The organism is Gilvibacter sediminis, assembly GCF_028561565.1.
Lineage (GTDB): Bacteria > Bacteroidota > Bacteroidia > Flavobacteriales > Flavobacteriaceae > Gilvibacter > Gilvibacter sediminis.
The window spans coordinates 254,148-484,833 of record NZ_JAQQTE010000004.1; the positions used below are offsets into that span (position 1 = coordinate 254,148).

The window sequence follows — 230,686 nt, forward strand, 5'->3', positions numbered from 1 at the left end:
AGGTAAGCCATTGTCTATCCAAGCTTACAAAATAGATTTAAAGCGTTTGTTTAAGAACTTGATCCATAACGGAATCAAATACACCTCGCCTGGCACCCAACCAAAGGTTACTATAGACGTCAGCGAGGACGAAGCACATTACACCTTTTCCATTCGTGATAATGGAATTGGTATCCCCGAGGCGCAATTTGAAAATATTTTTGAAGTATTTAAGCGTCTTCATAACCGCGACGATTACCCGGGAACGGGTATTGGCTTATCACATGCCAAAAAAGTAGTTGAATTGCATGGAGGTAAAATTTGGGTCACCTCAGAATTGGGCAAAGGATCCACATTTTATTTTACCATCTTAAAGTAAGGCTTATGAAACGATTAGGACGAATTATGTTAGTGGACGACGATAAAAACACCAATTTCTTTAACAAACTGATGTTAACCAGAAATGATGTCACCGATGAGATCGTCGTTTTTGACAGTCCCGTGGAAGGGCTGGACTATTTAAAAACAAAAACAGATGAAGTTGATCTGTTGTTTTTGGATATCAATATGCCAATAATGACGGGCTGGGAGTTTTTGGAGAGTTATGAACGAGTGACAGGAACCAAATCGTACAAACCCATTGTGGTTATTTTGAGTACTTCACTGAATCCAGATGATATTGATCGAGCACACCAGATGAGAAATGTGGTCAAATACATCAATAAACCACTAGATCACATGACCATTCAAGAGGTTATGCAGGTTTTTGCTTAAGGCAGTATTCAGCTTCCATGGATTAAAATTCCTAACTTCGGCCCATGGCCAAAGAAAAGTCCTTCTTAAAAACCTTGTTGGAGATCATCACTCAGATCTTTGAAGCGACACAAAAGAGTTCACGTCCGCGTACTTGGCATCAGCATGTGGTTCCTTATCAGGACGGTTGGGCGGTACGAAGAGAAGGCAACAAACGCATTACTTCCAAACACAGGAAGCAAAGTACAGCGATCAACCGTGCCAAAAGCATCGCACGTAAAAAGAAGGCAGATGTGATCATCCACCGAAAAGATGGTGGAATTCGAGATCGGATCAGTTTTGACGATTAGTCCGTCCAGCCGCGTTTGGCGTAGACCTTATCCATAATATTGCTAAAACTCTCCACGTGGATTTTGTAGTTCTCCGGACTCAAAAAGTCTTTCATATCAGCATTTAAACGCGCAGTTAACTCATCAAACTTTTGCTTTTGCTCGGCGTCGGTATAGCCGTATTTGGGCAAAGCGAGTTTAGTCATTTTATAGGTATAAAAGGTGAGCAGGGTGTAGTAATCATCCTGTTGATCTTCTTCCAAGTTCATTTTAAGTACCTGCTCGTAGTACCACAGTCTTAAAAAACTCTTGTCCTTGTCGGTAAATATCGGTTCATACTGTTGTGCCTCTGCAGATTCGTCCTGTGCAGCAAGGCTTGTAGGTAGCGCCAATAAGGCCAAAAAAAGACAAAGAAGTTTGATGATTTTCATAATGATCGGTTCAGTTATACCTGTTGAAGTTACAAAAATTTTGGTCTTCTTCTTTGTAAATCAGCAGGCGGGATAGTAATTTTCAAACACAATTTCAATCTTTTACAAACCTCCCAAAGCTGTTTTTTGGATAACAATTTATTCGTACCTTATTGTTGGCATATATTTTGTATTCAATAGAAGTGTAAATCCAGGTGTATGGGGCAAAAACTAGCCATCAAATTGCTGCTTTTCTCGGGAATTCTCTTAGGAGTCGTAGGCTGCCAGGTCTATACGGTGAGCCCCGAAAGTTTTAAAATTCAAATGCTGGAATACCCAGTTTTTACTCAGTTAGACTCTACAGATAGCCTTTACCTAGGTCCGGTCTATTTTTATGCCTATGATATGGAATATGTCTTTGTGAAAGATAAAAATGGCAAGTCTAAGTTTTTGCAAAACAACCCGACTATTGAGGCCCGAATATTTGAATATAACGGGCGTAAATCTGTCTTTTACTTTGATACCATGGAGCTCAAAAATGATAGCCTGAGCGGAATCAGAAGCTTTTTAAATCCAGAGCGTAACGATATCAAGATTCCCTTTGACTCCATTGCCCGTATAGAGATTCAGAACAACAAAAAGAAATTCTATTTTGTAGAGGAAGAATTCACTCCTTAAGCGTGTTTAGTGCTGCGGATTCCAATTAGAATCGGCCAATTTCTGCAAGACCTCAGGTTCTTTCAGCCACTTTTTCAAGGTGTTGTTTCCCCAAGAGTTATAGAACAAGTACAGCTTCCCATCGCGAATTTCAAAGGTTTCTGGGTTAACGTCTACTTTTTTTCCATTCTTAGCGATCGCGTAAGCGCAGTAACCTCCGTATTCGGGCAAAAAGGCTTCTGGCGCGTCTTTAAAACGCTTTGCATTTGTTGCGGAAGCAAAACGATAAGTCGTTCCTTCGTGTTCTACCTGATGCGCTTTGGAACCCTCTTGGGCGGCGCCATCAAAATAGGCCACAACGTCATAGCCGTGAACAGCCACACCTTTTTTAGCGTTAATGTCTTGAGCGATTATAGAGCTGCTACTCATCAACATTAGGAGTGCAAATACGATTTGTTTGTACATGATCTTATTTTTTTCTGTAGTCAAAAAGCAGCATCACTCCTTACAGAAAAACAGAATTCAGGCGTTGTTTTTTTGCCGATTGCGTCATAACTTTACTGAAAAACAAGGCTATGCAAACCCCATCTCGATTTGATCGCGCGCTGCAAGCGCTGTATGAAGGATTCTACAACGGACAATTACATCCTGAAGATTCCTGCCGCTGTGCAGTAGGTACTCTTTGCAATGGTTGGAGCGCGTGGAAGCATTTTTCCGATCAACACGGGAGTCTTGATCTCAACTATGTGGGTAAGGTGCACGAAGGTCTTGGTCGCCGATATCAAGGGTATTTGCCTAGCGAACTCCTGCGCATAGAAGCTGCATTTTTAAAGGGATGTGGCTACGATCTACCTCTTGATCACAGAAGCAAAAGACCTGCGTCTCCAGCAGACGTGGAGGTCATTTACAAAGGTTTAATGTGCGCTATCACTGAGCTCTGCCGCTTGGACCGAATCCCAGACCTTTTGCCGCACACATCAGCTTTGGAAGAAATCTATCAGCAACGACAATTACAAACAGCATAAAAAAAGCCCGGTCAACTGCCGGGCTATTTTTTTTCAATGATATTCGATTTAATAGAAGGTCACGCTTCCATCAGCAATGTCATACATACCGCCAACAATAGCAATGCTGCCGTCTTCTTCCATCTCTTTTAGAACCGCAGATCGGTTGCGAATGTTCTTCATGGTCATTTCCACATTTTTCTTTGCAACAGCGTTGACAAAGTCAATGTTCTTAGAAGTTCTGTTCTCTGGCTCTGTAGGTTCTGTCACCGCTTCTACTGCAGGTTCTAGCTTGTTGATCAATGTGGTTAGGTTTCCTAATCGCGCGTGATCGCAGGCGCCTTTTACGGCTCCACACGCGGTATGTCCCAATACTACGATCAATTTGGTACCAGCCAGTTTACAAGCAAATTCCATGCTGCCCAAAATGTCATCGTTTACGAAGTTTCCAGCAATTCGAATACTGAAAACATCACCGATACCTTGGTCAAAGAGTAATTCGGCAGATACGCGAGAATCGATACAGTGCAAAACAGTTGCAAAAGGGAACTGCCCGTTGGCCGTATCGGCAATTTGTTCGTTCAGGTTTCTAGCAACCATATCTCCTGCCATAAAACGCTTGTTTCCGTCAATAAGGGCTTGGAGGGCAGAGGCTGGCGTCATGGCCGCCTGTGTTTCTTTAGTATGTGCTTTCATCTGTTTATGAAGTTGGTTTTAGTTTGAAGAATTCAATATAGCTTTCAGGATTCTCTACAGTACCGCGAGTGGAGATCAAATTGATAGTGATGTTCCTATTCTTGGCTTTCTCCTGAAAATCCTCTAATATTTCAATGATATCGTTGTCCAGATAACGCGTGTTGCGCACGTCTAACTCTAAGTATGAGTTTTCCTCTAAGGCGTCTAATTCCTTGAGAATGGCTCCTTTGTTGAAAAAGGTAACCTCTTCTGCCAAGGTCATTTTGATCTTGCGCTTACCGTTACTCTTGTCTTCAATGTTCAAGAAGTGTGAGTTTTGGTAACTCTTGATCAAGATCACAACGATCCCTACCGCTAAACCAAGACCAATCCCTTTTAGAAGGTCAAAGAATACAATCCCCAAAACAGTAACAACAAAAGGTACAAACTGCTTCCAGCCTAATTTGTACATCTTTACAAACAAGGCAGGCTTGGCTAATTTATATCCTACTACAAGAAGAATCGCTGCCAAAACAGAAAGTGGAATTTTATTCATTAGGGTAGGAATAGCGATTACTGCCAGAATCAGGAAAAACCCGTGAATGATAGCAGAAAGCTTGGTCTTACCTCCAGATTGAATGTTTGTAGAACTGCGCACGATCACCTGAGTAATTGGCAATCCACCAATCAGTCCAGATACCATATTTCCTGCGCCCTGAGCTAAGAGCTCTCTGTTGGTTGGCGTTACACGTTTTTCTGGATCGAGTTTATCCGTTGCTTCTACACAAAGTAGCGTCTCCAAGGAAGCTACTAAGGCAATGGTAAATGCAGTCACCCAAATACCAGAGCTAGTTATGGCGCTCCAGTTCGGGAAGGTGAATTGTCCTAAAAAGGAGTCAATACTTTCCGGCACAGGAATCTGCACCAAATGTTCTTTGCTGATCTCCATATCCGTCCCTAGGGTAAAAGAGAAAAAGATAATTCCCAAGACTACCGCTACTAAGGGACCTTGGATAAGTTTAAAGATGTTGGATTTTTTAGTCAGGACACGATCCCACAGAATCAGAATAGCCAAGGCGATCACCGCAATAAGCGTAGCTCCTGGGCTGATGTAATCCATCATATTCCCCAATTCAGAGAAAGTGGTTTGTCCGTCCATTTGATTGTAGGCAAAGTCGCCAATGGCGTCCTTATCGTAACCAAAGAAGTGCGGAATTTCTTTTAAGATAATAATGATACCGATACCGGTTAACATCCCTTTGATCACTGAAGACGGGAAGTAATAGGCAATGATCCCAAAGCGCAGCAATCCAAAGCCAATCTGAATAGCACCCGCCAATACAACAGCGAGCAAGAAGGTCTCAAAACCTTCTAAGGAAATGATAGCGGCCGATACAATAGCGGCCAATCCAGCGGCTGGTCCGGAAACTCCGATACTCGAACCACTTAAAGATCCTACAATGATTCCTCCAATGATACCTGCAATCAATCCAGAGAAGAGAGGAGCTCCACTGGCCAGTGCAATTCCTAAACAGAGTGGAAGTGCAACGAAGAATACGACAATACTTGCAGGCAAGTCGTTTTTAATGTGTTTTAGCATGACTTGCAATTTTTGCCCTATGGGCGGTTGAAATAAAATGAAATAAGACCTAGAGGCGGGTCATGCCTTCTGGAGGTGGGGAACTCACTTCTTTAGCCGGTAAAGTGTAGCCCGAGATGTAGGTGCCAAAATTATTTTGGCTGAGCTGCGTAAAGCCGAGAAGTGCATTATTCTCACGAGGGGTGTCCCATTGTTTTTCCTCCAATTCCTTCTCTGTCTTCTCCTTTTTAGATTCGTCATCGGTTTCTTGAACCAAAGAGGTCTCTACGCTGATTTCCAGCAAGGTACAAACAGAGGGGGCGAGTATCGATAAACTCAATACCCCAGAGATCACAAACAAGAATAAGGACTTCCTCATAGAGGTAAATATAATGCCTTTTTATGAATATCATAAATGATTTTAATGTAGATGATGTTAAAAATTATTAAGCTTCCCAGGCGCAGGAGCTTAGATCGCTTTCTTTAATGCCTTATTTTTGTCAGCAATGGAATTCGATTGGAATCTTTTACTACTCGTGGGTGCCGGTTTTGTAGCGGGTGTGGTCAATACCTTTGCGGGAGGCGGCTCTTTGCTTACCCTTCCTGTTTTGATCTTTATGGGACTACCAGCTGCTGTGGCTAACGGGACCAATCGCATCAGTATCCTTTTACAGACCTTATCGAGTTCTGCAGGTTTCTATTCCAAGGGGGTCAATACCTTTCCGTTCAGCATTTATTTAGCCATTCCCGCAACGCTAGGAGCGATCATTGGAGCGCGAATTGCCATTGATCTGCCCGAGGCACTTTTCAACAAGATCTTGGCTTTTGTCATGATTGCGGTGGTGGTTTATTTGGTGAGTCAGCGCAAACGCGGGGTAAAGGAAGTCGTGGAACGCCTAAGCGGCAAACATTTGTGGGTCAGTATGCTGTTCTTCTTTGTCATAGGTATTTACGGCGGATTCATTCAGGCGGGAACCGGCTTTTTGATCCTTTTAGTTTTATCAATGGTGAACCGATTGAGTTTGGTCAAGTCCAATGCGGTCAAGGTCTTTGTAGTCTTCATTTTCAACATTGGTGCTCTTTTAACCTTTGCACTGGCTGGAGATATCAAATGGAGTTACGGCCTGGTCATGTCTATTGGAAGCGCAAGTGGCGCTTGGATCGCTAGTCGCTGGGCGGTTGACAAAGGCGATAAGTTGGTCAAGATCTTTTTAGTCATTATGGTCTTGGCAATGGCTACCAAGCTCTGGTTTTTTACTTCTTAGTCATTGACACGACTTTTTTGACTATTTGAGAATCTTATAGAAAGTCAGTTTCTGTGCAGCGGCAAGGGTCGTATCTTTGCATTATGAAATCAGCAGTTGTACAAAATCTCCATTGGCGTTATGCCACCAAAAAATTCGATCCGAATAAAAAACTCAACGCTCAGCAAATAGAGACCCTTTGTGAGTCCTTCAATCTCACAGCGACCTCTTACGGTTTGCAGGCCTTGAAAATGGTGGTGATCAGCAATGCCGATCTCAAAAAGCAATTGGTTGCCCACAGTTGGAACCAACAGCAAGTGAGTGATGCTTCTCATCTTTTGGTGATCTGTCGCGAACGCACATTAGATAGTGATTACATTAAGGATCACTTTAAGCGCGTGGAGGAAATCCGCAACACGCCTCGAGAGATCTTGGATCCTTTTGAGAAGTATTTGTTGGATAGTTTTGCTGACAAGACCGAGCAGGAGATCGCCCAATGGATGGACAAGCAAGCGTACATCGCTCTAGGAAACCTGCTTACAGTCTGCGCGGTTGAACAGATTGATTCTTGCCCAATGGAAGGCTTTGATCCTCAAGCCTATGATGAACTCTTGGAGCTGGAATCTAAGGGCTTGCATTCCGTTTTGGTTTTGCCTGTAGGTTACCGTGCTGAAGATGATTTTATGGCCGATCTTAAAAAGGTCAGACGTGGCAGCGATAGCGTGATTATCAACATTGAATAACTTTCTACAATTGCCCGTCTGAGGGCACCGTGCAAATACTATATTTGCTAAAAAGATATAGCTCATGCCCGGATTTGAACTTTTTGGCGCTGCAGAACGCCAACACGTACAAGACGTTTTAAACACTGGTATTTTGATGCGTTATGGCTTTGATGGCCTGCGCGATGGTATTTGGAAGGCCAAAGAATTTGAGACTGCCTTTGCAGATCGAATGGGTGTAGACCATTGCCAATTGGTCAGCAGTGGTACCGCGGCCTTGACAGTGGCCTTAGCGGCTGCTGGTATTGGTGCAGGGGATGAAGTGATCATGCCTACCTTTACTTTTGTAGCGAGTTTTGAGTCTATTATCGCTATAGGGGCAGTTCCTGTTTTGGTAGATATAGACGACACGCTTTGTTTAGATCCCAAGGCTGTAGAAGCTGCGATCACAGAAAAGACCAAATGCGTCATGCCCGTGCATATGTGTGGGGCCATGGCCGATCTGGCTCCACTTAAGGCCATTTGTGATAAACACGATCTCTTGTTATTGGAAGATGCTTGCCAGGCCATTGGAGGAACCTACCAAGGCACTGCTTTAGGGGCTTATGGAGACCTGGGATGTTTTTCTTTTGATTTTGTTAAGACCATTACCTGTGGAGAAGGTGGAGGAGTTATCACTAATAATGCGGACTTCGCCAAACGCGCAGATCACTACCAAGACCACGGCCACGACCATATTGGAAACGATCGTGGAGCAGAGGGGCATCCGTTTTTAGGGTATAACTACCGCATCAGTGAGTTACAAGCAGCGGTAGGCTTGGGGCAGCTCAGTCAGTTTGATGAAATTCTAGCTATTCAAAAGAGAAACTTTAGCATCATTGCTGAGGCCTTAAAAGATCTGCCAAATGTCACGCCACGCAGAATTCCGGAAGGTGCTGAGGGAAACCATTCTTTCATCAACTTCTTTATGGAAACCGAGCAACAAGCGGCAAAGGCGCAAAAGGCCTTGGGAGAAGCCGGTATTGATGCTTGTTTCTATTGGTACAACAACAATTGGCATTATATCCGCGGCTGGGCGCATCTCAAGAATGCGACGGGCGCAGGGCCATTATCCGAAGCCATTAAAAAAGAGCTGTTGTCCTTAGAACAAAGAGATTTCTCCAAGAGTGATCATTGGATGGGTAGAAACCTGTCCTGTTTGGTGAAATTGTCGTGGACAGAGGACCAGGTTCGCGAGCGTGCCGCGACCATGCGTGAAGTGCTATCTAACCTTTAGTAGTTGATATAATCTGTGATCTCCAGACCGTAACCGATCATTCCAACACGTTTGGTCTGTTGGTTGTTGGAAATCAAACGGATCTTAGCAATGCCAAGATCATGCAGAATCTGAGCGCCAATACCGAAATCTTTGTTATCCATAGCAATACGCGGCGCTTTAACTACTTCGTCACCCGCTTGTTGCTCTTTTAACGCACTTAGACGCTTGAGTAAATTCAAGGATTGCGATTGCTGATTGATAAACACCACAGCACCTTTACCTTCTTTCTCGACAGCTTTGAACATATCGTCCAGCTTCTTGTCTGCATTGTTGGTCAAGGTTCCTAGGATATCGTTATTGACCAAAGTAGAATTGATGCGCACGGCTACCGGCTCGTCTGCAGTCCAATCGCCTTTGGTTAGCGCAAGATGGACCTGATCATTGGTTGTTTGCTTGTAAGCGCGCAAACGGTAGCTTCCAAAATTCGTAGCGATCTGAAAATCTTCCATCTTATCGATCAAAGAGTCGTGCTGCATGCGGTAAGCAACCAAATCCTCAATAGAGATCAATTTTAGGTCGAATTTCTTGGCTACGTCTACCAACTGCGGTAAACGGGCCATGGTTCCGTCTTCATTGAGAATTTCTACCAAGATCCCAGCTGGCTCCATTCCGGCAAGACGCGCTAGGTCAATAGCGGCTTCTGTATGCCCTGTTCTGCGCAGTACGCCGCCTTCTTTTGCGCGCAATGGGAAAATGTGTCCTGGGCGGCCTAGATCGTGTGGCTTGGTAGTTTTATCTACCAAAGCTTTGATGGTTTTAGATCGATCGTGTACAGAAATACCTGTAGTACATCCGTGACCAATCAAATCCACAGAAACTGTAAACTGGGTATGGTGTAGAACCGTATTGTTCTCTACCATCATATTGAGTTCCAGTTCTTGACAACGCTCTTCTGTAAGCGGAGCGCAGATCAATCCGCGACCGTGAGTGGCCATAAAATTGATCATCTCTGGGGTTACAGATTCCGCAGCAGCGATAAAATCCCCTTCATTCTCTCTGTTCTCATCATCCACAACAATGACCACCTTGCCAGCGCGAATGTCTGCAATGGCTTCTTCTATAGTATTGAGTGTGATTTGCGATTGAGCCGTCTCCATGAATTCAAAATTTATGCAAAGATACGGTCTTTATAGTTGTTTTATGTCTGCTTCAATGCGTTTGTTGAAAGTGCGTCTAAAGAAGTAGAAAAACGGAATCCCGAAGAGAATGTACGCCACAAAAACTTCAATAGGAGTTTTCTTTTTCATGGCTTTGTATATCTTATTGTGCCATATCAAGGTTTGAATCAGTTTGATATAAATAAACCCAAAACTCACATAGGCAATAATGGGCAAGGCTTTTTCAACCAACCAAGAGGATTCTCCGGCTCTGTATACACTGCTGATCAGCCAAGCGAATACAATAGCCAGATTGATCAAGTAGAAATAAAGTGTTTGCTTGGAGTATTTTTTATACTCGCCATAGGCCAGCATGCTCTCATTGTAGATATGATCTTCAAAATTGCCTTGCATACGCAGTTCTAATTCAGAGATGCCTCGTTGTTCCAAGTAGAGTAGGGCCTGATTGCGATACGTACTGCTATAACCGAATTTTCGGTGATACTTGACCACTTGGATAAGCCCGTCGTTATCTAAGGCGTACAACTCATCTTTCTGCTCTTGGGACAAGGCAACCTGATTGGCCATTACCGGTGCCAATTGACGCTTGCGTCTAAATCTTCCAAAGAAACTGTCAAAATCAAAGACGTTTTGGTCTGTAGTGGCTCTATAAGTGATCCAGATACCTAAGGGAAGGAGGATCAAACTAGAAAGCCAAGTCGCAAGGACAGCGTTTAAAGAACCGTCTTCTGCGCTGTTCTTGGCAAAGATCCCAATAAAGTGATAGGTCAAAAAGAGTAGAATTGCAATTACCATGGGCAGACCGAATCCACCTTTTCTAATGATTGCGCCTAGGGGTGCACCAATAAAGAAGAGTATGATACAAGCAATAGCAAAGACGTATTTCTCATGCAGGGCAATCTCGTGTTTGATGATGTTCTTGCGCTTTAAAAAGAACTCATCCTTTTTAGCCTCTAAGGTCTGTAGGGTTCCGCTGATGCTGCTCTGCGCTATTTGTATGATTTTTTTCTGATCAGTTGGCTGAAAGGCATCCAAAGGATTGTAGACGGAATCTTTAGGTTCTTTAGGCGAATAATTCTCTCCAATACTCGCAACCCCAGAACGCAGATACATGGTATTGGCAAAGGTCTTGATGTCTGTCGAGAAATTGTCGGAGAGGGTATCGATGGCAGGGATCAGCTCAGAGATTGGATACATACCGTGATTGCTGAGTTCTCCTTCTGCTTCCAGATCGATGTTGTTGATCTCACTCAGATCGATGTTTATGGTATAGGTGTCCAGATAACTCTTGACAAAGGGTTTTCGCTTTTTCTTTTTCACATCCCGAACTTGGACCTCGTCATAGTAATAGACGTTGTCCAGCTTGAGTGAAAGCAGGTTGGAATCTTCCGAACCAATAAGTTCACCACGTTCTGCGACCATCACGGTGTAGTTCCCGGCAATTTTTGGTTTTTTCTTGTGTATGATCACCTGATCCAGATACTGGTCCCGATCTCCGGACTTTTCTTCAACCTTGATGTTGAGCTCGTCACCAATAGAACTGAATTGCCCTTCTGCAATGACCATGGCCGGCTTTTTCTGCGCGATATTGCGCCTAAGATTCAAGGATTTGTATTCCGCCCAAGGAATGACGCTGTTAGCGAACCAAAAAGCGGTCAAACTGATGGTGACAATAAACAAGGTCAAGCTGCGCATGGCGCGTTGCAAGGAGATCCCTGTAGACTTCATAGCCGCGAATTCATACTTCTCTGCAAAGTTTCCAAAGACCATGAGGGAGGAAACCAAGATCGTTAACGGCAATACCAGTGGTATCAACTTAGGGGAGAAGTACATCAAAAATTTCAGTACCACGACCATGTCCAGTCCCTTTCCAGCCAGTTCAGAGATATACAACCAGATGGTCTGGAGGATAAATATGAACATCAGGATAAAAAATACGCTTAAGAATGTGCGTATATAGGTGACCAGTATGTATCGATCGAGTATTTTCAAATGCCTCTAGTTCAGCCTGTTGATGTAATAGCCGTCTGCTTCGTACTTAGGCTGATCAAAACTAAACAAGGTTTTTGAAATGGGCTGATTGGTTTTAAAAGAATTAACAGTAATTGTAAACTCAGTCCCATTGGCATCGGTTTGAATCAGCTTGTAGATGTGCTTGGTCATGCTGTCAATGCCCAACAAAATATCTTTGATCTCTGCATTGCTATCAATAGGCATCAATTTCACGTATTGGATCTTGCGCCCTTTTACGTTTTGTACGATGTCCATTTTATAGGTGTAGCCCTCTTCATAGAAGGTGAGCATTTCACTAGGAGTAATTCCCGTTTTCTCATCACTGCCAATAGTTGAGATGGTCACTTCTTCATCTTCTGGAACTATGGAATAAATATTCACTCCATCACTGATGCGGGTGGTTCCCAGCATATTTAGATGGTATTTATCTCCCTCTAGGGTCACATTGCCACGGGTGTCTTGTTTCACCTTTTGCTTCTCATTGTTGAGGCTGTATTTAAAGTCGATGACAATGTTTTCATAGGACCGCACTTTGGCAGATACTTCATCCAGTAAGGTCTTGGCGTCCTGTGCGGCGGCAAATCCTCCGCTTAAAACTAATAAACAACCGAGTACTATCGCTCTCATGGTTTCTAAGTTTTTTGTTGCTCAGTGCAACTTCATTTTTGATTTATACTTCATTATCCAACAACTGATTCAAGGCTTCAATGGTTGGCACCAAAACCTGTCTGGCTTTACTGCCTTCAAAAGGGCCAACAATTCCGGCAGCCTCCAATTGGTCAATGATACGCCCAGCTCGGTTGTATCCCAGTTTGAGTTTGCGCTGCAGCAAAGAGGCAGAGCCTTGCTGGGCAATTACCAGCACTTCTGCTGCTTCACGGAACAGTGAATCGCGGTCGTCTTTAGATATATCAAGATTTGTACCACTTTCTTCTCCTACGTATTCTGGTAATAGATGTGCATCTGGATACGCCTTTTGTCCGCCGATATAATCCGTGATCTTAGATACTTCTGGAGTGTCCACAAAGGCACATTGCAGTCGGATCACCTCATTCCCTTGGGTGTAAAGCATGTCTCCACGCCCAATGAGCTGATCGGCTCCTGTTGCATCCAAAATGGTGCGCGAGTCGATCTTGGACGTTACTCTAAAGGCGATACGTGCCGGGAAGTTCGCTTTAATGATCCCCGTAATTACGTTTACAGAAGGTCTTTGTGTGGCAATGATCAAATGGATTCCAATAGCACGGGCTAACTGAGCCAAACGAGCGATAGGGGTTTCCACCTCTTTCCCTGCGGTCATGATCAGATCCGCAAATTCATCCACAACCAAAATGATATACGGCAAAAAGCGGTGTCCGTTGTTCGGATTGAGCTTACGCGCCTTGAACTTGGTGTTGTATTCTTTAATGTTACGAACCATAGCATCTTTAAGCAGGTCGTAACGCGCATCCATTTCAATACAGAGCGAGTTCAACGTATAGATCACTTTAGTGGTGTCTGTGATAATGGCTTCTTCTGTATCGGGCAGCTTAGCCAGATAATGGCGTTCAATTTTGTTGAATAAGGTCAATTCCACCTTTTTTGGATCTACCAATACAAATTTCACCTCTGCCGGATGCTTCTTGTAGAGTAGGGAGGTCAAAATGGCGTTCAATCCAACCGACTTACCTTGACCCGTAGCCCCCGCCATAAGCAAGTGCGGCATTTTTGCCAGATCCACCACAAAGGTCTCATTGGCAATAGTTTTTCCTAAGGCTAGCGGCAAAGCCATCTCTGCCTGTTGGAATTTATTGGCGGCGATCACCGAGCGCATGGATACAATGCGTGGATTTTTGTTCGGTACTTCAATACCGATGGTACCTTTCCCCGGGATAGGAGCAATAATACGAATACCGAGGGCAGCTAGGGACAGCGCAATATCATCTTCCAGATTCTTGATCTTGGAAATTCTGATCCCGGCTTCCGGAATGATCTCATAGAGGGTTACTGTAGGACCTACCGTCGCTTTGATCTGCGCAATGGCAATCTTGTAGTTGCGTAGGGTCTCTACAATACGGTTCTTATTCTCTTCAAGTTCCTCCTGATTGATGGTGATGCCTGCGCCACCGGTATAGTCTTTAAGCAGTTCAAGAGGAGGGAATTTATAATTGCCCAATTCTAGGGTCGGGTCAAATTCACCAAAATCTTCTACCAGTTTTTGAGCAGTCTTGTCTGCCGGGAGTTCTTCTTCCTCAACAGCTGCTTCTACTTCCATAGTGACCTCTTCTTCTTGCTTTTCTGTCTTTGGTGTTTTGAGTTGGATGTTTTCCAGTTCAGGGTCTGGAGTTAGCTCTAACGGCGTAGCTTGTGTTTCTTCTACCAGAGGCACAACTGTTGTTGGCTCTGGTGTAGGTGTTACCGTATCTACTGAATCAGCAACTGTTTGTGTTTCTATGGTATCTTCTGCGGAGGAGGTTTCGTCCTTAAAGTCTTCGGCTATGGATTCTTGGGTCTTTTTGAGTTTAGCGGCAACCTTATCCGGAGTAACTCGTAAGCGCAATACCAAATAGGCGATAAGCAAGAAGGCCATCAATATAGCAGTCCCGGTAAAACCGAGATAATCCTGCAAGAAATCGTTCATCTCATAACCCACGGTTCCTGCTAAGATTCCGCCTTGGCTACTAAAGAATCCGAAGAAAACAGCCAGCCACAACATGACTAATAAGCCCCAGAACCAAAAACGGCCAAGTGCAGTCCGCTTTAAATCAAAGAAGAAATAGACTCCACTTAGGGTGATGAGCGTAGAGAAAATAAAGGCGGCAATACCGACCCCTTTATAAATAAAAAAGTTGCCTAAACCAGCTCCGAATTTACTCAAAAGGTTCGCGGCTTCCTTGTCTCGGTTGCCTAATTCTCCTAAGATGGATTGGTCCTGTTGCCAGTTGAAAAAGAAGCTCGCAAAGGCCAAGGTCAACGCCAGACCAAAGAGCATTAAAAAACTCCCCAGAACCACCTGCTGTTGCCGGTTAAGGGTCAGTTTTGGTAATTGGAATCGTTTGGCTTTTTTAGCGCTGCGTTTAGTAGTTTTCTTTTTGGCCATAAAAGGTAAAACAAAGGTACAAATTGTTAACGTTTAAAAAACACCCAAATTATAAGGTAAAATGTCGTTATGAGCATTGCAAGCACAATAAAACAAAGGATTTTCTGAATTTCAGTATAGCAGCGCTATGGTTAAATTCAAAAATTCAGTGAAACAATTGGTTTTGAAGTGATTTCAATGCGGAATAGATTTTTTACCTGGCAATTTGGGTAACAATAGTACTTAGCCAAAGTAGGGAATATAGATGATACAACCAATGACAATTGCGATAACTGCAGCAAAAAATACAGCGCCTGCAGCTACGTCTTTGATATAGCCAATTTTAGGATGTCTCTCTGGGTGGATGAAGTTCGCGATTTCTTCAATCGCTGTGTTGGCACCTTCTGTGGCCATGACCAAACCAATGGCAAAAAATTGAAGGACCCATTCGGTAGCGGTGATCTCGAAATAGAAACCAGCCACTGTCACCACCAAGGCAATCACCGCTTGAACCTGGATGCTGGCCTCATTCTTGAGCAGCAGCCAGGCTCCGCGGCCGGCGTATTTGAACGCCATTAATCGTTTGCCGATGAAGGTGTTCTTCATGCTTTAAAGCGCAGCAAGTGCAGCAGCGTAGTCTGGTTCTTCGCCAACTTCTGCGACCTGCTGATTGTAGATCACGTTTCCATTGGCGTCTGCTACTACAACAGCTCTAGAGTGAAGCGCATCAAAGGCTCCGCCTTTAATAGTTACGCCATAGTCTTGTCCAAATGCTCCGGTTTTAAAATCAGAGAGCATTTCTACGTTCTCAATGCCTTCTGCAGCACAGAACTGTTGCTGCGCAAAAGGAAGATCTTTAGAAACACACAGTACAGTAGTGTTCTCCAATTTAGAAGCCTCCTCATTAAAGCGTCTTGCAGAAGCAGCGCATACTCCTGTGTTTACAGAAGGGAAGATGTTCAAGATCACATTCTTACCCTCGTAATCTGCGAGTGTTTTTGTTGACATATCGTTGGCTACCAAGCTAAAGTCAGGAGCTTGAGATCCAACAGCAGGAAGTGATCCTACAGTTTCGGCGGGGTTTCCGCCCAAGGTAATAGAAGCCATAGTTGTTGTTTTTTACAAAAATACGATGCCCTTAAAGAGTTATCATTAAGGAACTCTTAAAAAATGCGGATTATTTTGAAGCAGCCAACTGCCGGATCTTGATGCGGAAAGCAGCGAAGATCAAAGTCATAAATGGGCTCAGCCAGTTAAAGATCGCAAAGGCAAAATAGTCCACGACAGGAACGCCTAAAACGCCACTTTGATAGGCTCCACAAGTGTTCCAAGGAACCAATACAGAAGTTACCGTACCACTGTCTTCTAAGGTTCTGGATAAGTTCTCCGGAGCCAAGCCGCGGTCCTCATAGGCTTGTTTGAACATTTTCCCAGGGATAACCAAAGCCAAGTACTGATCTGAAGCGACCACGTTTAGTCCTAAACAGCTAATGACCGTAGAGGCGAACAAACCAAAAACAGAATCTGCGAGACTCAATAGGGCTTTGGTGATTCTGGCAAGGGCTCCAATGGCGTCCATAACGCCTCCAAAGACCATAGCGCAAAGGATTAGGGCAATGGTCCAATTCATGCCCCACATGCCGCCAGCAGCGAAAAGGTCGTTCAGGTCTGGGTTATCTGTTTCAACAGCAAAATCCACAAAAATTGCATTGAAGATGGCCTTGATATTAGAATCGGCAATACGCGCTAAAACATCAGGCTGAAAGATCAAAGCAAAAATAATAGCCGCGAAAATTCCGCCAGAAAGAGCAACCAATGGCTTGGCTTTCAACAAGATCATTCCAATAACCACAAGAGGCACTCCAAATAGCCAGGGGTTGATGTTGAAAGTAGCATCTATGGTCGCTAAGATAGAAGAGACATCCGCATCTCCGCTCACGTCAGCATTCAAACTTAAAATACTGAAAACGATAAGGGTGATCACTATAGAAGGCACCGTAGTGATCGCCATATATTTGATATGCGTAAAGAGGTCTGTCCCAGCCATTGCAGGGGCTAAGTTGGTAGTATCACTAAGCGGCGACATCTTATCGCCAAAATAAGCACCAGAAATAACCGCTCCGGCGATCATACCACCAGAAATACCCAAGGCAACACCGATACCCACAAGAGCAATACCTACGGTGGCAGAGGTGGTCCAACTGCTTCCCGTGGCAATAGAAATTATCGCTGATATAACAACAGAAGCTGGTAAAAAGATCTCTGGGCTCAGCACTTTTAAGCCGTAATAGACCATGGCTGGAATAACGCCACTGGCCAACCAGGTTCCCGCTAATGCCCCTACAAGCAGTAAGATCAAAACGGGCACGAACACACTTTTGAGATTCTCCCAAACTTCCTGACCCATTTGCGAGATGGTGACCTTGTTTAAAAGCCCTAGAATTAAGGCAACGCCACCGCCCATAAGCAGTATAAATTGATTGGAGAAATCACCGAGCCAGGCTCCGTCTTTGACAAAGATGTTATAGGCTAAAAGGCCCATAAGGATGACCACAGGAACTAGAGCTTCCAGAATGCTGAGCTCTTTGTTGTCTATGATTTTCTGATCCTCAATGGGGATCTTTTCAATATTGTCCGGATCGTTTTGCATGCTGTTAGTTTATGGAACTGTAATGTTACGATTTTAGCCCTCGAATTGCAAACGCCGGCTAAGGGCTGAAATAAAAAACGGGCGCGAGGCCCGTTTGTATTTTTAAGTGGTTGTACTTAAACCAGTTCTGCGGTTTTGAGCACTCCAACAGCTTCCATACAGGCTTTCATCTGTTTGAACGTACGCGCAATATCATTATCCAAGCCTACTGAAAAACGAATCAAACCATCACTCAGACCCATTTCTGCTTGTTCTTCTGCTGGAATCTCAGAGGAAGTGGAGCTACCCGGAGCACTGAAAAGGGTTTTGTAGAACCCAAGACTTACTGCCAAATAACCCAAATTGCGCTCTTGCATGAGCTCCATGAGTTCGTTTGCTTTTTCTAAGCTGCCTACATCTATGGTCAACATTCCACCATAGCCGTATTCTGCATTCATCATTTTTGAGAATACTTTATGACTTGGGTGAGAAGGTAAACCGGGGTACACTGTTTTCAATCCGAGGCTTTGAAAGGCTTGTGCCAAGTAAAACGCATTGTGACTGTGTTGTTTCATGCGGATGTGTAGCGTACGTAGGTTCTTCAAAATAGAGGCTGCGCGCATACTGTCCATAGTGCTACCCAATAGCATAGCCGCACCATCATTGACATTGCGCAACTGATCTATAAATTCTTGAGTTCCGCAGATAACGCCGCCAACAGTATCTGAAGACCCGTTGATGAATTTGGTTAAACTGTGGATGACCACATCGGCTCCTAAACGACCTGCAGGAATGGACAGGGGAGAAAAGGTATTGTCAACTACCAACTTTAGCCCATATCGCTTAGCCAATTCAGCTAAGGCAGCGATATCAGCCACCTCCAATAAAGGATTACTTACGGCCTCACAATAAAGCACTTTGGTGTTTTCGTTGATTGCGGCCTCAACTACGTCCAGTTTAGTGATGTCAACAAAACTGGTGCTGATGCCCAATCGCGGCGTGAAATTCTTTAAAAAGGCGTAGGTTCCGCCATAAATGGTTCTGCTAGAGACTATATGATCACCTTGGCCGCAAAGTTGTAACAAAACTGGGCAGATTGCCCCCATACCACTGGCAGTTACATTAGCGGTCTCTGTACCTTCCAAAGCCGCGAGAGCTTCTCCTAAATACAGATTGCTCGGTGAACTGTGACGCGAATAGAGGTAGCAACCGTCAGCATTACCTTCAAAAGTGTCAAACATGGTCTTTGCGGAAAGGAAAGTATAGGTAGATGAATCCGAGATAGAAGGGTTCACGCCACCAAATTCTCCAAAGTACTGAAGGTCTTGAATATTGTTTGCAGGTTTAAATGCCATTTTAAGTAGGGTTTTATTCATCAAATTTAATTGGGTTTTGTAGATTTAACCAAACAGTTACATTTGATTAGTAATTTATTTGGTTAAAAAGACATATCTTAGTTAAAAATTTATCCCCCATTCTAAAAAATGCTACGAACACCGAAAAATTTTCTATGCAACTTGACCAAACAGATAAGCAGATTCTGAATATTCTGCAAGAAGACGCAAAAATCACCAATAAAGAACTGTCGTCCCGTCTAAATTTATCGCCAACTGCAATTTATGAGCGCATCAAAAAATTGGAGCGCAATGAAATCATCAAGACTTATGTGGCGCTATTGGACGAGAGTAAAATTCAACGTGATTTTGTTGTTTTTTGCCAGATCAGGCTGCTGCAGCACACCAAAGATTATTTAACCACCTTTGAGCAAGACATCATTGACTTGCCAGAAGTGTTGGAATGTCATCACATCAGCGGAGATTACGATTACCTTTTAAAAGTAGCCGTTGAGGATATGGAGGCCTATCGCGCCTTTATGGTGACCAAACTGACCACATTACAGTATATTGGAAACACGCACAGTTCCTTTGTGATCAGCGCGGTGAAACACACTACCAAACACGTTATGGAAGATGCGTAACAAATACCTGCTGGCGGCAGAGTTTTTGATCTTCTTTGCAATTTTGCCGGTAAGCTTTGCTTGGGATTATTCCATTTGGATCAAAGCAGGACTGGCAGTGGTGGGATTGACCTACATCATTGTTCAGTTGGTCAAAGATCCTGACAAACCCTTGAAATGGTATAAGAATTACCCTTGGAAGGCCTTTTGGAAACGCATAGGATTGCAGTTTTTAATCATTGGGGCAGTTACAACCTTATTTGTGTTGTGGAAGGCGCCAAATAGTTTGTTCTGTGTGCCTAAAAGTGACCCCGAACTCTTTGTAAAGATCTTAGGAGTCTACACCTTTCTCTCGGTTTGGCCGCAGGAATTGATCTACCGGACGTATTTCTTCAGTAGGTTTGAATCGCTGTTTGCTTCCAAGAAGGTATTGATCTTTGTAAATGCCGTGGTCTTTTCCTTGGCGCACATCTTCTTTAGAAACACTTTGGTAACGGTACTGACTTTTATTGGAGGCTTGCTTTTTGCCTATACGTATTTTAAAACACGATCGACCTTACTGGTCAGTATTGAACACGCGGTTTACGGCAACTGGCTGTTTACCGTTGGGATGGGAGATATGCTTGCCTTTCCGGGGATGGATGCCTGTGCAGCTTAAGACTTAAGGAGCTGATCAATATTGCGACTAAGGACTTAGGTAGAACGCCAAAAGCTTTGTAAATTTGCAGTCGATTTAAAATCATTTTTTATGAGTTCATTTGATGTAGTAGTTATTGGATCTGGCCCTGGAGGCTATGTTGCAGCCATTCGTTGTGCACAATTGGGGATGAAAACTGCCCTGATCGAAAAGTACAATACCCTAGGAGGAACCTGCTTGAACGTAGGTTGTATTCCGAGTAAGGCCCTTTTAGATTCTTCTCACCACTACGAGGATGCCGTTAAGCATTTTGAGGAGCACGGAATTGAAGTTCCGGGTGAAGTGAAAGTGAACTTAGAGAAGATGATTGCGCGCAAGCAATCTGTAGTAGATCAAACCACTTCTGGTATTGACTACTTGATGAAAAAGAACGAGATCACCGTATTTCATGGGATGGGTTCTTTTGTAGATGCCAATCATGTAAAAGTTGACTTGACCGAAGGCGGAGAAGAAACGCTAGAAGCCAAGAACATCATTGTGGCAACGGGAAGTAAGCCATCGACCTTACCCTTCATCACTATAGATAAAGAACGCATCATCACTTCTACAGAAGCGCTCAAAATGCCAGAGATCCCTAAGCATTTAGTGATCATTGGTGGAGGAGTTATTGGATTAGAGCTCGGACAGGTTTACCGCCGTTTGGGTGCTGATGTGTCTGTGGTGGAGTATATGGATCGAATCATTCCGACCATGGACCGTGCGCAGAGTAAGGAGCTCACTAAAGTGATGAAAAAGCAAGGGGTGAAATTCCACGTTTCTCACCAAGTTACTTCTGTAGAACGCGATGGCGACGAAGTGACCATCAAAGCGAACAACAAAAAAGGAGAAGAAGTAAGCTTTACCGGAGACTATTGTTTGGTTTCTGTAGGGCGTCGTCCGTACACGGATGGATTGGCTGCCGATAAGGCGGGAATCCAAATGGACGAACGCGGCCGCATCGAGGTAAACGAGCACTTGCAAACCAATGTTTCAAACATCTACGCTATTGGTGATGTGGTAAAAGGAGCTATGTTGGCGCACAAGGCAGAAGAAGAAGGTGTCTTTGTTGCAGAGACCATTGCCGGTCAGCAACCGCACATCAATTACAATCTGATTCCAGGAGTAGTGTACACTTGGCCAGAAGTTGCCTCTGTAGGCAAAACAGAAGATCAACTCAAAGAAGCTGGAGTAGACTACAAGGTGGGACAGTTTGGAATGCGTGCCTTAGGTAGATCTCGTGCCAGTGGTGATATCGATGGATTTGTAAAGATCCTTGCCGATGCTGCTACGGATGAGGTGCTGGGTGTACACATGGTAGGAGCTCGTGTTGCTGATCTGATCAGCGAGGCCGTTACTGCTATGGAATTCCGCGCTAGTGCGGAAGATATTGCACGTATGAGTCACGCACACCCAACCTATGCAGAAGCTGTTAAGGAAGCTGCTCTGGATGCTACAGACAAACGTCCACTACACATTTAATTTTACTGCTCGCTCAATGAGCGTTTGTACTGACGAATCAAGGAGCGCGCCTGCAGTTTCCAAGCCGTTTTGACCTCGTCAAAATCGGTGTATGCCGCATTGGTGCTAAAATCTTTGAGATTAGGTGCTGAGATGACTCCCAATGCCATTATGGGTTCGCTATCGTCTGAGGTTGAAATAACCTTGTAGATTCCATAAAGGACGCCGTCGTCTTCAATCTCTCCGAGTTTTTTGACTTCGTTGTTGTATTCCGATACGTAATCGCCTACATAATTGTAAACACAAAGCTCTGTGAAGGTATTGGGTTCTAAATACTCCGCGGGAATTAGATCGCTCATCTCTGCATCAACCAAGGCTTCCATGATCTCGTAACGCGAGTAGAAAGGATCCATATACTGCTTGAGTATGTTAGGTTCCACAGTGAAGCCCATGGCCATGTATTTGAGCATGGATTCGGTCTTAGTCCAAGGTTCCTTAGCGTAAGGCGTAAAGATCTGTTTGAGAATTTCACCACTGTCTTCCGCGTTCACTGCGGGATCGGATTCAGCTATGCTCATATAATAATAGATCAAGTTCTCATTTAAGTGGTAGCTCTGCTTGCGAAGCACTGTGTCTTGATACTTGGCCATTTGATTTGGAATGTCCTCAATGATCCGCTGCTGCAACTCTGAGAACAATTCTGGCAATTCATCCATTCCCATCATTTGGTCCACATAAAGACCAATGAGTTGATCCTTGAAGTCGTCATTGTTGTAGAGCTGCGCCAACTCGCGGGGGTAGCGTTTTAAGATATCTAGGCTGTCCTCCAATTGATAAAAGGCCAAGAAGTATTCATCGGTTCTTTTAGGTGGATTTTTGACCAAAAGATCCATCAATACGCGATCGGCTTGTAGGTCTTTAAAGTTCAAGAATTCACTCACGATCTCCTCTTTGACGTTTTCTTCTGTGGAATCTAATCGGTAGTAATCCAACAGCTTTTCCATATGCTTTTTATTACCAAATTTGGTAATGGGAATGATCAGATCTGTTTTGTTTAGCTCATAGCCCTCAATTTCAATAGGCTTATAGGGTAGTGCGGTCAGCAGAAGATCCACATCCTCTGTGGTGAAATCGTGATAGAGTAGCGCCATTTGTCCACGCTTGACCTCAAGAGTATCTGAGCTCATCAAAGCCGCCACGATCTCCTTAGTTTTTGGAGCGCGCACGTCCATTTTTGGCCTTTTACGCGTGTATTTGAAGGATTCTAAAAATAGATCCTGCAGGCCTTTATCTACTTCATCTTGCCCTAAACAGGTGTAAAGTTGAACCAAATGGTCATCCACATACATGGTTTGAATGAATTGCTGCACATTGCTGTTTGGGTTCACAATTCGGGCTTTGATCCCCGGAACTCCCTTAATGTTGATCAATTCCTTTTCTGCAATAGAATCCTGGTATTCTAAGATGTCTACCAAAGCGGTGTCCAGATAGGCATCAATGTCTTTAGTGCGATACAGCGGATTCAGTTTGCTGGTTTCCATCATATAAAGCCCTCCAGTATTTGCTGAGGTGGCTGTATAGGATTTGGTGTATAAGAATTCATCAGCATCACTACCTTCTTCCTCAGAGAAGAGGGTTAATGGTGCTGGAGATGCCATGGTGAATAGATCCTCGTAGGTGAAATCGGTGATCTCGTCTTCTAAAAAGGGTTCGAGTTTAAAACTGGTAAAGAAGCGGGAGTTTGGATCTACCTCTGCGCCTTTTTCCTTAGCCTGCGCCATCAAGGCATAGCTGCGGTTTCCTCTAAAGTAAAACTTGAACACGCCGTTGTACATATTGAAGAAGTTCAAATACGCGATAAACCCGCGTACGCCTTGTTCTTCAAACTTATAAGGCTCGCCTACTAACTCAATGCCAGCGCGCAATTCGGCCCCTAGTGTCTCTAAGATCTCTTCCTGATTGACCAAATAATATCCTTCGGGTTGATCGTTGTATCGGATCAAATAGTTGTATTCCAACTGCGGATCGGAAATAAAGTCAATGTTCATATAATAAGGCTCGCCTTCTGGATCTAATGGATTCTCCACTTCACGATCCATATCTTGCATGCTTACATCAGGGACTTCCACGCTAAAAGCGCCTTCTTTATTGGTGTATCTGCGCCATTTGCCCTGGTATGAAGCATCTGGGTCGGGTTCGCTCAGACTGATGGACTCAAAAAAGGCATCTGCACTGCCGCTGTTTACGCCCATCTCTGTCGTTTCTATCAAGAAGGCCATAAATTGCTCCGACTCCACGTTTATGGCGAATCGCAGAAATTCGTCGTCTGAATTTTGAACCACACATTCGTAGAAATCCTGCCCATCAATTTTAAATTCACGCTCGCTAACAATTTTTAATTCTGTATTGTCATCGTCTGAAAAATAATCCGCCAAAAATCCCTTGATGTTCTTTTTGGAGATCACAGGCATGGGCAATTCTTCACTCAGCATATAGGCAAAGGTCAAACCAGAGAGTAGATCTGGCGTGTAATAGACCAGCAGCGGATCTCTTTGGTAGTATTCCGGTTGGACTGGCGTGCGAAGGGTCAATCCGTATTTGGGATGCTTGCTTTCAAACCAAGCCGTGGGATCGGGTTGATAGTCTTCATAATTGTTTGAATTATTAAAGGTTACCGCAACGGGTTCTACTTTAAAGCCCTCATTGCGCAGCAGATTGATCAAACCTTCATCTCCGGGTAAATGCGCAGCACCAACGGCAGCAAAGAGCGTCTGTTTATTCATGATCTCAAGCATGCTGCTCAGCATTACCTTGTTGCGACGCACCATGGTGTCGTCGTACTGATCGTTCTCCAAAATGAAATCGTGAATGGCGTTGATTTCCCCTGAGTTGTAGAGGGTGATCATTTTTTCCACCGTTTCCCGATATTGATCCGGACTCACCTCAATCATCTCCAAAATGCGCTCCTTTAGAACCTCGTCATCAATCTCTTCAGGCCGTTCCAACTGATCCTCTACTTGCTCCAATCCATTAATGATCTTTCCATTTTGAAAGGCGATGGAGTAGAGGTAGCCGTCTAAAAAATTCGGCATGTCCTTAGTGCCATACTCAATGTCATTCAGCGCAGCTTCAATTATATCAGGATTGAAGGTATAGTAATCATCGAGAGCCATCCCTTTGGTGGCCATGAATTTATCATCAAGGCGTTTGTAGTCCTCTTCAGATAGGATTCTCTTGTAAATATTCTCCTTGTAGGCCTCAGAGAGCTCGTCATCAATATAACTGGTCATGCTGTCCGGGTGAAGCTCCAAAGCAAACACTTCAGAACGCTTTATAGCCGGCAGCAGGGAGTCACTAATGTTGAAAACCCGCTTGTCTTGTAAGTGCATGGTTCCGTAGAGGTAAGAAACACGGGAGTTATCCGCGGCACTGATCTTCCACAACAGTTGATGTCCACTATCTTGACCAAAGGCCGTAAGCACCGTTAATAAACAAAGTAGTAGTGTCGGTAAAAGACCAGAAATTCTGGCCGAAGAGCGCAGGTTGTTCAATTGTTTATAAATAAAGGGATTTGTAACACTCAATAATAGTAATTTTAGGGCATAATATTTCTATTTCTTGAGGAAAACTTACCGATTTAAACTAGAATCAGCAGCACACTTCAAAGCGCAATTGTTTCAATGGAGCCGGCAATTTGATCAAGTGGTTTGCTTGGATTCTAACGCCCATGCCGCCACAGATTCTGCTTTTGATTGTGCCTTTGCACTGGGGTCATTGGCGCAGTTAGAAGTTCAGTCGGGATCGGCTTTTAAGGCTTTAAGGAATTTTCGCAAGGTACATCCCGATTGGATGTTTGGATACTTGGGTTATGACCTCAAGAATGAATTGGAAGCGCTAAACTCTGACAACACTGATGTTTTGGGTTTTGCCGATATGCACTTTGTGGTTCCGGAGCGTTTGATCATCTTAAAAGGAGAAATCTGTAGCTTTAGTTATCCAGAAAACCTTGTGGATTCTATCGTTACCGATCTAAAAGCCATACGCGCCACACCTGTTGAACAAGGCTCAGAAGAAGCCGTGGATTCAAAACCGATCCGTGTGCGCTTGCGCACTACCAAGGACACGTATTTTGAGCGCTTTGAGAACATCCAATACCATTTACATCGCGGTGATATTTATGAAACCAACTTCTGTCAAGAGTTTTATGCAGATGAAGCAGAAATAGACCCTTGGGGCATCTACAATCACCTCAATGCAATTGCAGAGGCGCCCTTTAGCACCTTTGTGCGCTTTGGAGAGCATTACATACTGTCTTCTTCACCAGAACGGTATTTGCAACGCAGAGGTAACCGAGTAATCTCTCAGCCTATCAAAGGAACTGCCAAACGCGGAGCCACTCCAGAGGAAGATCATCGGCTTAAAACAGCTTTACAGCAAAATCCTAAGGAGCGCAGCGAGAACATCATGATCACAGATCTGGTTCGCAATGACCTTTCTCAGCTAGCAGTCCCAGGAACTGTCGCGGTAGAAGCGCTATGTGAATTACACAGCTTTAAACAGGTACATCAACTCATAAGTACAGTAGCTGCAGAGGTTCCTGAAAACACGGACAGTGTGGCGCTCATTGAAGCGACCTTTCCCATGGGGAGCATGACTGGAGCGCCTAAAGTGGCAGCCATGCAGATCGCCGAAGCTCAAGAGGACTTTAAACGCGGGGTTTACAGTGGAGCAATTGGTTATTTTGATCCTAAAGGCGATTTTGATTTCAATGTGGTCATCAGAAGCATTTTGTACAATGCTCAAAAGGGGTATTTGAGCTTTCCAGTAGGTGGCGCAATTACTGCAGCTGCCAATGCCAAGGATGAATATGAAGAATGCCTTTTAAAGGCCAAGGCCATGCGACAGGTATTGGAGAACAATTCTTAGACAAGCCTTAACAAAACCATTCGCAGGCTTATCCTATCTTTGCGCATGCTCGATTCCTTTTCAGCACAATTTGGTACGGTATTACCCAATTTAAAGGGCAAGCGTCTCTTGCTTGCCGTTAGCGGGGGAATGGACAGTTGTGTGCTTTTGGACCTGATGCGCAGACAGCCGTGTGAAATTGCTGTGGCACATTGCAATTATCAGTTGCGGGGTGCAGATAGTGATGCCGATCATCAGCTGGTCAAGGAACTAGCGCTCCAATACGAGCTTGAATTTCACGAAGCTATTTTTGATACCCAAGCTGCATTGGCAGACAGTAAAGAATCTCTGCAGATGCTAGCCAGACGTTTGCGCTACGACTTTTTTGAGACTTTGATCACCGAGCATAACTATGATTATCTGCTGACTGCCCATCACGCGGACGATTCCTTAGAGACCTTCATCATCAATTGGAATAGAGGCAGTGGGGTTAAGGGTTTGCAAGGCATTCCAAGGATCAACGGTAATATTCTAAGACCCTTATTGGATTTTGATCGGAAGACTTTATTGGCTTATGCCAATGACCATAATTTACAGTGGCGGGAAGACCGCTCCAATGCCTCAGAAGCTTATTTACGCAATGAAGTGCGTTTAAAGGTCGTTCCCGTTTTAAAGGATGTATTTCCTCAGATCACACAGAAAACCAGGCAGGCGCAGCGGCATTTGAATCAAACGGACCGTTTGGCAATGGCTTATCTGCAGCAATTAGAAGGAAGTGTGTGGGCCGCCACGGCTAGTGGCATTGAGATTTATTTACTCGAATTGATGAAATTGGAGACTCAAGAGGCGGTCTTGTACCATCTGCTGAGTCCTTATGGCTTTACAGATTGGAATGCGGTCTATAGTTTGCCAAACGCGCAATCTGGAGCAATAGTCTACGCCGAAGAGCATCAGTTGCTCAAAGATCGAGATCTTTTAATTCTCGATTTCCGCAGCGAGCGCTCTTCACAGAGTTTTATCCTAGAGTCTGCTGAGCAAAACGATCATTTGCCCATCAAGCTAGAATTCAAAAAGATACATCGCTTGAGCAGTTGTGAGAAGGATACGATTGTTGTTGATGCAGACCTCTTGGAATGGCCACTTAGCTTGCGTAGATGGCAGGCTGCAGACCGATTTATTCCCTTTGGAATGCAAGGTTCTCAGAAACTGAGTGACTACTTCATCAACCAGAAAATATCACGACTGGAAAAAGAAAAAATATGGCTACTTTGCAGCGACTCAAAAATTGTTTGGGTCATTGGTCATCGGGCAGATGATCGCTTTAAAGTCAGCAACAACACCAAAAACCTGCTTCAGATTAAATGGCGCGATTAAAATATTTTTACAGTGTATTCTTAGTTTTTGTAGCCTTTGCTGCTCAAAGCCAAGTAATTGACCCAATTAAATGGACCGCAGCGGTTACTGAGCAAAATGGTGATACCCTTAAGGTGACCCTGGATGCCACGATCATCCCAGAATGGTATACCTATGCCTACTATATGGATGAGGGTGGACCTATACCTACGGAACTTTCTTATGAATTTGCTGAAGGTGATTATACCGTTGTGGACAACGTAGTAGAAAGCGATGTAAAACGCAAGTATGACGAGACCTTTGAGATGGAGATCGGGATTCATGAGCAAAGCGCACGTTTTACACAAAGCCTGGTACAGAACAAAAAAGGCGCGCCTTTGAGTATTGTGGTAGACTATCAATCCTGTAATGCAGAGCGCTGCATCTTTGAGAATGCCATTATCCCTTTGGAGGTTCCGGGAGGAGCTAAGATCGCAGATAATCCTGAGGCTACAGAAAAGGACAAAGCGCTTACCGATGCGCTGGTATTGGACATGAAAAATACCGAGTTTTTGGAGTCTAACGAGCAGCAGAACTCCGGTTGGAAGAACTTTCTACTGGGATTCCTCGGTGGTTTGATTGCCTTGTTAACGCCTTGTGTGTTTCCAATGATCCCTTTAACGGTTTCTTTTTTCACCAAAGGATCAGAAAATAAAAAGCGTGGAATTTTCAATGCCTTGCTTTACGGACTGTTTATTGCCTTGATCTACGTGCTTTTAAGCGTTCCTTTTCACGTCTTGGATTCCATCAATGAGGAAATTCTAAATACCATTTCAACCAATGTGACGCTCAATGTGGTGTTCTTTGTGATCTTCTTGGTCTTTGCTTTTTCCCTTTTTGGTTATTTCGAATTGACCCTTCCAAGTTCTTGGGGAACTAAAATGGATCAAAAAGCAACTTCCTTAGGAGGTGTGCTGGGAATCTTCTTTATGGCCATTACGCTGGCTATAGTATCATTTAGCTGTACAGGACCTATCCTAGGTACGCTTTTGGGTAATTCACTGTCTTCAGATGGAGGTGCTTGGCAGTTAACTTATGGAATTGCTGGTTTTGGTCTAGCCCTTGCGCTGCCTTTTGCCTTATTCGCCATGTTCCCGAATTGGTTGAACTCACTGCCCAAAAGCGGAGGTTGGATGACCACCGTCAAAGTAGTTTTAGGCTTTTTAGAACTCGGCTTTGCTTTTAAATTTTTGAGCAATGCCGATCTAGTTTCTCACTGGGGATTGCTCAAGCGTGAAGTATTCCTCGGAATTTGGATCTTGTTGAGCCTCGCCTTAGCGGCCTATCTGTTCGGATTTATAAAATTCCCGCATGACGGACCTAGAAAACGCAAAGCTGTTCCAGTGATCTTAGGAGTGCTGTTTGTGGCTTTTGCAGGATATATGAGTTTGGGTATACCCAATCCGCCTAAATCCAATTTACCGGTATTGAGCGGTTTTGCTCCGCCCATGTTTTACAGCGTTTATGACAAAGAGATCTCCGACATCCACGGAGAGCACACCTATACCACCTTTGACGACGGAATAGCCGCAGCTAAGCGCCTTAACAAGCCAATCATCATAGATTTTACGGGTTGGGCTTGTGTGAATTGCAGGAAAATGGAAGAGCAGGTGTGGGTAGAGCCGGAGGTGAAATCGCTACTGCATGATGAGTATGTGTTGATCTCCTTGTATGTGGATGACCGTGAAGCCTTGCCAGAAGGGGAGCAGTTTAATTTTGTGCGTCAAGACGGTTCGCTCAAATCCATTCGCAATATTGGAAACAAGTGGGCGACCTTTCAAACGGTCAATTTTAAGAACAATTCTCAGCCGTATTATGTGCTCATGGATGCAGATCTCAATTTGCTTAACACTCCGATCGGATACACTCCAGATGCAACTGAGTACGCAGCCTGGTTAAAGCAAGGCTTGGAAAAGTTCAAAGAAAAACCTTCCCTGAAGTTTAATTTCAATTAATAAAAAAAGCACTCTGAACGCAAGGTACGAGAGTGCTTAGACAAACCTAACTTAGCAAAGACTGAAGCTCAAAGCTTCAGGTACGTGCTTTGCCTATTAATAAAAATTCATCCCCACAAAAAATTATTAATTGTAACGACGAAAGCACGCTTTCTTAGTTGGTCTAAATTACTGTGGGTTAGACGTAAATCCTATACGTATTTCCACGTATTTTTCGAGGCCTGAAAAAGGTGAAAGTCCTCCATTTTTGGTAACTTCACAACTTATGAGATTGATAGGGTTTTGCGTATTATTTTTCTTACTGCTGATCGGGAAGAGCTCAGGTCAGGAGATTCCGCCGATCAAAGCCTTTACCTCGAAGAACTATCAGGCGGGAAATCAGAACTGGGGTATTACTCAGGATGCGCAGAACAATATGTTCTTTGCTAACAATGAAGGCCTGCTTCATTTCGACGGGAACAATTGGACCCTCTACAACTCTCCAAATAAAACCATAATGCGCTCGGTTCGGGCAATTGGTAATCGTATCTATACGGGCTGTTATATGGAGTTCGGTTATTGGGAGCAGGACAATGCCGGACGTTATAACTATACGTCCATAAGTAAGGACATTGCAGGTAGACTGGTAGAAGACGAACAGTTTTGGAGTATTCAAGAGGTTGATGATCTAGTATTATTTCAATCGCTGGACAGAATTTACATATACAACACACGCACAGCCACCATCGAGACTGTCCCAACTCCCGGGATCTTTAAAATGTATCGACAGGGCAATACTTTTTACTTCCAAGACAATGACTTGGATTTTTATCGAATCGATCAACAATTAGCGCAACCTACAGAAGATCTCTCAGACTTCAACAAGGACCGTGTAGTGGCGCTTTTCCCTACAAGCACGGGTACTTTAATGTTGAGTCAGACCTCTGGCTTTTATCGGTTGACGCCAGACGGCTACACGCCTTGGGCAACTGCATTAGACACTATGGCCAATGACTTGAGGGTTTATGATGCCATTCAATTGGCGAACGGTAATTTTGCTGTTGGGACTGTCGCTTACGGTCTTTTGATCCTTGACAGTGAAGGAAATTTACTCACCCAATTCACTCAAAGGAATGGCTTGTCAAACAATACCGTTCTTGCCCTTTATGAAGATGCAGACAACAACCTTTGGGCTGGTTTGGACAATGGTATTGATGTGCTAAATATCAATGCGCCGCTTAAAATATACACCGATATCAATGGAACCATAGGTAGCGTGTACAGTGCGTTAGAGCATGAGGGACGTTTGTATCTCGGCACCAATCAAGGCTTGTTTTACAGAGCCGCTAACAGTACCGAAGATTTCAAACGTATAGACGGAACCAATGGGCAGGTTTGGGAGCTTCGGCAAATAGATGGCGAACTATTTTGTGCTCATAATGATGGAACGCTGCTTGTCACGGAAACAACCGCTACTATGCTTTCCGATCATTCTGGGAGCTGGACCTTTTTAAAGGCCAAAGAGGATCCTAACAAGATATTGGTCGGGAATTATCAAGGCATCAGCGTGCTTTCTCGTGAAAACAACACTTGGCAGTTTGATGGGGTCTTGGACAATTTTGCCTATTCTGCACGCTTTCTTTTTTATGATGCTGATGGAGATCTGTGGGTGAATCACGAGTACAAAGGAGTGTACAAATTGAAGTTGGACCTCGACAAGCGTGAGATCACACAAATCACTAGAGATACGACCCTGCCTCTGGGAAAGAACTCTGGGATGGTACGTTATAAGGATCGTCTGGTATATGGAACGGAATCTGGTGTCTATGTCAAGGATTCTGGATCTGGTTTTGAACGAGACAGTTTGTTATCTGCAGCTTACTTAATGAACAATCAATACGTTACCGGACAATTAGATGTGGATCAACAGGACAACCTTTGGTTGTTCGGAGCCAACCAGATCAAGATCTATGGCCCGAGTTCTTTTGGACGTTCCATAGTGATGAAGAACATTGCCCTTTCTGAGGACATTCGCAATCAGGTCATCGGTTTTGAAGAAGTGGGCAACACCAATGACGGCAACCACATACTAGGAACTACCAGCGGATACCTCACTTTAGATATCTCTGGGTTTGTACCGAGGCTCAACACCGTTTATATTGGCAATGGCTATATGATGAGTGAAAAAGGGGAGCGGCGTGACCTCACTTTAACAGATGCTGAGTTTGAATCGAGTTTCAACAGTTTGCATATAGAACTCCATACGCCCAATTACGACACCTATCTCAGTAAAGAGTTTAGATACCGTTTAATGGATTTTAGAGAGCAATGGAGTTCTTGGAGTCCAGACAATACCGTAGTTTTTGAAAACTTACCTCCAGGAGACTACACCTTGGAGGCGCAATCACGAGTCGGTCTGAACCCGTCCTCAAATACAGCCACAATGAGTTTTACCATTGCTAAGCCTTGGTATGCATCTAATTGGGCAGTGGGCTGCTATGTGGTTTTAGGATTGATCAGTATGCTTGTGGTCAACGAGGTCTATCGCAGGCGTTATAAAAAGCAAAAACAGAAGATTGAGCACGAGAACAATCAGCAATTAGAACTGGAGCGCTTAAAAAATGAAAAGCAAAGCATTGCCTTGAAAAATGCTACGCTAGAACGCGATATGGCCAGCAAGAACCAGGAATTGGCCACAGCGACGATGGGAATGGCACGTAAGAACGAGGCCTTGCAAGGCATTAAGAAAGACTTGGATAAAATTGATGAACAGGATGCAAGAGCGCTTTTAAAACGTGTAAAATCTATAATTGAAGAGAATCTGAATGATTCCAGTGATTGGGAATTGTTTCAAAAGGCCTTTAACAACGTGGACAAGGATTTCATAAAGACCTTAAAGAATAAGTATCCCAAGTTGACTCCTAATGACCTAAAATTATGTACCTATTTGAGGCTGAATTTGAGTTCTAAGGAGATAGCGCCGCTACTGAACATCTCTGTTCGGTCTGTAGAGATCAGCCGATATAGACTTCGCAAAAAAATGGAACTCCCATCTGGCATTAATCTTGTAGATCACATACTTTCCATATGATGTTGAGGTACTTATTTGTTAAAATACCCTCAACATTACCTATACAATATTAACCAAAACCTGTGCTATCTTGATTTAATTGCCTCTACAGGTGGGTAATTAAAGTGCACTAAATCAGTGCTTTAAATTTTACAAATTACAGATTTGATAATTTAAATGTTAAAATTTTAGCATGTATATATTTTGTAGGGGTGCAAAATGAGAAATCGCTATTGTAGTGGTGTAATTTAGTAGATGTAATATTAAAGTACATTTATGAAACTGCTCTTTACCGCAATTTTCGGCTTTTTTATCCTGACCGCAGCCGGTCAGCAACTCAACATCAACGGAACAGTTAACGACAATCAGAACATCCCTCTTGGAGGTGTTAATGTTGTAGTTCAAAATACAAACCTCGGAGCCATTACGGATTTTGATGGTAATTATGAGATTCAAAATGTTCCAACGGGATCTATTGTAGAATTTACGTATTTAGGTTTTAAGACGGTAACACGTACTGTAAGTAGTGCTGGCACTTTGAATGTGACCATGGAAGAGGATGCGCAGGCACTAGATCAAGTGGTCGTAGTAGGTTATGGAACACAAAAACGAAAAGAGATCACGGGTGCAGTGGCAGTGCTGTCTTCAGAAACTATTGAGGAGTTGAAGCCACAACGTGTAGAGCAGGCCCTTCAAGGACAGGTAGCGGGAGTACAAGTTACTGCAGGTTCAGGTGCTCCGGGCAGTGCTCTAAATATTAGAATTCGTGGTATTGGTACTAACGGAGATTCCAGACCTTTGATCTTAGTAGACGGAAACGTGATTGAGGATCTGAGTGTGCTGAATCCAACAGATATTGAATCTATTAATGTATTGAAGGATGCTACTGCAGGTATTTATGGTGTACGTGCGGCAAACGGTGTAATCCTCATTACCACTAAATCTGGACGTAAGAACCAACCGCTCTCGTTAGCGTTAAATACGTATACAGGATTCCAAAATACTACGCGAAAGCTGCCCGTGCTCAATGCCACGGAATACGGACTATTGGTTAATGAGTCCTTTGCCAATGGTGGAAGTCAACCGCCTTTTACAAACGTTGGAGGCTTTGGACAAGGCACAGATTGGCAGGATGAAGTATTCAAAACTGCTGCTATCGGAAGTATTGAACTCTCTGGTGATGGAGGGGGAGAAAACTCGCGCTATTCTTTCAGTGTTTCTTATTTGACCCAAGACGGTATTGTCGGCGGTGGAGAAAAGTCAAACTTTGAACGTAAAACAGCGCGTTTGAATTACAACCTGGACTTCTTAGAAAATTTCAATGTATTTACCAGTGCCATCTATTCTGATGTAGAAGGACGAGGAATTCTAGAAAACACCATTGGATCTGTCCTTTATAACGCCATTAACAATGCACCGACCTTTGCGGTTCGTGATTCTAATGGAGAATTCACTAAAGCAGAAGGTTTAGGAAACGAGGTGATCAACCCTGTTGCGCAGATAGAAAATACATTCAACCGCGGTAGAACTCGGAAAATCGGAGGTAGCGTAGGTTTGCGTTACGATTTCTTAGACGCTTTCTCTGCAGAAGCGCGCTTCCAAGGGAACTACTCAGAAGTAGAAGGCTGGTTCTTCTCTCCAATTGTAGATTATGGAGCCGGTAAGGTTTTCAATATTGAAAGAAGTGCTGTGGGAGAATCTCTCAACACCTTTAAAGATTATACGTTTGATGCTTTTGTAAAGTATGAAAGAAGCTTCAACGATACGCATAACGTAAAAGTAACAGCCGGTACTTCTGTGTTCCAAACTGTTGGAGAATTCACAGGGCAGACCGGTTTTGATATTATTGACAACGATGTGGCTAACGCATCCATTGCTCAAGCCAGTGATGTAATTGACAACTTCCCTAATGGTGGTAATACCTTTGATGCGCGTTTGCTGTCTTATTTTGCACGTGCGCAATACGATTATAAAGGAAAGTATTTATTCTCTGCCGTGATCAGACGCGATGGTTCAACCAAGTTTGGTCCAAGAAACAAGTTTGGGTACTTCCCGTCTTTCTCTGCAGGATGGGTTCTCTCTGACGAGGCCTTTATGGAAAACACCGACTGGTTGGATTTCTTGAAACTACGTGCTTCTTACGGGATCATCGGTAATGATAGAATTGCAGACTTCGGATTCGTGTCCTTGTTGAACGGAGAAGGAGTATATGTATTTAATGAAGAGCTCACCTTTGGTAGAGCCCAAGGACGTTTGCCAAACCCACAAATCCAGTGGGAAGAGCAAGAGACCTATAATATTGGTATCGATTCGCGCTTCTTTAACAGCCGTATGAACTTCACTGTAGATTACTTTAACCGTCGCACCAACGACCTTTTGGTGGTAGCGCCAGTTTCCGGTGTACTTGGAGCGAGCGGTCCTGGTGGTCTTCCACCGGTGATCAATGCTGGTTCTGTAGAGAACAAAGGGGTAGAGTTTCAATTGGGTTGGAGAGACGAGATCAATGAAGATTTCAAATACAATGTGAGCGGAAACGTAACGTACATTAAAAATGAGGTGCTTTTTGTGCAGAGTGACAACGGATTCATTCCAGGGCCGATTGCCTTTGGAGTTGGTCAGGATCAGTTCATCTCTAGAATGGAAGCCGGACAACCTTTAGGATATTTCTTCGGATTACAGACCGATGGTATCTTTCAAAACCAAGGAGAGATTGATGCTCATGCTTTGCAAGAAGGGGCACAGCCTGGAGATATTCGCTTTGTAGATACCAACGGTGACGGAATCATCAACGATGAGGACCGCACCAATATTGGAGATCCATTCCCGGATCTTTCCTTCGGATTGAATTTGTCTTTTGAATACAAGAACTGGGATTTCAACGCCTACGCCTTTGGAACCTTAGGAAACGATATCGTTCGCAATTACGAGCGTAATCAGCAGTTGACCAACCGTCAAGTAACTTCGCTATCGCGTTGGACAGGACCAAACACCTCTAACAGTTTCCCACGAGTGACCAATGCGGCTACGCTAAACACGGTATTCTCAGACTTCTACGTGGAAGACGGATCCTTCTTGAGATTGCAAAACCTACAAGTAGGTTATTCCCTTAAGGATTCTTGGTTAGAGAAACTCAAGCTAAAACAACTGCGCATTTATGCGTCTGCGATAAACTTATTTACCCTTACCGAATATTCAGGTTTTGACCCAACAGCCTCTAACGGCAATGGATTGACTGCAGGGATAGATCAAGGTTTCTATCCGTCAGCACAACAGTTTTTGGTAGGTCTAAACATCAGATATTAAAATTATGAATACAGCTCAATTTTTAAGATCAGTTTTTGCGTTTTGCATTGTGGTATTCTGCTTTGCAGCGTGTAGTGATGATTTTGTGAATGTAGATTCAGAAGATCAGAACTCAGAGAATTTCTTCAATTCAGAAGAAGATTATCAAGCAGCCTTGATCGCTGCCTATGATTTACTTCAGAGCTCCTACATCAACGTGATGTTGGGGGAAATCGCGTCCAACAATACCTTGGCAGGTGGTGAGAGTGCTATTGATGTTCCAGGTATTCAGGAAATCGACGATATGCGTCATACGCCAATCAACAGACAGTTGCAAGACATCTGGGCTTGGATGTATGCCGGTGTCAATCGTGCGAACTTCATCATGGAGTTTAAAGACAACCTAGAATTCTCTGGGAAAGACAATGTGCTTGGACAAACCACATTCCTAAGAGCGTATTATTATTTTGAATTGGTAAAATTCTTTGGCGACGTGCCGTTTGCGGTAGATCAGCGTATCCTCTTCGGAGATGAGGCTACCATTGAGCGCACTCCAGTTGCAACCATCTACGCACAGATGGAAGACGATCTTGAATTTTCAATCGCCAATCTGCCTGTAGTGCAAGATGTACCGGGTCGTGTAACGCGTGGCGCAGCACAAGCCTTGCTTGGACGTGTATTGTTATATCAGAACAAATTTGACGAAGCCCGTCAAGTTTTGGATGAGCTGATTGCGTCTGGAACCTACTCTTTAGTTGATGACTTTGCAGAGATCTGGGAGAACGAAGGAGAGAACGGACCAGAGTCTGTTTTTGAGATCCAGTATACTGATGTGGAAGGTGCGAGCTTTGTTTGCTTGCAGTGTAGTGAAGGAAATGTAGCTGTAGGTTTTAACGGTATCAGAAGTTTTAGCGGACCGCTTTACGACTCTGGATTCAGTTTTAACGTACCGACTCAAGAAGTTTATGATGCCTACGAGGACGGTGATTTACGCCGTGATGTGGGGATCTTGAATATCGAATTGTTTGCAGAAGAGAATGCAGACTTTAACGGAGGTGCAGGAGTGTCTTGGGTAGAAGGATTTGAGCACACTGGTTTCTACAACAGAAAATATATAGCACGTCAAGGAGATTCAAACATTGGAGATCAAAACTTGACCAATCCAAACAATTATAGAGCCATTCGTTATGCCGATGTATTGCTGATGGCTGCTGAAGCGCACAACCGTGGAGGCGGTTCTGATGTGACTGCACAAATGTATTTGAATGAAGTACGCGATCGTGCAGGGCTAGGACCGGTAACGGCTACAGGAAGCGCCTTAACAGAGGCTATTTACTTGGAGCGTCGTTTAGAACTGGTTGGAGAAGGACACCACTTCTTTGATCTGGTAAGAACCGGGCGTGCTGCAACAGAAATTGACGGTTTCCAAACCGGTAAACACGAATTATTCCCGATTCCAGCCATTGAGATTCAATTGGCAGGTAACCGTTGGGAACAAAACCCTGGATACTAATATGAAGCATTTGATGAAAACCCTTAAGCCACTTGGAGCGCTGACTGTGCTCTTCCTACTGGTACTTAGTGCTTGTGATAAGGATCGTGATCTAGACTTTTTAGATCAAATCACTGAGCCACAAGATCTGCGTTTGTCCGTATCTCTTGCTCAAGACAATTCAGGTACTGTGACATTTACTCCAACAGCCATTGGAGCTTCTGTTTTCACTATTGAATATGGAGATGGCGGCGGTACTAGTGAGGAGCTTACACCGGGACAACAAGACACACACGTTTACGCTGAAGGAACCTATACGGCGACCTTAACAGCGTTTAATCTAGAGGGTGAAAGCACTACTTTAGATGTAGAGGTGGTCGTTTCTTTCCGCGCACCAGAAAACCTAACTGTAAGTGTTCTTAGAACTGGAGATGCCTTTACTATTGACGTAAGCGCGACTGCAGACTTTGCAGCTAGTTTTGAAGTGTTCTTTGGAGAAGTGGCTGATGAAGAGCCTACGCCATTTGGCATAGGTGAGTCAGCATCTTATACGTATGCTGACGTTGGATTCTACGATGTACGCGTTGTAGCCTTAAGTGGTGGTGCTGCTACTGCAGAAGAGACTGTGACCATTGAGATCAGCAATCCAATTGTATTGCCTATCGACTTTGAGTCAGAAACTATTGATTACAACTTTACAGATTTTGCAGGAGCGCAGAGTCAGGTAATTGACAATCCAGATCCTTCGGGAATCAACACCAGCGCTAAAGTTGCTGAATTCCTTAAAGAAGACGGAGCCGATATTTTTGCAGGAACCATCTTGCAATTAGGAGATCCTATCGATTTCAGCACCTTCCAAAGCTTTACCATAGATGTTTGGTCGCCTTTGGCTGGTTCCACAGTAAAACTAAAACTAGAGAACGCGGATGATCCAGCAATTGCTACAGAGATCGATGCCGTGACCACTACGACCAACGAGTGGGAGCAACTTGGTTTTGATTTCTCAGAAGCTGATCTTACTCAAGAATATTCTAAAGTGATCGTATTCTTTGACTTTGGAAACACTGGAGCTGGAGACATCTTTTACTACGATAATATTGAACAAGCCAACGTAACTACTGGAGCAGTAGTTACCCTTCCGGTTGATTTTGAAGACGATTCTTTAGATTACGGAATCGTTGGATTTGAAGGTGCGGAGTCTGCCCGAGAGGCCAACCCTGTACCGGGTGGAATCAATACCAGTGCCAATGTGGTTCGCACTACCAAAACCGTAGGAGCGCAGTTCTTTGCGGGTACCATTGTTCAACTGGGAGCCCCAATCGATTTTAGCGAGACTACTAGCATCCGCATGAAGAGTTATTCGCCTAAGGCGGGAATTCCAGTGCGTATGAAGCTGGAGAATTCCGCTGATACTAGTGAATTTGTTGAACTCGATGTAAACACTACAGTTATTGATACTTGGGAGACTTTGGTTTGGAACTTTACCGGAGCCACTGGAACCTATGATCGAGTGATCATCTTCTACGAATTCATCGTGGACCTACCAGGTGACGGTTCTACCTATTACTTTGACGATATTGAGTTGGATCTCGCCGGTGGCGATCCAGGCGTTGAATTGCCTGTGGATTTTGAAGATCCAGATCTAACGTATACCATAGTTGGTTTTGAAGGAGCTGATTCTGCCGTAGAGGCCAACGCAGTGCCAGGAGGTATCAATACTAGCGCTACTGTAGTGAGAACTATAAAAACAGTAGGGGCGCAATTCTTTGCAGGTACCATTGTAGAGCTTGATACGCCAGTAGATTTCTCAGCAACCCAAATGATCTCCATCAATACCTATTCGCCTAAAGCGGGTATTCCGGTTCGATTGAAACTGGAAAACTCTGCAGACCCGGGTGAATTCGTTGAGTTGGACGTAAATACCAATGTCATTGACACTTGGGAGACCTTAACTTGGGACTTCGCTCCATTGAGTCCAACAGGAACTTATGATCGTGTGATCATCTTCTTTGAGTTTGTCGTAGACCTACCTGGAGATGGATCCACTTATTATTTTGACGACATACAACTTGCTTTTTAAAAACTTACTATGAAACGTATTTATCAGTTTATTTTCATCATCACAGTGATTCTGGGTGTTCAAGGATGTCAAGAAGACGATGTTGCCTTCGGAGACGTCTCAGCACCTACTAATTTGCAAGTTGAACTATCGGTAGCCAGCGACCAATCAGGCATAGTTAGTGTTTTACCATCGGCAGATAATGCCATTAATTTTCATGTCTTTTTCGAGCCTGATGCTGACCCTGTAGTTGTTAGTAATGGACAGGAGGCCACTTTTCGCTATATCGAAGTGGGCCAGTACACACGAGAGATCGTTGTAGTGGCCTTCGGCAGAGGAGGGGCTTCCAGCTCATTGCAGCTTACTGCAGAACTGGATGTAATTCTAACTCTAGATCCTGAGGTGCAATTTGCCTTAGCGGGTGACGGTACTAAAACTTGGGTTTGGGATTCTGGGTCTGGCGGCCACTTTGGTGTAGGTGATCCTGCAGTGGATTTTCCAAACTTCTTTAGCGCAGCGCCAAATCAGTTGGATCCTTGTCTTTATGACGATACCTTGACCTTCAGCTTTGACGGTTCAGGAGGATTCTTTTACACTTTGAATCCAGGCGATGCAACCTTTATCAACTGGACAGAGATCAAGCGCTTCTTTCCAGAAGCGAGCCCAGGAGAATTCGTTGACGAATGTCGAGACATTTCTGATCAGATCGCTTTAAATACAAACTTTGCCTTAATTGAGGCAGATGGAACTACAACATTGACTGTTCCCGGAAGTACGCTGTCATACTTCGCAGGAATTACTGAATATGAGATCATTGAACTTACTGAGAATAAATTGGTAGTGCGTGGTCTTCAAGATCCGTTTGATCCACCAGGAAATCAATTGGCTTGGTACCACACCTTTGTGCCAGAAGGCGGCGGAGGAGCTCCGAGTTGTGCTGGTGGCGCCACTGGAGATGTTGGTAGCGGAAACAACGATGTCCTGGTTTGGGCTGAGGAGTTTGACGTACCTGGTGCTCCATGTGATGGTAACTGGACCTTTGAGATCGGAGATGGTTGTCCTGAGCTTTGTGGCTGGGGTAACGGTGAGGCGCAGTACTACACAGACAGACCAGAGAACGTAATTGTAGAAGACGGCATGCTTAAGATCACTGCCAGAGCGGAGACCTTTGAAGGTTCTGGTTTCACTTCTGCACGTATGATCACAAAAGATAAGTTTGAGTTCCAATACGGTCGTGTTGAAATGCGCGCCAAATTACCTACTGGCGGTGGAACCTGGCCTGCATTCTGGATGCTAGGAGCCGATATTGATACCAATCCTTGGCCTGGAGCGGGAGAGATGGACATTATGGAGCACGTTGGAAATAACCAAGACGTGATCTTTAACTCTTTGCACTTCCCAGGGAACTCAGGGGGTGATGCAATTACAGAGAGCACGCCTACAGCAGGGGTCTCTGATGACTTCAATATTTACGCCCTTGAATGGACAGAAGACGAGATTATTTTCTACGTGAATGATGTAGTAGGGCTAAGCTTTCCGAACTCGGATGCTGTACCATTCCGCAAAGATTTCTTCTTATTGGTGAATGTAGCCATGGGAGGAACCTTTGGAGGCGCTATTGATCCAGCCTTTGTGGAGTCCACTTTTGAAATCGATTACATCCGCGTTTATCAATAATATACCAAAATGAAAAAAGCAGCTTTATTAGGGATATTAGTTTTGGCCGTATGTTTTGCGGCCTGTAATTCGGAATCTGGATCCGCGACTGGAGCTTCCAATAGCGACAGTCCTTACGCGGCTCAAGTGGATTCTCTGTTGAGCATTATGACCTTGGAAGAAAAGATCGGTCAAATGAATCAATACAACGGTTTCTGGAACGTAACCGGACCTGTGCCCGCAGGTGACGAAGCCGCAAATAAAAAATACGAACACCTCAAAAAAGGTTGGGTAGGTTCTATGCTCAATGTGAGAGGAGTGGAAAATGTAAGAGCTGTTCAAAAGATAGCTGTTGAGGAGTCCCGTTTGGGGATTCCGCTCATCATAGGCTTTGATGTTATCCACGGATATAAAACTTTAAGCCCGATCCCGTTAGCGGAGTCCGCAAGTTGGGACCTTGAGGCGATAAGTAATTCCGCAAAGGTTGCAGCAGCAGAATCTGCTGCATCTGGAATTAACTGGACATTTGCTCCCATGGTAGATATCGGACGTGATCCTCGTTGGGGACGCGTTATGGAGGGAGCAGGAGAAGACCCTTACTTGGGCAGTTTGATAGCTGCTGCCCGCGTTAAGGGCTTCCAAGGAGATGACCTTTCAGATCCCTTTACCATAGCAGCGTGTACTAAGCACTTTGCCGGATATGGTTTTGCCGAAGGCGGAAAAGATTACAACACTGCCGATTTTGGCACCAGCACGCTGTACAATATGGTTCTACCCCCATTCAAGGCTACCGTAGATGCCGATGTAAAGACCTTTATGAACAGCTTTAATGTGCTTAACGGGATCCCAGCTACGGGGGATCAATTCTTGCAGCGCGAGGTCCTCAAAGGAAAATGGAACTTCCAAGGATTTGTGGTATCGGACTGGGGCTCTATTGGAGAGATGATCGCCCACGGCTATGCAGAAGATGGTAAACATGCCGCAGAACTTGCAGCGAACGCAGGTTCTGATATGGACATGGAATCTTACCTATACGTGGAGCATTTAGCTGAGCTGGTACGCAACGGACGCGTTGATGAAACCTATATCACAGATGCTGCTCGTAGAATTCTTACGGTAAAGTATGAGTTGGGACTTTTTGAAGACCCGTACCGTTATTGTGATGAAGCGCGTGAGCAAGAAACTATAGGTAAAGCAGAACACCAAGAGGCTGTATTGGATATGGCTAAAAAATCGATTGTCCTGCTAAAGAACGATAACAATTTACTCCCTTTGAAAAAGTCGGGGCAACGCATTGCCGTAATAGGTCAGTTTGCCAATGACAAAAACTCCCCACTGGGTAGTTGGAGAATTGCCGCTGATGACAACACTGCAGTAACACTGCTTGAAGGCTTAGCGGCCTACCCAGACAACTCCATCACTTATGCAGAAGGTGCTGCAGTCACTGTAGGAGAGAACTCTTTTGTTATGGAAGCTGCCATTAATGAAGATGACAAAAGCGGATTCGCTGAGGCGCGTCGTGTGGCTCGTGCTGCCGATGTAGTGATCATGAATCTAGGAGAAGTAGGATGGCAAAGTGGAGAGGGCAGAAGTCGAGTGAACATCGACCTGCCTGGAGTACAACAAGAACTATTAGAAGCCGTCTATGAAGTGAATCCAAACATTGTTTTGGTTTTGCAAAACGGACGTCCTTTGGCTTTGCCTTGGGCTGATGAGAATATTCCAGCTATTGTAGAGGCTTGGCAATTGGGAACTCAAAGCGGAAACGCTATTGCTCAAGTGCTTTATGGCGATTACAACCCGAGCGGTAAAATGCCAATGACCACGCCAAGAGATAAAGGTCAAATTCCTATCTATTACAACCACAAAAGTACTGGGCGTCCAGTAATTCCTGCACCGAACTTAGTGTTCTGGTCGCATTATATGGATGAGTCTAACGCTCCTTTATATCCTTTCGGTCACGGACTGAGTTATACCACCTTCCAATATGAGGGTCTTGCCGTTAATGCTAACGGAGATGGTACTTTTAAAGTCAGCTTCACTTTAACCAATACTGGAGCAATAAAAGGGAAAGAAGTAGCTCAGCTTTACATTCAAGACGTAGCGGCTTCAGTTACACGTCCCGTGCGTGAATTGAAAGGCTTCCAAATGGTTGAATTAGCACCTGGTGCTTCACAAGAGATTAGTTTTACACTTACCGATACCGAACTGGGCTTTTACGACAATGATGGTGAGTTTGTCGTAGAAGACGGTTTGTATCGCGTTTTCATTGGCGGGAGTTCCGCTACAGAATACAGTGCAGAATTCACCAGATAATATATGTTGAGAGTTAGTCTGATCATATCGTCATTATTGTTCCTAGCAGGCTGCGGACACACGTCCAATAAGCTTGTCTTTGAAGAGAACTTTGACGGCAACTCGCTCAACGAAGTCTATTGGAATTACGAGCTGGGTGACGGCTGTCCAAACCTTTGCGGCTGGGGTAATAATGAGCGTCAGATCTACAACAAGGCCAATGCGGTAGTAGACAATGGGCATTTGATCATCTCAGCTACCAAAAAAAATGGCGTCTACAATAGTGCGCGCATCACAACTAAAGGTAAAATGGAATTCCAATACGGGCGTATTGAAGTTCGAGCTAAACTACCGAAGGGTCAAGGTATTTGGCCAGCAATTTGGTTGTTGGGTAACGACATTGATACCAACACCTGGCCGGGATGTGGTGAGATCGACATTATGGAATACGTCGGGAAGCAACCCGGAGTAATCTATAACTCGCTACATACGCCAGACAGTTTTGGTGCAACCATTAATTCCAAACAGACCCATATTCCGGGAATCGAGAATGATTTCCATGTGTATCGCACGGACTGGACCGCAGAAAAGATTAGTTTTTATATAGACAACAAAGAAGTATACACTTTTAAGCCCAAGGAGAAAAACGCTAAGACCTGGCCGTTTGATAAGCCATTTTATTTGATCATGAATATGGCCATTGGAGGACACTTTGGCGGCCCTGAGGTAGATGATAACATCTTCCCTCAGGATTTTGTCGTGGACTATGTGAAGGTGTACAATTTTTAAACTTGAAACTTGATTATTAATTTAAATTTAAATGTGATGAGAAAAACTTACTTACTATTAGCAGCTATGTTTGCTATGTTCACAAGTAATGCACAAACAACGATTGAAGTTGATCCTTGTGCTGGAGCTGACGGAGACGCTTGGTTCGGATTCATGAATGTATTCGAATTGGACGAAACAACTTTTGTATTCAACTCTGGATGGGGAGTAGGAGACCTTAAGTCTACTGTAGATTGTGCTAATGGGCGTATTACCCTTCAACCAAACTTCAACACTTATGCAGACAACCCAGACGATCCGTTTTGGGTAGACCAAACTACAGGAGAAGGTGCTAAGTTCATGAGAGCGAACACTATTGTAGGAGACAACTCTGGACTAGGTGGAGAGCAAACTTTCACAGGTGGAGTTGAAAGCTATACTTTGAGTTCTGACTACAGCGTAGTAGCTTTTATCCGTGTATTCAACGCAGATTTCTCTGCTTTACTACGTGAGCAGACTTTGCCAATTACAGAGGCAGGAGTATTCTCAATGACGATGACTGAAACTGATGCAGCTGATGGGCAAGTACAGTTCGGATTTGAAGTATCTGGACCTAACGCTAACCCAGCAGACGAAGCAGCACTTGGAAGCGTAGTAGTAGGAGCTGTTGCTCTTAACGTAGACGAGTCTGAACTAGTAGGACTTTCTGTATATCCAAACCCTGCTAACGATGTGCTTAACGTACAAACCAAAACTCAGCAAAACGATATCGCTATCTTCAACGTACTTGGACAGCAAGTGTTGAGCCAGAAGCTAAGTGGTACAAACTCTGCTATCAACGTAGCTGGTCTTAAGACTGGTGTTTACTTTGCTACAGTGACTACTGACGCTGGACAGCAGCAGATCAAAATCGTTAAGCGATAGTCTTTAATAGAGGCAACAACTAAGAACAATACGTTCTTCATTTTTATTATTAACTTGCCCAGACCAGTCCGTTTGGGCAAGTTTTTATCAACCAACATTCAACAACTATGCTAGCAATTGTATCCTTTGTAGGCTTTACCCTAATGGTGGGTGTCATCTCCTATTTTGCAACCCGAAAAACCGATGAAAGTACCAGTGATGGTTATTTTCTTGGAGGACGAAGTCTTACCGCTGGAGTCATTGCGGGTTCGCTGTTGTTGACCAACCTTTCTACAGAGCAGATCGTAGGACTTAACGGTTCTGCTTATGACCAAGGAATCTTGGTAATGGCCTGGGAAACGCTCGCTGCGATCGCGATCGTAGTTACGGCCTTATTTTTATTACCCCGCTATTTAAAAGGCGGACTCACTACGGTACCGACCTTCTTGGCCAGTCGTTTTGATGTCACCACAAAGACCTTGACCTCTGGATTGTTTTTGACTGGTTACGTAGTGGTACTACTTCCAGTGATCCTTTACTCTGGATCACTTGCAATTTCCAATATGTTCGGAATTCCAGAATTACTTGGTGTTTCTGATACAGCAGCGCTTTGGATCTGTGTTTGGGGAATCGGAATCATCGGTTCCATTTACGCCGTATTTGGTGGTCTTAAAGCGGTAGCAGTTTCTGATACTATAAACGCAATTGGACTTCTAATTGGTGGTTTACTCATCCCGATCTTTGGTCTTATGGCCATCGGTGATGGAAGTGTTATGGACGGATGGGCAACCCTTACAGAAGCCAATCCGGAGAAATTTAACGCCATGGGAAGCAATACTAGTGCTATTCCATTCTCTACGATATTTACAGGAATGATGCTGGTTCAGCTTTTCTACTGGGGAACCAACCAACAGATCATTCAGCGTGCATTAGCCGCTAAAAACTTAAAAGAAGGGCAGAAGGGCTTGATCCTCGCTTCCTTCATAAAAATATTAGGTCCCGTGATCGTAGTATTGCCTGGGATCATTGCCTTCCACTATTTTCAAGGTGGTTTGGACCAAGCAGATGCAGCTTACCCACGATTGGTAAATGCAGTTTTGCCATCCGCTTGGCTTGGGTTCTTTGCTGCCGTTCTATTTGGAGCGATCTTGAGTTCGTTCAACTCGGTTTTGAATAGTTCGGTCACCCTATACGGAATCGACATCTACAAACAACACATCAACAAGGATGCTGATGAGAAGACTGTGGTAAAGAACGGTAAGACCTTCGGAGTCATTCTAGCACTAGCTTCTATGTTCATTGCGCCTCAGTTGGCCAATGCGGGATCTTTATTTGATTACTTACAAGAGGTAAATGGAATTTACTCTATTCCAATTCTAACCATTATTGTGGTTGGTTATTTGACCAAGCGAGTTCCGGCTATTGCGGCTAAGATCGGATTGCTGTCTGGTTCTTTACTCTATATCCTGAGTCAATTCATTATGCAACCCTATTTTGTTGAGAAGGCTATGGAGGATGCAGCAGCAAGAGGGATCACTGATGCAGCACAGCTTGCCGTGATAGAGGCGGGAGCCTATCCACACTTCTTGCACATTATGGCTATCTTGTTTGGTGCCAATATAATAATCATGTTGTTCATTGGGTCAATTAAACCAAGAGAGACACCTTATGTACAAGAATACACCGAGCAAGTAGAGATTGAGCCTTGGAAGCATGTAAAGCTTGCAGGAGCGATCGTTGTGATCATTGTGGTCAGTACTTACGTGTATTTCCAATAACAAAAAAGGCGCTCACCGAGCGCCTTCCTTTTAATATCAACTATAATAGCGACCCACTGAAGGGTTAAAATTCACTAATAGATGCTATTATTACTTCCTTGAAAGTAAAAGTAGCCTAAATATTGAGTCTGCAAAGTCCGCCATGAGGATAAAGACCTACGAAAACGTTTGCGTGTTGATAAGTTTACGTATTTTAACACTTTCGAAATATATCGCGGTAAACACTGCCATATTCAAGATATTTCGGCCTGTGATTATCAATTGTTTAGCGCATTTTAGAATCCAAGCGTATAGCCTATGCCAAAAATGACCCTTAAAAAGATAGCCTCAGAATTGGAGGTATCTATTTCTACTGTTTCCAAAGCTTTAAAAGACAGCCATGAAATTGGTGAAGAGACGCGTAAAAAGATCCAAGCATTTGCGGCCTTGTACAACTATAAGCCCAATAACATCGCTTTAAGTCTAAAGAATCAACGCGCCCATACTATAGGGATCATCATTCCAGAAATTGTACATCACTTTTTCACTACGGTCATTCAAGGCGTAGAGCAGGAGGCCAATGCTCGCGGTTACAACGTAGTAATTGGTCTTTCTGATGAATCCTTTGCCAAAGAGGTTCACAATATGGACACCCTGGCCAACGGCAGTATTGACGGTTTTATCATCTCTGTGGCTAAAGAAACCTTGCTCAAGAAAGATTACCACCACCTAAGAGAAACCATGAATCAAGGAATGCCCATTGTCATCTTTGATCGGGACCTTCCTGATATTGATACCGATAAAGTTGTCGTAGACGATGTGCGTGGTGCGCGAACAGCTGTGAGCTACTTGGTTGACCAAGGTTGTAAGCGTATCGGAATCATTACAACCAATGATCACGTGAACGTAGGCAAGCTGCGCTATATGGGATATCAAAAGGCCTTGAATGATGCTCAATTCACTGAGGATCCAAAGCTTATTCTCAAACTCGATGACGATATGGATTCCGTGTCCCGCAGTGAAGACTTGGGGGCCGCAATTAGTAACTATTTAGAGGACAATTCAGATCTGGACGCGATTTTCGCGGTCAATGAGATCTTTGCCATTGCGGCAATGAATGCAGTCAAGCAATCCGGCAAGCAGGTTCCAGAAGATGTGAAGGTCGTTGGTTTTACGGATGGACTTCTTTCTAAATATGCCCAACCGCCTTTAGCAACGGTAAGTCAGCACGGGCACGAGATGGGCAAACGCGCCGCTCAATTACTGATCAATAGAATTGAGAATGACGATCCTGATGATGCCTATCAGACCTTAGTGGTTCAGACGGAGTTAATTCCGAGAGCATCTGCAGCCAAATAGCCCATTCGATTAAAAATTCCGTATATTTATACCGCATTCTGTTGCTATTATTACTTCCCTTTTTTCAGCGCAGATGAGCAAGGTGCTTGTCGCTTAAATACATAAGCGATTTGCCGCTTTTTGTGGACTCCTCCCAAAAGGCCCAGGTCGCATTCTAATTAGGATGAAAATAGAAGGAATTATATTTGATCTGGACGGAGTTATAGTAGACACCGCCCATTTTCACTACCTGGCATGGAAAAAAACAGCTGCCGCCTTAGGCTTTGAGCTGACGCCAGAACTCAACGAACAACTCAAAGGCGTAAGCCGTATAGACTCATTACAAAAGATCCTTGATTGGGCCGGAGTGGAGATCACTCAGGAACGCTTTGATTTTTTGACCTCGGATAAGAATGTGGATTATCTGGCACATGTTGCAACCATGGGTGCAGATGACGTTCTTCCAGGCGTACGCGAGTTTATTACCGATCTTAAAAACAACGGCTACAAGATCGCCTTGGGTTCTGCCAGTAAGAACGCACGCCATATTTTAGAGCGTGTGGGGATGATCCAAGAATTTGAAGCTATAGTAGACGGCACCAATGTGACCGCTGCTAAACCCGATCCTGAAGTCTTTTTACAAGGAGCAGAACTCTTGGGCTTACAACCTGCCCAGTGTGTAGTATTTGAAGATTCTAAGGCAGGAGTAACGGCCGCCAATACCGGTGGAATGGTATCTGTGGGAATCGGAAAACAAGAGCATCTATCTCATGCCAAACACGTATTTGAAAACTTTACCCAGATACCAACCAATTTTATTGACCAATTAACCAGCGAAACAATCCAATGAACCAACAATATATTGTAACCCACCCGTGGTCCATAATCGAAGAAGGCTTCGATCCAGAACGCGTTAAATCTTCAGAAAGTCTTTTCAGTATTGGTAACGGAGCCATGGGGCAACGTGCCAATTTTGAGGAGCAATACTCCGGACCCACTTTTCAAGGAAGTTATATTGCAGGAGTTTATTATCCAGACAAGACCCGTGTAGGTTGGTGGAAGAACGGTTACCCGGAATACTTTGCCAAAGTACTCAATGCTCCAAACTGGATTGGAGTCAACGTGAGTGTTGATGGAGAGGCTTTAGACTTGCATACGTGTAAAAGCGTAGACAACTTCAAGAGAGAACTGGACATGAAAACCGGTTTGTATACTCGCAGCTTTGAGGCCACCTTGCAAAATGGCAAGACCGTAAAGGTAGAAGTGCTCAGATTCCTCTCTTTGGATATGGATGAACTGGGAGTGATCGATTACCGCGTGACTCCAGTTAACGGATCTGCTACCATAAGCTTTACTCCCTATATCGATGCTGGGATCACCAATGAGGATTCCAACTGGGACGATAAGTTTTGGGATATTAAAGGTATTAGCGCTTCAAAATCCGCAGCCTTTATACATTCAGCCACAGAAAAAACAGCTTTCCATGTGTGTACGTATATGGATTCACAGGTGTTTTTGAACGATCAACCCGTCTCAGAATCCGGCGTAGATCAAACCGATAAAACAGCTTCTGTGACCTATAGTGCGCAAGTCGCGCAAGGAGAAACGATTAATTTGGAGAAATATGCCGGTTATACGGTTTCTACCAATCACGATATTGACCAATTGATTCCAGCTGCCAAAGCTGTGCTCGCCAAAGGAATGGAAACTGGCGTAAAAGGCTTGGCCAATGCACAAGCAGCTGCCTGGGAACAAATTTGGGCCATGGCAGACATTCAAATTGAAGGTGATGACAAAGCTCAACAAGGGATCCGCTTTAATATCTTCCAACTCAATCAAACTTATTTAGGAAAAGATCCTAGACTCAATATTGGTCCTAAAGGCTTTACCGGGGAGAAATACGGAGGTAGTACCTATTGGGATACGGAGGCCTATTGCTTGCCGTTCTATATGGCTACGAAGAATCAAGAAGTTGCTCGCAACCTTTTGGTCTACCGATACAAGCACCTACAGAAGGCTATTGAAAATGCTGAGAAGCTCGGCTTTACCGATGGAGCTGCTTTGTATCCTATGGTAACCATGAACGGGGAGGAGTGTCACAACGAATGGGAGATCACCTTTGAGGAGATCCACAGAAATGGAGCCATTGCCTTTGCCATTTTCAATTATGCGCGTTACACGGGAGATACTTCATACATCAATGAAATGGGCGCAGAGGTTCTCATTGGGATTGCTCGTTTTTGGAAACAACGCGCTACTTTCTCCAAACAGAAGGACAAATATGTAATCCTTGGCGTTACGGGGCCGAATGAATACGAGAACAACGTCAACAACAACTGGTACACCAACTACAGCGCACAGTGGTGTTTGAACTATGCTGCTGCCCAAATGCAACGCATTCAATCAGAATCACCAGAGGACTACAGCCGTATTGCAGCCAAAACAAATCTTTCTGAGAGCGAGTTAAGCGATTGGACCACAGTTGCCGATGGCCTTTACTTCCCGTATTCAGAAGAGCACGGTGTTTTCTTGCAACAAGACGGATTCTTAGATAAAGAGCTCATTGAGGTAAGTGACTTAGATCCAAAACAACGCCCGATCAATCAGCATTGGTCTTGGGATCGCATACTGCGCTCGCCTTATATCAAGCAGGCAGATACTTTACAAGGGTTCTACTTCTTTGAGGATCAATTTACCGATGAAGCTCTGGAAAAACACTTTGATTTCTACGAGCCATTTACAGTACACGAATCTTCTTTGTCTCCTTGTGTGCATGCCATTCAAGCAGCCAAGCTAGGACGTATGGAGCAAGCCTATACGTTCTATTTAAGAACGTCCAGATTGGATCTGGATGATTACAACAAAGAAGTGGAAGAAGGCTGTCACATTACCTCTATGGCAGGAACATGGATGAGTATTGTAGAAGGATTCGCTGGTTTTAGAATCAAAGATGACAAACCGAGCTTGAATCCAAGGATCCCAGAACAATGGGGTGCCTATAGATTCAAGGTGAACTTTAGAGGACAGATTCTTACTGTAGCAATTGATGCTAAAACCTGCAGCTTGTCTGTAGCTGGCGATTCCGCAATGGACGTTACGGTTAACGGCACAGATTATTCCCTCTCTGCTGGGGAGACCACAACTATAAATTTATAATCAGATGCGCAAAATTAATCTACTGGCTTTATTGATGCTGGTTTGCTTTGCTGCCTGTAAGGAAGAAAAGCAAGAGACTCCGCAAGAGTCAGAATCAGAGGTGGCAATGGCCAAACCCTTTGATTGGAAAGCCGCCAATTTATATTTCTTATTGACGGATCGCTTCAATAACGGAGATCCTTCCAACGATGTGAACTTTGATAGAACCCAAGAAACTGCTGTATTACGCGGCTTTGAAGGAGGGGATCTCAAGGGAATCACTCAAAAGATCCAAGAGGGTTATTTCTCAGACTTGGGGATCAACGCCATTTGGATGACTCCAATCGTTGAGCAGGTACACGATGGAACCGATGAGGGCACCGGTTATACTTATGCCTACCACGGATATTGGACCAAAGACTGGACGCAGTTGGACCCGAACTTCGGGAACTTTGAGGATCTAGCCGCTTTGGTTGAAGCAGCCCATAGCAAGGGCATTCGCGTGCTTTTGGACGCTGTGACAAACCACACCGGGCCAGTCACCCCAAAGGATGCCGTTTGGCCAGAAGAATGGGTGCGCACGCAGCCCAAGTGCACCTATGAGTCTTTTGAGACCACTGTGGAGTGTACTTTGGTTGAAAACCTCCCAGACATTAAAACAGAGTCTAATGAGGATGTTGCATTACCACCAGCCTTGGTGGAAAAGTGGAAGCAAGAAGGCCGTTATGACACAGAAATGGCAGAACTCGATGCCTTCTTTGAGCGTACAGGCTATCCAAGAGCACCGCGCTTTTACATCATGAAGTGGTTGACCGATTACATTACCGATTTTGGAATTGACGGTTACCGTGTAGATACCGTTAGACATACCGAAGCTTTTGTATGGCAGGAATTCAAAAAGCAATGCGACTATGCCTTTGCCGCTTGGAAGCAGGCCAATCCTGATTCGGTTCTAGATGATACCCCTTTTTACACTGTGGGAGAGGTTTATGGTTACGGGATCAATGATGGGCTCATGACCAATTTTGGCGATGTAAAAAAGGACTATTACAAAGATGCTTTTACGGCGATGATCAATTTTGATCTGCGTTCTCAAGAGTCTGATGTAGATTATGAAGCGGTCTTTTCTCGCTACGATTCTATTTTAAATTCGACGCTATCGGATTACGGTACTTTAAGCTATTTGACCTCACATGATGATGGTTACCCTTATGACAAGGAGCGTCAAAACACCTATACCGCTGCCAATCTACTGCTGTTGACTCCTGGTGGATCGCAAATGTATTACGGGGATGAGGTAGGCCGTTCGTTACTTATTGATGGCACCAATGGCGATGCTACCCTGCGTTCATCTATGGATTGGGAGGCCTATGCCAACGATCCAGAAGCGCAAAAGCTATTGACGCATTATCAAAAGTTAGGACAGTTTAAGAACAATCACTTAGCTGTGGGAATAGGAAGACACCAACAATTGGCGGCAGCCCCTTATACCTTCCAACGTGAATATGCTGCAGGAAATGATACTGTAGTGGTTGCACTCAATGCGCCTAAAGGCGAGAAGATCATTGAGATCGGGATGGCCTTTGCAGAAGGAAGCACCGTGCGTGATGCCTATTCTGGGCAAACCGCTGTGGTGACAGGCGGTAAAGTCAGCCTGAATTCTGACGCCAATGTAGTTTTATTAGAAGCGATATATGAGTAAGAATCCTTTATATCGCGCAATTTTCTTACTGCTGATCTCTGCTTTGTGGATCAGCTGTAACGACAAAACCTCAAATGAAGAACCTATGAACGAGACTTTGACGACTTTACCTCCATTGACGGATGAATTTCTAGAGACTGCGATTCTCTATGAAGCGAATATTCGCCAATATTCACCAGAGGGTAGTTTTGACGCGTTTACTGCAGATATTCCCAAGTTAAAGGATCTTGGAGTAGATGTTATCTGGCTGATGCCGGTTTATCCAATATCTTCCACCAAACGCAAAGCCTATGGCAATGTAATGGCAGACGATATTGACGATCCGGAAGAGCGTAAAAAATACCTAGGCAGCTATTATGCGGTATCGGACTATACTAGGATCAATCCTGAGTTTGGAACCTTAGAAGATTTTAGACGATTGGTGCAGACCGCCCATGACAATGGGATTTATGTGATCTTAGACTGGGTGGCGAATCATACCGGCTGGGATCATCATTGGATTGAAGAACATCCTGAGTATTATACCAAGAATGAAGCCGGAGAAGTTTCTGAACCCCTCAAAGATGATGGCAGAACTCCAGAAGGCTGGACTGATGTGGCCGATCTCAACTTTGACAATCCAGATCTGACGCCAGCCATGATCGCAGAGATGCGCTACTGGATCGCAGAAGAGAATATTGATGGGTTTAGATGTGATGTGGCAGGCTTTGTACCTACAGATTTCTGGCGCAAGGCAATTCCTGAATTGCGCAAGGAGAAAGCCATCTTTATGCTCGCAGAGGCTGACAATCCAGAATTGTTAGAAGACGGTTTGTTCGATATGGCTTATGGCTGGGCCAACCATCACTTGATGAACGATATTGCCAAAGGAGAACAACCAGCAGCACAGTGGTGGGCGCACTACAACGGTCAAATGGAAAAATGGGCCGACGATGACTATCTAATGAACTTTGTGGAAAACCACGATGAGAACTCTTGGAACGGCACCTTCTTAGGGAGAACGGGAGCTCATTGGGAGTCTTGTTTGGTGTTGAGTTATGCACTTCCTGGAATGCCGCTCATCTACAGTGGCTTGGAATACGATCTCAATCACAGTTTAAAGTTTTTTGAGAAAGACAGTATCCCAAAAAATAAAGGAAAAATTTGGCCTGTACTGGAGCAATTGGCAAAGGTAAAGAAAGAAGTACCTGCCTTGAATGGAGGAGTAGCGGCAGGCGCATATGAATGGGTAGACACCTTTCACGATCCCGATCTTTTAGCCTTTAGACGCTTTAAAGATGATTCCGAGGTATTGTACTTGGCCAACTTCGGGTCTGAGACAAAAAATCTACCTGTAAAAGCTCTGGGAAGTTTCCGCGATTTCAAGTCCGGAGAAATAATCGAAATCCAAGGCGAAAAAAGCTTCGAAATACCACCTGCATCCTATCTGTTTTTGATCAAAAACTAGAGGAATATCAGGCAATTAGGAGTTTTTTAGAAAAATTTATCAAACGAAAACGTTTTAGTTTAATCGGGCAGTTGTGGAGTTGCTGCAAATGCCCTAGTTTAGCAATAAATGAGTACAAAAATCACTAAAGTTGGAGTGCTTACTTCTGGGGGAGATGCCCCTGGAATGAACGCTGCTATTCGTGCTGTTGTTAGAGCCTGCGCTTATAATGATCTTTCTTGTGTAGGGATCTTTAGAGGATATCAAGGTTTGATTGAAGGCGACTTTGAAGACCTTGACGCACGTTCAGTAAAGAACATCATCAATAGAGGCGGTACTTTCCTCAAATCTGCGAGATCTAAAGACTTTAGAACCGCAGAAGGACGTCAGAAAGCATACGAGAATCTCAAAAAGGCCGATATTGATGCCCTAGTGGTTATCGGTGGAGACGGTACCTTTACCGGAGCTTCTGTTTTTAAGGCAGAACACGACTTTCCTATTGTAGGTTTACCGGGAACCATTGATAATGATATTAACGGAACCGATTATACCATCGGTTACGATACCGCACTCAATACGGTAGTAGAAGCTATTGATAAGATCCGCGACACAGCCAACTCACACAACCGTTTATTCTTGGTTGAGGTGATGGGGCGCAACGCTGGTGATATTGCTTTGAACGCAGGTATTGGAGCAGGAGCGGAAGAGATCTTGATCCCAGAAGAAGATATGGGACGCACGCGATTGTTAGAATCTTTGCGTCGCAGTAAGAAATCAGGAAAGACCTCAAGCATCATTGTAGTTGCTGAGGGCGATCAGATCGGAAAGAACATTTTTGACCTCGCCAAATACATTGAAGACAATATGAGCGCTTATGAAGTGCGTGTGACTGTGCTCGGGCACATTCAGCGTGGAGGCGCACCGAGTTGTTACGACCGTGTTTTGGCCAGTAGGTTAGGAGTCGGTGCGATTGATGCATTGATGAGCGGTCAGCAAGACGTAATGGTCGGGATCGCAAACAGAAAGATTGTATATGTTCCGTTCGCCAGAGCGATCAGTGGACAAAATGAAATAGATGTTGAACTAATTCGAGTAGCAGACATCACGTCTGTCTAAATCATAATACTATGACTAAAATTGGAATTAACGGCTTTGGCCGCATTGGAAGATTGGCTTTTAGAATCGCTGCACAAAACCCTCAAGTAGAGGTGGTAGCAGTAAACGACCTTTTGGACGTTGATCACTTAGCCTATTTGTTGAAATACGATTCTGTACACGGTAAGTTCGCCGGTACTGTTGACGTGGACGGCGGACACTTAAAAGTAAATGGTAATACAGTACGAGTGACTGCAGAGCGCGATCCTTCTCAATTGAAGTGGGACGAAGCTGGAGTTGATATCGTAATTGATTGTACCGGAATCTTCACCACTATGGATACAGCCAAGGCACATTTGGATGCTGGAGCGAAAAAAGTTGTGATCTCTGCACCTTCTAAGGATGCACCGATGTTCGTAATGGGTGTGAACCACGATAAAGTGAAGCCAGAGGACAAGATCGTATCTAACGCTTCTTGTACTACTAACTGTTTGGCACCTATGGCCAAAGTGATCCACGATAATCTTGGTATTGTGGAAGGCCTTATGACTACTGTTCACGCTGCAACAGCGACTCAAATGACCGTAGACGGACCTTCTCGTAAGAATTATCGTTTAGGACGTTCTGCCTTGAATAACATTATTCCTACTTCTACTGGAGCTGCCGTGGCGGTAACCAAAGTAATTCCAGAGTTGAAAGGAAAACTAACCGGTATGGCTTTCCGTGTACCTACTGCGGATGTATCTGTAGTAGATCTAACCGTACGCACAGAGAAATCTGCAACTTATGAGGAGGTTAAAGCACTCTTTAAGGATGCAGCTGATGGAGCTTATGCCGGAGTGATCGACTTTGTAGACGAGCCTGTGGTTTCTCAGGACTTTGTATCTGATGCCAACACCTGTAACTTTGACGCAGATGCTGGAATTGCGCTGAATGACAATTTCTTCAAATTGGTGGCTTGGTACGATAACGAATATGGTTATTCGTCTAAATTGATTGATCTTGCTGCGCATATTGCCAGCCTATAAGACTGAATTATGATATTAATTGCTGATGGAGGATCCACCAAATGTGACTGGGTCCTCCTTGACGATTCCTGTGAAAAAGTACTCAAAACCCGCACCAGAGGTTTAAACCCGGCGGTAGTAGAGCCCGATGAACTTGAAGCCCGAATTCGGGAGAATACGGAATTGGTCGGATTGTTTGCTACCGTCACTAAGGTTGATTTCTACGGTGCAGGCTGCGGTACTCCATCTCCTAAGGCATCTTTGTATGCTGTGCTTCAAAACCTATTTATGGGGGCGAAGATCAGCGTGCAGGAAGATGTAGCAGCGGCAGTCTACGCAGCTACCGACAAACCTGGAATAGTCTGTATTCTCGGTACAGGTTCTAACAGTTGTTATTACGACGGGGAGAACATTCACATGGAAGTAGATTCCTTAGGTTATGCCTTGATGGATGAAGCTAGTGGGAACTACTTTGGGAAGCGTCTTATCCGCGATTATTTCTACAAAAAAATGCCAGAGAAGCTGGCCAAGGAGTTTGAGAAGCGTTTTGATCTCAATACCGATGTGATCAAGCTCAACGTTTACAAACGCCCAAATCCAAATACCTATTTGGCTTCTTTTGCCGAATTTATTTTTACCAGTGAAGAGGTCAACGGCTACTTTTACAAGCTGATCAGTGAGGGAATCTTCAAATTTATTGAGAATAAGATCCTTTGCTATAAAGAGGCCCAGCATGTGCCTATCCATTTTATAGGTTCTATTGCGCACTTCTCAGAAGATATCATTCGTGATTGTATGAAACCCTATCACTTGGAATTAGGAAACATCATACGCAGACCTATAGACGGTTTGATCGATTATTACAAGCGCAACGAGGGTTGTAAGTAGAATACGGCTTTACGTTAAACTAATTACGGCTTAACCGTAATTGTTAAAATAGGCGGTGCTTTTTAAGTATCTTCCACTTGTGATTTATTAACCAAACAACAATTCCTAATCATGAGTACTCCCAACGATACTATTAAGCTAAGTGATGCCATTAATTGGACTACCAACTGGCGCACTCAAAACCCTAATTCTGTAAGAGCCTTTTTGATCCCAAAAGACGATCTAACTGGTGTTTTAGCTGAAAATCCTGATGCTGTCAGAGCTTACTTGGCTATTGATGATAGCGGAGTAGAGAAACTCGTTATTGTGGGGTGCACCCATCAGATCGACGGAACCTATAAGGACAAATTGCCAGACCCAAGCGGACGAGATAACGGCAATTACATTTTTGACTTTACCATGCCTTGTCCGCCGGTATGTGATCCGACCAGCCAACTGAACAGCTAGAAAGCCATGACTCGGTTTTTTAAGAATCTATCGTACTTCGCTACGATTATTCTTATCATCAACGCTTTATTATTTCTTAAAAGCTTTGCTAAACAGAGCAAGGCTTTTAAGTTTTTCACCCTATACTTGATCGCCATGTCTTTGACGCAGTCAGGCATGATCCTTTTTGTGATCTTGGGGGAGCCTAATATTTTCGTATCAAGTATTTATACGGTTGTACAATTGTTATTGTTGAGCTTATTTTACGGCGAGCTGATAAAAAACCGTTTAATATACTTTTTAGCAGGAGGTCTTTTGTGCTTTATGCTGATTCAATACGCAATGGACCCGAGTTTGTTTTTTAGATACAATTCCATAGGTATTTCTCTGAGCCAGGCCTTATTGATAGGATATTCGCTTATCTATTTTTACCGATCCATCAGTGCTAAAACACCTTTTATCATAGTGAATGTCGGGGTGTTTATCTATTTGATATGCAGCACTTTGATATTTGCCAGTGGGAATCTTCAATACGAATTGTCCCGACAAGGCTATTTGCTGCTATTGAACTTGAATATTGTGTTTTATCTGCTTTTTCAGTGCTTAGTCACCTTTGAATGGTATACCAATTACCGAACGCGAAAAGCCACTAAAAAACTTGTTTGAGAATACAGAAATAATCTCTTTAATCCTCATTGCGCTCAGCTTTTTATTGCTGATGGCAATCGCTCTGGTGATCTTCTTTTTCTTATCCCGTAAAAAGATCATCAATGCCGAGTTGGAAAAAGCCAATATGGAGATCTCTTTTCAGAAGGAGATGTTACAGGCTACGATTCTTACTCAGGAAAAGGAACGCAAACGCATCGCGCAAGATCTACACGACGCTATTTCTTCCAAGCTTAATATTGTATCGCTCAACACCAATGTGCTCTTAGAAGGCGGGGTGGATGTACAACAAACCAATGAAATGCTTGGAACCATACTTCAGATCTCCAATTCCACCTTGGAAAGTTCACGCAGGATTGCGCATGATCTACTTCCTCCGGTATTACAAAAATTTGGTTTGAAGGCGGCTGTTGAAGAACTTACCAACGATTACAACAGAGCCCATGATGGACTCATCACTTTAAAAAACGACTATCAGCCAGATTCCTTAGAAGCTAAAGAGGAACTGCACCTCTTTAGGATCATTCAAGAGTTGGTCAATAATTCTTTAAAACACGGCGCGGCTACACAGATAAATATTGAACTCAAAAGCCAACCTCCGGGTTTAAACTATTCAGATAACGGAATAGGTTTTGAAAACACCGCCAGTGCCGGTAAACCGGGACTCGGCATGAAAAATATAGAAAGTCGTGTGGCGCTCTTAGGTGGGCAATCGCGCTTTGAAAGTGAAGCTGGGAACGGCATCAGATTTACCCTAAATAACCTCAGATATGGCAAATGACACAATTCGAATTGGACTCGCAGACGATGAAGAGCTCTTTAGAAAAGGCATCGCTTTCATTTTGGAAAGAGAAGAAGACTTTGAAGTGGTCTTTGAAGCGGAGAACGGACAAAAGCTGTTAGATACCCTAGCCACTATGGATGATCTGCCCGATGTGGTCCTAACCGATCTTAAAATGCCTATGGTCAATGGTATAGAAGCTACCAAGGCCGTACTCAAAAAATACCCAGCTATTAAAGTCATTGCCCTGACAAGCTACAACACGCGAGGTTTTATAGCCAATATGGTAGACATTGGGGCAGCGGCTTTCCTGGTTAAAAATTCAACTCCCAAGACCGTAAAACACACTGTTCGCGAAGTGGTCAAACGCGGCTTTTATTACAATTATCAAGTGATGCAAATTATTCAAGATGAATTACAGGGAGCCTCGAGCAGAAGCCTGAATGAGGCTGAGGAACTCACTACTCGGGAGAAGGAAATTTTACAACTGATCTGCGATCAACTCACCACCCATGAAATTGCGGAGAAGCTCTTTATTAGTCCAAGAACCGTAGAAGGACATAGAAATAACTTATTGCAAAAAACAGAGTCCAAGAACGTTGCCGGACTCGTTTTGTTTGCAATTCGTCATAATTTGGTGATTCTAGATAAGGGTCTCTACTAATTTGTCATTAAATTTGTCAGTGAAACCCAAACTGACAAAAAATGAGTTTTCCATCTGTCAATCCAACAGGCACTTCAGCCTGGAAACGTTTAAGTGAATTAAGAGCTAATGAGCAACCTCGCTTGCAAGATCTGTTTAAAGCAGATCCTGAGCGCGCAGCGCGCTACAGTATGCAATGGGAGGATTTTTATGTGGATTGTTCCAAGACCCATTTGACACAAGAAATTCACGAGGCGCTTTTGGCTTTGGCTGAGGAAGTTAAACTTGATGACGCCATTAAGGCGCAATTCTCTGGGGTTCATATCAATCAGACTGAAGATCGAGCGGTAATGCATATGGCGCTGCGCAATTTCTCTGATATGAAACCAGAAGTGGCAGAAGTACTTTCACAGATGAAGACTTTTAGCGAGGCGGTGATCTCAGGTAGCTGGAAAGGTCATACCGGTAAATCCATTACCGATGTTGTCAACATAGGAATAGGAGGGAGTGACCTCGGGCCAGATATGGTGGTAGAAGCCTTGCGCAATCAACGCAATCATTTAAACATTCATTTTGTTTCAAATGTAGAGGGCGACCACGTTGTGGAATCCTTAAAAGGCTTGGACCCAGAAACCACGCTCTTTATCATTGTATCTAAGAGTTTTACTACTCAGGAGACCTTGATGAATGCACAGACCATTCGCAAGTGGTTCTTACAACACGCAGCTGAAGATCAAATTGCCAAGCACTTTGTCGCGGTGAGCACCAATATTCCAGCCGTAAAAGACTTTGGGATTGATCCGAACAACATTTTTACCATGTGGGACTGGGTTGGCGGTCGCTTTTCTTTGTGGAGTGCCGTTGGACTCTCTATTGCTTGTGCTATTGGCTATGACCAATACGAAGAGCTTTTAAGAGGTGCTCACGCTATGGATCAGCACTTTACTCAAACGTCTTTTGAGCAGAACTTACCAGTGACCCTCGCGCTGATCTCCATTTGGTACAACAACTTCTTGGGAGCTGAGAGTGAAGCAGTGATCCCTTATACGCAGTATTTGACCAAGCTCGTTCCTTATTTACAACAGGCTATTATGGAGAGTAATGGTAAGGGAGTCGATAGAAACGGAGACGTGATCAACTATCAAACAGGAACCATTGTTTGGGGATCTACCGGAACCAATGCCCAGCATGCTTTTTTCCAATTGATTCACCAAGGAACTAAAGTGATTCCTGCAGACTTCATCGGCTTTAAGAAAGATCAACACAATCAGAAAGCGCATCAAGACGCACTTATGGCCAATTTCATTGCTCAAACTCAAGCCTTGATGACTGGAACCGATGGTCAAAGCTTAGATTCTCCATTCAAAGTATTTACTGGAGACCGTCCAACGAACACCATTCTTATAGATGAATTGAGTCCTAATTCACTGGGGAAACTCATTGCACTCTATGAGCATAAACTCTTTACACAAGGAGTGATCTGGAATATTTTCAGTTATGATCAATGGGGCGTACAGCTCGGTAAGGTGTTGGCTAAGAACACTTTGAGTGATATTGAGTCTGGCAGTGTTTCTGCTGGCCATGATGCATCTACGGCAGCCTTATTGAGAAAGTTGGGGGAGTAGTCTTTCACCTTACGCAACCTTTTTACTCTTGGTAGTCTATTAGGTATACCGGCATCTGCTGGTAGCTAATAAATGTGACTTGCCATGAAAAAAAATCTACTCCTTCTTTTTTTAGGATTGTTCTTTATTTTCCCTGCTTTAGGGCAAATAGTAGATATTCCGGATCCAATTTTTAAAAATGTTTTAGTTAATGAATTGTGTTGGGACACCGACGGCAATGGCCTTCCCGATTCTGTTGTTGACACCAGCGGTGACGGGGAAATTCAGCTTGCAGAGGCGCTTGCTGTAGACCGGCTTATCGTTAATAATCACGGAGTTGAATCTGCAGTTGGCATTAATGCCTTTGAGAATTTGGTCGAGTTGCAGTTTCCTTACAATTACTTGTCCTCCTTGGACATTTCAGCTTTAGTATTATTGGAAGAACTCGACATAACAGCGAATGAAATAACTGCAATCAATTATCCAAGTCCCAATGTGCTTAAGGATCTTGATTTTTTATGGAATGAACTGTCTAGCTTTGATTTTACGCTATTTCCTGAGCTTTTAGATGTTGATCTATCGGGCAATCCCATCTCCGATATTGATTTGAGTTCAGCGATCAATTTGACAAGAATCAGGCTTAGAGATACTTATATCACAGAAGTTGAGATTGCGGACCTCCCTAATTTGATTCGTGTGGAATTTAGCGGGAATGACAATTTAGAAAGTCTTTCTTTAACCAATCTGCCGGCCTTAACGTTTGCATCGGCAAGTTACAGTGTGCTTAGTACCTTGATCCTCGAGGAGCTTCCAATGCTCAATAATCTAAGTATTGCTGATACGCAACTGACCAGTATTGATCTCACCAACTTACCTGCGCTTTACTCGGTTTTTGCAATTGAGGGCGTTTTAGAAGAGATCAATGTTGCTGGACTCGAAAACCTCACATTTTTAAATCTGTTTACCAATAATATTTCCTCTTTGGATGTAACGGGCTTGGTATCTTTAGAAGTACTTTCCTTAGATCAAAACCCCATTGGCAGCCTAGATTTTGAAGCAATTCCAACCTTAAGGGTTCTACAAATTTCTGAAACTAATTTTACGGAGATAGACCTCAGTCTTTTTCCGGATTTATACAATTATCGGGGTGGTGGTAATGCTATAGAAGAGTTGGATTTTTCTTTAAATCCTTTGTTGAGTGATCTCGATTTAGGAAACACCTTGAGCTCGCGAGTGCTGCTTAAGAACGGCACAGCCATTACGAGCAATTTGAGCATCACTGGAGGTGCCAATTTAGCGTATATCTGTGTAGATGATTTTGAGGCTGATCAGCTTCTTGAAGCCCTAGCTGAGGGCGAAATAGTTGATGTAGTCGTCAACAGTTATTGCAGCTTTGATCCCGGCGGTGAGGTTTATGAAGTCAGCGGAGCCGCACGATTTGATCTTGAATCTGACGGGTGTACAGATTCTGATGTCTTGGTACCTTTTATGCGCTATGAGGTCAATGACGGCGCGACTGTAGGAACATTTTTTGCAGACGCCTCCGGAACTTACAGAATACCTTTAAATGAGGGAGACTATGTGGTGACCGCATCATCGGAATACCCAGATTACTTTAGTGTTGACCCATCAGGTTTGAGTTTTAGTTTTCCCGCCGCTTCAAGCCCTTTGATCCAAGATTATTGTGTGACTTCTGCTGGGGACTTCAATGATTTAGAGGTGGTGATCATTCCAATCACACAGGCGGTTCCAGGCTTTGAAAGTAGCTATACCTTACTCATAAATAACAACGGGTCCACAGCGCTGACGGGAGAAATTCAACTCAGTTTTGAAGATGATTTGATGGATTATTTCAATGCTGATGTAGCTCCATCGAGTATTGCAGATTCAAGTATTATTTGGTATTTTTCAGATATAACTCCCTTTAGTGCTACTAGTATAAACGTGACTTTCCTGCTCAATACGCCAACAGACAGTCCGCCATTAATTGGTGGAGAAATCTTGAATTTTGAAGCAGCCCTTGATTTCTCAGCAACTGATGAAACTCCAGCGGACAATACATTTGTACTTCATCAAGAAGTGGTGAATTCCTATGACCCTAACGACAAAACCGCTTTAGAAGGCGATAAGATCCTCGAGGAGCAAGTTGGGGAGTATATGCATTATTTGATTCGTTTTGAAAACTTGGGGACTGCAAATGCGACGAATGTTGTTATAACAGATACTATTGACACCTCTAAATTTCAATTGTCTACTTTGATTCCCCTACGAGGAAGTCATGAGTTTGAAACACGCGTCAATGACAATTTGGTGGAATTCATTTTTGAAGGGATTGATCTGCCCTTTGATGATGCCAATAATGACGGTTATGTTCTCTTTAAGATAAAGACACAAGAAAGTTTAGAATTGGGCGACAGCTTTAGTAATTCTGCGGCGATCTATTTTGACTTCAATCCGCCAATCATTACTAATGAAGCCATTACCACAGTGGTAAGCACTCTTGGAATTGATGAATTTGTTTTAGCTGATACGGTTCAACTCTATCCAAATCCAGTAGTCGACAGACTTGAGATTTCGGGGATTCCCTCAGCAGACATCCTAAAATTGAAGGTTTATAATTTACAAGGTATGCTGGTATTGGAATCCGAGGGTAAATCCCAAATTGAGGTCGCACCACTGCAACAAGGAGTATATTTTTTGCAGATTCAAACTGCTGATGGTCAGTTGTTTAAAAGGTTTATAAAGAAATAAAGGAAATTTTTTAAAATTCCACGCAACCTTTTAATGATTTGTGGACTATTTAATAACTCCACAGGTGCAGGCGCAAGCACCAAGAGTTAAGTTAGTCTGTTAAGATAAGAGCGACTGCCGCCCGGTAGTCGCTTTTACATTTCTTTATAGTACCTTCAGGGCAACTAACTAATTTTTTTTTGCTTTGCGCAGATTTTTACTTCTTTTTATCCTGATTGGGGTTACAGCTTCAGCTCAAGAAGCAACGGAGCAGCAAACCTCTGTTTTTGGTGATTATTACCCCATTAGCATTAAACCCACGGTGCGTTATTTGTCTAGTATGGTAGATCAAGAAGAGATTCTTTTTGATGCTAATCCGGTGGTTTATTACAGCTTTTACAACAATATGGTCAAGAACCTGCAGGATGAATCAGACAAGCGCTTTAGCAGTACATTCTATGCCAGTTTCCAGCCGCATATTCGTATGTATAATGAAAACTCAAGACCTGTCAAAACGCCTTCTTATCGCGTATTGCTTGGATTTCAGCTATTGCGCAAAACAGATGGAAACCATTTTTTAGCTGCTGCATTAGAGTCTGGGCATTATTCCAACGGCCAATCGGGTTGCGCTTTTGACATCAATTTAGACGATGAGACCTCACCCTGTGATGCTATCTACGCCATGATCACGGACCAGACCAATTTGTCCGATATTCTCAATCGGGTCAATGGAAATTTCTCCACTAATTTTACTCGGGTAAGTGGAAATTTCAGATATAACAACCTAAAAAAGAATACGCCGTATCAGGTTCACTCATTTACGGGCTGGTACGAACTTTGGCATAACAATATGTTCTTTTTGGCAGATTTAGGAGGGTATAATCCTTTGGATATTGACATCTACGGCCGTCACCGATTGGGTTTTGAATATGAATATTTACACACTTATAAAGAAACGCTTAAGTATTCGGTGGGACTCCGAATGGAAGGAATCTCCGGAGCTCACCCTAGTGTAGAACCTTTACGCGCAGAAGTATTTGGAACGTGGTATCCCTTTAAGAGCGACTTTGGTTTTTTTGTGAGTTATATCTACGGCCATGATAATTACAATTATCGCTTTGTGGATTCGGGTAATCAGATAAGCGTGGGAGTGAGTTGGGATTGGTTTACTCCGTTTCAGATCAAACGTGTAGAAAACCTGCGTTCAAAACAATAATTACACTGCTTTAAATTCATAAATCTAGAGCACATTTTACGCTAGAACTCACCGTCTTCAGGCAGAGCTTTTAGTACCTTGGCAGTGGTTATTCCTCCCAAAATCACCACTATGCTTACCAAAGTTTACGGGAGTGCCGTCTTCGGTATTGATGCAACAACCATCACCATTGAAGTTCATGTTGATAATGGAATTGGCTATCATCTTGTTGGCCTGCCTGACAACGCGATCAAGGAAAGTAATTACCGTATCGCAGCCGCCTTACTGACCAATGGTTACAAAATTCCTGGTAAAAAACTCACACTAAACATGGCTCCAGCAGACCTCCGAAAAGAAGGAGCTGCTTATGATCTTCCTTTGGCAATGGGTATCCTATTTGCTACCGAGCAGATCTCCGCGGGCGTTGACCCGGAGCAATATATAATGATGGGTGAGCTGTCACTTGATGGGGCTTTGCAGCCTATACGCGGCGCCTTGCCCATAGCACTTCAGGCTAAGGCAGAAGGGTTTGGCCATTTGATCCTGCCCACTCAAAATGCCGAAGAAGCTGCCATAGTTTCTGGAATTAAGGTCTACGGTGTGCAATCACTCCATGAAGTGATCACATTTTTCAATGAGGGAAGGCCACTGCAGGAAGTAGTCGTAGATACTAAAGCCATATTTGCACAGCAAACCCAAGACGCTCTTCTGGACTTTGCCGATATTAAAGGCCAGGAAAGTATTAAACGCTGTATGGAGATCGCGGCAGCTGGTGGGCATAATATTTTGCTGATCGGTCCTCCTGGTTCAGGGAAAACGATGATCGCCAAGCGTCTGCCATCCATATTGCCACCCATGACCTTGGATGAAGCTCTAGAAACCACTAAGATACATTCAGTGGCAGGTCGAACTAAGGAAACAAAAGGAATTTTGAGCAGCAGACCCTTTCGGAGTCCACATCACACCATTAGTGATGTTGCCTTGGTAGGAGGAGGAACTTATCCGCAACCCGGAGAGATCTCCTTGGCTCATAACGGTGTTTTGTTTTTGGATGAACTCCCTGAATTCAAACGAACGGTCCTGGAAGTGTTGCGCCAGCCCTTAGAAGATCGGGAGGTGGCTATTTCCAGAGCGCGATTCAATGTGACCTATCCTGCAAGTTTTATGATGGTTGCCAGTATGAATCCGAGTCCTGGAGGATATTTTAATGAACCCGATGCTCCTGTTGTCAATTCTCCAGCGGAGATACAACGGTATTTGGGACGCATTTCAGGGCCTCTGCTGGATCGCATGGACATGCACGTAGAAGTGAATCCAGTTGGTTTTGACAAGCTCAGTGAGACTCCACCAGGAACCTCTAGTAAGACTATTAGAACTCGAGTAGTAAAAGCCAGAGACCTGCAGCAAGAGCGGTTTAAGAATCAACCTCAGATCCACTATAATGCGCAGATGCAATCCAAGGAGATTCGCAAATATTGCCAATTGGATCAGGCTTCCAAAAAGCTGCTTAAAGACGCTATGGATCGCTTAGGGCTATCTGCTAGGGCCTATGATAGAATTCTAAAAGTATCCAGAACCATGGCAGATCTGGATGGGTCACCCAATATTCAGGAGGCTCATTTACTTGAAGCCATTCAGTACCGTAATTTGGACAGACCGGGTTGGATGGGAGGCGGCTAAAATTAGGATGCCACTAATTTTAACATCTCTAGCGCAATTGCTATTTTTGTGGCATCTTAAAAATCCATTGGGAACCCATGAAAATATTGAAGACTCCACCTCAGGGTATGCGTGAATTCACCGCCGATCAAAAGGCGATCCGAAATTATATTCAAAACCTAATTCTGGAGCACTATCAAACTTTTGGTTTTCAGCAAATTGAAACGCCCTGCGTAGAGAATATTGCATTACTTTCTAGTGGACAAGGTGGAGAGAACGAAAAGCTGATTTTCAAGATCCTTAAGCGTGGAGAAAAGTTAGCAAAGAGCACTATGGATGATCTGGCTGATCTTGGCCTGCGTTTTGACTTAACGGTTCCTTTGGCCCGTTTCTACGCCAACAATATGGGACAACTCCCCAAGGTGAATAAGTTTATTCAGATTGGAAATGTTTGGCGGGCAGAACGTCCTCAAAAAGGAAGGTACAGACAGTTCACGCAATGTGATATTGACGTAATTGGAGATTCCACCTATCTAGCAGAATTAGAGCTGATCTCAGCAACCACATCTACTTTGAAGCAGTTTGGTCTGGAAGAATTTGAAGTTAAGATCAACGACCGTCGTTTGCTTATGGCCATTGCCAATTACTGTGGATTTGACGAAGATGAAGCGGGAGAGGTATTTATCATTTTGGATAAGCTCGATAAGATCGGCTTGAAGGGAATCACGCAAGAATTTGCCGCCAGTGACCTTGATCAAGGCAAATTGGATACCTTTTTACAAGTGGTCACCTCCTTTTTAGAGCATTCTTTTGAAGATTTTATAGCGGCCAATGCGGAGCAAAATATAGTACCTCAGGAGATCATGAATGACTTGAAGTTCGTGATCGATACCGTTAACGAAGAGGCGGGTTCCGATCTTGACGTAGGTTTTGATCTTTCCTTAGTTCGTGGAATGGGCTACTATACTGGGATGATCTTTGAAGTCAAGGTCAAAGGTTACAGTTGGTCAATTGCCGGAGGAGGGCGTTATGATAAAATGATCGGTCGCTTTTTAGGCGGAAAGCAGCAGGTGCCAGCTTGTGGCTTCTCTATTGGATTTGAACGTCTCGCATTAATACTAGATGAGAGCGGGTTTGAAATCCCAGACGCCCGAAAACGCATTGCCCTACTCGGAGGAAAGGATATGGAATCCATAAAGGCGATGCGCGCCCATGCTGCCGAGTTGAGAGAAAAGGGCAACGCCGTCATCTTAGATTACAAGGCTAAAAATATGGGCAAGCAACTGGATGATTTTAAGGCAGCTGGCTACACAGCATTTGCTTTTGTAAATCCAGGGGAAGAATTGGAACTACGCGATTTAAGCTAATTTAATTCCCTCGGATTTATTAATTACGAATCTATTTTTTCTAGTTACGAGCTGATCAATTCGAACTTCTTACATGCTCTTTTGCACTTAGTATAGCATACTTTTATTTCATTAGATTCGTTTTATCTGACATAAAGCGCTTTAGACCCCGCTGTTTATGGGCTTTTTAACAGATATTTTAGAATTCTAAAAGTGCTCTGGCGAAGTGAATTACCTATCTTTAACCCACTTAAAAAAAATCAATCATGCGAAAATTAATCAAACGCAGTTTGTTGTTGATTCCTGCAGCATTGCTCGTCTTTGCAAGTTCTTGTAAAGAAGGAGGAAGTTCAGCAGATACAGCGAACAGCGATCTAACTCTTGAATTTGAGAAGTACGAATTGGAAAACGGTCTGGATGTGATCCTACATCAAGACACCAGTGATCCGATCGTTTCTATGGCCATTCAGTATGGTGTAGGATCGAATCGTGAGAAAACGGGACGTACTGGATTTGCTCACTTGTTTGAGCATATGTTATTCCAGGAGTCTGAAAACGTTGGACAAGATCAGTTCTTCAAAAAGATTCAAGACGTTGGAGGAACACTTAACGGTGGTACGTGGAAAGACGGAACCATCTACTATGAAGTTGTTCCAAAGAATGCTTTGGAAAAGATCATGTGGTTAGAAAGTGACCGTATGGGATTCTTCATCAACACGGTGACCGAATCTGCCTTTTACAATCAACAAGAAGTAGTACAGAACGAGAAGCGCCAACGCGTTGACAACAATCCTTACGGACATACCGGATGGGTTATTGACAAGAACATCTACCCAGAAGGCCACCCTTACAACTGGCAGGTGATCGGAGAGTTGGTAGACCTTCAGAACGCCACTGTGGATGACGTTCGTGAGTTCTACGACAAATACTACGGACCTAACAACGCGACTTTGGTAATTGCTGGAGACTTCGATATGGAGGCCATCAAGCCAATGATCGAGAAGTATTTTGGAGAGATCAAGAAGCGTCAGGAAGTAGCTCCTCTAGAGCCAATGCCTGTGACTTTGGCTGAGACTAAGCGTTTAATGCACGAAGATAACTTCGCTACAGCGCCTCAGTTGAACATGGTTTATCCAACACTACAACAATACACAGATGATGCTTATGCTTTGGATTTCTTAGGACAATTATTGTCTCAAGGAAAGAAAGCACCGCTTTATAAAGTATTGGTAGAAGAGAAGGAATTAACTTCTCGTACCACAGCTTTCAACAACTCTCAAGAGATCGCTGGAGCTTTCAGGATTATCATTACTGCTAATGAAGGCAAAACACTTCAAGAAGTGGAAGATGCAATCTTCGAGGCCTATGCATTGTTTGAAGAGCAAGGTGTTACCGACCGTGACATTGAGCGCATCAAGGCGAGCTTGGAGACTGACTTCTACAACCAGATCAGCAGTGTTCTTGGTAAGTCATTCAACCTAGCACAATACAACGTATTTGCTGGAGATCCTGGATTCTACAAAAAAGATCTAGAGAACATTCAGAGCGTTACCAAAGAAGACGTGATGCGTGTTTACAACAAATACATCAAAGACAAACCTTACGTATTGACCAGCTTTGTTCCTAAAGGAAAAGTTGATCTAGCAGCGAATAACTCAGAAGTTGCTCCTGTAGTAGAGGAGGAGATCAAAGAGAACGTAACTCAAGAGATCGTTGATACTGAAGAGGAGATCGCTAAGACGCCATCTGCTTTTGATCGCTCTGTTGAGCCAGCAGCTGGAGACGCTCCTGCTTTGAACATTCCAACAAGTTGGAAGACTGACTTAAGTAACGGAATGATGGTTTACGGTATTTCTCAGGATGAGATCCCGACAGTAAACTTCAGCTTGATCATTGAGGGTGGACACCTTCTAGACGATTTGAGCAAGAACGGTGTAGCCAACTTGATGAGTGACATCATGATGGAGGGTACAGCCAACAAAACACCACAAGAATTAGAAGAAGAGATCGAACTTCTTGGTGCGAGCTTGAATATGTATACAACTCGTGAGAGCATTGTGGTTCAAGGAAACACTTTGGTTAGAAACTTTGAGAAGTTGATGGCCTTGGTAGAAGAGATTCTTTTAGAGCCTCGTTGGGATGCGAACGAATTCGATCGTATCAAAACAGCGACTATCAACAGCATCAAGCGTTCTGACGCCAACCCGAATGCAGTAGCCGGACGTGTTTGGAACAAAATGCTTTACGGTGAAGGTCACCCATTTGCTTACCCAACTAGCGGTACTGAAGAGTCTGTAGAGGCTATCACTATGGATGATCTTAAGGCGTTCTATGAGAAGAACTTCTCACCATCGATCAGTCGATTCTTGATCGTTGGTAAAATTGATCAAGCCCAAACTGTAGCGGCATTGAACAGTTTAGAGTCTAACTGGGCGGCTAAGGATGTGACCATCCCAGAATTCCCAGTTGATACTTCTAGAGATAAGTCCACATTAGCTTTTGTTGATATTCCAAACGCTAAGCAGTCGGTGATCAATATTGGTTACTTGTCTATGGCACGTGACAATCCAGATTTCTATCCTGCGGAAGTAATGAACTACAAATTAGGTGGATCTTTCTCCGGAAACGTGAATTTGATTCTACGTGAAGAAAAAGGATATACTTATGGAGCGCGTTCTGGATTCAGTGGAACTAAGATCCCTGGAACCTTCAACGCGAGTTCTAGTGTAAGAACAAACACCACAGGAGAGTCTGTTCAGATCTTTAGAGATCAGATTAAGGACTACAAAAACGGTATTGCCGCTGAGGATCTAGAGTTCACTAAAAACGCTATGGTGAAGTCTAATGCGCGTCGTTTTGAAACGCAATTCTCTTTATTAGGTATGTTGTCTGAAATGAGTGCTTACGGCCTCGCTCCAGATTATATCATGCAAGAAGAGGAGATCGTTAAGAACATGACCTTAGAAGAGCACAAGGCGCTGGCCAACAAATTGTTGGACGAGGACCGTATGCTATATTTGGTTGTGGGTGATGCTGCTACACAGTTTGCTCAATTCAAAGACATGGGCTTTGATGAAGTGAAGTTGGTAGATAAAAATGCAGAAGAAGTAGAATTAGAAGACGTGAAAATGTAATTCCAATCCACATAAATAAAAAGAAGGGGTCCTTTAGAGGGCTCCTTTTTTATTTTTTACCTTTAGTGCGATGCGCACACCTTGGTATAAAAAAATTGGCCCAGCTACACTAATTGCTGCAGCTTTTATAGGCCCGGGAACTGTTACGGTTTGTACCCTTGCTGGGGTCAATTTTGGGATGAATCTATTGTGGGCGCTGCTGCTCTCCATGATCGCGACGATCATCTTGCAAGAGATGGCTGCTCGTTTGGGATTGATTACCGGTAATGGGTTAGCCGCTGCCCTGCGGGCGCAGATCGCGAACAAAACTCTGAGAAATACTGCACTGTTTTTGGTGTTTTCAGCTATTATAATAGGCAACAGCGCCTATGAAGCAGGAAACATAAGCGGTGGTGTTTTGGGCTTACGGGAATTGATACCCAATACTCAATTTTCATTGTTGGGTTATAAGTTGGAGAGTCTGGTACTGCTTATAGGGGTTGTCGCATTCTTCCTTTTGTATATTGGGCGTTACAAAATATTGGAACGCGTTTTAATGGGCTTGGTCTTGGTGATGAGCCTGTGTTTTTTGATCACTGCAGTATTGACTGCTCCGGACTTAATTCCACTGTTAAAAGGACTTTTTATTCCTTCTAGTCCTGGAGATAGTCTTTTTACCATAATCGCGCTTATAGGGACTACGGTGGTACCTTATAATTTATTTCTACATGCCGCTTTGGTCAGCGAGAAATGGTCTCAGTCAAATGACCTAAAGTGGGTCCGCCGTGATACGGTGATCGCGGTAGGTGTAGGCGGATTGGTCTCTATGGCTATTTTAGTCTGCGGAGCTGCGCTGCAAGGCATGGCGGTGAACTCTGCGGCAGATTTAGGCAAAGGCTTAGAACCCTTATTGGGTGGTTTTGCCAAATACTTCATTGCCATAGCGCTCTTTGCAGCGGGTATTACCTCTGCCATCACAGCTCCTTTAGCGGCCGCCTATGTGGCACGCGGTTGCTTTGGATGGAATGCATCCTTGAAAGACAAGCGTTTCCGTGCGGTTTGGATGGCTGTTTTGTTTATCGGGGTATTCTTTGCATTGACGGGCAGCAGCCCGATTGCCATCATTCAATTTGCTCAAGTGGCCAACGGAATTGTCTTGCCATTGATCGCGATCTTTTTACTGTGGGCAGTCAACCGCAGCGGACTCTTGGGCAAGTTCGTCAATTCAACACTACAAAACCTTTTAGGTATTGCCATAATTGGTGTCTGCCTGTTACTCAGCGGTCGTACGCTTTACAAACTTTTGTTGTCATGGATGGGCTAAAACGAACCATTGACCTCAATGCTGACGTAGGCGAAGGAGTCTCTACTGAACCACAGCTCATGCCTTTGATCAGCAGCTGTAATGTAGCTTGTGGTGGTCATTACGGGGATCGAGATACCATATTAACAACCCTTGAACGTGCCAAAAATCACAAAGTCAGGGTTGGGGCGCATCCGGGATATCCAGATAAAGCTAATTTCGGTCGTGTTGTTTTAGAGATTAGCCCAGAAGCGCTAACCGATTCGATTTGTGATCAACTCACACTTTTTATCGACTGTTGTAAGCAATTGGACATTCCAATGCATCATATCAAACCTCACGGCGCATTGTACAATCAAGCTGCCCGTGATATGAAGGTCGCGCAGGCATTTTTAAATGCATTGGAACGTTTGGCGTTAAAAGTTCCCATTTATACCCTTCCCAACGGAGTACTTCATAATATCGCAAAGGGCCAATTCAGTACTGTGTCTGAGGCTTTTGTAGATCGACGCTACCACAATGATGGCTCTTTGGTTTCTAGAAAACTCAAAGGAGCCGTAGTAGAAGACCCCGCACAAGCATGGCTACAACTTAGATCAATGATCTTTACTAGCTCATTGAATACTTGGGAAGACGAGACGCTATCAATACAAGCTGATACCTACTGCGTGCATGGTGATACTCCAGGAGCTCTTGATTTATTGCGCCATATTCACCGTCAATTTGATGCTCACAATCTAATATTGGCGTCATGAGTGATATCCGAATCCGCCCTTTCGGCAAACACACTTTATTGATCGAATGGCCGGCTGTCATCAGCCCGGATATTCATGCCGAACTTTTGGCGTATCGCAAATTGGTGAAACTTTTTTCCGATCAAATAGCAGAGACGGTAATCAGTTACAATGCCATTGCCCTTCACCTGAAACCTGCCCAATCGCCTTCAGCATTAAAAAAACAGTTAGAAGAAACCTTGAGCCTCAATGAGGTTATAGCGTTAAAACCGACTGTCTGCTGGGAATTACCGGTATGTTATAACTCAAAACTCGCATTAGATTTGGATTCTTTTTTGGAATCCAAGCAAATAAGCTTAGAAGCGCTGATAGATTTACACAGCGGTGTGGATTATCACATTTATTTCTGTGGATTCTTGCCGGGCTTTATCTATTTAGGTGGATTGAATTCGGCTTTACATCAAGCCCGTTTGGCGGTTCCAAGAACGCGCGTTCCTGCCGGTTCTGTTGGAATAGCGGGTTCTCAGACCGGGATTTATCCGCAGGAAAGCCCTGGAGGATGGAATTTAATTGGCCGATGCCCCGTGCCCATTTTCAACCCATTGAACAGTCAACGTCCAAGTCCTTTTAACGCAGGGCAACTGCTGCGCTTTGTGGCTGTTTCTTATAAGGAATACCTGGACATTGAAAAGCAGGTGGCTTCAGGGATCTATCAGCTAACCAAAAAAGAGATTCAATGATCGAGGTGCAACACGCTGGATTTCAATCAAGTCTACAGGACGCTGGACGCTTTGGATATAGAAGCTTTGGGGTTCCATGGAGTGGCCCCATGGACCATTACAATGCAGGTTTAGCTAGAGAATTGGTCAGAAACCCTCATGATGCAACTATTCTTGAATTTTACCAGAAAGGGCCAGAATTACTTTTTTCTAAAGAAGCGATCATCGCCGTGACGGGTTTACACTTTGAACTGCGCATCAATGGGGAATCTAAAGAGTTGTATCAAGCGCACTACATAAACCCAGGGGATCGTTTGCAAGTATCTACCGCCACTGCGAGCAATTTTGGCTATATCGCCATTATGGGAGGCTTTGACACTGAAACTGTTCTGGGTAGCACTTGCTATTATCCCGGGATAACCCAAAGATCACGTATCGAAAAAGGACAACAACTTTATTTTCACCAGCAAGATCTGCCGCAAGTTGCTTCGAGGTCGCGCTTGAGAAGCTTAGAGGAAATGTTTAAAGTAACTGAACTTCCAATCCTTTTGGGACCAGAATTTGAATTACTGTCCAAAGAACAACAAGAACTCCTTTGGAATTCATCGCATACATTGGGAAGAAATAATAGCAGAATGGGGTATCGCTTTGATCCGATTCAAGGGCTGCAATTGGCAGGAATTCTCACCGGGCCAGTACAAGCGGGCACCGTACAACTAACTCCAGGAGGAGAATTGATCGTCCTGATGCGTGATGCGCAGACCACAGGCGGTTACGCAAGGATCCTACAACTCTTACCGGAAACCATAAGTATCTTAGCGCAACAGTTGCCGGGAACTAAGCTCAAGTTCGTGAATCAAAGCCTTTAGAGCGTTTTATACTTTTGGTAAGCGGCTTCTAATTTAGTGTCGTATTTGTTTTCGGCAAAGCCCGGTCCGTTATAGGCACGCGCAAAGTCCGCCCAAGCACGACTTTTCAAATGACGAATCAAATTGTTCTTTTCACAGAAGATCCCAAAGGACTCTAAATGGGCTTTTTCATGAGTGTACATATGGGCTACGTAGGCATCAACACTGGGATACCCTAAAAGCTCATAATGAAACCCCATGATTTGGAACGCGCCATACGAAGCCGAACAGTAGGCAGCGTCGTGGACGGCATCAACATCACTCATTCCGGCTGCTTTCTCCAGTCTATCGTATTCCTGCTCCCCACCTTCGTAGAAGTTCTTTGTCCATGACTTATACAGGATGTTTGCTGTAAAGTCTGTCACAAAATCTTCTGGGTTAAGATCACGTTTAGCCAATTGTTTCCAGAAGATATGCCCCTCAAAAAGTATACGAGGCCTTCCGTCTATCAAAAACCCTTTTCCACTGCTCTCCACCTCATTAACCGCTTTCACTACAGGCAGTTCTAAATTGTATTTAGAGGCAAAATCAATAAGGTCCTGTTCTGATAAGAATTTGTCATTGAAGCGCGTAAAATGTTGTTGTGCGGCTATTAGTACGGACCAGGTCTTTGGACCGACGATCCCGTCAACAACAAGATTGTTATCCCGTTGAAAATCCATTACGGCCTTTTGCGTATCAAGACCAAAATATTCGGAGATCTTTACACGAAATCCTAGCGCTACCAAAATTTCTTCTAAAAAGTGTACGTCATCTCCCTGTGAGCGGTATCTGAGGGTTCTCATGGTAGATTTTTCTTTAAAAATAGGGGCAAAATCTTGAAGAGACAAGGGGATAAACCCTGTTCTTTTTGTAAGCCCTATAGGTCTGGTAGGATATTGTCTGAGGGGATTTTTCCTTTTTTTCGCCCTATTCTTTGATTTACGAGAGGGATTTTATGACCTTTAATGTGTTATAACAATTAAAAGAATGAACTATGGCCAAACCTGCCAAATGTATTTCAGTACAGCAAGCGAAACAACTTCAGAATAACTGGGTTAGCACCCGAGAACCTGCCATTACTCAGGCGAGAGGAGGGCAGCAAGACACCCGTGAAGTGGTTTTCAATATTGCTGAATTAGAAGAGTTTTTAGACTATGTTAAAGCTGAATCCACCAAACAAGGGGTAACAAACCCTGGAGTACGCCTTTATTTTGCGGCGTACAATAATATGAGTTCAGATTATGCAACGGTCTTTCTAAGTGCTACAATGTCAGATGATAAACATGCAGACAATAATTATGACATTGAGCCGTATAATACCATCACAGCAGGGTTCCCTCCAAAGAACTATTAATGAATTTTGTTGTAGTCTTAGTAATTTGTTTAGAGCTCATCGCAGCTTTTGCGGGCTTATACCATATTAAAAGACACCAGGTAGGAACGTACACCAAGTATGTGGTGTACGTTCTATTTTTTGTTGCCTTCACGGAGATCATCGCCTACACCATACCAATATTGGTTGACAGGGAAGTCGGTTTTTTTGCAGCATTAAAAGCCACTCCCTTTGCTGATAACCTTTGGATACACAATCCTCAATTGATTGTTACTTTTGGATTCTTTGCTGCCTTCTTTAGATCTCGACTAAAGCGAGGTTTTCTGGCAACACTTATCAAATGGGGTGTTGTTGCCTATGTGATTTCTGCCATTGCCAATTTGATCTTTACAGATATCATGTTTGTAGGGATTTCTAACTACACCTACATTGTAGGATCTATCTTTTTGTTGATCTGTATTTTGATCTATTATTTTGAACTGCTCAAGAGCGATAATATATTGAGATTCAGTACTTCCTTAACCTTTTACATTTCCGTAGGATTATTGATCTACTATTTGTGCATTACGCCTTTGTTTATTTATGGTCGCTATTATTATCAATTTGAAAGCGGAGATGCCTTCAATCAGTTTTACCTATATACACTTGCCGTAGCTAATGTGATCATGTACGGCACCTTTACCTTAGGATTTATCTTATGCAAACCCCAGACCAACAAATTTATTTGATTATTTACGTTGCCGCGGTTCTGCTTATAATCGTGGTGGTAGCTATACGGTTTTTCTCTGTGTTCATCCACAGAAAGAATAAGCTGGTACTCGAGAATCTAGAGGCTGAGCAAAAATTTGAACAAGAATTGGCGAATTCTAGATTGGAGATTCAAGAACAGACCTTTAAGAACATAGCTTGGGAATTACACGATAATGTTGGGCAATTGCTTTCTGTAGCTAACATTCAGCTCAATATGTTGGAATCTAAGTTAGACGAGGAAGATCGTCCACAATTGGAAGAGACCAAGGGCATCGTGGGCGAGAGTCTGCGCGAGATTCGCAATTTATCCCGTTCTTTGAATAAGGAAGTGATCTTAAATGACGGACTGGTCAATTCCATAAAGCGCGAAATGCAGCGATTTAACAGAATGAACTTCATCAACGCTACCCTTAATATTGACGGGGAGGAGTGTTGTATCAATGCTAAGGATGAGATCATCATTTACAGGATTCTACAGGAATTCTTCAGCAATGTGATCAAGCATGCCAAGGCAGATAACTTATTAGTACATTTAAATTTTGAATCAGCGCGTTTGCTGGTTAATGCCCAAGATGACGGAATCGGATTTGACGCATCCGATGTACGTGCGAGCAACGGCCTTTTGAATATGAAAAGTCGTGCCGCATTGATAAATGCCGAATTGACCCTGAACTCACAACAGGGCAAAGGCGTTAGTTTAACCCTCGAATACCCCTTTAAAGATTATGACCGCCAAGACTAAACACAATATCGTAATTGTAGATGACCACCTCTTGTTTGCCGGTTCTCTAGAAAAACTCTTGGAATCTTTCGGAGAGTTTAATGTGCTCTTCCACGCCAAGAATGGCGCTGATTTTCAACAAAAGTTAAAACTGGCCAAAACGCAACCGGACGTGGTCTTATTAGACATCAATATGCCTGTAATGGACGGTTTTGAAACGGCTAATTGGCTCAGTTCTTATCGCAAAGACATCAAGGTTCTGGCCTTATCTATGGATGACGATGAAGAGACCATTTTACGCATGCTTCGTTGCGGAGCAAACGGTTATTTGCTCAAAGATATCCATCCCGATAAACTCAGGGAAGCCCTCCTAGAGGTTATTAATAAAGGGTATTACCATTCAGAGAAAGTCGCAGCTACCTTGTTGCAGTCATTGAATCCCACACAAGAAAAACCAGAACACCGTTTAAAGGAAAACGAACGGATCTTCATCAGTTTAGCTTGCACGGAGATGACCTATAAGGAGATTGCAGAAAAAATGAACCTGAGTCCAAAAACTATTGATGGCTACCGCCACGAGCTCTTTTCGCGTTTGCAGATCAAAAATCGCGTAGGCTTAGTGATTTATGCCCTTAAGCACGATCTGTACCGGATCCAATAACTGCAGCCCAAACGGCATCTCGAGTATTGGGTACGGCCACAAAACTCATGGGTTCCTTTTTAACGGGATGTAATAGCTCCAATCGATGGGCGTGTAGGTGAATGCTTCCGTCTGTATTGGAACGCTTTGCGCCGTATTTGAGATCTCCTTTGATCACGCTGCCTATAGCGGCGAGTTGTGATCTTATCTGGTGATGTCTCCCAGTGTGCAATTCTACTTCTAAAGCAGTATAACGTTCCAGGCGTGCTAAGACCCTGTAAGTCAAAACAGCTTTTTTGCTTTGAGGAACTTCTTTGGTGTGTGCGTAGGACTTATTTTGCTTCGGATTGCGGACCATATGATGGGTTAGGGTTGCTTGCTCTCTTTCCGGAGCCTGCTCTACAACAGCCCAATAGGTCTTTTGGGGCTCCCTATTTTGAAACATGGCATTGAGTCTGCTGAGTGCTTTAGAGGTTCTCGCAAAAACTACAACACCGCTTGTTGGGCGGTCTAGGCGGTGCACAACACCTAAAAACACCTTTCCGGGTTTGTTGTATTTACGAGCGATATACTCTTTGGCAATTTCAACCAAGGGCAGGTCTCCAGTTTGATCTCCTTGTACAAGATCTCCTGCGCGTTTGTTGACAACCAATAGGTGATTGTCCTCGTAAATGATGTCAATGTTCTCCGGGGTGGATCGCATTATTGCCGCTTAGTATTGCTCGTCTTCATTTGGGAAATCACCAGACTTTACATCGGCTATATATTTCTCAAAGGCGCCTGTCATCTCAGAATAGAGATCCAAATAGCGACGTAAAAAACGCGGGTTGAATTCGTAGGTCATTCCCAACATATCATGGGTAACCAAAACCTGTCCATCACAACCAGGGCCAGCACCAATACCGATGATAGGTATTTGCACGCTTTTAGCCACTTCTGCAGCGAGAGAAGCCGGCACTTTTTCCAGAACAATGGCAAAGCAACCGATCCTTTCCAACATCAAGGCGTCTTCTTTAAGCTTTTCAGCTTCATCCTTATCCTTAGCACGTACCGTGTAAGTTCCAAATTTGTAAATGGATTGAGGGGTTAGCCCTAAATGGCCCATAACTGGGATTCCCGCATTGAGAATACGTTTTATAGAATCTTTGATCTCACGTCCGCCTTCAAGCTTCACAGCATGTCCGCCACTTTCTTTCATGATGCGGATCGCCGAGCGCAAGGCTTCCTTGGGATCACTTTGATAGGTTCCAAACGGAAGGTCAACAACCACTAAACTTCTATTGATACCACGAATCACTGAAGAAGCGTGATAGATCATTTGGTCTAGGGTAATGGGCAAGGTGGTTTCATGTCCGGCCATTACGTTGGATGCAGAATCACCCACAAGAATGACATCAATGCCTGCGCCATCAACTATGCGCGCCATGGTGTAATCATAAGCGGTAAGCATAGAAATCTTCTCCCCATTATGTTTCATATCCACCAGCGTTTTGGTGGTGATTCTTTTGTATTCTTTCTTGGCCGTTGACATTTAATAAGGTTTTAGGGGATAAAAGTACTAATTTTAACAGGAAACAGGACCAGCAGTATTTCTGGTCGGCTAACTGAATACACCATGACAAAGAAATTTCTTTTTATACTGGCTTGTTGCTTCTGCTTAAATGCAACGGCTCAAGAGTTTACTGAGGATGATGCACGGGCAATTATTGAAACCTTCTTTGAGGGATTCCACAAGGGAGATACTACGATGATGAAATCGGTCTTACTGAAAGACGTCGATCTCAATACAGCTTATACCACGCCCAATGGCGAGAAGCGATTGGCACGCGGGAGTGTAGATCGTTTACTGGAAGGCATTGCCAACAGGCCGCCTGAGCAAGTATGGAAAGAAGAAATACTTTCTTATGAGGTCCAAATTGATGGCGACCTCGCCAATGTCTGGACACCCTACCGTTTTTATGTCAATGGACAGTTCATGCATTGCGGTGCCAATTCCTTCACCTTGGTACAAACCCAAGACGGCTGGAAGATCCATCACTTAATCGATTCGCGCAGAAAAGGAGATTGTGATACAGATTAACAGTCAGACAGGGCCACGTTTATAGCCAATCCACCTTCACTGGTCTCTTTGTATTTATTGTTCATGTCATTGGCCGTTTGCCACATGGTATGGATACACTTATCCAGAGGAACTTTGGCGTTCTTCGGGTCACTGTCCAGAGCCAATTCAGAAGCATTAATGGCCTTAATGGCTCCCATGGCATTGCGCTCAATACAAGGAATTTGCACCAAACCAGCGATAGGATCGCAGGTTAAGCCTAAGTGGTGTTCCATGGCTATTTCACTAGCCATCAAGACTTGTTCCGGGGTTCCGCCCATGAGTTCGGTTAAGGCTCCAGCAGCCATAGCAGAAGACACGCCAATTTCAGCCTGACATCCACCCATAGCTGCAGAGATGGTAGCGCCCTTTTTAAACAGACTGCCAATTTCTCCAGCAACTAATAGGAACTGCTTCACATCGTCAAAATTGGCGTCGTGATTCTCAATGACCATATAATACATTAATACGGCTGGGATCACACCAGCACTTCCATTAGTTGGCGCAGTAACAACGCGTCCTAGTGAGGCATTCACCTCATTTACTGCTAAGGCGAAACAGCTTACCCATTTCAGGATCTCTCTAAACTTAACTTCTCCATCGCGAATACAAGAGATCCATTCCTGTGGATTGGTGTATTGGGTATTTCTGATGAGTTTTTTGTGGGTGTCAAAAGCACGACGGCGCACCTTGAGTCCGCCTGGCAAGATCCCTTCGGTATGGCAACCCGTGTACATGCTTTCCAGCATCACCTGCCATACAGCCTCAAAGTCGGCATTTATCTGCGCTTCCGAGCGCAAGGAAAGTTCGTTTTGGTAAACTACCTCAGAGACCTTCATGTTCAGATCGTTACAATACTGAAGCAATTCTGTGGCTTTTTGAATGGGATAGGGAAACTGGCTAAAGGCCTCTTTCTTAGCAGCAGCGCGTTTTCTGGACTCTTCCACCACAAATCCACCGCCAATACTGTAAAAGGTCTTCTTAAAAAACTTTCCGGTTTTGAGTAAACCGATAAACTCAATACCGTTGGGGTGGAAGGGTAAAAACTCCCTATTGAATACGATCTGTTTTTTCAGATCAAAATCAATGGGTCGCTCTCCATTGAGTGCTAGGGTTTTGTTCTCACGGATCAAAGCAATCTCAGTATCGATCTGATCGGTTGGGAATGTCACCGGATCAAATCCGCAGAGCCCTAAAAGCACCGCAATGTCCGTGGCATGACCTCTTCCGGTCAAAGACAAAGAGCCGTAAAGATTCACGGTAACCTGATCGATCTGTTTAAAATGACCGCGCTTCTTGGCGATCTTGATCCAACGGTTAGCGGCCCGCCAAGGGCCTAAGGTATGCGAGCTCGATGGGCCAACGCCTATCTTGAGCATATCGAAAACGGAGATGCTTTCCACGGTGGTATTTTAGGGACTAAATTTAGTGTTTTTGTCCAGAAGCCATTACTTTTAATGAGTGGAAACTTCTGGAATACTCGCAAATATTAATCGATACGTAAAACTCGATGATACACAGCAACAAGCCTTCAAGGCAATCCTCACAAGGAAGGCCTTGAATAAAAGGGAGTTTCTGCTGGAACCGGGTATGATCTGTAGGCATCAAAGCTATGTGGTCTCTGGCTGTTTGCGCTCCTTTTTTATTGCTGCAGACGGTAGCGAGCAAACCATTCAATTCGCCATAGAAGATTGGTTCATCTCTGATTTTAACAGTTATCTCAATCAAGCGCCGGGATCACTTTACGTGGAGGCCATTACGCCAACCACCGTTTTACGATTGGAATATGAAGCCACAGAAGCCCTGTGTTTAGAGCACCCGATCTTTGATAGGTATTTTAAAATGACAGCCCAGAAGGCCTTCGCCTTTGCTCAAAACAGAATGCTTTCAAACCTGCGAGATAGTGCTACAGAACGCTATTTGGTCTTTAAAGAGCGTTATCCAGAAATTGTGGAGCGAGTTCCCCAATACGCCTTGGCTTCCTATTTGGGCATGAGCGCTGAGTTTCTCAGTAAGATTCGCAAATCCGTTTAATTCTTGTTTTCTTGAACTGGTTCATTTTTTCTGCGGAGACGATCCTGGAAATTTGCCTTAATTAAATCCATTGAACATGAAAATTACATTTATAGGCCTGGGAATTATGGGCCAAGCTATGGCTACCAATTTGTTGAAAAACGGAACCGCCTTAACGGTATATAATCGTTCTCTAGAAAAGGCGGAGCCTTTAAAAGCCTTGGGGGCGACAGTAGCTCAAAGCGCAAAAGAAGCAGTGGCAGAGGCAGATCTGGTGATCAGTATGCTTGCAGATCCGTCTGCGGTTGAACAAACTTTTTTGAGCGAATCTGGAATTTTAAAGCATATGAAATCCGGTTCCACCTGGATAGACTGTTCTACCGTTGATCCTGAATTTAGTAGGTTATCTGCAGCGGCAGCGCAAAAAAGTGGAGTTGCTTTTATTGATGCCCCCGTGGCAGGGTCCAAACCGCAAGCAGAAGCTGCCGTATTGAGTTTTTTTGTGGGAACCACTGCTGAAGGAATAGCGCCTTTTGAGTCCTTACTTTTACAGATGGGACAAAAAGTGATTCCCTTTGATACTGTAGGGCATGGGTCCTCTTTTAAAATGGTGGTCAATATGCTTTTGGGACAGTCTATGGTCATCTTTAGTGAGGCCATCCAATTAGGAACGGCATTGAACATCGATCCAGAATTCTTATTAAAAACGCTTCCTAAGCTACCTGTGACCGCTCCATTTACAGCCTTAAAGACAGATAACATCAGCAATAATACCTATCCAACACATTTTCCTTTAGAGCATATGTTGAAGGATCTGCGCTTGGCTACTCAGGCTTATAGTTCCGCAGGGAAAAGATTGGCTGTGGCAGAAACGGTTAAGGCCCAATTTGAAGGGGCGGCAGAAGCCGGTAGAACGCGCCAGGACTTTAGTGCCATACATGCCTATTTAACATCCTAAGCAAGACAACAATGACAGGCTGTACAGTTAGACTGACAGCCTGTCATAATTATAGAGCTGGCATAATGATTGACTATAGGGGAGTGAGTTTAAATTTGAATCATTACACCTATAGCATATAATTATGAGTAAAATTATTGGAATCGACTTAGGAACCACCAACTCGTGTGTCGCCGTTATGGAAGGAAGCGAGCCTACGGTGATTCCGAATGCCGAAGGAAAAAGAACAACACCATCCGTAATTGCTTTTGTAGAAGGCGGTGAGATCAAGGTGGGTGACCCTGCAAAACGTCAGGCAGTAACCAACCCAACCAAGACCGTAGCTTCTATCAAGCGTTTTATGGGGAACAAATACAGCGAGTCTCAGCAAGAAGCTGATCGCGCTGCCTATACAGTAGTAAAAGGAGACAACGACACGCCACGTGTGGATATTGACGGTCGCCTTTACACGCCACAAGAGCTTTCTGCCATGGTACTTCAGAAAATGAAGAAAACTGCAGAAGACTACTTAGGTACTTCCGTTTCGGAAGCAGTTATTACCGTACCTGCCTACTTTAACGACTCTCAACGTCAAGCGACAAAAGAAGCTGGTGAGATCGCAGGATTGACCGTTCGCAGAATTATCAACGAACCAACCGCAGCTGCTTTGGCTTACGGTTTGGACAAAAAGACCTCAGACCAAAAGATCGTAGTCTTTGACTTTGGAGGTGGAACGCATGACGTTTCTATCTTGGAGCTTGGAGATGGCGTATTTGAAGTATTGGCTACTGATGGTGATACTCACCTTGGTGGTGACGATGTGGACACCAAGATCATCAATTGGTTGGCCGATGAGTTCAAAGCCGATGAGAACATGGATCTTAGACAAGACCCAATGGCTTTGCAACGTTTAAAAGAAGCTGCTGAGAAGGCGAAGATCGAATTGTCATCTTCTTCTCAGACAGAGATCAACTTGCCTTACATCACTGCAACTGCTAGCGGACCTAAGCACTTGGTACGCACTTTGAGCCGTGCAAAGTTTGAGCAATTGATCGACGATCTAGTAAAAAGAACTATTGAGCCTTGTCAGACTGCGCTTAAGAATGCAGGACTTTCAACTTCTGATATCGACGAGGTAATCCTAGTAGGAGGTTCTACACGTATTCCTGCAGTACAGGAAGCTGTAAAGAACTTCTTTGGAAAAGAACCAAGTAAAGGAGTAAACCCAGACGAGGTAGTAGCTGTAGGAGCTGCTATTCAAGGAGGAGTATTGACCGGAGACGTAAAAGACGTATTGCTTCTGGATGTGACACCACTTTCTCTTGGAATTGAGACCATGGGAGGCGTAATGACCAAACTGATCGAGGCGAATACTACTATTCCTACTAAGAAGTCACAGGTATTCTCTACGGCTGCAGACAACCAGCCAAGTGTGGAGATCCACGTACTTCAAGGAGAGCGTCCAATGGCTAAAGATAACAAGACCATCGGAAGATTTCACTTAGACGGAATTCCACCAGCACCGCGCGGGATGCCTCAAATTGAGGTGACCTTTGATATTGATGCCAACGGTATCATCAAAGTAACTGCGGCAGACAAGGCGACTGGAAAATCTCAGGACATCCGTATTGAAGCCTCTTCTGGACTTACAGAAGAAGAGATCGAAAAGATGAAAGCAGAGGCAGAAGCCAATGCAGAAGCCGATAAAGCTGCTAAAGAAAAAGCAGAAAAGATCAACGAAGCAGATGCGATGATCTTCCAAACTGAAAAGCAATTGGAAGAATTCGGAGATAAGATCAGCGAAGACAAGAAAGCGCCGATCCAAGCTGCTCTTGAAGATCTAAAGAAAGCTTTTGAAACTAAGGAGCTTGAGACCATCCAACCTGCACTAGACAAGCTTAATGAAGCTTGGAAAGTTGCCAGCGAGGAAATGTATAAAGCCCAAGCGGAAGCTCAGCAGCAAGGAGCACCGACAGGTGATGCCTCAGCCGCTGGAGACGACCAAGGATCTGACGTTGAAGACGTAGATTTCGAAGAAGTCAAGTAGCCTGTCACGTGCTTGACACGTGATAGATTTTGAAGAAGTGAAGTAATTCATTGATATACAGATAGAAACCCGGCCAATTGGCCGGGTTTTTTGTTTTCTAGCAAAAAAAGTTTTGATTCTTTTTCAGGATTTTTTCCAAACCGGTTGTTAATCCAATAAACGACCACTATGCGAAAGAATCAAATTATCAGTCTTGTTCTACTGTCCATTTCAGGACTCTTGCTGTTTACCGTTTTTCAAAAGAACAAAGCAATAAATCAATCTAAACCGAGCTTTGCAGCAGATCAAACCTATCGTGTTTCCTTCAACTATTATTTAGAAGATTTTGACTCGCAGGATCAAGTAAACTGGTATCTGCCTCAAAACAGTAGCAGACAGCAAATCGACAGTCTGAATTTCCCAACAGCACTTATTCCTAAAAAAGATGCTTACGGTACGCGTCTAAGATGGATCGCTCATGGAGAAACTCAATACAAACAACTACAAACCAGTTTTGTCTTTAAGGGAAAGGCTTATCAGCACCAAATCCCTGAAAACTTTAAAACAGATACTGAATCCGCGACCCAATACTTAGTATCAACTCCCTTGATTCAAACTGATGCGCCAGAGATCATTGCTCTGGCAGATCAGATCAGCGAAGCAAACAGCAGTGATCTTTTGAGAATTACTGCGGCTTTTGATCGGGTGGTGCAAATTCCATCGGCTCCAATTATTACCAAGACCGATGCACTTACAGCGCTTTCAAGAAATTATGCTTCTTGTAACGGTAAGAGCCGATTGTTTGTGGCTTTGGCTCGTGCCATGGGCTATCCGGCAAGACTGAGTGGTGGGCTCATCTTAGAAAATGCGCAGAAAAGAACCTCTCACGTTTGGACTGAACTAAAAATTGACGGACAGTGGATCCCTTTTGACACCCTCAATGGTCATTTTGGGTATTTGCCTGCCAATTATTTGGCCATTCATCATGGTGATCGAGCCATGTTGAGCCACAGTCCAGGAATGTCCTTTGATTACAATTACAGCATGAAGCAGGTGGAAGTTTTAAAATTCTTAGAGCATCCCACAGCTACCTTGAGCAGTTTTAGTCCTTTAGGCTTGTTTAGACTTTTAGAGTCTGGAGTCTTAAATACAACTGCCTTGTATCTGATCTTGATGCTGCCCCTAGGCGGATTATTAGTAGCCTTTTTACGCAATGTTGTGGGCTTAAAGACCTTTGGCGTGTTCTTGCCCGTATTGATAGCCTATGCCTTATTTGAAACAGGATTCGGTCTTGGAATTCTACTGTTCACGGGACTGATCTTGTTTGTAGGACTCGCTTCCAGACCGTTCCAGCGCTTGGGTTTATTACACACGCCTAAATTGGTGATCTCCCTAACCCTTATGGTTGTTTTTATGCTGGCCGGAACGGCAGCGGGTCTTTATTTTGATATTCCTTGGTTGCGCTCACTCACAGTTTTTCCAACGATTATCTTGACATTATCCGCAGAGAAATTCAGTAATCTCATTGTTGAAGATGGCTTGGCCGACGCTTCAAGAATGCTATTTCAAACCCTATTGGCAGTAAGTTGTTGTTATTTGCTGTTTCAACAACAGCTGATCTTTGAATGGTTGGTGGTCTTTCCAGAATTCCTAATGCTGATCATTGTTATCGCAATTCTTTTAGGCCGATATATTGGATTCCGATTGGTAGAAATCGTTCGCTTCAATCCACTTTTAAAATAGGCACTATGTTCAGATTTATTAAACCCAATGGTGTCATGGGGATCAACAAGCGCAACAGAACCTTGATCTATCCCAACAACCAGCGCAAGCATTACAAATTGGCCGATGATAAGGTAGAGTGCAAGCAAATCTTGCATAAGCACGGGATTGCCTGTGCAGAGACCTATGCCGTGATTCACAAGCACAGTGAGATCAAAAGATCCTGGCAACATTGCCAACAATACAATGCCTTGGCTATAAAACCTGCCAATGGCTGTGGGGGAGACGGCATCTTGATCCTACGCAAAAAGCAAGGACAGTGGGAAGGTTCTGGAAAAGTGTTTGCTGATGCTGATGTCAAACGCCATATCGCCAATATCATTACCGGTATGTACTCCATGCGTTCTGAGGACCGCTGCTTGATTGAAGCCTGTATTGTACCTCACGAATTTTTTGGTAGTATCTATAAAGAGGGTGTGCCTGATTTTAGGGTGATCACTTTAAAGGGTGTCCCCATAATGGCGATGCTCCGAATGCCAACCTCCAAAAGCAATGGGAAAGCCAATCTGCATCAAAAAGGCGTCGGTATAGGTGTAGATATGACCACCGGAAAACTCACTCAAGTCTATGATGGCTGTACGTATAGCGACAACCACCCAGACAACAGCCGCTGTGTCAAGGGTATGGATGTGCCTTATTGGGATGACCTTTATGCGCTCAGCATGGCGACGGCAAAGATCTTTCCCTTGGGCTATTTAGGGATTGATATTGTCATTGACCATCACCTCGGCCCACAAATAATGGAAGTCAATGTAAGACCAGGACTGGGAATTCAATTAGTCAATAAAATGGGGCTACAAGCGGCTATTAACGCACAACCAAAACTAAACACCTTATGAACAGATTTATCCTATTAGTTGTTCTGCTCTTTACCAGTCTAGGTCTAGCTCAGAAAACAGAAAATCATAAATTCAGAGTCCTTACCCTTAGCGGCTACGAATACAATTATTTGAAGAGTCCCGATGAAGTTCTTTTTGAGGGTACAGTTTTGGGTCGAGACAGCCTGATCAATAGCAGTGTCTATCAAGATATTGACCTGCGTTACAATTTTAAGACAGAAGGTCGATACAGCACCTTTAGTCTTGTAGCTGCTCCGGAAGCCCGATTCTTTTACGAACAACCTGAGGACTCTTATTGGCGATTTTCACTCAACCTGTCCTATGAATTGGAGCTCTCTAAAAGCTGGGACTATTTGGCTTTTGCGAGATTCAAGCGCAACGATAGAGAAGGACTTGATGGAGCGCAAGATATTTTAATCAATCCCTTAGGGTTTACCCAATACGAGGCACAAACAGGGGTTCAGTATCGTCCGTTTCGATACAATAAAATGATACTGTTAGCAGGATTCCGACACAAAAATTTTGATGCTTTTGGGGTTAGAGATCTGGAGTATAATCAATATGAGCTCAGCTTTACCAGCGAGCAGAGGTTTAAAGTAGGGCGGCGGTTTCAGAAGATCGGTATCGAGCTCGCCGCCCGAAAACGACTGTATCAGACTTTAAACACCACCAATGAGATTCCCGATGGAGAGCGCGATTGGGATTATTTGGATGCCACGGCCTTTTTAGAACTCCGTTTGAGCAAGGCTTTTAGAATCACTCCTGCCTTTAATTATTATCAGAGGATAGACCAATTGATTGACCGGTCTGGCTTTACACAATTTGGGCCTCGTTTGGGTTTGAGATACAGTGGAGATAAGCTTGTGTTGAACGCGAGCACTGCCTTTAATACCCGAAATTATAAAACTTTTGATGCTCGTGATTCATCTGGGCTCACAGGAGAGAAGATCAAATACGAGTATGTCAATCTCAGTTTCAACGCGACTTGGCAACTCAACGAAAGTCTCTATATAAGGGCAGAGGTCTATTCCAGAGTCCGTAGTACCAATTATACAGATATTACTGCCAGATCCTTTAGAAACTACCGCAATCAATACGCGGGCCTAGGATTACAATGGAGGCTTTAACCCTAAAGAGGCCGGGCTACAGTGTTAAAAATCAAGCAGGGAAGGGGATAATTTCTTAAATTAGGAAAACAATCCTTTTGAAAAATCTTTGCCCAATGCGAGCCCAACCACAAACTCCAAAGCGCAATTTCCGCGGACTGATGCTGCTGTTGCTAGCTACTCTTTTATTCTCAGCAACAACACTAAATGCTCAGGACGCTGCTGCGGAGTACACCGAATTTCGCGGAAAGATCTTAGACAGTGACGGTAAAGACCCCGTGGTCTTTGCAACCTTGTTAGTTACGGGAACTAACATCAGTACTGTGAGTAATACCGAAGGAGATTATTTACTTAAAGTTCCTAACGAATATCTCAATGCCTCCTTGGAGGTATCTCTTTTGGGGTTTGAGACTTACACAGCCTCCTTGAGTGAGGTCCCGAAAAGCAAACACAAGATCTATTTGACTGTTGAGATCTCTCAGCTCAGTGAGATCAGTGTAACGCGTTTTGCAGATGCCAATGCCTTGGTTCGCGCGGTTTTTAGGAAAAGAGGAGACAATACGCTTCCCCAGACTGCAAGAATGACTGCCTTTTACAGAGAGACCATAAAAAGACGCAACAGAAATGTTTCCCTCACTGAAGCCGTTGTAGACTTGTATAAACAGCCGAGCACCAATAACATTAAAGATGTGGTGGCGCTGGATAAGGCCCGTAAAAGCACAGACTATCGCCGTTTGGACACCGTAGCACTTAAGCTGCAAGGCGGTCCGTTCTCTACTTTGTATTTGGATATTATGAAGTATCCGGAATACATTTTCACAGAGGATACCTATGATCTTTATGAGTTTTCCTTGGAAAGCTCCACGGCGGTAAACGACCGGCCTGTCTATGTGGTGAGTTTCAAGCAAAAGGACTTTGTTTTGGACCCTTTGTATTACGGGGAGCTTTATATAGATACGGAGACTTTAGCTTTGACCAGTGCGGAGTACCAACTTTTACTTACCGATAAAAAAGCGGCAAGTGCATTGTTTGTAAAAAGAAAGCCAGACGATATTGTGGTTACACCAACTCGGGCGTCCTACAGAGTGGATTATCGAGAGAAAGACGGTCGCTGGTTTTACGGTTACGGTAGTGTAGATCTTAGCTTCAAGATCAACAAGAAAAGAAAACTCTTCAATTCGGTTTACACGCTAAACAGTGAAATGGCGGTTACCAATTGGGAACTGATCACTAACGATCAAATTGTGAGGCCTAAGGACCGACTGCGTCCATCGGTGGTGATCACCGATGAGATCTCTGGTTTTTCGGATCCTAATTTTTGGGGAGCCCGAAACGTGATAGAACCTGAAAAATCTATAGAAACAGCGATCAACAAGATCCAAAGGCAAATGAGACGCAATAATAAATAAGCATAAAAAACCCGATCAAGAACGATCGGGTTTTTTTGAACATGTAGCAGAATTTTTTCTTTCTCACCTCAACTGTTTTTAAGTCGATTGCAGTTTGGTGCAAAGACTGTAAATTTAATGCATAACCCCTTGAAGGTCAACAGGGTTTTTCCTCAAAAAGCAGTAGGGTAGTCGTTAAAATGTTGTTAGAAATTCCTCAGATATGGGAATCCCTCTTGCTAGTTACGCATTCCCATCCAGGTCTGGTTTGAACTTGCGCATCATTCTTGCGGTTTCTGCGGATTGCGTCCCGCGATCATCTTCTAGTTGATCGATGATATTTTCATAATCCTTTTCAGAACGATTCTGAGACATCTTATACTTGGCCTGGACGTCTGTGATCTCAATTTCAAACCCAACAATTCCATAGACCTGATTCAAGGTCTTTTTAGATAGTTTGGACATATCAATGGGGGCATCTACGTCGGCTTCATATTTAGCCATAAGCCCTTCTAACATAGGCATGAGCTCCTCTTGATCCATGGTGCGTAGCTTGCCGTAAATGTGCACGGCTACATAATTCCATGTAGAGACCTCTTCAATGCTGTACCAACTAGCGGAAACATAAGAGTGAGGCCCATTAAAAACTGCCAAAACCTCGTTCTGCTGATCAAAGGACTCCCATTGTACATTCCTTTTAGCCAAATGCCCTTGCAGATAGGCTTTACCGTCTTTTTCTAAGTATTCTAAAGGCAGGTGCGTAGCCAATGGTTTTCCGTCGTGCTGAGTGATCAAAAGTCCAAAGGCATTGCTTTTTAAAAACTCGGTGATCTTAGCGTGATCGGTCTCTTTGAAAAGGGCTGGAATATACATAAGGCCAAAGATATCAAATATCCTTGGCCTTTTTTAGTTCAATTTTAGGGTGATTATTCCCCGATCAAATGAAGCTCACTAAAGTCTTTAGTGATCTCTAAAGTGGCTTCTCCATTAAACTTAATACTTGTATCCAATTGGTTGTCCAATTCAATAGCAGTGACCTTGAATGGCAAGCCGTGGAACTTTAAAGTAATCGTGTCATATTCGGTGACGTATTTGCCTTCCTTGTGTTGTTGGATGATCAGTTCATTGGACTTTCCAGTCAACTTGAAAGAACGCATACTAAAGCGGCCTTTCTTGTAGTCGTAGCCATCCTGAGCATCTTCATAGACCTTGGCCTTTCCTTTTCCTTCTTTGAAGTAAACATCTAAGGTCAGCGTTTCGATCTTTTTCTCTCCAACGTATTGCTGTACAGGATATTTAGGAATCATGGCTCCACTTCTTACAAAGAGTGGAATCTTGTTGATGTCAGCGTCTACCCAAAGCTCCTTTCCGCCTTCAACAACCTCATCACTCCAGTAGTTGTACCAATGTCCGCGCGGGATGTACATACGGCGCCCTTGTGCGTTCGGCTCTAAGATAGGACACACCAAAATGTCGTTTCCAAAAATGAACTCATCCGTTCGGTAAAAGGTCTGGTGATCCTCTTGATCAAAATAAACCAAAGGCTTGATCATTGGGATACCATCCTGAGCGTATTCCCAGAACATGGTATACAGGTAGGGAAGTAGCTCGTAGCGCATTTCCACATAGTCACGCACTATGTTGGTCACTTCTTCATCAAAAGACCACGGCTCTTGATCTCCGTGATCTCCAGAAGAGTGAACGCGACAGAAGGGGTGGAATACACCCAACTGTACCCATCGGCTAAAGAGTTCTCCTGTAGGCTGCTCGGCAAATCCACCGATGTCAGTTCCAATAAAGGACATTCCAGACAGACACATGCGTTGGATCTGTTGGTTAGCTACCCAAAGGTGTTCCCAAGTCGCTACGTTATCTCCAGTCCAAGAAGAGCAGTATCGCTGCGCTCCAGAATATGCAGAGCGTGTAATGATGAACGGTCGCTTTGGATAGGTATACTTTTTAACGCCGTGATAGGTGGCACGCGCCATTTGCATCCCGTAAATATTATGTGCTTTGCGGTGACTACACGGATGCCCGTCATAATCGTGGCGAACATCTAGCGGGAAGGTTTTGGTAGGAACCTCCATAACGGCCGGTTCATTCATATCGTTCCAAACTCCGTGAACTCCAGTTTCTCCAATAAGCTCATGGTATAGATCTGCCCACCATTCGCGTACTTTTGGATTGGTGAAGTCTGGGAAATTACACTCTCCCGGCCATACCTTTCCTTTCATTAAAGGTCCGTCTGCGCGTTTGCAGAAATAATCCTTTTCTAGGGCTTCTTTATAGATGTCGTAATCTTTGTCAATCTTGATCCCTGGATCGATGATAGCTACGGTTTTAAAGCCATCTTCTTCCAGTTCGTCAATCATTTTCTTCGGATCTGGGAAATAGTCGTTATTCCACGTAAAACAACGGAATCCGTCCATATAGTCAATGTCCAGATAAATGGCATCACAAGGAATTCTCAGTTCTCTGAACTTGCTGGCTACCTCGCGAACATTGCTTTCTGGATAATAACTCCACTTACTCTGGTGGAAGCCAAGCGCCCATAGTGGCGGCATCTCTGGCTTTCCGGTAAGATCGGTATAGCTACTTACTACGCGATCAATTCCAGGTCCGTAAATAAAATAGTAGTTCATTTCACCTCCTTGTGCCCAAAAGCTGGTGGTGTCACGACGTTCTTGGCAGAAGTCAAAGAAGGTTCTAAAGGTATTGTCAAAAAAGATCCCGTAGGCCTTGTCGGAATGCAATCCGACGTAAAAAGGAATGGCCTTGTACAAAGGATCTTGATCTTTCCCAAAAGCATATTGATCAGTTACCCAATTCTCTACGCGCTTGCCTTTGAGGTTGAAGTGCATCGGTTTGTCACCCAAACCGTAATAACTCTCCATTTTTTGCGCCTGCTTGCTCATTTTGACAATGTCCGAGCCGTGTTCGTAACTAAACTCCCAGTGGAAGCCGGCTTCGTCTTCATTGATCAAAGTTCCGTCTATGTCGTAGATGCGCTTTTTAAGCGATACACGATCAATGTGCAAGACCAACTTGGCCGTCTTGATGATATAGGTGTCTGGAGTTTCCTTATACTCCAAATGATTGTATCCGTGGGTAGCATTCTTATCAAGGGCGTAGCTAAAATCAGGAGGAAAATTACCTTCTGTCGCATAACGGAATCTAAACATACTGTCGCGAATCACAGTGATTTGCAGCAGCACGCCGTTGTTAGAAGCTATATTGAATGTATCCGCCTTTTGACTAAAGGTGGTTATCGGTCCTGGGAATTGATTCCCTTTCCGTTCGAGTTCTGTATTTGTAATCATTTATTAATGAGGTCTTTGGTGGGGTTAAGATTTACTTTGTACGCGTTTAAGCACTTTAATGCCTAATGGAGGTAAGGTAAAGGTCATGGAGTAATCTCTATGATGCCATGGAATTTCCTCTGCTTTTGGGCGCTGTTTGCTAATCACGCCGCTACCGCCAAATTTAGGGTCATCTGAGTTAAAGATCTCCCGATAGGCGCCAGCTTCTGGCAGACCAATGCGATAATCCTCGCGCACCACAGGGGTCATATTGCAAATAATAATTAGGTCGTCCTTAGGGTCATTTCCTTTGCGAATGTAGGCCATAACCGAGTTTTCACTGTCGGTATAGTCAATCCACTCGTAGCCTTCGGCACTGAATTGCTTTTCGTGTAAAGCTTTTTCTTTTCTGTAGAGTCCGTTTAGGGCTGCTACGTAATTCTGCATGTTTTTATGATCGGCATGCTCAGTAAGATGCCAGTCCAAGCTGCTGCTAAAGTCCCATTCTGCCCATTGGCCAAATTCGCCACCCATAAAGAGTAGTTTTGAACCCGGGTGGGTAAACATACAACCGTAGAGCAAACGGAGGTTTGCAAAGCGTTGCCACGTATCTCCGGGCATACGATCCAAGATGGACTTCTTGCCGTAAACCACTTCATCGTGGCTTAAGGGCAGCATAAAGTTTTCTGTAAAGGCGTAGGTGAGACTAAAGGTGATGTCGTTTTGATGGTGTTGACGATAGATCGGCTCCTTTTTAAAATACTCCAAGGTATCGTGCATCCAACCCATCATCCACTTCATACCAAAACCAAGTCCGCCTAAAAAAGTAGGCTTAGAGACCATCGGGAAGCTAGTAGATTCTTCTGCTATGGTCTGCACTCCTGGAAATTCACCGTAAACGGCTTCATTGAGTTCTTTAAAGAATGAGATCGCGTCTAAATTCTCACGACCGCCAAATTGGTTGGGTTCCCATTCACCATCTTCACGAGAGTAGTCTAAATAAAGCATTGAAGCTACTGCGTCTACACGCAGGCCATCTGCGTGATAATGATCCAGCCAAAATAAAGCATTACTGATCAAAAAGGCGCGTACTTCATTGCGTCCATAGTTAAAGATCAAACTCTTCCAATCTGGGTGGTATCCCTTTTTACGATCCGGATGCTCATAAACATGAGTTCCGTCAAAGAGTCCTAAACCGTGCGCGTCTTCTGGAAAGTGAGAAGGTACCCAGTCCAAGATCACACCAATGCCTTCTGCATGCAGGGCGTCGATCAAATATTTTAAGTCTTCTGGTTTTCCAAAACGAGAAGTAGGTGAGAAGTAACCGGTTAGTTGGTATCCCCATGAAGGATCATAGGGGTACTCCATGATCGGCATGAATTCCACATGCGTGAACTGCATCTTTTTGACATAGGCAACCAGTTCCGTTGCCAATTCAATATAGGTCAGCGGTCGGTCCTCGGCAGTATTGCGCATCCAAGATCCTAGATGTACCTCGTAAACTGAAAAAGGTTTATCCAAGGCATTGTGCTTAGGTCTTTCTTTGATCCAAGAGCTGTCCTTCCATTTGTAGGGAGCATCCCAAACAATAGAAGCTGTTTTGGGTGGATGCTCTGTTCTGAAAGCAAAAGGATCTGCCTTTTCAGTCTTTATATCGTTGTGATTGCTGTGGATCTTATACTTGTATTTCGCTCCTTTTTGAACTCCGGGAATAAAGCCTTCCCAGATCCCAGAAGAATCCCAACGAATATTCAGCGGATGCTCGCCTTCCAACCAATAGTTAAAATCTCCGATCACAGAGACTGCCTTAGCGGCAGGCGCCCAAACGGCAAAGTATACCCCTTGAACCCCATCGACTTCTGTGATATGGGCACCAAACTTTTCATATAGCTTGAAGTGCTTTCCACCTTTGAAGAGGTCTATATCAAAATCACTAAAAAAACTGTGAGCAATTACCTTATTAGACATGGTTTGATTTAGTTTTCATTCATTATTGATGCGATTCCTTCTAGCGGGATCACAGCCCAACGCGGACGCGCGTTCATTTCATAGCCGAGCTCATAAACGGCTTTTTCTAACATGGCGTACTTGAGCATAAATACGCGCTCTTGGTTATAACCAATATTGATGTTTGCATTGCGGATCACATCCGTATAGGTATTTAAAAACACCCCGATCATGTAGCGATACAGCAATTCTCCAGCGGCAAAAAGCTCTTTTTGTTCATACGGAAAATGTTCTCCTTCATTGAAGATGGTCGCGTAGATCGCGTAATGAAAAGATCGGAACAGTCCTGCAACATCCTTAAGAGGTGGCTGCTTGACCTTTCTATCGCGAATGGTGCTTTCTGGTTCTCCTTCAAAATCTAAAATGAAGAAGTCTCCGTTTTGAACCAGAATCTGACCTAAATGATAATCGCCATGCACGCGCAGACGTTCTCCTTTGAGTTTGGTCCAATTAAAGGTTAAAAAACGTTTTCTGATCTCGTTCTTATTATCGAGAAAATTTTGTGCCAGCTCCAATGCCAAGCCGTCTAGCTTGTGCAAGTTGTTCTCTAAGGTGTTCAAGCGATTTTGAAACTGATACAGCAAACGGTTTTTAAGCCAAACCTCGTAATCACCATTAAAACGTTCAGGTGCAAAGGCGGTTTCTTCAAACTCAGAGCCTAAGGCAATGTGCATTTCCGCCGTTCTTCTGGCCAGTTGTTGCAATTCCAAGAAAATGCTCAAACCTGCCCAGTCAATGATCTGTGGTGGCACATCTGCTATGGTGAGGCGCTCAAACATCTCGGTATGCGGAAGCTCATTGATCTTAATGCTTTTGTGGGCCAAGTTTTCAAAAACTCCTTTGAGTTTGCCCAGCATATATTCCCAAGCGTCTCCCTCATTAGGCACCAAGCCTTGCATCAAAGCAATGGTGATGACCAATTTGTCTGAATCAATGATATTGATACTTCCTTGATAGCTCGGCGTATTTTTAAATCCTTTTTTGTCGGAGAGGAATCGGGACATCTCATAATCCGGATTCTTATTGGCGTAGATACGTCTAAAGAACTTGATCACTAAACGCTCGTTGATGATGATGGAGGTGTTGGATTGCTCCATCCCCATAAATCGAGAAGACTCATAGGCCGTTTCTACAAAAGATTCGCCGCGGTGGTATTTGACACGTTCTTCTTCGCCGGCTTGAGCATGTAAGATACGCTCAAAGACCAACTTTCTAAAGGCTTCCAAGTTTACAGCATCTATCAAGAACCCTTCGTTGCCCTGAATGCTCAAATTCATGATCCGATCTTCTTTAGCGAAGTTCTCATCGGTCACAAAAGCGATTGGCAAGAAGTAATGCTGATAAAAGGCTTCTTCAAAATTGATCTCCAGGATCAATCCGTAATAGACTTCACCGTGTTGTTCAATCCTAAAGTACTCTTGCAGGTCAATATATTTCAAACGGCTGGATTTACCGCCGTACCAGCGCTGCTGAACAATATAGCGTTCCAATACCTCAGAAAGGAACATTTTTACAAAGCCTGGGTCGTCCATGAGGGCTTCCCAAGCAACGTTAAAGTTGGTTGTGCTCTTCACAGTTGATTTGCCCTTAGCCATTACTTTTTAATTTTAAACAAGTGAAAGGGTAGTGCCGGGTGCAGCTCGACAAAATTCCAGCGTTTGTCCCAAATATAGCTGCTTTCCGTAATAAGATCGTGTACTGTAACGGCCTGTCCTTCTTGTATTCCCATAGCCTCTAAAGGCAATTCCACCCAACCGCTTTGCGGATAGTAAGGATCTAGATTAACCACCATTAAGGTTTGATTATCTCCGTCCACATCACTTTTAAAATAGGCCAAAAGCTGATCGTTCTCTACCCCCAAGAACTGAATGTTATTGGTTTGCTGTAGCGATGCGTTTTGATGTCTGATGTGATTGATCTTACTGATCAGGGTAGTGAGTTTGTTCTCAGCTTCCCAGTTCCAATGACGCAATTGGTACTTTTCTGAATCCCAATACTCTTCTTTGCCAGGAACGGCGTCGCTCACCATATACTCGTATACCGGGCCGTATAGTCCGGTATTGGAACTCAAAGTAGCAGCTAAGAAATAACGGCTCAAATGAATGGCCTCGTTTCCTCCTTGCAGTGCCCATGGGTTAATGTCTGGCGTGTTGGGCCAAAAGTTGGGTCTAAAGAAGTATTTCTGATCCGTTTTGGTGAGTTCCTCAACGTATTCGATCAGTTCTTGTTTGCTGTTTCTCCAAGTAAAATAGGTATAGGATTGACTAAAACCTTGTTTGGCCAATTGATGCATGACCGCCGGACGCGTAAAGGCCTCAGAGAGGAACAACACGTCTGGATATTTCTTTTTAACCTCTGCCATCAACCATCCCCAGAAATAAAAAGGCTTGGTGTGTGGGTTATCTACTCTAAAGATGCGAATGCCAAATTCCTCCACCCAATACAAGGCGCAGTTTAGCATTTCTTCCCAGAGGTTCTTCCAATCCGTACTCTCAAAATAGATCGGGAGGATGTCTTGATATTTTTTAGGCGGATTCTCTGCGTACTGCACCGTTCCGTCCGGACGCCATTTAAACCATTCTGGATTTGACTTTACCCAAGGATGATCTGGAGCTGCTTGAAGCGCAAAATCCATCGCTACTTCAATACCCAACTCTTTTGCTTTATCTACCAATGACTTAAAGTCTGCTTCATTACCCAAATCTGGGTGCAGGCTTTTGTGTCCGCCTTCTTCGGCTCCGATTCCCCAAGGAGAACCTACATCGCCGTCTAAAGCTTCTGTGCTGTTGTTCTTCCCCTTGCGATTTACGCGCCCAATAGGATGAACAGGAGGGAAGTATAAAACATCAAAGCCCATTTTTGCCACTCTTGGCAATAAGGCTTCACAATCTTTAAAGGTTCCGTGCTGGCCTTCCTCACGAGCTGCCGAACGCGGGAAGAATTCATACCATGTACTAAAACGCGCTTTCTCACGATCTGCATAAGCTTCCAAAGCCTCAGATTCATTGACAACGCTTTTGATCGGGTATTTTATAAAGATCTGATGCAATTCTTCAGATCTCGATGCTGCCTCTGCTTTTTCATACTGATTGGAATCTTTAAAGGCTTCTATGAGCTCTTTTAAATACTTTTTCTCAGTTGCATTCGCAGCTTTGTGGATTTCTTCTAAGTACTCTGCACCTTCTAACAGTTCTGAATTGACGTGTTGATTGTCATCAATTTTACGTTCAATCCCGTGCTGCCAGTTTAGGGCGTGATCTACCCAAGCTTGAATTTTATATTGATAGCCTCCTTGCTTTGCGGTATGGAAACCGGCTGCCCAACCATCATTTCCTGTGGGTTGCATACGGACTTCGATCCATTTAAGTTCCGATTGGTGTTTGTATAAAAGGGAACAGGCAATGACATCATGACCATCGCCAACTACCGTTGCTGTAACGGGGAGGTATTCGCCCACAATGCTTTTGATGGCGTAAGTTCCGCCTTCTAATTGTGGGTATATGTTTTCAATAATTACACGACTTTGGTTCATCAGAAGTGATTTACTGGTTTGGTTGGCTGTAAAGATAAACATTAGACCCCTCACTTGGTTCTCCTAAGGGCCTAATTACCAGTAAAAATTATCGAAAACGTTTGCGCGAAATCGCACAATTTTAAGCCTATTCTTTGATGCGCTCAAACACTTCTGTACGACCGAAGAGAGAGATGCCAATATAGCCGCGTGCTTTGAGGTCCCCATCGGGTTCTAACCACATTTTACAGGAGTAGATATTTCCGTTTTGTGGATCGTATATTTTCCCGTCGACATACTTTCCATCGTCGTATGAGAAATCCGTTAAGAAAACCAAACCTAAGAGCGATTGACTGCGTTTTTTGGGATCAGGATTTAAAGTATCTCGACCCGCTCTTTCGGTCCAAACAGTTTTGCCGTAGTATTGATTCCCTTCTTTGTAGATCTCAATTTTTGCATTCTTAGTAGGCGTCCAATAGCGCCCTAGAACAGCGTCGGGACCTTTGCCACTATTTTGCGCAAATGCAATTAGCGGTAACAAAAAAAGTGAAAAATTGAACAGATATTTTTTCATAGCGTTTTGAATCTCTGTGTATTGGGTCGTGAACTCCTTGTGAAAATTACTGTTGAAGATCCAGCTTTTCAAAGGTACGGGTCTCTATGGCCTTGACCACCCCGTCTGAGATCACTGCTCTGGAGGTCCATCGGCCTTGATCATCACGAGATCGAACTTCATAACTGCTGGGAAATCGATTACCATTAGCGTCTATATATACATAACCAGTCTCTTCACCTTGCTCGTCAAACTGATACTCATAGTTCCATTGCACAACGGCATTGGGCCCGGGAGCGGTGCCGTCAATACGCGTTTTTCCATCATTCTCATATTTTGAAAATCCGCGATACATCTCTACACCCGTTGCTGCATCATGCGCTCTAAAGCCTACACGCCGGCCTTGATCGTCCAGATCGTATTTGTAGGTGATCTTGAGTTCGCCCTTCTCAAAATAGCGAGAGCCAGATTTTTGCCCTTCCTCGTTGTAGGTGTATTGATCTTCCCAGGCAATACTGCCGTCTCTGTTGTAGAACAGATTGGCCAGTTCGTTTCCCTGATCCCCATAGATCACCGTTTGCAAGGCTTGTAATGCATCTTTCACCATTACTCCAGAAGAATCTTTAACACTAAAGCCTCTAATGATTGCGCGTTCCGTAGGTAACTCTTCAATTTTAGCCGTAGTAGTGGGTGTTTCTGTTTGCTCTTTACAGCTCGAAAAAACAATTAATAAAAGCGTTATTAAGGTCCAATAGCTCTTGTTCATAGTGCCAAATTTAAGGCTTCATATTTAAATGGTTCGGTAATTTCTGGAACATTTCCTGGATAGTTTTTTCCGCGGAGTTTTGCCACCGGATGGGCATCAAGTTTACTTTCTTGCCAAGGTCTTATCAATGCGTCTAGGGCTTCTTTTTGCTTCGGATTTCTCGGGTCTGCATGCAACCAAAGCTCAGCCTCTTGTTCGTTTAGTAGAACCGGCATCCGTGCTTCTTTGGCTTTAGGGTTGTTGTGGATTTTAGCCATCATAGCATTGGCCTTAGTAGTCACCAAACTAAAACTGGTCCAAACCTCTCCGCTTTGACGGTCAGTCCATTCGCTCCAAAGGCCAGCCATGCATATGGGAGATTGGTCTTGGTTGTAAATAAAGAAGGGGTAGGCATCTCCGTCTTGGTGGTGATGTTCAAAGAACCCATCCACATAAACCAAACATCTTTTGCTTTTAAAGGCATCTCTAAAGGAGGGTTTCTCTGCTATAGTTTCCCCACGCGCATTGATGGTGGAATTCCAAAGTTTATTTTTTAGATCACTGTCCTTAACCCAATGCGGGATCAAACCCCAATGGGCAATAATGGGTTTAAAGGGATCTTCTGCCGTATAGATGAGTAATTTAGGATGTGCAAAACCGCTTTTGTGATGTGCTGGCAGGTCTGTATAAGGCGCTAACTTTTGCTCAATTTCCAAGATCGCAGCCAGGTCGTTGTTGCGTTTGGCGCGTTGGAGTTGGGATTCAAGACTGGCTTTAATATCGTAACACATCAGAGGGTGAAATCTTTTGCTCTTAAGGCTTGTGCAGCCCGTTGATTGAGTTGAAAGTCTAGCGAATTTACAAAAGATTCTATTTTTTGATTTCTAAAGCAGCTGCGGATGCTATCGTTATAAGCTACAAGACTTTTGTAGTGATTGAGCAAATGGCTCGCACCTGTATTATAACCGTGCTCCCTGCACCATTGCAGATAATCTTCGCTTTCTTCTACTATTTCTAAATGATCCAAACAGCAGGCTATATGCAATAAGGGATTGTCTATTTGAAGATCCCCGTATTCATCGTCTAAATAAAGCGTAATCGGTTTATTTGCCATACTGAATGACACGCTACTGTGCTCTGGTATTATGGCTGCAGCGTCTGAAAGTAAGCTTACTTGAATATCATATTTTTCCACGAAAGACTTTAAAGCGATCAGTTCGGGATAGTTGGGATATTCAGCTTGAGCCATGCTAACTGAACTTTATAAAATCTACTTCAATACTGTAGATTCCAGCGCGCTTTTCATCAGAAATAAGTCCTAAACGAATGATCTTTTTTAAGACTTGGGGACTGATGGCATTGCCAGTGGCTTTACCCACGCGGTACTCTTTAAAATCATTTAAATCAAGACTGATGGTTTTCCATTGTCCATCAGTTTCTGGGAGTGACGCTTTGTAGTTGGGACGATACCACAAACGGCTGTTGTTTAAAGTCAGGGCAAAATCCATACCGGTGGAGCGGTATTTTATAATTACCGTGCTAAATCTGGAGAGGTCCATCGCTTCAAAAGGTCCGCGGGCAGAGGCAAATCCGCCGTTGTTCTCCAAAGACACTTGCCCTTCAAAGATAAAACTGGTTGGTGTGTAGTTCAGGTTACCGCTGGACATCCCACCCATAACGCCATCATTGAGCGCAAACCATTCTTGGTTGTTGCCCTGGGTTCCAAAATCGATCAGTAAGGGTTGAGTTGCCCACATAACGAAAACGCCTATTAGAAGTACGATCTTCATGGCTATTTTTACTCAAATTTACGGCTTTATTTGCCAAATTCCGAGTGGGTAAAAAAGAAATAACCTTTATCTAACTAAGGAGAAATACCCTCTAAAAACTTGATTGTCAAAAGTTTCAGCCCGATACCAATATCCTGAGGAAGGCAGCGGGTTTCCACGGTAGATTCCATCCCATCCACGGCCATTGGGATTGATTCGTGCCAAGAGCTTTCCGTAACGATCATAAATGTAAATGTCACGCAGGGGCAGTGGATCAATTCGCGGTGCGATATAGTTCCACAGATCATTTACCCCATCACCATTTGGGGAGAAGTATGGCGGAAATCCAGTAGGAGGGAACAACAATCTAAACGGGCGTTCAACAATTCCACAGCCGTTTTTATCGCGAATGTATAAGGTATAATTGCCTTCCGTGAGTCCGTTGAATTCTGGGGAATCCTGATAGGGTCCATCAATAGCTAGGGCAAACTCGTAATCACCGATACCAGAAACCACGGTCTCCACATTGAAGAAATCTCCAAACTGCCGAATAAAAAACTCGTCTATCTGTGCTTCTTGTGAGGCGACCACAGTGAACTCAGAGGAACTGGCACATTCCAAGAGCGATCCTTGTCCATCATCCGTAGTGATATAAGCCTCATAAATATAATTGCCGGTCTCTTCCAGTTCCACGGTGGCGGTTTCTGAGATCAAGAGCAGGTCGCCAGATTTGGTTACCCGATACCAGCGGTAACCATCCGCAGGATCTGGAGCGGTAACCACTCGAGGGATATCGCCCAAACAAATTCCAATGCTGTCCGGAAAGCTGATCTCTGGATTCAACACCACGAGTTCTCCAGTCTCCTCATCAAAGAAGGGCCCGCAGCCCAAGATGGTTGAGAAGGATTCCTGAGGACAATCTACTGCCTGGCCGGCATCGTTGAAAGGAATGATGCGGACAAAATAGGTGTTGTTGGGTTCAAAATTGAATACAAAGGTGGAGGTAGTGGTAAAGATGGCTCCATCCACCACATCATTTTCAAATGGAGAACGCCCGATAAATAACAAATAACCTGTGGCTCCGGGTACGGGTTCCCATTCCAATAAGGGGGAAAGCGCCACATTGAACTGGCCGTCCACTGGGTTGATGAGCATGGTACATCCTGGGGGTTCTCCCAAAGAACCCGTGATAAAGGATTCTTCAGTACAGCCCGTTGCAATGCCGTTTTCATTGTAGGGTACGATCTCCACAAAGATCTCCGTAGCTGCTGGAAAGTCTGCAGGAGGATTGTAACTCAAGGTGTTACCCACGTCTAAATTCAGTTCAATATCTCCAAGCCCTGGAGCTGTTCCAATGGTAAGGCGGTATCCCGTAGCTCGAGGAGCGTAGTTCCAACTCAGGTTGGTTCCGACATTAACTCCTGTATCACCGTCTAAGGGTGAATTCAAGTTGGTACAGGTCGGTGGATTGACCTCGTTACGCGTAGTAAATGGGATGGCATCACAAATAATGTCTGGCTGATCAAAGAAGAAAAGTGTAATGGTGACATAGATGGTTGTAGACTCTGGTAAGCCTAAAGGCGGATTGTAAGTAGTCACCGAGCCAACCGGTTGATTAGAGACGATCTCACCGCCTCCTGGAGTAGTTCCTAAGGAGACCACATAACCGGTTACTCCAACAACCTCTTCCCAAGAAATTGCAGTATCAACGGGCACATTGGTAGCTCCTGCTGTGGGTAAGGTCAAATTTGGACATTCTTGGGCAAAGCCTGATAGGCTCAACAGGAAAGCCACTAAGAATGACCTAAAAAGCATACTGAAATGCAAACGCGGTTAATACTTACATTGTTGTCCCAAAAAGGTGACAATCTCATCTGGCTTTTCCAAGGTTCCCCTGTAATTCACGCAGTTACCGTCTACGCTCAGAAATTCTATCAGAACTCCATTGTTGCGATTAATCATTTGCTGCACTTCATCCAAAGGACCTTTTGAATCGTCAAACCAAATCCGATAAGAACAGGAATTGATCCACTTAATAATGCCGTATTTTGGGTTTTCGGCATTCTCGGGAAGCAGCCCTTTAGGCGCGCTATCCACAGTTTCTACTAAGGATTCTCCTTGACGCGTGATCATATAGGAAACCGGTAATTCCTCGGTTGGGGGAATATAGAAACTTCCATCTTTAAAATCAGCACAAAAGCTATCCTGAGCCTGCACTGATCCGAAGAACAATAACAACAAACCCAAAACGATGCAGGAACGCATTCCTGTTTGACCCCAAACGCTGCTTTTAACGATCAATTGTAGTGTCGCAATTTTTGATAAAGATAGGTAAAAATGCTAAAGCCCGTCAGGCTTTAACGAACCGTTTTGATTCAAGAACTCTTGAATTTTGTCCACCAATTGGCCTACATGGAAACCGTCCATTAATCCGTGATGAACATGAATGGCGCAAGGAATTCGCAAGCGGTCTGATTCTGAGACCATTTTACCAAAACTGATCTTTGGACAACTGTCTGGAAAAGAAAAACTACGCGCATGGGACAGGCTGCTAAAGTCTAACCAAGGGAGCACCGAATAATGAATCGAATCCAGACGTTTGGTGTCTTCAGTAATGCCCAAGCCGGGTCTTAAAAGTGCAGCCTCACGCTCGGGAAGAGCCCCTTTTAGGAAATCCTCATAGTTATCGGCAAAAGGCATATAGGTAAAAACAAAGCTTTGATCCTCTTTGAGTTGAACGGCATTGAGGTGAATGGTGTCGAATACCACAGGCATATTATCAATGATCCTGTAGCTAAAGGATTCCACAGCATTACTGGCCCAAGCTGCGGCATAAAGGTAGTAAAGCGATAAGCTGTACCCTTTGGATTTACAATAAGCATATGCCTTGGTGAGGTCCAATTGCACGGTGACCCCAAAAAAGGGCTCCTCCATAGCAGAAAAGAATTCAAAATGCTCTTTGCGATTCCAGTTATCTAGATCTAACGGGCGGTATGTGGCCGAATCATTCATGGAGATAAAATTCGGCAATTTAGGTCATTGGCGCAAACCTATTCGAGCACCTTTTGAATTTCGTTGCGATACTGTGACGGGCTTTTACCGCTGAATTTTTTAAAGAGTTTATTAAAGTGACTGAAGTTGTTGAAACCGCTGTCGTAGCAAATATCCGTGATTCCCATAGGTTCTTCTGCTAAAAGGCGAGAGGCGTGAACCAAGCGATGCTCGTTGACAAACTGCGTAAAGGTCTTTCCAGTTTTCTTTTTAAAGAATCGGCTAAAGGCTTGTTCTGTCATGCTGACCATATTGGCGGCTTCTGCCAGCGGGATATGACGCGTGTACTCTTTATTGACAAAGTCATAGAGCAATTCTAAACGATTGTTGTCTTGCGGTTTGGCTTCAATAATTACGGAATCAATATTGAGGAGCTCATATTGATTGCTTAAAGAGAGTTGCTCTAAAATGTTGAGCAGTCCTGTGAGTTTGTTCAGAGGCGTCATTGTTGTTAAGGCAGAAATTTGCTTGCCGATCTCTTCTTTGGTCTCCCCGTAAAAGACGATTCCTTGTTTACCGCGCTTAAAGAGTTTTTTGATCTGACTCATTTCTGGCTTCTCAAAGAACTCAGGGCCTAAGAAGTCCTCATTGAATTGAATCACGACTTCTTCAGAGTTTCCGGTCAATCGATCGGTAAAGCCAAAATGGGGCACATTACTGCCAATTAGGACCAGATCTCCTTCACTGTAATAAGACAAGTGATTGCCAATATGCCGCTTTCCAGATCCTTTATCTACATATACCAGTTCAATTTCTGGGTGAAAATGCCAGGCCGCCCGGTCCTGTTTGCGCTGCTCAGCAAAGTTGTTCACGCTAAAGGAACTGCCTAAGGCGGGGGCTATGGCTTCCAATAAGGGTTGTTTGTTCATTTTCATGACGTTTGGGTTATATCACGTATTGAAGTTGGCATAAATCGTACCAAAGCAGCTATGCAAATTTAGCTAAAACATATGCTATTTTAACCCGATTATTAATTGAACTAGGCTATTGGGTTAAAAATACACAGATAATGAGCAATTCTGTGGTAGTACAAAAGCGGGAATCGTCGGACATTTGTAATGTTCAATTTTTAAAACTATTTAGTTATGAAATTCAAGAATGTAATCGCAGCAGTAGCATTGACAGTATCAATGGCTGCAACAGCAAACACTGGAAACCCTACAACAAACCCTGTTTCAATTCAGGAAGATGCAAACGTAGTGCGCGTTTCTGTACTCAACACGACCCTAGATACCTACAAGGTATATGTATATAATCAAAACGGAGAGCTTATTCACAAGTCTTATTTAGGTGATGCTGCCTCAATTGGTCAGCAGTTTGACTTCAACGATGCTCCAGAAGGAAGGTATACATTCAAGCTGGTTAACGCCAGTGGGAACACCTACAGTTATTCGGTTAACGCCGGAGCCTAGTTAGATTACCTGCACTTAGGTACTGTTTATTTGGTTGTAAAAAGGGTGGCGTTAGCCGCCCTTTTTTAATTTAGGGCTGATAGAAATCCGCCGAACTCGCTTTAAGGGTAGTTAACTCGACGGTATGTCCATCCGGATCTTTAGTGTAGACGGATAGAAAATGATGATGATCTTTTTCGGTAAAAGAGATTCCCAAACTGCTATAATGATCAACTGCGGCACTGTAGGCCTCATTGCTTAGGGTAAAGGCAAAGTGATCAATCTTCACATTATTGGAATCGATTGGGCATTCAGCATCCTGTAGATCCGCGGGAAAGATGGCAATGCCTGTTTCTCCTGCTAACATAAAAATAGGGTAGGCGCCCCATTCGGGCACATTAACGCGTTTCAAACCCAAGACCTTTTCATACCAAGCAATAGAAGCGTTCATGTCCTTTACATTGATAGCGACATGGTCCAATCTGCTTATTTCAAAAGGATGCGCCATTAGTTTTCAAAAGAAGTGCTCAGAATACTCAAGATCACTTTGATCCCATCACGAATGTTCCCAATACGAATGTTCTCATTAGGGTTGTGCTGATTGTTGTCCATATTGACCAATGGAACAATGATCGCTGGGATTTCCAGTTGGTTTACCGCGGGAATGATGGGCACTGTACCGCCCATTGTTCTTATCCGAACCGGAGGCTGACCAAAACTCGCAGTGATGGCATCAGAGAGTTGCAGGCCAAAAGGACTTGCCATATCAGTTCTAAACGCATTAACGCCTGCATTACCGTCAAAACTCACGATCTTAGAATAGGTAAGGCGTTCTTCCGCTGTTGGAGCGCGGTCAATTAAATAATAACCTTGTTTCTTTATGTGCGCTTTGATTTTCTCTAAGAGCGCTGCGCCGTCCGTTTCAGCAACTAAGCGCACGTCAAAGTGAGCCCGAGCCCATTCGGGTATGATGGTTTTGAGCCCTGGACCTTTCCAAGAGGTTTCAATATGTCTAATATTCAAGGAGGGATATTGCATGGCGAGTTGATAGGTAGCGGCAACTTGCTCCGCTTCACTCAAACCAAGTTTAGTTACAATTTCCTGCTGATCATCGGGAACCGCGTTGAGTATGGCTAGTTCAGCTTCTGTAAGTTCGATGCCCTCATAATAGCCGTCAATAAGTACACGCCCGTCTGGCCCTTTCATGCTAGCCAACAATTGACTCAAAGTAAAAACGGGATTGGGAGCCACATTGCCGTAATGCCCGCTGTGTTGGGGCAATTCTGCGCCATAGGTAGTTATGCTGAATCTAGCTATACCGCGGCATCCAAAGGTCAAGGTAGGTTGATTGCTGTTGTGCGCCGGCCCGTCTAAAATCAGCATATAATCGGCAGCGTAACGATCACTGTACTTTTCAAGGGTAGATAGAAAGGCCTCAGAACCTGCTTCTTCCTGAAGATCCAAAATGACCTTGAGGTTGTGCTTCGGTTGTTCCCCAGACTCTTTGAGGATATCCATGGCCGCGAGCAACATGCTTATGGGCGCCTTATCGTCTGCAGCGGCACGACCAAAGATGCGCCAGTCCATATCAATATCGCCATTAAGACGGTCCCAAGAGATGGTCTCCCAATTCCCCGATTGTCCTTCTTGTTTCAATACTGGTTTAAAAGGGTCCTCTTGATCCCAATTGTCTGGATTTACTGCCTGTCCGTCTAAATGCAAATAATAGAGCAGGGTAGTGGCTTTAGGATCTACGGTCAATTCTGCAAAGAAAACGGGTAGCCCGTCTGATTCTAAAAGAGAAACCTCAAAACCTCTGGCTTCAAAATAATCGGTGGCCACCTTTACGTTGACCATCATATCGTCTGTATTGGCAGCGATATTGGGGTAGCTCACAAAGTCCTTGTGCGTTAAAAGCGTTTGTTTGAGCTTGGCGTCAATGGCGGCATCCCAATTTTTTTGGCCGTGAGCTCCCAAGGGGAGCAAAAGCAATACAAGGAGAGCAAAAGTGTATAATTGACCGATTCTGTGCATGTTAGCGCTTATTGATATTGAGTTCTAAATTCTTTCCACGAGTGCTAAACGCTTCTATATCGCCTTCAGCTTCATTGGCAACGCCTTCATTGAAACTGTAAGTGAGTTCTTGAACCATAGGAAGCTCTAAGACAATCTCCCAATCGTCCGCGGTTTGATTTACACGGATCTGCTTTTGACCGTTCTCGGTTTCGTCAAAGTAAATGGAGATGATATTATCAGCAACCTTCACATTCTCCAAACTGGCAATGTTCCACTCGCTTGGCATTTGCGGGCGAATGTATACCGTCTTTTTATGCGCCATCGGCTGAATTCCAAAGAATTGCTGTACTAGAGGCACACCGTAGCCGTAAATGTTCCATGCTTGTACAATCATTCCGTAATCAGGCGAGACCTCATACATAGAGCCCGGCAAGGCATAACTAAAACTACGGGTCATCTTCTGCAAATAATTCAAGGCTTTATCCGGTCTACCATAATTATTTTCTCCAACAATTTGTACCGCTGTAGGCAAAGTCATTACTGCTCCCGTATAGGAAAAGATCTCTGGCCCTTTAAAGGATCCGTCATCACTTCCTGCGGATTCGTCTCGGTCAATTCCGGTGACGAACATCCCAAAAGGATTGGCATAATTAGCGCCCGTATCTAAGGCTTTCATGGCCTTTTCAGGATCTGCAATCTTCATTTCCATAGGTGTATTCACCACCCAGTTGTGATGCAATACAAAGGGTCTTGGTGTCGCAGAAGGATTCGCTTTGATCTGCGCTCGAGTCGCTTTAAGCTCTTCTACAGCCCAAGGTTTGTCTAAGGTGTCTGCGCGTACAATAGCATCTTCAATAAGGTGTAAGGCCTGCTGGTCTGTTCCTATGAAGTCCGCAAAGGAATTGAACTCCTCAGACCAAAACTCTTCATTGATCTTTACTGCCATTTGATCTGCTGTGGCTTGGTATTGCTGAGCCAATTCGGCCTTGCCGAGAACTTCAGCCATTGCAGCGGCATCTGCAAAGGCACGCTGGGTGTAAGCAGCGACGTCTATCATTTCACTGTCCATGCCGTGGATCTCCATCATCCCGAAGCCATCTGGGAATAAGTTGCCATCCACGTCTTGAGAATCCATCAGCCAAGCCAATCCTTTTTCTACAGTTGGGAAGTAGCGTTCTAAAAAGGCTTTATCTCCATTCCATTTAAAGACTTCCCAAATCAAGGAAGCGAACTGGGGCGTCTCGTTAATGTTCCCTGGGTTGAATACGGCACCATTTGTTGACATTTCGTGAATGATCCTTCCGTTGCCATTGACGGCCTCAGATACAGAATCCAACAAAGCGATCGTAGATTCCACAATCTCAGTTTGTCCAATGGTCATATAGCCTTTTAAGGCGTATTCACTGTCCACGCCAAACCACCACGGATAATCAGGGATACCAGCGGTGATCCCACGACCCACATGCGGCACATCACGGATCACCCAATCTGAATTGTATTTAAGCCACTCAAAGGCCTCTTCAATCTTTTTATCTGGAATGGTGAGTTTGCTTTGATTGGCTAAAGCTGCCATACGGGCTTTCTTTGCTTCAAGCAGGGCAGGCCAGTTGTCACGAATGTCTTTATTTTCTGAATAGCTAATCGCTCTAGATTCATAACTACCACTAATGACGAATTGAAAGTCCCTTGATTCTCCAGCAGGAATATTCATTCTAAAACTTTGCGTTGCTGCCAAGCCATTTCCGTTGTAGGGCGATTCCATGGTAGTGAAATTGTTATTGTTTTCTGCATCACGCATTTCGGCAGTTAAATTAGTGCTGACAATACAATGGTATTCCATTTCACTATCACTGAAATAAATATGTCCATCTTTATTCATGCTGGCTTGGTCTTGACCATCTTTCATATCGGTGCGTTCTCCTAACCAGGTAGGCATTAAGTCAGAATAGAGATGCAGATTCAATCCAAAGGATTTGTCTTCAGCACTTGTATTGGTAAAGGTGTACCAAACTACAATGCCTTGCTTACCGTCTGGAGCGAACTGTGTGCGATTAACTTGGAGGTCCGTATTAGCTATGGAACCATAGTCATGAGAATTCCCCCAAGGATAGTTGGTGAACTTATCAGCCTTTTGGAGCATAATTATATCTCGCCCAGTTTCAATGCTTAAACCAAACCCATCCAAGAGTTTGATGGGATGATTCCAAACTCCGCCCATCTCACCGGTAATGTGCCAGCCCAACTCTGGAAAGCTTCCGTCCTGATGGCCCACCATATAAACGCGGTCGCCGGCAGTGACAAAAGGAGAGTCGAGGTATTCCTCTTTTCCTTCGAGGAATACTTCCTTAGTTGCAGTATTGTCATTTTTGATGTCTTCTGAAGCGTCTTTACAGCTGTTAAGAGCAATTAGGCTCAGGCCACAAGCCATGAGCAGAACCGAGGATTTCTTCATAGAAAAGTGCGTGTGTATCCCGTAGGGATTGGTTTTAGAAACGAAACTCTAAGATAATTGGAAATGCGCTATTCACAAAATACCCACGGAGGCTTATTTGATCTGCCAATGGATGTGATCATCATGCCGTACCGCATGACAACCTTGAAAACGCACCTTGTTTGAACCAATTCCCAAGCGGTGTTTTAAATGCGGCTCAACAAATATTTTATGTGTAGCGCCATTAGCACTGAGGTTTTGCAATAAGCGCGTATTGAGTTTGGCGTCAAAGGCCAAATCCTTATTGGGAACGCCCAAAGTGAGCCAAGCTGTTTTGTCGTATTGTTTGTTACCAGAATTAAGACAGACTTCGGTTTGATTGAACTCTCCCAATTTAGGCGACTCAAAGACCCCATAACCGCTCCGAGAAGGTTTATCGTTGGTCAGTTTGCCAAATTCATCGCGATACACAAAGCTCAGATCGATCTTCTTGCCGTCATTATGACTCAGATGTGGAAACAGCGGAAACCCGTCAATAAACGGAAAGTTTGCGTCTAAATAGACCAGGACCAGATCGGGCTCTTGCTGTTGCATTTGCGCAGCGAGTTCTTCCAATTGCGCCCTGAGTTCTGGAGTGACATAATGCCGATTAAGCAGTCTGTAGCCATAATTGTGGGCTTGGATCTTCTCATTCTGAGGCAATTCTACCCGCCCAAAATAAGACGCTAATTGCGGAATGCCCCAAAGGTTTAGTACGAGGTAACCAATGATAAATACAGCTGCACGTTTGATGGTCTTGCGCTGTTGAGGTCGGTAAAACAGCAATACCAATCCATAAAGGAGTCCGCCCACTTGTGTGAGCGCGGTCAGTATTGCAATGATGGTTAGATGCGTAAGGAATTTTATCGCAGTCTTCATAGCGTTATTAAAACGCTAAATCACCGAACTAAATTATATATGTAAGCGAAGTCTTACTGCTTAATTGCAGTTGGTGTTGTAACTGTCATCAGTATCAATGACCCAATCTGCCGGAATATCTGCCTGTTGCGCGCTAGAAACCTGTACGCAGGTCAGTGGATTATTTACCACATCTAGAACCGTCAAAGAAGTATTCGCAGAAACATCTAAACTCTCCAACTGATTGCCCGGAACTACTAATTGCTGCAGGGCTGCATTGTTGCTGATGTTGATACTCTCTAAGGCATTGTCAATAAGACTGATCTTTTCCAGATCGGCCAAAGCAGAAACGTTAAGCGCGGTGACCTGATTAAAATCGGCAAAAATGAATTTGAGTTTGCCATTTGTAGAAATAGGTAAACTCTCCAGTTGATTGTCGTTGACCCAAAGGTTCTCCAAATTGACAAAATCTTGGATCCCGCTCAGATCGCTAATTCCTTGATCGTTAAGCACCAAACTGGTCACGTTCTCTATATTGGCTGTAAGAACAAATCCGTCTACTTCGTCGTCAAAATTCAGCAGAACTAGAGCTTGTTCAAAAGCAGAATCTGCAATAGCCGTCTTGGGAGGCTCCTGTTGTTGTCCTCCGGAATTATTGTTATTATCTGGCGTATCATCATTGTTGTCTGAAGAACAACCGATCAAAGTAAATACGGCAAAAAAGATGGCGAAGTAGTTGGCGCTGCGCATGTTGTCTGTTTAGCATAGAACAACTCGGCCTTAGAAATTCCTACTCGTTGAGGACAATTTCATAATAATCAAGCCAAGCTTCGTCATTGGGTAATTGAACCTTTTTGACAAAACTCAAGCCTAAACGCTGAATTAAATTCACGGAAGTCTTGTTGTCTGGCAAAACTATAGCAGACACCTTTTGCAGACGTAGGTCGTTTTTTGCATAATCCAAAAGCGCAAAGGCAGCTTCTGATCCATAACCGTTTCCTTCAAACTCGGGTAGGAGTGCAAAACCGATATCAACTACGTCCAAGCCTGGTCGGTTGAACAACCCACAGGTTCCTACCGGCTTTTTGGAGTGTTTTTCAAACACGGCGTAGTTTCCATAACCGTGCTCTTTAAAATGAACTTCCATTTTCTCTTGGATATAGTTGCGGGCTTTATCCACATTGTTGATGTTTCGGTCCCCGATGTATTTGAGCCATTTGGGACTGTTCTGTAGGGCATAGATGAATTCTGCATCACTGGGCTGCACTGGATTCAGTTCAAGTCTTTCCGTTTTAATTACAGCCATAGATCATTCTTTAGATTGCGCAAAGAGCCAAGAGAGTAGCTCAGGGTTAGCAAAGGTGGCCGTCCAACTGTCGTGCCCAACATCAGGATAAACAGTGAACTGCACATCAGCATCAATGCGTTTTAGAGCGTCTACCATCTGCTGCGAATATTTAATGGGTACCACTTGATCGGCATCTCCATGAAAGATCCACCAGGGTTGACGATCCAGCTTACCAGCAATAGCAGGATTGGCGCCACCACAGATAGCAAAAGCAGCGGCAAAGGTTCTTGGATTGCGTCTAACGAGTTCAAAGGTTCCCATAGCCCCCATGGATAGACCTCCAATATAGATTCTGTTTTTATCTACGGAATAGTTCTTTTGTAAATCTTTGAGCAGGCCTTCCAAGAGGTCTTGTTCCATTTTCTGAGTATTGCCTCTGGGGTAGGTAATGGTTACACCATCTGGAGTTTGTGAATATTCCATATTGGCCCAATAACCATCTAAGGGGCATTGCGGAAATACAACGATTGCTGGATAGTCTTCACGGATCGCATCCGAAGCAAATAATGCACCACCATGCTTTAGCTGCGCACTGTTGTCACTGCCGCGCTCTCCCGAACCGTGTAAAAACATGACTAAAGGATAAGCGATATCGGGATTGTAATGCTTGGGCAGTAAGATTCGATAGGGGAGTTCCCCATCACGTCCAACAAAGGTCTGTTTTTCAAAACGATCCAGATCTTGGGCCATCAAAGAGCCACTGAACAAGAGTAATAACAGCAGAAGGAATCGTTTCATTGCCTAAGCTATTTGAAGTTTATGTCTGAGATATAAAAGAAGTCCTGACTGTCAATCCACGATTGTAGGGTATAGGCATCTTCTTTCTTCTCGATCACTTGGTAGTAATAACGATCCCCTGGGTTGCTGAGCTGATCGCGGACTTCATTAGTGCTGGATTCAAAGATCAACACAAAGGTGTCTTTGGAGAGCCATTCCATTTTTAGCCGTGTAGCGGTCCCGTCTGGGAATTGATCGCTCCAATAACCATCCTTAACTATGACATTTACCGTATAGTCTTTTTCTGCGTAATAGAAGGATTCCTGTCCTTTAAAGTCTTTGAGGTCTCTACGGCTAGCTTTAGAAGGAATTTTCTCGTCTGAGGTAGCCCAATCATCATCGGGTTCTAATTTGATCAATAACTCGTTTATTTCTCCACATTGGGTTTGCATGCGATAGAACACTTTACTCACCGCTTCATCTCGTTCTTTAAACGGCAGTTTCATGATCTCCGGTCCGGCGACCTCTTCAAACATCACGTTAAACTCCGTGTAGTCTTCCGCTGTGCTTAGGTAATCCATCTTACTGCAGACAATGGCAACAATTTCATCAATACGCTCATCGGTAGATTCTTGAGCAAAACTCTGGGTGCTTATCAGCGTTAAACAGGCTAAAAGGAAATAGTACTTCATCGGTAAGTTTTTCTAATACGTAACAAGATAGTGAGAATTATAAGTGCAAATACATTAAGGCCGAATTGCTTGGGTGTGCGTTTGGGAATCAGCTCTAATTCAAATTCTGAGACTCCCGCAATGAGTTCTACGCTTTGAGTTTCTAAGCCATAAGTGAAGGCCAGTCCAATTCCACCGGCAAAATAGTAGCTCCAACCCCAGGCAGCGAATGTAACTAGCTGAAGCAATTGTATCACGATGCCCAGTTCTGATGCTCGTTGATTCTCCTTATTCAGAAATAAATAACCCACATAAAAGAAAAGACTGAACAATACCGTTTGTGTGATCAAGGTGAACCAGAACCAACTGTCATCTCCTGGATGTCTCAGCCTTAAAAAACTCACCAGTAAACCAATGAGCCCACCTACCATGAAATAGTAGGTCATAAAGCCAACACGTCTGTCTTTGTTCTTCATTGTTAGAGTGCGATTTTACACGAGCAATAGGCCTTCTTCTAATAAGGCTGCTCTTTTATGTTTGTTCTCACTGTCTAAGGCCACAGATTGCATTTTAAAATGCAAGAGCGCCTTGGCTGCTGGTTTAAAGTCTCGAGCTTCTTCTTGATAACCCGCCGCTACATATGCAGCGCCTTGTTTCATGCCCTTTGCCTTAAAGGCCTTACTTTTCATTAGGGCCAGGTGACCATTGCCTTTGCCTTCTTGATCCAAGAGCACCACAATGCCTTTTCCTGCCTCAGCGATCTGAGCCATAGCGCTATCCATCTGCTCTTGACAATCGCATTCTAGGGAGTTGAAATAGTGTCCGTAGATACAACTGGAATGCAAACGGCAGTAAACCTGCTCCGCATCATTAAGGTCTCCCATATGCAGGGTGATGACCTCCTTTTGCCCATCGTAAAAGAGCGTTTCTGTAAAGGTTCCGTATTTGGTCTTTAAGCTTGCGGTCGCTAAGAGTTGCATCATTACGCTAAAGTGCTTTTAAATTGGTCTAGGGTCTGTATTTGGGCAAATTCTCCATCTAAACTAGCAAGGGCAGTTTCATGCAACAGTTGTGCGTCATAGTGTTTGCCGTTGCGATCGGTCTTGTCAAAAGTCGCTGTGGCATCCTCAATAAGAGTAACCTCAAAGCCTAAATTTGCTGCCATGCGAACACTGGTTGAGACGCAGTGATCTGTGGTGAGCCCTGCCATAACTACTTGTTTTTGGGCATTGGCATTCAAGACTTCTTCTAAAGGCGTTCCTATAAAAGCACTGTTGACCGTTTTGGTGTATACCGGTTCTGATCCGATAGGTTTAACGACTTCTTGAATGGCGTTACCTTTAAAATCAGGGCGTAGGGGTGACTCCGAATTTGTGGAACAATGCTGAATATGATAGACAGGCCAATCTCTTTCGCGAAATAACGCTAGAAGTTCCCCAGCCTTAGTTTCTGCGTCTGGGTTGTTTCTGTTTCCGCCCCAATAGGCAATATCATCAAATCCTTGTTGTATGTCAATTAAGAGTAGTGTTCTCATAGTTTATTGAGTGCGTTTATTTGCGCGTTAGAGGTTTTTAGGCGGATGTTGATCCAGCTGCCAATAGTTGGTTGGTGAGATGCCTCCCAAGTCAAACGATAGGTTCGCCCTTGGTGCATTACGGTTATGGATTCTGTGTCGTGATCAATGATCTGCGCCATCACAGTGATCTCGTCAGATGCGCTTTCTAAACCGAAGACTTCAGCCGGAGTTCCAGATCGAAGCAACTTACCATCTTCAATAACAAAGGCATTTTGTGCCAATTGCATAACCTCTGCATGATCATGACTCACCAAGATCACCGTAAAGCCATAGTCTTGGTGCAAGCGACTTAGGTGTTGCTGTAATTTTATTTTAGCCGATTGATCTAAGGCAGAGAAGGGTTCGTCTAAGAGCAAAAGTTCTGGCTTTTGTGCTAAAGCGCGAGCCAGAGCTGCGCGTTTAGCCTGTCCTCCGGAGAGCATGTCTGGTTTGTGATTAACGAGTTTCTCCAACCCCATACTGGAGATGAGGTTTTCTAAATAAGCCTTATCTGGATCTGCTCCAGCTGCATACTTAATATTCTCAAGCACGCTCATATTGGGGAACAAGGCCGCGTCTTGAAAGACATAGGCTATTTTGCGCTTGCCAGGAGCGAGATTGATCTTTTTTTGTGAATCGAACCAAATGTCTCCGTGACTTTGGATACTTCCTGTATCAGGCTTTAGCAATCCACTGATCATCTTTAGGGTTGAGGTTTTCCCAGCACCCGAGGGACCAAATAGTGCATTAAAGCTACCCGCAGCTATTTGCAAGCTGAGGTCTAAGGTTATTTTACCTCCTTGAGAATTAAGGCTTTTTTGAAGTGTAATATCGATCATCTCAACACTCCTTTCCAATGTTTACTGCCGCGCGTATAAACCCAAAGCAAAATGATAAAGGCAACAGCGAAAAGGATTAACGATAACAAATGGGCTTGCCCAAAGTTTAAGCGTTCTACCTCGTCATAAATGGCAATTGACGCTACACGAGTCTCTCCTGGAATAGATCCACCGATCATTAAAACTACCCCAAACTCGCCTAAAGTATGCGCAAAACTCAACACAATACCACTGAGCAGTGCCGGTTTCATATTAGGTAAAAGCACACGGGTCAAAATGGAGAATCGGTTTCTGCCCATCAATTGAGCAGATTCTTTATAAGCAGAGGGCAGTCCGCGCAGGCCCGATTGTATAGGATGGACCATAAATGGAATTCCGTAGATCACAGAGGCAATCACTAAGCCTGTAAAGCTGAACACCAAACGAAGATTAAAAGTCTGCTCTAACCAGGCTCCTAAAGCATTGTTGGGACTAAAGGCTAATAGCAGATAAAACCCAATTACCGTTGGCGGAAGTACTAAAGGCATGCTTACCAAAACCGCCAAAAGGGGTTTTAGGCGTGATTTTGAATAGGCCAACCAATAGCCCAGCGGTATACCCACAAGCAGTAATACGAGGGTAGTGACCAAAGCCAATTTAAAGGTTAGAAAAAGTGGATCCCAATTCACGCTACTCAAAGATAGCATTAATTCAATTCTAGGGCAGATCGTAACCGTGTTGTTTAATACGCTTTTGGACGGCCTCACTGAGCAAGAAGTCTACAAATTCTTTCGTGTAGGGGTGCAACTTTCCCCGTTTAATGATCACAACTCCTTGAATTATGGGCTTGTAATGCACTTTGTTGATATCCAGCACAAAAACCTCTGCTTCCTGTTGGGCCTGCAAGGCGCTGGATTTTGCCGTAATTGCTGCTTCGGCCGCGCCAGAAACTACATAGGTAGCAGCTTGCACAGCGTTTTCAGCATAAACCAAATTGGGTTTTACGGTTTCCCAAAGCTCTTGATATTCCAAAAGCTCTTTCGCCGCACGGCCGTAAGGAGCGAGTTCTGGATTGGGAATAGCCAAGGATTTTAAACCATCCATGGTCATTCCTGACTTTAAAAAGTCGTCTTGAGATAGCACCACCAAAATACCTTTGGCGTAAGGGATAGGAGCCGCAGTGGTCCAATCGGTGTCGTATAAATGCCGTGGATAGGACATATCCGCCGCCATAAAGATATCTATAGGAGCACCATTACTGATCTGATTGGTGAGTTTGCCTGATGAACCCGTTATGATATCGATCTCCACATCACGCGATGCAGAAAACTCATCAGCTAAGCTCTGGGCTAAAGCTTCTGCATTGGCAGCAACAGCAATGCGCAACTTCTTTGTGGGCGATTGGTTGCAAGCAGTTAAAACCAGGCTAATCGTAATTATTACTATCCAGAATCTACTCTTCTGCAAAGATGGCTGTTTCAAATCCGTCTATACTTTTTTGGTTCTTCTTTTCCCAATAATCCCACAACTCCTCATCGGTTTTGGCTTGAGCCCACTCGGCCAAACGAGTTCTATGCGCTTTGAAGTCCATATAGGGAACTCCGTAACCGCAAGAAGTTTGAACGGTCTTTATATGAAGCTTGATGAGTTGTCTGGCTCCTTTAGTCTCAGGAAACAATTTAATATACTCTTGAAACTCATCATCTCTGGGATGGTAAATTTCACAACTACCATAAAGGCGCAGTATAAGCGGTGGATCTTCAAAGGCATTGAACATGATTGTCATCCGGTTGCTTTTGAGCAAATGAGCAGCTGTTTCATTGCCACTGCCTGTTAGATTCATCCACAACACGGATTTATCGTCCAAAACGCGCATGCTGTCCATACCTTTAGGCGATAGATTGATACGGCCTTCTGCAGCAGCTGTCGCTACAAAGAATATGGGTTGGGCTTCTATAAAATTCTTGTGAACCTCGCGGAGTTCTTCAAATTGTGCAGCCATAATGACTCTATTATAAGGAGAGACTAAAGATACCGCTTCTGCCTAGAGTAGCGCAAATGCATCGGCCTAAAAGTTTATTAATCCGCGCTAAAGAACCAAATCCTTAAGACAGTACAGGTTAGAGGGCTTTACCTCATGAAAATCAGGGTATTTTAAAATTGTTTAACAATTTGTAAAAAAATTTAAACAAAATATTAATACTTTTACATTGTGAAGGGAGTAATTTAGCAACAGTTAAATCAAACTAAGAAAACAGACTTGTTGAGAAAGAAGCTAAAAAACTGAGTCGACCTTGAGATCCGGACTGGTCAAAAATCAGATAAAGCGAATTCAAAAACCGTTAATTTTTATGTTGGTTTATAAACAAAAACTACAAAAATTAAGACTCATGAAAAAGATTGCCACGTTTGTACTTGCTGGAATGTTTGTTTCGGCTTGTGCGCAAAACACACAAAACAACACTGCTGAGGTTGCTTCTGCAGAAGTAGAAAATGTAACCGAAGCTAAAACTGTAGACACGCCTCCAACAATTGTAGGTGTAGCTGCAGGAAACGACGCATTTAGTACCCTAGTTGCGGCTGTAAAAGCAGCTGGATTGGTAGAGACCCTAAGCGGGAAAGGACCATTCACGGTATTCGCTCCAACCAATGACGCATTCGGAAAATTACCAGCGGGAACCGTTGAAGGATTATTGAAGCCAGAAGCTAAAGGAACACTAACAGCGGTATTGACCTATCACGTAGTAGCTGGAAAGTTTGAAGCAGCGGCAGTGGTAGACGCAATTAAGAAGAACAATGGAAAGTTCGAGGTTAAAACTGTACAAGGTGGAACCATTACTTTAACTCTGGAAGGAGGAAACGTAATGTTGACCGACGCTACAGGAGCTAAGTCTACGGTAATCATCCCAGACGTAGCGGCAAGCAATGGAGTGATCCACGCCATTGACTCTGTTGTGATGCCTCAATAGTTTTAGGTGGTCAAAAAATAAAATTGCTATGAATTAAGGCTGTTCGCATGAGCAGCCTTTTTTATTGTTTTGATTTTAATAGTTGCTGATGGATCTGTCTGCCTAAAGCCGCTAGAAAAGGAATGCCTGTTTCGTCGTATTGATAGTTATTGTCATTGTAAATGCCGTTCTCATTGACATGAACGGTCGCAGTCAAAATAAAGGCAACCTCATTGGTGTGGTCTAAAATGTAAGCGCAGTCGGTCAAATAGCCATAAGCGTAGCCTACCTTGTTCAAGATGCTGATGTCCTCAGGCATGTCTGCCTCACTGTCTCCAAACATAAAGAACTTCACATAACTGTCGTAATACTCAGGTTTTGCGTAACCCGCTTCATGCGGCAAAAGTTGCATGCTTTCCATCAAGAACTGATGCAACTCCGCAGAGAGATTAAATTGCTCATCGGTAGAAAAATACTCAGGAAAGATCACGCGTTTCATGGTTCCGTGCATACTGCTGATGGGGTAGTAGTTCTTTAAAGCGAAAGACATGGGGTCATTCACCAAAGTGTCGTTTTTATAATAACCCACTCCTTTGTTGATCTTTTGAAGATTCAAAGGCTGAAGAGGTTGCATTTGATAGCCTTCTCCCTCAAAAAGTTCGTCCTCGCCACTTCCTTGAAAGATAAGTCCTTTGGTGATTGAAGCTGCCGCATTGGGAGTGGATAAACGATGGGCTAGGCGGAAGTTGTTTAGCCCGACTTCATGCATACGATCGTTAACAAAATCATTACCCAGATATTCATAAAGTCGGTTGTAAGCTTCATTACTGCTGACTGCAAATATGTCTCTAATATCTTTGCGTGAACTAGACGAGATGCTATCGCCATTAACTGTTATGGTCGCGTCCAGATTTATAAATCCATTGTCATCCAATTGCTCCAGGGTAATCACTGCCATTGGGAACTTCACTGTACTGGCCGGATAGAAATAGACCGAATCATTCACTTGAAATTCGTATTCCTTAAAGGCAAGGCTAGGCGCAGAATAGTCAACTACACTAAGGGCTATTTGCACCTCATGTGCTTCTGGATTATTCATGACCTTTTTTATGGCAGGATCATCAGCAGATAGTGCTGCCTGTAAAGGATCAACAGCTTCTTTTTGACATGAAAATAAGGTGAATAGGCTGAAAGTAATGAGCGCTACACGCAGGAACATAGGCATTGAATTTGCCTAAAGATAATGATTTGGTGAATTACTCTCTGTTGAGGACTTTGTACTCCTCATAGCACTCAGAGATGGCATCGAGGATCTGCAGATCATTGGCAGTTCTAATGAACTGATCGGAGTAATTGCAGTTGTTTAGAATCATGTCTAGATCGTTGCGTTCTAACTGCAAAACGGCCATCAGGGTTTCTCTATCAAATTTACTCTGCAATAAGTTCCGAATATTATCGTCGGCCTTCATTTGACGCAGCTTACGCATTTGTTTGGGCCTTTTACCAAAGACGTTATAGAGGAAATCTGCAGGATTGAATATGGCACTGAGCACTTTTCCTACGGCTCCAGGTTGTTGTGAACCTCCTTCATAACCTCGGTCTAGACCAGCAATGGCATAACGATAATCGTCATATACAGGAATGATCTTAGCATCAATTTCTAAATAGCCCGTGAGTTCAACTGGCCTGATCACCACTTCTTCCAAAGCGATTCCAAGTTCTGTCATCTTTACTTTGATCTCCCCAAATTTCAAAAGGTCATTGGTCACACGGACGCGAATGGATTTGAATCCGAGGTAAGAAAAATAAAGGGTGTCGTTAACTTTTGCTGGAATTTCGAAGCTTCCGTCTCGTTCAGAAACTGTACCGATCACCTGATTGAGGTTCACGATATTCACGTTTTCCAAAACCTTATCATCGGCATCGTTTTGAACAATACCTTGCACCGTCTGTGTCTGCTCTTCTTGGGCCGTGGCCGAAAAGCAGAGAAGGGCAACAATAAGGAACCAGAAAGGCTTCATAGCAAGATTCTTAGTTTCAAAAATACATATTAAGTGCGCAATTTGCGTACCACTACTACATATTTACAAAAAATTTAAGACTCTTAACGGCGTCTGCGCTTGCCACCTGTGCCTTTCGGCTTGTTTCCAGATCTGTTTTTACGTCCGCGTTTATTGCTAAAGTCATCATTGAATTTACCGCCTCGGCGTTTATCAGACTTACGTGTTCTTGGCTGTTTTCCTTTGGAGCCTGAATCTTTGAAACGCTTGCCGCCACCTTTACGGCGTTTCTCTGTGGTGGCCTCAACTACGATTCGTCTGCCGTCTAAAGTAAAGTCTTCAAAAGTTTCCAAAACGCGCTTTACATGCGGTTCTTCAACATTGAAGAAGGAGAAACTTCCTTTCACATCCACTTTGAAAAGCCCATCGTCTTTGATCTGTAAAATGTCTTTTAAGAAGTCTTTGAGGGTCATCCAACTAAAGTCATCTTTCGCCCCAACATTAATGAAGAAACGCGTGCTGTTTCCACCTGCAGATACATTGCCTACTTCAGGCACATTGAGTTCCTTGGCGTTTTTATAGTAGTTGAAGAACCTGCTGAATTCCACGCTAAAGATCTTCTTGATCAAGGTTTCTTGATCAAAGGCACCCAAGGATTCCATAATGGCAGGAACGTAAGGTTCAATCTCCGCATTGACATCGGTTTGCTCGATCTTCTCTGCTAAATGCAAGAGTTGGATCTCACAGATCTCCATACCCGTTGGCAGTGATTTAGCCTTGAATTCCTTTTGGATGATCTTTTCAATGGCCTTGATCTTACGAATCTCACTTTTAGAAACTAAAACCATGGAGATCCCAGATTTTCCTGCACGCCCGGTACGACCGCTTCTGTGGGTGTAGGTTTCAATCTCATCCGGCAATTGGTAGTTGATCACGTGTGTAATATCGTCGACATCAATTCCACGCGCAGCAACATCAGTGGCCACAAGCATCTGAATTTGATTGGTACGGAACGATTTCATCACCAAGTCACGCTGATTCTGGCTCAGATCTCCGTGAAGTGCGGCAGCGTTGTATCCGTCCTCAATGAGCATTTCAGCAACCTTTTGGGTATCGCGTTTGGTACGGCAAAAGACCACCGAGAAGATGTTTGGATTGGCATCTGCCAAGCGCTTCAAGGCCAAATAGCGATCTCTGGCGCTGATCAAGTAGTATTCGTGGTCCACGCGTTGGGCGCCACTGTTTTTGTTTCCTACTGTGATCTCTTGAGGATCATGCATGAATTTTTTGGCAATAGCAGCCACTTCTTTAGGCATGGTCGCACTAAATAGCCAGGTGCTCTTGTCGTTTGGCGTGTGCGAAAGGATCTCTTTGATGTCCTCATAGAACCCCATGTTCAGCATTTCATCGGCCTCATCCAAAACGCAGTACTCTACGTTTTTAATGACAGCAACACCGCGACCGATAAGATCTTTCATACGACCGGGAGTCGCTACAATGATCTGGGCACCGTTCTTTAAGTCTTTAGCTTGTCCTTGTACACTCGCACCGCCGTATACGGCTACGATGTGTAAACCTTTTACGTGCTGTGAATAGGAGCGTAGTTCGTGAGTGATCTGCAAACAGAGCTCACGCGTAGGAGCAATAATAAGTCCTTGCGTATTTCTACTTTTTACGTTGATCTTCTGGATCAAAGGAAAACCAAAGGCAGCAGTTTTTCCCGTTCCGGTTTGCGCTAGGGCAACCAAGTCGGTCTCTGATTCTAATAATAAAGGGATGGCTTTGGCCTGAACTTCTGTAGGTTTTTCAAAACCCATGTCGGCCGTGGCCTGCAATAAAGGCGCAGACAGTCCTAATGCTTCAAATGCACTCATAGTTACTTGTATTTGCGTGTTGGTCGAAGCACGCGACAAGTAAACCCATTTAGCTTCGTGCAACACATTTCCTCAACCCGAGGACTTTTCTGGCGCGAAAGTACGCTAAGTTTTTTGTTTCCAAGCTTTTTTGAAGAAATAAAAAAGTTAGCGGACTAACGAAGTGGTTCTTGAAGCCCAACCAAATTTTATACTTTGAATTGTAAGTTTTAAAATTTGGTTGCCTTTGAAAAAAGTACGCTAAGTTTTTTGTTTCCAGCTTGTTTATTGGGAATTCTTTAAAAAAGCCACCAATTGGGCTACTGCTTTTCCTCTGTGGCTGATGGCACTTTTCTCTGCCATAGTCATTTGTGCAAAAGAGCGGTCAAAGCCGTTGGGCTTAAAGATGGGATCGTAGCCAAAACCGTCCGTGCCTTGGCGCTCTGAAAGGATCTCACCAGGGCAGAAGCCCTCAAAATAAACAGCTTCATTACCTTGCAATAGCGCAATTACACAAACAAAACGTGCGGAACGATCGCTCTGGTTTTCTAAGGCTGCTAAGAGTTTGTCCATATTATCATCAGACGTACAACCAACACCCGCATAGCGTGCCGTATAGACTCCAGGAGCCCCGTCTAAGGCCGTTACTTCCAAACCGCTGTCATCAGCAAAGCAAGGCAAACCGTAGTGTTTTTGAACGTGCTGTGCCTTGAGAAGTGCATTGCCTTTAAAGGTGGTTTCGGTTTCGGGAATCTCTTCATGACAGCCAATGTCATCCAAGCTCAAAAGCTTAATGCTGGGAGGTACCATGGCTTGCAGTTCCTTGAGTTTTCCTGCGTTGTGAGTAGCAAAAACAAATTCGGTCATTATTGATGGTGATAGGGTTCATTGTTTAAAATACTGAAGCCGCGGTAGAGCTGTTCGGCAAAAAATAGTCTAACCATTTGGTGGGAAAAGGTCATTTTGGAGAGCGACAACTTGCTGTTGGCTCTCGAGTAAAGTGCTTGGTCAAAACCATAAGGCCCACCAATAATAAAAACTAAATTCTTAATGCCAGAGTTCATGCGTTGTTGCAGAAACTGGGAAAAATCAACCGAGTTGTATTGTTTTCCATTCTCATCTAACAAGACCACAAAATCACTGGTATTGAGCTGCGCAAGGATCAGATCGGCTTCTAGTTTCTTTTGCTGATCAAAGGAGAGTTTTGCGCGTTTTTTTAGATCGGGGATGATCTTGAGCTCAAATCTCACATATCGAGACACCCGTTTGGTGTAAATTTCTGTGAGTTGCTCAATTTCTTTACTGTCGGTCTTGCCAACGGCTAAAAGTGTGATCTGCATCTCACAAAGGTAAGAATCCCTAAATGAATGATGGTTCAACCTCAAATCTTTACAACTATACAGATTTTCAAGTAGTTGAAGCTTGTATTTATAAATTTCACGCTTAACTTGAAAAGAAAAATTCGCCCATGAAAATCCTACAACTCCCATTTCTAATCATTTTTATTGTTAGCCACAGTTTTGCCCAATCTGTAAGTTCGTTTATACACGTAGATCAATTTGGTTATCCCACCAATGCCCAAAAGATCGCGGTGATCTCAGATCCTGTCAGCGGTTACAATGCAGGGGAGGCCTACACTCCTGGAACAACACTTCAAGTGCGTAAATCAGCAACGGACGCTGTGGTTTATGAAGCCAGTCCTGCAGTTTGGAATGGAGGAGCAGTCCACGATCAATCTGGAGATCGCGGGTGGTGGTTTGACTTTAGTTCTGTGACTGCACCAGGAACCTATTATCTCTATGACCCAACAACAGGAGCGCGCAGTGATGATTTCAAAATTGACGATGCCGTGTATAACGATTTGTTGAAAACCACAGGACGCATGTTCTTTTACAACCGTTGCAATTTTGAAAAGGAGGAGACCTATGCCGGAGATTGGGCAGATGGGATGAACTTTGAAAACCCACTTCAGGATTACAATGCACGTTATATCTATGATCAATCCAACGCCAGTTTAGAAAAAGACTTGAGCGGCGGATGGTTTGATGCAGGCGATTACAATAAATACACCACCTTTACTTTGACCACCTTACACAATATGTTGTGGGCTTATCGGGAGAATCCACAAGCTTTTTCTGATGATTGGAACATTCCAGAATCAGGAAATGGACTGCCTGACCTCTTGGACGAGATCAAATGGGAATTGGATTGGCTCTTGAAGATGAACAATCCTGATGGGACTACACATATTAAGATGGGCAGCCGTAATTATAGCGAGAATGTGAGTTCGCCACCCAGCGCGAACACAGATCCTCGTTTTTACGGTCCGATCTGTAGCTCGGCAAGCATAACGGTAGCTTCTGTTTTTGCGCATGCCAGTTCAGTCTATGCTGGAGAGCCGGGCTACGGATCTTATGCCGATCTGCTCTTAGAGCGCGCTGTTAGTGCTTTTGATTATGCTAAAGTTATGGTAGACGCCAATGCCTTGGAGACTGAATGTGATGATGGTAGCATCGTTGCTGGAGATGCGGATCGAGGAGTAGAGGAGCAATTGAGCGATTTTATGAGCGCAGCTATTTACCTCTTTGAAGCCACAGGGGACAGCAGTTATAACGATTATATCATTGCCAACATCAATACCGTAGAACCTGTGGCTACGACCTTTTGGGGGCCATATGCGATTCACCTTAACGATGCTTTATTGCGCTATACCCAGCTGCCTGGCAATGATGCGACTACCTCCGCAGCAATCACAGATGCCTTTACTTTAGACGTCACCAATAACTTCAACGGTTATTACGGTTTTTCTGATGCTGATCTTTATTTGGCCAACATTCCAAGCTGGAGCTATCACTGGGGTAGTAACAATCCCAAAGCCAATTATGGCAGCTTGAATCAATTAGTCATTAAGTACGACATTGATCCATCCAACAATGAAAATTTTAACGCATACATAGAATCCGCTATTAATTATTTCCACGGAGTGAATCCGCAGAATGTGGTCTACCTCTCTAATGTGGGGAGCCTGGGAGCAGCCAAATCAGTTAACGAGATCTACCACGCTTGGTTCGCTCCCGGTACTCCATATGACAATGCACAAACTTCAGAATTTGGCCCGGCACCTGGTTTTCTCACCGGAGGGCCCAATCAAAACTTTTCTGTGACTACACTTTCACCGCCCTTTGGACAGCCCGCCCAGAAGAGCTTTTTAGACTTTAATGAAGGCGCCAACAGAGCATGGGAGATCACAGAGCCGGCCATCTATTATCAAGCGGCTTATCTGCGTTTATTGGCAAATAGGGTGGATGCTGATCTGGTTTTAAGTGTTGAGGATCCCGTTCAAACCACTTTGACCTTAGAACTGGTCCCGAATCCGGCTCAGGACTGGCTGACCATTGCAGGGACCGATCAGCCATACAACTTAAAAGCCTATAATATGCTGGGACAAAAGGTTGATAACTTGATCTATGAGCAACAAGGTCGCTGGTTTGTCGGTAATTTGGCTCCAGGTATTTATCTGTTACAAATAAAGGACTCCAATTCTGGAACAACAGTGGTAAAGCGCTTGGTGAAGCAATAAAAGCAAGAGCGTCGCTTTAAGAATGCAGGTGTTTTAGTAATTTAGCCAAAACACTTCATTAGATGATCTCCAAAAAAGACTTTGACAAAGAAATTGATCTGATAATCGCCAATGCCATTCGTGAAGATGTAGGGGATGGCGATCACAGTTCCTTGGCTTGTATTCCTTATGATGCCACGGGAAAGGCGCGTTTATTGGTTAAAGACGAAGGGATCCTTGCCGGCGTTGAATTTGCCAAAAAGGTCTTTGAATTTGTAGACCCAGGTCTAGAGATCGACGTTCGTATCACGGACGGAACACCTGTAAAATACGGCGATGAGGCCTTTTATGTCATTGGGAACTCTCAGTCTATTTTAAAGGCAGAACGCTTGGTACTTAACGCCATGCAGCGCATGAGCGCTATTGCCACCAAGACCAATGAGTATGTAAAACTCTTAGAAGGTACAGGGACCAAGATCCTCGATACTCGGAAAACTACACCTGGAATCCGCGCTTTAGAAAAATGGGCGGTTAAGATAGGAGGCGGAGAGAACCACCGTTTTGCGCTTTACGATATGATCATGCTCAAGGACAATCACATCGACTTTTGTGGCGGAATCGCTAAAGCCATTGAAGTGACCAAGCAGTATTTGAAAGAAAATCGTTTGGATCTCAAGATCATTGTGGAAGCGCGTTCTTTGGATGAGATTGCGCAAATTCTAGAGCACGAGGGTGTTTATCGAATCTTAATCGATAACTTTAACTATGAAGATACCCGAAAGGCTGTAGCTGTAATTGGCGATAAGTGCCTCACGGAATCGTCGGGCGGAATCACACTAGAAACGGTTAGAGCCTATGCAGAATGTGGCGTTGATTATATCAGTAGTGGCGCTTTGACCCATTCGGTTCACAATTTAGACCTGAGTTTAAAAGCTATATGAACATAGAAGAGCGCTTGCAAAACACACCGGTAGTTAGCGGGGCTATACGCCTTTGTGATAAGATTTTACTGCCTGGTTTTGAAGGCTTGTCCTTGTATGATTTATTTAAGACCTACGCTATTGGTATTGTCAAAGGAACCTTTTCCAGCAGGGCCGGAGCCATTTCCTTTAGTTTTTTTATGGCGATCTTTCCCTTCCTACTTTTTGTACTGAATTTAATTCCTTACGTGCCTATTGAGAATTTCCAAGATCGTTTTCTGGATTTTATTGGCGATTTGATGCCGTCGCAGACCTTTGATTTCTTTTTTCCTGTTATTGAGGATATCGCTGCCAACCCCCGTGGGGGATTATTGTCCTTTGTTTTTATACTGACCTTACTGGTAATGGCCAACGGGGTAAACTCCATATTTAGCGGGTTTGAGTACTCCTTTCATGTGAATATTAACCGCAATTTTTTCAGGCAGTATTGGGTGGCCTTGCTCGTTTCTATCTTTTTGGCATTGTTGTTGCTTTTTACGGTAGTGGTAGCGGTGTACAGTGAATATTTGATCAGTATGCTTAAGCAAGAGGACTACATTAGCGATGAAGTAGTTTGGATAACCGCGGTGCGCTATTTTGTCTTTGTGCTCTTGGTCTATATGGTTGTCGCTGTGTTGTACTATTTTGGTGTAAAGGACGGACGTCAGTCCAGATTCTTTTCCATTGGAGCACTGGTAACGACGCTTTTATTCATGTTAACTACCTACCTCTTTGGAGTTTATATTGATAATTTCTCCAATTACAACGAGCTTTATGGTTCCATTGGAGCCCTTTTAATAATGATGCTGTATATTTGGTTAAATTCTAACTTACTATTACTGGGCTTTGAACTCAATGCGAGTTTGCGAGCTTTGAAAAACAAACACTAATAATTACTTAAATATTTTATTGACTTATGAAACGAGTTTTGGTATTAATGATCGCTGTACTCTCTATGAATTTTGGGTTCGCGCAGAACGGAGGAATGACAGAAGTAGGAGACGTGATGCTTCCAAACACTATGAAAGTGGGAGGTTCTGATTTGGTACTCAACGGAGGAGGAATCAGAAAGAAGGCTTTTGTACTCGAACTGTATTCTGGAGGATTGTATCTAGAATCAAAGTCGAAAGACGCTAAGAGCATTATCAATGCAGATCAAAATATGGCCATGAAATTGGTGATCACTTCAAGCTTTGTATCCAGTGATGCAATGAGTGAAGCAGTGAACGACGGTTTTGACGCTTCTATGCGAGGAGATACTTCTTCATTGGATAGTGAAATCAAAAAATTCATCGGTTTTTTCAGCGATGAGATCGTGGAGAAGGATGTTTTTGACATCACCTACCAAACCGGGCGTGGCGTAGTTTGCTACAAGAACGGAAACGAATTGGGAGTGATTCCTGGAATGGAATTCAAAAAGGCCCTTTTTGGAATTTGGTTGGGGAAAGCTCCAGCAGATAAAAAACTTAAAAAAGGAATGTTGGGCAACTAATTGTCCTCGCATTATTACGTACTTTTAGGCTGTCGTTAACGCGACAGCCTTTTTTGTTTTCATGTACTTTATTGACGTCATACTGCCCATTCCCATCAAGCAGGCATTTACCTATGCGGTAAATGTCCATGAGGCTCATTTTCTTAAGCCCGGGCACCGTGTGGCAGTTCCTTTCGGGAAGTCCAAGATCTATACTGGGATTGTATATCGGGTGCATCAAACGCCGCCGCAGATGTACGAGACCAAGGAGATCGATCAGATCCTAGACGAGCATCCTTTGGTAACCCAAACCCAGCTCAAACATTGGCAGTGGATCGCAGACTATTACCTCTGCAGCATGGGAGAGGTCATGCGGGCTGCTTTACCCGGAGCTTTTCTATTAGAAAGTGAGACTATTATTCGACTACAAACGGAGCGCCCTTACACAGAAGTTACACTCTCTGCTCAGGAAGAATTAATACTTGAAGCTTTAGAGAACAGACAACAACTACACCTCAATGATGTTCGGAATCTCTTGGAGAAAAAGCAGGTCCTTGGTGTTATTCAAGCTTTGATCGATAAGAACCGGGTGGCCTTAGTAGAGACGCTTTACGAGCAATATATCCCAAAGATGGTGTCTTATCTTCAGTTGGCGCCAGAGTTTCAAGAAGAAGCCGCTTTGACCGCCTTATTGGATGAAATGCAACGCGCTCCCAAACAAAAGGAGGTGCTCATGCAACTCTTTATGCTCAGTGCACGTCAGTCGGGAGCAGTGAAACGACAAGATCTATTGTCTGCAGTTTCTGGTGGGACAGCGCCTTTAAAAGCGTTGATAGATAAAGGCATTGTGCTTCAAGAAAAGAAACAAACCGACCGTAAGGCGCTGTGGGAACAAGAAACGGCAGCTTCAAAAGGGCTGTCAGAGGCGCAGCAAAAGGCTTTAGAGCAGATTCGAGCTGAGTTTGCTGAAAAGTCGGTCTGTCTTTTTCACGGCGTAACCTCTAGTGGAAAGACAGAAGTTTACGTCAAATTGATTGAGGAGATGCTCGACGCCGGCAAACAAGTGCTTTATATGTTGCCAGAGATTGCTTTGACCACGCAACTCATCAGTCGTTTACAATATTACTTTGGAGATCGTGTGGCGGTCTATCATTCCCGATACAGCGTGCATGAAAGGGTAGAGGTCTGGAATCAGGTTTTGCGTCAGGATGCTAAGGCGCAATTGGTCATTGGAGCGCGGTCAACGGTCTTTTTACCATTCCAAGACTTGGGTCTCATCATTGTAGATGAAGAACACGAACACTCTTTTAAGCAGTACAGCCCGGCGCCGCGTTACCACGGTAGAGACAGCGCTATAGTGCTCGGAGCGCTCACTCAGGCTAAAGTTCTTTTAGGATCTGCAACACCCGCTTTGGAATCATTTCACAACGCAAGTACAGGAAAATACGGCTTAGTAAGCCTTAAGGAGCGATTTGGGAAGGTTTTGCTGCCAGACACTCAATTGGTAGACCTCAGGGATAAAAACCGCAAGAAGCGCATGCGTGGGCATTTTTCAGACACTTTACTGGAAGCAATTAAAGAAACGCTATCAGAAGACAAGCAGGTGATTCTTTTTAAGAATCGCAGAGGCTTTGCACCCATTATGGAATGTATGACCTGCGGTAGTGCTCCACAGTGTCCAAATTGTGACGTGAGTCTAACCTTCCATAAGGCCAAAGGGCAATTGCGCTGCCATTACTGCGGATACGCCACTCCCATTACCAAACATTGTGGTGCTTGTGGCAGCATGTCATTAGATCCCAAAGGGTTTGGTACAGAACAGATTCAGAATGAATTGCAGGAATTGTTGCCAGAAGCGCGAATCTCTCGCATGGATCAAGATACTACCAAAGGAAAACACGCTCACGCCAAACTCATTCACGCCTTTGAGCAAGGGGAGATCGATGTGTTGGTGGGGACGCAGATGTTGGCCAAAGGACTTGATTTTAGAGCCGTGGGCTTAGTAGGGGTGATGCAGGCAGACACGCTTTTGAACTTTCCAGACTTTAGGGCTCATGAACGCAGTTTCCAATTGCTCAGTCAGGTTGCAGGTAGGGCAGGACGTACCAAAGATCGTGGCAAAGTATTGATTCAGGCCTACAATCCGGAGCATATGATCTTGCAGCAAGTGACCACTCATGATTTTGACGGCATGTTTAAGGACGAGATGGAACAACGCAGGCATTACGGCTATCCGCCATTCAACAGATTGATCCGCTTTACTTTCAAACACCGAAATTTTGAAACCATGCAAAACGGTTCGCGCTGGTTTGCCAAAGCCTTGGAGGCGCAATTTAATGACGGGGTATTAGGACCAGAGATCCCGCCTGTCGGTAGAATTCGGAATGAATACTTAAGCCATGTATTGCTGAAGGTGCCCATTCACGCTGGAATCAAAGCATACAAGGGAAAGGTCGGGCAGCTGGTGCGCAACTTTGAAGCGCAAAAACCCTTTGCGCGAATTAAACTTGTTGTGGATGTAGATCCGTATTAGGCCTTCATGGAAGCGGTAAGCGCCTCGACCAATTGGGTCTTTCTGTTACGACTCAGCGGTAATTGATCGTTATCGATCTCAATGACCTTGCTGTTGTAACGTTCTACCTTGTCCAGATTTACTATATAAGACTTATGAATTCTCAAGAAGCGATCTGCTGGTAAAAGCGACTCGAAGTTCTTCATGGTAGACAGTACTACCAATGAATCGTGCTCTGTAACCAACTTCACGTAATCACCTAGAGCCTCGATATAACGCAGCTCATTTAAGAATACTTTACGCTTTTTGAGGTTGCTTTTCACGAAGATGAAATCTTCATCATCAAAGCCGTCCTCATTGTGAAGTCTGTGATTGGTAATGGCCTTGTGTACCGCGTTTAGGAAGCGTTCCTTTGAGATCGGTTTGCGCAGATAATCTACCGCATCGTAGTCAAAGGCTTTAAAGGCGTATTTGGTTTTCCCAGTGACAAAAATGATCTGTGGTTTAACGCTCAGGTCATCTAGTAAGTCAAATCCCGACAAGATCGGCATCTCGATATCTAGGAATATCAGGTCGATTTGTGTATCCAAGAGCCCCATCTTTGCTTCAATAGCGTTGTTATACTCGGCTACTAAATTGAGCGAGGGGTGGTTTTGGATTAGCTTGACGATAGAAAGACGTTGTAGGCTGGAATCGTCAACTATAGCACAGTTAAGTACGGTTTTTTCCAAGGCAATAATAGATTTAGTAACGTACAATGATACATAAATTATCGATGAACGACAACATTTCTTAACGAAACTTAACGATTAATGGTGAAAAAATTACGTTTATCTGTCAAATATGTAAGGCTTAGATGTAGGAAATTAAAGGGTAGTGGGGCTTTGAATATTGTATAATAAGTGCTATTTTTGCCCCCTCTTTAACAAGAGACTTAAATTTAATTCAAACACAAAGTATGAATCATTACGAAACTGTTTTCATCTTGAATCCCGTTTTATCTGAAGAGCAGATAAAGGAAACAGTAAAGAAATTCGAAGATTTTTTGGTTTCTGGCGGAGCTAAGATGATTTCAAAAGAGGACTGGGGGCTTAAGAAGCTTGCTTATCCTATCCAACACAAGAAAAGTGGTTTTTACCACTTGTTCGAGTACACCGTTCCTGGTGAAGTGATCAACCCATTAGAAGTGGAGTTTAGACGTGACGAGCGCATTATGCGTTATTTGACAGTGCGTTTAGACAAACACGCTATTGCATGGGCAGAGAAGAGAAGAAAACGTAACGCTAAAACCGCTTAATCATGTCTAGCATTGAACAACAAGCAAAAGGCAAAAAAGACGGTGAAATCCGTTATTTGACGCCGCTTAACATCGAGACTACAAAGGCAAAGAAATACTGCCGTTTCAAAAAGTCTGGAATTAAGTACATCGATTATAAAGACCCAGACTTCTTGATGAAGTTTGTGAATGAACAAGGTAAATTACTTCCTCGTCGTTTGACAGGTACTTCTTTGAAGTATCAGCGTAAAGTGGCTGTTGCTGTGAAAAGAGCACGTCACCTTGCACTTATGCCATACGTAGGGGATCTATTAAAATAATACAGTACGGTCATGGAACTTATATTAAAGAAAGATGTAGAGAATCTTGGGTTTACAGACGATATCGTTACTGTAAAGAACGGATACGGTAGAAACTACCTGATCCCTCAAGGATATGCGATCCTAGCCACTTCATCTGCTAAGAAAGTATTGGCAGAGACTTTGAAGCAACGTGCTTACAAAGAGCAGAAGTTGGTTGATGAAGCAACTAAAGAGGCTGACAAATTAAACAGCCTTGAGTTAAAGATCACTGCTAAAGCTGGTGAAGGAGATAAACTTTTCGGTTCTGTAAACAACGCAGACGTTGCAGAAGCTTTGGAAAAAGCTGGAGTGAGCATCGAGAAGAAATTCATCTCTGTAGCTGGTGGAAACATCAAGCGTACTGGGCAATACGAAGCTAAAGTACGTTTCCATAGAGACGTGATTGCTAACTTGACTTTTGACGTAGTAGCAGAGGCTAAGAGCTAATTAGCCTTCAACAATAAGTAAGAGGCCTTTTGTGTACACAGAAGGCCTTTTTTTTTGACAAGATGAAATACACAAGACTTACCAAGGAACAGTTTGAGGAGCTTCAAGAAGAGTTCACCCGCTTTTTGGCTACACAAAGTATAACTGCGGATGAATGGCAGCAACTTAAAACACAGCAGCCTGAGGTTGCAGAAGCCGAGTTGGATGTTTTTAGCGATCTGGTTTGGGAAGGCGCACTCAATGCTGCTAAGTATTTAGAAAATGCCAGTGCAGATCAAGTGTTTTGTATTGCTATTGAGTCAGAGCAAATGCGCATGATCCATGCGCGAATTCCATCTGGAGTAGCAGACCTCACTCAGCTGGAAGGCCGTCAATGGTTGTTAGACCATATTCAAGACGATGGTGTTCAACTACAAACCGGAACAAAGACTCTTGGAGAAGAAAGAAATCAACAGATTTTCGGATTGATCCAGCAAGGGGCTGTTATTGCTAACAAAGACTTGTTTGAGGCATTAAATAGTCTTATTAAGTAATTGTTTTACAATAACTTAATTAAAATTACCTCATTGAATAGTTGAGATTGACTTTATTCGTAGCGCAGACTTTCTATAGGGTCTAAACGCGCAGCTTTCATCGCTGGATAGGAACCGGCAATAACCGCTACTAAAAACGTAATAATTGTAGCCGCGATCACTGCGCCCCAAGGGATACTGAAGTTAAAATCTGCAAGTTTGGCAAAGGCCAAACCAGTACCCAAGCCCAATAGAATACCCAAGATACTTCCCAACTGCCCAATCACAACGGTCTCCATTAAAAACTGAGTACCTATGGTGGATCGTTTTGCACCTAAGGCTTTACGAACACCGATCTCTCGTGTGCGTTCCGTAACCGATACAAGCATAATATTCATCAAGGCAATAAGAGAACCAAAGATGGTAATGGCGCTGATGAACCAAGCTGCAAACTCTAAAACACCAGTGATTTCAGAAATCCTGTTGATCAGATCCTCACTGCGTTCCAGTCCAAAATTGTTTTCTTCAACAGGGGACAGGCCTCTCACATTTCTAAAAGTGACAATAGCGTCGCTCTGAGCGCCTTCTAAATATTCTTTGTCGTCTACCATTACACTAATGGTATAAGTGATGTTAGGAGCCGTATAAATGCTTCGGGCTTGTTGAATCGGGATGAGCACCTTGAGATCCTGATTGTTCCCGAAAGTCGCTCCTTTAGATTCTAATAGACCGATCACTTTAAATTTCACCCCGCGAATACTCAGGGTTTTACCAATGGGATCAGTCCCTTCAAATAAAGTCTTTTTAAAATCTGACCCAAGCAGACAAACATTGACGTTATTCTGAATATCAAATACATTGAAGTCACGTCCTTTTTCTACTTCTGTACCGGTGTTGTTCAGATAGTTCTCATTCACTCCATACACCTGTACTTCTGGATCGGTCTTGTTGCCTTCATAGCGCACTTCCGCACGACTGGTTCCTCTAAAGGATACCGAGGTGCGTGTAAAAGGGTAGTTGTAGGCGTCCTGAAATTCTTTGATGTCCCGATAGCTGATGATCGGATTGATCTTTTGGCGTTCTCCTCCGCGTCTTCCTTGAGAAGTAAAGTCATAACGCTGAATGTTGAAGGAGTTTGCTCCCATGGAAGCAAAGTCGCTCGATATGGTGTTTTCTAGGGCCTTTACGGCGGCTAGAATACCTACGAGCGCCCAAATACCTATTCCAATGATCACTACCGTTAAAATGGTTCTAAGGAGTTGACTGCGGATGGAATCCATCGCAATTCGAACATTCTCACGGAATAATGAAAACATGGTTAAGGCTTTTAATTGCGTTATATGACGAATTAGAAAGGATAAAGTTACAAAATATCGAATCGGATTTGAGTGGCTTTAACAGGGTCGTAAGAAAATAAAAAGGCGGAAACCTCTCGATTCCCGCCTTTTGGATATGAATTAAAATTTAAACTACTTCTCTATCAATATTTTAACGGTATGTGTTCCCGTGTTAGTGGTGGTTCTTAGGATATACGTTCCAGTTGCCATATTAGCAGAGGAGAATGCCTCTTGCGGATTGGTTCCACTGTAGTTGTAGCGCCCGATGAACTGACCTAAAATAGAGTAGACTTCAACTGTCGAGATGGTTTCATCAGCCTCTTTGGCAATTACGCTTACCTGAGCTGCTTGCTTTTGGTGCATAGCGTACACTGCAGACTCCGCAACTTTCATGCTGGTGTCAGCATCTTGATTGCGAGGTGTTTTACGCAGGATGATCTCAAAGCGATCCGGATGCATACCGGCCTCTATAGTTCCAGTATAAACATCTTCCAATAGATTGGTGTAGATGTTGAACTCCTTATCACGCAAATAAGGGATGATCTTTTCACCCAAGTTTTGCGCTTGGTCAAGACCAATGGTGAATTCACCACTTTCAGCGATCTCAGCAATGAGTGGAAGTACAGTACTGCTGTTTCCATCTATCATCGGGATTCCTTGGATCACAAAACGCTCTCCTGCAATATCCCAGTTCAGATCTTCGATCAAATCGTCAAATAAACGTCCGTCGTAACCGCGATCAAAATCAAGAGTAGTGTTCGGATCTATGGTTAATAACAATTGTCTGTGTAACATCTTTGGCGAATCAAAACCGATACGCAACTTAGGGCGCATATCTGGCGCGTCTAGATCACTGTCGTCTGGTTCGCTATAAGTGGTCGTTGTTGTCGGGCTTGATGGAACGGCATAAGTATCATCAGTAAAGACAAATACAGAACTCGAACCGGAGCGTACAAAATTACGCTGGCTATTGTTGAATTCAATGGTACCGTTGGTGTCGGCAGCAACAAAGAAACCTTGACTCGGCGCTACATAACGCCCTGGAGTCTTAGTAGGAACACCTGCCGCACTTACGTCAGGGTGGCTGGTTGCCATTACACCTCCAGAAAGGTTATACATGGCGTAACCCCCTTGGTATTCTCCTAAGATGTGCGATCCGCCTCCCCAGTGTTCCCAGAAGTACAAGGTACCGTCTAGGTGTGGGTTATCGGCGATAAAATCATGAGAGTCCAAAGCCGAGGCAAACGGATTACCTACCAAGTAGTTGTTCCCTCCGTTAATAGCCAGTTGGATCTCGTATCCTGTTTGATCATTATTAGGTTTCCCGGTAAATGTGTAGTTCTGGATATCTGTAACGGATCCAGATCCTGGGCCTTTCATGGTGAATCCTTGTCCAGCTTCTAAAGAACCCCATTGCCCGAGATACTGCCATGAGCTGTAATCTCCGATAGGGTGGTTGTCATATTTGAACAACCAGAAGTCAGAAAGGGAGATTGGTGTGGTTGGCGCACCGTTATAACCACCCACCCAATTCACGTACACAGGATTGCTCACGTCCGTACCGTCACGCAGGACGCGATTAATGTTAAAAGTTACATTGATACTCGCTCCCGACAGGGTACTAGTAGGCGCACTCCAATAATTGTAGGTATAGGTGTCTGCCGTACCTCCTTGGTCGATCTCAATATATCCTGCACTGTTGGCCTCTAGGTCACTTCCTTGGGTTTGAATCAACTGTGATTCTCCCTGAAGGTCAATAAAACCAGCTAGATCTAGGTAATGTGAAACCTCAAACTTATTGTTGTTATCCACAAGGATCTCAGCACTAGCATCTACAAATACGCCCAATACGGTAGTGTTTGTACTAGCTGTAAGATCGTGATTTACTCTAGAGATCGTCCAATCGATCGGAGTAGTGTTATCTACAATAGATAATGAACCGGGTAGATACAATACGTTGTTGTTCATCCAAGTGCTTGCATCGTCCCAAGAGCCATCGGCATCTGTTTCATAGGGTAGTGGAGCCGTTTGGAAATCTACAGTATCCAAGTTTTTAATAGCAGCAGTGTTGCCGTTTCCAGATTCGTCCTTAATGTTGGTAAAAGTATAGGTTGTCATCGGGTAATAAGCCATAAGCTGACCCCATGGAATTGTAGAAACCTCATTCAAAGAAATGCTTTGAGGTAGGATACTACCGGTCACTGTGTTGTCTGAATGTTCAATGATCTCTTGATTCATGATGAATCGGATCTGATTTACGCTTAAAGTGGTGTCCCAAACGCGAACTTCATCAATACCTCCATCCCAGAAATTGGTCGGATTCTCGTAGTCTGCCGCTGCGATCAAAAAGTGCTGTGAGTTGCCTACCGGTGAATCCATAGGTCCTGTTACATCCAGAACTCCATCAATGTAGATACGCGCGTTGGTCCCGTCATAGCTCACGGCAATATGGTGCCACTCGTCTGTTGGTATCTCTACAGATGACGTCAAGCTCTGTACAGCTCCGCCACTGTTGGTCCACATGGCTTGGGCGTGTCCGCTTCCGTCAATCTTTACAGCATAGCCTTCTGTGTAAGGAGCAGAATTACGCTTAGAAATAATATCTCTGTCTGTGCCAGCGTCACGTTTAACCCAAGCAGATAGTGTGAAATCTGAGTCGAGGTCTAAATAATCGTCAGAATCCATATAATCAACGCTTCCGTCAAAATCAACAGAACGTACGTAGATATTCTCTGGAGCATATCCAAAGGTAATGTACTTAGTACCGTTGAAATCGTAAGTAGTTTCTAGGTTTCCTCCGTTTAAACGCATGATGCGATATTCTGAGTTCGGGTTAAAAGTCGGAGTGTCCGAGATGAACATCAAATACTCTCCGGGCGGGTCCAAAGTTGCAGCCAATTGTGCTTCTGGAACAGAAACTTCTACCTTCTGTACATCTCCACCGGTCTCAACCACCTTCCAGGTACGTTCTACAGAGGTAAATTCTACAATGGTGGTCAAGCCTGGAACACCATCACTCATATCAACGATGATAGGTGCTACGGCATTGAGACTTGTATTGTCATGACCCCAAACCAAATAAGATTCATCAACGGTCAGATCAACGCTGTTGGCGTTGTTTGTCGCTTCAATATTGGCCATACCCATGGTCACTAAGGTATTAGCGTTTACAGACTTGGATTGCTTTTGCATAAGACCAGCAGCGTCAGAGCGTCCAAGACCAGCGATGTCCCAGTTAAAGGCTCCGCCGTCTGAAGATTGATCCCAGATCACGTTTCCGTTTGAATCCACATAGTCTTGTGAAACACCATTAACACCAAGGGTAATCCCATATTTAATGGCAAGGTAAGACTGAATTCTGTTACGATTATCGGTCATGGAACCGTCTGTGTTTGTTGCAGAGTAGGTGATCACCTCAGTGATTCTACCACCAAAACTACCGTTCCAGTATTGACTGCGTCCTAACCAATATCTGGTATTAGACACTTCTGCAAAATCTCCGGCGTCTGATTCTGACTCAGCGATCTCAATATTGTTGAAATATACGTTTTGACCCGTTGGAGAACTGGTGCTGTTGTGGCGTGCATTAATGATAGCGACTTGATTTAAGTCGATAGTATTGTCGAGATCTCCTTTTCCATATCCGTCACCAGCTCCTGTGGTTGTTCCGATGCAGTAGGCAAAGTACTCTCCAGTAAAACGCTGGGTGTAGGCTCCATAACCGAATCCGGTTACGTCTTCTTGGTAAGTCTGACCTGTTGGATCCGTTGACGTGAAGGTGTCTAATGGAATCATACCATTGGTGACGGCTTGGTCCGGAGTGACAACCATATAAATATCATGGCTGTAAAAACCACCGGTACCGGCCATTTCGTCCTTGTCATCTAAGTAATCCATGTCGCTTCCAGACAAGTTGTTGTCATTGCTAAAGGAAAGCACTGGGTTGAAGTTGATATTGTTGGTGCTGTTGTCGTAATAGGTTGGCGCTTGATAAGATTCTAGAACGTTCGCATCGTTTCCTTTTCCGTAGTCTTCCCAGGTCGTTAAAGGCGTATTGTTGGCAATGGAGCCGCTTCCGTCTACTCGATCTGTGCGTAACCACAACTCCAGATTTGTGTTAATACCTCCAGGACCTTCTGTGATTGAAGTGTTGTAAGTAGTTCCTGTGATGGTTACATAATCAATATAAACACGATCGCCATTCCAAGTTGAATTACTTGAAAAACGGAATTGTCCCGTAGCCGAGCTCGGGAAGGTGAAATCTGTTTTGAAGATAGTAACTGTTTTGGCGTAGTCTATGTAGGGAACGCCATTACTGAAGTCTGCAGATTTATCTGCCACGTTTCCAGCGACAAAGCTGCCTATAATGCTCCAAGAGCTCGAACTGTCTGGTCGGTACTCTACATCAAAGGTCTCTCCCGTGTCATATCCGTTATTGGTGAATCTAAAAGCCAAGTCCACTTTGTCATATGCATTAAGTGCAAATTGAGGACTTCTTATCTCACCGTTACTGTTTTGGATCCTCAAGGAGTAGTTGCCTTGAGCTGCGAAAGTAATGTCGTTTTGACGACTCGCGTTTGAGGTAAGATTCCAGCCATCCAATCCTGACTCAAAAGTCGCTTGGTGGATGACCGTCTGCGCCATTAAAATTGGCGTAAAGATCAAACAAAAAGTAAGTATCGCGAATGCGACACCTCGGTTGGTCGAAGTAGTTTTTTCCATAAGCTAGTAGATTAAGCCACAGGTCGATTTGGGGTCTTCTGTAACAGATTCTTAAACAAACATATAAAAAAAAGCAGTCGATTTAACATTTTAATCGTTAAAAATGTGCATTTCGTCGAAAAAATGTGTTGATAAACGGTGTTTTTGCGTGTTTAAACCGTAATTATTACAGAGGTTTCCTACACGTGCTATTTGTTGATAAAAAAAGGGAGCCTCGTTACAGGGCTCCCTTCTCGTTAGGAAAAACTACTTGCTTTGTCTAAGCAATCTACTGTTTGTCAATTAAAATCTTAGTTGTTTGAACATCTTTGTCCGTTGTAATTTGTAAGATGTATGTCCCGGTACTCATCAGCGTGGAAGGGAAGCTCACTTGTGAAGCATTACCTGCAAATTGGTAAGTTCCAATTTGTTGTCCAAGAATAGAGTATACCGTTACTTGTTTTATAGTTAATTCTTGTTCTTTAGCGAATACCGTTACTTGCTGTGTGCTCTTAGCGTGCATTGCTGCTACCGTATTCACTTGCTTGCTGGCAACTTGATCCACTTGACGTTCCGTTTTACGGAATACCATTTGGAATCGGTTCTCATAGATTCCAGGCTCCATCAAAGTTGTGAAATAGTCAGAACGAAGATCTACAAAGGTGTCGGTCTCCTTATCGTGTAGGTAAGGAATGAGTTTCTCTCCAAGGAACTCAGCCCCGTCTAGACCTATAGTGATCTCACCGAATTCTTCGATCTTCACATATAAAGGTAGTCTTACACTTCCTTTTCCTTCTACCACTGGAATACCTTGAATGGCGTAACGCGTGTCGTCGATCAACCAATTCATATCTTCTGCTTGCTCGTCAAAGACCTTTCCGTCATAGCCTCTATCAAAACCAAGCGTGGTATTGTTATCAAAGGTCACCAACAGTTGTCTGTGCATTCCTATAGGAGAATCAAATCCAATACGCAACTTGGTTCGTGTGTCTGGTGCGTCAAACTGTGTATCGTCTGGCTCGCCAGTTGTTGTAGGATCATCTCCTGTAGTAGGAGTTCCTCCAGTGTACGTATCGTCAGTAAACATGAATACTGAAGATCCTCCAAGTTTCACGAAATTACGTTGACTGTTGTTGAAGTTGATGGTTCCGTCACTATCTGCAGCTACAAAGAAACCTTGAGCTACAGGAACATAACGACCAGGTGATTTTGTAGAAGCTCCTGCGTCACTTACCATTGGGTGACTCGTAGCCGCTACACTTCCAGATAGGTTGTACATACCATATCCACCTTGATATTCAGCCAAGAAGTGTGAACCACCTCCAAAGTGTTCCCAGAAATAGAGGGTACCATCCAAGTGGGGGTTATCTGCAATAAAGTCATTGGCATCTAGTGCAGAAGGGAATGGGTTACCTACTAAATAGTTGTTATTCGCTGAAATACTCAGTTGAATTTCGTGACTGGTCTGATCATTATTAGGCTTCCCGGTAAAGGTGTAGTTCTGTACGTCAGTAACACCACCGGTTCCCGGGCCTTTCATGGTAAATCCTTGACCTACACTAAAATATTGGTAAGGTCCTACAAACTCCCAAGAGTCGTAATCTCCAACAGGACCATCTTCAAAACGGAAGATCCAACGGGCTGATAGACTTACCGGCGAACCAGCCGCTCCATCATAACCCCATACCCAGTTGATGTTTGAAGATCCATCGCGTAGGCGGTTGTTAACCTTATAGTCCCAGTTTAGTGTAAATGCATTGTTTCTACCTACTGGTGAAGACCAGTAGTTGTAAGTATAAAGATCTGCTGTACCTCCTTGACCGCGTTCCATATAACCAGAACTGGTCACTTCCAAATCAGATCCGGCAGTTTGTACCAGTTGAGAATCTCCTTGAAGATCAAGGAATCCGTCCAATTCAAAATAGTGAGACACTTCTAATTTATTCTCGTTATCCATGATCAAAGAAGCGCTTGAATCTACCATGGCGGCGAGTACAGTCGTATTTGACGAGCTGGTAACCTCATGGTTGATGTCCACAACGTTCCATCCGATGATTGTGCCATCTACAATAGAGGCAGACTGTGGCAAATACTGAACACTGTTGTTGGTCCAAGTAGATGGGTCCGTCCAATCTCCATCGCTGGCGGTCTCATATGGAAGTGGAGCTGTTTGGAAATCTACTGTGTCCAAGTTTTTAATAGCGGCGACATTGTTGTTTCCTGAGCTGTCATTGATATTAGTAAAGGTGTATACGTTCATCGGATAGTATACGATCAGGTTCGGCCAATCAATCGATTCCACCTCATTTAAAGTGATACTCTGAGGTATAATGGTACCGTCTACAGAGTTATCTGTGTGCTCGTAAAGCTCTTGGTTCATGATGTAGCGCAGCTGCTGCACAGTCAACGCTTGTCTCCAGATACGCACTTCATCGATCGTTCCATCAAAGAAGTTTTGAGGAGATAGATAATCTGCTGCACCAACCATTAGGTGTTGTGAGTTTCCAACCGGAGCACCAAATGGCGTTAGGGAAGCACTGTCAAATACGCCGTCAATATACAGGGAAGCTGTTGATCCGTCAAAGATCACGGCTACATGGTGCCATTCATCCGGATGGTCTGTTAGGACGGTATTAGAGGACACCGATTGGACGAGTCCAAGATTGTTTGTCCAAGTTGCTTGTAATTGTCCAGAACCATCAATTCTTAGCGCGTAACCCTGTGTAAATGGGGCAGCGTCACGCTTAGAAATGATATCAGCGTCAGTGTTGCTGGCAGATGTTTTGATCCATGCCGACATACTGAAGGCCGAATTGATATCAGCAACATCGTCTGCATCCAAATAGTCTGCAGTTCCGTCAAAATCAACGGAGCGCTCATAAATGTACTGCGGTGCATACCCAAAGGTAATGTACTTGGTTCCGTTGAAATCATAACTTGTTTCTAAGTCAGAACCATTGAGGGTCATGATTCTGTACTCAGAAGTTGGACTGAAAGATGGTGTGTTTGAGATAAACATCAGGTAGCTACCCGGCGGGGTAAGGGTAGCAGATAATGAAATTTCAGGTACAGAAACAGTAACCTCTGGTACGTCTCCACCAGACTCTACTACTTTCCAAGTACGTGAAATAGAAGTAAACTCCACAGGCGTAGAAAGCCCAGGAATACTAGCACTTAGGTCAACATTAACCGCAGGTGCAGCTGTCAAACTTCCGCTGTTATTACCCCAAACTAAATAGGATTCATCAACAGGAATACTGTTGGTATTGCTGCTGTTAGTAGTAGCAATATCCGTGATTCCCATGGTGATCATTGTATTGTCGTTAATAGATTTGGACTGTTTTTGTTGCCATCCGGCAGCATCACTGCGTCCAATTCCTGCAATGTCATAATTAAATGCTGCGGAGGCTTCAGATTGATCCCAAATCAAGTTACCACTAGAGTCTACGTAGTCTTGAGAAACTCCGTTTACACCTAAGGTGATTCCGTATTTGATCGCTAAATAGGATTGAATTCTGTTTCTGGCATCTGATGCAGAACCGTCAGCATTTGTAGAGGAGTAGGTGATGATTTCCGCAATACGGCCACCAAAACTTCCATTCCAATACTGACTGCGTCCGATATAGTATTTTTGATTAGAGATCTCCGCAAAGTCGGCAGAATCAGACTCACTATCCCCAATGTCAATATTATTAAAGTATACCATTTGTCCGGTTGCACCGGATACTGCGTTGTGACGTGCATTGATAATTCCAACATTGTTCAAATCAACATTGAAAGTAAGGTCACCACGTCCGTAGCCATTGCCCGGACCAGAGGTGGTACCAATGCAGTATGCAAAGTACTCATTGGTAAAGCGGTTAGTATATGCCCCATAACCGAATCCAGTCACATCTTCCTGAGCTGTGGTACCGGTAGGATCCTTGCCAGTAAATGTATCAAGGGGGATCATGGTATTGGTAATAGGCTCATCTGGTGTTACCACCATAAAGATGTCATGACTGTAAAAACCACCTGTTCCGGTCAATTCGTCACGTGCTGTTAAATAACCCATGTCTGAGCTGGAGGTAGCAGAGGAGTTGCTAAACTCAATCACAGGATTGAAATTAATATTGTCTGTCGCGTTATTCTTGTATACTGGTGCTTGGGTGCTTACCATGGTATTGGCGTCGTTACCTTTACCGGTATCTTGCCAAGAATTTAAGTCTGTGTTGTTTGTCGCAACCCCAGAACCGTCAACCTTATCGGCTTGCAACCACAATTCTAAGCCGCTAGTAACTCCACCAGGTCCAGTTGAAATGACATTATAGGTCGTTCCAGTGATGGTGATTTCATCTATGTGGATGTAATCTGTAGTAGCATCGGCATTTGGACGCAGACGAAACTGGCCTGTCGCCAATATCGGAAAGGTATAATCTGTCGCAAAAATGCTGAAGATCTTCGTGTAGTCTACACTAGAAGGTGCATTGTACTGAAAATCTGAATCTTTACTAGATACATTTCCAGATCGATACGAATTTAATACTTGCCATGAACTTACCGCATCTGGACGGTACTCAAGGATCAAGGTCTCTCCAGTATCAATCCCACGATTCACAAAGTGGAAACGGATGTCTACCTTATCATAGGAGGCGAGTGCTAATCCAGGAGACACCATATTGGTGGTGTTTCCGAATAACTGAATACTCCAACTGCCTGCATAGGCATAAGAAGTACTCGCTGCTCGTGATCCTCCGGTTATTGTCCAACCATCGGTGCCAGATTCAAATCCGGTTTGGTGTAAAACGGTTTGCGCTTGAATTTGCGATTGAAATAGGAACATCGTTCCTACAAATAGGAATCCTAAGATTCGCTTTGAAGTAATTGTCTTCATTTTTGGGGGCATTTAAAATGAACATCATTTGTGTGAGGTTAAGTTGTTTATTGTTTGCGGTTCAAAATTATATAATTATTAGGGTTGCGGTAAAACCGTTAATCAATTATATCGTACCGTTCATCGAAAATATGGTGTATTTATCGGTTAAAATGTCTCTTAGGGGTCAAATACTGTAGGAAAAACATCACAAAAAAAAGCCTCCCTAATATGGGGAGGCTCTTTGAAGTTTAAATCAGTGATAATTAATTCTTGATCAATCTTTTAATAACATCTGTGTTGTCAGATTGCATTCTTACCATATACACTCCAGAAGGAAGTTGTCCTACAAAAATGTTCTGCTCAGACTGTCCATTCATATCGGTGTTGAATACTACGCGACCTTGAATGTCATAGATAGTAACCTCGTTGATCATTTGGTTGCTCGTATTCTGTATAGTAAAGCTGTCTGAGGCAGGGTTAGGATAAAGCAATACGGTATTTTCACTCAATCCTAGATCCTCAACATCTAGCACACGATCCTTAAAGAATACCACAAAACGTTCTGGATAGTGTCCTTGATCTGCAGTGAATACATAGTTACGTTCACTCAAGTTAGTTACCACACCTGTTTCTAGGTCCTTAATATAGATAGTAGCATTTTCTACATCTTCACCTTCTAATTGTGCAATGCTAATGGTGTAAGCGGTAGTTTCTTCCAAAAGGGTTCTAAAGCCCATTGGAATTACGGCATCATCAACAAACGGAGATCGTCCTTGGATACCCAATTCTAGATCTTCTACAGTTGAGAAAAGCGATACATAAGTACCAATTCGCTTAGAATCGAATCCAACATCAAGACCATCAGTAGCTTCATTTAAGAAAGCAACTAGGGTAGTAGAGGTAGACTCTGTATAAGTAGCATTGTCCATCTGCAGCCAAATTCTGTTTGGTCTTGAAGCAGTGGCCGGAGCACTCTTAAATCCTACGTTATTGCCTGTTACACGCATTCCATTGTTAAATACAGCATTTGCGTTGCTTGTTGGTTTTACTCCGAATCCTTGTCCAGAAGGAACAAACTGATCAGGAATGTTTCCTGGGTCAGAAGCTGCAGCAATACCTCCAGAAGAGTTATACTGAGAAATATCTTCCATACTGTAAGCCAAGTAACCTGGTCCAGTAGCTGGAGCGGTATTCTGGTTCCAGAAATACAATTCAGGAATATGTGCATTTGCAGCCAAGAAGGCATCAGCATCGATCGCAGAAGCATAAGGGTTACCAATAAGGTTAGCGCTTTCTTCTGGTGATCCGTTATAAATAATAGACTTAGTGATCTGCCCATTATTTAAAGTACCCTGTGTATAGTTTGCCGTATAAGTAGTTGGAGAACCTGGTCCAAAAGGAACAACTAAGTATCCACGGGCCACATCAAGTGATTCCGATCCGGTAAGTGGAATACGGTCATTACCTGTTTGGTCCACAAAGTTAATTGCATCTCCTACAATAGCAGTCACTGCATCATTGGTGTCAAAGTTTGCGGTGTTGTGTCCAAAAGCTCTAAAGGCTCCTGCGAACGCAACGTCTCTGGTAGAAGCAGACATTGGGCTTGACATTACACTGAATTCTCTAAATCCTAAAGAAGGAGTAGTTTTTGATACGGTGATGCTACCGTTGTTTGTAGCTACAGAGCTATCGTCAACTTGTACCACGCTACCTTCATGAGAAACTACTAGGTTACCTCCTGCGTCAACAGTGATATCACCTGTAGCGAGAGCATAAGTGCTAGCAGCTACAGTTAGCGTTGCACCGCTTTGTACTGTGATAGCACAAGCGTTAATACTCGGTTGATCGTTCATATCATAGTCTCCAGCAATAATTGCTTGAACGTTAGTGGTTGGAGTTCCATTGTCCCATGATGATCCATCCCAAGTAGTAGCTACAGAACAAACCTCGGTGGCGTTAAGCACAAAGTTGTCAATGGATATATCTGAACGGAATCCTGCACCTGTCGTAGCGTTGAATCGTACTCGAATTACTTCACCAGCATAGGTTGCATTAGGTAAATTAATGGTCTCTGTGGTCCACGCAGCTGTTTCAGAACCTTGTTGTTGTCCAGAAACAGTGAACAGTTGTGTCCAGTTAATTCCATTGTCTGTACTGATCTCAAAGGCTAGTGTTCCCATATTTGAGCCGTACATATGGTAGTCGAATTCAATAGAGGCATCGTACCAGTTAGTCAGGTCAAGACATGTAGACTCTAAAATTACATTGGCGCCAGATCCTAATCCGTCAGTAGAAGCTTCTGTGTAAAGGTACTGTCCACCTTCATAAGCCGCAGCTCCGTTACCTTCGTCAGGACCAGTAGTTCCACTTGGCGTTCCACCAGTGTTCAGCGTCCAGTTTCCATCGTCACCAAGACTCGGTCTGAATACACCACGACCACCGTCAAAATTCTCTACAAGCGGGAATGTATCTACTACGTCTAGAGCACACTCTTCAACGCTAGTGCTGGTTTGGATTACTTTAAAGTCATCAATGAAGAATCCATCAAAGTTATAATTGTAGTTTTCAGCTTCGTTCTCAGAGTCATTTGCAAATACAAAACGAATTCGCATGCTGTTGGCTCCATATAGGTAGCTGTTTTGGATCGGATCAATAACGATCTCCTCCATAACCCACTCGTCAAAAGTGTCACCGTCATAAACCATCCCGGCGCTTCCGCTTTGGAACGATTCATCAGCAGCCGATTTCGCGTTGTGGTCGTTGGTTGATGCGGTAGCTTCTGGCTTGTTGTAACGCCCTACCAAGGGGAAGTAATCCGTACCATTAGTAGATCCTAAAACCTCTACGTAGTCAAAATTACGCTCAATGTCATATTTGGTATAGAATTGTACAAGTACCTCTCCAGCTCCAGAAATATCAATAGGGTCAGAGGTTAAAGTACCTGAACTACTGTTTGAATAAGGAATCGTGTTTGAACTTCTCACAGAACGTGTTCCTGTAAAACCGTCTAAAGAAGAGTTGTTCCAAGATCCTGTTGCAGACCAGTTGCTCAAAGCATCTGAATCTGGGTTGTCCTCAAACAGTACTGATGGACTGTAAACCTTTTCGATCTCAGTCTCGTAAATCACAACCCCTTCATCGTTTTCTAAAGAGATGGTGTAGGTAAACTTATCGTTTACTTGAATGTTAGTGTCTAAGCTTACTGGTGTAGATACATTGGTACGAGCTGCTGCTCCAGAAATACCAAGTCCATTAGCTGCTAAAGTCACAGCAGAACCAGTCATATTGGTCCCTGGTGTAATTACCAAGTTAAAATCACTAGCTGTTTGTCCTACACGCTCAATACCAAAGGTAAGGGTAGGAGTCAAGCTGGTAATGTCTGATTGTGTCATATCGTGGAACTTCGCATACTTTCCTCCGTAGTAAATAGAAGAAAGATAGTGGCGCACCACATTTTGAGAGATCGGCAAAATATCAAAAGAGTCTGGCCAGAAACCAGTTCCTCCAATCTCTGGAGTTGTACCTAAGATGTTTTCTCCAGATCCTACAGATCCGTTAGAATCAACAGGTCCACCAAGCATCCAGTCATCAGCAATACCGTTCGCTGGAGTAAAAATGGTAGCTCCAGATACATATCTGTTATAACGAGTCATTTCAGCATGCCATGCGTGCATTTCATTCTCACGTCCTGTTACGTTTCCAGGGTTTCCTCCATATGGGTGGGGAATACTGTTGGCAAAAGTGTGGTTCATCAAAACGATCTTAAAGTCACGCAGTGGCGCTCCACTCCATGGGAAAGATACATCCGCAGTACCGTCCCAAAGCATAAAATCACGCAGGATACGAGATTCAGGCTCAGACCAAGGACTTGTACCTCTATAAGAGTCAGAACTTGGAGTCCCTGAAGATCCAGAACCCGCGGTTCCCCAGAAATAGTCAAAGTTTCTGTTCAAGTCCACACCACGAGAAGTGTTTGAAGAGCTTACTGTACTTGATCCAGAACTTGGATTCAAGTTTTTACGCTGCAAACCTCCTCCGCCAGGAGTAATGGTTTCATTCCAACGCAAACCATCAGGGTTTACCACAGGAATGAAATAAATTTCGTTGTTGTCTAATAAATGAGTAACGCGGTCATCAGAACCGTAATTCTCTAAGAGATACCACATAAAGTAGATGTTACTCATCATGGAGTTCACCTCACGAGAGTGGATCATAGAAGTAAAGAGCATTGCAGGCTTAGAACCTTCTGCAGAAGCTTGATCGCTGGTCATTCTTACGTAATATACGGTTTGACCATTCCAATCGTTAGCAGTTCCCGAAGAGTTGTTACCCCAAGTAACTTCTCCACTAGGTGATGCATCGGCCTTTGCAGATACCAATCCAGGATACAAAGATCTCATTTGGTCAAGCTCGGCTTCTACTTCAGAAATAGTCAAACATCCACCAAAGCTCGCTCCTAGATTAAAGTTAGCAGGAATGTTGAAGGTTTGGTCAAACATCCCGTAATCTTGCAAGAAACTGTCTTGTGTAGCGTTGTTGAAAGAAGTCTTAGGGGCTGCAGCTTGCATGGCTTTTAAACGGGCCAGCTCTGCTTTAGCAGCAGGAAGATTCTTAGAGGCTACTTCTTGATAGTGGGCATAAAGGTCATCAATGACTACTTCATAGGCCACATTTAATGATTGAAGTACGGCCAATTCAGTAGGCTGTAACTCCAGTTGAAGCTTTTCATGAGTGTGTTTTACTCCACATCTCAAATCGATTCCATTTTCTACCAGAGTCTTAGCAAGTGCTGGAGAAACCTGGTCAATACGAATTCGTTTTGCTGTTTCTTGGGCGAATAGACCAGTAGAAACGAGCAGTGCCATTACAAATGTAATAGCCTTTAGAGGTAGTTTCGGGTTCATAATGTTTGATTTATTGGGCCAATAGCATGGCGTGTTCATGTTGCGGATCGAACACAAAGAGGAAATCGAAGTAATTCTTTGTCCTTTAAAACAAGCGGTAAAGTAGGCTCGAATTCGGAATGAAGAATACGGGGGTTTCATATTCGATTCGTGGTTAAGGTTAAGTTTAAACGTTAAAGGCTGTAATTCAGCCGTGGACAAAAATGTGTATTAAAATCCATTTGACCAAGAAAAAACACGATTATTTTGCACTTCAACCGTAAAAAGTGCATTTCGTCGATGTTTTTGAGGTGTGAGAATTAACAAATGTTAGTTGATTCTTGTAGGAAATGATTGGTTTGGTGTTGTTTATACCTTAATTTTTGGGTTCACGTGTTTTGGGCGCCCGTTATTGGACTATTAAGTTGTCTCACGGATGGTATGCTTGAGGCAATATTAATTTGGGCGCCTCGTGAAGTACTGAATTGTTGTGTATTGCAGTAAGTCAATTTGAAGTAGTAGTGGTTTGGGCGCCTCGTGAAATAGAATAAATTCACTTCACGACCGCGCTCTTCGCTGTATCTTTCCGCTAGCGTGAAAAGGATGCCGCTGCGATCGCTGGCGCGGGGGTGGGTTACCATGATTGATTTTGATTAAACAAAAACTTAATTCCCGGCAACGCAAGAATTAGCCTAAGGATAATGATACCAGCCAGAAAGTAACTAATAACATAATAGGTGTCATGAATATTAAAAACAAAGGCTGTATCTGAGATATAACTCCATACAAGAAAAAGGATCGCTAAAAGGATTATTAGAAGTTTTATGCGTTTCATGTTGTCTAAGGTAATTCTTTTGAAGAGACTTAGCTTGCGATCACCTTTGCTAAAACTACGGTGATCAAAGACACTCGCTGAGTTCTATAGAATCCCATTTGGAACGACTGGACGTTAGTTTTTCCTAAACAAAATTTAGTTTCACTAAGGGGAAGTCCATGCCCCACCCAAATTTAAATTAGTTATTTAAATACAATGGATCAAGAGTAAATGCTTGGCATTTATAAATATATACAGTTAATTGGTATGTCCAGCTGATGAAATGTTCTCGGCATGTTTTTATGTGGTACCGGTGTAAGCGGAAAGCAGAATGTTTGTTTTTTGGGCGCCCCCTTCTTCGCTAAAGCTTCGAAGGACCGCGCTCTACGCTGTATCTTTCCGCTAGCGTGAAAAGGATGCCGCTGCGATCGCTGGCGCGGGGGAATTGTTGGAGACTTAGCTCCTTTCAGTCGCTGAGTCTTAGTAGGGAAGCAGGAACAAGCATAGGGCCGAGCGTTTAGAAAATGTCCTGTGGACATTTTTAGCGAAGGGGCCAGGCTGCCGCGTTGGCATGAATAAAGACTTACCTCGGCTTCGCCTCGGTGAGTCTTAAAGCTGCCAATTCTTCGAAATGTTGGAGACTTACCTCGGCTTCGCCTCGGTGAGTCTAAATAGGGAAGCAGGAACAAGCATAAGAACCCAAAGCCGCTCTGCGGCTTCATGGGTTTTGTTTTCATTCGCTTATGAAAGCGAGCTTTCAACGCTTTAAAAAACAAAACCCAACACTCTCGTGTTGGGTTCTTTTTTGTAGCGAGAGGGAGACTTGAACTCCCGACCTCCGGGTTATGAATCCGACGCTCTAACCAGCTGAGCTACCTCGCCGTTTTTAACAGCGAGCAAAGATAACAACAAATCTTCTCAAGCCAAATAAAGCAGTCAATTTTTGTTTTATTTTTTTAATTCAAGTTTTATTCTTTTCTACTTTCAAATTAATATATATATTGGAGCGTTCCAATCTTAAAAACGTAATGAGCGACAAAGTCAAATACGAAATGGAGTTTCCTATTCATGTGTCTCCATCCCTCTTGTTTCAATATATTTCCACACCTTCCGGACTCTCAGAGTGGTACGCAGATAATGTGAACTCCAGAGGAGAGCTTTTTACCTTTATTTGGGACGGTAGTGAAGAACAGGCTAAGCTCATCAGTAAGAAAAGTGGTGAACGTGTCAAGTTCCGTTGGATGGAAGATGAAGACACCGATTACTATTTTGAACTCCGCATTCAAGTAGACGAGATCACCAAAGATGTGTCCTTAATGGTCACCGATTATGCCGAGGATGACGAAATGGAAGAAGGAAAAATGCTTTGGGATAATATGATCTCAGAACTCAAACATATTTTAGGATCGGTTTAAATCCGGTTCTTATAAGTGGTATCTTTGCTCCCGTAAAAACGGGAGTTTTTTTATGCAGATCATTAACGGTACCCTCAGTTCAGAAACTAGCATTCACGCCAATGACAATCGCGGCCTAAACTACGGCGATGCGGTCTTTGAAACCCTTCGTGTTCAACAAGGAAAGATCCTTTTTTGGGAAGATCACTACTTTAGACTCATGTCCGCCATGCGAATCATGCGCATGGAAATTCCTATGGAATTCACTCCAGAAGCCTTGAGTGCTCAAATTCAAGAATTGGTTGAAGCGCATGAATTGTCTGCAAAAACTGCGGTGGTAAAATTATTGGTCTACCGCAAAACAGGAGGTTTATACCGTCCGGAGCAATTAGAAGTAGAATATACCATCAGTTTGCGCGCAATAGATTCGCCTTTCTACACTTTGGAGGAATCCGACTATGAGGTAGAGCTTTACAAGGATCACTATTTGAGCCCGTCTTTACTGTCTACCCTAAAGACCAACAATAAAGCCTTGCAAGTCCTGGGGAGTATTTATGCCGACGAGAACGATTACCAGAATTGTTTGGTGGTCAATACAGACAAACAGATCGTTGAAGCGCTCAACGGAAATTTGTTTTTGGTTAAAGGAGATCGTATCAAAACACCACCCATCAGTAGCGGTTGCTTGAACGGAATCATGCGCAAGCAGATTCTTAAGTTATTGCTGGAATTGCCTGACTATTTGATCGAGGAGGGGCCTGTCTCTCCCTTTGAGCTTCAAAAGGCTGATGAGATGTTCATTACCAACGTAGTACAGGGAATCCGTCCGGTGACCAAATACCGTAAAAAACAATACTCCAATACGGTGGCTAAAGACCTTATCGGTAAACTGAATGCCCGCGTGCGTTTGTCTTAATTATAGTGTGGGTTTTCAGGAGCGTTTGACCACAAGGCGTAGTCATCTCCAAATTCTATCATTTTTTCTTTCCAGAAATTTTGATAGCTCATTCCTATGACGCCGTTGTCATAAGGATTTTTCATCACGATCCAACTGTTGATCTGCAGTTCTTCATCCAGCTGTTCACTGGCCCATCCGGAGTAGCCTAAAAAGAAACGGATATCCTCGTGGGAGATCTTTCCGGCTTCAAGAAGTTTCATGACCGCATCAAAATCTCCTCCCCAATAGATGCCGCTGGCTATTTCAACGCTGTCTGGTATGAGTTCTGGGATCTTGTGAATAAAGTAAAGATTGTCTTGCTCTACAGGACCGCCCTTATATACGGTAATGTCTGAATCGATTTCAGGGATGAGATCATTCAATGTAAATTCTAAGGGTTTGTTTAAGATAAAACCAACAGCGCCTGCGTCATTCACTTCCGCGAGTAAAACCACCGATCGGTTGAAAGAAACATCGGTTAAAATAGAAGGCTCTGCAATAAGCAATACGCCTTTGGTTGGTTTTAGTGTTGGCATAAGTAAATCTAGAAATAAATCCCTAGAAAAGCAAAACCCCGCTAATTGCGGGGTTTTACCTTAATTTTATTGCGTTTGTGACTAGTTCACAGAGTTAGATAATTCTGAACCTGCTTTGAATTTTACCACGTTTTTAGCAGCAATTTTGATTGTTTTCCCAGTTTGTGGATTACGTCCTTCACGTGCAGAACGCTTAGAAACAGACCAAGATCCAAATCCAACTAGAGATACTCTGTTTCCTTTCTTAAGAGCTCCTTCTACATTTCCACAAAAAGACTCTAGTGCTTTTTTAGCTGCTGCTTTAGTGATTCCAGCATCGGCCGCCATTGCGTCGATTAAATCTGATTTATTCATAATTTGAACTTTAAATTAAATTAGTGGTTAAACGTTATTATTTTATTGCCTTACAAATTTAAACGGATTATCGGTCCACGCAAGGAATAGCGCGGGAAATGAGCGTTTTTGTTAATAACTCGGAGCCATTGTTAATAAAGGCAACACTTTATCGATAAAATTCATGCAGCCTAGACTCTGCGCGGGTTTATTGGACTTTAGAATCTAACGGGAAGCTAAATCCGTTCAAAAGGTCGGCGGCAGCCATTTTTCGCTTTCCAGACAATTTGATCTCCAGCAAGTTGATCCATCCATCTTCAATAGCAATACGGATCGATTTTTTATCGCAAACCACGCTACCGGTTGTATAATTATGTTCCGCTGGCTCATAAGCAACTTTGTATATCTTGGCCGAAATGACTTCGTCTTCCAAAACAAATTCCGTCCAGGCAGCTGGGAACGGATTGAGCCCTCTTACCTTATTATATATATACGCGCCAGGTAAACTCCAATCGATTCGCGTGTTCTCGGCATGTAACTTGGGAGCAGGTTTAAATGTTTTCTCTTTGGGTTGCGGTTTTGCTTGGACCGTACCGCTTTCAATAGCAGCCACAGTTTCTGCGACCAAAGAAGCTCCCAATTCCATCATTCTATCGTGAACTTCTCCGGTGGTCTCGTCGGGTGCAATTGGCATAGATTTATTAGCTATGATCGCTCCAGTGTCAATTTTCTCATCGATAAAAAAGGTAGTGACTCCGGTTTGAGTTTCTCCGTTGATCACTGCCCAGTGGATGGGTGCCGCGCCGCGATATTCAGGCAAGAGTGAACCGTGTAGGTTAAAAGTTCCAAATCTCGGCATGCTCCAAACTACCTCGGGTAACATTCTAAAGGCCACTACCACAAAAAGGTCTGCATTTAATGCTTCTAAGGCTTCTAAAAATTCCGGAGCTTTAAGTTTTTGCGGCTGTAAAACAGGTATGTTGTGTTTGAGTCCAGCATCTTTAACTGCTGAGGCTTTTAGCTTTCTCCCTCTCCCTGCAGGTCGGTCTGGAGCGGTGACCACTCCAACTACTTCTTGCCCTGCCGCGATCAAGGCTTCAAGAGAAGCTACGGCAAATTCGGGAGTACCCATAAATACTATTCTCATCGTTTAAATCTTGGTAAATCTTTGGTCCGTATTCAATTCAATTAGGCCATCGTCTAAAAGTGCTTGTAAAAGCGCTCCGATAAGCTGCGGAGCAAAATTAAGTCTTTCTGCAAGTTCGTCCCGGCTTAAGGCTTGATTTTCTATAAGGTCAAGAATTTGCTTATTCGCCGGGGGCTTTTGGGTAGCTTTTGAGCGGGAATCGCAGAGATCACAATTTAGGCAAGGTTTATCCAGGACTTGATCAAAATACGAAGCTATCAATTGCTGCCTGCACCCGGAATCCGCGGTGATATATTTTTTTAAAGCGCCAAACTGTTCCACTTTTTGGTTGTGGTATTGTTCAATTTCTTTGCCAAAAGGGTAGAGGGTGCGAGCGTCCTCTCTAGGGGTTAGAAAGGTGATATTCGCGTCAGAGGTGCGCAATTCTAAAGTAGCAACCCCTTGATTGGCCATAAACTCGAGTTGTTCGATCAAAAAGTTCTCCGAGCGATTGACCTGCCTAGCCAAGGGCTTAAGCGCAATTCGGGCCGGAGCTTCTGCGATACCAGGATAGCTGCGAAGCAGTAACTGCCCCAATACTCCCGACTGTGGGTTCTTGTCAAAGAAATCGAGCAGCGCGCTGTTAGGAGCTGTAAATTGAAACTGAGTTTGTTTGCTAAATACCGGACTCAATCGGAGTATACCCAATCGATCCATCATTTGAAAGCTCGCATAGGTCTTTCCAAAGGGCAGATTATAATCCGCACAAAAATTGGCAAAATCAAGCGGGAAGGCTTCAAAGGCGCCTTCTCCGTATGCAATTCTAAGGTGTTGTTGTAAACTGATGTAAACCTGAGTGGTGAATTTGAGATCAGGCAGTTGCTGAACATACATTTGATGCCCTTGTCGTAAATCGTCACTACCAACCAGTAGCACTGCTTGCGCCTCTTTCCGATCACGCCCGGCGCGCCCAGCTTCTTGATAATAACTCTCCAAACTGTCGGAGAGCTGATAGTGAATCACAGCACGTACATCGGCCTTATCGATCCCCATTCCAAAGGCGTTGGTAGCTACCATGACCAGTTGATCACTTTGCATCCATTCTTGGAGTCGTTGTTTACGCACCCCAGAATCTAAGCCACCGTGATAGGCCAAAGCTGGTATACCAGCTGCTTCCAAATTCTGTGCTAGATTTTCCACACCCTTTCTGCTGCGCAAATACACGATCCCAGAGCCGCTTTGCTTTTGCAAGAGTTTGATGAGTGTGTTTTGTTTGTCTGAGACCTGTTTTACATCATATCTCAGATTATCACGTGATAGACTGCTGAGATGAATGTAAGGATCCTTCAATTGAAGTAATTCATGAATATCTTCTACAACACGCTTATTGGCGGTAGCGGTTAGGGCCGTGATTGTCGCCTCTGGTAAAAGCGTTCGCAACACACTTAATTTGGCATAAGCGGGTCTAAAGTCATGCCCCCAATGAGAGATACAATGCGCTTCATCTATGGCGATGAGAGCAGGTTGCATTTGCTTTATTCTGCTTTGCACCAAATCCTGTTGTAGCCGCTCTGGGGATAGATAAAGGAATTTATAATCGCCGTAAATACAATTATCCAATATGCGATCTACAGCATCGAAAGACAAGCCTCCACTCAGTGAAACGGCCTTGATCCCACGTGCTTTGAGCTGTTCTACCTGATCCTGCATGAGCGCTACTAAAGGGCTAATGACCAAAGTAATGCCTTGGTGCATTAAGCCTGGGATCTGGTAACAAAGGCTTTTTCCACCTCCCGTTGGCAAAACGGCCATTACATCCCGACCAGAAATACTGGCTTCAATGATCTGTTTTTGTCCAGATCTGTAGCTGGTATAGCCCCAATATTGTTCTAGCAACTCTTGGGGGCTCATTAGAGTTTTAATTGATTGCGTATAAAATTGACCCGTTCTGCAATGGTCAAACGAGGAACTTCAACCAAGTCATAGCCAAAATAACGGTAGCGCAGATTCAAGCTTTCGTGCAGGTCTACAGCCTGCTCAAAGGTCTCGAATCGGCCTCCGTCGGCATGGAATATATCCTCCCAAGGCGGCATGATAAATACCTGGTCATAACGGTGATCTGTGCAGTAGGCTTCAAACTCAGCCCCGTACTCTTGATCAAAGTAGTCCATATAGGCCAGCACATCAGGCAAACCGCGATCATAAAAAACCGGGCGTGTATCGAGATGACCTCCTGCAAAGAACTGCTGCTGTCTCCCTAAGAGCAGGCGTCTGTTGAAACTATCGGAATCTTTGGCAAAAACAATGGGGTTGGTTGCCACTTGTGGGCTGTCTTGAGTGGCGGTCTCTTCTGCAGTGAACTCGCGTATCACCTCGGGGAATATGTGAAAGCCCTCATTTCTTAAGGCATTGATAACGGCGGTCTTGCCGGTGCCGGGAGCTCCAGTAATTACTACACGATGATCCTTGTGTTCCATTGCTGTAAAGATAAGCGGTTTTTAGCGCCTTAAACCGAAGGCAAAAAGCGGGCCGATTTTCAAGCAAAGTTGCAGATAATTTTTTCGTTGTGAAAGGCGTATCTTTGTAGCACTTGAAATAGTTCAATATATTCATGAATAATTCCCAAAAGACCGAAGAGTTTTACCAGCGATTGAAAGCACAATTGGAAGAGAATTTCAGTTGGCCTTCTACCTATTTGTACAAGTTTATTGTTCCTTCAGATCAAGAGAAGATCAACACCATTAAAGACATCTTTGCAGATAGTGGGGCCAATCTTCAAACCAAAGAATCTTCTAAGGGAACCTTTACCAGTGTGTCTGTTAAAGTACGGATGAAATCCCCAGACGCTGTGATTGAAAAATATTTAGAAGTTTCCAAGGTAGAAGGGGTGATTTCCCTATAATTTACTATTTTGCAAACTCTAGGACTTACCCTTTACTTACTAAGCATTTCATTTTGATAGATCAATTAGAATACAATACCGAGAGACCGCATTTGCTCATTCCGGAATACGGCCGTCATATACAAAAAATGGTGGACCACTGTTTGGCCATTGAAGACCGTGAGGCACGCAATAAATGTGCTAAAAGCATCATTGCAGTGATGGGGAATTTAAACCCGCACTTGCGCGATGTGCCAGATTTTCAGCATAAATTGTGGGATCAGCTCTTTATCATCTCAGATTTTAAGTTGGACGTGGACTCTCCATACCCAAAACCGTCTATAGAGGAATTGCGTGAAAGACCCCAACACTTGGGCTATCCGCAAAACCATCCGAAATATCGATTCTACGGGAACAACATCAAGCGTATGATTGATGTAGCTATTGGATGGGATGAAGGCGATATGAAAAACGCTTTAGTGATCAACATCGCCAATCACATGAAAAAGTCTTTTCTGAATTGGAACAAAGACACGGTAGAAGATGCTGTGATCTTTGAACATCTCTTTGAACTATCAGAAGGGAAACTCAATTTGAAAGACTCTTCAGAAGACTTAAGCGATTCTAGCGATCTGCTTAAGACCAAAAAACGATTCCAACAAAAGAAGTCCTCAGGCAAAAAAGGAGGCAGAAACAGAAAACGTCACTAACACCTACATTTTTTAATGGGTACATTTCAGATCGAGGGAGGCCATCGTCTCCAAGGTGAGATTCAACCACAAGGAGCTAAAAACGAAGCATTACAAATACTTTGCGCAGTCTTACTGACTCCAGATGAAGTTATCATTGAGAACATTCCCAACATTCGGGATGTCAACAAGCTCATTACCATTCTGGGTAATCTCGGTGTAAAAATTCAAAAGTTGGGAGAAGGTCGATACGCTTTCAAGGCAGACGACGTAAATCTCAAATACCTGGAATCTGAACTCTTTAAAGAGGAGGGAAGTTCCCTTAGAGGTTCTATTATGATCGTTGGGCCACTCTTGGCTCGATTTGGAAAAGGATACATCCCAAGACCTGGTGGAGATAAGATCGGTCGTCGTAGACTGGATACTCACTTTGAAGGCTTTATTCGATTAGGAGCGAACTTCCGCTACAACAAAGAAGAGCGCTTTTACGGTGTAGAAGCTCCGGACGGTTTAGAAGGAACTTATATGCTCTTAGATCAAGCCTCTGTAACCGGAACTGCCAATATTGTCATGGCTGCGGTTTTGGCCAAAGGCACCACAACGATCTACAATGCGGCTTGCGAACCCTATTTACAACAGCTCTGCAAGATGCTTAACGCCATGGGCGCTAAGATCAGCGGAGTAGGTTCAAACCTCTTGGTCATTGAAGGCGTGGAGTCCTTAGGTGGCTGTACGCATCGTATTTTGCCAGATATGATCGAGATTGGATCTTGGATCGGGTTGGCGGCAATGACGCGTTCAGAGATCACCATTAAAAATGTGAGTTGGGAAAATTTGGGATTGATCCCAGATACCTTCCGCAAATTGGGAATCAAACTAGAGAAGAAGGGAGATGATATTTATATTCCTTCTCAAGAATCTTATGAGATCCAAGGATATATTGACGGATCTATCTTAACAGTTGCTGATGCACCTTGGCCAGGATTCACTCCAGACCTTTTGAGTATTGTCTTGGTGGTTTGTACCCAGGCCAAAGGTTCCGTGCTCATTCATCAAAAGATGTTTGAATCGCGTTTGTTCTTTGTGGATAAACTTATTGATATGGGAGCCAAGATCATTCTTTGTGATCCGCATCGCGCCACGGTGATTGGACATGATTTTCAATCAAGCCTCAAGGCGACAACCATGGTATCTCCTGATATACGCGCGGGAATCTCCTTATTGATTGCAGCACTGTCTGCCAAAGGTACCAGTACCATCAATAATATTGAGCAGATCGACCGTGGTTATGAACGTATCGATGAGCGCTTAAGAGCAATTGGAGCAAAGATTACGCGCCTGAACTCTTAGCCTGTGAGCTAGACTGTTGCTTACGATTTTTATTGATCTCGTCTTGTAGTTTTCTACGGATCTGTTGTTCGCGTTCTAAGCTGCGCTGTCTGTGGCTTTCGTATTCGTCTTCTACTTCTTGAAGTTTTACACGAGAGGCCTTGGTCTCTGCATTACTGCTTTTAAAGCGGAAGATAAAGATCAACAACAAAAATAGCAGACCTCCAATGATACTCCACATTATGGTGTTGTAAGTACCTTTGCTTGTTTGACTGCCCAAAAAGCTCATATTATCTACGGCCTGTTGCGTATTACCAAGTTCGGCTTGCAGATTACTCAATTCTTGCTGCAATTGAGCAACCTGAGATTCAAGATCTCCGACTGTAGTTTTTAATGCAGTTACTTCTGCCTTATAAGAAGCAACCGTGTCGCTTACCGCTTTTTTAAGATTGTCAAGTTTATAACGCTTTACAACTTTGTAATCTTCATAACGATTGGACTTATCAATCACATCGACAAAATGTTCGTCGAGTGTTTTAACAGACTGCTGCGCAAAAGCGGGGGAGCTGGCCAGCAGAGCAATAAAAACGAAAAATTTCAATACAGGATTCATGTGTGCTAGTTTTCTAACGAGGTAAATGTACACCTTGAACGCATAAAAGAAGCCTCGAAGCGCTTAAAATTTGTATTAAATCGACGAATAGGCGGTTTTGCCTTATGCCGATTGAGGTTGAGTTTCCTTTATACTACAACTCAAGGCTCCAGACGGACAGCGTCTGACCTGTTTGACAATTTGCTGCAAGGGCGCGCCCTCAAGATCGATCCACGGAATTACTGAAGTTCTAAATACCGAGGAAAGCTCTCTAGCGCATCGCTCTGCGTTGATACATTTTTTGGGCTCAAAGGTGACGGTCAAGTCACTACTGGAGTACTGGTGCAATGGGGCATTCATAGGTTAAGATTTGCGGGGTTAGTAATTTATGGGGCGAATTACATCGTTAAATATACCAAAATAATCGATAAAATACCATGTGTATGGAAAATTCGCACAAATTTATGTTAAATGCAACCATATAGTACTGAGCTATTTAAGGAAATCTTAACTAACTAAGGTTGAAGATTGAATTAACTTCGCGATTACACTAAATTCATTAACATGAGAAACTATTTCTTTCTATTGGTACTTGCTCTTTCTGCTACAGCTTGGGGTCAAGTAAATACCCCTGCACCCAGTCCATTTCAAAAAGTGGAGCAGAAAGTCGGATTGACAGATATTACTTTGGAATACTCCCGTCCAAGCATGAAGGGACGTAAAGTCTTCGGTGACCTTGTGCCTTACGGTCCAGTATGGAGAACAGGTGCAAACGCCAACACCAAAATCACATTCAGTTCTGCCGTTACTATCGGCGGAAAAACTCTTGAGCCTGGAACTTATGCGCTTTACAGCAAGCCAGGGGAGAAGAGCTGGGAGATCATTTTCTATAGCGATGCTACCAATTGGGGAAACCCGCGTCAGTGGGACGAGTCTAAAGTTGCTGCATCCGTGAGTTCTCAGGTTTGGTCTATGGATATGCCTGTAGAAACTTTCACAATCACTTTTGATGATCTTTCTAACAATTCAGTTAATCTGGGAATCATTTGGGAGAACACTTATGTGCGTGCAACCATTGAAGTACCTACTGATGACGCTGTAATGGCAAGCATTGACCGTACTATGGCTGGTCCAAGTGGAAACGATTACTATGCTGCTGCTGTTTATTACCTGCAAGAAGGCAAGAACATGAAGCAGGCCCAAGAATGGATAGACAAAGCGATCTCAATGCGCAAAGATCCTGCGTTTTGGATGTACCGCCAAAAGTCTTTGATCCACGCTAAAATGGGAGACAAGCAAGGTGCAATCGCCGCCGCTAAAACTTCTTTGGAATTGGCAGAGAAGGCTGGTAATAAAGATTATATCGCTTTAAACCAAAAATCACTTAAAGAGTGGGGCGCTAAATAAGCACTGACTCTAACTTATTAAAAAGGCGTCTAAAACAGACGCCTTTTTTTATGCTTTCCGGTCAACGCTTTGAAACAGTATTGCGATGATCATGACTAGGGCACAACCTATTAAATTGAGCCAGAGGTAAGGAATTGCATCCCAGAACCACAAGGCAATGATAATGGCTTGGGTCAGTATTGCAGCAGCAAATACAGCCCGACTTTTCACGTGTTTGATAAAGAATGCCAGTAGAAAGATCCCCAAAACGTTCCCGTAGAAAATGGAACCAATAATATTCACCAACTGAATCAGATTCTCAAAGAGGTTCGCTACACAGGCAATTAAAATGGCCAGAACACCCCAAAGGGCTGTAAACCATTTTGATTTTTGGATATAGAACTTCTCGTCTCGTTCTACGGCTTGACTGCGTTTATAGATATCAATGGTGGTAGTCGTACCTAAGGCATTGAGTTCAGAGGCTGTGGAAGACATGGCTGCAGATAGAATCACCGCCAACAACAACCCGATCAACCCTTTGGGTAGATTATTCAAAATGTAGTGAATAAAGACATAGTCCTTATCATTCACTGTGGCGTTTGGATCGACCTTTAAAATAAGTTCTTTTGCCTGTTCCCGCAGCTGCTTGTCCTGACCCTGCAAACTTTTCATTTGATTGATCAGTTCTTGGTTCTCGCTACTGCTAGAATTAGCGGCCATAGCATTTTGTACGGAGAACAATTCGGCTTCTACTAAACTGCGCTGGTTTTCAAGGGACTTGTATTGATCTGCATATGGGCTCTCCATGACTTCAGCCACATTGCTTGGATTAAAGTGCAAGGGCGCGCTGTTGTATTGGTAAAAGACAAAGACCATCACTCCAACCAATAAAATAAAGAACTGCATGGGCACTTTTAGCAAGCCGTTGAACATAAGCCCAAGCTGACTCTGCTTTACAGATTGCCCGCTCAGATAGCGTTGTACTTGGCTTTGATCGGTACCAAAATAAGAGAGCATCAAAAAGGTTCCACCAATGATCCCGCTCCAAACGGTATAGTTGTTTTCAAAATCAAAAGAGAAATCAAGGATGTCCATTTTACCGCTAGCGCCGGCAATATCCAATGCTTTGGTAAAGGTTACCTCTTCTGGCAAGCCGTCTAAGATCAAATAGAATGCAATGAACATCCCAGCAAAGATCACGGCCATTTGTTGTTTTTGCGTTACGCTAACGGCTTTGGTGCCACCGGTTACGGTATAGATGATCACCAATACCCCAATAATGATATTGAGCATATAAAGATCCCATCCCAAAACGGCAGAGAGAATAATGGCAGGAGCAAAAATGGTGATCCCGGCAGAAAGTCCACGCTGAATTAAAAATAAAAAGGCGGTCAATACTCGGGTTTTTCCGTCAAACCGTTGTTCCAAGAACTCATAGGCTGTATATACCTTGAGCTTGTGGTATAAGGGAATAAAGACCATACAGATGATGATCATGGCAATGGGCAAACCAAAATAGAATTGCACAAAGCCCATTCCGTCATGAAAAGCCTGTCCAGGAGTGGACAGGAAGGTGATGGCACTGGCCTGAGTGGCCATGACAGATATACCCACGGTCCACCATTTAGCAGAATTTCCTCCGCGCAAATAGTCAGATACTTTGCTGTGCTTACGTGTTTTCCATGCGCCGTAGATCACAATAAAGAGTAAGGTCGTGGCTAGTACCAGCCAATCTTCTAGTTGTAAGCGATTCATTGGCTGAACTGATTCATGAGTAAATAGAACAAGATTCCATAGGCTAGATTAGCCACTAGGATCAAGGTATACCACTTATTCCAATGTTTGGGCGCTTTCATTATTTCCCTATGGATAACAGATTTGCAAACAAACGATAAGCACCGGGTACACCTGCGGGCAGTTCTCTAAAGAAACTCAACCCGGTGTAGATATAATGTCCTTTTCCGTGTTTGGCAACCAGTAAACTACCTTGTGACGGGCTGCTGGCTTGTTTGTCCTGCATTTGCAGTATGGCTTCATATTTGGAATCCCAGCTGCTCGGGAAGTACAGTCCGCGTTCTTGAACCCACCCTTCAAAATCTGCAGCGGTGATCTTGTTTGGACTGTTAAGCAAAGGATGCTCTGGTTTTAGTAGTGTAACCGGAGCGTATTCGTCAGTAACACGTTCTCTGGAAAGTTGCAAGGGGTAAGGAGCAAAATCGTCCGTAACCAAACCTCGGCTTGTATTGTATTGGACAATGACATTCCCACCATTGGCTACATATTGAGAAACGACGTCTTTCTTGAATTGCAATTCTTTTACGGTATTGTAAGCGCGAACACCAAAGACCAAGGCGTCAAAACCGGCCAATTTAGTTGCTGTGAGTTCTTCTGGTGCTAGGGTGGTCACTTGATATCCGATCTGCTCCAAACTCTCGGGAATGGCGTCTCCAGCTCCTTTTACATAAGCGATCAGTTCGCCGCGTTTGTCAATTGGAATACGAGCTACCTTAGCCTGAGAAGGCATCAGTACGTTTTGATACGGAATATGCGGATAATCGATCTGAATCAATTCTTGCGTAAAGGCTTGCCCATTCAGCATCACTACTGGTGCAATGTAGCCTTCACTTTGATTGTTAGGCGGTGTTACTTGAAAATTAAAGCGTTGTTTCTCACCTTGGTTCTTTAAGCTGAAGTCAATAGTGGCCGGACTTACTTTCCAACCTTCTGGAACATTGAGCTTGAGCGTGGCGGAGACTCCGTCTTTTCCAGCACGAACTACCACTGGAATTGTTCTGCTTTTGGTGTCTGCAAAGATGATCACCTTTTCTTCTATGGCAGTTGTCACTTCTGGCAGTACATCAAAAGGACGATAAACCTCACCATCTACAGGGTCATTGAACTTATACACAATATTGCGGTAGGCCGTCATGTTCACGCCATTAATGCTCAAATTGAACATTACGGGAAAGCGTTGTGGAGCTCTAGGCAGCCCTACATAGTCTTCATTGCTTACCTTGTACATTCCCAGCGTCCCCGGTTCTTTTAACCAGTAGGGCGCTGTATATTCTTGAAGTGGACTAAAGGTACCACTCACACTTTCTGCGGAGTATCCTTGGTTGGCACCGAGGGGCATAGCCGCAAACATATCCGGAAACTTCACCACTGATGAAGAAACACTGTTGAGTTTCACATTCAAGTTGGATCGGTTAATGGCCTCTATGCGCACCGTTGGATTGCTGTCAAAAGTGGCTTCTTGCTGATTGGAGACGGCTTCCAGAAAAATCCCACTGCAATCCAGAATGATCTGTTTTAGCGCATTGAGCTTAATGGTCTTCCAGTGGCTCTCAGGGAGTTTTTCCAAAAGCTTGTACGCCTCTAAAAGTTGGGGCACATTGGCCGAAGGGTCTTGAAAATTGAAGTTTTTCGTAACCTCAGAGATGATTGCGCCAACAGCGGCGCCACCTTCTAGTCGCGACCAGGAGGTATCTACACCTTCAAAGAGATTGTCTTTGTTTTCTGGAAAATCTCCTTTAATGAATTCTAGCCACTCGGTTTGTGCGCCACGGCTACCAGTACTTCCAAAACCTTGTGATTTGTGCATGCTACGGCTTAAGGCCGCGATCTCTCCGTTAGACAGACCAGTAGAAGGGAAGTAGTTTCCGGTTTCTACAGAAAGTAAATTCGTTTTGTCTGCTTGAGCAAACTTCTCTCGACTTCCATAAAACCACCAGCTGGTGTTAAAGAACAAGCGTTTTGGTTGCCACACGCCGTATTTTTGAGCAGACTCTGGGAACGCGTTTGGATCTCCGGCAAGATCAAAGGCTTCAACACTTAACATGGCAGAAGAAGTGTGGTGTCCGTGGGTGGTGCCTGGAGTACGGTGATTGAATCGGTTCACCATAATATCTGGTTTGAATCTTCTGATATTCATCACCACATCGCGGAGAACTTCTTCTTTATTCCAGATCGCTAGCGTTTCATCAGGGTGCTTGGAATATCCAAAATCATTAGCGCGCGTAAAGTATTGGCTACCGCCGTCTGTAGCGCGAGCAGCGAGCAATTCTTGCGTTCTAATCACTCCTAGAAGTTCACGGATCTCTGGCCCGATAAGATTTTGTCCACCATCGCCTCTTGTTAAGGAGAGGTAGGCAGTTCTGGCTTTGACATCATTGGCCAAATAGGAGATCAATCGGGTGTTCTCATCATCCGGATGGGCTGCAACATAAAGCGCAGTTCCAAAGAAGCTCAGCTTTCTGAGGTCTTCATAAATTTCTGAGGAGGTTGGTTTTTCTGGTTTTTGGCCCCAGCCGAGAAGGGGAAGCCCAAGGGCGAGCAGCAGTAAAAAGCCTTTTAAACGCATGGGTGGTAATTGGAATGGTTTGCTCAAATATAGCCAAATTCAATCCCCTGCTTCAGGCTGTTAGGGCTTCTTTAACATTTATTCCGACTGACTATTTACAATTTCACTCAGGCCTTGGTAAACCAAATGTGTGGGCAAACCCATCACCGTAAAGAAAGAACCTTCAATTCGCGGTACGGCTACATAGCCCAACCACTCCTGTATTCCGTAGCTTCCTGCCTTATCATAAGGTTTGTGCGTGTCTATATAGTAAGCGATCTGCTCTTGGCTCAGCTCATCAAACCATACCTTCACCTTGTCATGCATGATCAGTTGCTTAGAAGTAGTAGTGATGCAGATGGAGGTAATGACCTCGTGATAATTTCCAGACAGCGCTGTGAGCATGGCAATGGCTTCATCACGATTGGCAGCTTTTTCTAGAGGTTTTCCTTGAAGCCAAACGATGGTGTCACTGGTTACTAGTATATCTTTTTCCTTAAGATCATCAAATGGTGTTGCCTTCAATTTGGCCAAATAGTTGGTGATCTCTTCTTCTTTTAGGGAGTCTGAGTAGACTTCCTCCACCGGGCGAATATCCAAGACAAAGTCAAACCCCATCCCTTTGAAGAAATTCTGTCTGCGCGGTGAGGCAGAGGATAGGATCAGTCTAAAGTCTTTTAATTGGTCTTCTAGCAACATTATTTATAAGGATATATCAAAAGTGAAACGAGCCCAAGTACCATGGTGATCTTCAAAAGCAAAGAAAGAAAACGGTAATCCTCTCTAGAGTCGGCAGACCAGCTTTTAATGCAGAACAGCAATAGTGGTGCGCCCAGAGCTATGAAGAAGTAGGCCAACATCAACTCAGAATACAAAAAGTTGGAATAGCCATAGTACAATACAGCGGTTAGGGTAAAGACCCCTAAGGCAAACACAACCATAGTGCTGCGCTCGCGACCAATGGCAATAGGTAAGGAGTTCACGCCAAAGTTCTTATCGCCATTAATATCAATGATGTCTTTAACGATCTCTCGGATAAAATTCAGCACAAAAGCAAAAACGGCATAGTGCAAAAGCAATCCCATGACCTGTAATTGCAAGTCTTGATTCGCTGGATGTGCTACAGGTGCCAAATCAAAAACACCGACAATCAAAACCACAAAGGCAGTGAGTAGGGCTACTAAGAAGTTTCCGGCCAGCAGTACTTTTTTCAATGAAGTTGCGTAGAAGTAGAGCAGTACAGAAACCAAGACAAAAAGGGCAGCAAAGTTCGCCTTATCAATGGCATAGGCTACATAAAAGCCAATAGCCACGCCAAGAACGTTTAAGGCAATATAAAAATTAAAGGCCCATTTCTCGGAGATCTTTGAGCCAATTAGCGCTTTGTCGGGCCTGTTGATCTGATCAATGCCATGATCTTCAATATCATTGATGACATAGCCGCCTGCAGCAATTAAGGTGGTGGCGAGGATCAAAAGGATAAAGTTGATTGTACTTAGTGCTTCACTAACGCCAAAACTGGGAAAGAAAGCCCATTTGATCACTGCTTGGGTCGCAATGATGATCAACAGATTCTTCCAGCGGATTAATTGCAACAATGCGCCTACACCCATTTTGCGTGAACTTTTAAAACCTGTTCAATTAAATCTCTGGCACAACCTTCACCGCCGCGTTTGTGAGAGATATACGCAGAGCTTGCCTTAACCTCTGGGACTGCATCCTGCGGGCAAGTAGCTAAGCCTACGGCTCGCAGTACAGGAATATCTGGAATATCATCTCCCATATAAGCGATCTCATCTGGACTAACATCGTGCTCTTGGCAATAGGCTTCTAAGAACTGTGTTTTTTGGTGTGCTCCCAGATATACTTGTTTGATTCCCAAACCTTCTAAACGGGTGCGTACGCCTTCATTGGTGCCACCGGAGATGATGGCTACATTAAACCCCATGTCTACTGCGTATTTTAAAGCAAATCCATCTTTAATGTTCATGCTTCGAAGCAGTGCTCCGTCTGTCGTGACAAGGACTTTTCCATCAGTCAATACACCGTCCACATCAAAGATAAAGGTGGTGATCTGGGCTAATTTGGTTTTGTAACTCATGTATTTTGAGAGTTTTGTATGGCTTGGGTTAATAGGGTATAAAGCTCTTTATTGGCTTCTGATTGTATGCTCAGATGCGCATCAATAATGCCTTGATCTCCGCGTTTAGCAGGTCCTGTTTGCACCTCTGTTGGGCGATTGTCCATGACTTTTTTGGCGGTCTCTAAAATAAGCGGATGTAAAAGATCAAACGGCAGTTCGCGGTCTTCCAAGATTTCATGGGCAGTTTGATACAATTGATTCACAAAGTTATTGACGTAAACAGCCGCTAAATGCAGGTATTTTCTATCCTTGCTATTCATACGTACCACACGTGTGGTCAACAGTCCACAGAAACGCTCTAAAAGTTCATAATCTTCTTCACACTCAGCTTCCAAACAAAAAGGAATGCTTTCAAAGACAACTGTTCTGGTCTTGCTGAAAGTCTGAAGCGGATAACAAACAGCCTTTCTTTTACCTTTTATTGCGTTTAAGGTTTGTGCGCCAGAAGTATGGGCCAAAAGGCCGTGTTTTTCCTGTAGTTTTTTAGAAACTGCTTCTATGGCGTCATCACTAACAGCGATAATAGTAAGGTCTGCAGCGGGTAGCGTTTTTGGATCTGTAGTGGTCAAATCGGCGTCGAAACTCGCTAAGGTCTCTGGGTTTCTGCCCAGTACACCAACCAGCTGAATCTCTTCCAAATTCAGGATGGATTCATACAAATGATGGGCGAGGTTTCCGCTGCCTACAAGAGCCAGTTTTATCATAAAAACGAAGGTAAGGAAATTTTGCTGGTAGCGGAGCGATTAAACAAAATTGCTCTTCTGTTTTTCAATGCTAAAACTTCTTGTGAATTCCCCTGTTTTGAGCTCAATTTTTTGGTGCTTGTTTCGTAAATTTGCATCAAAATTGCGGAATGCAAAACAAGCTGCTCTCTATCCTCTTTTCAACGCGATTAACTGCGGTACTCTTTATCGTTTTTGCTGCAGCCATGGCAGTAGGTACGTTCTTAGATGCCTCTCAGACCACATCGCCCACACCTTTCACCAATCATTATATCTACAAAGCCTGGTGGTTTGAAGCCATAATGGCCTTGTTTATGATCAATTTCATTGGGAATATTAAGCGTTACAGACTGGACAAACGAGAGAACTGGGCAACGCTCTTGTTGCACCTTTCTTTTATTCTGATCTTGTTCGGAGCCTTCGTTACCCGATACATTGGTTATGAAGGTGTGATGCGTATTCGCGAGGGAGAGACAGAAAACACCATGCTTAGTGCAGAGGTGTATTTAAAGGTTTTTATTGATGGCGACTCTATTGTTGACGGCATGAAACAGCGTCGCAACCTGCAACCGCGTCAAGTGAATTTTTCAGAGCGACTTGTAGACAAATACAAAGGAGATGAGATCCTCAGCACAGATTATAACGGACAAGAGGTCAGTTTTAAGTTTTTAGACTATATCTCTGGAGCCAAGGAAGACCTGATCCCTGGAGACGAGGGAGCGCAGTATTTGAAGTTGGTGGAAGCCAATGACGGGAATCGGCACGAGCATTGGTTAGCCGATGGAACGGTTACTCAAGTACACTCGTTGGCCTTTGCTTTCAATAAGCCAACTACCGGAGCCATTAATATCTTTTATAGCGAGGACAAGGGATTTGAGATCTCAACCCCATTGGAAGGAACCTATCTCAGGATGGCAGATCAGCAGCAAGGTGCTGTAGTAGCCGATAGCGTGCAGCAGCTGCAACTCAGATCACTTTACCAAATTGCGGGGAATCAGTTTGTATTCCCAGAAGGTTTGACGCAAGGAAAATACGGAATAGTGAAAGCGCCTAAGGAAGAGCAAAGTCAAGTAGACGCTTTATTCTTAGAAGTAACTTCTGGAGGGGAGACCAAGCCTTTGACTTTGATTGGTGGAAAAGGGAACGTGCCGGACGTGGAATTAACCAACGTTGGCGGTTTGGAGATCTATTCCAGCTATGGTGCCAAAGAACTGGAGTTGCCCTTTAGTTTGACCCTAAACGACTTTATTGCGGATAAATATCCAGGAACCGAATCTGCGTATAGCGCCTTTAAAAGTAAACTCACGGTCAATCCAGAGTCTGGTGATTCTTTTGATTACGACATTTATATGAACCACGTTTTGGATCAAGGCGGTTACCGTTTCTTTCAAGCTTCTTTTGATGCCGATGAAAAGGGCACCATCTTGAGTGTCAATCACGATTTTTGGGGAACCTGGATCACCTATATCGGTTATTTCTTATTGTATTTAGGATTGATGTTGATCCTTTTTGATCGCAGAACCCGTTTCGGCAAACTCAAACAAATGTTAGAAAAGGTGAAAACCAAAAAGGCCGCTTTGATGATTGCTGCATTGATTGGTACCGCTGGATTTGCGCAAGATTCTCATAACTCCGGCTTGTCAACAGAGGACATAAATGCGCAGATCGTGGAAATGGCCGTAGATAAAGAACACGCAGGCAAGTTTGGCCGTTTGATCATTCAGGACAATGGCCGCATGAAGCCTATCAATACCTTCTCATCGGAATTACTGAGAAAGATCAGCCGCAGTGATAGCTACGCTGGGCTAACGGCAGATCAGGTGTTCTTGTCCATGAGCCAACATCCGCAATTGTGGATAGATGTGCCCATCATTTATTTGCCAAGAGGAAACGACAGTATTCGTAAGATCATTGGAGTACCCAAAGACGTCAAAGCAATTTCGCTTTTAGACATAGTAGATGAGCAGGGGAATAACAAATTGGATCCCTATTTGACAGAGGCTACCAGAAAGAACAATCCCAACAAGTTTGAAAAGGATTTCATCAAAGTATACGAACACGTTTATCTTCTCAACCAGGCCCTTACGGGAAGCATCCTAAAGATATTCCCAGTACCGGGTGATCTCAATAATACTTGGGAATCCACGTTGGCGATTCGCACACGCATGAAGACCAAAGACGATTCCATCAAAGGACAGCTCTTGCCCGTATATCTGCAAACCCTACGTGACGCCCGTTCTGACGGTAACTATGAAAATGCAGACAAGCTTTTGGAAGCCATCACGGTCTACCAAAAGAACAACGGGAGTGAGGTATATCCTTCAGATCAAAAGATCGACGCAGAGATCGCCTACAATCGAGCAGACATCTTCAACCGCTTGTACAAGTATTTTGCGATGATCGGTTTGATCATGTTTATCATGATCATCTGGCAGATCTTTAACGAAAAGAAATTCTTAAAAGGAGCCATAAACGTTTGTCGCGTCATTATTTGGGTCTTCTTTGCCCTAATGACCTTAGGACTGGCTGCTCGCTGGTATATCAGTGGTCACGCGCCTTGGAGTGATGCCTATGAGTCTGTCATATATGTAGCTTGGGCGACAGTCTTCTTTGGATTGGCCTTTGGTAGAAAGTCGGTGCTTACTGTGGCTTCTACAGCTTTTGTGGCATCCATCATTTTATGGGTGGCACATGAGAACTGGTTAGACCCTTCAATTGCCAACTTGCAACCGGTGTTGGATTCTTATTGGCTGATGATACACGTAGCGGTGATCGTAGCGAGTTATGGGCCGTTCACCCTTGGAATGATCCTAGGTATTGCTGCACTACTGCTTATGTTACTTACTACCAAAAAGAACAAAGAGCGCATGAAGCTCAATATAGAAGAGATCACCATCATTAATGAATTGGCCTTAACAGTCGGTTTAGTGATGTTGACCATTGGGAACTTCCTCGGTGGGCAATGGGCCAATGAGAGTTGGGGCCGTTATTGGGGTTGGGACCCTAAAGAGACTTGGGCCTTGATCAGTATTATGATCTACGCCTTTGTGATCCACATGCGATTGGTTCCTGGACTGCGCGGACGTTGGACCTTTAATTTCGCTGCTGTCATCGCATATGCATCCATTATGATGACCTATTTTGGGGTGAATTTTTACTTGACAGGATTACACTCGTACGCCAGTGGAGACAAACCGATCACTCCGGGCTTTGTTTATTACACCCTAGGTTTTGTTGCGATCTTGAGCACATTGGCTTGGATCCAATACAAGAAACACTATAAAAAAGCAAAGGCCTGACGCTTTAAAACGCACAGGCCTTATACTTCGCTAAGTTAGCCGTCTAGTTATAGATATAGTCTGGTTGCTGATCCAACATACGATAGTCGTCTTGGATTTGTTCAGCGATTTCAAGTTTGCGATACAAAGTAAGTGTCATGCGCTCGACCTCACGTTCGCTTAGGTTAAGTATTCTTGCGATCTTATGATTCTCCTTTCCTTCTGATACGTATTGTAACAAACGGGTTTCTGTGGCATCTAGATCGTAGTGATCAATAAGGTTCTCCATATAAGCTTCTTCTGAATCTACGTCGGCAAGTGCAATACCGCGTGAAAGCGATTCAATACGCTTCAAGTAAATACGCATCTCTGTACTCATGAGTTCTTTCTCCTCTTTAATAGAGCGCATTCTGTACATAATGGCGTAGCTCAAGACGAGCATTTCAAAAACGCTACCGATCTTAAGGTGTACTGCTTGAATGTTCAAGAAGTTCAACCCCAAGGATTTTAAGAGGTAGAAATCCGTCGCCATAACGAATAATAAACTGTAGGAAACCACAAAGATTCGGGCATATAATCCTGCGTTCCACAAGCGAACTCCGGTTACTAAATAGGTGAGGGCCACTGCAAAGAGCATGATCTGACCTACGGTGGCGTAACTGTATTCGCCGAATCCCCAATACAATCCAAAGGACAGTCCAGCAACGCCAAGTAAGGCTAATGTAAACCACTTGAGTCTTGGGAAGTGCTGAGAACTACGTAAAAACTGGCAAGAAAAAGCCGCTCCCATAAATCCAACACTCAGTTGAAGGATAGGCTCTAAATATAAATTGATAAAGCTTCCGGTGATTCCAAATAGGTTGAAGAGGCCATCCGTAAAGGCATAGGCCAAACCAACTGTGACCAAAAACCCGGCATACTTTAAAAATACCTTTTCATCAAAAAGGACAAAACACATCAAGTTGATCAATACCACCATGATCGCAAAACCGTAGTACAATCCTAATTGAAATAGGGTCTTTTGGGTTTCAGCGTCGTAGATAGCCTCAGAAGTAAGTTCCATAGGAACCTGTGCTTCCTGATTCAGTTTGACCTTTAAGAATAGGGGATAGTTGGTTGCTTCACTGAGCTTGTAAGTTGTAAAGCGAGTAAAACCTTCCTGACCAATGTTCAAACCGCGGCTGTTATAAAGCGTCGCATCATAAACGTGGGGACTAGGAAGTGTCAATACCTGATTGTGGGTGTTAGATCCGAAGATCTTAAACCAATACGTTCCATTGTTCAATCCGAAGTTCTCTAAGCCGTATGGGGAATAATCGGCAACGGAGGCAGACTTGAAGTCTAGCTTCTCTGGAGAATCCTGCATATAGCGCACCTGCTGTTGACCAAGGGCATTGAAGGTCAGGCAAAGCAGGAGGCCTAAAATAAAGCTCCTGTACATAAGTATATCAATCAATTTGGGACTCGAAAGATATAAAAAACCTTCATTGACCGATAAAATAATGCACTTTATCGATAAAAAATGTGAAAAAAAGTAAGATTAGGTGTAAATTCCTACAAATGGAATTAGCAATCCTACAAGTTAGTGCCCAACCATGTCTTCTGGGCGCACCCAAGCGTCAAATTCTTCTGCCGTGAGGTATCCTAAACGTACCGCTTCTTCTTTTAAAGTAGTTCCGTTGGCGTGAGCAGCTCCAGCAATCTCCGCAGCTTTATAATAACCGATCTTAGTATTAAGCGCGGTCACTAACATTAAAGAGTTGTTGAGCATCTTGTCAATTACTTGACGGTTGGGTTCAACACCACGCGCACAATTCAAGTCAAAGGAAACACAGGCATCTCCGATCAACTGTGCAGATTCCAAAATGTTTGCGGCCATAACCGGTTTAAAAACATTGAGCTCGTAATGTCCTTGCATTCCACCAACAGCAATCGCTACATCATTACCCATTACTTGTGCACAAACCATGGTCAAGGCTTCACATTGGGTTGGGTTCACTTTTCCGGGCATGATAGAAGACCCAGGCTCATTCGCTGGAATGGTGATCTCTCCAATACCCGAACGCGGTCCACTGGCCAACAAACGGATATCATTAGCGATCTTGTTCAAGGAAACGGCCAATTGCTTTAATGCACCGTGAGTTTCAATGATAGCATCATGAGCGGCCAATGCTTCAAACTTATTCTGAGCACTTACTAGCGGGAGCTGTGTGAATTCGGCAATGTACTCTGCTACGCGTTTTGCATAGCCTTTTGGGGTATTGATTCCTGTACCTACGGCAGTTCCTCCTAAGGCCAGTTCACTCAAGTGATCTAAGGTATTCTTCAAAGCAGCGATACCGTGGTCTAGTTGAGAGACATAACCGCTAAACTCTTGTCCAAGAGTAAGCGGAGTTGCATCCATCAAGTGGGTTCTACCAATTTTAACTACGTCTTTAAAGGCCTCTGATTTCTCACGCAAAGTGTCGCGCAACTGTTCTACCCCTGGAATTGTAGTTTCTACCACCTTTTTATAGGCGGCAATGTGCATACCAGTAGGGAAGGTATCGTTAGAGGACTGTGATTTATTCACATCGTCATTGGGTTGTAAGGTCTTTTCACCTTCACCAATGGTTTTTCCAGCCAACTGATGTGCGCGGTTCGCGATCACCTCGTTGACATTCATATTACTTTGAGTACCGCTACCCGTCTGCCAAATAACCAGCGGGAACTGATCGTCGTGCTTTCCTTCAAGGATCTCATCACAAACGGCTCCAATAAGGTCGCGTTTTTCAACAGCTAGGACTCCCAATTCACAGTTGGTGTAGGCCGCAGCTTTTTTCAAATAAGCAAAACCGTAAACGATCTCCAAAGGCATGGAGGCAGGTCTTCCTATTTTGAAGTTGTTTCTAGAGCGTTCGGTTTGTGCGCCCCAAAGCTTGTCTGCAGGTACTTTAACTTCTCCTAAAGTGTCTTTTTCTATGCGGTATTCCATGGTTGTAATTTTATCATTGCAAAGGTAAATATTGAGGTGCAAAAGTGCCCCTTAAGGAGGGGATAAATTTTTTTTACTGAGGAGAATAATTTTTTAGATTTTCATTTATCTTTGCAGCATACTAAAAATAGTTACCCATGTTCGAATTTGACCAATATCTAGGATTTTTAGCATTCTTAACCATCTTGACCATCGGTTTTTGGTTGATGATCTTTTTGATCAGCATCATTCCTTACTGGATTGGGGGAGCATTAATGGAGAAAATGAAAATGAAGCGCGACGCTAAAAAAGCGCAGCAATAAAGCATTCATTTAGAGATAAAAAAAAGAGCGGTCAACTGACCGCTCTTTTTTTATGTCTTATGGACGTCCTTGGAATTCAAAGTCGTCGTCTCCGCCGCCTTGTCTGCCGCGTTGTTGGCGTCTTTTCTGTTGATTGAATCTGTAAGTGAATGACATGGTGAATTGTCTTTCCCTCCACTGGAATTCACTTTCTTGGGTAAAGGTAGGGGTGTTGGTCTCACTGATTCGCTTACGGCTGTTGAACAGATCACGAACGTTGAAACCTAGTGTTGCATTGTCGTTAAACAGATCTTTAGCGAACGCTAAATCAATGGATAAAATCCCTTTATTTCTGGTCTGAGCATCCTCACGCGGTCCGCGATAAAACGCATTGGTCTGCCAATCGATCTTAGCTGGTAAAGTTACTTTAGAGGAGAAGCGTGCAAACCAGCTGGTGTTATCTGCACTAAAGTCAGTACCGTTGAATTCTCCCTCAGTGACAAATCGGAAGAAATTGAAACTACCGTTCAAGCGTAACCATTTGGTCGGATTGTAAAGCACACCAGCTTCTGCACCAAAGCGCTCGTTGGTTGCCAAGTTAATAGGAATGGTACGCACAACCGGTACGCCGTTTGGAGTAACGTCTCCCGTGTTTTCTCGAATAAACTGAAAGGCATCCGTCTCGTATTGGTAGTAGACAGAACTGGTCAGGGTCAGCTTTTCCCAACGCTTCAAATACCCAAGATCAAAAGCAGAGGCAAAGGCAGGGTTCAATCCTGGATTCCCTTGAAAGATGTTAGCTTCACTAGATCGAGAAGGGAAGGGATTCACAAAGAAACCACGCGGTCTGTTGATTCTTCGGTTATATCCAAAGGTGATGTTCTCACTTTCTCCCAATTCATAAATGAGGTTTACCGTAGGGAAGAGTCCGTCAAAGGTTTCGTCAAAATCCACATCAAAGTCATCTCCAACAGTGGGATCTATTTCTGTCACCGCTCCTTGTTGACGTGTAGATTCGTAACGCAATCCTAAAAGGAAGGAGAACTTTCCAAATTTATTCCCGTATTGGGAGTAGATGGCGTTCACATCTTGCTGAAAGGTAAATACGTTAGACAGATTTCCATTGCGCTCAAAGACGCCGCTAGTACCCACTTCTTCTAAAACTTGAAAGTCGGTCACGGTTTCTCTGAATTGTCCGCGATATCCTGCCTCAAATTGGGCATTTTCCCCAATAGGCAACACATAATCTGCTTGGATCAAGTAGTTGTCGCGAGATTCATCTGTGGTAATGTCTTCTGCGGGTAAGGTCTCTGGATCAGGGAAGGCCGCGCGCTCTTCAATAAAGTTAGAGGCTTCCTCAGTGCGCTTATCGTATTGCAGGTCCACAGCAAGGTTGTGACCATTGTCATCAAAGTTGTTGGTGTAGTTTAAAGCGACTTGGTAACTATCGCCAATCTCGTTTTCGTTCTCAATACGCTCGGTTTGCTCCGCCAAAGTGTTGGACGCGTCAAACTCATCTGTAAAGTTTCCGGTTCTGTCGTCATCATTACCGGTACGGTAAAAACCAGAGGCGGTAATGGTTGAACGATCCGTTAAATTATAAGTTATTCCCAGGTTAGTGGTAATTCCTCTGCGAATGCGGTCAATGTCGCGATCTTCAATTACCGTAGGGTTTTCAATACCGTCAATATCAAAGTCATTTCTAAAAAAACCATTTCCTGGAGATTCTTGATATCGAACCGAGGTCGTATTGAAAATGTTGAATTTCTTTTGGCGGTAGTTGATGTTTCCAGTAAGACTGGCACCCCAAGGGAAACCTACATTAGAAATGATAGATCCATTAAATCCTAAGTTCTTATCTTTTTTAAGTACGATATTGATGATCCCAGCAGATCCTTCTGCATCATAACGCGCCGAAGGGGAGGTGATCACCTCTACGCGCTCAATGGTCTCTGCAGGCAATTGACGCAAAGCATCCGTGTTTCCGAATCCTGCAAGCGCACTTGGGCGCCCGTTGATCAAGATCTGTACATTTCCATTACCACGCAGGTTGATGGCTCCATCCACATCTACGGTCACCGAAGGGACATTATTAAGGGCGTCACTTACAGTTGCTCCACTGGTGGTAAGGTCTTTACCGATATTATAGATCTTTTTATCTAAACGAACCACAACTTCCGTGGTCTCTGCAGTTACCACCACCTCATCTAAACTGGCGGCATCCAAGGCCATTCTTACTGGCGGCAGCTCTGTGGTCTTGTTCACCAGAACATTTTCTTTTCGAACCGTTTTGTAGGAGATATAATCATATTGAACGGTGTAGACGCCTTCAGGAACAGAAATAGAATATTTACCGTCAATCTCTGTAATTCCGCCAGCAACCAGGTCATTGGTGGCATTAAAAAAGGAAACTGTGGCAAATTCAAGCGGTTGCCCGGTTTGCTCATCTACAATAGAACCTTTTACGGTGTAATTTCTTGCATTGGCCTGCCCAAAAGTGAAGGGAATCACAAATAGAATAAGGGCAAGCGTGGTTAGTGCTTTTAGCTGCATTGGGTAATTTTTTGGCGAAGTTAGACCTATATATCCCGCAGCTTCCCTAAGGTTATGTTAATCTTGTTTAAGAATTTGCAAAAAAGCTTCGGCAGCTTCTAGAGGTCTTCCCACCACAGCAGCATCAGATGTACTTAAAATAGGACGTTCTATTAATTTTGGTTCTGTGATCATGGCCTTGATCAAATCAGCTTCAGACAATTCCTTGCCTTTGTAGTCTGCTTTCCAGACGGCTTCTCCCTTGCGGATCAATTCCACCGCAGTCATTCCCAATTTATCTATAAGCGCCTTTAGTTCCTGCTCAGAAAGCGGATCGGTCAAATACAATCTTATGTCATGAGAAATACCGCTAGACTCTAATAATTGCAAGGCTTCTCTAGATTTTCTACAACGCGGGTTATGATATATGGTGATCATGGACATAAGGTTTAATTAAAGCTTCAAGTTCTAAGGTGTAATCGTGCTGCAGGTCTTCATGCAGCTTTCCTATTTTTTGTTCGATCTGATTGATCTGTCTCCAAAAAATATTGGTCAAGACTTTGTTTTCAAAGATAGATGGTCTGATCTCGGTTAGACGATAACAAAAATGCATCAAGAGCTCAACAGCAGTTTCATTCTTATTTGAATAACGAATAAATCGACGAAGCTCGCGAAGAATCTTGCGAACACTCTTTTTAATATAATAATGCGATTGCGTATTGATGGATTCAAAACTGGTATCCATATCGGCTTGTAAGGCGGAAATATACTGTTCTTCGTCCTCAGCATCAAAGAGCAAATAACTGAGCATTTCCTTGTTGTCACGCTTAAAACGACCCAGTTCCAAACACAGTTGGATCAAGGCTTCTCGATCTTGGAGCTGCAACTCTTTTTTAATTTGCGATAAGGGCTGTGGTTTAAGACCCATAAAAGAAATCTTATTGCGCTTTACCTGAGATATGCCCGGCAACGATCATCGCGTCAGTCTCCGCCAAAGAACGAAACACTTCAAAAGTCTTTCCCTGAGTGCGCTGGGCGCCCATCGCATTGCCGTATTGGGCTGCTTTTACATAGGCTGTGTCTTCTTCTAAAAGACCAAAGGCTATTCCGCCGGCAAAAGAATCTCCACATCCTGTGGTATCTACCACGTGATCTACAATTACAGGTGATACATGTTGAGCATGCACCGCTCCGTCTTTAAGGGTGTAAACCATAACGCCGCGGCTGTCTAAGGTGACGTAAAGTGACTTTAATCCGTGACTCAGGCAGTGTGCAGCAAACTCAGGCAATTGCGATTCACTCATGGCGTCATGAGCAGCGAGTTCTCCTAGGTCATATTCGTTTTTAAACCAACTGCAGTTGGCCTCTTCTAAATTCATCTTCAATACATCGATATACGGCAACCAACGGTCCCGATCTACCCAGAACTTGGTCACACGGTCTCCGCGATGGGTTAGGGCAGTAGTAGGTCCGTGCGCATCAAAGACCACGGTGGCTTCGCTGTTGTTCTTTATGTACTGTAAGGTCTCCAAAGGAACTTCAAAATCGGTTACGGGAACACAAACAAATACGTCGCAATCCAGCAAAGGTTCAACGTCTTCAGGCGTAATTGGCGGCATGAAGGCTGTTTGTTTTTCCTTCCGATTATTCTGATCCAAAAATTGCAACTGGATCACATCTCCTTGATCTTGCGCATCGGATATATAATCTGTATTGATATTGGCATAAGGGGCTAACACATCCAAAACCCCTTGATAATCGGCCTTGCGAACATGAGTTACTGGATAGACCACCCCTTGATCACCTAACAGGCGAGAGAGTGCGATTGCCGTGTGGGTGGCCGCACCGTATTTCTGAATGACCTCACCGTGGTGAGTAACGATGTGATCCCTTGGGATGGGTCCTAAAACTGCAATTTTATACATAACTATAGTTCGTCTGCCGGTTTCTCCTGCCCGGTCATCATTAAATATTCTTTTAAAAACTCGTCCAAAGCGCCGTCCAATACTGCATCAGTGTTACCGGTCTCATAATTGGTGCGCACGTCTTTGATCAATTTATAAGGATGCAGCACATAATTTCTGATCTGCGATCCCCATTCAATAGCCTTCTTTTCTGATTCGATCTGATCTCTGGCCGCTTGTCTCTTTCTGAGTTCTATCTCGTACAACTGCGATTTAAGCATTTGCATGGCTTTCTCCCGATTCTCTAACTGTGAACGTGTTTCACTATTGTGGATCACAATTCCAGAAGGATGGTGCGTCAAGATGGCCTTGGTTTCAACCTTGTTCACATTTTGACCACCGGCACCGCTAGATCGGGCAAAATCCCAACTGATGTCCGCAGGATTGATGTCGATCTCTATGCTGTCGTCTGCCAAAGGATAAACATATACAGAAGCAAAACTGGTGTGGCGTTTAGCATTGCTATCAAAAGGGGAGATGCGCACCAAACGGTGTACACCGTTCTCACTTTTTAGCCAGCCAAAACCGTATTCTCCGTCAATTTCTAAAGTTACTGTTTTGATCCCAGCCACATCGCCCGGTTGAAAATTGAGCTCTTTGACCTTGAATCCTTTTTTCTCCGCCCACATCAAATACATGCGCATAAGCATCTGCGCCCAGTCGCAACTTTCCGTTCCACCAGCACCTGCGGTAATTTGCAAGACGGCGCTCATGTCGTCACCTTCATCGCTCATCATATTTCTGAACTCCAGGCTTTCCGTGGCTTCTTGGGCTTTTGTAAAGGCAGTGTCCACCTGCTCTTGGGTAGCTTCGTCCTCTTTGTAGAATTCCATGAGAACCTCGGCTTCATCAATTAGGGTGACGGCTTCTTCAAAGTCGCTGACCCATTTTTTTTGGCCCCGAAGTTTCTTCATAAAGACTTCTGCTTCCTTGGGATTGTTCCAGAAGTTAGGATCGAAGGTCTTTTCTTCGTCATTCGCTATAATGACACGCTTTCCGGCAATGTCAAAGATACCTCCTTAACGCATCCTGGCGCTCTCTAAGATCTTTGATCTGATCTGTTGTAGTCATACTTGCTTGTTAGTCATACAAAAATAGAACTTCAAGGTCTGCGATGAAACAATTTTGACGTATTTTTATGCCTCTAGCAAACCAAAATCTTATGAAGCGATTGATTTGCCTCTTGGCAATTGTATGTTGTATCTCCCCAGTAAATTCTCAATTCTTAGAAAAACAGGAAGACCTACAAGCCTTCAAAGGCTTCTTCGATTTTCATTACAGCTCCAAAGCGGGTGCCATTTACCTAGAAGTTGATAAACTCGATCAGGAGTTTTTATACGTGCATTCGTTGACTTCGGGTCTGGGTTCTAATGACATTGGACTAGACCGCGGGCAATTGGGTGATGGTGTTATTGTAAAGTTCATCAAATCGGGCAATAAACTGTTATTGCTGCAACCCAATCAAGATTACAGAGCCGTTACGGATAATGAAGCAGAGCGTAAATCCGTAGAGCAGGCCTTTGCTAAATCTGTTTTGTTTGGCTTTGATATTAAAGAAACCACTAAGAGCGGTAGTTATGTGATCGATCTAACTCCTTTCTTAATGCAAGATACTCATGGCGTAGCTCAACGCCTAGCACGCGCTAAGGAAGGAAAGTACAGCTTGGACAAAACTCGCAATGTACTTTGGATGGAACGCACCAAGGCTTTCCCTAAGAATGTGGAATTTGAAGCCATGTTGACTTTTAAAGGGCAACCCACAGGTAGAAATGTGAGCAGTGTAGCACCGGATGCCAGTGCATTGACCGTGATCCAGCACCACAGTTTTGTACAATTACCAGATGACGGCTATTCACCTAGATCTTTTGATCCGCGCAGTGGAGCTATTCACAGATCGTATTTAGATTATTCCACGCCTATTTGGGAACCGATCCGCAAACGAATGGTTGTTAGACACCGCTTAGAGAAGAAGAATCCTAACGCTGCGGTAAGTGAGGCTGTTGAACCTATAATATACTATTTAGATCCAGGGACTCCTGAGCCGGTACGGTCTGCGCTTTTAGAAGGCGGTCGTTGGTGGAATCAGGCCTTTGAGGCTATTGGTTATAAAGATGCATTCCAAGTGAAGATCCTCCCAGAGGATGCGGATCCTATGGACCTGCGCTACAATATGATCCAATGGGTCCACCGATCCACGCGTGGTTGGAGTTATGGAGCGAGCATAGTAGATCCACGTACTGGTGAGATTTTGAAAGGACACGTAAGTCTGGGTAGTTTGAGAATTCGACAGGACTTTATGATCGCGCAGGCTTTGATGAATCAGCCCTTTGCAAATAGTGATGACAATTACCAGCCCATGCTAGAAATGGCCTTGGCCAGAATCAGACAGCTTTCGGCTCATGAAATAGGGCATACCTTAGGTTTTGCCCACAATTTTGCAGCCAGCCCTACAGGACGCGCCAGTGTAATGGATTATCCGCATCCACTCTTAAGAATGAAGAACGGACAGTTAGACATCAGCAATGCTTATGATACAGGTATAGGCGTTTGGGATAAGGTCACTGTGGCTTATTCCTATGGAGATCCAGCGGCGGGTCAATCAGAGAAAGACTATTTAAATCAAGTTTTAGCGCAGGCGCAAAAAGACGGTTTACAATTCATATCAGACAGCGATGCCCGTGCTCAAGGAGGAGCTCACGCTTATGCGCACCTTTGGGATAACGGAGAAGACGCCGTTAAAGAATTAGAAGAGGTGTTGAAATTGCGTCAGACGGCTATGAATAATTTTTCTGCGGATAACATCCGCAGCGGAGAACCATTAACGGTACTTGAAGATGTTTTTGTACCGCTGTATTTCTTCCACCGCTACCAAACAGAGGCTGCAGTAAAGCTAATCGGTGGCTTAAATTACAACTACTCGGTTAAAGATGATGGCAATTTGATTCAGGAGGTAGTGAGTAAAAAGGAGCAATTGAAGGCACTACAGGCCATGATGGAGACCCTAAAGCCCGAAAACTTGGTGATTCCTGAGCATGTTTTAGAGCTTTTCCCGCCGCGTGCTTTTGGGTATTGGAGGGATCGTGAATCTTTTAAAGGAAAGACTGGAGTGGCTTTTGACCCTGTTGGCGCTGCTACAACTGCTGCAGACTTCACTTTGGGGCTTTTGTTGCACCCAGAGCGTGCAAATCGATTGAACCAGCAATGGGCTATGAATAGCAAAAATGCCAGCTTTTTGGATATTATGAATTATCTGAGTGCACAAATCATCTCAGTTTACCAATTCGACACTGAATACGAGGCGGAAATCTCTAAAGCCGTTAAGCACCGCGTTATTCAACATATGATGAACTTGGCCATGGACACAAGAACAACTCCAAGTGTCAAGGCACTTGTGCTGAGCTTCTTGACATCCAATCAAGAGGTTTTGACAGAAGAGGGCAGTTTGTTCTCTCAGTTCTTAGCACTTGAAATTAAAAACTTCATGGAAGACCCGGACGAATACAAGCCGCAATCGGCTCCGACAATTCCTGATGGAAGTCCGATTGGGAGCTTTCAGTGTTCGCACAATCAAGAATAGTAGATGAAAAGATTATTATTCATAGGCTTCTTTTTACTGAGTGTAACGTCATTTGCGCAAAACGATGCCCAATACGTGGAAGGCTTGCTGCGAGATTATGTAGAAGGACTTCAGGCGGATGGAGTGACAGAGATCTTTGTGCGCGCTCATAAATGTGAAGGTAATGTGCAACGCTTTATGCTACGCGATGGCAGCTGGTGTACTTCTAACGGAACTTATATAGATACAGCGGTTGTTTACGCTAAGGATGAACAACTCTATTTGACAAAAATTGACAACTGCGGATTGTTTAAAGCCGTTAGACTTGAGGACCCAAAGATATTTGCCTTTTACAAAGAACACGAGCAAACCCTCAAAACAGAACGACTTAAAGATTACGATACCGATGTCCCATATACAGATACCAAATCTAGGACAGCAGTGTACAATTGCCGTTGGGCTTATGTCTTTTTCACAGGAACGGAGACTTTCAACTCGCGTTATGACGAGATCCAGTTGACCAATGACATGGAGCATCCCAACAAGAATTACGACTACAACAACAATCATCCGCTGGTAGCTTTAGAGGCGATGGTGGATGCTACCTTAAAAGACCTTGAATCCAAAGGCAAACTCAATAGAAAATACTAAATGATAGACCTCAGAAGCGATACGGTTACTAAACCGACACCCGGCATGCTTCAGGCCATTATGGAGGCAGAAGTAGGAGATGATGTGTATAAAGAAGATCCCAGCGCCAATGCCTTGGAGCAGCGCATGGCAGAACTATTCGGTAAGCCCGCTGCTCTGTTCTTCCCAACAGGAAGTATGGCCAATCAAGCGGCAATCAAATTGCACACTCAACCCGGAGAGCAATTGATTTGCGATAAATACGCGCACGTCTATAATTATGAAGGCGGAGGTGTTTCCTTTAATAGTGGGGTTTCCTGCAAGCTTTTAGACGGAACACATGGAAAGATCACTGCAGCTCAAGTAGAGGCAGCGATCAATCCTCCTGATTTCTATCACAGCCCGCTCACCACGCTTGTCTGTTTGGAGAACACCACCAATAAAGGAGGAGGAGCTTGCTACGACTTTGATACCATTGACGAGATCCGAGCAGTTTGTGACAAACACGGTTTGGGCTTGCATTTAGACGGCGCACGATTGATGAACGCCATTGTTGCTAAAGACCAAGACCCTAAAGAATTCGGGAAGCGCTTTGACACTCTTACCGTCTGCTTTAGTAAAGGTTTAGGCACTCCTATTGGTACCGTTTTGATCGGCAATCAAGATCTAATGGACAATGCGATTCGCGTGCGTAAGGTATTAGGCGGAGGAATGCGCCAAATCGGTTATATGGCGGCAGCCTGTCTTTACGCCTTAGATCATCATGTGGAGCGTTTGGCAGAAGACCATCAAAAAGCAAAAGAAATAGGGGAGGTTTTACAGAGCTTACCTCAAGTAAAGAAGGTTGCACCCGTGGAGACTAATATTGTGATCTTTCATGTGGAAGATGAATCGGCCTTTTTAAAAGCTATGGATGACCACAATATAATAGTGAGTAATATGGGGCAAGGAGCATTACGTGTGGTGACGCATTTGGATTATTCCGACAGTATGCACCAAGAGTTCTTGAAAGTCCTCAGAAAAACATTAGCATAAAAAAAAGCCCTGCAATTGCGGGGCTTTGATCTTTTAAAGGACGTTTGGATTTATTCTACTTCCTTAACGTCTGCGTCTGGAGCGTTGTTCTTGATAGATTGAATTCCATTCTCCATACCAGCTTCTGCAGCATACATTTGGCTTGTACCAATGATTTGGCTGTTTGCAGCTTTTAGGTTGAAGTAGAATTTTCCATTTTTAGCCGTGTTACGCTCAAATTTAGCGTCATCGCTAGAATTCTTACGTACAGACTCAATACCATTCATCGCTCCGCTTTTGCTCGCGTATACTTGGCTAGAAAGGATAACTTGCCCGTTTTTGGCTTTCAGTACAAAGTGATACTGATCGGATCCTTCTTTTTGCTTCAATTCAAACATGTTTGTATTATTTGGTGTTAAACTTCGTATGTGTAAGTAAATATCCGAAAAAAAACCTGAAAATCATTTTCATCGAGGCTTTACCCTTCAAAATTTACGGTCTAGGTATTTCATCGACTATTTGTGTTGTTCAACGATTAACGCTTTCGATTTCTTGCAATCTAATGTTAAAGGAATTCTAAGAAAAGGACATTTGCCCTCGTTAAAACAAATCACTAATAAACATCACAATGAGAAAAATTGTACTACTAATCCTGGCCGTAGGTCTCGCGAATCTAACTCATGCCCAAGACCTTCCGTCCAATCCAGAACCTGGAAAGTGTTATGTACGTTGTACTACACCAGACGTTTATGTAAATGAAGATGTGCAAGTTATGGTTAAGCCTGCTTACAAGGTATTAAAAACCGTTCCTGCACAGTATGAAACCGTAACAGAGCGCGTAATGGTAAAAGCAGCCGGTAAAAAATTGGTTGTGGTTCCAGAAAAGTGGGGAACAGAGACCATCTCTTATGTAAAGAAACAAGGTGCATCTACACTACGTGTAATTCCTGCAAGCTTTTCTAGCGACTCAGAGACTTTAGAGATCAAACCAGCTTACGCTCAATGGGAGCTTGGTACCGCAGCACCTGACTGTGCTTCTGCCAATCCAGATGATTGCCGATACTGGTGTTATAAGGGATATCCTGCAGAATTTCAGACTGTAGCTGTTCAGCGATTAGCAAATGATGCGAGCACTACTTCTACGCCTGTATCTGAAGTACCTGCTTCTTACACCAAGCGTGTGGTTGTTGAGCCAGCTCGTGTAGAAGAGGTAGAGATTCCTGCAGAATACGCCACTATTACAAAGACTGTATTGGTTAAAGATGCGCAAGTTGTAGAAGAGACTATTCCAGCTGTATACAAAACGATCACTCGTGAAGTATTGCAAACAAAAGGTGGACTTACTACTTGGAAAGAAGTAGAATGTGAGCTTTTGGAATACAACGACTTGAACATCAACTGGAACTTGGGATCTGCTACTTTGACTGCAGAAGCTAAGCGCGAGATTGACACCAAATTACTTCCTGTATTGAAAGATGGAGTACGTGTAGAGATCGCTTCTCACACCGATTCAAGAGGTACTGCTGCAAGCAACAGAGATCTTTCTGAGCGTCGTGCACAAGCAGTGACTAACTACTTGATCTCCAAAGGAATCAACTCCAGCCGTATCGTATCGAACGGATATGGAGAATCTCAACTACTAAACCGTTGTGCTGATGGAGTTTCTTGTTCTGAGCGTGAGCACAGAGCAAACCGCAGAACGCAGTTTAGAATCATCCAGTAATCCACGTTCAATCCTGTGAACTACTTTTTGAGGAGTCCCATTAATTTGGGACTTCTCTTTTTTTTGCCCATTTTTGGCATGATATCTGTTCCCAATTCAACAACTATGAGAACCTTACTAATTGTTATTGCTATTGTGTTTGCGCAAAGCGGATGGTCCCAAACCGAAGAACAGACCCAATGGTTGACCAATCTAGAAGAGGCCCAAAAGATGGCCAAAAAGAATAAGATGCCCGTACTGCTTTATTTTACAGGCAGTGATTGGTGTGCACCTTGTATTCAATTAAAGGAGGATTTCTTTGAGACTGATGAGTTCCGTGCTAAGACCCAAGGCTATTTCTTGGTAAAGATTGATATTCCACGGAGAATGGATATCGTATCTGCAGAACAATTGGCCTACAATAAAGAGGTTCTTAAAAAGTATAACTCAGACCGTTCTTTTCCTTTGTTGATCGCGTACAATCACAAGGGTAAGAAAATAGGAGAGGTCTCAGGTTATAGCAGTCTTCGCGATACGACCTACCACTATGAACTGCTGGATAAAATAGCCAACAAATACTAACCGAACATATTGTCTAGCCCAGGAATATTGGGCATTCCTTCTTTGGCAACAGCAGCCAATTCTGCCTCATTCACAGAAGTTGCTTTCTCAATAGCTTTATTTAAGGTGATCACCAAATAATCTTCTAGTTGCTCTTTATCGCTCAAGAGTTCATCAGCAATAGTGATGTTCTTGATCTCGCGGTTGGCGGTTAAAGTGACTTTTATGGTTCCATCTGAATTTTGCTCGTCGATCAGAACCGTATTGAGTCGCTCCTTGGTTTCTGCAACCTTGGCTTGGGTCTCTTTGAGTTTACCCATCATTCCCATAATATCTCCAAACATAGCTTTAAAATTATATTCGCTGCAAATTTACTATTTTAGGGGGCCTATACCTAACATTTCGAAACACAAAATCATGTTCAAGAACATCTTCATCTTGGCAGTTTGCACTATTTTTGCAGCTTCCTGTAAACAAGATCAAAAACCTAAAGCGGCTATGGATATCACGCCACCGACGGCAGACAAGAAACCAAAAAATTTAGAGATCCACGGTGATGTGCGCGTGGACAATTACTACTGGCTCAACGATCGAGAAGATGAAGAGGTAATAGATTACTTGGAGCGCGAGAACGATTATTTTGAAAAAATGACCGCGCACACCAAGACCTTTCAGGAAGAGCTTTTCCAAGAAATGAAGGGCCGCATCAAAGAAGATGACGCTTCTGTACCGTATTTCTACAACGGCTATTATTATGTAACGCGTTACGAAACCGGAAAGGATTACCCGATTTATACGCGTAAGAAAGGATCCTTAGACGCTGAAGAAGAAGTGCTTTTTGACGTCAATGAGATGGCAGAGGGCTATCCGTACTACAATCTTCGTGGAATCAATGTCAGTCCTAATAATAAAATGGTTGCCTTTGGTGTAGATACGGTAAGTCGCAGGAACTATACCATTTATGTAAAGAATTTAGAGACCGGAGAGATCTTGGATGAAGCCATTCCTATGACCACAGCAGGTTCTGAATGGGCTAATGATAATGAGACCTTATTTTTCACAGGAAAGGATCCGGTTACCCTCCGCAGTGATAAGATTTACAGACATAAGCTGGGAGACGATCCTACAAACCCAACTTTGGTCTTTACCGAGGAGGATGACACCTTTTACACTTATGTGTATAAAACAAAGTCTGACGATTATATGATGATCGGTAGCACCAGTACGCTCACTTCTGAGTTTCAATACCTGGATGCTAATGACCCAACAGGCGATTTTCAACCGATTCAGCCTAGAGAACGCGGCTTAGAGTACTATGTGTCACACTTTGGAGATCACTTCTATATCCTCACCAATAAAGACGGTGCCAAGAATTACAAGCTTATGAAGACCCCAGTGTCCAAAACAAGCAAGGAGAATTGGGAAGAAGTGATTGCGCATAACGATGCTGTGCTGCTAGAAGATATTGACATTTTCAAAGACTATTTGGTCGTGAGTGAGCGCAGTGAAGGCTTGAACAAACTCAAGATCATTCCTTGGGCCAATCCAGATCAGGCGTATTACTTGCCTTTTGAAAGTGAGACCTATACCGCTTACACCACGCAAAATGTAGATTTCAATACCGAAGTTTTGCGTTACGGCTATAACTCCATGACCACGCCGGCCTCTGTAATCGATTTCAATATGACGACCAAAGAATCTACAGTCATGAAGGAGACCGAGGTTCTAGGTGGAAAATTCAATAAAGACAACTACGCTTCTGAGCGTGTTTGGGCTACTGCTGCAGATGGCACTAAGATTCCGATCTCTTTGGTGTACCGCAAGGGTATGGAAAAGAACGGCAAGAATCCGGTGCTTCAGTATGCTTACGGGTCTTACGGATCTACTACGGATCCGCGCTTCTCTACGACACGCTTAAGCCTTTTAGATCGAGGATTCATTTACGCCATTGCACACATTCGCGGTGGACAATATATGGGACGTCAGTGGTATGAAGACGGGAAGATGTTTGAAAAGAAGAACACCTTTACTGATTTTATTGATTGTTCTAAATTCCTTATTGAAGCTGGATATACCTCAAGTGATCATTTGTACGCTTATGGAGGATCCGCGGGAGGACTACTTATGGGTGCAATTGTGAATATGGCTCCAGAGCTTTACAACGGTGTAATTGCTGCAGTTCCTTTTGTCGACGTGGTAACGACCATGTTGGACGATTCGATTCCACTGACCACAGGAGAATATGACGAGTGGGGGAACCCGAACAACAAAGATTCTTACGACTATATGTTGAGTTATTCACCTTATGATCAGGTAAGTGCACAACAATATCCAAACATGTTGGTAACTACAGGATTACACGATTCTCAAGTACAGTATTGGGAACCTGCAAAATGGGTGGCTAAGTTGCGTGAAATGAAGACCGATGACAATGTTTTACTTTTAAATACCAATATGGACGCCGGTCACGGTGGTGCCTCCGGGCGTTTTGAAGCACTTAAAGAAGTGGCTAGAAACTGGGCCTTTCTTTTTGATTTGGAAGGTATATCTGAGTAGTTTGAAATTTTTGACTTAACTTTGCAGGGTTGAAACCGTAATTCATTCAAGAAGAGCGTGTTTCTTCTGACTAAGCAGAATTTATGAAGGACAAAATCCAAGCACATGATAACGTGCTTTCTCTCATTGGGAATACACCTCTTGTCAAATTGAGCAAAATTACTGCCGATATCCCCGGTAATTTCTACGGAAAGGTTGAAGCTTTCAACCCCGGCCACTCCTCCAAAGACCGCATTGCCTTACACATCATTGAAGAAGCAGAGCGTCAAGGAATTTTATCTCCTGGTGACACCATTATTGAAACGACTTCCGGCAACACCGGATTCAGTATCGCTATGGTGAGCATCATTAAAGGGTACGAATGTATTCTTGCGGTAAGTTCTAAATCGAGTGGTGATAAGATCGATATGCTTCGCGCCATGGGTGCGCAAGTATACGTTTGCCCAGCACATGTTGCGGCGGACGACCCAAGATCGTATTATGAAGTTGCTAAAAGACTTCACAACGAGATCAAGGGATCGGTTTACATCAATCAATATTTCAACAGCTTAAATACAGCTGCGCATTACCGCAGTACTGGGCCTGAGATCTGGGAGCAAACAGCCGGGCAGATCACGCACCTGGTGGCTTGTAGTGGTACTGGTGGTACTATTTCAGGGACCGCGCAATACTTAAAGGAACAAAATCCAGATATTCAGATCGTAGGAATCGATGCTTACGGATCTGTTTTGAAGAAATACCACGAAACCCGTGAGTTTGACAAGAACGAGATCTATCCATACCGCATTGAAGGTTTAGGAAAGAACCTGATTCCAACTGCTACGGATTTTGACAGTATTGATCAGTTTGTGAAAGTAACTGATGAAGAAAGTGCTCACAAGGCACGAGAGCTTGCAACAAAAGAAGGAATTTTTGCCGGATATACCTCTGGAGCAGCGCTTCAAGGTGTTCAACAATTGGGCGAAGAAGGATTCTTTAAAAAAGACGATGTAGTTGTGGTAATTCTGCCCGATCACGGTTCTCGATATATGAGCAAAGTCTACTCAGATAAGTGGATGAAGGACCAAGGCTTTTTTGATGCCGAGCACGAAGAGGTTGTTGGTAACATTCAATATGTCAAATAAGACCCTTAAACAAAATTGTTAAGCCCTGCATTTGCGGGGCTTTTTTATACACAGGAATTCCGGAAAAACCCTGATTATTAGGAATAAATTTATAATTTTGCCCGGAAACTTTAATAGCAAAGATTTGGCAAAGGATTTATTCGAAAAGATTTACAGAGATAAGGGGCCGTTAGGCAAGTGGGCAGAAGCAGCAGAAGGCTATTTCGTATTCCCTAAGCTAGAAGGACCTATCAGTAATCGAATGATGTTCAACGGGAAGGAAGTGATCACTTGGAGTGTGAACGACTACCTAGGGTTGGCAAACCACCCAGAAGTTCGCGAAGTAGATGCAGCTGCAGCCGCACAGTACGGCTCTGCATACCCAATGGGTGCTCGTATGATGAGTGGTCACACCAATTTGCACGAACAACTTCAGAACGAATTGGCTGCTTTTGTAAGCAAAGAGGCTGCTTATTTGTTGAACTTTGGCTACCAAGGAATGGTATCTACCATTGATGCTTTGGTTTCTAAAGACGATGTTATTGTTTACGATGTAGATGCTCACGCCTGTATCATTGACGGGGTGCGTTTGCACTTGGGTCAGCGCTTTACCTATAAGCACAACGATATGGAAAGTATCGAAAAGAACCTAAGACGTGCCGAGAAAGTAGCTGAGAAGACCGGAGGAGGGATCCTATTGATTTCTGAAGGTGTTTTTGGAATGCGCGGAGAGCAAGGTAAGCTTAAAGAGATCGTTGCCCTAAAAGAAAAATACAACTTCCGTTTGTTCGTAGATGATGCTCACGGATTCGGTACCCTTGGTAAAACAGGTGCAGGAGCAGGTGAGGAGCAAGGCGTTCAAGATGATATTGACGTATACTTCGCCACTTTTGCGAAATCTATGGCCTCTACAGGAGCCTTTATCGCGGGAGACGAAGAGATCATCAATTACTTAAAATACAATTTGCGTTCTCAAATGTTCGCCAAGTCCCTGCAAATGCAGTTGGTTGTTGGTGCGTTGAAGCGTTTGGATATGATGCGTTCAAGCACACAGTACAAAGACAAGCTGTGGGAGAACGTAAACGCACTTCAAGGTGGTTTACGCGAGCGTGGATTTGATCTTGGAACCACTCAGAGTTGTGTGACTCCAGTTTATCTTAAAGGAAGTATTCCAGAGGCCATGGCCTTAGTGAAAGACCTGAGAGAAAATCACGGAGTATTCTGTTCCATAGTGGTTTACCCGGTGATACCTAAAGGATTAATTCTACTTAGAATGATCCCTACGGCTTCACACACTATGCAAGATATTGAAGAAACATTAGAAGCGTTCTCAGCAATTCGCGAGCGCTTAGAGAATGGAACTTACAAAAGACTTTCAGCAGCGCTAGCCGCTTCAATGGGAGAATAATAGTTCTAATATATGAATTAAAAAAGCCACCAATTCGGTGGCTTTTTTTATAGGTCTTTTCTAAAGGTGCTGCGTTCCTTATGCTGCACCGGGCCGTAATCCTTCCAGAGTAATTGTACGGCGGTATTCTCGGCCAATTCTGGATTGGTTTCCACTTGGGTAATTCCTTTGGCATTAAAGAGCTTTTGCATTTCCGCAAAAATAATCGCGGTAACACCTTTACCTTGGTATTCCGGATCAATACCAATCAAATAGAAAGCGGCCGTATCGTTCTTTTTCTGTGCTTGCATCAAATGATACCATCCAAAGGGGAATAGCTTACCATTAGCCTTTTTAAGCGCCTTAGAGAAGCTCGGCATCACCACAGAGAAGGCTATGAGCTTGCCTGTATTGTCTTTGATACAGGTGATGTAATCGGGATGGATGAAGTTGAAGTACTTCTCCTTGTAATAATCGATCTGATATTGTTGAATAGGAACAAAGGTCTGCAGACTGTTATAGGTGTTGTTCAACAACTCAAACATTGCGTCTACATAGGGAATGATCTCTTTTTTAGAACCAAAACGAATGACCTCAAGATCATAGCGCTTTTTGATCAAGGCAGAGAACTTTTTCACCTTTTCCTTCATCTCTGGAGGAATAGTCAGGCGGTATTCCACCCAGGTTGCCTGTTTTTCAAACCCAAGCTTTTCAAAATGCTCTGCATAGTAAGGATAGTGGTACCAAGTAATCATGGTATTCAATTCCTCATATCCCATGGTTAAGATTCCAGCCTTTTCCATGTTGGAAAAGCCCACAGGTCCTTCTACATATTCAAGATTGTTTTGCTTCCCAATGGTCTTTACCGCTTCTAAAAGCGCTTTGGTGACTTCAATGTCATCAATCATATCCAACCAACCGAAACGCATCTTTTTCTTACCTTGCTCGTTGATCTCTAAATGATTGATAATAGCAGCAATGCGCCCAGCAATTTTACCATTCTTATACGCAAGGAAATATTGAGTTTCTGCATTCTTGAAAACAGGGTTTTTCTCGCCGCTCAAGGTTTCTAACTCATCATTGATAAGCGGTGGGACCCAATATTTGCAATCTTTGTATAAGCTGAAAGGAAAGCGTACAAAGGCCTTAAGGTCTTTTTTGCTGGTTATTTGTTTGACTTCAATCATGGACGGTCTTCAAAAGGATTTCCGCCATCGTCTTCAACGTCGACATCATCACGGCGGTTGCGCTTTTTCTTCTTTTTCTTTTTGTTGATGGGTTCTCCATCAGGCCCGGTTTCTTCTATATACTCATCTTCTCCGTGCATATCAAAACGATAGCTGGCACCAATTCTAAAGAAGGTGCGGGTAGGAGTGTCCTTCCAATTCAGCAGTACAGAGGCATCCAATTGGAAGTCTTTGTTAAACAGATAAGCCGCACCGCCTCTAAAGAGTTGGTCAGCATAAAAGTCACTTTTTATTCCTTCATTCTCTACAAATGCAGAGAATTTCTCGCTAAAGGCATGCGTCAAGGTCAAGATATAGCTGTATGACGGAAACTCAGTAGTAACACGATCTACAATGATGTTGGTGACAAAAACCCATCCGCCTAAAAAGTTATTCTGAGTAATAATAACCACACGTGGGCTAATGGTCAATTCATCTTCTGGTGTGAAAGGATTGTCCTCAAAATCAAAGTTAGCACCTGCATAAACAGAGATAGCCGGGATCAAGTCGCGCCACTGAAAAGAGTTATTAGCCTTCCAACTGTAGAGGTTTGGTCCTTCTAAGTCTCGTTTTCTATAGGGATCGTAGAGTAAATACTTGGCTCCAACACTGTTAAGCCTAAAATTTGCTTGAGTAAAATCACCGGTAACAAAACCGTCATCAAAACTCACCTCATTGCGCTGGTAGTTCCCAATAGCGTTGATCTCTAAACGTTCTTTTAGCAAGCCGTAGCGAACCGCATAGTCAATGCTAAAAGCACTAGCCTCTGTGTTGAGCAGATCGTGATTCTCTTGTCCTAAACCTAGACCTAGCTCCAATTGCAGTACGTTTTTACCAACTGCAAAAGCCCCTTGCGAATTACCGGGTCTGTTGGAATTAATGGTCTCTGTATATTGTCCTAGAGCAGTTGGAACACTGAGCAGCAGGATGCATAAACTAAGCCAAAGGCGGGTGATCATGGGGTGTTGGTTTGCAGTCAAAGATAGCAGAATTTATTAGTTTTTTAATAGTTCTTTAGCGGCTTCTTGCCCGCTGAATCCCTACCTTTACATCAAATATAAAGTGCATGGATGCATTGAGAACGTTTTTGATCGTTATTTTGGTATTTTTGATGCTGCGTTTTGCGTTAAAGCTCGCAGCACCTTACATTTTGCGCTATGCCAGTAAAAAGCTTCAAAAGCGCTTTGAACAGCAGTTCGGGGCCTTTGAGCAACAGCAGCCCCCTAAACCAGAGGGCAGTGTGCACGTCCACCGAAAGCCTCAAGGAAAAAAACAGGCCACTAAGGTGGTCGGGGACTATATCGATTATGAAGAAATTGATTAATTTGGAGGCTTAAATCCGCTTCTATGGCTGCCTTAAAAAAAGCGCTTCCTCATCTCATTGTTTTAATTCTATTTGTCTTAGCCTCGCTGATCTATTTCAGTCCGGTACTTCAAGGCGATACTATCTTCCAGAGTGATATTGCACAATTCAACGGAATTGCGAAGCAACAGCGGGACTTCAAAGCAGCAACAGGAGAGGAGACCTATTGGACCAACGGTGCCTTTGGCGGAATGCCAACTTATCAGATCGGTGCGCGCTATCCGAACCACCTGATTAAAAAACTAGACCTTACTTTACGCTTTCTGCCTAGACCCGCAGACTATTTGTTTCTATATTTCCTGAGCATGTATGTGCTGCTGTTGGTCATGAAAATAGATTATAAGCTCGCATTTCTAGGCGCTTTAGCCTTTGGCTTTTCCACCTATTTGATCATTATATTGGGCGTTGGTCACAACCTCAAGGCACACGCTATTGCTTATATGCCGCTCGTTTTAGCGGGGATAATTTTGACCTTCAGGCGGAAGTATCTCTGGGGATTTGCACTCACCGCGATTGCAATGGGCTTGGAATTGGTGGCCAATCACTTCCAAATGACCTATTACCTCTTGATCCTTGTTGTGGTATTGGGTATTGCGTATTTGATCGATGCGATCTTAAAAAAGCAACTACAACATTTTACAAAATCGGTATTAATACTCTTTGGAGCCGTATTGTTGGCCATAGGATTCAATAGTGCGAATATCTTAGCCACAGCGGAGTACGCGCCTTACTCCATGCGCGGCAAGAGCGAACTGACCATTAAGCCAGATGGTACTCCCAAAGAGATTACCAACGGTCTTTCCTACGAGTATATCACCGAGTACAGCTACGGTAAATTAGAGAGCTTCAACCTGATGGTGCCGCGTTTTATGGGCGGTGGTTCTGGAGAACCCTTACCCGAAGAAAGCGAACTTATTGAAACCCTACGAGGCTTACCGATCTCTCCAGAAGATGCGAATAATATCTTGAGACAGGTTCCGCTGCCCATGTATTGGGGACAGCAACCCATTATAGAAGCTCCTGCCTATGTTGGCGCCATTGTGGTCTTTTTAGCCCTCTTGGGCTTCTTATTGATCAAGGGCCGATTGCGTTGGTGGCTGCTGGGAGGAATTATTTTAAGTCTGTTGCTCTCTTGGGGTAAGAACTTTGCCTTCCTCACCGAGTTCTTTGTAGACTATGTACCGCTTTACAACAAATTTAGAGCCGTGAGCTCCATGCAGGTGATCATTGAACTGTTATTGCCCATTGCGGCTGTTATTGGCTTACATCAACTCTTTAATGACTTCAATTCCAAGGAGAGCCGCAAGAAGGCATTGATGCTTTCTGGTGGTATTGTCTCTAGTTTGTTGCTGATCTTTTATCTCTTCGGATCGAGTTTATTTGATTTTGAGGCGCCTTATGACGCTGACGTTGCTGCCGCTTTAGGAGAAATAGGTCCCTTACTTATCGAAGGGATTCAGGCCGATAGAATCTCTGTGTTTAAAGAGGATAGCTTGCGTTCCCTCGGATTGGTCGTGGCGAGTTTTGCGGTATTGTTCGCACTGATGCGCCAAATGATCAAAGAACCAGTAGCTATTGGAATTTTAGCAGTATTGATAGTGGTTGATTTGGTTGGCGTTGACAAGCGCTATGTTAACGAGGATGACTTTGTGGACTCTCGTGTGATGGAGCAACCGTATCAAGCCAATGGTGCCGATCTGCAAATTCAAAAGGACACGGACGGTTTCTTTAGGGTATACGATATGACCAGTGCTGCTTTTACCAGTGGGCGTGCGAGTTTCTTCCACAATGCCTTGGGAGGATATTCTGCAGTTAAAATGGGACGTATCAATGATATTAACGATTTCTACCTGATGCGGGAGCAGCCCAATATGAACATAATCAATATGTTCAATGTGCGGTATTTGATCCGTTTTGGAGATAATGGCGGGCCTTTTGCACAGCGCAATCCAGGAGCCAATGGCAATGCCTGGTTTGTCTCCGATTATGAAATGGTAGGTTCTGCAGACGAGGAAATCCAAGCCTTGGCAGATCTAGACACTAAAAATAAAGCCGTGGTTCACACGGATTTTGCCGAACAACTAAAAGGCAAGCGTTTTAGTGTTGATTCCACAGCAACCATCAGTCTTAAAGAATTCGCGCCAAATAAAATGGTCTATACAAGTTCTAGTAGCCAAGAGGGCTTGGTAGTCTTTTCTGAGATGTACTACAAACCAGGTTGGAAGCTCACTATTGATGGCGAGGAGGCTGAATATTTTAGAGCCAACTACACCCTAAGAGCTATGGTTGTACCTGCGGGCCAGCATGAAATTGTCTTCTCTTTTGAATCTGAGGTAGTACAACGAGGAAGCCTATTAAGTTTAGTCTCTGCTGCTGTCTTTGTCTTGATCTTGCTGGGATTCGGATATATGAACTACAGAAATTCAAAGCGAGAAGCTGCCTAGCATGGAGCCCTTAAAAGTTTTGGTAATTACCTATTATTGGCCGCCAGCCGGAGGACCAGGGGTTCAGCGTTGGTTGAAGTTTTGTACCTATTTGCCAGAAAATGGAGTGGAACCTACCGTTTACATTCCCGAGAATCCTACCTATCCCATAGTAGATGAAGCGCTTTCAAAAGAGGTGCCCAAAGATATTAGGGTCTTAAAGCATCCTATCTGGGAACCTTACGGCTTGGGAAAACGATTGGGCAAAAAGTCTACCAAGACTCTGAGCAAGGGTATTATTGATGAAAATCCCTCCTTGTTGAAGAAGTTGATGCTTTTCATTCGTGGGAACTTTTTTATACCTGATGCGAGAAAGGCGTGGGTGAAGCCCTCTGTGAACTATTTGAAGGATCATCTCACAGAGCAGCATTACGATGTTATCATCACAACAGGGCCTCCGCACAGTGTTCATCTCATAGGAAAACAACTCAAAGAGGATTTAGCCATTCCTTGGCTAGCAGATTTTAGGGACCCCTGGACCACCATTGGATATCACAAATCCCTGCGTTTGTTGCCTTGGAACGCCAAAAAGCACAAGAATTTAGAAGCTGCTGTTTTAAATACTGCAGATCAAATTTTGGTGACCAGCCCATCAACTAAAAAAGAGTTTGAAGGGATCACACAACAGCCTATTGCCGTGATCACCAATGGCTACGATACCTCAAACAAACCGCTGAAGCAGCCTGAATTGGACACTCAGTTCAGTATTTCTCATATAGGTTCGCTTTTAGCTAAGCGCAATCCGGAGCCGCTCTGGAAGCTACTTGGGGAATTTTGCAAAGCGCATGATACCTTTAAAAAAGACCTAAAGCTCGTTTTTGCGGGTGTGGTAGCCGAAGAAGTAAAGTCCTCCTTATCGCAATACGGCCTTTTGGAACAGGCAGAATTTAAAGGTTATGTTGACCACACCGAAGCTATTGCGCTTCAACACCAGAGTCAGTTGCTGTTGTTGTTGGAGATCAATGCTCCAGAGACGCGGGCCATTTTGCCTGGAAAGCTGTTTGAATACATGATGGCGCGTAGACCCATTCTAGCTATAGGTCCCAAAGGGAGTGATATCAAAGCTTTGGTGGAAGAGTCGGGTAGTGGTGCCTTTTTTAATTATGAACAGCTCCATGAAGACTATTTAGGCGCTTATGTGCTCAACGCATATCAGTCTTACAAAAACAAGGCGTTAACGCTTGAAAAGAACGCTATAGATCAATTCGACCGAAAAGTGCTTACCGAGCAATTGGCTACTGTTTTAAAAAGCGAAACCCTTGCAAGACATAGACCGTCATAACAAGGGTTCCTAACTAACCAACCAAAAAATGATCTTTAATTTCTTCTACCGCTACGCGAGCTGCGTGCGTTGGAGTTTCTGCTGTTACTGCCGCGTGAAACATTTGCTGAGCGAGAGCTTCTAGAACTGCTAGAACTCATGCGGGTGTTAGCCCGTGATCCTCCAGATCGATTTGCTCTTGAGCTTGATCCGCTAGAACGGTTCATGCTACTGCTGCGCGTAGATCTGCTTGAGGTAGCTCTCTGGTTGCTACGAGAAGACGAACTTCTCATATTCCCAGAAGACCTGCTAGTGCTACGCTGAGATCTCATGTTCCCAGAAGATCTGTTGGTACTGCGCTGTGAGCGCATATTACCAGAGGATCTGCTGTTGGAACTACCGCTGCGTGCTACGGTTTCACGGTTGTTTGTGGTGTTTCCGCGAGTGCTCATGCTGGATCTGTTTCCGCGTGTGTTTGTAGCACTGCCGTTTCGCGCGTTGCTGGATCTTGAGCTTCTCATATCTCGAGAGGTGCTTCCTCCACGAGTATTGGCATTCATGCTTCTGCGGTTGTTCGCTGTAGCCGCTCTAGAACTTCTACCGCGATTAGTAGCTACGGCATCTCTACCTGATCTGCGCGCCGGACGGTAATCCGGGTTAGCCGCTGTTCTTCCGTTTCTGTAGTGGATTCTACTTCCAGGGCGATAGAAATCACGTCTGCCGTTCACATAAGCTCTACGACCTCTATTGTTGTAAAAGCGCAAGTGATTTGCATAAGTGTAGCGCACTGGTGCATAGTATCTGCGGTACGGATAGTTGTACACAACACAGTTGTTAAAGAACGGTCTGGCGTAAAATACGTGCCATGGTCTGTAAACATAGGTTCTGTAAAAAGGGCTAATGAATCCAACCGTATAGTCAAAGTATCCAAAGTTGTTGTAGAAAACCTGTAAGCCACCGACACGTACAATGCGTCTGTTGTTGTATACGATATCTACAGTTCCTGCTCTAGAGATACGTCCGAAGTTATCATAGAAGATCGGTACGTTCTCAATCTGAATCACAGCTCCGTAATCGTCGTACTGAACAAATGCGTCGTAATCGTAACCAGAATTATAGTTGATACTCACTCCAGGAGTATTCACATTTACGTTGACAGTGTTTCCTCCCAAGAAGACAAAATCAAACTGTCCGTCTGGGAATACTGAGAACTCTACACCACCTTCTACGAAGATGTATGAAGATCCGTCAAAGTTGTATCGTCTGTCGTCTGCGCGGGCATCTGAAAAGAATCCAGAAACACTCAGTAAGAGTCCGCTAAGTAGTATGCCAAGTTTTTTCATCACTTTAAGTTTTAGTTTGTAATTGCATTCTGGTTAGCATTACGCTTACTTAAAAGCAAAGGGCGTGCCAAACTTTTAACCTCTTGATTATCAGCAATAAAAAAAACACTGCCCTCCAAAGAGAGCAGTGCTACATCAACTAAATCATGATACTAGTTGCGGCCTCGACGTCCGCGTCTGTTATCATCGTCATCATCGTCCCAGTCATCATCCCAATCGTCATCCCAGTCAAAATCCCAATCGGCATTATTGTTCTGAGTTCTAGAACGTCTACCTGTGCGATAGGTAGTATCGTAATGGCCATTGCCAAAATATCTGTTACCAAAGGTGTAGGTAGTGCTTCCTGCGACTCCACATACTCCATAGACTACATTGCGTCGGTTAATATCACCAAGCGTATGGGTTACGCGTCCGCGCCTGTTGTAAAAGATCTCCATTCCGCCTACACTTACCAAACGACCTCTGCGATATCTCAAAGAAACATCTCCAATGAATCGTACTTTACCATTAGGTTTATAAAAGATGTTGGTACGTCCAATGTTGTGCAGTACACCAAATCGATCTACGTTGAGTCTGTAGTGACCGCGTCCACGGTAACCTCTATTGTGAATCGGTAAGCTTCTGCTGGCGTTGCGTCTTCCGTTGACACGTGTACGTCTGTTGTAGTGTACGGCGTTTGGAAGGACGTAGCTAAAACTGCCATCCAAGAACACTTCAAACAAGATACCATCTTCATAAAAACTTACTGATTGTGTACTTAAATAGCGTTCGTAGTTACCCCAAGGATTGTAAACCTTAGATTCTGTATTCACATTTGCCTGTGTAGAAATTCCAAAAAGGAAAAGACCTACCGTAAGAATTGCTTTTTTCATAATTCTAAAATTTTGGGTTTTGCCTACTCTTTAAGCTTTTCGGCTTGCGCTATTGCCTTAAGTAAACCAAAGGTTGTGCCAAAATTTTAAAACATTGAATAACAGGTTTTTAGACGTGCTTAGTTTGAATCTCTACTTGCAAAATATCAATCAACAATACCAAAACCAGTAAAACGAATGTTGCGGTTTCTTGATCTAGCGTTCTGATCTAAAGGATTTAAAGTAGATCGAACTGCATCCGAATCACTAGCAGTCCCTAGCCAGGTAACACTGCCGCGGGTGTGACTGTATAATCCCTCTGCGTCATAGAAAATGGCTAAACCTCCTAAAGAGCTTAGTCTACCTTGATCATATTCCAGATTGATAGCTCCCAAATGGAGCAGTTGTCCTTCTTTGTTGTATTCCAACTTTAAATCTCCAATGGCATATATGATTCCGGAATGATCCAAAAGCAGGTGATCCCCAGAGTTGGCTCCCAGGTTGGAATGGTGAATACTCATCCGATCAGCTTGCGCGCCTTTGCCTGTTTTAGCACGTTGACCGCGATAATTGTATTGCATGTTTGACGGAAGAGTAAAGGAAAAACTTCCATCCAAATACACATCAAAATGAATTTGCTCATAGACAAATGAGACGTATTGACTCTTGAGTAGTTCTCGATTATCAGAGGCTCGTGTAGCCGTAATTATGCTTAAAAAAAGCAGTAGTGTAATTGTTCTTTTCATAGGTTGCATTTTAAGGTTTACTGCGGATTTTGCCGCGGTAAATGGTTCACCTTAAAAGCATCAAAATAAATGCCAACCTATTGATTTAAAGATATTTAATTCTAATGGGAATCATAAGAAAGGCTTATGTTAAAGCTTCTCTTTTAGATGTTGTGCAGTGAACGATTCGGCCACTTCAACAATCTGCTCTGGAGTTCCTGTGGCAACTACGGTTCCGCCCTTATCTCCGCCTTCTGGACCGAGGTCAACGATGTGGTCCGCACATTTGATCAAATCCAGATTGTGCTCCACCACAATGATGGAATGACCGTTGTCTAACAAGGCGTTGAAAGAATCCAACAACTTTTTAATGTCGTGGAAATGTAGGCCAGTAGTAGGCTCATCAAAGATGAACAAGGTCTTGTCTTTGCTCGCTCCCTTGATCAAGAAAGAAGCCAGCTTAATACGCTGCGCTTCTCCACCAGAAAGGGTAGAAGAGCTTTGCCCTAGCTGAACATAACCCAATCCAACAGCCTGTAGCGGTTTGAGCTTGTCGTGAATTTTGGTTTCACCGTGCTGATCAAAGAAAGCGGTGGCTTCATCCACAGTTAAATTCAAGATGTCGTCGATGCTCTTTCCGTGAAATTGTACTTCCAAGACCTCCTTCTTGAAACGCTTTCCTTTACAGGTGTCACATTCCAAATGAACATCTGCCATGAATTGCATCTCAATGGTTACTTCTCCTTCACCTTTACAAGTTTCACAGCGTCCGCCGTCTACATTAAAAGAGAAGTGCTTGGCTTTATAACCGCGGATATCAGAAAGTTTCTGCGAGGCAAATAAAGAGCGAATGTCATCATATGCTTTGATGTAAGTAACCGGGTTGGATCGACTGGAACGTCCAATAGGATTCTGATCTACAAACTCGATATTCTGCAAGGCATTCTCTGGCAGTTCCAAGCTAGAAAACTGACCCGGCTTATCTCCATAGCCGCCCAATTTACGCTGCAGGGCAGGGAAGAGGATCTTTTTCACTAGCGTACTCTTACCAGAACCAGAAACGCCAGTGACCACGCTAAAACTTCCCAAAGGAAAGCTTACGTCTATATTCTTAAGGTTATTGTGTCTAGCCCCTTTAAGCTCAATGGTTGCCGATGCTTCTCTGCGCTTTTCAGGAACGTTGATGGCCAAGCGACCGCTCAGATATCCCGCAGTAAGCGAATCAGACTTTAAGATCTCCTCATAGGTTCCGGTAGCGACTACCTCACCGCCAAAAGTACCTGCTTCAGGTCCAATATCAATGATGGTATCTGCCGCTTTCATCAAGTCTTCATCGTGCTCTACCACGATGACCGTATTCCCGAGGTCTCTAAGCGATTCTAGGACACCGATTAGTTTTTCAGTATCTCTTGGATGCAGTCCAATACTAGGCTCATCAAGGATGTACATAGATCCCACCAAACTAGATCCCAAAGAAGTTGCTAGATTGATTCGTTGCGATTCTCCACCTGAAAGTGTATTGGATTTACGATTCAGCGTCAAGTAATTCAAGCCAACGTTAGATAGAAATCTCAAGCGGTTATTGATTTCTACCAACAAACGTTTAGCCACTTGCGCATCGTGATCGTTGAGTTCCAGCTGTTGAAAGAAGTTGTGTACTTCTTCAATAGGCAATTCAACCAAATCTGAGATGGATTTACCTTGAATCTTTACATAGTTTGCCTCAGGTCTTAAACGAAGGCCATAGCAAGTACCGCAGCGTGTCTTACCGCGATAACGAGAGAGCATTACGCGGTTTTGAATCTTATAGCTTTTGGCCTCCAGTTCCTTAAAGAAGCTGTTCAGACCTTCAAAATAACTGTTTCCTTGCCAAACCAGGCGTTTATCAGCCTCTGAGAGCTCAAACCAAGGTTTGTGAATGGGGAAATCAAATTTATAAGCGTTGTTCACCAATTGGTCGCGGTACCAACTCATGGTCTCACCACGCCACGGGAAGATCGCGTTTTCATAAACCGATAAAGCAGAGTTAGGCACTACCAAATCCGGATCAATTCCAATGACATCTCCGTAACCCTCACAAGTAGGGCAAGCTCCATAAGGATTATTAAAGCTGAAAAGGTGAATGTTTGGCTCTAAGAAGGTCTGTCCGTCCAATTCAAAACGGTTGTTGAATTGCTTAGCTACAGACTCATCAACAGGATCAATGATCACATCGCCTTTGCCTTCGTAAAAAGCCATTTCAACAGCATCCGCTAAACGATGGTAAAAATCCTCATCATCTTTCTTGACAATACGATCTACAACCAAATAGAGCGTTTTAGGAAGCGATTTGTCCAAGCTGTCCTCAATACGCAAAACTTGATCGTTGGCTTTGATACGGGCGTATCCTTGCTGTAATAACGCTTTTAGTTTATTTTCCATGCTGCGGCCTTCTTCCAAAATAATTGGAGCCAACAGTAAAAGTCGTTTTCCGTCCTCAATGGTTTTGATATAATCCAAAACATCCGTGACGGTATCTTTTTTAACCAATTCTCCAGAGATAGGAGAGTAGGTCTTGCCAATTCGTGCGTAAAGTAATTTTAGATAATCATAGATCTCTGTAGAGGTCCCTACTGTAGAACGCGGGTTGGTCGCATTGACCTTTTGCTCAATGGCAATTGCTGGTGCAATACCTTTAATAGCGTCTACCTTGGGTTTACTCAAACGCCCTAAGAATTGGCGTGCGTAGGAAGAAAGGCTTTCTACATAACGTCTTTGTCCTTCTGCATAAAGCGTGTCAAAAGCCAAACTAGATTTACCACTTCCCGATAAACCGGTAACAACCACCAGCTTGTTTCGGGGTATGGTAACATCAATATTTTTAAGGTTGTGCAATTTTGCCCCTTGAATAAGGATGTTATTTTTAAAATCTGAGGTTGTTTTGGACACGAATTTGGCTTTAAAAAACCCTGCAAAGATACCACTTAAAAGCCGTTTTTAATAGGGGTGGATCGGGACAAGTTTTAAACAAAAACTAACTTTTTTTTTGCTTTTCTTAAAACTTTGTTGTTATATTTACGCACATTAACACCTCTTTTAAAGCACGCGCCTATAGTATAGTACTACTTTATAATTAGATAGAAACCAGAGCCCTAGCGGTTTTGACCCTAATAAAGTACTAATATGGAACGCAACTTAACCAGTGACGCACACCTTGTAAAAGCCTATATCGATGGGAATGAGTCGGCTTTATGTCAACTTATTACCCGACACAAGGAAAAGGTATTCAGTTTTATTTATTCAAAAGTTTACGACCGAGATGTCGCAGAAGACATTTTTCAGGATACGTTCATTAAAGTGATCCGTACCTTGAAACGTGGTGCGTACAATGAAGAAGGGAAATTCTTGCCTTGGGTGATGCGTATTTCTCACAATTTGGTGATCGATTATTTCAGAAAGAATAATCGCATGCCAAAATTCGAGAACAACGGAGACTTCAATATTTTTTCTGTTTTAAGCGATGAATCTTTAAATGCGGAGAAGCGCATCATTAAAGATCAAGTGGCTGATGACGTAAAAAGACTGATTGAAGAGTTGCCAGAAGATCAAAAAAATGTCTTGATCATGCGTATGTACAAGGACATGAGTTTCAAAGAGATCTCAGAGCAGACGGGCGTTTCCATCAATACAGCATTGGGTAGAATGCGTTATGCATTGATCAACCTCCGCAAGGTGATTGACAAGCACAATATAATTTTAACCAACTAGTACAATAAATTAATACTTGTTGCGTTTTTTAAGAACATTAACTCTTAAACAACGTTCTATGCAAGAAATGTACTCTAAGACCTCACGCAGGGATCCCGTGAATAAAATGGTCCCAAAAGAAGAGACAATTAAGTTCCTTCTGGATTATTCTAAGGCTTTAAGTGTTATAGATTATAATAAATTGAAGTTTGAAGCACTTCTAAACTAAACTTTGGAAAAACCCGCTTAACGGCGGGTTTTTTTATGGAAGTTATTTAGCTTTTCTTTTTCGCTTTTGTCTTGTAGTAATCATTTATGACCGTCTTTCTTCCAACAGTCTTGGTAATGATATCTTTCTCTAGATCCCAACCTCTTGCAGGTGAATATTGGCGGCCGTACCAAATGATCTGTAAATGCAATTTGTTCCATAAGTCTTTTGGAAACAGACGTTTAGCATCTTTCTCTGTTTGCACTACATTCTTGCCGTTGGTGAATCCCCAGCGATACATCAAACGATGAATATGTGTATCTACAGGGAATGCAGGAACGTTAAAGGCCTGTGCCATCACAACGCTTGCTGTTTTATGACCTACGGCTGGCAGTGCTTCTAAAGCTTCAAAACTCGCGGGAACCTGACCGTTGTGTTCATTTATTAAAATGTGGGAGAGTTCGTAGATTCCTTTAGATTTCATTGGAGAAAGCCCAACAGGCTTGATGATCTCGCGTATTTCTTCCTGAGTGAGCTTGATCATGTCATAAGGGTTGTCTGCCACCTCAAACAATTTAGGTGTAATTTGATTCACGCGTACATCCGTACTCTGTGCGGACATCAAAACAGCGATGAGTAGGGTGTAGGGATCCTTGTGATCCAAAGGGATTGGAATCTCCGGATATAGCTCCTGTAATGTATCGATGACAAATTTTACCTTTTCCTGCTTGGTCATTATTGCGTAAATTTGAACAAAAATAGCAAAATGAATACACTAAAAGCCGGAGATGCGGTGCCGCATTTCAAAGTCAACGATCAGGACGGAAATCCTGTAGATTCTAATGATTTTAAAGGGAAGAAATGGGTTGTTTTCTTTTACCCAGCAGCCAGCACGCCTGGTTGCACCGCAGAAGCCTGTGATCTACGCGATCATTACAGCGAATTGCAAGCCCAAGGATATCACCTAGTCGGAGTAAGTGCCGATACAGAGCGCAAGCAAAAGAATTTCAGCACCAAATACGATTTTCCATTCCCATTACTTGCCGATACAGAAAAGGAAGTGATCAATGCCTTTGGTGTTTGGGGTCCTAAAAAGTTTATGGGACGAGAATATGACGGAATCCACCGCATGACCTTTTTAATCAATGAAGAAGGCGTGGTAGATCACGTGATCTCTAAGGTAAAGACCAAAGCGCATGCAGCGCAGATCTTAGAACTTTAAGGATTTATTGAAATATTTAAGACTGAAGGGCCTTTTCATTACAATTGAAGAGGCCTTCTTTTTTGATCATTTCTGAAATTCCGTCAGGAAGCATTTGTTCCCAACCAGATTCACCAGCTTCAATCATGCGTAATACCTCACGAGAGAAGATATCCAGAACATCCTCATTATAATCTTCAATATCAACAAGTTTCCCGTTGTATTTGAAGAACTTATATAGTTCCTTCATACGCGGGTGTACTTTGAGATTCTCGCTAGTGATATAATCGTTTTCACTAGTTCGCATCGGGTAGAGGTAAACCTTGAGGTCTTTGTAGAAGAGCTTACCAAAGGCTTCCAGAATTCCTCCAGAAAGATGGCGATAATATTTCTCATCAAATACGTCAACCAAATTATTAACTCCCATAGCCAAACCAATACGGTTCTTGGTATAGTTGCTAAAGTACTCCACCAATTTGTAGTATTCTTGGAAATTGGAGATTAGTACCGTATGTCCCAAAGAGCAGAGTAATTCCGCACGGTCCATAAAATCGCGCTCGTCAATTTCACCTTCTGCCCGGAGGTTAGAAAGTGTGATCTCAAAAATGGAAATAGAACGTTCCGGATCTACTTTATTCTCTTGCATAAACAGACGATGCGCCGTTTCATACATATCAATGTTCACCTTGGTTACCGGTCTAAAACTACCGCGTAAGGCTAAAATGTTCTTCTTGTAAAGAATACGCGCAGGTAGGATGTTGTTTCCGTCAGGGCCAAAAATGATCGCTTCGGTCATGCCGTTCTTGATCAGTTGTAAACTCATCAATCGGTTGTCTACCGTGGCAAAACGAGGTCCTGAGAAATTGATCGTATCGATCTCAATTTGATCCTTGTGTAAGTGATCGTAGAGATAACGCAATAATTTTCTAGGCTGATCGTGTTTATAGAACGCCCCATAGATCAAGTTAACCCCAAGTGTTCCCAGCGTGATCTGCTGCAGGCGCGCATCGTTCTCTTTGAAACGCACATGTAGAATGATCTCGCTGTAATCTTCGTCTGGAGTAGTTTGAAAGCGGATTCCAACCCATCCGTGACCTTTATACTTCTTTGCGAAGTCAATGGTAGTCACTGTGTTGGCATAGGTAAAGAAGATCTTATCCGGATGTTTATCACGCAGAATTCGCTCTTCGATGAGCTTGGTCTCGTGCTCCAACATACGCTTTAAACGTGGCTCTGTCACATAACGACCATCGGCTTCTACACCGTAAATAGCATCACTGAAGTCCTTGTCATAAGCAGACATGGTCTTTGCAATGGTTCCGGATGCACCACCGGCCCTAAAGAAATTTCTAACGGTTTCTTGGCCCGCACCGATCTCAGCGAAGGTCCCGTAAATGTTTTCGTTTAGGTTTATTCTCAGACATTTGGCGTGAATGGAAGGAATATGTTCAAAATCCTTGTCGCCCTTAATCGTATCCGGCATAATTCATTGCAATTTCGATGTATTACAAAGGTACTAAAACCGATAGGGTTTAAAAAAATTTAGAATTATTTTTGCATCTATGAGATCAGCCCTTAAAATTACGTTTTTAGGCACGGGAACTTCCCAAGGAATTCCAATTATAGGCAGTACGCATCCCGTTTGTTTAAGCGAGGACCCCAAGGATAAGAGATTGCGTGTTTCTGTGCAGTTGCAGTGGGACGATCAATATTTTGTCATTGACTGCGGTCCTGATTTTAGACAGCAAATGCTGCGCGTAGGTCAAAGACGTCTCGACGGAATTCTACTCACTCATGAACACAGTGATCACACCGCAGGCTTGGATGACATTCGTCCGTTTTTCTTTAGACAGGGAGATGTTCCTTTTTATGCCGAACCTCGGGTCTTTGAGGCTCTTAAGGATCGATTTGGATACATTTTTGAAACCGAGAACAAATATCCTGGAGCGCCAACTATTGCAGAACATGTGATCCAGCCAGATGCAAGCTTTGATCTCAAAGGCAAGCAAGTCACGCCGATCCGTGTGTTTCATGGTGATTTACCCGTTCTGGGCTTTCGCATTGACGACTTTGCCTATATGACCGATGTAAAGACCATTCCAGACGCTGAGTTTGACAAATTGCAAGGATTGGAGGCGGTCGTGATCAGTGCTTTGCGTGTGGAGCCGCACAGAACGCATTTAAATCTGGAAGAAGCCTTAGCTATGGCAGCCCGCATAGGGGCTGAGAAAACCTATTTTACGCACATTAGTCATTTGCTCGGTTTTCACGAGGAGGTGTCCAAAAACCTGCCAGAGAATGTGTACCTTGCTTATGATAATTTAGAACTCAACTTCAACTAATCCTTTAGCCTTGTTATGAAGAAATCGATTTTTATGTACCTGTTCTTCTTCGCCATTTTGTTGGTGTTATTCATGTACGTCAATCAGAAACGCATTTATGAGGATCAGCAAGGCAAAATAGAGTCTTTAGAGACACAGCTGGCTCAGCTTACTGCAGATATCGATACCCTTCAAGAGCAGAATGCCACCTTGAATTACTTTACGCTTCAGGGCAATGACAATGCCATGACCTATTTTGAATCATTGGGTTTTGAAGCTGCGGACATAGAGAATTACGTGCGCGAATCCATTTACGCCTACAATGGGCAATCAGAAGGAAATCCGTTGATCCCGTATGAAGGTATGGACGGCACCATGCGCATCAATAAGTTGAAGTTTTTAAACCACCGCTGGTTGGTTGCAGATTTCACCGACGGACGCTACTGGGGAGAAATGGTCTTGGAATACTTTATTGAAGATGACAAACAGATCACCTTCAACACTTTGGGCTCGTTGATGTACCCGAATTAAAGGTTTTCTTCTAACCAGGCTTTAAACTCATAGAAGTTCTGCGGAGCCACTCCGTGTCCGACTGGAAATTCACTAAATACATTCGAAATTCCTAATTCATTTAAAAATCCTGGGGTTTTACGCGCCCAATCTACTGGGATAACGGCATCCACGCTTCCGTGGGAACTGTATACCTTGAGTCCGCTAAAATCATTCTCCCGATAATTCTCAGCATACATTTCTGGAACTATATAACCGCTTAAACCGACTACGCATTTGATTTGCTGCGGATGGGAGAGGGCATAAGCAAAACTCAAAATTGTACCTTGACTGAATCCTATTAACGCAACACGATCTGGATCTACGGGATATTCCTCTAAGGCCTCCCGGATAAATGTCCCTAACAGCTCTTGAGAAGCTACAGCCTGCTCAATATCGTTGAACTTTCCACCACCAACCTGATCCCAGTGAATGGCATACCAGGCATTGCCGTAGGGTTGCATAGCGTGTGGCGCTTGAACAGAAAGAACCGCGTAGTCCTCAGGCAATTCAGAAGCGAATGAAAAAAGATCATTCATATCACTTCCATAACCGTGAAGCATAATGATCAATGGGGCTTTTTTAGTGGTATCTGCCGCAGGGCGGTATAAATGTTCTAATGCAAATGTTGCCATAGTTGTGATGTCTTGAGCAAAATTAGCCATAAAAAGAGCCACCGTAAAACGATGGCTGCAATTTTGTACGTGGTTTATGTTTTAGGAAATACCTTTAAACCAATCTTGAAACATGGGGCCTAAGACGGGCGTTAACTGCTCTTTGCTCTGAACAGCCCCGATCAAGCTCAATATCCACAAAACGAATACCACAGGGACCAGAATTAGGTTTAGAAAAGGAATAAAGCTCGAAACGAACATCAACAGGAAGAGTCCGAGCACTTGACGAATGTAAAAAGCACCTAGAGTGGTCTTATCATTTTGATGCATTACCAAGGCAATAATCCATCCAATAAGGGTAATGTGGCTAATGATAGCAATAGTATTCGAGGAGGTTGAAGTAGTTTCTTCAGACATGGTAAATTGTTTTTAGTTAGTTATTTAGCTTTTTAAATATAGCTAATTACTTTAAAAACTGAAACCACTCTTGGAATTTTTGACTGAAGAAAGGTATAGCGGGCTCTTTACCTATAATTGCAGTGACCAAACTAAAAGCCCAGGCGCCGAAAGAACCAATCCAAAGTACATCGCCTAAAATCGGATTCATATAATTGTAGGCAACTTGCGCACAAAATAAAATGATCAATAAGCCAAACATATTTTGAATGTGTTTGGTTGCAAAGGGATGTTTGGGTTCTCTATTTAAAAAATAGGCGATGATGGTACCAATAAAGGTGATATAGGCAATTATCGCAATGCTTTTGTCAGATGGAGAATCACTCATCGTTCAGGTGTAATTTTTTGCCTAAGATCACGCCATAAGGTTTTCCTTTTAGGGTATGACCGTGATAAATGCAATTTTTTGAAAAGGAGGGAAGTACTTTAGCATCTACAGTCCAAGTCTGCTCCGGATTGAATAAACTCAAATCCGCAGTTTGTCCCTCTACTATGGAGGTTGTGTTTATGCCAAACTTTTCGCGTAATCCGGTTAGGGCTTCTACGGCAGCTTCAGTGCCCAGAGCTTTATTAGTAGCGCCAAAGAGGCATTCCAAGCCAATAGTACCGAAATCTGCGTGATCAAATTCTTTTTTCTTGGATTCAATGTCCAAAGGATTGTGATCTGAGGTCACTCCATCAATAGTACCGTCTTGCAGTCCTTTAATGAGTGCCTTGCGATCTTCTCCGGTGCGCAAAGGCGGCAAGACCTTATACTGGGTGTCAAAACCTTCCAAGACTTCATCTGTCAACAATAAATGATGCGCTGCTACGCTACAACTCACTTGAAGACCACTTTTCTTGGCGGCTTTGATCAACTTAACACTTCCAGCAGAAGAGATAGTAGGAATATGAAGCTTTCCGCCGGTGTATTCCAGTATTCCAAGATCACGTTGAATTCTCAAGGTCTCTGCAGTACTTGAGATTCCTTTTAAGCCGAGTTGCGTACTAGCGACACCTTCATGAACCACTCCTTTAGTGGCCAAGCCTCTTTCTAAAGGGAAACTCTGAACCAATCCACCAAAAGGCTGGGTGTATTGTAAGGAAAGTTTAAGCAAATTTACGTCATCTGTAGGGCGCTTGTAATCGTAGAAACTCGGGCAACCTACTGAACTCATATCAAACATTTCTGCCTGATCAATTCCTTTACTTCCTTGGGTTAAAGCACCAATGATCACTGCATTTGCAGCAGCATCTGCCGTGCGCTGAGCAATATAACTCACTGCGGACTTATTATCCGTAATTGGCGATGAGTTGGGGTTAATGGCAACGTGGCACAGCCCCGATTGCGCACTGACCTTCATTCCATTAGCCAAAGTCTCTCGATGTTCGTATCCCGGCTCTCCAAAACTCACACTGGAATCAAACCAACCCATTGAAACGTGAAGGTTTGGTCTATCAATGACCAAATCAGCTTCCTTTTGATCAATAGCGGAAGCGATCTTTTGTATGATACCGTTAAAAATAAGGATGTCGTGCTTTTTGTTGTGGTGATCACTAGCACGATCGAGAATGGTTGCGGATTTTATTAGCACCTGCATTGGTGCAAAGATAATACTATTGTTAAAAATTCCATCACTTTAAAAAGCGTAAAACAGCCATTTCTGCGATCAAAAAGAGAACCGCCAAGATCACAAACCATTGCCAAAGGGGGCGTTGCTCTCCTTGTTGCTTCATTTTCAGCAACATATCGTCAACGGAATTATAAAGGGTAATTCCGGTTAGATCAGAAGTGCTGTAGTGCTGCAGATCTGCTTCTTTTCTCGAATTATTGTAGGGAATAACAGCCAGAGTATCCGCATTGTTTAAAGCAAAATAGTGACCTTGAATGGCAGGGTCTGTTTCTGTGGTCAGCACCACCTTGTTGGCATAACGCTGCTGTAGCGGAATAAAATCTTGATCCACACCTTTTAAACTCACTATTTGATCCTCGTCTAAAGCAGTCGCTAAGCCGATCTGCTGATTCTTGCCAATTTCATAGTAAAGAATGGGTAAAGGCAATGCGCTGCGTCCCATATTGTAAAAAGTGGGAACAATGAGTGGTGATTCTTTAAAGTTGGAATGTGGACTGCTCAAAGGAGCCCCAAAAACGTAAACATTTTGAAACTGAACTAAAAATGGATTCCCGCCTTCAAGGGACAAGGGATCATTGCCTCCGCTGCTAAGATCAAAAAAGGTGTAGACCGTTGGGTATTGGAAATTACTAACCGTATTGCTAAAAACAGCGCTAAATAGCGGGTGATCAAAATTTATCGTGTTCAGTTTGCGCTCTTGGTTGATCGGTTCAGACAGTGTGCCAGCTTCAAGGCGTTGTAGCAGAGTAGTGTAATCTGACAGATCTGCTTTAGCAGAGGGAATGATAATAATCATGCCGCCTTCTTCTTTGAATCGAGCTAAGGCAGTTGCTAAACTTGCAGGCACGCGCTCCAATTCATTGAGCACCACAACGTTTTGTTGCAAGATGGCATTGTAATCTGCCGCGTTATAATTGAAATGAGTCAATTCAAAGTCTCCAGCAGAAAACAATTTGTCTAAGAAGGCCTCATCTGCCTGATTAATACTCATAACCTTGATGGCTGTATTTTTGCCAATGGCAAAATAGAGTTCGTTGTCAAACTCTAATTCCTGGTCATTAACGCTCAACCTGCCTAAAAAAGGGGTGTTAAGATCTATGGGGAATTCAACCTCTTGCTTGAGGTTTTGATCAAAGCTAACCGCTGATTTGGCCGCAAGTGTTTCACCTTGCCATAAGGATACTGGATAATTCGTACTATTTCTTACCGAGGCACTTAAGGAAACTTTTAAAACAGCACCACCACTGATATTGCTTTGCACATAGGCCGTATCAATGCTCACATTAGCTCGTGACGGAGTTTCCAATTTAACGGCTTGAATGTCAATTTCTGCCAACGAATCCAAAGCGCCAAAGCCATTGACTTGGAAATCTGATAATAGAATCAGTCTTTTACGGGTATCCGCCTTAGAGAATAAACCGCTGGCCTTAAGGAGTATTTCTTTGTAGGAGTATTGCTTATAAGAAGGACCAATTTCCAGTAAACTGTTTCTAAAATCAACTTCAGTTTCGGTGTTAAAATCGTTATCATTGGTAAACCATTTAAAGCTACCGGATAGCGGAGGATTGTCATAGAGATCTTGAACAGACTTTGATAATAAGGTTCCCTGTTGATCTCTAGCGGTCATGCTAAAACTGTTGTCCAAATAGAACACGTACTCATCCTCTTGTTGATCCTCGGTTTGTTCCGATAAAAAGGGCTGAGCAAATGCGGTCACTAGGGCGGCTAGGGCTAAACAACGCAAGCTCAGAACTAACCATTTTTTAAGTTTAGAACTCTTACGGGTTTTGAGTTGAATTTCTTTCAGAAAGGCCACATTGGTAAACGGCACCTTCACAAATCGGCGCAATTGAAACAGATGCACCAAGATGGGGATCAGCAGTAGGAGTAGGCCGTAAAAGATTTCCGGGTTTCTGAATTGCATTTAGCGCGTTAAAAAGCGTATTACGTTCAAAGATACACTTTTGAAATCGAGAAGAAACCCTTTTAACTTCCTTGCAACATTTTTAAAGAGTTGGTAGGATTGACTAGCCTCTTTTTGGGTTTAATTCTGGAGTTTGATCGGGCTGATCATCAAGAATTTGTCCTCCTCCAAAGAGTAGATCTGTACTGGAAAAGGTAGTGCCAAAGGTCAAGGCCGCGGAATACACTTGGGATAAGGCGCTTTTGAGTTGCGCCTCTGTTAAAGGACTCAGCGGATGGATATATACAGCCCACAACAGCTCATCAGAAAGGGCGTATTTTACATCTAAAGCAGTGTGAAAGTTTGCAGTTAAACAGGCTTGTAACATTTCTTTAGAAAGCGAGGTTCCTTTGGTTATGGGCATAATGATGCGCATTCTGTCGTTGGACTCATCCGTAAGTACAAGCATGGGTGCCTCTTTGTAGGTGATCTGCCAACGTCCGTTGGCTCCTACAACGCTATCGCTCTCTACTTTGAGAATTTCTTGGAGACTGGCGTTGTTCATGTTTTGACCTAAAAAGGTGAAGGGCAGTGCCAATAGGCTGATAAGAAGTAATGCTTTCATCTTTTTTAAGTCGACAAAAGCAGCATAAACTGTCAAATGGAGCTAGAATTTTTCATCCACACCCAGGCCAAAGAGTGCAAAATCGTATTTAACGGGGTCTAAAGGGTCTAATCGGCGTAAGGCCTTATCCAACTCAGCCACGGCCTTGGCATCATTTTGCTTCCGTTTTAAAAGCATTACAGCGCGTGCCACGCGGCCACTGTGTACATCCAATGGGCAAGAAAGGGCAGCAGCTGGAATTTGATCCCAGATCCCAAAGTCAACATTTCTATCTGCAGGGCGTACCATCCAACGTAAATACATATTGATCCGCTTGGCTGCAGAGCCTTTGATAGGATCAGGTAAGTGTTTTAAACTTCGAGCAGGTGGATCAAAACTAAAGAACTCTTTTTTGAAGTTGCTCAGTGCTAGTTGTAGTTCTCCCGATTCTTTATAGTGTTTGGCTAAAGTGGTCTCTAAGCCTCCTTGATGGCGATAGATCTGTTGCAAAGCTTTTAGGAAATACTGCAGATCAACAGCCTGAAAGGTTCTGTGGACAAAACCTTCCATGTTTTCTAGATCTTGTGGCTGGTGATTTACAACAAAATCATAGGGCGCATTGCCCATGAGCTGCATCATTTTGTCTGCGCTGCGGAGGATACTCAGCCGATTTCCCCAAGCGATCACCGCAGTCAAGAATCCGCTGATCTCAATGTCTTCCTTTTGGGTATATCTATGCGGGATTTGAATCGGGTCTTGTTCCAGAAAGGCTGGTTGCTCGTAGTAAGCCGCCTTTTCATCCAAGAACGCTTTGAGTTCGGTTCGATTCATTATACGATCTTGCCGTCTATCATGGTGAGCTTCCGATCTGCCATATCGGCCAGTTCATTGTTGTGGGTTACCAATATGAAGGTTTGCCCCAAGGTATCACGAAGTTCAAAAAACAATTTGTGCAACTTATCTGCGGCCTCAGAATCTAGATTACCAGAGGGTTCGTCGGCTAAAATGAGGTCGGGTTTGTTGATCAAAGCACGAGCCACAGCTGTTCGTTGTTGTTCTCCTCCAGAGAGTTCACTGGGTTTGTGGTCGTAACGGTCTTTCAGTCCAAGCAGATCTAAAAGTTCTTTGGCACGCTGTTGGACCTCTGCCTTTGGAGTTCCTGCGATATAACCAGGAATACACACATTTTCTAAAGCGGTGAATTCTGGAAGTAATTGGTGGAATTGAAAGATAAATCCTAAATGCTTATTGCGGAACTCTGCCAGCTCACGCTTACTCATGCCTTTGAGCTCTTGATCCTGAAACTTTAAGCTCGTGGTTTCTGAATCAGGCTGATCTAAAGTACCTAAAAGCTGCAATAGAGTGGTTTTTCCCGCTCCAGATGCGCCTACTACAGAGACGATCTCTCCTTTTTTAACCAGGAGGTCCACGCCTTTTAGCACGTGTAGGTCTGCGTAAGATTTATGAAGATTGACTGCTTGGATCATTTACCCAGTGATGAAGCGTAAAATTAGAACTTTAATTTGGCTGTTGCAATCCACAAGTCCATTTAGAACCAATTTCCAAAATTGTTCACGTCTACAAAATAGGTGATGCGTAGGGACAAAGTATGCTGAGCCGGCTGTTCAAAGAGCGATTCCAAACTTTCGGAATAATTCAAATTAGCCATATCGGTCACATTGAAGATCTGGTTGCGATAGAGTAGTGTAGCTTCACTTCCCGGTGCAAAACGCCAACGGAAGCTCAAATCCAAATTCCAAATATTGAAATTGGTATCTGGGTCACGGTTAGCTAGATCATATTCTGTGCGGGTTCTCGAGCCGTCTTCCTCCAGCATCCAATAGACATTGTCGCTGTGATTGGCGGTACTCCAAAAGTTTCTAAAACGCAAGTCCAGCGCCTTATAAGGATCAAAGTTATAGCTGGCAGTTAAGCTGTTCTCTAAATTGGTCAAATCGCGTTGACCAATGATAATACCGTTGTCGTCATTGAAGATCCACCCAAAATTGTTCTCGTTTTTAGATAAACCCGTAGACCACACCACCAAGAAGTTATCGGAGAAGCGATAGCGTGGAGATACATTGATATTGTATCGATACTGCTGCTCGGCATCCCACTTTCTGTAGCCAACGTTCACATCATAGGCGAATTTCTTTCTAAAATCTGAAGAGACAAATCCCCCAAAACCATAGTTTGAAGGGTAGGTGAGAAATCTGCCGGCCACACGAGGCTCAAAGTAGTCATCGCTTTCTGTGTTGTAACTTCCATCAACACCAAAGGCAAAACGTTCTGGAGTTACAAAGAAGGCATTGGTAAAAATGCTGTTACCCGTTTGTACATCAGGTTCGTAAAGACGTCTATGTCTAACGGTAAGGTTGATCCTGTAAAAGTTAAAGGTCTTGGTGGGCTCAAAAATTTGATAGCTCCCGCCAACTACAAAATTGTTGAAGTTGTTCCTAAAGTTTAGTCCGAGATCATTGATGTCTAGCGTAGTATTGGCAAAATCATGTCCGAATCTATACCGCCAGTTTCCTTTGGTCTTAAAGATGTCAAACTCTGTACGGAGCCCTGTTTTAAAGCCATTGTTCTCGTTTACATTACTCACCACCACACGTCCTGAAGTTCTAAAGGTATTGGCCTTATCAGCAACGTCAAAGGCCAAGGCAGTCACATTGGCATCTCTAAAGTTTCCGTTCCTAAGTACATTGGTGTTGATCAAAGAAATAGAGGAGTTGTCATTCCACTGCTGATCCAAAACAAAGATGTTGTAATTGGCCAAGGGTTCAATGAGTACTCTTCTGCGCTCTCCGGTAAGCGTATCTTCTATGCGTGCAAAAGTGCGTTCCGTGATGGCGTTGAAGAATCCTACGCCGAGTTTTTCTTTAGTTCGACCAGAGATCTTCAAGGCATTGAGCAGATTTACCTTGGAAGGTTGTTCTATGATGCGTTCATTTTCTTCTAGGGGGCCAACGCTGCCCGTAGGAGCGTTACCAACCCGTCTGGAAAAGAAGATGTCTCCTTTGTTGAAAAGTTCTATTCCTTCTACAAAGAACTGTCGGTTCTCACCAAAGGTTTGCTCAAAAGGTCCCAAATTCAATCGGACTTCATCAAAAGCGGCTTGTCCAAAATCTGGGATCAAGGTTGCATCGAGCGTAAAACTGTCACTCAATCCGTATTTAATGTCCATTCCTGCGGCAAACTCTGTTTCTGATTCACCATCAAAAGTAGTAGCTACACCTTGCACAAAAGGAAAAAGCGTTAATCGCAGCGGTGGATTAATTCCTTGCACCCCGCTTACGGTACCGTTGTATTGTGTTTCATTACCCACGCTGTTCTCAATGAAATTCCAAGTGTGGGTCTCGTTTTTGGTTTGTAATCTTCTGTAAAAATTCACACTCCAATCCTGCACATCGATCTCCGGGAAGCGCAAAGCGTTATAAGGGATTCTAAATTCGGCATACCAACCTTTGTCATCCATAGAGGTACGTGCGCTGAACACTACATTGTAACTAAAGTCGGTTCTTCCATTAGAAACAAAGGCATCACCAATAGCCCCAGCACTGTTGATATAAAAGCGCGTTTCATTGATTCCGTCGTTATAGGTGTTCAGGGCAACTGTGAACACATCTGCTTGTACAAACACCTCGTCACGTTGGGAGAACTGGGTTAAAATGGTTTCCGGATTCGGATCGTATAGATAAGCCGCTATATAGACATAGTTGTCATCATAAGCGAATTTCACCTCGGTTTGATATTCGTCTGGAATCTCACCCTCATTTCCAGGCTCATACATATTGAAATCATTGAAGGTCGGGAGCTGGCTCCAAACTGCATCATCGAGGATTCCATCAATTTTGGGAGGGTTGTCTATTCGCGTAGCCTCTAGGTTTTTTCGGACCTGACACAGCGAGAAAGTAGGTAAAAGCAGCAACAATAACGTTAAGCTACGCAAGTTCATACAGTTAAAATTTTTGCGGCGCACCGCGGGGTCGTCAGTTGATTGTTAACAAAACTACTCTGCTCATTTTGGGAGGGCTACTAAGGAAACGTTAAATAAAGCCAATGAAATGTCAAAAGAATGATAATTGTTTGTCAGGATTGATTAGCTTAGAGAAAATTATTAGCGCATGGCGTATCGACATTTTGAAGAGTATTCGCAAACGGTCACAGAGGATATCAAAAACAAATACAAGGATATCATTTCAGACCTAGGCGAGGATATTACGCGGGAGGGAATCGTGAAGACCCCTGAACGTGCAGCTAAAGCTATGCAATTTTTGACCCAAGGATATGAGCAGGATGCGGAGCAGATCTTGCGTTCTGCCATGTTTAAAGAGGATTACGAAGAAATGGTCATTGTCAAGGATATTGAATTGTATTCCCTCTGTGAGCATCATATTTTACCCTTTTTTGGCAAGGCACATGTAGCCTATATTCCCAACGGAAACATTGTTGGACTGAGTAAAATACCCAGAGTAGTGGATGTCTTTGCAAGGCGCTTGCAGGTACAAGAACGCTTGACACATGACATTTTGGAATGCATCAACAATACTTTAAAACCAAAAGGCGTTGCCGTAGTTATTGAGGCGAGCCATATGTGTATGATGATGCGCGGGGTTCAAAAGCAGAATAGTGTTACGACCACATCTGGTTTTCGCGGTCAATTTGAAAAAAATGAAACAAGAAGCGAGTTTTTGCGTCTGATCAGTAACGAGCTTTCATAGCCCCAAAATTTGGTATGCTTATTGCTTGATAATAAATGAACTAAAATATACCTATGCGTAAATTAAAATATAAAATGCTGGCCAAGGGATTGGTGTTAGATGCTGCAGGGATGGTAACTATGGTATTACCGGGAATCGGAACTGTGATCGATCTGGTATGGGCACCGATAGCCGCTTGGCAAATGAATAAAATGTATCCAGGAAAGCAAGGGAAGATGGCCTCTGTCATTGTATTTCTTGAGGAGCTTATCCCTGGATTGGACTTTATACCAACCTTCACCCTGATGTGGTTGTACACCTACGTGTTCAACAGTGAAGATCCGGGAGAATTGACTCCCATAAAAGTAAGAGCAAACCGATAATAAAAAAGCCCCTTCGTTTTGAAGGGGCTTTTTTGTGGCTAATCAAATATCCACTATTGGATAGACACTCCTGTGAAAACAGCTTCGATATCTGTTTCTCCACCAGCGTCTGCAAGAGTTCCATCATTTGGCTTGTTTGGCTCGTGACGCAATACTACAGTAAGGTTACCCAAACTAGCATCTCCAGTTTCAAAGCCCATCAATACTCCAAGTGGGTTACCATCACCATCACCATCTAGGTAAGTAGAAGTAAGGTTCAAAGCACCACCTGCAATGTAAAATACTTGGTGCTCATCTGCTTCTTCAATAACTTCTAGGGTGATGTTCTCAGCTGGATCTTCTGTCTCGTTCAAGAAACCGATCGTACTGGTGTAGGTTGTGTTAGCCTCCAATTGTCCTGTAACAGTCAATACTGGAGCTCCTGGACCGTCACCATCAAGATCTTGAGACTGGAAGGTCACCGTTGGACCACCACCTTCTGGAGTTAGAGTTAGGATCAAAGTAGTGATTACTTCTTCCTCATTCACTTCCTCTGGAGTGTTGTCATCATCGTTAGAACAAGCACTAAGTACTAGTGTTGCAACGATGGAAGCGATAAATAAAACGTTCTTTTTCATAATTCTCTGGTTAAACATTATTAATAATTGATTTTAAGATTGAGTCGTACGTTTCTTCCTAGATCATCTGCGTAATAACGCAAGCGATTTAAGTAGTTACGGTACGATGTATTAAATAAATTGGTGATCTGTAGTCCGAGCTGCAGATCGGATTTTTCATTGATTTTAAAAGTGGCAGAAGCGTCCCAATTCCAAAGCTGATAGGCATCAGGTGGGGTACTTACATCCACAAGTTCGTTTTGATCGGTCTCTGGGACAAAAACGGTAAAGTTGTTATCTGGAAATTCATTTTGTCTGAACACGTATTGACTTTCAATCCCCGTTTGGAAATTGAACCACTCGGGTTTATTAAAACGAATGGCGTTATTCAAACTCGCAGGAGGCATATTAATAAGCGGTAGATCCCTGGTCTGATCGTATCCTTTGACCAGACTGAATTGCGCCCTTGTGCTCCAGTTTTGGTTGAACTGATAATTTGCATCGAGATCAACACCGGTAAGCAGTGCCGCAGTTTGACGGTATTCCCAAACTTGGAAATTACCACGGATGGTTTGCTGAACCCCTGTGGGCTCTATGAGGATAAAATCTTCTATCCAATTCACAAAAGGAGCTGCTGTAAAACTAAAGCGTTCCCCTTGTTTTTCAAGACTTACTGAAATGCGATTAGCTACTTCACTGTTGAACCTTAAATCTCCCAACTCAATACGAGAAGCACTGTGGTGCAAGCCTTCGCTAAAAAGCTCAGAAGCATTGGGAGCACGCGTAGCCAAAGCATAATTGAAATACAAACGATACGAATCGTCTATTTTATAATTCAATCCTGCGGTAGCCGCCCAATTATTGAATTCCAATTCTGGATTCACCAAAACCTGAGTCCCGGTCTCTTCAATAACGATATCAGCAAACTCCTCGTCGTAACCGCGTCCTTCCCAAAAACTGTTACGATAGAACTTAAAAACATCCATTAGAGTGTAATCAAAGCGTATTCCTGCCTCAAAAAGCAATCGGTCGCTAACTTTCCAATCTGCAATAGCAAAGGCACCTAGGGTGTATTGCTCGTAATCAGGAATAAGTCTGCGAACTCCGGTTGAAGGATCTGCAACGTTTTCTTGGTAGATCCAGTTCAGTCCTGTATTGATCCCAAAGTCATCGGTAAGTTTACTTTCTAGACTCGCCACAAAATTGTGTGTGGTAAGCTCTAGATCAACAGCAGCGCGATTTCTGTTATCTCCACGACGCACATCAAATTCAAAACGTTGATTCCATTGCACGTCATACTGCAAACTCAATTTGCCTAAATTCTCAAACTGTTTGAAGTAGGAGAGTCTCCCAGTCAAGTGTTTTACTTCTTGTCTTGGTACGAGTATATCATAGGTAAAGTCTTCAATGATCAGAGGGCGGTCGCTACCAATAGCGGCCACCTGATCTGAAGCACCTCCCAAATGAGAAGCTCTCAAAATTCCTATAGTAGTTTGAAAATAGCTCATGTAAGCTTCAAATCCTGAATTGATCGTGTTCTTTCCAAGTCTTAAGGAGAAATCTCCTTCCTCAATTCCAGTGTTGCTCAAAACGTAATCTGGCGCTTCAAAGTCCCCGAATCGCTTAGCTGTACCTTGAATGGCACCGTACCAACCGCTTTCGTAGCCTTTGAATAATTCTGAGGTAATGCTTCCTCCGCGACCGTTTGTCGCCCCCGTAAGTATTGTTTTTCCATAGAGTGTATCGGTCAATAATACACGTCTGGGTTCTGCAATGATCACTCCGCCAACAGCATTTCCAGAGTACTGTAGGGTAGAGGCCCCTTTTAGAACGGTGATCTGTCCCGCACTATTGATATCAATATTAGGTGCGTGTTCTGCGCCCCATTCTTGATCTTGCAAACGCACTCCATTATTAATAATGCTAACGCGGCTGCTGTGCAAACCATTAATCACGGGTTTTACTACGGTATTCCCTGTGTTTAAAGAGGAAACTCCGCTAAGGGTGTTGAGTACATCTCCCAAACTCCCACTGCTGTATTTTTCAATTTCAGCGAGTTCTAGGGTATTGTTTAGTTGTGTTTCGGATTGTGTTTTAAAGGATCTTCCAGTAATAAGGACTTCATTGAGGGCTTCTAAATGGTGTTCCATGAAAAGCGTTCGGTCCGTATCCTTGCGTAAATTGATCTCAAAGCGCTCCGTTTTACATTCTGGGTGCTGAATTTCTAGCGTATAGATAGCTGGGCAGAGATCCGCAAAGGAAAAGCGACCATCTAAATCAGTATACGCGATTTGCGCAGTACCGACGATACTTAGCGTAGCACCACTTAAGGCTGTATTTTCATGACTGTCTATAACACTACCGCTTAAAACAAGCTGGCAATCCTGCGCTATAGCACAAAGAGTACACAGGCAAAGGCCTGCGGTAAAAAGCAATTTATTCATTGAGAGTTCCTTGATTCAACAATCCTGAGGACGGAGTGCTTAGGCAAGGGGTGGCGCGCGATCTTTAGCGCTCTTCTTTTGCGAAGATTGAGGGATGCTGATCCAGTCTGGGTAGCTTACCACAACTTTCTTTACTTCTGGAAGATCCACAGTTGGGAATTCCAGGTCGTCAAAAAGCGGCAAGCGTAAATCATCCAATTCACAAACCGGTGCGTCCTCATGCATGTGCACTTTGGATTCTAAACAGATCTCGTGCTCATGTAGATCAAATACGTGTACATATTGCGCCATTACTGGGAACAGCAATAACCCCATGAGAAATAGGGAGGCTAAGCGTGATATGTAACTCTGTTGTTTCATTCTTTAATTAAAAAAGACAATCCCAATGCACGGAGCATCTTTTTTTCAAAGTTCCAGAAAAATTTAAATTCTCCAAATAACCATCCGAAAAAAACCAATAAAACTTGATAAATTGGAAAGATCAACAAGATTCTAGCGGGCCAATAGATAAAAGCTCCACTTTCTTTGGTGATCCCTATATACTCTACTAAAGGTCCTGCAAACTTCGCTGCAGTGCTTCCGGTAATAGCAAAAACGATGAAAATCACCGTCAATTGCCAATTGTCTTGGATGTTCCAACGCGCTTTCAGTTTTTCCATTACAGTTTCTGCTTATAGGTTTGCTGAAAATAAATGAACCAGTTGTAGAGTAAGTAATTGACCTCTTTGCCGTATTTGACATTGGGTTGATAATCGATTTGCCACAAATACAATTGTGAATCATATTGGTTTGGATTGATCACTCTACGGTTGTATTCCTGCACGTAGAACAAATTTCTGTTCTCCAAAAAGCTCAGGGTGTAATAATCCTCTGGGAATTGGGTTACTAACCAATTGTAAAAGCCGGGCTCTATGATTATGATCTCATAGTCTAGGCTGTCATTGGCAATACGAACGGTGTCATTCACAGAAGCTTGGCCACGCCCCGTTTGAGACGGTGCTTTGTAACTGTCACAACTAAAAATGAGTAATCCCGTAATTAAAAATCCCAGAAGGTATTTCATCCTTGCCTTGAATTGTGCTGTAAATTTACTAATTCTGCCGGCAACGCCTAAATTTCTTTAACGTCCTTTAACAAAAAAGAGGCACAAGGCCTCTTATTCTGTAGAATTTAGGTGTTTTTCTAACGACCTCCGAAAAGTCCGCCTAACAAACCGCCTAAACCACCTTTTTTATTCTTACCGCCAGAATTCAATACCATTCCAGCTACATCATCTAAAATACTTCCATCACCGTCACCATCGAGTAAAGACTCAATCATAGATTGCTGCTTAGGTTGTTGAGAAGCTCCTCCGCCCATCAATCCACCTAAAAGATCTCCAAGACCAGAGCTTGATTGTACATTTTGCTGACGTTGTTGTTTTCCTAAATATCCCAAAAGGATAGGAGCAGCAATTTTCAAAATATTACCGACGGTGTTAGAATCCAAGCCCGATTTAGAAGAAAGGGCAGAAGTCACATTTTGTTGTGAACCTCCCAATACGTGTCCTAAAATACCGGCACCATCATCCATCACACTTTGATCAACTCCACCACCAAAAAGGCCACCGAGGTTGTCTAGGATGCTTCCGTCGTGTTTTCCAGAGAGTGCACCCATTAGGCCTTCTGCTCCTTCTGGAGAAGCTGCATTACGCTTCATAGCGCCCATAAGTACGGGCAAAGCCATAGAGAGCACAGATTGCGTTTGTTGCTGAGATGCATTTGTTTGGGAACTAACCCCGTTTATGATTTGTTTGCCCATATCGCTTTGGAGCAAATCCATTAATCCTTCCATGATTATTGTTTAGTGAATTATTTCTGACTACAAATTAAAAAAGGTGAGGTACAAAAACCAGTACCTCACCTTAAATTTTCAAATTCAATCAGTTAAAGCGTTGGCAATAACCGATTAAATACACTTAACCGAGCAGGCTTACAATCTGATCTGCCAATTCGGTTCCGATTCTGTCTTGTGCTTCCTGAGTGGCCGCTCCAATATGCGGTGTTAGGGAAACCTTAGGATTCATTAATACTTTAATAGCTGGTTTAGGCTCTTCCTCAAAGGTATCTAAACCTGCAAAGGAGAGTTTGCCATTATCTAATGCATCAATAAGTGCAACCTCGTCAATAACACCTCCACGAGCAGCATTGATCAAGGCAGCACCTGCTTTCATTTTATCCATTTCTGCCTTGCCAATTACGTAATCCTTTTGTGCAGGTACGTGTAGGGTAATGAAATCTGATTTTTGAAGAACTTCATCCATAGCGATGGTCTTGATCTCAAAATCCATGGAACGCCCGTCAAAGAAATCCAATTGAAGACTTGCAGACTCGGTATACTTATCATGAGCTAAGACATTCATACCGCAGCCAATGGCAATTTTAGCCACTGCCTGTCCAATTCGGCCAAAACCAATGATTCCTAGCGTCTTTCCGCGTAGTTCCGCACCTTTGGCGTAGTTCTTTTTAAGGTCTTTGAATTTAGTGTCTCCATCCAACGGCATATTTCTGTTGGAATCGTAGAGATAACGCACTCCTGTAAAAAGGTGAGCAAAAACCAATTCCGCTACAGAAGCAGACGAGGCCGCTGGAGTGTTGATTACATGTAATCCTTTATCACGTGCGTAATCCACATCAATATTGTCCATACCAACACCGCCACGTCCAATTAGTTTTAGACTCGGGCAAGCGTCTATGAGATCCTTGCGCACTGTGGTTGCCGAACGCACCAACAAACCGCTGATCTGATTCTCATTGATATAATTCTCTAATTGTTCTTGAGCCACCTTAGTGGTGATCACTTCATAGCCTGCGGCTTCTAGAGCCGTGACTCCGCTTTGCGAAATTCCGTCGTTGGCTAAAATCTTCTTCATTATTCCTACTGATTTATTTTAAGCTGTTCTTTCAAATTCTTGCATCACATCTACCAATACTTGCACGCTAGAAAGTGGCAAGGCATTGTACATAGAGGCGCGATAACCTCCTACAGAGCGGTGACCGTTCAAGCCATTAATTCCGGCTTCTTGCCAAAGGGCGTTAAAACGATCTGCCTGAGCATCGTCATTAATGGTAAAGGTGGCGTTCATTGTGGATCGGTCTGCAGCATCAGCAACAAAACCTTTAAATAGCGGGTTTCTGTCAATTTCCCCGTATAACAAGGCTGCTTTATCGTTGTTGATCTTTTCTACAGCGCTAACACCGCCTTGCTGCTCCAGCCACTCTAGAGTAAGCATAGAGGTATATACCGCAAATACGGCAGGGGTGTTGAACATACTGTCCTTCCCTAAATGAACCTGATAATCTAACATGGATGGGATGGTTCGGCTCACTTTACCGAGAATATCTTCTTTTACTACAACCAAAGTGGTTCCGGCGGGCCCCATATTCTTTTGCGCTCCAGCGTAGATCAAATCAAATTTGCTGAAATCCATCTCACGTGAAAAGATATCGCTACTCATATCACAAACCAATGACGCATCGGTCTGCGGAAGATCTTTGATCTGTGTTCCAAAGATGGTGTTGTTGGAAGTAAGATGCAGATAATCCAATCCCGAAGGAATTTCATAACCTTTAGGGATATAATTGAAATTCTGATCCTTAGAAGAAGCTACTTCAACCAGATCGCCAAAAAGTTTGGCTTCTTTAATCGCTTTGGTAGACCAAGTACCTGTATTTAGGTATCCGGCCTTGTCTTGTAGCAAATTGTAAGCGACCATGAGAAACTGCATACTGGCTCCACCTTGCAAAAACAAAGCTTTATATCCTTTTCCTTCTAATCCGAGGTGGGAGATGGCCAAGCTTCTCGCACGTTCCATAACTTCGACAAATTCCTTGCTTCTGTGGGAGATCTCTATGATAGACAAGCCTATTCCGTTGTAATCAATAAGGGCATCCGCAGCTTTGCGAAATACAGATTGAGGAAGTATACAAGGACCGGCGCTAAAATTGTGTTTCTGCATGCTTATTTTATTAAGAGTACAAAGATGTCAATTAAGTCAACGCGCTGTGTTAATTAACCAATAAATTATCAACTAAAGTTTTAACAAGAAATCAAGGGTATCCACACCATCTGCGTAGTCTGATAATCCAGGTTGTTGAGATTTCCCAAAAGGAATCGCATTAGCATAAGAATCACCCCCAACTATGCATTGAATTTGCTCTTTTTGCTCGTCTAATTTTTGCTCTAAAGCAGCGGTATTGGAATAAGTTTCATAGAAAACACTGGCAATGGGAGAGGCCATGCTAGCATCTTCTTTTATCATAAAGAATCCGTTCTCCAAAAAATCAAACTGACTCATCAAGAATACGGCCTTGTTGTAATCGTAGTTGTTTTCGTATTTCTTGTGAGCTAAAAGATGTTTCCAGGGATAGACCGCCTTAAAGATCTTGTCAAAATCATAACCTTCTGGAACAAACAACTTGGAGACGGATCGGCATCCTAAACCGTAATACCTAAAAATATCATTGGCTAAACCAGAAAGCTCCGCTTCAGACTCATCACCGCTCAATACGGCAACAGAGTTTCTATTCTTTCTAATGATGTGCGGCTTGTCCTTAAAGTAATGACTAAAGTAGCGCGCAGTATTGTCACTCCCTGTTGCAATTACAGCATCGTAATCACGTACAGCATCTTTACGCACCTCAATGAAATCTGCCCATGCAGGCTCAATTGCGATCAAGCGATCAAAAAGAAAAGGAAGAAGCAGCGGGTCACTTGAGGATAATTTGATCTGCAGTTTATGCCCGCTCATTAATACGCTTAGGGCGTCATGTAAGCCCACCAAGGGAATATTGCCCGCAGCAATTACTGCGATGGTTTTGGGAGCCACAGTTTTTACCGCGTATGGCCTGAGCCATGATTTAAGCGAATCTGCTTGTAGTTCTGCTGTCCAAGCATTTAGGGCATGAAGCACTTGTTCCCGTGTAAACCAACCATTTTTGGACTCAACAGTTCGTAAAAAGGCCTCAAAATCATCGGGCAAAGGATCCTGACTCACAATTTGCTTTAATTCTGCTCCCAATTGTCCCCAACTTGCAATGCGCTTCTGTAGTTCCAGTTCCATTTGTGATTACCGCTTTTAGGCGTTATTTTTGTAGCGCAAAGTTAGAAAAAGAAAATGCTATGGCGATCATAATTACCGATGAATGTATCAATTGCGGGGCCTGCGAACCAGAATGCCCAAACACCGCAATATATGAAGGTGCCGACGATTGGCGTTATGCCGACGGAACAGACCTCAGTGGAGATCTAGTATTGCCAAATGGAGCTGCTGTTAACGCAGATGAAACCCAAGAGCCAATAAGTGATGAGATCTACTACATTGTACCTGAAAAATGTACGGAATGCATGGGATTCCATGAAGAGCCTCAATGTGCCGCGGTTTGTCCGGTAGATTGCTGTGTTCCTGATGAGAACAATGTAGAAGATGAAGCTACACTTCTAGGAAAGCAAGCCTTCATGCACCACTAATAAAAGATATTATCAAAGTAAAAACGCCGCATTGACGGCGTTTTTTTATGCTCAAAGGTACCACCACTAGGCATATTTTATTAATTTAGAGCAAATCGCTTTATGCCTGTCTGGTTAAATATCACCCTCACTGTTTTGGCTATTTATATGGCCATTAGCCTAATTCTGTACTACCTGCAGGATTATTTCCTCTTTAAACCAGAGAAGCTCCCGAAAGATTTTCAGTTTTACTACAAAAATCAAATAGTAGAGGAATACAATTTAGAAACGCGAGATGGCGGGATCATC

200 protein-coding genes and 1 tRNA gene (2 of these 201 only partly in view) are annotated in these 230,686 nt (G+C 43.6%); 95 read left to right on the forward strand and 106 right to left on the reverse strand.

All coding sequences use genetic code 11. From position 1 onward, the window contains the following. The 3 genes in view from POW22_RS08475 to POW22_RS08485 are tightly spaced (at most 44 nt apart) and all read left to right on the forward strand, a layout consistent with a single transcriptional unit that may run on beyond the window. On the forward strand, positions 1-358 hold the final stretch of the coding sequence (locus tag POW22_RS08475) for a sensor histidine kinase (protein ID WP_272832216.1). 785 nt of this gene lie to the left of the window's left edge; the window shows 358 of its 1,143 coding nt (coding positions 786-1,143); its start codon lies beyond the left edge, outside the window; its stop codon occupies positions 356-358. 5 nt (positions 359-363) lie between these two features. Next, a complete protein-coding gene (locus POW22_RS08480; protein ID WP_272832217.1) occupies positions 364-753 on the forward strand; it encodes a response regulator in 390 nt (129 codons plus the stop codon). A gap of 44 nt (positions 754-797) precedes the next feature. Continuing rightward, positions 798-1,082: a DUF2188 domain-containing protein gene (locus tag POW22_RS08485; RefSeq protein WP_272832218.1), complete on the forward strand. Its 285-nt coding sequence runs from the start codon at positions 798-800 to the stop codon at positions 1,080-1,082. Here POW22_RS08485 and POW22_RS08490 read toward each other — a convergent pair. Further along, positions 1,079-1,492 carry a hypothetical protein gene (locus POW22_RS08490; protein WP_272832219.1) on the reverse strand — a complete coding sequence of 138 codons (414 nt, stop codon included), beginning with the start codon at positions 1,490-1,492 and terminating at the stop codon, positions 1,079-1,081. The two genes, POW22_RS08485 and POW22_RS08490, sit on opposite strands and share 4 nt — an antisense overlap. A gap of 198 nt (positions 1,493-1,690) precedes the next feature. On the opposite strand from POW22_RS08490, the gene POW22_RS08495 reads away from it, so the two are divergent. Further along, positions 1,691-2,149, forward strand: coding sequence for a hypothetical protein (locus POW22_RS08495; RefSeq protein ID WP_272832220.1), 459 nt, complete (start codon positions 1,691-1,693; stop codon positions 2,147-2,149). Between the two features lie 6 nt (positions 2,150-2,155). Here POW22_RS08495 and POW22_RS08500 read toward each other — a convergent pair whose 3' ends face one another. After that, positions 2,156-2,593: a YHS domain-containing (seleno)protein gene (locus tag POW22_RS08500; RefSeq protein ID WP_272832221.1), complete on the reverse strand. Its 438-nt coding sequence runs from the start codon at positions 2,591-2,593 to the stop codon at positions 2,156-2,158. A gap of 110 nt (positions 2,594-2,703) precedes the next feature. Between POW22_RS08500 and POW22_RS08505 the strand changes: the two genes are divergently transcribed. Then, positions 2,704-3,153, forward strand: a complete 450-nt coding sequence (locus tag POW22_RS08505; RefSeq protein WP_272832222.1) for a Na(+)-translocating NADH-quinone reductase subunit F — start codon at positions 2,704-2,706, stop codon at positions 3,151-3,153. Positions 3,154-3,201: 48 nt separating this feature from the next. On the opposite strand, the gene POW22_RS08510 is transcribed toward POW22_RS08505, so the two are convergent. The 3 genes from POW22_RS08510 to POW22_RS08520 are packed head-to-tail and all read right to left on the reverse strand — an operon-like array spanning position 3,202 to position 5,765. Continuing rightward, on the reverse strand, positions 3,202-3,828 hold the full coding sequence (locus POW22_RS08510) for a carbonic anhydrase family protein (protein WP_272832223.1): 627 nt from the start codon (positions 3,826-3,828) through the stop codon (positions 3,202-3,204). A gap of 4 nt (positions 3,829-3,832) precedes the next feature. Beyond that, complete coding sequence (locus POW22_RS08515; protein WP_272832224.1) at positions 3,833-5,407, reverse strand: SulP family inorganic anion transporter; 1,575 nt, start codon at positions 5,405-5,407, stop codon at positions 3,833-3,835. A gap of 49 nt (positions 5,408-5,456) precedes the next feature. Beyond that, entirely contained in the window at positions 5,457-5,765 is a 309-nt protein-coding gene (locus tag POW22_RS08520; RefSeq protein WP_272832225.1) for a hypothetical protein, read from the reverse strand. 127 nt (positions 5,766-5,892) lie between these two features. On the opposite strand from POW22_RS08520, the gene POW22_RS08525 reads away from it, so the two are divergent. From POW22_RS08525 to POW22_RS08535, 3 genes are all read left to right on the forward strand, one after another. Beyond that, the gene (locus tag POW22_RS08525; protein WP_272832226.1) at positions 5,893-6,651 is read left to right on the forward strand and encodes a sulfite exporter TauE/SafE family protein; all 759 of its coding nucleotides are present in this window, start codon (positions 5,893-5,895) and stop codon (positions 6,649-6,651) included. A gap of 83 nt (positions 6,652-6,734) precedes the next feature. Beyond that, a complete protein-coding gene (locus POW22_RS08530) occupies positions 6,735-7,373 on the forward strand; it encodes an NAD(P)H-dependent oxidoreductase (protein ID WP_272832227.1) in 639 nt (212 codons plus the stop codon). 64 nt (positions 7,374-7,437) lie between these two features. After that, complete coding sequence (locus tag POW22_RS08535; protein WP_272832228.1) at positions 7,438-8,628, forward strand: DegT/DnrJ/EryC1/StrS family aminotransferase; 1,191 nt, start codon at positions 7,438-7,440, stop codon at positions 8,626-8,628. On the opposite strand, the gene ribB is transcribed toward POW22_RS08535, so the two are convergent. From ribB to POW22_RS08575, 8 genes are all read right to left on the reverse strand, one after another. Next, positions 8,625-9,767 (reverse strand): 3,4-dihydroxy-2-butanone-4-phosphate synthase, encoded by a 1,143-nt coding sequence (gene ribB / locus POW22_RS08540; protein WP_272832229.1) that lies wholly within the window; start codon positions 9,765-9,767, stop codon positions 8,625-8,627. The genes POW22_RS08535 and ribB overlap by 4 nt on opposite strands. Positions 9,768-9,797: 30 nt before the next feature. Continuing rightward, complete coding sequence (locus POW22_RS08545) at positions 9,798-11,780, reverse strand: LptF/LptG family permease (protein WP_272832230.1); 1,983 nt, start codon at positions 11,778-11,780, stop codon at positions 9,798-9,800. A gap of 6 nt (positions 11,781-11,786) precedes the next feature. Then, positions 11,787-12,428, reverse strand: a complete 642-nt coding sequence (gene lolA1, locus POW22_RS08550; protein WP_272832231.1) for an outer membrane lipoprotein periplasmic chaperone LolA1 — start codon at positions 12,426-12,428, stop codon at positions 11,787-11,789. A gap of 43 nt (positions 12,429-12,471) precedes the next feature. Further along, on the reverse strand, positions 12,472-14,880 hold the full coding sequence (locus POW22_RS08555) for a DNA translocase FtsK (RefSeq protein WP_272832232.1): 2,409 nt from the start codon (positions 14,878-14,880) through the stop codon (positions 12,472-12,474). Positions 14,881-15,102: 222 nt separating this feature from the next. Further along, positions 15,103-15,465, reverse strand: coding sequence for a diacylglycerol kinase (locus POW22_RS08560; RefSeq protein WP_272832233.1), 363 nt, complete (start codon positions 15,463-15,465; stop codon positions 15,103-15,105). Between the two features lie 3 nt (positions 15,466-15,468). After that, a complete protein-coding gene (gene tpx, locus POW22_RS08565) occupies positions 15,469-15,966 on the reverse strand; it encodes a thiol peroxidase (RefSeq protein WP_272832234.1) in 498 nt (165 codons plus the stop codon). 70 nt (positions 15,967-16,036) lie between these two features. Then, positions 16,037-17,509, reverse strand: coding sequence for a Na+/H+ antiporter NhaC (gene nhaC / locus POW22_RS08570; RefSeq protein ID WP_272832235.1), 1,473 nt, complete (start codon positions 17,507-17,509; stop codon positions 16,037-16,039). A 116-nt stretch (positions 17,510-17,625) separates the two neighbouring features. Beyond that, entirely contained in the window at positions 17,626-18,843 is a 1,218-nt protein-coding gene (locus POW22_RS08575) for an aminotransferase class I/II-fold pyridoxal phosphate-dependent enzyme (RefSeq protein WP_272832588.1), read from the reverse strand. Positions 18,844-18,998: 155 nt separating this feature from the next. Between POW22_RS08575 and POW22_RS08580 the strand changes: the two genes are divergently transcribed. The 3 genes from POW22_RS08580 to lpdA all read left to right on the forward strand — a co-directional run bounded on the left by POW22_RS08580 (position 18,999) and on the right by lpdA (position 21,600). Continuing rightward, positions 18,999-19,466 carry an Lrp/AsnC family transcriptional regulator gene (locus POW22_RS08580; protein ID WP_272832236.1) on the forward strand — a complete coding sequence of 156 codons (468 nt, stop codon included), beginning with the start codon at positions 18,999-19,001 and terminating at the stop codon, positions 19,464-19,466. Beyond that, positions 19,459-20,103: a CPBP family intramembrane glutamic endopeptidase gene (locus tag POW22_RS08585; protein ID WP_272832237.1), complete on the forward strand. Its 645-nt coding sequence runs from the start codon at positions 19,459-19,461 to the stop codon at positions 20,101-20,103. The genes POW22_RS08580 and POW22_RS08585 overlap by 8 nt, the downstream gene beginning before the upstream one ends. A gap of 90 nt (positions 20,104-20,193) precedes the next feature. Next, a complete protein-coding gene (lpdA, locus tag POW22_RS08590) occupies positions 20,194-21,600 on the forward strand; it encodes a dihydrolipoyl dehydrogenase (protein WP_272832238.1) in 1,407 nt (468 codons plus the stop codon). 2 nt (positions 21,601-21,602) lie between these two features. On the opposite strand, the gene POW22_RS08595 is transcribed toward lpdA, so the two are convergent. Then, positions 21,603-25,163, reverse strand: coding sequence for a TraB/GumN family protein (locus POW22_RS08595; protein WP_272832239.1), 3,561 nt, complete (start codon positions 25,161-25,163; stop codon positions 21,603-21,605). 34 nt (positions 25,164-25,197) lie between these two features. Here POW22_RS08595 and POW22_RS08600 point away from each other — a divergent pair, with 34 nt between their 5' ends. The 34 genes from POW22_RS08600 (at position 25,198) to POW22_RS08765 (ending at position 75,471) form a co-directional block, all read left to right on the forward strand. Further along, positions 25,198-26,505 carry an anthranilate synthase component I family protein gene (locus POW22_RS08600; RefSeq protein WP_272832240.1) on the forward strand — a complete coding sequence of 436 codons (1,308 nt, stop codon included), beginning with the start codon at positions 25,198-25,200 and terminating at the stop codon, positions 26,503-26,505. A 45-nt stretch (positions 26,506-26,550) separates the two neighbouring features. Continuing rightward, positions 26,551-27,858: a tRNA lysidine(34) synthetase TilS gene (tilS, locus tag POW22_RS08605; protein ID WP_272832242.1), complete on the forward strand. Its 1,308-nt coding sequence runs from the start codon at positions 26,551-26,553 to the stop codon at positions 27,856-27,858. Further along, positions 27,846-29,831, forward strand: a complete 1,986-nt coding sequence (locus POW22_RS08610) for a protein-disulfide reductase DsbD family protein (protein ID WP_272832243.1) — start codon at positions 27,846-27,848, stop codon at positions 29,829-29,831. The genes tilS and POW22_RS08610 overlap by 13 nt, the downstream gene beginning before the upstream one ends. A gap of 265 nt (positions 29,832-30,096) precedes the next feature. Continuing rightward, on the forward strand, positions 30,097-32,901 hold the full coding sequence (locus POW22_RS08615) for a two-component regulator propeller domain-containing protein (RefSeq protein WP_272832244.1): 2,805 nt from the start codon (positions 30,097-30,099) through the stop codon (positions 32,899-32,901). Between the two features lie 255 nt (positions 32,902-33,156). After that, positions 33,157-36,183 (forward strand): SusC/RagA family TonB-linked outer membrane protein, encoded by a 3,027-nt coding sequence (locus POW22_RS08620; protein WP_272832245.1) that lies wholly within the window; start codon positions 33,157-33,159, stop codon positions 36,181-36,183. Between the two features lie 4 nt (positions 36,184-36,187). Beyond that, positions 36,188-37,675: a RagB/SusD family nutrient uptake outer membrane protein gene (locus POW22_RS08625; RefSeq protein ID WP_272832246.1), complete on the forward strand. Its 1,488-nt coding sequence runs from the start codon at positions 36,188-36,190 to the stop codon at positions 37,673-37,675. A 13-nt stretch (positions 37,676-37,688) separates the two neighbouring features. Further along, positions 37,689-39,734, forward strand: coding sequence for a hypothetical protein (locus POW22_RS08630; RefSeq protein WP_272832247.1), 2,046 nt, complete (start codon positions 37,689-37,691; stop codon positions 39,732-39,734). Between the two features lie 9 nt (positions 39,735-39,743). Next, on the forward strand, positions 39,744-41,390 hold the full coding sequence (locus tag POW22_RS08635; protein WP_272832248.1) for a glycoside hydrolase family 16 protein: 1,647 nt from the start codon (positions 39,744-39,746) through the stop codon (positions 41,388-41,390). Positions 41,391-41,399: 9 nt separating this feature from the next. Beyond that, positions 41,400-43,685: a beta-glucosidase BglX gene (bglX, locus tag POW22_RS08640; RefSeq protein WP_272832249.1), complete on the forward strand. Its 2,286-nt coding sequence runs from the start codon at positions 41,400-41,402 to the stop codon at positions 43,683-43,685. 3 nt (positions 43,686-43,688) lie between these two features. Continuing rightward, positions 43,689-44,453, forward strand: coding sequence for a glycoside hydrolase family 16 protein (locus tag POW22_RS08645; RefSeq protein ID WP_272832250.1), 765 nt, complete (start codon positions 43,689-43,691; stop codon positions 44,451-44,453). A gap of 36 nt (positions 44,454-44,489) precedes the next feature. Further along, entirely contained in the window at positions 44,490-45,356 is an 867-nt protein-coding gene (locus POW22_RS08650; RefSeq protein WP_272832251.1) for a T9SS type A sorting domain-containing protein, read from the forward strand. A gap of 107 nt (positions 45,357-45,463) precedes the next feature. Next, positions 45,464-47,113, forward strand: a complete 1,650-nt coding sequence (locus POW22_RS08655; protein WP_272832252.1) for a solute:sodium symporter family transporter — start codon at positions 45,464-45,466, stop codon at positions 47,111-47,113. Between the two features lie 297 nt (positions 47,114-47,410). After that, complete coding sequence (locus tag POW22_RS08660; RefSeq protein ID WP_419180996.1) at positions 47,411-48,451, forward strand: LacI family DNA-binding transcriptional regulator; 1,041 nt, start codon at positions 47,411-47,413, stop codon at positions 48,449-48,451. Between the two features lie 163 nt (positions 48,452-48,614). Then, positions 48,615-49,280 carry a beta-phosphoglucomutase gene (gene pgmB, locus POW22_RS08665; protein ID WP_272832254.1) on the forward strand — a complete coding sequence of 222 codons (666 nt, stop codon included), beginning with the start codon at positions 48,615-48,617 and terminating at the stop codon, positions 49,278-49,280. Then, entirely contained in the window at positions 49,277-51,586 is a 2,310-nt protein-coding gene (locus tag POW22_RS08670) for a glycoside hydrolase family 65 protein (RefSeq protein WP_272832255.1), read from the forward strand. The genes pgmB and POW22_RS08670 overlap by 4 nt, the downstream gene beginning before the upstream one ends. Positions 51,587-51,590: 4 nt before the next feature. Beyond that, the gene (locus POW22_RS08675; RefSeq protein WP_272832256.1) at positions 51,591-53,267 is read left to right on the forward strand and encodes an alpha-amylase family glycosyl hydrolase; all 1,677 of its coding nucleotides are present in this window, start codon (positions 51,591-51,593) and stop codon (positions 53,265-53,267) included. Further along, positions 53,260-54,714 carry an alpha-amylase family glycosyl hydrolase gene (locus POW22_RS08680; protein ID WP_272832258.1) on the forward strand — a complete coding sequence of 485 codons (1,455 nt, stop codon included), beginning with the start codon at positions 53,260-53,262 and terminating at the stop codon, positions 54,712-54,714. Before POW22_RS08675 ends, POW22_RS08680 begins: the two co-directional genes overlap by 8 nt. A gap of 108 nt (positions 54,715-54,822) precedes the next feature. Further along, the gene (gene pfkA, locus POW22_RS08685; RefSeq protein WP_272832259.1) at positions 54,823-55,809 is read left to right on the forward strand and encodes a 6-phosphofructokinase; all 987 of its coding nucleotides are present in this window, start codon (positions 54,823-54,825) and stop codon (positions 55,807-55,809) included. Between the two features lie 11 nt (positions 55,810-55,820). Further along, entirely contained in the window at positions 55,821-56,816 is a 996-nt protein-coding gene (gap, locus tag POW22_RS08690) for a type I glyceraldehyde-3-phosphate dehydrogenase (protein WP_272832260.1), read from the forward strand. Between the two features lie 9 nt (positions 56,817-56,825). After that, entirely contained in the window at positions 56,826-57,683 is an 858-nt protein-coding gene (locus POW22_RS08695) for an N-acetylglucosamine kinase (protein WP_272832262.1), read from the forward strand. 111 nt (positions 57,684-57,794) lie between these two features. Next, positions 57,795-58,130, forward strand: a complete 336-nt coding sequence (locus POW22_RS08700) for a hypothetical protein (protein ID WP_272832263.1) — start codon at positions 57,795-57,797, stop codon at positions 58,128-58,130. A gap of 135 nt (positions 58,131-58,265) precedes the next feature. After that, complete coding sequence (locus POW22_RS08705; RefSeq protein WP_272832264.1) at positions 58,266-58,775, forward strand: hypothetical protein; 510 nt, start codon at positions 58,266-58,268, stop codon at positions 58,773-58,775. Beyond that, positions 58,768-59,556: a sensor histidine kinase gene (locus tag POW22_RS08710; protein WP_272832265.1), complete on the forward strand. Its 789-nt coding sequence runs from the start codon at positions 58,768-58,770 to the stop codon at positions 59,554-59,556. Before POW22_RS08705 ends, POW22_RS08710 begins: the two co-directional genes overlap by 8 nt. Continuing rightward, positions 59,546-60,220 (forward strand): response regulator transcription factor, encoded by a 675-nt coding sequence (locus tag POW22_RS08715; protein ID WP_272832266.1) that lies wholly within the window; start codon positions 59,546-59,548, stop codon positions 60,218-60,220. The genes POW22_RS08710 and POW22_RS08715 overlap by 11 nt, the downstream gene beginning before the upstream one ends. A 41-nt stretch (positions 60,221-60,261) precedes the next feature. Beyond that, positions 60,262-61,824, forward strand: coding sequence for a glucose-6-phosphate isomerase (pgi, locus tag POW22_RS08720; protein ID WP_272832267.1), 1,563 nt, complete (start codon positions 60,262-60,264; stop codon positions 61,822-61,824). A gap of 84 nt (positions 61,825-61,908) precedes the next feature. Further along, positions 61,909-64,554 carry a DUF7619 domain-containing protein gene (locus POW22_RS08725; RefSeq protein WP_272832268.1) on the forward strand — a complete coding sequence of 882 codons (2,646 nt, stop codon included), beginning with the start codon at positions 61,909-61,911 and terminating at the stop codon, positions 64,552-64,554. Positions 64,555-64,738: 184 nt separating this feature from the next. Then, on the forward strand, positions 64,739-65,749 hold the full coding sequence (locus tag POW22_RS08730) for a hypothetical protein (protein WP_272832269.1): 1,011 nt from the start codon (positions 64,739-64,741) through the stop codon (positions 65,747-65,749). 111 nt (positions 65,750-65,860) lie between these two features. Next, complete coding sequence (locus tag POW22_RS08735; protein WP_272832270.1) at positions 65,861-67,408, forward strand: YifB family Mg chelatase-like AAA ATPase; 1,548 nt, start codon at positions 65,861-65,863, stop codon at positions 67,406-67,408. 77 nt (positions 67,409-67,485) lie between these two features. Further along, complete coding sequence (gene hisS / locus POW22_RS08740) at positions 67,486-68,754, forward strand: histidine--tRNA ligase (protein WP_272832271.1); 1,269 nt, start codon at positions 67,486-67,488, stop codon at positions 68,752-68,754. A 245-nt stretch (positions 68,755-68,999) separates the two neighbouring features. Then, positions 69,000-71,867, forward strand: a complete 2,868-nt coding sequence (locus POW22_RS08745; protein WP_272832272.1) for a M16 family metallopeptidase — start codon at positions 69,000-69,002, stop codon at positions 71,865-71,867. A gap of 70 nt (positions 71,868-71,937) precedes the next feature. Continuing rightward, a complete protein-coding gene (locus POW22_RS08750) occupies positions 71,938-73,170 on the forward strand; it encodes an Nramp family divalent metal transporter (RefSeq protein WP_272832273.1) in 1,233 nt (410 codons plus the stop codon). Beyond that, positions 73,158-73,904, forward strand: a complete 747-nt coding sequence (locus POW22_RS08755) for a LamB/YcsF family protein (protein ID WP_272832274.1) — start codon at positions 73,158-73,160, stop codon at positions 73,902-73,904. Before POW22_RS08750 ends, POW22_RS08755 begins: the two co-directional genes overlap by 13 nt. Then, positions 73,901-74,623, forward strand: a complete 723-nt coding sequence (locus tag POW22_RS08760) for a 5-oxoprolinase subunit B family protein (RefSeq protein WP_272832275.1) — start codon at positions 73,901-73,903, stop codon at positions 74,621-74,623. The genes POW22_RS08755 and POW22_RS08760 overlap by 4 nt, the downstream gene beginning before the upstream one ends. Continuing rightward, positions 74,620-75,471 carry a 5-oxoprolinase subunit C family protein gene (locus POW22_RS08765; RefSeq protein ID WP_272832276.1) on the forward strand — a complete coding sequence of 284 codons (852 nt, stop codon included), beginning with the start codon at positions 74,620-74,622 and terminating at the stop codon, positions 75,469-75,471. Before POW22_RS08760 ends, POW22_RS08765 begins: the two co-directional genes overlap by 4 nt. Here the strand turns inward: POW22_RS08765 and POW22_RS08770 are convergent. Continuing rightward, complete coding sequence (locus POW22_RS08770) at positions 75,468-76,295, reverse strand: N-acetylmuramidase family protein (protein WP_272832277.1); 828 nt, start codon at positions 76,293-76,295, stop codon at positions 75,468-75,470. The two genes, POW22_RS08765 and POW22_RS08770, sit on opposite strands and share 4 nt — an antisense overlap. Before the next feature lie 191 nt (positions 76,296-76,486). Here POW22_RS08770 and POW22_RS08775 point away from each other — a divergent pair, with 191 nt between their 5' ends. From POW22_RS08775 to POW22_RS08790, 4 genes are read left to right on the forward strand one after another with little or no spacing between them, the layout of a single operon-like run. Next, positions 76,487-76,846 carry a hypothetical protein gene (locus tag POW22_RS08775; protein ID WP_272832278.1) on the forward strand — a complete coding sequence of 120 codons (360 nt, stop codon included), beginning with the start codon at positions 76,487-76,489 and terminating at the stop codon, positions 76,844-76,846. Beyond that, positions 76,846-77,553: a hypothetical protein gene (locus tag POW22_RS08780; RefSeq protein ID WP_272832279.1), complete on the forward strand. Its 708-nt coding sequence runs from the start codon at positions 76,846-76,848 to the stop codon at positions 77,551-77,553. Before POW22_RS08775 ends, POW22_RS08780 begins: the two co-directional genes overlap by 1 nt. Then, a complete protein-coding gene (locus tag POW22_RS08785; RefSeq protein WP_272832280.1) occupies positions 77,523-78,317 on the forward strand; it encodes a sensor histidine kinase in 795 nt (264 codons plus the stop codon). Before POW22_RS08780 ends, POW22_RS08785 begins: the two co-directional genes overlap by 31 nt. Further along, positions 78,301-78,957 carry a response regulator transcription factor gene (locus POW22_RS08790; RefSeq protein WP_272832281.1) on the forward strand — a complete coding sequence of 219 codons (657 nt, stop codon included), beginning with the start codon at positions 78,301-78,303 and terminating at the stop codon, positions 78,955-78,957. The genes POW22_RS08785 and POW22_RS08790 overlap by 17 nt, the downstream gene beginning before the upstream one ends. On the opposite strand, the gene POW22_RS08795 is transcribed toward POW22_RS08790, so the two are convergent. Both POW22_RS08795 and panB read right to left on the reverse strand, forming a co-directional pair. Beyond that, positions 78,929-79,639, reverse strand: coding sequence for an RluA family pseudouridine synthase (locus POW22_RS08795; RefSeq protein WP_272832282.1), 711 nt, complete (start codon positions 79,637-79,639; stop codon positions 78,929-78,931). The genes POW22_RS08790 and POW22_RS08795 overlap by 29 nt on opposite strands. A gap of 9 nt (positions 79,640-79,648) precedes the next feature. Continuing rightward, positions 79,649-80,467 (reverse strand): 3-methyl-2-oxobutanoate hydroxymethyltransferase, encoded by an 819-nt coding sequence (panB, locus tag POW22_RS08800; protein ID WP_272832284.1) that lies wholly within the window; start codon positions 80,465-80,467, stop codon positions 79,649-79,651. Between the two features lie 84 nt (positions 80,468-80,551). On the opposite strand from panB, the gene POW22_RS08805 reads away from it, so the two are divergent. Further along, positions 80,552-81,016, forward strand: a complete 465-nt coding sequence (locus POW22_RS08805; RefSeq protein ID WP_272832286.1) for a nuclear transport factor 2 family protein — start codon at positions 80,552-80,554, stop codon at positions 81,014-81,016. Here POW22_RS08805 and POW22_RS08810 read toward each other — a convergent pair. Beyond that, the gene (locus POW22_RS08810) at positions 81,013-82,437 is read right to left on the reverse strand and encodes an L-serine ammonia-lyase (protein ID WP_272832287.1); all 1,425 of its coding nucleotides are present in this window, start codon (positions 82,435-82,437) and stop codon (positions 81,013-81,015) included. The genes POW22_RS08805 and POW22_RS08810 overlap by 4 nt on opposite strands. Positions 82,438-82,495: 58 nt before the next feature. Here POW22_RS08810 and POW22_RS08815 point away from each other — a divergent pair, with 58 nt between their 5' ends. The 7 genes from POW22_RS08815 (at position 82,496) to POW22_RS08845 (ending at position 91,146) form a co-directional block, all read left to right on the forward strand. After that, complete coding sequence (locus POW22_RS08815; protein WP_272832288.1) at positions 82,496-83,068, forward strand: Crp/Fnr family transcriptional regulator; 573 nt, start codon at positions 82,496-82,498, stop codon at positions 83,066-83,068. A gap of 76 nt (positions 83,069-83,144) precedes the next feature. Continuing rightward, positions 83,145-84,005 carry an NAD(P)-dependent oxidoreductase gene (locus POW22_RS08820; RefSeq protein ID WP_272832289.1) on the forward strand — a complete coding sequence of 287 codons (861 nt, stop codon included), beginning with the start codon at positions 83,145-83,147 and terminating at the stop codon, positions 84,003-84,005. A gap of 124 nt (positions 84,006-84,129) precedes the next feature. Beyond that, positions 84,130-86,031 (forward strand): molecular chaperone DnaK, encoded by a 1,902-nt coding sequence (gene dnaK / locus POW22_RS08825; protein ID WP_272832291.1) that lies wholly within the window; start codon positions 84,130-84,132, stop codon positions 86,029-86,031. A gap of 168 nt (positions 86,032-86,199) precedes the next feature. Next, complete coding sequence (locus POW22_RS08830) at positions 86,200-87,753, forward strand: 7TM domain-containing protein (RefSeq protein WP_272832292.1); 1,554 nt, start codon at positions 86,200-86,202, stop codon at positions 87,751-87,753. 5 nt (positions 87,754-87,758) lie between these two features. Beyond that, positions 87,759-88,631, forward strand: coding sequence for a sugar-transfer associated ATP-grasp domain-containing protein (locus tag POW22_RS08835; RefSeq protein WP_272832293.1), 873 nt, complete (start codon positions 87,759-87,761; stop codon positions 88,629-88,631). Then, a complete protein-coding gene (locus tag POW22_RS08840) occupies positions 88,628-89,758 on the forward strand; it encodes a TonB-dependent receptor (RefSeq protein WP_272832294.1) in 1,131 nt (376 codons plus the stop codon). Before POW22_RS08835 ends, POW22_RS08840 begins: the two co-directional genes overlap by 4 nt. Before the next feature lie 95 nt (positions 89,759-89,853). Then, positions 89,854-91,146, forward strand: a complete 1,293-nt coding sequence (locus POW22_RS08845; RefSeq protein WP_272832295.1) for a carboxypeptidase-like regulatory domain-containing protein — start codon at positions 89,854-89,856, stop codon at positions 91,144-91,146. A 222-nt stretch (positions 91,147-91,368) separates the two neighbouring features. Here the strand turns inward: POW22_RS08845 and POW22_RS08850 are convergent, their stop codons facing one another. From POW22_RS08850 to POW22_RS08915, 14 genes are all read right to left on the reverse strand, one after another. After that, entirely contained in the window at positions 91,369-91,998 is a 630-nt protein-coding gene (locus POW22_RS08850) for an FMN-binding negative transcriptional regulator (RefSeq protein WP_272832296.1), read from the reverse strand. 53 nt (positions 91,999-92,051) lie between these two features. Further along, positions 92,052-94,445 carry a glycoside hydrolase family 31 protein gene (locus tag POW22_RS08855; protein ID WP_272832297.1) on the reverse strand — a complete coding sequence of 798 codons (2,394 nt, stop codon included), beginning with the start codon at positions 94,443-94,445 and terminating at the stop codon, positions 92,052-92,054. Positions 94,446-94,469: 24 nt separating this feature from the next. Further along, complete coding sequence (gene glgB, locus POW22_RS08860) at positions 94,470-96,392, reverse strand: 1,4-alpha-glucan branching protein GlgB (RefSeq protein ID WP_272832298.1); 1,923 nt, start codon at positions 96,390-96,392, stop codon at positions 94,470-94,472. An 8-nt stretch (positions 96,393-96,400) separates the two neighbouring features. Then, a complete protein-coding gene (locus tag POW22_RS08865; protein WP_272832299.1) occupies positions 96,401-98,026 on the reverse strand; it encodes a trehalose synthase in 1,626 nt (541 codons plus the stop codon). Beyond that, positions 98,026-100,005 (reverse strand): alpha-1,4-glucan--maltose-1-phosphate maltosyltransferase, encoded by a 1,980-nt coding sequence (locus tag POW22_RS08870; protein ID WP_272832300.1) that lies wholly within the window; start codon positions 100,003-100,005, stop codon positions 98,026-98,028. Before POW22_RS08870 ends, POW22_RS08865 begins: the two co-directional genes overlap by 1 nt. A gap of 85 nt (positions 100,006-100,090) precedes the next feature. Next, positions 100,091-100,516 (reverse strand): DUF2147 domain-containing protein, encoded by a 426-nt coding sequence (locus POW22_RS08875; RefSeq protein ID WP_272832301.1) that lies wholly within the window; start codon positions 100,514-100,516, stop codon positions 100,091-100,093. Between the two features lie 46 nt (positions 100,517-100,562). Then, positions 100,563-101,261, reverse strand: a complete 699-nt coding sequence (locus POW22_RS08880) for a hypothetical protein (RefSeq protein ID WP_272832302.1) — start codon at positions 101,259-101,261, stop codon at positions 100,563-100,565. After that, complete coding sequence (locus POW22_RS08885; RefSeq protein ID WP_272832303.1) at positions 101,258-102,031, reverse strand: SOS response-associated peptidase; 774 nt, start codon at positions 102,029-102,031, stop codon at positions 101,258-101,260. Before POW22_RS08885 ends, POW22_RS08880 begins: the two co-directional genes overlap by 4 nt. Further along, positions 102,031-102,489: a hypothetical protein gene (locus tag POW22_RS08890; protein WP_272832304.1), complete on the reverse strand. Its 459-nt coding sequence runs from the start codon at positions 102,487-102,489 to the stop codon at positions 102,031-102,033. Before POW22_RS08890 ends, POW22_RS08885 begins: the two co-directional genes overlap by 1 nt. Before the next feature lies 1 nt (position 102,490). After that, entirely contained in the window at positions 102,491-103,030 is a 540-nt protein-coding gene (locus POW22_RS08895; RefSeq protein ID WP_272832305.1) for a CIA30 family protein, read from the reverse strand. 66 nt (positions 103,031-103,096) lie between these two features. Continuing rightward, positions 103,097-104,803 (reverse strand): T9SS type B sorting domain-containing protein, encoded by a 1,707-nt coding sequence (locus POW22_RS08900; protein ID WP_272832307.1) that lies wholly within the window; start codon positions 104,801-104,803, stop codon positions 103,097-103,099. A gap of 39 nt (positions 104,804-104,842) precedes the next feature. Continuing rightward, a complete protein-coding gene (locus tag POW22_RS08905; protein WP_272832308.1) occupies positions 104,843-105,274 on the reverse strand; it encodes a hypothetical protein in 432 nt (143 codons plus the stop codon). 75 nt (positions 105,275-105,349) lie between these two features. Beyond that, the gene (locus POW22_RS08910; RefSeq protein WP_272832309.1) at positions 105,350-106,021 is read right to left on the reverse strand and encodes a chloramphenicol acetyltransferase; all 672 of its coding nucleotides are present in this window, start codon (positions 106,019-106,021) and stop codon (positions 105,350-105,352) included. Positions 106,022-106,059: 38 nt separating this feature from the next. Beyond that, positions 106,060-106,935 (reverse strand): AraC family transcriptional regulator, encoded by an 876-nt coding sequence (locus tag POW22_RS08915; protein ID WP_336407712.1) that lies wholly within the window; start codon positions 106,933-106,935, stop codon positions 106,060-106,062. A gap of 210 nt (positions 106,936-107,145) precedes the next feature. Here POW22_RS08915 and POW22_RS08920 point away from each other — a divergent pair, with 210 nt between their 5' ends. Further along, on the forward strand, positions 107,146-107,472 hold the full coding sequence (locus POW22_RS08920; RefSeq protein ID WP_272832310.1) for a DUF3244 domain-containing protein: 327 nt from the start codon (positions 107,146-107,148) through the stop codon (positions 107,470-107,472). Positions 107,473-107,542: 70 nt separating this feature from the next. Here the strand turns inward: POW22_RS08920 and POW22_RS08925 are convergent, their stop codons facing one another. The 15 genes from POW22_RS08925 to POW22_RS08995 form a co-directional block, all read right to left on the reverse strand. Continuing rightward, the gene (locus POW22_RS08925; protein ID WP_272832311.1) at positions 107,543-107,959 is read right to left on the reverse strand and encodes a VOC family protein; all 417 of its coding nucleotides are present in this window, start codon (positions 107,957-107,959) and stop codon (positions 107,543-107,545) included. After that, positions 107,959-109,485 (reverse strand): M20/M25/M40 family metallo-hydrolase, encoded by a 1,527-nt coding sequence (locus POW22_RS08930; RefSeq protein ID WP_272832312.1) that lies wholly within the window; start codon positions 109,483-109,485, stop codon positions 107,959-107,961. The genes POW22_RS08925 and POW22_RS08930 overlap by 1 nt, the downstream gene beginning before the upstream one ends. A 1-nt stretch (position 109,486) precedes the next feature. Then, positions 109,487-111,919, reverse strand: a complete 2,433-nt coding sequence (locus POW22_RS08935) for an alpha-L-rhamnosidase-related protein (RefSeq protein WP_272832313.1) — start codon at positions 111,917-111,919, stop codon at positions 109,487-109,489. A 93-nt stretch (positions 111,920-112,012) separates the two neighbouring features. Next, a complete protein-coding gene (locus tag POW22_RS08940) occupies positions 112,013-112,816 on the reverse strand; it encodes a hypothetical protein (RefSeq protein WP_272832314.1) in 804 nt (267 codons plus the stop codon). Between the two features lie 60 nt (positions 112,817-112,876). Next, a complete protein-coding gene (locus POW22_RS08945) occupies positions 112,877-113,545 on the reverse strand; it encodes a leucine-rich repeat domain-containing protein (protein WP_272832315.1) in 669 nt (222 codons plus the stop codon). Between the two features lie 40 nt (positions 113,546-113,585). Beyond that, on the reverse strand, positions 113,586-114,101 hold the full coding sequence (locus POW22_RS08950) for a GNAT family N-acetyltransferase (RefSeq protein ID WP_272832316.1): 516 nt from the start codon (positions 114,099-114,101) through the stop codon (positions 113,586-113,588). A gap of 3 nt (positions 114,102-114,104) precedes the next feature. Then, a complete protein-coding gene (locus tag POW22_RS08955) occupies positions 114,105-114,881 on the reverse strand; it encodes a carboxylesterase family protein (protein ID WP_272832317.1) in 777 nt (258 codons plus the stop codon). Between the two features lie 8 nt (positions 114,882-114,889). Beyond that, positions 114,890-115,552: a hypothetical protein gene (locus POW22_RS08960; protein ID WP_272832318.1), complete on the reverse strand. Its 663-nt coding sequence runs from the start codon at positions 115,550-115,552 to the stop codon at positions 114,890-114,892. Beyond that, a complete protein-coding gene (locus tag POW22_RS08965; RefSeq protein ID WP_272832319.1) occupies positions 115,549-116,007 on the reverse strand; it encodes a hypothetical protein in 459 nt (152 codons plus the stop codon). The genes POW22_RS08960 and POW22_RS08965 overlap by 4 nt, the downstream gene beginning before the upstream one ends. A 15-nt stretch (positions 116,008-116,022) precedes the next feature. Further along, entirely contained in the window at positions 116,023-116,514 is a 492-nt protein-coding gene (locus POW22_RS08970) for a GTP cyclohydrolase II (protein ID WP_272832320.1), read from the reverse strand. Further along, positions 116,514-117,065: a cysteine hydrolase family protein gene (locus tag POW22_RS08975; RefSeq protein WP_272832321.1), complete on the reverse strand. Its 552-nt coding sequence runs from the start codon at positions 117,063-117,065 to the stop codon at positions 116,514-116,516. The genes POW22_RS08970 and POW22_RS08975 overlap by 1 nt, the downstream gene beginning before the upstream one ends. After that, positions 117,062-117,925, reverse strand: coding sequence for an ATP-binding cassette domain-containing protein (locus POW22_RS08980; protein WP_272832322.1), 864 nt, complete (start codon positions 117,923-117,925; stop codon positions 117,062-117,064). The genes POW22_RS08975 and POW22_RS08980 overlap by 4 nt, the downstream gene beginning before the upstream one ends. Beyond that, the gene (gene modB, locus POW22_RS08985; RefSeq protein WP_272832323.1) at positions 117,922-118,611 is read right to left on the reverse strand and encodes a molybdate ABC transporter permease subunit; all 690 of its coding nucleotides are present in this window, start codon (positions 118,609-118,611) and stop codon (positions 117,922-117,924) included. Before modB ends, POW22_RS08980 begins: the two co-directional genes overlap by 4 nt. A gap of 10 nt (positions 118,612-118,621) precedes the next feature. Then, positions 118,622-119,290, reverse strand: a complete 669-nt coding sequence (gene modA / locus POW22_RS08990) for a molybdate ABC transporter substrate-binding protein (protein WP_272832324.1) — start codon at positions 119,288-119,290, stop codon at positions 118,622-118,624. Between the two features lie 67 nt (positions 119,291-119,357). Next, complete coding sequence (locus POW22_RS08995) at positions 119,358-119,906, reverse strand: pyridoxamine 5'-phosphate oxidase family protein (protein WP_272832325.1); 549 nt, start codon at positions 119,904-119,906, stop codon at positions 119,358-119,360. A gap of 388 nt (positions 119,907-120,294) precedes the next feature. On the opposite strand from POW22_RS08995, the gene POW22_RS09000 reads away from it, so the two are divergent. After that, entirely contained in the window at positions 120,295-120,873 is a 579-nt protein-coding gene (locus POW22_RS09000) for a fasciclin domain-containing protein (protein WP_272832326.1), read from the forward strand. Positions 120,874-120,934: 61 nt separating this feature from the next. Here the strand turns inward: POW22_RS09000 and POW22_RS09005 are convergent, their stop codons facing one another. The 5 genes from POW22_RS09005 to rlmH all read right to left on the reverse strand — a co-directional run bounded on the left by POW22_RS09005 (position 120,935) and on the right by rlmH (position 126,045). Next, a complete protein-coding gene (locus tag POW22_RS09005) occupies positions 120,935-122,071 on the reverse strand; it encodes a serine hydrolase (RefSeq protein ID WP_272832327.1) in 1,137 nt (378 codons plus the stop codon). 37 nt (positions 122,072-122,108) lie between these two features. Further along, positions 122,109-122,873, reverse strand: coding sequence for a carboxypeptidase-like regulatory domain-containing protein (locus tag POW22_RS09010; protein WP_272832328.1), 765 nt, complete (start codon positions 122,871-122,873; stop codon positions 122,109-122,111). An 83-nt stretch (positions 122,874-122,956) separates the two neighbouring features. Beyond that, on the reverse strand, positions 122,957-124,726 hold the full coding sequence (locus POW22_RS09015; protein ID WP_272832329.1) for a DEAD/DEAH box helicase: 1,770 nt from the start codon (positions 124,724-124,726) through the stop codon (positions 122,957-122,959). 264 nt (positions 124,727-124,990) lie between these two features. After that, positions 124,991-125,572 (reverse strand): RdgB/HAM1 family non-canonical purine NTP pyrophosphatase, encoded by a 582-nt coding sequence (gene rdgB / locus POW22_RS09020; RefSeq protein ID WP_272832330.1) that lies wholly within the window; start codon positions 125,570-125,572, stop codon positions 124,991-124,993. Next, positions 125,572-126,045: a 23S rRNA (pseudouridine(1915)-N(3))-methyltransferase RlmH gene (gene rlmH, locus POW22_RS09025; RefSeq protein ID WP_272832331.1), complete on the reverse strand. Its 474-nt coding sequence runs from the start codon at positions 126,043-126,045 to the stop codon at positions 125,572-125,574. Before rlmH ends, rdgB begins: the two co-directional genes overlap by 1 nt. 128 nt (positions 126,046-126,173) lie before the next feature. Between rlmH and POW22_RS09030 the strand changes: the two genes are divergently transcribed. The 5 genes from POW22_RS09030 (at position 126,174) to priA (ending at position 133,227) form a co-directional block, all read left to right on the forward strand. Continuing rightward, a complete protein-coding gene (locus POW22_RS09030; RefSeq protein ID WP_272832332.1) occupies positions 126,174-128,285 on the forward strand; it encodes a glycoside hydrolase family 9 protein in 2,112 nt (703 codons plus the stop codon). Positions 128,286-128,347: 62 nt separating this feature from the next. Beyond that, positions 128,348-129,205, forward strand: coding sequence for a carboxylating nicotinate-nucleotide diphosphorylase (gene nadC / locus POW22_RS09035; protein ID WP_272832333.1), 858 nt, complete (start codon positions 128,348-128,350; stop codon positions 129,203-129,205). Further along, positions 129,202-130,113, forward strand: coding sequence for a YihY/virulence factor BrkB family protein (locus POW22_RS09040; protein ID WP_272832334.1), 912 nt, complete (start codon positions 129,202-129,204; stop codon positions 130,111-130,113). The genes nadC and POW22_RS09040 overlap by 4 nt, the downstream gene beginning before the upstream one ends. A 26-nt stretch (positions 130,114-130,139) precedes the next feature. Continuing rightward, positions 130,140-130,715, forward strand: coding sequence for a chalcone isomerase family protein (locus POW22_RS09045; protein ID WP_272832335.1), 576 nt, complete (start codon positions 130,140-130,142; stop codon positions 130,713-130,715). A 61-nt stretch (positions 130,716-130,776) separates the two neighbouring features. Then, positions 130,777-133,227, forward strand: a complete 2,451-nt coding sequence (priA, locus tag POW22_RS09050) for a replication restart helicase PriA (protein ID WP_272832336.1) — start codon at positions 130,777-130,779, stop codon at positions 133,225-133,227. Here priA and POW22_RS09055 read toward each other — a convergent pair. Further along, a complete protein-coding gene (locus tag POW22_RS09055; RefSeq protein WP_087525565.1) occupies positions 133,224-133,937 on the reverse strand; it encodes a LytR/AlgR family response regulator transcription factor in 714 nt (237 codons plus the stop codon). The genes priA and POW22_RS09055 overlap by 4 nt on opposite strands. A gap of 227 nt (positions 133,938-134,164) precedes the next feature. Between POW22_RS09055 and rpsF the strand changes: the two genes are divergently transcribed. From rpsF to POW22_RS09075, 4 genes are all read left to right on the forward strand, one after another. Then, positions 134,165-134,503, forward strand: a complete 339-nt coding sequence (gene rpsF, locus POW22_RS09060; RefSeq protein ID WP_087525154.1) for a 30S ribosomal protein S6 — start codon at positions 134,165-134,167, stop codon at positions 134,501-134,503. Next, entirely contained in the window at positions 134,503-134,802 is a 300-nt protein-coding gene (gene rpsR / locus POW22_RS09065) for a 30S ribosomal protein S18 (RefSeq protein WP_272832590.1), read from the forward strand. Before rpsF ends, rpsR begins: the two co-directional genes overlap by 1 nt. A gap of 12 nt (positions 134,803-134,814) precedes the next feature. Further along, positions 134,815-135,270 (forward strand): 50S ribosomal protein L9, encoded by a 456-nt coding sequence (gene rplI / locus POW22_RS09070; protein WP_272832337.1) that lies wholly within the window; start codon positions 134,815-134,817, stop codon positions 135,268-135,270. A 62-nt stretch (positions 135,271-135,332) separates the two neighbouring features. Further along, positions 135,333-135,803, forward strand: a complete 471-nt coding sequence (locus tag POW22_RS09075; RefSeq protein WP_272832338.1) for a DUF6495 family protein — start codon at positions 135,333-135,335, stop codon at positions 135,801-135,803. Positions 135,804-135,856: 53 nt separating this feature from the next. Here the strand turns inward: POW22_RS09075 and POW22_RS09080 are convergent, their stop codons facing one another. The 5 genes from POW22_RS09080 to POW22_RS09100 all read right to left on the reverse strand — a co-directional run bounded on the left by POW22_RS09080 (position 135,857) and on the right by POW22_RS09100 (position 153,254). Next, positions 135,857-137,098: an ABC transporter permease gene (locus POW22_RS09080; protein WP_272832339.1), complete on the reverse strand. Its 1,242-nt coding sequence runs from the start codon at positions 137,096-137,098 to the stop codon at positions 135,857-135,859. Positions 137,099-137,251: 153 nt separating this feature from the next. After that, positions 137,252-141,841, reverse strand: a complete 4,590-nt coding sequence (locus tag POW22_RS09085) for a LamG domain-containing protein (protein ID WP_272832340.1) — start codon at positions 141,839-141,841, stop codon at positions 137,252-137,254. Positions 141,842-142,109: 268 nt separating this feature from the next. After that, positions 142,110-146,693, reverse strand: coding sequence for a DUF8202 domain-containing protein (locus POW22_RS09090; RefSeq protein ID WP_272832341.1), 4,584 nt, complete (start codon positions 146,691-146,693; stop codon positions 142,110-142,112). Between the two features lie 245 nt (positions 146,694-146,938). Beyond that, a complete protein-coding gene (locus POW22_RS09095; RefSeq protein ID WP_272832342.1) occupies positions 146,939-151,579 on the reverse strand; it encodes a M14 family zinc carboxypeptidase in 4,641 nt (1,546 codons plus the stop codon). Between the two features lie 1,601 nt (positions 151,580-153,180). After that, positions 153,181-153,254 (reverse strand) — tRNA-Met (locus POW22_RS09100). Positions 153,255-153,400: 146 nt separating this feature from the next. Here POW22_RS09100 and POW22_RS09105 point away from each other — a divergent pair. Both POW22_RS09105 and POW22_RS09110 read left to right on the forward strand, forming a co-directional pair. Next, a complete protein-coding gene (locus POW22_RS09105; RefSeq protein ID WP_272832343.1) occupies positions 153,401-153,787 on the forward strand; it encodes an START-like domain-containing protein in 387 nt (128 codons plus the stop codon). Positions 153,788-153,839: 52 nt separating this feature from the next. Continuing rightward, positions 153,840-154,682: an aminotransferase class IV gene (locus POW22_RS09110; RefSeq protein WP_272832344.1), complete on the forward strand. Its 843-nt coding sequence runs from the start codon at positions 153,840-153,842 to the stop codon at positions 154,680-154,682. Here POW22_RS09110 and POW22_RS09115 read toward each other — a convergent pair. The 5 genes from POW22_RS09115 to POW22_RS09135 all read right to left on the reverse strand — a co-directional run bounded on the left by POW22_RS09115 (position 154,679) and on the right by POW22_RS09135 (position 159,175). Further along, the gene (locus tag POW22_RS09115) at positions 154,679-155,239 is read right to left on the reverse strand and encodes a YqgE/AlgH family protein (RefSeq protein ID WP_272832345.1); all 561 of its coding nucleotides are present in this window, start codon (positions 155,237-155,239) and stop codon (positions 154,679-154,681) included. The two genes, POW22_RS09110 and POW22_RS09115, sit on opposite strands and share 4 nt — an antisense overlap. A gap of 81 nt (positions 155,240-155,320) precedes the next feature. Continuing rightward, positions 155,321-155,593 (reverse strand): HU family DNA-binding protein, encoded by a 273-nt coding sequence (locus POW22_RS09120; RefSeq protein WP_087525164.1) that lies wholly within the window; start codon positions 155,591-155,593, stop codon positions 155,321-155,323. A 187-nt stretch (positions 155,594-155,780) separates the two neighbouring features. After that, on the reverse strand, positions 155,781-156,719 hold the full coding sequence (fmt, locus tag POW22_RS09125; RefSeq protein ID WP_272832346.1) for a methionyl-tRNA formyltransferase: 939 nt from the start codon (positions 156,717-156,719) through the stop codon (positions 155,781-155,783). Positions 156,720-156,722: 3 nt separating this feature from the next. Beyond that, positions 156,723-158,609 (reverse strand): RecQ family ATP-dependent DNA helicase, encoded by a 1,887-nt coding sequence (locus POW22_RS09130; RefSeq protein WP_272832347.1) that lies wholly within the window; start codon positions 158,607-158,609, stop codon positions 156,723-156,725. Continuing rightward, positions 158,609-159,175 carry an AAA family ATPase gene (locus tag POW22_RS09135; RefSeq protein WP_272832348.1) on the reverse strand — a complete coding sequence of 189 codons (567 nt, stop codon included), beginning with the start codon at positions 159,173-159,175 and terminating at the stop codon, positions 158,609-158,611. The genes POW22_RS09130 and POW22_RS09135 overlap by 1 nt, the downstream gene beginning before the upstream one ends. 134 nt (positions 159,176-159,309) lie before the next feature. On the opposite strand from POW22_RS09135, the gene POW22_RS09140 reads away from it, so the two are divergent. The 3 genes from POW22_RS09140 to murA are packed head-to-tail and all read left to right on the forward strand — an operon-like array spanning position 159,310 to position 161,618. Further along, positions 159,310-159,600, forward strand: a complete 291-nt coding sequence (locus POW22_RS09140) for a DUF493 family protein (RefSeq protein WP_272832349.1) — start codon at positions 159,310-159,312, stop codon at positions 159,598-159,600. A gap of 53 nt (positions 159,601-159,653) precedes the next feature. Continuing rightward, positions 159,654-160,289: a DUF4290 domain-containing protein gene (locus tag POW22_RS09145; protein WP_272832350.1), complete on the forward strand. Its 636-nt coding sequence runs from the start codon at positions 159,654-159,656 to the stop codon at positions 160,287-160,289. Positions 160,290-160,304: 15 nt separating this feature from the next. After that, positions 160,305-161,618, forward strand: a complete 1,314-nt coding sequence (murA, locus tag POW22_RS09150) for a UDP-N-acetylglucosamine 1-carboxyvinyltransferase (RefSeq protein WP_272832351.1) — start codon at positions 160,305-160,307, stop codon at positions 161,616-161,618. On the opposite strand, the gene POW22_RS09155 is transcribed toward murA, so the two are convergent. Next, the gene (locus POW22_RS09155) at positions 161,599-162,210 is read right to left on the reverse strand and encodes a tRNA (guanine-N1)-methyltransferase (RefSeq protein ID WP_272832352.1); all 612 of its coding nucleotides are present in this window, start codon (positions 162,208-162,210) and stop codon (positions 161,599-161,601) included. The two genes, murA and POW22_RS09155, sit on opposite strands and share 20 nt — an antisense overlap. Before the next feature lie 102 nt (positions 162,211-162,312). Continuing rightward, complete coding sequence (locus tag POW22_RS09160; RefSeq protein ID WP_272832353.1) at positions 162,313-162,549, reverse strand: (4Fe-4S)-binding protein; 237 nt, start codon at positions 162,547-162,549, stop codon at positions 162,313-162,315. Positions 162,550-162,753: 204 nt separating this feature from the next. Here POW22_RS09160 and POW22_RS09165 point away from each other — a divergent pair, with 204 nt between their 5' ends. Then, entirely contained in the window at positions 162,754-163,596 is an 843-nt protein-coding gene (locus tag POW22_RS09165; RefSeq protein ID WP_272832354.1) for a DUF2911 domain-containing protein, read from the forward strand. Positions 163,597-163,644: 48 nt separating this feature from the next. Here the strand turns inward: POW22_RS09165 and POW22_RS09170 are convergent, their stop codons facing one another. The 6 genes from POW22_RS09170 to POW22_RS09195 form a co-directional block, all read right to left on the reverse strand. After that, a complete protein-coding gene (locus tag POW22_RS09170) occupies positions 163,645-165,330 on the reverse strand; it encodes a sodium:solute symporter family protein (protein ID WP_272832355.1) in 1,686 nt (561 codons plus the stop codon). Between the two features lie 100 nt (positions 165,331-165,430). Beyond that, positions 165,431-167,935, reverse strand: coding sequence for a PIG-L family deacetylase (locus POW22_RS09175; protein WP_272832356.1), 2,505 nt, complete (start codon positions 167,933-167,935; stop codon positions 165,431-165,433). Between the two features lie 78 nt (positions 167,936-168,013). Continuing rightward, complete coding sequence (locus tag POW22_RS09180; protein ID WP_272832357.1) at positions 168,014-168,613, reverse strand: Maf family protein; 600 nt, start codon at positions 168,611-168,613, stop codon at positions 168,014-168,016. After that, entirely contained in the window at positions 168,613-169,527 is a 915-nt protein-coding gene (locus POW22_RS09185) for a geranylgeranylglycerol-phosphate geranylgeranyltransferase (RefSeq protein ID WP_272832358.1), read from the reverse strand. The genes POW22_RS09180 and POW22_RS09185 overlap by 1 nt, the downstream gene beginning before the upstream one ends. Continuing rightward, positions 169,518-170,015, reverse strand: a complete 498-nt coding sequence (locus POW22_RS09190; RefSeq protein WP_272832359.1) for a KdsC family phosphatase — start codon at positions 170,013-170,015, stop codon at positions 169,518-169,520. Before POW22_RS09190 ends, POW22_RS09185 begins: the two co-directional genes overlap by 10 nt. Beyond that, positions 170,012-170,761, reverse strand: a complete 750-nt coding sequence (locus POW22_RS09195) for a Rossmann-like and DUF2520 domain-containing protein (protein WP_272832360.1) — start codon at positions 170,759-170,761, stop codon at positions 170,012-170,014. The genes POW22_RS09190 and POW22_RS09195 overlap by 4 nt, the downstream gene beginning before the upstream one ends. Before the next feature lie 149 nt (positions 170,762-170,910). On the opposite strand from POW22_RS09195, the gene POW22_RS09200 reads away from it, so the two are divergent. Next, a complete protein-coding gene (locus POW22_RS09200; RefSeq protein WP_272832361.1) occupies positions 170,911-174,078 on the forward strand; it encodes a cytochrome c biogenesis protein CcsA in 3,168 nt (1,055 codons plus the stop codon). A 43-nt stretch (positions 174,079-174,121) separates the two neighbouring features. On the opposite strand, the gene POW22_RS09205 is transcribed toward POW22_RS09200, so the two are convergent. Further along, complete coding sequence (locus POW22_RS09205; protein WP_272832362.1) at positions 174,122-175,498, reverse strand: 7TM diverse intracellular signaling domain-containing protein; 1,377 nt, start codon at positions 175,496-175,498, stop codon at positions 174,122-174,124. A gap of 141 nt (positions 175,499-175,639) precedes the next feature. Next, on the reverse strand, positions 175,640-177,031 hold the full coding sequence (gene fumC / locus POW22_RS09210) for a class II fumarate hydratase (protein ID WP_272832363.1): 1,392 nt from the start codon (positions 177,029-177,031) through the stop codon (positions 175,640-175,642). Positions 177,032-177,168: 137 nt separating this feature from the next. Between fumC and POW22_RS09215 the strand changes: the two genes are divergently transcribed. Continuing rightward, positions 177,169-177,333, forward strand: coding sequence for a hypothetical protein (locus POW22_RS09215; RefSeq protein WP_272832364.1), 165 nt, complete (start codon positions 177,169-177,171; stop codon positions 177,331-177,333). A gap of 57 nt (positions 177,334-177,390) precedes the next feature. Here the strand turns inward: POW22_RS09215 and POW22_RS09220 are convergent, their stop codons facing one another. The 5 genes from POW22_RS09220 to prfB all read right to left on the reverse strand — a co-directional run bounded on the left by POW22_RS09220 (position 177,391) and on the right by prfB (position 182,879). Beyond that, entirely contained in the window at positions 177,391-179,865 is a 2,475-nt protein-coding gene (locus POW22_RS09220; protein WP_272832365.1) for a TonB-dependent receptor, read from the reverse strand. Positions 179,866-179,922: 57 nt separating this feature from the next. Beyond that, entirely contained in the window at positions 179,923-180,282 is a 360-nt protein-coding gene (arsC, locus tag POW22_RS09225) for an arsenate reductase (glutaredoxin) (RefSeq protein ID WP_272832366.1), read from the reverse strand. Then, positions 180,263-180,772 carry a hypothetical protein gene (locus tag POW22_RS09230; RefSeq protein ID WP_272832368.1) on the reverse strand — a complete coding sequence of 170 codons (510 nt, stop codon included), beginning with the start codon at positions 180,770-180,772 and terminating at the stop codon, positions 180,263-180,265. The genes arsC and POW22_RS09230 overlap by 20 nt, the downstream gene beginning before the upstream one ends. A gap of 10 nt (positions 180,773-180,782) precedes the next feature. Continuing rightward, entirely contained in the window at positions 180,783-181,769 is a 987-nt protein-coding gene (locus tag POW22_RS09235; RefSeq protein WP_272832369.1) for a carbohydrate kinase family protein, read from the reverse strand. A 2-nt stretch (positions 181,770-181,771) separates the two neighbouring features. Continuing rightward, positions 181,772-182,879, reverse strand: a protein-coding gene (gene prfB / locus POW22_RS09240) for a peptide chain release factor 2 (RefSeq protein WP_272832371.1) whose coding sequence is annotated in 2 segments (ribosomal slippage) — positions 181,772-182,815 and positions 182,817-182,879 — 1,107 coding nt in all. Because the reading frame shifts where the segments join, the coding sequence is not laid out codon by codon here. A 91-nt stretch (positions 182,880-182,970) separates the two neighbouring features. Here prfB and POW22_RS09245 point away from each other — a divergent pair. From POW22_RS09245 to POW22_RS09255, 3 genes are read left to right on the forward strand one after another with little or no spacing between them, the layout of a single operon-like run. Next, complete coding sequence (locus POW22_RS09245; RefSeq protein WP_272832372.1) at positions 182,971-185,385, forward strand: zinc-dependent metalloprotease; 2,415 nt, start codon at positions 182,971-182,973, stop codon at positions 185,383-185,385. A gap of 3 nt (positions 185,386-185,388) precedes the next feature. Further along, positions 185,389-186,015: a hypothetical protein gene (locus tag POW22_RS09250; protein WP_272832373.1), complete on the forward strand. Its 627-nt coding sequence runs from the start codon at positions 185,389-185,391 to the stop codon at positions 186,013-186,015. Then, entirely contained in the window at positions 186,016-187,029 is a 1,014-nt protein-coding gene (locus tag POW22_RS09255; RefSeq protein WP_272832374.1) for a threonine aldolase family protein, read from the forward strand. It abuts the gene before it with no gap. Between the two features lie 50 nt (positions 187,030-187,079). Here POW22_RS09255 and POW22_RS09260 read toward each other — a convergent pair whose 3' ends face one another. Continuing rightward, positions 187,080-187,406 (reverse strand): YegP family protein, encoded by a 327-nt coding sequence (locus tag POW22_RS09260; RefSeq protein ID WP_272832375.1) that lies wholly within the window; start codon positions 187,404-187,406, stop codon positions 187,080-187,082. A gap of 230 nt (positions 187,407-187,636) precedes the next feature. On the opposite strand from POW22_RS09260, the gene POW22_RS09265 reads away from it, so the two are divergent. Together POW22_RS09265 and POW22_RS09270 are read left to right on the forward strand one after the other, a co-directional pair. Next, positions 187,637-188,731 (forward strand): OmpA family protein, encoded by a 1,095-nt coding sequence (locus POW22_RS09265; RefSeq protein WP_272832376.1) that lies wholly within the window; start codon positions 187,637-187,639, stop codon positions 188,729-188,731. A 105-nt stretch (positions 188,732-188,836) separates the two neighbouring features. Next, positions 188,837-189,292, forward strand: coding sequence for a thioredoxin family protein (locus POW22_RS09270; protein WP_272832377.1), 456 nt, complete (start codon positions 188,837-188,839; stop codon positions 189,290-189,292). Here POW22_RS09270 and POW22_RS09275 read toward each other — a convergent pair. After that, complete coding sequence (locus POW22_RS09275; RefSeq protein WP_272832378.1) at positions 189,289-189,615, reverse strand: YbaB/EbfC family nucleoid-associated protein; 327 nt, start codon at positions 189,613-189,615, stop codon at positions 189,289-189,291. The genes POW22_RS09270 and POW22_RS09275 overlap by 4 nt on opposite strands. A gap of 73 nt (positions 189,616-189,688) precedes the next feature. Here POW22_RS09275 and POW22_RS09280 point away from each other — a divergent pair, with 73 nt between their 5' ends. From POW22_RS09280 to POW22_RS09290, 3 genes are all read left to right on the forward strand, one after another. After that, entirely contained in the window at positions 189,689-191,827 is a 2,139-nt protein-coding gene (locus POW22_RS09280) for a S9 family peptidase (RefSeq protein WP_419180997.1), read from the forward strand. Positions 191,828-191,910: 83 nt separating this feature from the next. Next, positions 191,911-192,951, forward strand: coding sequence for a cysteate synthase (locus POW22_RS09285; RefSeq protein ID WP_272832379.1), 1,041 nt, complete (start codon positions 191,911-191,913; stop codon positions 192,949-192,951). Positions 192,952-193,075: 124 nt separating this feature from the next. Beyond that, positions 193,076-194,338, forward strand: a complete 1,263-nt coding sequence (locus POW22_RS09290; protein ID WP_272832380.1) for a cysteate-C-fatty acyltransferase — start codon at positions 193,076-193,078, stop codon at positions 194,336-194,338. A 47-nt stretch (positions 194,339-194,385) separates the two neighbouring features. On the opposite strand, the gene POW22_RS09295 is transcribed toward POW22_RS09290, so the two are convergent. Then, entirely contained in the window at positions 194,386-195,504 is a 1,119-nt protein-coding gene (locus POW22_RS09295) for an N-acetyltransferase (protein WP_272832381.1), read from the reverse strand. After that, positions 195,501-196,502, reverse strand: a complete 1,002-nt coding sequence (locus POW22_RS09300; RefSeq protein ID WP_272832382.1) for a transporter — start codon at positions 196,500-196,502, stop codon at positions 195,501-195,503. The genes POW22_RS09295 and POW22_RS09300 overlap by 4 nt, the downstream gene beginning before the upstream one ends. Positions 196,503-196,609: 107 nt before the next feature. Between POW22_RS09300 and POW22_RS09305 the strand changes: the two genes are divergently transcribed. Genes POW22_RS09305 through POW22_RS09315 form a run of 3 tightly spaced genes read left to right on the forward strand, consistent with a single transcriptional unit; the run spans position 196,610 to position 200,671 of the window. Beyond that, positions 196,610-196,867: a DUF4834 family protein gene (locus tag POW22_RS09305; protein WP_272832383.1), complete on the forward strand. Its 258-nt coding sequence runs from the start codon at positions 196,610-196,612 to the stop codon at positions 196,865-196,867. 23 nt (positions 196,868-196,890) lie between these two features. Further along, positions 196,891-199,350, forward strand: a complete 2,460-nt coding sequence (locus tag POW22_RS09310; protein ID WP_272832384.1) for a glycosyltransferase family protein — start codon at positions 196,891-196,893, stop codon at positions 199,348-199,350. A gap of 1 nt (position 199,351) precedes the next feature. Continuing rightward, entirely contained in the window at positions 199,352-200,671 is a 1,320-nt protein-coding gene (locus POW22_RS09315; protein ID WP_272832385.1) for a glycosyltransferase, read from the forward strand. Positions 200,672-200,706: 35 nt separating this feature from the next. Here POW22_RS09315 and POW22_RS09320 read toward each other — a convergent pair whose 3' ends face one another. From POW22_RS09320 to uvrA, 4 genes are all read right to left on the reverse strand, one after another. Next, on the reverse strand, positions 200,707-201,993 hold the full coding sequence (locus tag POW22_RS09320; protein WP_272832386.1) for a hypothetical protein: 1,287 nt from the start codon (positions 201,991-201,993) through the stop codon (positions 200,707-200,709). 152 nt (positions 201,994-202,145) lie between these two features. Further along, positions 202,146-202,865 carry a hypothetical protein gene (locus POW22_RS09325; protein ID WP_272832387.1) on the reverse strand — a complete coding sequence of 240 codons (720 nt, stop codon included), beginning with the start codon at positions 202,863-202,865 and terminating at the stop codon, positions 202,146-202,148. A gap of 146 nt (positions 202,866-203,011) precedes the next feature. Further along, positions 203,012-203,590: a hypothetical protein gene (locus POW22_RS09330; RefSeq protein ID WP_272832388.1), complete on the reverse strand. Its 579-nt coding sequence runs from the start codon at positions 203,588-203,590 to the stop codon at positions 203,012-203,014. Positions 203,591-203,719: 129 nt separating this feature from the next. Next, a complete protein-coding gene (gene uvrA, locus POW22_RS09335; protein WP_272832389.1) occupies positions 203,720-206,497 on the reverse strand; it encodes an excinuclease ABC subunit UvrA in 2,778 nt (925 codons plus the stop codon). A 234-nt stretch (positions 206,498-206,731) separates the two neighbouring features. On the opposite strand from uvrA, the gene POW22_RS09340 reads away from it, so the two are divergent. Beyond that, the gene (locus POW22_RS09340) at positions 206,732-207,316 is read left to right on the forward strand and encodes an RNA polymerase sigma factor (RefSeq protein WP_272832390.1); all 585 of its coding nucleotides are present in this window, start codon (positions 206,732-206,734) and stop codon (positions 207,314-207,316) included. A 254-nt stretch (positions 207,317-207,570) separates the two neighbouring features. Here the strand turns inward: POW22_RS09340 and POW22_RS09345 are convergent, their stop codons facing one another. Continuing rightward, positions 207,571-208,239, reverse strand: coding sequence for an endonuclease III domain-containing protein (locus POW22_RS09345; RefSeq protein WP_272832391.1), 669 nt, complete (start codon positions 208,237-208,239; stop codon positions 207,571-207,573). 30 nt (positions 208,240-208,269) lie between these two features. Here POW22_RS09345 and bcp point away from each other — a divergent pair, with 30 nt between their 5' ends. After that, positions 208,270-208,725, forward strand: a complete 456-nt coding sequence (gene bcp / locus POW22_RS09350) for a thioredoxin-dependent thiol peroxidase (RefSeq protein WP_272832392.1) — start codon at positions 208,270-208,272, stop codon at positions 208,723-208,725. A gap of 16 nt (positions 208,726-208,741) precedes the next feature. Here bcp and POW22_RS09355 read toward each other — a convergent pair whose 3' ends face one another. Next, the gene (locus POW22_RS09355) at positions 208,742-210,187 is read right to left on the reverse strand and encodes a TonB-dependent receptor (protein ID WP_272832393.1); all 1,446 of its coding nucleotides are present in this window, start codon (positions 210,185-210,187) and stop codon (positions 208,742-208,744) included. Between the two features lie 79 nt (positions 210,188-210,266). Between POW22_RS09355 and POW22_RS09360 the strand changes: the two genes are divergently transcribed. Together POW22_RS09360 and POW22_RS09365 are read left to right on the forward strand one after the other, a co-directional pair. Further along, a complete protein-coding gene (locus POW22_RS09360; RefSeq protein ID WP_272832394.1) occupies positions 210,267-211,046 on the forward strand; it encodes an MBL fold metallo-hydrolase in 780 nt (259 codons plus the stop codon). Positions 211,047-211,061: 15 nt separating this feature from the next. Continuing rightward, positions 211,062-211,556, forward strand: coding sequence for a hypothetical protein (locus POW22_RS09365; RefSeq protein ID WP_272832395.1), 495 nt, complete (start codon positions 211,062-211,064; stop codon positions 211,554-211,556). Here POW22_RS09365 and POW22_RS09370 read toward each other — a convergent pair. The 9 genes from POW22_RS09370 to POW22_RS09410 all read right to left on the reverse strand — a co-directional run bounded on the left by POW22_RS09370 (position 211,553) and on the right by POW22_RS09410 (position 220,722). Continuing rightward, positions 211,553-212,209 (reverse strand): alpha/beta hydrolase, encoded by a 657-nt coding sequence (locus POW22_RS09370; protein ID WP_272832396.1) that lies wholly within the window; start codon positions 212,207-212,209, stop codon positions 211,553-211,555. The genes POW22_RS09365 and POW22_RS09370 overlap by 4 nt on opposite strands. 81 nt (positions 212,210-212,290) lie before the next feature. Further along, positions 212,291-212,605, reverse strand: a complete 315-nt coding sequence (locus POW22_RS09375) for a hypothetical protein (RefSeq protein ID WP_272832397.1) — start codon at positions 212,603-212,605, stop codon at positions 212,291-212,293. Positions 212,606-212,651: 46 nt separating this feature from the next. Then, positions 212,652-212,972, reverse strand: a complete 321-nt coding sequence (locus tag POW22_RS09380; RefSeq protein ID WP_272832398.1) for a hypothetical protein — start codon at positions 212,970-212,972, stop codon at positions 212,652-212,654. Beyond that, positions 212,965-214,224 (reverse strand): dihydroorotase, encoded by a 1,260-nt coding sequence (locus POW22_RS09385; protein WP_272832399.1) that lies wholly within the window; start codon positions 214,222-214,224, stop codon positions 212,965-212,967. The genes POW22_RS09380 and POW22_RS09385 overlap by 8 nt, the downstream gene beginning before the upstream one ends. 34 nt (positions 214,225-214,258) lie before the next feature. Further along, a complete protein-coding gene (locus POW22_RS09390; protein WP_272832400.1) occupies positions 214,259-216,181 on the reverse strand; it encodes a BatA domain-containing protein in 1,923 nt (640 codons plus the stop codon). Between the two features lie 103 nt (positions 216,182-216,284). Next, complete coding sequence (locus tag POW22_RS09395) at positions 216,285-216,785, reverse strand: hypothetical protein (protein ID WP_272832401.1); 501 nt, start codon at positions 216,783-216,785, stop codon at positions 216,285-216,287. A gap of 42 nt (positions 216,786-216,827) precedes the next feature. Continuing rightward, positions 216,828-217,595, reverse strand: a complete 768-nt coding sequence (locus POW22_RS09400) for a TIGR02757 family protein (RefSeq protein WP_272832402.1) — start codon at positions 217,593-217,595, stop codon at positions 216,828-216,830. Next, on the reverse strand, positions 217,595-218,251 hold the full coding sequence (locus POW22_RS09405; RefSeq protein ID WP_272832403.1) for an ABC transporter ATP-binding protein: 657 nt from the start codon (positions 218,249-218,251) through the stop codon (positions 217,595-217,597). The genes POW22_RS09400 and POW22_RS09405 overlap by 1 nt, the downstream gene beginning before the upstream one ends. Before the next feature lie 62 nt (positions 218,252-218,313). Further along, positions 218,314-220,722: a DUF5916 domain-containing protein gene (locus tag POW22_RS09410; protein WP_272832404.1), complete on the reverse strand. Its 2,409-nt coding sequence runs from the start codon at positions 220,720-220,722 to the stop codon at positions 218,314-218,316. A 169-nt stretch (positions 220,723-220,891) separates the two neighbouring features. Here POW22_RS09410 and folE point away from each other — a divergent pair, with 169 nt between their 5' ends. Both folE and POW22_RS09420 read left to right on the forward strand, forming a co-directional pair. Continuing rightward, positions 220,892-221,488: a GTP cyclohydrolase I FolE gene (gene folE, locus POW22_RS09415; protein WP_272832405.1), complete on the forward strand. Its 597-nt coding sequence runs from the start codon at positions 220,892-220,894 to the stop codon at positions 221,486-221,488. Positions 221,489-221,541: 53 nt separating this feature from the next. Beyond that, positions 221,542-221,850: a hypothetical protein gene (locus POW22_RS09420; protein ID WP_272832406.1), complete on the forward strand. Its 309-nt coding sequence runs from the start codon at positions 221,542-221,544 to the stop codon at positions 221,848-221,850. Positions 221,851-221,903: 53 nt separating this feature from the next. Here POW22_RS09420 and POW22_RS09425 read toward each other — a convergent pair whose 3' ends face one another. The 9 genes from POW22_RS09425 to POW22_RS09465 form a co-directional block, all read right to left on the reverse strand. Continuing rightward, positions 221,904-222,467 (reverse strand): type 1 periplasmic binding fold superfamily protein, encoded by a 564-nt coding sequence (locus POW22_RS09425; RefSeq protein ID WP_272832407.1) that lies wholly within the window; start codon positions 222,465-222,467, stop codon positions 221,904-221,906. 20 nt (positions 222,468-222,487) lie between these two features. After that, complete coding sequence (locus tag POW22_RS09430; protein WP_272832408.1) at positions 222,488-224,890, reverse strand: TonB-dependent receptor; 2,403 nt, start codon at positions 224,888-224,890, stop codon at positions 222,488-222,490. 39 nt (positions 224,891-224,929) lie between these two features. Then, positions 224,930-225,250: a hypothetical protein gene (locus tag POW22_RS09435; protein ID WP_272832409.1), complete on the reverse strand. Its 321-nt coding sequence runs from the start codon at positions 225,248-225,250 to the stop codon at positions 224,930-224,932. Continuing rightward, a complete protein-coding gene (locus POW22_RS09440; RefSeq protein ID WP_272832410.1) occupies positions 225,247-225,549 on the reverse strand; it encodes a DUF6787 family protein in 303 nt (100 codons plus the stop codon). The genes POW22_RS09435 and POW22_RS09440 overlap by 4 nt, the downstream gene beginning before the upstream one ends. Continuing rightward, a complete protein-coding gene (locus POW22_RS09445; RefSeq protein ID WP_272832411.1) occupies positions 225,549-225,953 on the reverse strand; it encodes a DUF6146 family protein in 405 nt (134 codons plus the stop codon). The genes POW22_RS09440 and POW22_RS09445 overlap by 1 nt, the downstream gene beginning before the upstream one ends. A gap of 119 nt (positions 225,954-226,072) precedes the next feature. Further along, entirely contained in the window at positions 226,073-226,723 is a 651-nt protein-coding gene (locus POW22_RS09450) for a DUF937 domain-containing protein (RefSeq protein ID WP_272832412.1), read from the reverse strand. A gap of 124 nt (positions 226,724-226,847) precedes the next feature. After that, the gene (locus POW22_RS09455; protein WP_272832413.1) at positions 226,848-227,801 is read right to left on the reverse strand and encodes a D-2-hydroxyacid dehydrogenase; all 954 of its coding nucleotides are present in this window, start codon (positions 227,799-227,801) and stop codon (positions 226,848-226,850) included. 18 nt (positions 227,802-227,819) lie between these two features. Continuing rightward, entirely contained in the window at positions 227,820-228,887 is a 1,068-nt protein-coding gene (gene serC, locus POW22_RS09460; RefSeq protein ID WP_272832414.1) for a 3-phosphoserine/phosphohydroxythreonine transaminase, read from the reverse strand. A 72-nt stretch (positions 228,888-228,959) separates the two neighbouring features. Next, positions 228,960-229,991, reverse strand: coding sequence for an acyl-CoA reductase (locus POW22_RS09465; protein WP_272832416.1), 1,032 nt, complete (start codon positions 229,989-229,991; stop codon positions 228,960-228,962). Positions 229,992-230,050: 59 nt separating this feature from the next. On the opposite strand from POW22_RS09465, the gene POW22_RS09470 reads away from it, so the two are divergent. After that, positions 230,051-230,398 (forward strand): 4Fe-4S dicluster domain-containing protein, encoded by a 348-nt coding sequence (locus tag POW22_RS09470; RefSeq protein WP_272832417.1) that lies wholly within the window; start codon positions 230,051-230,053, stop codon positions 230,396-230,398. A gap of 102 nt (positions 230,399-230,500) precedes the next feature. Next, positions 230,501-230,686, forward strand: partial view of an alpha/beta hydrolase gene (locus POW22_RS09475; RefSeq protein ID WP_272832418.1) — the beginning only. It continues 681 nt past the right edge of the window; the window shows 186 of its 867 coding nt (coding positions 1-186); the start codon lies at positions 230,501-230,503; its stop codon lies beyond the right edge, outside the window.

Excerpts from the sequence above, each read along its gene's own strand:
- POW22_RS08480 (WP_272832217.1), top strand. The coding sequence starts at position 364 with ATGAAACGATTAGGACGAATTATGTTAGTGGACGACGATAAAAACACC.
- POW22_RS08485 (WP_272832218.1), top strand. The coding sequence starts at position 798 with ATGGCCAAAGAAAAGTCCTTCTTAAAAACCTTGTTGGAGATCATCACT.
- POW22_RS08490 (WP_272832219.1), bottom strand. The coding sequence starts at position 1,492 with ATGAAAATCATCAAACTTCTTTGTCTTTTTTTGGCCTTATTGGCGCTA.
- POW22_RS08495 (WP_272832220.1), top strand. The coding sequence starts at position 1,691 with ATGGGGCAAAAACTAGCCATCAAATTGCTGCTTTTCTCGGGAATTCTC.
- POW22_RS08500 (WP_272832221.1), bottom strand. The coding sequence starts at position 2,593 with ATGTACAAACAAATCGTATTTGCACTCCTAATGTTGATGAGTAGCAGC.
- POW22_RS08505 (WP_272832222.1), top strand. The coding sequence starts at position 2,704 with ATGCAAACCCCATCTCGATTTGATCGCGCGCTGCAAGCGCTGTATGAA.
- POW22_RS08510 (WP_272832223.1), bottom strand. The coding sequence starts at position 3,828 with ATGAAAGCACATACTAAAGAAACACAGGCGGCCATGACGCCAGCCTCT.
- POW22_RS08515 (WP_272832224.1), bottom strand. The coding sequence starts at position 5,407 with ATGCTAAAACACATTAAAAACGACTTGCCTGCAAGTATTGTCGTATTC.
- POW22_RS08520 (WP_272832225.1), bottom strand. The coding sequence starts at position 5,765 with ATGAGGAAGTCCTTATTCTTGTTTGTGATCTCTGGGGTATTGAGTTTA.
- POW22_RS08525 (WP_272832226.1), top strand. The coding sequence starts at position 5,893 with ATGGAATTCGATTGGAATCTTTTACTACTCGTGGGTGCCGGTTTTGTA.
- POW22_RS08530 (WP_272832227.1), top strand. The coding sequence starts at position 6,735 with ATGAAATCAGCAGTTGTACAAAATCTCCATTGGCGTTATGCCACCAAA.
- POW22_RS08535 (WP_272832228.1), top strand. The coding sequence starts at position 7,438 with ATGCCCGGATTTGAACTTTTTGGCGCTGCAGAACGCCAACACGTACAA.
- ribB (WP_272832229.1), bottom strand. The coding sequence starts at position 9,767 with ATGGAGACGGCTCAATCGCAAATCACACTCAATACTATAGAAGAAGCC.
- lolA1 (WP_272832231.1), bottom strand. The coding sequence starts at position 12,428 with ATGAGAGCGATAGTACTCGGTTGTTTATTAGTTTTAAGCGGAGGATTT.
- POW22_RS08555 (WP_272832232.1), bottom strand. The coding sequence starts at position 14,880 with ATGGCCAAAAAGAAAACTACTAAACGCAGCGCTAAAAAAGCCAAACGA.
- POW22_RS08560 (WP_272832233.1), bottom strand. The coding sequence starts at position 15,465 with ATGAAGAACACCTTCATCGGCAAACGATTAATGGCGTTCAAATACGCC.
- tpx (WP_272832234.1), bottom strand. The coding sequence starts at position 15,966 with ATGGCTTCTATTACCTTGGGCGGAAACCCCGCCGAAACTGTAGGATCA.
- nhaC (WP_272832235.1), bottom strand. The coding sequence starts at position 17,509 with ATGCAAAACGATCCGGACAATATTGAAAAGATCCCCATTGAGGATCAG.
- POW22_RS08575 (WP_272832588.1), bottom strand. The coding sequence starts at position 18,843 with ATGGCATTTAAACCTGCAAACAATATTCAAGACCTTCAGTACTTTGGA.
- POW22_RS08580 (WP_272832236.1), top strand. The coding sequence starts at position 18,999 with ATGCAACTTGACCAAACAGATAAGCAGATTCTGAATATTCTGCAAGAA.
- POW22_RS08585 (WP_272832237.1), top strand. The coding sequence starts at position 19,459 with ATGCGTAACAAATACCTGCTGGCGGCAGAGTTTTTGATCTTCTTTGCA.
- lpdA (WP_272832238.1), top strand. The coding sequence starts at position 20,194 with ATGAGTTCATTTGATGTAGTAGTTATTGGATCTGGCCCTGGAGGCTAT.
- tilS (WP_272832242.1), top strand. The coding sequence starts at position 26,551 with ATGCTCGATTCCTTTTCAGCACAATTTGGTACGGTATTACCCAATTTA.
- POW22_RS08610 (WP_272832243.1), top strand. The coding sequence starts at position 27,846 with ATGGCGCGATTAAAATATTTTTACAGTGTATTCTTAGTTTTTGTAGCC.
- POW22_RS08615 (WP_272832244.1), top strand. The coding sequence starts at position 30,097 with ATGAGATTGATAGGGTTTTGCGTATTATTTTTCTTACTGCTGATCGGG.
- POW22_RS08620 (WP_272832245.1), top strand. The coding sequence starts at position 33,157 with ATGAAACTGCTCTTTACCGCAATTTTCGGCTTTTTTATCCTGACCGCA.
- POW22_RS08625 (WP_272832246.1), top strand. The coding sequence starts at position 36,188 with ATGAATACAGCTCAATTTTTAAGATCAGTTTTTGCGTTTTGCATTGTG.
- POW22_RS08630 (WP_272832247.1), top strand. The coding sequence starts at position 37,689 with ATGAAAACCCTTAAGCCACTTGGAGCGCTGACTGTGCTCTTCCTACTG.
- POW22_RS08635 (WP_272832248.1), top strand. The coding sequence starts at position 39,744 with ATGAAACGTATTTATCAGTTTATTTTCATCATCACAGTGATTCTGGGT.
- bglX (WP_272832249.1), top strand. The coding sequence starts at position 41,400 with ATGAAAAAAGCAGCTTTATTAGGGATATTAGTTTTGGCCGTATGTTTT.
- POW22_RS08645 (WP_272832250.1), top strand. The coding sequence starts at position 43,689 with ATGTTGAGAGTTAGTCTGATCATATCGTCATTATTGTTCCTAGCAGGC.
- POW22_RS08650 (WP_272832251.1), top strand. The coding sequence starts at position 44,490 with ATGAGAAAAACTTACTTACTATTAGCAGCTATGTTTGCTATGTTCACA.
- POW22_RS08655 (WP_272832252.1), top strand. The coding sequence starts at position 45,464 with ATGCTAGCAATTGTATCCTTTGTAGGCTTTACCCTAATGGTGGGTGTC.
- POW22_RS08660 (WP_419180996.1), top strand. The coding sequence starts at position 47,411 with ATGCCAAAAATGACCCTTAAAAAGATAGCCTCAGAATTGGAGGTATCT.
- pgmB (WP_272832254.1), top strand. The coding sequence starts at position 48,615 with ATGAAAATAGAAGGAATTATATTTGATCTGGACGGAGTTATAGTAGAC.
- POW22_RS08670 (WP_272832255.1), top strand. The coding sequence starts at position 49,277 with ATGAACCAACAATATATTGTAACCCACCCGTGGTCCATAATCGAAGAA.
- POW22_RS08675 (WP_272832256.1), top strand. The coding sequence starts at position 51,591 with ATGCGCAAAATTAATCTACTGGCTTTATTGATGCTGGTTTGCTTTGCT.
- POW22_RS08680 (WP_272832258.1), top strand. The coding sequence starts at position 53,260 with ATGAGTAAGAATCCTTTATATCGCGCAATTTTCTTACTGCTGATCTCT.
- pfkA (WP_272832259.1), top strand. The coding sequence starts at position 54,823 with ATGAGTACAAAAATCACTAAAGTTGGAGTGCTTACTTCTGGGGGAGAT.
- gap (WP_272832260.1), top strand. The coding sequence starts at position 55,821 with ATGACTAAAATTGGAATTAACGGCTTTGGCCGCATTGGAAGATTGGCT.
- POW22_RS08695 (WP_272832262.1), top strand. The coding sequence starts at position 56,826 with ATGATATTAATTGCTGATGGAGGATCCACCAAATGTGACTGGGTCCTC.
- POW22_RS08700 (WP_272832263.1), top strand. The coding sequence starts at position 57,795 with ATGAGTACTCCCAACGATACTATTAAGCTAAGTGATGCCATTAATTGG.
- POW22_RS08705 (WP_272832264.1), top strand. The coding sequence starts at position 58,266 with ATGTCTTTGACGCAGTCAGGCATGATCCTTTTTGTGATCTTGGGGGAG.
- POW22_RS08715 (WP_272832266.1), top strand. The coding sequence starts at position 59,546 with ATGGCAAATGACACAATTCGAATTGGACTCGCAGACGATGAAGAGCTC.
- pgi (WP_272832267.1), top strand. The coding sequence starts at position 60,262 with ATGAGTTTTCCATCTGTCAATCCAACAGGCACTTCAGCCTGGAAACGT.
- POW22_RS08725 (WP_272832268.1), top strand. The coding sequence starts at position 61,909 with ATGAAAAAAAATCTACTCCTTCTTTTTTTAGGATTGTTCTTTATTTTC.
- POW22_RS08735 (WP_272832270.1), top strand. The coding sequence starts at position 65,861 with ATGCTTACCAAAGTTTACGGGAGTGCCGTCTTCGGTATTGATGCAACA.
- hisS (WP_272832271.1), top strand. The coding sequence starts at position 67,486 with ATGAAAATATTGAAGACTCCACCTCAGGGTATGCGTGAATTCACCGCC.
- POW22_RS08745 (WP_272832272.1), top strand. The coding sequence starts at position 69,000 with ATGCGAAAATTAATCAAACGCAGTTTGTTGTTGATTCCTGCAGCATTG.
- POW22_RS08750 (WP_272832273.1), top strand. The coding sequence starts at position 71,938 with ATGCGCACACCTTGGTATAAAAAAATTGGCCCAGCTACACTAATTGCT.
- POW22_RS08755 (WP_272832274.1), top strand. The coding sequence starts at position 73,158 with ATGGATGGGCTAAAACGAACCATTGACCTCAATGCTGACGTAGGCGAA.
- POW22_RS08760 (WP_272832275.1), top strand. The coding sequence starts at position 73,901 with ATGAGTGATATCCGAATCCGCCCTTTCGGCAAACACACTTTATTGATC.
- POW22_RS08765 (WP_272832276.1), top strand. The coding sequence starts at position 74,620 with ATGATCGAGGTGCAACACGCTGGATTTCAATCAAGTCTACAGGACGCT.
- POW22_RS08770 (WP_272832277.1), bottom strand. The coding sequence starts at position 76,295 with ATGAGAACCCTCAGATACCGCTCACAGGGAGATGACGTACACTTTTTA.
- POW22_RS08775 (WP_272832278.1), top strand. The coding sequence starts at position 76,487 with ATGGCCAAACCTGCCAAATGTATTTCAGTACAGCAAGCGAAACAACTT.
- POW22_RS08780 (WP_272832279.1), top strand. The coding sequence starts at position 76,846 with ATGAATTTTGTTGTAGTCTTAGTAATTTGTTTAGAGCTCATCGCAGCT.
- POW22_RS08785 (WP_272832280.1), top strand. The coding sequence starts at position 77,523 with ATGCAAACCCCAGACCAACAAATTTATTTGATTATTTACGTTGCCGCG.
- POW22_RS08790 (WP_272832281.1), top strand. The coding sequence starts at position 78,301 with ATGACCGCCAAGACTAAACACAATATCGTAATTGTAGATGACCACCTC.
- POW22_RS08795 (WP_272832282.1), bottom strand. The coding sequence starts at position 79,639 with ATGCGATCCACCCCGGAGAACATTGACATCATTTACGAGGACAATCAC.
- panB (WP_272832284.1), bottom strand. The coding sequence starts at position 80,467 with ATGTCAACGGCCAAGAAAGAATACAAAAGAATCACCACCAAAACGCTG.
- POW22_RS08805 (WP_272832286.1), top strand. The coding sequence starts at position 80,552 with ATGACAAAGAAATTTCTTTTTATACTGGCTTGTTGCTTCTGCTTAAAT.
- POW22_RS08820 (WP_272832289.1), top strand. The coding sequence starts at position 83,145 with ATGAAAATTACATTTATAGGCCTGGGAATTATGGGCCAAGCTATGGCT.
- dnaK (WP_272832291.1), top strand. The coding sequence starts at position 84,130 with ATGAGTAAAATTATTGGAATCGACTTAGGAACCACCAACTCGTGTGTC.
- POW22_RS08830 (WP_272832292.1), top strand. The coding sequence starts at position 86,200 with ATGCGAAAGAATCAAATTATCAGTCTTGTTCTACTGTCCATTTCAGGA.
- POW22_RS08835 (WP_272832293.1), top strand. The coding sequence starts at position 87,759 with ATGTTCAGATTTATTAAACCCAATGGTGTCATGGGGATCAACAAGCGC.
- POW22_RS08840 (WP_272832294.1), top strand. The coding sequence starts at position 88,628 with ATGAACAGATTTATCCTATTAGTTGTTCTGCTCTTTACCAGTCTAGGT.
- POW22_RS08845 (WP_272832295.1), top strand. The coding sequence starts at position 89,854 with ATGCGAGCCCAACCACAAACTCCAAAGCGCAATTTCCGCGGACTGATG.
- POW22_RS08850 (WP_272832296.1), bottom strand. The coding sequence starts at position 91,998 with ATGTATATTCCAGCCCTTTTCAAAGAGACCGATCACGCTAAGATCACC.
- POW22_RS08855 (WP_272832297.1), bottom strand. The coding sequence starts at position 94,445 with ATGATTACAAATACAGAACTCGAACGGAAAGGGAATCAATTCCCAGGA.
- glgB (WP_272832298.1), bottom strand. The coding sequence starts at position 96,392 with ATGTCTAATAAGGTAATTGCTCACAGTTTTTTTAGTGATTTTGATATA.
- POW22_RS08865 (WP_272832299.1), bottom strand. The coding sequence starts at position 98,026 with ATGGCTAAGGGCAAATCAACTGTGAAGAGCACAACCAACTTTAACGTT.
- POW22_RS08870 (WP_272832300.1), bottom strand. The coding sequence starts at position 100,005 with ATGTTTATCTTTACAGCCAACCAAACCAGTAAATCACTTCTGATGAAC.
- POW22_RS08875 (WP_272832301.1), bottom strand. The coding sequence starts at position 100,516 with ATGAAAAAATATCTGTTCAATTTTTCACTTTTTTTGTTACCGCTAATT.
- POW22_RS08880 (WP_272832302.1), bottom strand. The coding sequence starts at position 101,261 with ATGAACAAGAGCTATTGGACCTTAATAACGCTTTTATTAATTGTTTTT.
- POW22_RS08885 (WP_272832303.1), bottom strand. The coding sequence starts at position 102,031 with ATGTGTTACGATATTAAAGCCAGTCTTGAATCCCAACTCCAACGCGCC.
- POW22_RS08890 (WP_272832304.1), bottom strand. The coding sequence starts at position 102,489 with ATGGCTCAAGCTGAATATCCCAACTATCCCGAACTGATCGCTTTAAAG.
- POW22_RS08895 (WP_272832305.1), bottom strand. The coding sequence starts at position 103,030 with ATGAAGATCGTACTTCTAATAGGCGTTTTCGTTATGTGGGCAACTCAA.
- POW22_RS08905 (WP_272832308.1), bottom strand. The coding sequence starts at position 105,274 with ATGCGTTCCTGCATCGTTTTGGGTTTGTTGTTATTGTTCTTCGGATCA.
- POW22_RS08910 (WP_272832309.1), bottom strand. The coding sequence starts at position 106,021 with ATGAATGATTCGGCCACATACCGCCCGTTAGATCTAGATAACTGGAAT.
- POW22_RS08915 (WP_336407712.1), bottom strand. The coding sequence starts at position 106,935 with ATGAAAATGAACAAACAACCCTTATTGGAAGCCATAGCCCCCGCCTTA.
- POW22_RS08920 (WP_272832310.1), top strand. The coding sequence starts at position 107,146 with ATGAAATTCAAGAATGTAATCGCAGCAGTAGCATTGACAGTATCAATG.
- POW22_RS08925 (WP_272832311.1), bottom strand. The coding sequence starts at position 107,959 with ATGGCGCATCCTTTTGAAATAAGCAGATTGGACCATGTCGCTATCAAT.
- POW22_RS08930 (WP_272832312.1), bottom strand. The coding sequence starts at position 109,485 with ATGCACAGAATCGGTCAATTATACACTTTTGCTCTCCTTGTATTGCTT.
- POW22_RS08935 (WP_272832313.1), bottom strand. The coding sequence starts at position 111,919 with ATGAAGAAATCCTCGGTTCTGCTCATGGCTTGTGGCCTGAGCCTAATT.
- POW22_RS08940 (WP_272832314.1), bottom strand. The coding sequence starts at position 112,816 with ATGAAGACTGCGATAAAATTCCTTACGCATCTAACCATCATTGCAATA.
- POW22_RS08945 (WP_272832315.1), bottom strand. The coding sequence starts at position 113,545 with ATGCGCAGCGCCAACTACTTCGCCATCTTTTTTGCCGTATTTACTTTG.
- POW22_RS08950 (WP_272832316.1), bottom strand. The coding sequence starts at position 114,101 with ATGGCTGTAATTAAAACGGAAAGACTTGAACTGAATCCAGTGCAGCCC.
- POW22_RS08955 (WP_272832317.1), bottom strand. The coding sequence starts at position 114,881 with ATGAAACGATTCCTTCTGCTGTTATTACTCTTGTTCAGTGGCTCTTTG.
- POW22_RS08960 (WP_272832318.1), bottom strand. The coding sequence starts at position 115,552 with ATGAAGTACTATTTCCTTTTAGCCTGTTTAACGCTGATAAGCACCCAG.
- POW22_RS08965 (WP_272832319.1), bottom strand. The coding sequence starts at position 116,007 with ATGAAGAACAAAGACAGACGTGTTGGCTTTATGACCTACTATTTCATG.
- POW22_RS08970 (WP_272832320.1), bottom strand. The coding sequence starts at position 116,514 with ATGATGCAACTCTTAGCGACCGCAAGCTTAAAGACCAAATACGGAACC.
- POW22_RS08975 (WP_272832321.1), bottom strand. The coding sequence starts at position 117,065 with ATGAGAACACTACTCTTAATTGACATACAACAAGGATTTGATGATATT.
- POW22_RS08980 (WP_272832322.1), bottom strand. The coding sequence starts at position 117,925 with ATGATCGATATTACACTTCAAAAAAGCCTTAATTCTCAAGGAGGTAAA.
- modB (WP_272832323.1), bottom strand. The coding sequence starts at position 118,611 with ATGCTATCTTTGAGTAGCGTGAATTGGGATCCACTTTTTCTAACCTTT.
- POW22_RS08995 (WP_272832325.1), bottom strand. The coding sequence starts at position 119,906 with ATGGCTGCACAATTTGAAGAACTCCGCGAGGTTCACAAGAATTTTATA.
- POW22_RS09000 (WP_272832326.1), top strand. The coding sequence starts at position 120,295 with ATGAAAAAGATTGCCACGTTTGTACTTGCTGGAATGTTTGTTTCGGCT.
- POW22_RS09005 (WP_272832327.1), bottom strand. The coding sequence starts at position 122,071 with ATGTTCCTGCGTGTAGCGCTCATTACTTTCAGCCTATTCACCTTATTT.
- POW22_RS09010 (WP_272832328.1), bottom strand. The coding sequence starts at position 122,873 with ATGAAGCCTTTCTGGTTCCTTATTGTTGCCCTTCTCTGCTTTTCGGCC.
- POW22_RS09015 (WP_272832329.1), bottom strand. The coding sequence starts at position 124,726 with ATGAGTGCATTTGAAGCATTAGGACTGTCTGCGCCTTTATTGCAGGCC.
- rdgB (WP_272832330.1), bottom strand. The coding sequence starts at position 125,572 with ATGACCGAATTTGTTTTTGCTACTCACAACGCAGGAAAACTCAAGGAA.
- rlmH (WP_272832331.1), bottom strand. The coding sequence starts at position 126,045 with ATGCAGATCACACTTTTAGCCGTTGGCAAGACCGACAGTAAAGAAATT.
- POW22_RS09030 (WP_272832332.1), top strand. The coding sequence starts at position 126,174 with ATGAAAATCCTACAACTCCCATTTCTAATCATTTTTATTGTTAGCCAC.
- nadC (WP_272832333.1), top strand. The coding sequence starts at position 128,348 with ATGATCTCCAAAAAAGACTTTGACAAAGAAATTGATCTGATAATCGCC.
- POW22_RS09040 (WP_272832334.1), top strand. The coding sequence starts at position 129,202 with ATGAACATAGAAGAGCGCTTGCAAAACACACCGGTAGTTAGCGGGGCT.
- POW22_RS09045 (WP_272832335.1), top strand. The coding sequence starts at position 130,140 with ATGAAACGAGTTTTGGTATTAATGATCGCTGTACTCTCTATGAATTTT.
- priA (WP_272832336.1), top strand. The coding sequence starts at position 130,777 with ATGTACTTTATTGACGTCATACTGCCCATTCCCATCAAGCAGGCATTT.
- rpsF (WP_087525154.1), top strand. The coding sequence starts at position 134,165 with ATGAATCATTACGAAACTGTTTTCATCTTGAATCCCGTTTTATCTGAA.
- rplI (WP_272832337.1), top strand. The coding sequence starts at position 134,815 with ATGGAACTTATATTAAAGAAAGATGTAGAGAATCTTGGGTTTACAGAC.
- POW22_RS09075 (WP_272832338.1), top strand. The coding sequence starts at position 135,333 with ATGAAATACACAAGACTTACCAAGGAACAGTTTGAGGAGCTTCAAGAA.
- POW22_RS09080 (WP_272832339.1), bottom strand. The coding sequence starts at position 137,098 with ATGTTTTCATTATTCCGTGAGAATGTTCGAATTGCGATGGATTCCATC.
- POW22_RS09085 (WP_272832340.1), bottom strand. The coding sequence starts at position 141,841 with ATGGAAAAAACTACTTCGACCAACCGAGGTGTCGCATTCGCGATACTT.
- POW22_RS09090 (WP_272832341.1), bottom strand. The coding sequence starts at position 146,693 with ATGAAGACAATTACTTCAAAGCGAATCTTAGGATTCCTATTTGTAGGA.
- POW22_RS09095 (WP_272832342.1), bottom strand. The coding sequence starts at position 151,579 with ATGAACCCGAAACTACCTCTAAAGGCTATTACATTTGTAATGGCACTG.
- POW22_RS09105 (WP_272832343.1), top strand. The coding sequence starts at position 153,401 with ATGAGCGACAAAGTCAAATACGAAATGGAGTTTCCTATTCATGTGTCT.
- POW22_RS09110 (WP_272832344.1), top strand. The coding sequence starts at position 153,840 with ATGCAGATCATTAACGGTACCCTCAGTTCAGAAACTAGCATTCACGCC.
- POW22_RS09115 (WP_272832345.1), bottom strand. The coding sequence starts at position 155,239 with ATGCCAACACTAAAACCAACCAAAGGCGTATTGCTTATTGCAGAGCCT.
- POW22_RS09120 (WP_087525164.1), bottom strand. The coding sequence starts at position 155,593 with ATGAATAAATCAGATTTAATCGACGCAATGGCGGCCGATGCTGGAATC.
- fmt (WP_272832346.1), bottom strand. The coding sequence starts at position 156,719 with ATGAGAATAGTATTTATGGGTACTCCCGAATTTGCCGTAGCTTCTCTT.
- POW22_RS09130 (WP_272832347.1), bottom strand. The coding sequence starts at position 158,609 with ATGAGCCCCCAAGAGTTGCTAGAACAATATTGGGGCTATACCAGCTAC.
- POW22_RS09135 (WP_272832348.1), bottom strand. The coding sequence starts at position 159,175 with ATGGAACACAAGGATCATCGTGTAGTAATTACTGGAGCTCCCGGCACC.
- POW22_RS09140 (WP_272832349.1), top strand. The coding sequence starts at position 159,310 with ATGAATAATTCCCAAAAGACCGAAGAGTTTTACCAGCGATTGAAAGCA.
- murA (WP_272832351.1), top strand. The coding sequence starts at position 160,305 with ATGGGTACATTTCAGATCGAGGGAGGCCATCGTCTCCAAGGTGAGATT.
- POW22_RS09155 (WP_272832352.1), bottom strand. The coding sequence starts at position 162,210 with ATGAATCCTGTATTGAAATTTTTCGTTTTTATTGCTCTGCTGGCCAGC.
- POW22_RS09160 (WP_272832353.1), bottom strand. The coding sequence starts at position 162,549 with ATGAATGCCCCATTGCACCAGTACTCCAGTAGTGACTTGACCGTCACC.
- POW22_RS09165 (WP_272832354.1), top strand. The coding sequence starts at position 162,754 with ATGAGAAACTATTTCTTTCTATTGGTACTTGCTCTTTCTGCTACAGCT.
- POW22_RS09170 (WP_272832355.1), bottom strand. The coding sequence starts at position 165,330 with ATGAATCGCTTACAACTAGAAGATTGGCTGGTACTAGCCACGACCTTA.
- POW22_RS09175 (WP_272832356.1), bottom strand. The coding sequence starts at position 167,935 with ATGCGTTTAAAAGGCTTTTTACTGCTGCTCGCCCTTGGGCTTCCCCTT.
- POW22_RS09180 (WP_272832357.1), bottom strand. The coding sequence starts at position 168,613 with ATGTTGCTAGAAGACCAATTAAAAGACTTTAGACTGATCCTATCCTCT.
- POW22_RS09185 (WP_272832358.1), bottom strand. The coding sequence starts at position 169,527 with ATGGGTGTAGGCGCATTGTTGCAATTAATCCGCTGGAAGAATCTGTTG.
- POW22_RS09190 (WP_272832359.1), bottom strand. The coding sequence starts at position 170,015 with ATGAGTTACAAAACCAAATTAGCCCAGATCACCACCTTTATCTTTGAT.
- POW22_RS09195 (WP_272832360.1), bottom strand. The coding sequence starts at position 170,761 with ATGATAAAACTGGCTCTTGTAGGCAGCGGAAACCTCGCCCATCATTTG.
- POW22_RS09200 (WP_272832361.1), top strand. The coding sequence starts at position 170,911 with ATGCAAAACAAGCTGCTCTCTATCCTCTTTTCAACGCGATTAACTGCG.
- POW22_RS09205 (WP_272832362.1), bottom strand. The coding sequence starts at position 175,498 with ATGTACAGGAGCTTTATTTTAGGCCTCCTGCTTTGCCTGACCTTCAAT.
- fumC (WP_272832363.1), bottom strand. The coding sequence starts at position 177,031 with ATGGAATACCGCATAGAAAAAGACACTTTAGGAGAAGTTAAAGTACCT.
- POW22_RS09215 (WP_272832364.1), top strand. The coding sequence starts at position 177,169 with ATGTTCGAATTTGACCAATATCTAGGATTTTTAGCATTCTTAACCATC.
- POW22_RS09220 (WP_272832365.1), bottom strand. The coding sequence starts at position 179,865 with ATGCAGCTAAAAGCACTAACCACGCTTGCCCTTATTCTATTTGTGATT.
- arsC (WP_272832366.1), bottom strand. The coding sequence starts at position 180,282 with ATGATCACCATATATCATAACCCGCGTTGTAGAAAATCTAGAGAAGCC.
- POW22_RS09230 (WP_272832368.1), bottom strand. The coding sequence starts at position 180,772 with ATGGGTCTTAAACCACAGCCCTTATCGCAAATTAAAAAAGAGTTGCAG.
- POW22_RS09235 (WP_272832369.1), bottom strand. The coding sequence starts at position 181,769 with ATGTATAAAATTGCAGTTTTAGGACCCATCCCAAGGGATCACATCGTT.
- POW22_RS09245 (WP_272832372.1), top strand. The coding sequence starts at position 182,971 with ATGAAGCGATTGATTTGCCTCTTGGCAATTGTATGTTGTATCTCCCCA.
- POW22_RS09250 (WP_272832373.1), top strand. The coding sequence starts at position 185,389 with ATGAAAAGATTATTATTCATAGGCTTCTTTTTACTGAGTGTAACGTCA.
- POW22_RS09255 (WP_272832374.1), top strand. The coding sequence starts at position 186,016 with ATGATAGACCTCAGAAGCGATACGGTTACTAAACCGACACCCGGCATG.
- POW22_RS09260 (WP_272832375.1), bottom strand. The coding sequence starts at position 187,406 with ATGTTTGAATTGAAGCAAAAAGAAGGATCCGATCAGTATCACTTTGTA.
- POW22_RS09265 (WP_272832376.1), top strand. The coding sequence starts at position 187,637 with ATGAGAAAAATTGTACTACTAATCCTGGCCGTAGGTCTCGCGAATCTA.
- POW22_RS09270 (WP_272832377.1), top strand. The coding sequence starts at position 188,837 with ATGAGAACCTTACTAATTGTTATTGCTATTGTGTTTGCGCAAAGCGGA.
- POW22_RS09275 (WP_272832378.1), bottom strand. The coding sequence starts at position 189,615 with ATGTTTGGAGATATTATGGGAATGATGGGTAAACTCAAAGAGACCCAA.
- POW22_RS09280 (WP_419180997.1), top strand. The coding sequence starts at position 189,689 with ATGTTCAAGAACATCTTCATCTTGGCAGTTTGCACTATTTTTGCAGCT.
- POW22_RS09285 (WP_272832379.1), top strand. The coding sequence starts at position 191,911 with ATGAAGGACAAAATCCAAGCACATGATAACGTGCTTTCTCTCATTGGG.
- POW22_RS09295 (WP_272832381.1), bottom strand. The coding sequence starts at position 195,504 with ATGATTGAAGTCAAACAAATAACCAGCAAAAAAGACCTTAAGGCCTTT.
- POW22_RS09300 (WP_272832382.1), bottom strand. The coding sequence starts at position 196,502 with ATGATCACCCGCCTTTGGCTTAGTTTATGCATCCTGCTGCTCAGTGTT.
- POW22_RS09305 (WP_272832383.1), top strand. The coding sequence starts at position 196,610 with ATGGATGCATTGAGAACGTTTTTGATCGTTATTTTGGTATTTTTGATG.
- POW22_RS09310 (WP_272832384.1), top strand. The coding sequence starts at position 196,891 with ATGGCTGCCTTAAAAAAAGCGCTTCCTCATCTCATTGTTTTAATTCTA.
- POW22_RS09315 (WP_272832385.1), top strand. The coding sequence starts at position 199,352 with ATGGAGCCCTTAAAAGTTTTGGTAATTACCTATTATTGGCCGCCAGCC.
- POW22_RS09320 (WP_272832386.1), bottom strand. The coding sequence starts at position 201,993 with ATGAAAAAACTTGGCATACTACTTAGCGGACTCTTACTGAGTGTTTCT.
- POW22_RS09325 (WP_272832387.1), bottom strand. The coding sequence starts at position 202,865 with ATGAAAAAAGCAATTCTTACGGTAGGTCTTTTCCTTTTTGGAATTTCT.
- POW22_RS09330 (WP_272832388.1), bottom strand. The coding sequence starts at position 203,590 with ATGAAAAGAACAATTACACTACTGCTTTTTTTAAGCATAATTACGGCT.
- POW22_RS09340 (WP_272832390.1), top strand. The coding sequence starts at position 206,732 with ATGGAACGCAACTTAACCAGTGACGCACACCTTGTAAAAGCCTATATC.
- POW22_RS09345 (WP_272832391.1), bottom strand. The coding sequence starts at position 208,239 with ATGACCAAGCAGGAAAAGGTAAAATTTGTCATCGATACATTACAGGAG.
- bcp (WP_272832392.1), top strand. The coding sequence starts at position 208,270 with ATGAATACACTAAAAGCCGGAGATGCGGTGCCGCATTTCAAAGTCAAC.
- POW22_RS09355 (WP_272832393.1), bottom strand. The coding sequence starts at position 210,187 with ATGCCGGATACGATTAAGGGCGACAAGGATTTTGAACATATTCCTTCC.
- POW22_RS09360 (WP_272832394.1), top strand. The coding sequence starts at position 210,267 with ATGAGATCAGCCCTTAAAATTACGTTTTTAGGCACGGGAACTTCCCAA.
- POW22_RS09365 (WP_272832395.1), top strand. The coding sequence starts at position 211,062 with ATGAAGAAATCGATTTTTATGTACCTGTTCTTCTTCGCCATTTTGTTG.
- POW22_RS09370 (WP_272832396.1), bottom strand. The coding sequence starts at position 212,209 with ATGGCAACATTTGCATTAGAACATTTATACCGCCCTGCGGCAGATACC.
- POW22_RS09375 (WP_272832397.1), bottom strand. The coding sequence starts at position 212,605 with ATGTCTGAAGAAACTACTTCAACCTCCTCGAATACTATTGCTATCATT.
- POW22_RS09380 (WP_272832398.1), bottom strand. The coding sequence starts at position 212,972 with ATGAGTGATTCTCCATCTGACAAAAGCATTGCGATAATTGCCTATATC.
- POW22_RS09385 (WP_272832399.1), bottom strand. The coding sequence starts at position 214,224 with ATGCAGGTGCTAATAAAATCCGCAACCATTCTCGATCGTGCTAGTGAT.
- POW22_RS09390 (WP_272832400.1), bottom strand. The coding sequence starts at position 216,181 with ATGCAATTCAGAAACCCGGAAATCTTTTACGGCCTACTCCTACTGCTG.
- POW22_RS09395 (WP_272832401.1), bottom strand. The coding sequence starts at position 216,785 with ATGAAAGCATTACTTCTTATCAGCCTATTGGCACTGCCCTTCACCTTT.
- POW22_RS09400 (WP_272832402.1), bottom strand. The coding sequence starts at position 217,595 with ATGAATCGAACCGAACTCAAAGCGTTCTTGGATGAAAAGGCGGCTTAC.
- POW22_RS09405 (WP_272832403.1), bottom strand. The coding sequence starts at position 218,251 with ATGATCCAAGCAGTCAATCTTCATAAATCTTACGCAGACCTACACGTG.
- POW22_RS09410 (WP_272832404.1), bottom strand. The coding sequence starts at position 220,722 with ATGAACTTGCGTAGCTTAACGTTATTGTTGCTGCTTTTACCTACTTTC.
- folE (WP_272832405.1), top strand. The coding sequence starts at position 220,892 with ATGGCGTATCGACATTTTGAAGAGTATTCGCAAACGGTCACAGAGGAT.
- POW22_RS09420 (WP_272832406.1), top strand. The coding sequence starts at position 221,542 with ATGCGTAAATTAAAATATAAAATGCTGGCCAAGGGATTGGTGTTAGAT.
- POW22_RS09425 (WP_272832407.1), bottom strand. The coding sequence starts at position 222,467 with ATGAAAAAGAACGTTTTATTTATCGCTTCCATCGTTGCAACACTAGTA.
- POW22_RS09430 (WP_272832408.1), bottom strand. The coding sequence starts at position 224,890 with ATGAATAAATTGCTTTTTACCGCAGGCCTTTGCCTGTGTACTCTTTGT.
- POW22_RS09435 (WP_272832409.1), bottom strand. The coding sequence starts at position 225,250 with ATGAAACAACAGAGTTACATATCACGCTTAGCCTCCCTATTTCTCATG.
- POW22_RS09440 (WP_272832410.1), bottom strand. The coding sequence starts at position 225,549 with ATGGAAAAACTGAAAGCGCGTTGGAACATCCAAGACAATTGGCAATTG.
- POW22_RS09445 (WP_272832411.1), bottom strand. The coding sequence starts at position 225,953 with ATGAAATACCTTCTGGGATTTTTAATTACGGGATTACTCATTTTTAGT.
- POW22_RS09450 (WP_272832412.1), bottom strand. The coding sequence starts at position 226,723 with ATGGAAGGATTAATGGATTTGCTCCAAAGCGATATGGGCAAACAAATC.
- POW22_RS09455 (WP_272832413.1), bottom strand. The coding sequence starts at position 227,801 with ATGAAGAAGATTTTAGCCAACGACGGAATTTCGCAAAGCGGAGTCACG.
- serC (WP_272832414.1), bottom strand. The coding sequence starts at position 228,887 with ATGCAGAAACACAATTTTAGCGCCGGTCCTTGTATACTTCCTCAATCT.
- POW22_RS09465 (WP_272832416.1), bottom strand. The coding sequence starts at position 229,991 with ATGGAACTGGAACTACAGAAGCGCATTGCAAGTTGGGGACAATTGGGA.
- POW22_RS09470 (WP_272832417.1), top strand. The coding sequence starts at position 230,051 with ATGGCGATCATAATTACCGATGAATGTATCAATTGCGGGGCCTGCGAA.